Raw genomic sequence first — 224,326 nt, 5'->3', positions numbered from 1 at the left:
AGCTGGAGAGCCACCGCGAGGCGCGGCTGTGGAACGACGTGTTCGTCTTCGCGCAGAACTACCTCGGCATCCCGCAGGGCACCATCCGGGCCACCGTGCTGATCGAGACGATCACCGCGGCGTTCGAGATGGAGGAGATCCTCTGGGAGCTGCGCGAGCACGCGGCGGGGCTCAACGCGGGCCGCTGGGACTACATCTTCAGCATCATCAAGCAGTTCGGCCACCGGTCCGACTTCGTGCTGCCCGACCGCGCCGACGTGACGATGACCGTGCCGTTCCTGCGGTCCTACACCGAGCTGCTGGTCAAGACCTGCCACAAGCGCGGCGCGCACGCGATCGGCGGGATGGCGGCGTTCATCCCGAGCCGCGACCCGGCGGTCAACGAGGTGGCCTTCGCCAAGGTCCGCGCCGACAAGGAGCGCGAGGCCGGCGACGGCTTCGACGGCTCCTGGGTGGCGCACCCGGGCCTGGTCGAGACCTGCTCCGAGGTGTTCACCGGCGTGCTCGGCACCCGGCCGCACCAGCTCGACCGGCAGCGTGACGACGTCGCGGTCAACGCCGACGACCTGCTCGCCGTCGACCTGACGCCGGGCGCGGTCACCGTCGAGGGCCTGCGGTCCAATGTGGCCGTCGCGCTGCGCTATTTCGACAGCTGGCTGCGCGGCACCGGTGCCGCCGCCATCTTCGACCTGATGGAAGACGCGGCCACCGCCGAGATCGCGCGCTGCCAGGTGTGGCAGTGGGTGCACCACCGCACCCCGCTGGCCGGCGGCGACGTGGTCACCGAAGACCTGGTCCGGTCCATCGTGGACGATGAGGAGGCCGGGCTGCGGCCGGCGGCCGCGCGGATCTTCCTGGAGACGGCGCTGGCCGAGGAGTTGCCGCCGTTCTTCACCGCTGACGCCTACGCCCACTATTTGGTCTAGCCGGTGATCCCGGCGGCAGTGGCCTCGGCGGACAAGGCAGACGCCGGGGCCGCTGCCCGTCAGGCGGACTGGCCGGGCAGCGCGGCCAGCACCGCCTCGTCGATCTCGCTCGGGTCGAGCCAGCGGTCATAGCTGGCCACCGCCGCCCCATGGTCGGCGACCCGCACGTAGACGGTGGTGACCGCCCCGGAGCCGGCGGACCAGACGACGGCCAACTCGTGGTGCTCGTGCCGGCCCTCGACCACGGCCAGCGGCAGCGCGGCGGCGGGCAGCCAGTCGACGCCGTCGGTGCCCGGGTGCACCCGCCAGCCGGCGCCGTCGGCCCAGCCCCGCAGCGCGGCCCAGCGGCGCGCGGCGGAGCCTTTGCGCCAGGCCGCCACCGCGACACTCGCCGCGACGGCCGCCACCAGCGCGATCAGGGCGAAAGCCACCATCCGAGGGTACGCGCCGATAGGCTGCGGACCGTGATCCGGCCGGCACTCGACCGCACGATCGACCAGGCGACGTTCACCTTCGACTACCTGGCCACGGACGACCTCGTGGCCGGGCTGTCGAGCACCACCAGGGGCTACTGCGACCTGTCCGGCCCCGTCGTCGCCGCGGAGATCATTACCGACCTGCACCTCGACGGCCTCGCCCGGGTCGTCCGCTCGCGGACCTTCACGCACGGCACGACGCTCTTCCAGCAGGCGTCCGACGACGGCGACTGGGTGGCGCTCGACTCGCACGGCGTCGGGTCCACCGCCCTCGCCGCGCTCTACTGGCTCTACGGTGTCGAGTCCGCGACCGCGGGCGCCGACGGTTTCGCGGTCACGATCTCGTTCCCGCGGCTGCTGACCTCCGCGCCCGAGGCGGTGCGGGCCACCCTCCGCGAGGGGCTGCGCGAGACCCGCCCCGACCTGTTGGACGCCGACGCGACCGGCACCGTCCAACTCGGCGGCGGGCTGGTCCTCGGCCTCACCCTCGACCTGCCGCCGGATCCCGTGCTCGACCATCCGCCGCTGCAGGTCAGGCTGGCGCTGCGGCCGACGCCACGCCGGGCGGTCGACTTCCCCATCCCGTCGGCGCGGATGTCAGCGGAGGCGTTCCTGCGCCTTTACGGGGATCTGTCCTAGGACCACGGCAACGCCGAGCGGTGGCGCCAGTAGTCGTCGGGCGTTTCGGCCGCGGGGAGCGGGCCCGGGTCGGTGATCTCCAGCGCCCGCAGGTTGCTGGCGAGTTGGGCGGTGGTGGCGGCGCCGGAGAGCACCACGTCGACCCAGGGCTGGCGCAGGGCGTGTGCGAGCACCTCGGCGTCGTGATCGGCGAGCCGCCCGTTGGCGAGCGCCTCCTTGATGATCACGTGCCGCCCGGCGGCATGCGCCTCCTCCAGCGCGGGGCCGGCCGAGGGTTCCAGCGGGTTCCAGGTGGCCTGGAAGCTGTGGAACAGCGGCGCGCCGTCGACCTCGACCGCGAGCGCCGAGCGGATCGCGTCGGCCTGCCTGGGGCCGCTGGTCGAGACGCCGATGGTGACGCCGCGGTCGGCCAGGTCGGCCAGGTGCCGGTGCAGGACCGGATCGGTCAACGCCGAACTGTCCGGCGTCAACGAGTGGATCTGGTAGAGATCGAGCCGCGCACCGAGCAACGCCCGCGTCTCGGCGACCTGCCGGTCGAACGTGACGACGCTGTGGTCCTTGGTCTCGTGCACCTTGGCGTCGACCCGCCACCCGGCGACGTAGGTGTAGCCCCACTTGGACCCGACGACGACGTCCGGCCGGTCATCGAGCCAGCTCGCCAGGAACTCCTCGGCCCGGCCGTAGGAGCGGGCGGCGTCGACATAGCGCACCCCGGCGGCGTACGCCGCATCGAGCACCTCGTGGGTCCGGCGGCGCATGGCATCGACGCTGCGCTCGGTGGGCAGGTCGCGGTCGCGCCCGAGATTGATGTAACCCGGCCGTCCCAGGGCGGCGAGCCCCAGCCCGATCCGGTGCACCGGCACGCTCAGGTCCAGTCGATCAAATCCCACCCCGACAGCATGCACCTTGCCCACAGGCGATGCGGTCAGGCCAGGCCGGCGCCCAGTTTGCAGGCAAACGTGAAGCCGACTCACAAATAGGGTCGGCTCGGTAGCCTATGTGGAGTTTGTCATCGTTGGACGGGGGGCGCATGGCCACGGATGGCGCGATCAAAGGTGCTCGTTTCCGGTTCCGCACGGCCTCGGCGGTGATCATGACGAGCGTGCTCGCACTCGCCGTGGGCGCCCAGCCGGCAGCGGCGTCCGACGGGCCGCCCGAAGAGGAGGCCGGGATAGCGTGGACCGCCTGCGAAGGGCTGGAGGAACAGTTCCAATGCGCCCGGGTGCGGGTCCCGCTGGACTGGGACGAGCCCGACGGCGAGCAGATCGAGCTGGCGGTGATCAAGCACCTCGCCAGCCGGCCCGAGGAACGGATCGGCTCGATGTTCCTCAACCCGGGCGGGCCGGGTCAGAGCGGCGTCGGATTGGTGCGCGACGGCGCCGACGACCTCGACGCCTGGGGTGGGGGCCGGTTCGACCTGGTGGGCTGGGACCCGCGGGGCACCAACGACAGCACGCCGGTGCGCTGCTTCACCAGCGACGAGGAACGGGACGCGTTCTGGGCGGGCGTCTCGATCCCCTCCACGCCGGCCGAGTCGGAGGCCTACCAGCAGAAGACGCTCGACCTGGCGAAGCGGTGCGGCGAGCTGAGCGGAAACCTGCTCTCGCACATCACCACCGCCGACACCGCGCGCGACCTCGATCGGCTGCGCGCGCTGGTCGGCGACGAGCAGCTCACCTACGCGGGTCTGTCCTACGGGACGTTCATCGGCCAGACCTATGCCAACCTCTTCCCGGGCCGGGTGCGGGCGATGCTCCTCGACGGCCTGATCAACCCGGTCGACTCCAGCACCAGCGAAGAGGCCAACATCGCCAACGCCGTCTCGTCGGCCGACGAGGTCTTCGAGCAGTTCCTCCTGGCGTGCCAGAACGCGGCTCCCGGTGAATGCGCCCTCGCCGGTCACGGCGAACCGGTCAAGGACCGGGTGGCGGCCCTGTTCGAGCGGACCCGCCAGGCGCCGATCCCGGCGCCCAACGCCGACCCGCCGGGCGAGCTGAGCTACGGCGACCTCCAGGTCTCCACGTTCACCCCGCTGCGCCTCCCGCTCACCTGGCCGCAGTTCGCCGCCGACCTGGACGCGGCCGCCGAGGGCGACGCGTCGGCCCTGGAGACCGCCGCGCGGGCGTTGCAGTCCCCCGTGGGCATGATCGCCTCGACCACGTCGACGGCGATCTCCTGCGGCGACGCGCCCGCCCGGGTGCCGGTGGCCGACTGGCCCCAGCAGATCCCCCGGTTCACCGAGGCCGGCAAGCTGTGGGGATCGGTGCTGGGCTGGTGGCTGTGGGCCCCGTGCGCCTCGGGTTGGCAGGCCGACGCCACCGACCGCTACACCGGGCCGTGGAACGCCACGACCCCGAACCCCATCCTGCTGATGGGCGCCCGCTACGACCCCGGCACGCCCTACCGCAACGCGGTCAGCGCCGAGCAGCGGCTGGGCAACGCGGTGCTGGTCACGCTCAACGGCTACGGCCACCCGAGCTACCAGGTGCCCAGCGCGTGCATGGACAAGCTGCGGGTGAGCTACCTAGTCGATCTCGTCACCCCGCCGCGTGGCACGGTCTGCCAGCCCGACGAGGCACCGTTCGGCTAAAGACGCGGACGTCGACATCGCCCACCCGGCAACGGGTGGGCGATCGTCATTCGGCCACCTGGATCTCCACGCGGTGCCGCAGGTAGTCGTCGGTGCTCTCCCGGGCGATCCGGGTCGCCTCGGCGACCAGATCGTGCAGCTCCGGCCGGCTGCCATGGGGGCGAAGATCCAGTCCCAGCAGGATGCAGCGGCGCACGTCGATATTCTCGGTGGCGACGAACACCCGCAGCGCCGTCTCGCCGTAGCGGCGGTCGAGATCGGCGTATTGATCGAGCTCGGCCTGGCTGGCCGCGGTAGGAGTGCGGGTGCCGGGCGCAGCCCGCGCCAGCGGTGCGAACCATTCATTCCGGGCCGTGGCCCCCGCCACGGCCTTGCCGATCGACCGCCGCGCCGCGTGCTGCCAGGAACGCCGGTCGCGCGGGGTGTCTCCGGCCGGTTGCGGGTGCTCGGCGCCGACCAGGTCGAGCAGCTCGGCCAGCACGGCCGGATACGAGGCGTCCGCGGCGCGGTCCGGCAACGGTTGAAACGACACCACGGATCCAGTCTTGCCTATCCCGGCAAGGCGTGGGCGATGTCGTTGGCGTGGTCGGTGACCGATGCGCCGGTCACCGTCGCGCGCAGCGGCAGGATTTCCAGGCATCGGCGCACGGCGGCGCCCATCAACGGGTTCGGCACCCGCAGTGACACCGTGCAGTGCGGCACCCAGCGGCCCGGCCGGTATTGCTCCCAGACCTCGACACCGCCCGCGGCGAGGCGGTCGTGCACCACCCGGTGCCGGTCGAGCAGCGCGGCCGTCGGGGTGATGCCGAGCCACAGCACCCGGCCCACGAACTGGCCGACGAAGTCGAGGTCGAGCACCAGGCCACGGCCGACCGCGGTGTCGCCGAGCGCCGCCGCGACCGCCTCGGGTGACAGGCGGCTGGCCGCCGCCAGCGAGACGTGCGGGCGGTGCCTGGAATCCTGGAGTGACGCCAGCGTGGGGATGCCCTCGGCCTCGAGCGCCTGCCACAGGGCCCGCAGGCGGCGGGTGGCGTCGGTGTCGAGGTAGAGCTCGAGCGCGGCGACCAACTCAGCGTGCCGCGGTGATCCGGACCAGCGTGCCGGCCGGGCCGCTCTCGATCTGGAGTTCGTGGCTGGTCTGCTGGGCGATCCAGAGGCCCATGCCGCCGACCGGCGACGGCGTCGGGCGCTCCTGCCTCGTCAGGAAGGACTCCGCGGGGAAGCCGGCGCCGCTGTCGCGGACCTCGCAGACCAGGTCGTCGGCGACGGAAACCAGGCGGAGCCGGCCGGCACCACCGCCGTGCCGGATCGCGTTGGTCATCACCTCGTTGACCGCGGCGACGAAGTCGTCGACGCCGTCGGCGGCCATGCCGTGCCGGGCCGCCTCCTCGGCGATCTGGCGGCGCAGCAGGGCGACGCCGGCCCGGTCGAAGGCCGCCGCCAGGATGACCTGCGGCTCGGGCTGTGCGGGCGGGCCGAGCCGGCGGATCGCGAGCAGGGCGGTGTCGTCGCTGGGCCGCTCCTCCCCCACCGCCAGCATCAGTGCCGTGCACACCTCGTCGGGCTGCCCGGGCCAGACGGTGGCCCGCAGCCGCTCGAGGCCCACGTCGATCGACTCGTGCCGGCGCTCGACCAGGCCGTCGGTGTAGCAGACGAGCAGCGCGCCGGGCGCGAAGTCGACCACGGTGGTGCGCCGGCCGGTCGCCGGGCGGCCCATGCCCAGCGGCACGTCGGTCGGCGCGGTCAGCAGCTCGGCGCGGCCGCTCGGGTCGACGAGCACCGGCTGCGGATGGCCGGCGACCGAGATGTGGATCCGGTCGCGCTCCGGGGGGATCATCGCGTAGAGCACGGTGGCCAGGTTGCCGGTCTCGAAGTGGTGCACCTTCGCGTCGAGGTGCTGGAGCGCGTCGGCGGGGTCGGCGCAGACCAGCGCGTAGGCCCGCAGCGCGCTGCGCAGCCGGCCCATCACGACGGCCGACATCAGGCCGTGGCCCGACACGTCACCGACGACCACGCCGAGCCAGCCGGACGGGAGGGCGAACACGTCATACCAGTCGCCGCCGACGCCGGCGTCGTGGCCGGGCAGGTAGCGGGCCGCCATCTCGACGCCGGAGACCTCGGCGAGTGCCGTCGGCAGCAGGCTGCGCTGGAGGGCGAGGGCGGTGGTGCGGTCGACGTTGCCGGCCCGGCTGTGGGTGGCCACGCTGGCCCGGTCGGCGACCATCTCCAGCAGGCGGACGTCGTCGGGGGTGAAGGCGCGCGGCGCGATGGTGCCGACGTGTAGGACGCCGGCCAGCTCGCCGCCGCCGAAGATCGGGACGCCGAGCACCGACTGGACGCCCCGGCCGCGCACCAGCGGGCTGGTGTCGCCGTCGAGGGCCACGTCGTCGATCACCATCGGCCGCCGGTCGCGGGCGATCCGGCCGGCGAAGCCGCGCCCGATCGGCAGCCGCAGCCCCGCTTCGAAGTCGTCGCCGAGCCCCATGGCGGCGGTGGCGACGAGCTGCCGGGCGTGTGCGTCGAGGAGCAGGACCACCGCGGTGTCGACCCCGAGCAACTCCCGGACCCGGTCGAGGAGCTCGGCGAGGAGGTCGTCGACATCGAGCCGGGAGAGCGCGGCATCGGTGACGGCTTCGAGCCGCCGGAGCCGCTCGTCGCTGTCAGTCGCCGCGTCGATCACGCGAACAGCGTAAACCCGGAAGCGGTGGGGGGCGCACTCACGCACCCCCCACCTCATGGTCAGCTTCCGAACACTTCCAGGTTGAAGAGCGAATAGCCGTAGGCCGTGCCCCGCGCGGTGCCGTTGATCCGCAGATAGCGGCCGCTCGCGGTCAGGCCGGTGTTGTCGTCCTCACCGCCGTTGCCACCCGTCACGGACCGCACCGTGGTCCAGGTGGTGCCGTTGGGCGAGGTCTGTATCTGGTACGCCGAGCCGTAGGCGGCCTCCCAGAGCAGCCGGACCCGGCTGATCGAGTAGGTCTGCCCCAGGTCGACCTGGATCCACTGCGGGTCGCTGAACGCGCTGGACCACCGGGTCGTGGTCGAGGCGTCCACCGCGAGCGATGCCGGGAACGCGGCGTTCTCCACGCTCGATGCCGTCGCCGGCTTGTTGAGCGCCACGTTGGTCGCCGTCGGCGGCTGGCCGCCACCGCCGTAGACCTCGAAGGAGAACAGCGAGTAGCCCCACGCCGTGCCGCGCGCGGTGCCGTAGATCCGGACGTACCGCCCACTGGCGTTCAGACCGGTGTTGTCGTCCTCGCCGCCGTTGCCACCGGTGATCGTCCGCGCGACGGTCCAGGTGGTGCCGTTGGTCGAGGTCTCGATCCGGTACGCGGACCCGTACGCGGCCTCCCACTGCAAACGCACGCGGTCGATCGCGTAGGTCTGGCCGAGGTCGACCTGGATCCACTGCGGGTCGGCGAACGCGCTGGCCCACCGGGTGGTGGCCGACGCGTCCACGGCCGCCGACGCCGGATAGACGTCGGCCTCGACGCTCGACGCCGTCGCCGGCTTGTTGAGCGCCAGGTTGGTGCCGGTCGGCGGGGTGCCGCCGGAGGTGAACGCGAACGAGTCGACGTTGAACAGCGCCGCACCGCCACCGCCGGTGAACACCAGGAACAGCGGCGCGGAGCCGGTCGGCGCCGTGATCGTGCCGGTCACGTCGGCGAACGTGTCGAACGAGCCGGTCGCCGCCACCGTGGCCGTGCCGACCACCGCGCCCGTCGCGGAACCCGACCGCAGCGTGAGCGTGCCGCCACCACCGGCCGGCGCCGACACCCGGGCGGTGAACCCGGTCGCGAGCCCCGACAGGTAATAGGGGGTGAACGAGATCCAGTCGCCGTTGCTGATGTTGCCGACCGCGCTGCCACCCTGGGCCGCCGCCGACGTCACGATGCTGACGCCCGACTGGTTGCCGAAGTGCTCGGCCTGGCGCTGCCGGGGTTGCATGACCACCGGGGTCGCGTTGATCGCGGTGGTCGAGCCCGGCGGCGTGTAGGCCGCGTTGATGATGCCGAAGATGTTCGACGAGACGTCGTGCTCGCCGTCGACCGTCGTCTGGATGGTGCCCGAGCAACCGGTCACGTTGGTGATCGGGTGGCCGTGCGAGTCGTGCCCGAGCACGTAGGTCACCGTGACCCGGGAACAGTCGATCGTCGGGTTGGCCGGGTCGGTCACGTTGACCGTGAACGGCACCTGGTCACCGAAGTTGAACAGCCGGCCGGCCTGTGGCACCGACACCGAGATCGTCGGCCCACCCACGGTGATCACCACGCTGGCCGTTGCGCTGGCCCCGGAGGGATCGCGCACCGTCAGCGTCGCCGTGTATTGCCCGTTGGCCGCGTAGGTGAACGCCGGGTTCGCCGCCGTGGAGTCGACCGACCCGTTGGTCTGGAAGTCCCAGGCGTAGGTCAGCGGGTTGCCGTCCGGGTCGGTCGACCCGGCCGAGGAGAACTGCACGGCCAGCGGCGCGGTGCCGCCGGTCGGGTTGCCCGACGCCACCGCCACGGGCGGCCGGTTGCCGCCGGTGACCTGGTATTCGATCCGGTAGACGGCCGAGTTGGCGTCGCCGCCGAACCAGCCGGTGCCGTAGTCGAGCACGTAGAGCGCGCCGTCCGGGCCGAACTCGTAGTCCATCACCTGGGTCCCGGTCCACGGGAAGTTGGTGATGGTGCCCGGCGTGCCGTTGGCGTTGATGTTGATGGTCTTGATGAACCGGCGGCCGAACTCGGTGGCGAAGAACTTCCCGTCGTAGGAGGGCGGGAACTTCACGGCCGAGTTGAGCCCGGCGTTGTAGCGGTAGACCGCGCCACCCATCGGCGAGAGGCTGCCGCAGCAGATGCCCGGCGGGTCCTGCCCGCCGCCGTACGGCAGCCACGCCGCCCGCGACGCCGGCAGGGTGGTCAGGCCCGTGTTGTTGCGCGAGTTGTTGGTCGGGCCACCGGCGCAGTTGTAGAGGCCAAGCGACGGTCCACTGGGGAACGTGTACTCGTTGTAGGGGGTGTTGTAGTTGGAGCAGTAGGGCCAGCCGTAGTTGCCGGGCTGGGTGATCCGCTCGTAGGCGACCGTGCCGGCCGGCCCGCGGTTGGGGTCGGCGGTGCCGGCGTCCGGCCCGTAGTCACCCAGGTAGACGATGCCGGTCGCCTTGTCGACGCTCATCCGGAACGGGTTCCGGAAGCCCATCGCGTACACCTCGGGCTTGGTGTTGGCGGTGCCCGGGGCGAACATGTTGCCGGCCGGGATGGTGTAGCCACCGGCCGCCGACGGCTTGATCCGGAGCACCTTGCCGCGCAGGTCGTTGGTGTTGCCCGCGGAGCGCTGCGCGTCGAAGGCCGGGTTGCGGTCGGTGCGCTCGTCGATCGGCGCGTAGCCGGCCGAGTCGAACGGGTTGGTGTCGTCGCCCGTCGACAGGTAGAGGTTGCCGGCCGCGTCGAAGTCGATGTCGCCACCGACGTGGCAGCACTGGCCGCGGCTGGCCGGCACGTCGAGGACGGTCACCGCCGACGCCGGGTCGATCGTGTTGTCGGCCCGCACGGTGAACCGCGCCAGCCGGTTGACGCCGTCGAACGGCGCGAACTGCGCCGCGGTGCCGGTGGTCGGCGAGTCACCGCCCGGTGTGGACAGTGGTGGTGCGTAATAGAGGTAGACCCACCGGTTGGTGGCGAAGCCGGGGTCGGCCTTGATGCTCTGTAGGCCTTCCTCGTCGTGCGAGTAGACCGGCAGCGTCAGCGCCAGCTTGGTGTTGCCGGCCGCGTCGGTGTAGCGAACCGTGCCGTCCCGCGAGGTGTGCAGCACGCCCCGGTCGGGCAGCACGGTCAGGCCCATCGGCTCACCGGTCTCGGCGACGCCCTTGGCCAGGGTCACCTGGGCGAAGCTGCCCGGCGGGTCGACCGGTCCGGAGCCGACCGAGCAGTTTCCGGTGCCCTGTGCCGCATACCGGATGCCGCCCAGCAGGTGGGTCCGGAAGTTGGCCTCGGTGTAGCTCTCCTGGGTGTGTCCCAGGCCCGAATACCAGGTGCGACCGCCGTCGTAGGCGCGACACCAGGCGATCGGGTGATCGCCCATCCCGCCGCCCGTGTAGGTCGACTCGTCGAGGTTGGCCAGCACGTGCACGTTGGCCCGGGGGTTGGTGCGGTAGCTGTAGAGCTCGTCGGTGCGCACCCAGTTGGTCGGCAGGCCGGCGGTCGACGGGTGGCTGCCGTCTTCGATCCGCACGGTCACCTGCTGGATGGCCGGGTGCTGGAGGAAGTAGGCACCGACCAGGTTGCCATACCAGGGCCAGTCGTATTCGGTGTCGGCCGCCGCGTGGATGCCCGCGTAGCCGCCGCCGGCGCGGACGTAGCCCTCGAAAGCGGTCTGCTGTGCGGCGTTGAGCACGTCGCCGGTGGTGGACAGGAAGATGACGGCCTGGAAGCGGGCCAGGTTTGCGGCAGTGAACTGGTTGGCGTCTTCGGTGGCCTCGACAGTGAAGTTGTTCTGCGCGCCCAGTTGCTGGATCGCGGCGATTCCCGCCGGGATCGAGTCGTGCCGGAACCCCGCCGTTTTGCTGAAAATCAGCACGGAGAAGTCGGCCGCGAGAGCGGGTGTCGCCGGTATTCCGACGAGTGCCGCTGCCACCAGGGCGACGCAGAGCAGCGCTCTGCGCAACATGATCGGACCTTTCTCATGGGGACGGTCATGAAGCGTGCGCCGACCACGCCGTGCCCACACGATGGCCGATAGAGCGCTCTCCGTCAATCCCTTGGAGAAGGAAGGAACCCTTACTGAGGCACGACCCGATGGCCCACGATGGCCACGAGCAACAGAAAAAGCGCCAGCAGGGGTACGGCCCAGCGGGCCGCCTCGAACAGTGCCGCCGCGACCGTCGCACCGGCGGTCAGCGCGGCGAGTTGGCCGATGGCGATGGCCCGGGTGCCGCGGCGGCCGGTGACCAGATCGTGCACCGCTCCGGTGAGGGTGCCGGTCAGGTAGGTGGTCGACTCGTGCAGCCAGCCGGCGACCACGCTCTGGGTGCCCATCGCCACGCTGGCCGTGGCGAGCAGCAGCAACCGGGTGGTGCGGCCGGGCTCGCCGTCGGTGGCGATCCAGCCCGCGGTGAGCGCGGCCAGCAACGCCAGCTCGACCAGCAGGTGGCCAGGCCAGCGGAACCGCGGCACGAGCAGGGCCAGCGCCACGCCGGCCGCGTAGCCGGCGACGGCGACCGCGGGAGCGGCGAACGCGTGATCGTTGATGGTGCCGATGCCGAGGCCGGCGGTGACCAGGTTGCCGGTGATGATGCTCGCGAAGGCGCCACCCAGGCCGGCGATGGCGAGCAGGTCGACCGCGCCGGCGCAGGCGGCAAGACTGAGCGAGGTGACCCGGCGCCCGCCGCGCCGGGCCAACCTCGCCAGCACCACGAGGCCCACCGTACCCGTGAAATGGGACTAAGGGGTCAAAACATCAGAACTGGCCGTTGGAGCCGCACTTGACGCCCTGGTCGACGCAGTTGCGCACCCGCTCGGCGAGCGCCTTCGGCTCCCAGGCGTTGAAGAAGTCCGCGTGCATCGAGAAGCCCGTGCCGGAGGACAGCTTGATGCCGGTGGTGTCGGTGCTCAGCGGATAGCCGATGACGAAGGACACCGACGGAATCGCCACCGGGAACTTGCCCGAGCACTTTCCCTGCCGGTCGGCCGGGCCGACGTGCGACTTGTGGTCGGGGCTGTCCAGGTGCACGCCGTCCCAGCAGTCGGGGAAGGTGACCTGGCGGACCAGGTTGGCGGTCTTCGCGCAGACCGGCCACTCGCCGTCGGGCGTGCGGCCGACCTCGCCGCCCATGCCCGCGCACCAGAAGTGGTTGCCCTGCTTGTCGGGCGTGTCCTTCTGGTTCTTGGCGTCACCGGTGATCATGCGGAAGCCGAACGGGAACGGCACCGTCTTGCTCGGGTCCTTCAGCCTGGATCCATAGTAGACAGTGACGCCACTGGGCAGCACCGGCTTGCCGTCCTTGAGCAGCGTGGGGATCCAGTAGGCCGAGTGGTCCTGGGCCGGCGTGCAGGTGGTCTTCTTGTTGGCGAACAGCGAGGCGGCGGTGGAGTTCGCGTCGGTGCTCGTGTTGCCCATGAACGTGTGGTTGTGCGAGGCGCCCGCCAGCCCCGGCGCGACGATCGGGTCGTCGTTGTTGCGGTGGCTCACCTTGCAGGAAGCGTTGAACTCGGGAACGGTCACCGGGTTGTTGGTGATCTTCCGCGGCTTCATCGCGAAGAACGCCTTGACGTCGGCCGCCTGCTTGGCCGGGTCGACGTTGACCCACCCGGGCCGCTTGGCGGGCGGCGGCGGCGCCGGCGCCTTGGTGGCTGCCGGCGGAGTGGGCGATTGCGTCGCGGTCGCGGTCGGCCCGGCGGACGGCGTGCCGAGCAGCGCGGCGTCGGCCGCGTCCCCGACGGCCGCGGCCTCGACGGCACCGGTGTTGCTCGCCGACGGGGCGGCCGGCTTGGCGTTGGCCGTGGTGACCGCGATCGTCGCGGCGACGGCGGCGACCACCGCGACCGCGGTGACGAGGGTGGAGCGCCGGCGCAGAAACGGGCGCCGGGGTGAGCTTTCGTCTGACATCGAGGCCTCTCGGAGCCGATCAGTGTGGGGCAGCCCGAACTTTAGGTACGGGTGATCGCCGAGAGGCGAACCTTAAGTCGAACATAAGAAGGCCTTACAGATCACTCCGGCGGCCTTCGCGATGTCTGCCGTGGATAACACAACTTCCGGGTCGAACTCGCCGTCGTCAGGCCGTTTCGAGCACCGGGGCGGCCCGGCGCGGCAGCAGCGCCGCCGCTACCGCGATGACGACCGCGACCGCCAGCACGCCGATGAAGACGTGGTGCACGGCGGGCACGAGCTTAGCGGGATCGGCGTCGCTGCCGCGCAACGTGGCGTTGGCGACCGCGCCGAACACGGCGGTGCCCAGCGCGCTGCCCATCGACCGCAGGAACATGTTGTTGGCGGTGACCACGCCGCGCTCCTTCCAGCCGACGCTGGACTGGGAGGCGATCAGCGTGGGGCTGACCGTGAGGCCCATCCCGAAGCCGATCACCAGGCTGGTCGCGCCGACCTGCCAGACGCTGGTGTCGCCGTCGAGCAGCAGAAGCAACGCCGCGCCGACCACGATGATCGCCGACCCGGTCATCGCGCAGGCGCGGAAGCCGAACCGCAGGTAGACCCGGCCCGACTGGGAGGCCGCGATCGGCCAGCCGAGCGTCAGGGCGGCGAGCGCGAGCCCGGCCACCAGCGGACCGACACCGATCACCACCTGGGCGTACGTCGGCACGTAGGAGCTCAGGCCCAACAGCACCGCGCCGGCGCCCGCCGAGACCACCCCGCTGGACACCAGCAGCCGGCGGCGGAACACCCACAGCGGCAGCACCGGCTCGCTGCTGCGCCGCTCGACCAGCAGGAAGGCAGCGAGCAGCAACGCGCCCGCGCCGAGGATCCCGATGCTGGCCGTCGAGTCCCAGGCCCAGGCCTGGCCGCCTTCCAGCACGCCGAGGATCACCAGGGTCAGCCCGGCGGTCAACAGCACCGCGCCCGGGTAGTCGATCACCGGGCGGGCCGGCGTCCGGCGCTCGTGGTAACTGTGCATGATCATCCAGCCGGCGAGCACGCAGAGCGGCAGGTTGACGAAGAAGATCCAGCGCCACGAGACGTACTCGCTGAAGACGCCGCCCAGAGTCGGGCCGACCACCGAGGAGATGCCCCACACGCTGGCGACGTACCCCTGCACCTTGGCCCGTTCTTCGACCGTGTAGAGGTCGCCGACGATGGTCACGGTGGCCGGTGCGATGGCGCCGGCGCCGAGCCCCTGCACGACCCGGAAGACGATCAGCATGGCCATGCTGGTCGCGAAACCGCAGAGCAGCGAGCCCACCAGGAAGACCCCGATGCCCCACAGGATCACCGGCTTGCGGCCGAACAGATCGGCCAGCTTGCCGTAGACCGGAACGGTGACCGCCTGGGCCAGCAGGTAGATCGAGAACAGCCAGGGGAACTGGCTGAATCCGCCGATGTCGTCGACCACCGACGGGACGGCGGTCGCGATGATGGTCGAGTCGATGGCGACCAGGGCGGTGGAGAGCATCACCGCGGCGAGGACCGGTCCGCGTTCGGACCGGAACCCGACGCCACTGTGTACGGCGGAGGCAGCAGGCACGTTTTCCCACAATCCACCCGGATGAGTGACAGCGCCAGGGTGTGCCCGATCACTCCCGTCTCATGTGATCACCTTCATGTCATGACTCCTTGGCTACTGGCTGTTGTCACGGCGCTGACTGTCGGTATCGGACCCACGGCGGCTGCCACCCCGGATGCCGCCGCCCCGGAGGCCACCCCGGTCAGCACCAACGGCGCCCTGCACGTCTGCGGTGTGCGCCTGTGCAACCGGTTCGGCCAGCAGGTGCAACTGCGCGGCATGTCGACACACGGCATCCAGTGGTATGCCAACTGCGTCAACGCCAAGTCGCTGGACGTGCTCGCCAAGGACTGGAAGGCCGACGTCCTGCGGGTCTCGATGTATGTCCAGGAAGACGGCTACGCCAGCAACCCGAAGAAGTTCACCGAACTCGTCGACGACTACATCGACCTCGCCACCGAGCGCGGCCTCTACGTCATCGTCGACTGGCACATCCTCGACCCGGGCGACCCGAAGGCCAACCTGAGCCGGGCCAAGACCTTCTTCACCGAGATCGCCAAGCGGCACCGGACCGCCGACAACATCCTCTACGAGATCGCCAACGAGCCCAGCGACGTCTCCTGGAGCCGGATCCGGTCGTACGCCGAAGAGGTCATCCCGATCATCCGCGCGCAGGATTCCGACGCGGTCGTGCTGGTCGGGACCCGGGCCTGGTCGTCGCTGGGCGTGTCAGAGGACGCCGACGAGCGCGAGGTGGTCAACAACCCGGTGCGGGCGACCAACGTGATGTACACGTTCCACTTCTACGCGGCCTCGCACGGCCGGATCTACCTGGACACGCTGACCCGGGCGGCCGACAAGCTGCCGATGTTCGTCACCGAGTTCGGGACACAGACCTACACCGGCGACGGCGGCAACGACTTCACCCGTTCGCAGCAATACCTGGACCTCATGGCCAGCAAACGGATCAGCTGGACCAACTGGAACTGGAGTGACGACAAGCGCTCCGGCGCGGTGTTCAAGAAGGGCACCTGCAAGGCCGGCACCTACGCCGACCCCGCGCAGCTCAAGCCCGCCGGCACCTGGGTCCGCGACCGGATTCGCAGCGGCCGGATCGCCAGTTCCGCACCGGGAGAGCTGGCCCCCGCGTAGCGTCGGAAAATGGTGGACGAGCAGCGATATCTCCCCATCGGCGAGCATGGCCTCATCGGCAACCTCAGGACCGTGGCCCTCGTCGGGACCGATGGCACCATCGACTGGTGCTGCATCCCGCGCTTCGACTCGCCGAGCGTGTTCGCCTCGATCCTCGACCGTGACAAGGGCGGCTTCTTCTCCCTGACCACAGACGTCCCGGCCAACACGCGGCAGTTCTACTTCCCCGACACCAACGTGCTGATCACCCGCTTCCTCTCGGAGGACGGCGTCGCCGAGATCCAGGACTACATGCCCGTGCCGGCCGACAACGCCGAGACCGACCACCACCGGCTGATCCGGCGGGTCCGGTGCGTACGCGGCGAACTGCCGTTCCGGGCGCACATCGCACCCCGCTTCGACTACGGGCTGCAACCGCACACGGCGCGCCAGGAGGGCACCCGGGCGATCTTCGAGTCGGCGTCGCTGAGCCTGGCGCTGAACGCGACCGCGCCCTTCGAGTTGGTCGACGGCGACGTGATCAGCTCGTTCCGGCTCAAGCAGGGCGAGTCGGAGGTGTTCTGCCTCGAGCGCGCCGACACCGCCAACTCGGTCCCCTACGGCAACGCCGAGGAGGCCGAGGAGGAGTTCACGGCGACCGTCGCCTACTGGCGGCGCTGGCTGTCGCAGTCGCGCTACCGCGGCCGGTGGCGCGAGGCGGTGCACCGCTCGGCGCTGACCCTCAAGCTGATGACCTACGCACCGACCGGCGCGATCGTCGCGTCGCCGACCACCAGCCTGCCGGAGCGCCTCGGCGGCAGCCGCAACTGGGACTACCGCTACGTCTGGGTCCGCGACGCGGCCTTCTGCACCTACTCGCTGCTGCGGCTCGGCTTCACCGAGGAGGCCGACGCGTTCATGGGCTTCCTCGCCGCCCGGGTGCGGGAGAGCGACGCCGATCCGGAAGGCCCGCTGCAGATCATGTATCGGATCGACGGCAGCGACACGCTCTCCGAGCGCCTGCTCGACCACTTCGAGGGCTACGAGGGCTCCGCGCCGGTGCGGGTCGGCAACGACGCGGTCAACCAGCTCCAACTCGACATCTACGGCGCGCTGGTCGACTCGATCTACCTCTACAACAAGTGGGGCCAGCCGATCTCCAGCGGCGTCTGGGACGGCGTGACCACGTTCGTCGAGTGGGTCTGCAAGAACTGGGACCAGCCCGACGAGGGTGTCTGGGAGACCCGCGGCGGGCGGCGCAACTTCCTCTACTCCCGGCTGATGTGCTGGGTCGCCATCGAGCGGGCGATCCGGGTCGCGCACCAGCGCGGGTTGCCGGCCGACCTGGTCCGCTGGGGAGCGGCCCGGGACGCCATCTACCACCAGATCATGGACCGGTTCTGGGACCCGGACCTGAAGGCGTTCGTGCAGCACCGCGACGGCCACGTGCTCGACGCGTCAGTGCTGATGATGCCGCTGTCGAAGTTCATCGCGCCGTCGGACCCGAAGTGGCTGAGCACCCTCGACCTGCTCGGCGACACGCTGGTCTCCGACTCCCTCGTCTACCGTTACGATCCCCACCTGGCGCCGGACGGCCTGGAGGGCGAAGAGGGCACGATGTCGATCTGCACGTTCTGGTATGTCGAGGCGCTGTCCCGCGCCGGCCAGGTCGACGAGGCCCGGCTCGCGTTCGAAAAGATGATCACGTACGCCAACCACCTCGGCCTGTACGCGGAGCAACTCGGCCCGACCGGCGAACACCTCGGCAACTTCCCGCAGGCGTTCACGCACCTGGCCCTGATCAGCGCGGCCTTCAACATCGACCGCGCCCTCGGCTGACCGTGCAGACGTTCCTGCCCTTCCCCGACTTCCTCCGGTCGGCCGAGGTGCTCGACCCGCCCCGGCTCGGCAAGCAACGGGTGGAGAACGTGCAGATCCTGCGCGGCCTCACCGTCGCCGGGCACGGCTACCGGCACCACCCCGCGGTCAAGATGTGGGCCGGGTACGAGGAGGCGCTGGTCCGCTACGGCCTGATCGTGGCCGACGTGTGGACGGCGACCGGCCGCGCCGACACCAGCGCCGCGACGCTGACCACCGACCTGGCCGCCGCGTGCGGCATCACCGAGGTCCGCGACGTGCAGGCGTTGGGCGCCGCCGGCGACCTGCCGCCCTGGCTGGGCGACGAGGCCTTCCACCGGTCACACCAGTCGGCGCTGATCCGCAAGGACGCCGCCCTCTACGGCCCGATCTTCGGCGACGTGCCGCCGGACCTGACCTATGTCTGGCCGGCGTCCGACCGGCCCAACGGCTGCGCTCCCCCGAGCTGACGCTCGAGCCAAGCGAACACCCGCTCGTCGGTCAGGGCTCGGCCGAGCGGCTGGCAGTGCAGGTTGGCGCCCTCCTCGGCGGTGAACTCGACCCGGTGCGCGCGGTCGCCCAGCAGCTCGGCGAGCTGCTTCGACTGGCCTGGCCAGAACTGCTCGCCCTCCGGGTCGGTGATCAACAGCGGGGTACTGATCTGGGCGGCGGTCTCGTCCGTGAGCTTGTACTCGCGGATCTCGTTGAACAGATCGAACCAGTCCGAAGCCGCCTTGTACGGGCGTGAGCGGAAGGCAAGCGTGCGGCGCAGCTTGGGCACCGCCGTAGCGAACTTCAGGTCCCGGTCGAAGGCGGCCCGGTCGCCCTTGTCGAGCAGGCCGCGCATGCTCTTGCCGAGCGGGCCGGTCCAGGTGGTCGACACGTCCACGACCCCGGGATCGACCACGGCCGCCATGAGGCGGTGTTCGAAGGCGAGCGCCCGTGGCAGCCAGTAGCCGCCCTGGCTGACGCCGTAGCCGGTGAGCGCGGCCGGGTCGACGTCGGCGCGGCCGGCCAGCACGTCGACCACCGGCGTCAGGACCGCCTCCCAGTCGGGGCGGAACGAGGTCTTGCGTTCGAACAGCATCGACTGCTGCCCCGGGCCGTCGTAGACGAACGCGTTCCAGCCACGCCGCAGCGCTCCGGCGACGGCGTTGCCCCAGAGGCCGCTGATCGAGCCGTCGCTGCCGTTGGTGATCACCAGGGTCGGCCGCCGGGCGCCGGACGCGTCGGGCCGCAACAGGAAGCCGGGCAGGGTGCCGCCCTCGTAGGGCACGTCGACGCGGACATGCGCGCCATCCGCGCAGTCGATGAAGCCGTCCCAGGCCGTGCGATGGGCGCGGAACGCCAGCAGCAGCGCCGGTTCGTCGTCGAGTTCGGACAGCGATTCGACGGCGCAGGCCCAGTAGTTGGCCGCCCGCAGGTAGGCCGATCCGGCGCCGACCTGGTCGCCCTGCTCGCGCGACCGCTCGGCATAGCCGGCGACCCGGGTCGCGGTCGCCGCCCAGGCCGACCGCCAGCTGTCGTGGTCGGAGATCCGCTCGAGCGTGGCGAGGACCTCGCCGACGTCGCTGCCGCCGTGCACGGCCCGCCCGAGGACGCCGCGGGCCTGGTAGTCGAGGCCCTGGTCGCGGAAGAAGCCCTTCGAGAACGCCGTGTTCGTCGCCATCAGCTCACGCTACGTAGCCGCCTGTCGTCACCCCGCGTGAACACGCCGGGGCGCCGTGATGTCGGTAACGATGGCGTACCCGGTTGGTTTGTCGTAACCTGCCGGAAGTCACAACGGGAGCTCGGAGCACCGGGCTGAGAGGGCGGCTGACGCGCCGCCGACCGTCGGAACCTGTCCGGGTAATGCCGGCGTAGGGAGCATCAAACGTGTCCTCTTCCACCGCCGTCGCGGCGCCGACCACGGCCGAGGCCGGCCGGACCCTCGGCTTCCGCGACACCACCGGGCTCTTCGGCAGCCTCGGCGTCAGCCTGCTCCTGCCGGTCGCGGCCACCTTCGCGGTGCTGCCGGGCCGGCCGCTGTGGGTCACCGTGCTGGCCATCGTGGTCGGCGCCGTCATCGGCTCGGTCCTGCTCGGCCTCGGCGCCGCCGCCGGTGCCCGGGAAGGCGCGCCGACCATGGTCCTGCTCCGCGGGCTGCTCGGCCGCCGGCTGTCCTACCTGCCCACCGTGCTCAACCTGGCGCAGTGCGTGGGCTGGGCGACGTTCGAGATCTTCATCATGGCCTCGGCCGCGGCCAAGGTGCTGCACGCACCGAAGTGGCCGTTCGTGCTGCTCGCGGGCGTCGCCGCCACCCTGATGGCGCTGCGGCCGCTGGGCGCCGTCCGGCTGCTGGCCCGCTACGCGATCTGGGCCGCCCTGATCGCCGGCGCCTATCTGTTCGTCGAGGTGCTGCGCGCCGACCCGCAACCGCTGACCGGCGAGGGCGGCTCGTTCTGGACCGCGGTCGACGTGGTCATCGCGATGCCCGTCTCCTGGTTCCCGATGGTCGCCGACTACACGCGCTACACCCGCGGCGGCCGGGCCGCCTTCGCCGGCACCTCGATCGGGTACGGCGCCGCGACCATCGCCTGCTTCGTGCTGGGTGTCCTGGCGCTGTCCGCCTACGGCGCCGGCGGGCTCGACGTGGTCGACGCGCTGCTCGCCGTGCCGCTGGGCGCGGTGGCGCTGGCCGTGCTGCTCGTCGTCGAGGTCGACGAGGCGTTCGCCAACGTCTACTCGACGGCGGTGTCGGCCAACAACATCGTCGAGCGGATCGACCGCCGGGTCCTCGTGGTCGCCGTCGGCACCCTCGCCACGCTGCTCGCGCTGGCCGTCGACATCGTCTCCTACGAGCCGTTCCTGTTCCTGATCGGCGCGGTCTTCGTGCCGCTGGTGGGGGTGTTCGCGATCGCCTACTTCGTGCTGCCGCGCGGCCGCTGGAACGTCTCCGCGACCGCGCCGGGCCGGCCCTGGCTGCTGCTGCCCTGGGCGGCCGGGTTCGTCGCCTACCAGCTCACCCTGCCGACGTTCTTCCCGGACGCCGGTCGACAGTGGACGGACTGGTGGCTGGCGCGACAGCAGGACCTCGGCATCGATCCCGCCAACGGCTTCTCCGCCTCGCTGGTCAGCCTCGCGGTCGCCGCTGTGCTGACCGCCCTGATGCTGCTGCCGGGCCGGCTGCGGAGCGCCCGATGATCGGGCGGTTGCACGTGGTCACCGACGCGGCCGGTGGCCGGGCGGCGCTCGACGCCGTGCGGGCCGCGCTGTCCGGCGGGGCGCCGGTGGTCCAGGTGCGCACCAAGACCGGCAGCGACCGGGAACGCCTGGCGTTCGCCCGGGAGGTGGTCGTGCTCTGCCGCGCGGCGGGCGCCCAGTGCATCGTCAACGACCGGGTCGACCTGGCCCTGGCCGCCCGCGCCGACGGCACCCACGTCGGCGCCGACGACCTGCCGGTCGAGGTGGTGCGCCGGATCGCCGGCCCGTCCCATCTGGTCGGCGGCACCGCGCGCGACCCGGAGCGGGCGGCGGAACTGGTCGCCGCGGGCGCCGACTACCTCGGCGTCGGCCCGGCGTTCGCCACGTCCACGAAGGACGGTCTGCCCGACCCGATCGGGCCCGACGGTGTCGCGGCCGTCGCCGCCGCCGTCCGGGTGCCGGTGATCGCGATCGGTGGGCTCACCGCCGCGCGGGTGCCGCTGCTGCGTGCCGCGGGGGCGCACGGGGTCGCGGTGGTGTCGGCGGTGTCCGGCGCGGCCGATCCGGCGGCGGCCACCCGGGAGCTGCTCGCCGCGCTGGACGCCTCGTGACCGTGCTGGTTGCCGGTGGCGGGCTGATCGGGCTCGCGGTCGCCTGGCGCGCGGCCCGGCGCGGGCTGGCCGTGACGGTCGTCGACGAGGATCCCGGCAGCGGTGCGTCGCGGGCGGCTGCCGGGATGCTGGCCCCGCTCACCGAGGCGGCCTACGGGGAAGACGCGCTGCGCGCCCTGAGCCGGGAGTCGCTGGCCCGCTATCCGGCGTTCCTCGCCGACCTGGCCGGCGACGGCGGCGGGACCGTGCGGCTGCGTACCGCCGGAACGCTCGAGGTCGGCTTCGACGCCGACGACATGGTCTCGCTCGACCGGCTGCACGCCTACTACGTCGAGTCGGGCCTGCCGGTCGAACGGCTCACCGCCAGCCAGGCCCGGCGCCGCGAACCGGCGCTGAGCCCCCGGGTGCGCGGCGCGCTGCACGCACCCAGCGACCACTCGATCGAGCCCCGCGCGCTGCACGCCGCCCTGCTCGCCGCCGCGTCCACCGTTGGTGTCCACATCGTCCGGTCGAGGATCGCCGCCCTGACCGTCGACAACGGGCGCGCGACCGGTCTGCGGCTGGCCGACGAGTCCCAGATCGCAGCCGACCAGGTGGTGCTCGCGTTGGGCGCATGGAGTGGCACGCTGCCCGGCGCTCCCCCGCTGCCGGTCCGCCCGGTCAAGGGGCAGATCCTGCGGCTGCGCGGCGACGACGGCCTGCTCGCCGGCACGGTGCGGGCGCTGGTCCGCGGCCAGCACGTCTACCTGGTGCCCTACGCCGAGGACCGCCTCGTCGTCGGCGCGACCAGCGAGGAGCGCGGGTTCGACCCGACGGTCACCGCCGGCGCCGTCCACGACCTGCTCCGCGACGCCATCGAGGTGGTGCCCGGCGTCGCCGAGCTCGAGCTGGTCGAGACGCTGGCCCGGTGGCGCCCGGGCACCCCCGACAACGCACCGCTGCTCGGCCCGTCGGCGCTGCCCGGGCTGGTGCTGGCCACCGGCCACCACCGCAACGGCGTGCTGCTCACCCCGGCGACCGCGGACGCGATCGCCGACCTGCTGACCGGAGGGACGCTGCCCGCCTACGCGGCACCGTTCACCTCGGACGGGAGAGATCTATGACGCTGACCGTCAACGGCGAGACCGTCGAGCTGGACCCGGCGGTGACCGTGGCCGGGCTGGTCGAGGCGCGCACCGACCAGCGACGGGTCGCGGTGGCCCGCAACGGCGAGGTGGTGCCGCGCGGCGAGTGGGCGACCACCGTGCTGGCCGAGGGCGACGAGGTGGAGATCCTCGCCGCGCAGGCGGGCGGGTGACCACGATGACCGACGACCCGTTTGTCCTCGCCGGGGTGACCCTGCCGTCCCGCCTGCTGCTCGGCACCGGCGGCGTGCCCAGCCTCGACGTGCTCGCCCGCGCCGTGACCGCGTCGGGCACCGCCCTGGTCACCGTCGCGTTGCGCCGGGTGGAGGCGTCGGCCGGCGGCGCGCTGGCCGACGTGCTGGACCGCTGCGGCGTCCGGCTGCTGCCCAACACCGCCGGCTGCTTCACCGCCCGCGAGGCGGTGCGCACGGCCAAACTGGCGCGCGAGGCGTTCGACACCGACTGGGTCAAGCTCGAGGTGATCGGCGACGAACGCACGTTGCTGCCCGACCCGATCGAGCTACTCGACGCGGCCGAACAGCTCGTCGCCGACGGCTTCCAGGTGCTGCCCTACACCAACGACGACCCGATCACCGCGCGCCGGCTCGCCGACGCCGGCTGCGTCGCCGTGATGCCACTGGGCTCGCCGATCGGCAGCGGGCTGGGCATCCGCAACCCGCACAACATCGCCCTGATCCGCGAAACCGTCGAGGTGCCGGTGATCCTCGACGCCGGGCTGGGCACCGCGTCGGATGCGGCCCTGGCGATGGAACTCGGCTGCGACGCGGTCCTGCTCGCCTCCGCGGTAACCCGGGCCCGCGACCCGGAGCGGATGGCGCTGGCCATGCGCTACGCGGTGGACGCCGGCCGCCTGGCCCACCGGGCCGGCCGCATCGAGCGGCGCTGGCACGCCCAGGCGTCGACGCCGAACGCGGGCCTGGCCGCCCTGTGAGGCTGCCCCGACTGCTGGTGCTGACCGACCGCGCGCAGTGCGCCGGCCCGCTGTCCGACACCGTCGCCGCGGCCGTCGCGGCCGGCGCCCGGGCGGTGCTGCTACGCGAGAAGGACCTGCCGGCCGCCGAGCGGGCGGCGCTGGCAGCTGACCTGGCCGCCATCCTGGCGCCGGTAGGCGGAATCCTGGTGATGTCCGCAGGCGGTCCTGCCGGCAAAGCCGGCGGCGATCTTCCCGGCGAAGCCGGAGGCAGTGCCCGCGGCACAGCCGGAGACGGTCTTCTCGGCACAGCCGGAGGCCGTCTTCCCGGCACAGCCGGAGGCGGTCATCCCGGCACAGCCGGAGGCGGTTCTGGCAACGCGGCCTGGGGCAGCGCCGTGCACCTGGCGGCCCGCGAGCCATTCCCGACTGCCCGGCCGGCGCTGGTAGGCCGGTCCTGCCATGACGCCGCCGAGGTCGCTGCCGCGGCTGCCGAAGGCTGCGACTACGTGACCGTCTCGCCGGTCTACCTCAGCGCGTCCAAGCCCGGCTACGGCCCGCCGCTGGGGCCGCCCGGGCTCGCGGCCCTGACCCGAAACGCGCCGCCGGTGTATGCGCTGGGTGGAGTAAGCCCGGCCGAGGCGGCCGCCTGCCGGGCCGCGGGCGCCTATGGCGTGGCCGTGATGGGTGCGGTGATGCGCGACCCGGACTCCGTCGCCGACTACCTGCGCGCACTGACCACCGTGGAGGACCGACCGTGAACCCGCCCGTCGCGCTGACCATCGCCGGCTCCGACTCCGGCGGTGGCGCCGGCATCCAGGCCGACCTCAAGACGTTCGCGGCGCTGCGGGTGTTCGGCACCAGCGCGATCACCGCGCTGACCGCGCAGAACACCGCCGGCGTACGCGGTGTGCACGCCGCACCCACAGAGTTCGTGGTCGCGCAGATCGCGGCGGTCCTCGACGACCTGCCGGTCGGTGCGGTGAAGACCGGCATGCTGGCCACCGCCGCGACCGTCGAGGCGGTCGCCGCCCTCGCCGTCGCGGGCCGGCTCCCGCACCTGGTGGTCGACCCCGTCATGGTCTCCTCCTCCGGCGACCGTCTGCTCGAACCGGCCGCCGAGGCGGCCTACCGCGACAGGCTGTTCCCGCACGCCGCCGTGGTGACGCCCAACAAGCGCGAGGCCGAGGTGCTGCTGGGCACCACCATCCGCAGCCGCGCCGACCAGCACGCGGCGGCCCGGGCGTTGGGTGCCCTCGGCGCCGGCGCGGCGGTGGTCAAGGGCGGCCACCCGGCCGGTGACGCGGGCGACCTGGCGGTCGACGTGGTCTGGGACGGCATCGACACCTACGAGCTGACCGCGCCGTGGGTGGACACCCCCAACACGCACGGCACCGGCTGCTCGTTCGCCGCCGCGACCGCCGCGCACCTGGCCCAGGGCGCCGACCTGCGGACCGCGCTGGCCGGCGCGAAGGCCTTCGTCGCCCGCGCGGTCGCGGGCGGCGCACACTGGCACCTCGGCACAGGCCACGGCCCGCTCGACCACTTCGGCTGGAACGATTAGCGCTTGAGCCGGTGGGCGAGCCACTCCACCGCGAGCGGGTAGCGGTAGTCGATGCCGCCGTGTGCCGCGGGGAACAGCTCGAACGCGATCCGGTCGGCCGGGACGCCGACCCGCTCGAGGCCGTCCTTGAACGCCTCGGCACCCAGGTCGAGGAACCACTCGTCGCGGGTGCCGGCGTCGATCCAGACGGCGCGCAGCGAGCGCACCTCGTCGGCGTACCGGTCGATCATGCGGATCGGGTCCCAGGCCAGCCACCGCTCCCACAGCTCCGGGATGATCTGCCCGGAGCGCGGGTCGACGGGCAGCCGCGGCGTGCCGTCGGGGTCGGGTGAGAACGCGGCCGCGCACCCGAGCACCAGGACCAGCAGGTTGTCCTCCTCCTTCGTGAAGGAGACGCGCCGCTGGAAGTCGGTCCACCAGGCGAGGATGTCGTGGTCGTAGGCGCGCAGCGCGCGGACCGACTTGGCGAACTCGTTGAGATAGCAGTATTCGTAGAGCGCGTCCCCGGCATGCGTCGCGAGCGCCCCGAACAGGTCCGGTCGCAGCATCGGCGTGATCATCGCGCCGAAGCCGCCGGACGACTTTCCGGAGATGGCGCGCGACTCGGGGCCGGCGATCGTGCGGTAGTGGGCGTCCACCCACGGCACGACCTCGTCGCAGAGGTAGGTGTGGTAATCGCCGGTCCCGGGCGAGTCGACGAACTGCGATCCGCCGTACGCGGTCCAGGCATCGACGAACACCAGGATGCAGCCCGGCGCCCGCCCTTCCGCGAACACCTGGTCGGCCGTCTCGACGAACGGCTGCCGGAACGGCGTGCGGTTGCCCCACATGGCGACCTGGCCGGTGTAGCCCTGGATCACGTAGATGCTGGGATAGCGCTCGGCGGACTGCTCGTAGCCGGGCGGGGTGTAGATCCAGAGCGGTCGGACGTGTGGGTCACCGAGCGGGTTGCCCCGCAGGGCCTCCGACTCGAACACCTCCTCGTGGAGAGTGCCGGCGAGACGGTTGAACGTGGGCAGGCTCATGTCCTACTAGTAGCAGGTTCCAACCGGCGGGCCAGCGTCGCGGCCGCGGCGAGCACGAGGTCGCGGTCGTCGGTGGCGACCACGTCGTAGCTGTCCGCGTCGCGCTGGCGGCCGAACAGGCCGCTGACGAAGCGGCTGCCGACCACGACCACCACCCACTCGGTGGCCAGCGGGTCGCCATCGCGGATGTCGCAGCCGCGCACCCGGGCGGCCGGGTTCGGCGGCATGTGCCGGCCGAACGCCGCGGTGAAGATGCCCTCGGCGGCCAACGTCTCGTAGCGCCGCCGGGTGGCCGGCCCGAACCGGCGCGCCTCCTGGAACGAGGTCAGCAGCACGGTCGGCTCGGTCGCCGCGACGCCCTGGTCCTCCAGCATCCGGCTGCGGTGGAGCATGACCGCCCGCGACGCCGACTCGGGCCGCCGTGCGCCGGACGCGACCTCGAACGGGGTGGTCCCGGGCGGCGCGGGACCCACCGGACGCGCCAGGGGCAGCGGGGTCGCCGGCTCGGTCAACGTCGCCGGCAGCGGGCCGGGCAGACCGAGCAGCCAGCCCTGGCCCAGCGACACCCCCGCCTCGCGAACGGACGCGAGTTGCTCGGGCGTCTCGATGCCCTCGGCGAGCAGCAGCGCTCCGGTGCGCGCGGCTTCGGTGCGGGCGGCGTCGACCACCCGGGCGGCGTGTGCGGTGGTCAGGTCCTCGGTGACGGCCCGGTCCAACTTGATGATGTCGGGCCGCAGCAGCGGCATCATGGCCTGGCTCTCCGCATCGGCGCCGACATCGTCGAGAGCCACCGGGGTCTGCTCCGCGCGCCACCGGTCTCGAGCGGCGAGCAGCCCGGCGGGATCCTGGGTCATCGACCGCTCGGTCACCTCGGCGACCACCTGCAACCCCGCGTGCGCCAGGTCGACGAGTGGACGCAGATCCGTCGGGCAGGCGACCCGTGAGCTCGTCGGTTCGACGTTCACGAACAGCGACAGCGCCGGCGGCAGCCCGGCGTCGACGGCGCCGCGGAAGGCGGCGGCCCGGCAGACCCAGTCGAGCTCGGCCAGCCGGCCCGTCCGCTGTGCCGCCTCGAGCAGCTTCTGCGGGCTCTCCCAGACCGTGCCCGCGGGCCCCCGGGCCAGCGCCTCGTAACCCACGACCTCGAGCTCGGCGAGGTCGAAGATCGGCTGGTAGACACTGCGCACCGCGCGCTTCGCCAGGATGGTGTCCAGGCTCGTCGGCGCGCTGCTCATCAGCCGGCCCGCCGGATCTTCTCCAGCGTGATCGGCAGGTCGCGGACGCGTACACCCGTCGCGTGGTAGACCGCATTGGCCACCGCGGCGCCCGCGCCGACGATGCCCAGCTCGCCGATTCCCTTGCCGCCGGCCAGGGTGATGTCGTCGTCGGCCCACTCCAGCGAGTGTGCTTCCAGGCCGCGGATGTCGGCGTTGGTGGCGACGTGATACTGCGCGAGGTCGTGGTTGACGAACAGGCCCAGCCCCGGGTCGACGACGGTCTGCTCGTGCAGTGCCATCGACACACCCATCACCATCGCACCGAGCAGTTGCGAGTGCGCCGTGCGCGCGTTGACCGGCCGGCCGTGCGCGAAGACGCCGAGCAGCCGGTCGACCCGCACCTGGCCCGTGTCGGCGTCGACCCGCACCGCACAGAAATGTGCGCCGTAGGAGTGCCGGGCCCGGTCGGCCGCCGGCTGGTCGGCGTCGGTGTTGGCGGTCACCTCGAGGCCGTCGGCTGGCACCGCGCCGCCGTGCTCGGCGATCCGCTCGCACAGCTCGGTGCAGGCCTTGCGGACCGCGCCACCCCACGACGCCGTGCCGGACGAGCCGCCGGCCAGCGCGGCCGGGCCGTAGCTCGCACGTCCGATGTGGATGGTGACGCGGTCCGTCGGCACGCCGCACGCGTCGGCGGCGAGTTGCCAGAGCGCCGTCCGGGCGCCGGTGCCGATGTCGACGGCCGCGACCGAGACGCCAAAGGTGCCGTCGGGCTCGGCCCGCGCGGTCGCGGTCGACCCGCTCTGGTAGACGGGATACATCGAGGACGCCAGGCCGGTGCCGAACAGGGCACGGCCGTGCCGCCGGACCCCCGGGGTCGGGTCACGGTCGGCCCAGCCGAAACGTTCGGCACCGGTCGTCAAACACTCGACCAGGTGGCGGCCGTCGAACGGCTGCCCGGTCGCGGGCTCGGTGGCCGGCTCGTTGGCCATCCGCAGCGCCAGCGGATCGAGGTCGAGAGCGTAGGCGAGTTCGTCGATCGCCGACTCGAGCGCGAACATGCCGGGAGTCTTGCCCGGCGCCCGCATCACCCGCGGCGTCGGCAGGTTCAGCCGGGCCAGGCGGTGCCGGACCCGCAGGTTGTCGGCGGCATACATGGTGCGGGTCGCGGACCCGGTCTGCTCGACGAACTCGTGGATGACGGACGTGTATTGCAGCGCGTCGTGGTCGATCGCGGTCAGCGTGCCGTCGCGGCGGGCGCCGAGGCGGATCCGGCTGCGGGTGGCCGTGCGGCCCGGCACCATCGTGAACATCTGCTGGCGGCTGAGCATCAGCTTGCAGGGCCGGCCGGTGACCCGCGCGGCGACGGTGGTCAGCACCGAGGCCGGCGACGGCCAGACCTTGCTGCCGAACCCGCCGCCGACGTGCTCGGTGACCACCTCGACCTGCTCGTGCGGGATGTCCCAGAGCATGCCGTAGGCGGTCGCCACCGCCGCCGGGCCCTGGTTGGAGTCGTGCACCAGCAACCGGTCGCCGTCCCACTGCGCGATGGTCGCGACCGTCTCCATCGGATTGTTGTGCTCCGGCGGAGTGGTGTAGACGCGGTCGACCACCACGTCGGCGGCGTCGAGGGCGGCGTCGACATCACCCTTGACCGACGTGCCCGGGAAGCCGGCGTTGGTGGTCTCGGGCAGCTCGAGGTCGGGGTCGTCGGGGTCGAGCATGACCTTGTGCGGGTGCTCGGCGTAGCGGACCAGCACCTGCTCGGCGCCCTCGCGGGCGGCCTCCGGGGTGGTCGCGACGACGCCGGCCACCACCTGGCCGCGGTAGGCGACGGTGGCCGACTGGAGCACGAGTTGGTCGGCGATCACGGCCGGGTGCAGCCGGGGCGCGTTGGTGTGGTCGAGCACCGCCACCACCGCCGGGTCGGCCAGGGCGGCGCTGCCGTCGACGTTTGTGACCGTGCCGCTGGCCACGGACGCGCCGACCGGCCAGACGTAGAGCACGCCGTCGACCGGGTACTCGTAGGCGTAGCGGGCCGCGCCGGTGACCTTGTCGCGACCCTCCAGCCGGGGCAGCCCGGTGCCGGTGGTCATGACCCGGCCCCCCGCAGGTCGCGCAGAACCGCCGCGACCAGGTCGGCCGCCAGGTCGATCTTGAAGGCGTTGTCGGGCAGCGGGCGGGCATCGGCGAATCCCGCGCGGGTCGCCGCCCGCACCTCGTCGTCGGTGGGATCGGTCCCGGTCAGCAGCCGCTCGGTGGCCCGCAGCCGCCACGGCTTGGGCGCCACGCCGCCGAGCGCGAGCCGGACCTCGTCGAGCCGGCCGCCGGCGCCACGGCGGAGCACGGCCGCGACCGAGACCACCGCGAAGGCGTAGGACCAGCGGTCGCGCACCTTCCGGTAGGTCGCCAGCGCGCCCTCGGGCGGCGCGGGCAGCTGCACGCCGGTGATCAGGTCGCCGGGTTCGAGCACGGTCTCGATCCAGGGCGTGTCGCCGGGCAGGCGGTGCAGGTCACGCAACGGCACCAGCCGTTCGATCCCGTCCGGACGGCGAACCTCCACCACCGCGTCGTACGCGGCCAGCGCGACCGCGAGATCCGACGGATGGCTGGCGACGCACGCGTCGGACGTGCCGATCACCGCCAGGTCGCGGTGTGCGCCCCGGATCGCCGAGCAGCCGCTGCCCGGCTCGCGCTTGTTGCACGGCGTGCCGGTGTTCTGGAAGTAGGGGCAACGGGTCCGCTGGAGCAGGTTGCCGGCCACGGTCGCCTGGCTGCGCACCTGCCCGGAGGCGCCGGCGAGCACCGCGCGGGCCACAGCCGGATAGCGGCGGCGGATGCCCTCGTCACGGACCAGCCCGGCGTTGCGGACCGCGCCGCCGATCAGCACGCCGCCGTCGGGGCGATGGTCGACCACGTCGAAGGGGAGCCGGCTGACGTCGACCAGCAGGCCGGGGCGGAGCACGCCGAGCTTCATCAGGTCGACCAGGTTGGTGCCGCCGCCGAGGTAGGCCGCGTCCGGCGTGCCGGCGACCATCGTGGCCGCCGCGCCGGGATCGCTGGCCCGCGCGTATCGGAAGGCCCTCATCCGCCGGCCACCTCCCGCACCGCCGCGACGATGCCGGCGTAGGCGCCACACCGGCAGAGGTTGCCGCTCATCCGCTCCCGGATCTCCTCGTCGTCGAGGTCGGCCGGCGCGGTCCCGTCGAGGTCGTCGCTGACCCAGCTCGGCAGCCCGTCCTTGGCCTCGGCGAGCATGCCCACCGCGGAGCAGATCTGCCCGGGCGTGCAGTAGCCGCACTGGAAGCCGTCGTGTGCGATGAACGCCCGCTGCAACGGGTGCAGGTCGTCGCCGTCGGCGAGGCCCTCGATGGTGGTGACCTCGCGGCCGTCGGCGGCGACCACGAGTTGCAGGCAACTGATCGCCCGCTGGCCGTCGAGGAGCACCGTGCAGGCACCGCACTGGCCGTGGTCACAGCCCTTCTTGGTGCCGGTGAGGCCAAGGTGATCGCGGAGGGCGTCGAGCAGGGTGACCCGGTTGTCCACGTTGAGCATCCGGTCTTCCCCGTTGACGCGCAGCACCACGTCACCGCCAAGCTGGTCGGTCACGACCGTCCCCCGCCCGCCTGAACGCGTCCGTCTCTCCGACCCTACGTCGGGCCGGCGGGGCGCAAGCTAGACCACCTCGGCGACCCGGCGGCGAACAGCCCACGCGAGCCCCGCGGACACCACGAGCAACAGCCCGCCCTCGGCGAGCTGAAACCACACATAGCGGTTGGCGGGCTGATAGACCACGCGTTGGCGCAGCCCGATCCGGTCGACGCACTCCGTGGTCGGCGCGCTGTTGCTCGGGTCGGCACACACTCGCCCGGCCGCCGCGGAGCTCAGTTCGTGCCCGTCCTTGTCCAGATAGGACACCCGGTAGATCCAGCCGGACTCGATGGCCTCGGGTCCGGGGTCGCCGACGAACTCCTGCTGGGTGACAGCGATCCGGTCGACCGGTGGGATCAGATGTGGCCGCAGGGCGATCAGGCCGGCGAAGGCCAGGCTCAGCGCCACGACCGTCGCCGCGACCGCGGGCATCAACCGGCGCACGAACGCGCCGAACGCCACCCCGGCCAGCAGGGCGAACACCCAGGTCGCGGCCGGCATCAGCCCGGCCTGGCTGAACAGCAGGTCGTTGCCGAACGGCGGACTGCTGAAGGCGTCGAGGCGCGGCGTGGACCAGCTCACGGTGGCGCCCACGGCGAGGCCGAGCAGCACGGCGACGCCGCCGAGCACACCCAGCTTGGCGGCGAGCCAGCGCCGCCGGCTGACCGACTGCGTGAACGCCAGCCGGATCGTGCCCTGCTCGACCTCGTGGGCCAGCAGTGGCGCACCCCAGAACACGCCGACCGCGACCGGCAGGAGGTTGCCGATGAAGACGGCGTTGGTCCACCGCGGGATGAGTTGGTTGAGCTCGGTGCATTCGGGATCGAGCGGGCCGCAGAGCCGCACGGCCTCGGGCGCGGCGCGGACCAACCAGAGCAGGTAGCCACAGTAGGCGGCGGTCAACGCGGCGACGGCGAGGAGCTGCCAGCGGTGTTGACGCCAGACGAGCCAGAGCATGTCAATCTCCTGTGGAGGGTCAGCGAACGACGGAGGTGGGGCCGGGCAGCGCGGTCGCCTCCGGCGTGCCGAGATAGCCGCGCACCAACTCGTCGAGCGTCGGTGGCCGGGTGCTCCAGGCCGGGCCGAACGTCTCGGCACCGGTGCGGGTGAGCAACTGGGCCTGGCGCCCGCTGGTCGTCTCGGTGACCACCGGGAGCCGGTCGGGCAGCAGCGTGCGGGCCTCCCGGGGGCCGCTGACCATGGCGTGCCCGGCGAGTAACTCCTCGATCTCGCCACTGATCTGGATGCGGCCCCCGTTGACGGCGACCAGCCAGTCGCAGGTCTCGACCAGGTCGGCGATGATGTGCGAGGACAGGATGATCGTCGTGCCGTGGAGCGCGACCATCTCCATCAGCACGGCCATCACGTCGTGCCGGGCCAGCGGGTCGAGGCTGGCCAGCGGCTCGTCGAGGAGCAGCAGATCGGGCCGTTTGGCCAGCGCGAGCACCAGCGCCGCCTGCGCACGCTGGCCGCCGGAGAGCTGCCGGACCCGCTTGCGCGACGGGATGCCGAGCCGGTCGAGCCGATCGCGGGCCAGTTCGGCGTCCCAGCCCGGGTTCAACCGCCGGCCGAAGGTCAGCAGATCGGTGACCGTGAACGTCGGGTAGAGGGCGGAATCCTGCGCCATGTAGGCCACCCGGCGCAGCGACGCGGTGTCGTCGCGGATCGGCTCGCCGAACCGCGACACGCTGCCAGCCGACGGCCGGATCAGCCCCGCGACGAGGTTGAGCAGCGTGGTCTTGCCGGCGCCGTTGGGCCCGACCAGCGCGACGACCCGACCCTCCGGAATGGACAGACCGCAATCCCGCAGGGCCCAGGTGCGCCCGAAGCGCCGGCCCAGCCCGACCGTCTCGACCGCCGTCATGCCACGCCCTCCTGCTCGGCGTCGCGGCGTGCGGCCTCGACCAGCGCGTCGACGTCTTCGCGGTCGAGCCCCGCCGCGGCGGCCGCCCGCATCCAGGTCGTGAGCTGGCGGTGCAGCCGGGCGCGGTCGGCGGCACCGACCCGGCCGAGCGTGCGTTGCACGAACGTCCCCGTGCCGGGTCGGGCCGCGACCAGCCCTTCGCGCTCCAACTCGCGGTAGGCCTTGAGCACCGTGTTGGGGTTGATGGCCAGCGCGGCGACCACCTCGGCGGCGGTCGGCAGCCGGTCGCCGGGCTCCAGCAACCCCAGCCGCAGCGCGTGTTTGACCTGGCTGACGAGCTGAAGGTAGGTCGGCACGCCCGATCGGGCGTCGAGCCGGAAGCCGATCATTTCCCACCCTCCACTAAGTGATTAGTGGAATCGTGGAACACGGATCGGCTCTTGTCAACGCCGACTCTCCGTGACCGGATGATCACTTGTCTCGGTCGGGTAACGGCAGCGCAACACGTGTTGCGTCTGTTAACCCGCCCGTCACATGATCTCCAACACATCCCACGCAACACGTGTTGACCGGAGGTACCCGAGTGACGGTTCGGCGCATGGACGTGGCCCGCCTGGCCGGGACCTCGCCGGCGGTGGTGAGCTACGTCCTCAACGGCGGCCCCCGCCCGGTGTCGGCACAGACCCGGGCGCGCGTGCTCGCGGCGGTCGAGCAGCTGGGCTACAGGCCCAACGGCATCGCCCGCTCGCTGCGGATGAGCCGCACGATGACGCTCGGCCTGGTGATCCCCGACAACGCCAACCCGTTCTTCGCCGAGCTGGCCCGGGCGATCGAGGAGGAGTCCTTCGCGCAGGGCTACACGCTGCTGATCGGCAACGCCGCGGAGAACGACGAGCGGCAGACGGCGTACGTCCGGACGTTCCTCGCCCGTCAGGTCGACGGGCTGTTCATCGTGCCGGCACACGGCCCGGCCGGTTTCCTCGGCGAGCTCGACCGGGCGCGTACCCCCTGGATCTGCCTGGATCGCCAGGTACCCGGCGCGGCCGCGCCCGGCGTCCTGGTCGACAACCGGGGCGGCGCCTACACCGCCACCCGCCACCTGCTCGACCACGGCCGTCGCCGGATCGCCTGCATCGGCGGCCCCGAAGACGTCATGCCGGCCACCGACCGGGTCAGCGGCTGGCGCGACGCGCTCGACGAGGAAGGCATCTCCCGGCGCGCGATGTCGGTCACGCACTCTTCGTTCGGCCGCCGCGGCGGCTACGGCGCCGCCCGCGAGCTGCTGGCCGGGCCGCAGCGGCCGGACGCCATCTTCGTCGCCAGCGACGAGCAGGCCGTCGGCGTGCTCCGCGCGATCGCCGAGGCCCGGCTGCGCTGCCCCGACGACGTCGCCGTCGCGTCCTTCGACGGGATACCCGGCGCCGCTTACACGACGCCCGCACTGACCACGATGGCCCAGCCGTTCGCCGCGCTCGGCCGCGCCGCGGTCGCCCACCTGCTCGCCCAGCCCGCCGGCCCGACCGACGTGCTGCCGGTCGCGCTGGTCAAACGCGGCTCGTGTGGCTGCCCGGACCCGCCCGGCGGCGACCTGACGGGCGAAGGGGCGCCGGCATGAGCAAGGTGGTCGTCGTCGGCAGCGCCAACCTGGATCTCGGCGTCGGGGTGCCACACCTGCCGCGCCCGGGTGAGACCGTGCTCGGCTCCGACGTGGTCGCCAGCCCGGGCGGCAAGGGCGCCAACCAGGCCGTCGCCGCGCACCGGCTGGGTGCCGACACCTTGCTGGTCGCCGCCCTCGGTGCCGACCGCTTCGGTGTCGACCTGCGCACCGCGCTGGAGCGGGAGGGCCTGCCGCTGGAGCAGGTGGTGACCCGCGACGGCGCGGCGACCGGGATCGCCCTGATCGTGGTCGACGCGACGGGCGAGAACACCATCGTGGTCGCACCCGGCGCCAACGCCCACCTCGACGGCGCGGCCCTCACCGGGCTGCCCGCCCTGCTCGGCCCCGGCGACGTGGTCGTGCTCCAGCTCGAGATCCCGCTGGAGACCTGCGTCGCCGCCGCCCGGCACGCCCGCCGGGCCGGCGCCCGGGTGCTGCTCAACGCGGCGCCGCTGCCGCCGGCCGGTTCGGGCGCGCTGTCCGAGCTGCTGCGGGAGGTCGACGTGCTGGTCGTCAACGAGGGCGAGGCGCAGCAGTTGGGCGGCGACGCCACGGCGTTGCGGCACCGGGGGCCGGCGGCGTGCGTGATCACGCTCGGCGCCCGCGGCGCGATCAGCGCGGATCCGACCGGCACCCGCACGCACCCGCCGTTCCGGGTCGACGCCGTCGACACGACCGGTGCCGGCGACAGCTTCTGCGGCGCTCTCGCCGCCGCCCTGGCCGCGGGCTCCGACCTCGACCAGGCCGTCCGCCGGGGGTGCGCCGCGGGCGCGCTGGCCACCACCCGGATGGGCGCCCAGTCGGCGATGCCCACCGCCACCGAACTCGACCTGTTGCTCGCCGCCGAAAAGGAGACGACCAGTGCGTAAGACCGGACTCTGGCACCCACGCCTGGCGGCACTCGTCGCCGGGTTGGGCCACACCGAGACCATCGTCGTCGCCGATGCCGGCCTGCCGGTGCCGCCCGACGTCGAGGTCGTGCAGCTCGCCGTGACCCGCGGCGTCCCGCCGTTCCTACCCGTGCTCGAGGCGATCGCCGACGAGCTGGTGGTCGAGTCGGCCACCGTCGCCACGGAGCTGACCGACAGGTCGGTGCTGAAGGGCATCCGCCGGCTCGGGGTGTCCATAGAGGCCATCGGGCACGAGGACTTCAAGCAACGCTGCCGGGACGCCCGCGCCGTGGTGCGCACCGGCGAGGCGACGCCGTACGCCAATGTGATCCTGCGGGCTGGGGTGCCGTTCTGATGCTGCCCACCGACTACGAGGAGCGCGTCTACGCGGGCGTGCTCGGCAAGGTGATCGCCGTCTACCTCGGCCGGCCGTTCGAGGGCTGGACCTACGAGCGGATCAGCCGCGAGCTGGGCGAGATCACCGACTATGTCAACGACCGCACCGACCTGGCGCTGAAGAACCACCTGCTGGTGGTCACCGACGACGACATCAGCGGCACCTTCGTCTTCCCCAGGGCATTGCGCGACCACGGCCCGGAGCCCACCTCGGCGCAGGTCGGCGACACCTGGCTCAACGAGATCCTGGAGGGCACCTCGGTGCTCTGGTGGGGCGGCGTCGGCAACTCCACCGAGCACACCGCATACCTGCACCTCAAGGATGGGGTACGCGCACCGGAGAGCGGCACGATCGCCCGCAACGGCATCGTGGTCGCCGAGCAGGTCGGGGCGCAGATCTTCGTCGAGGGCTTCGCGATGACCCGGCCCGGCGACCCGGAGGCGGCCGCCGACCTGGTCGAGCGGGCCGCCCGGGTGAGCCACGACGGCGAGTCGGTGCACGCCGCCCGGGTGGTCGCCGCGCTGGTCGCCGGCGCGTTCAGCGAGACCGACATGGACAGGCTGCTCGACGTCGCGGTCGGGCTGATCCCGGCCGACAGCCTGATCCGGCGGGTGATCGACGACGTGCGCTCGTGGACCGCGACGGACCCGGAGTGGACGACCACAAGGGCCCGGATCGACGAGCGCTACGGCTACCACCGCTACGGCGGCAACTGCCACGTGGTGCCCAACCACGCGACCGTGATCCACGCGGTGGCCCGCAGCCGGGGCGCGTTCCTACCCGCGATGACCGTGGTCAACACGTCCGGCTGGGACACCGACTCCAACGCCGGCGACGTCGGCGCGATCTGCGGCGTGTTCGGCGGCCTCGCCGGCCTGGCGGACGGCCCCGACTGGCGCGGGCCGATCGCCGACCGGATGTATCTGCCCAGCACCGACGGCGGCTCGACGGTCACCGACGCGGCCCGCGAGGCGATCACCCTGGCCGGCTACGGCCGGGCCTGGGCCGGCGAGGCAGCGCGGGAGCCGGCCGCACGCTTTCACTTCGCGTTGCCGGGCAGCGTGCAGGGGTTCACCGTCCTCGACGGTCCCGCCCAGATCACCAACCCCGGTGGCCGGCTGGCGATCGACGGTGCCGGCACCGCCGTCACGCCGACGTTCATCCCGCCCGAGGCGCGGGACATGCCGATCTACGGGCTGATCGCCAGCCCGACCCTCTACACCGGACAGACGCTGCGCGCCGCCGTGCGGGGCACCGACTTCCGCCTCACGCTCGCGCACTACGCCGACGACGGCGACGCGCTCGCCTGGGTCGACGGGCCGGCCGGCGCCACCGAGTGGACCGTGCCCGACCTCGGCGGCCAGCCGGTCGTCTACGTCGGCCTGCGGGCCGGCGGCCCGGTCGAGTTGGAGTCACTGACCTGGGCGGGCGCGCCGACCGTGACCCTCACCCGGCCGGCCAACGGGCACGTCGGCCACGGCGGCGACCCCGGTGCGATGTGGCGCCGGGCCTGGGTAAAGGCGGTCGACCGGTGGGATCCGCACTGGCCGGAGCCGTTCCGGATCGTGCAGAACCGCGGCACCGGGCTGCTGATCCAGGGCGCCCGGGAGTGGCAGGACTACACCGTCACCGCTGACGTCACCCCACACCTGGCCGAGGCGACCGGTCTGGCCGCCCGGGTGCAGGGGCTGCGCCGCTACTACGCGCTGCGGCTGGCCGGCCGCGACCGGGTCGAGCTGGTCCGGCACCTCGACGGACCGGCGCCGGTCGTGCTCGCCGCGCGCGCGTACCCCTGGGAGTTCGGCGAGACCCACCAGCTCGCGCTGCGGGTCACGTGTTCCCGGCTCACCGCACTGGTCGACGGCGAAGAACTGTTCGACGTCGACGACACCGCACTCCACTGCGGCGGCATCGCCCTTCTCGTCGAGCAGGGGCGCACCGCCACGCAGGCCGTCCAGATCACTCCCATCCCCTCGGAGGACTCAGCATGACCGCATCGCTCAGCCGCCGTCGGTTCCTATCCGGTGCCGGCCTGACCGCACTGGGCCTCGCCAGCCCGAGCCTCCTCCTCGCCGCGTGCGGCGACAGCGGCGGATCGGCCGGCACCGGGACCGGCAAGGTCGACCTCTGGCTCGACATCCAGGGCGACGCCAACCAGAAATACTTCAACGACAGCGTGGCCGCGGCGTTCGAGAAGGCCAAGCCCGGTATCGATCTGAACACCACCTACTACAAGGGCGACGACCTGCGCCGGCTGGTACAGACCGCGCTCCAGTCTCGTTCCGGCCCCGACATCGTCCGCGGCCCGAGCGCCACCCAGACCATCGCCTGGAGCAAGGCGCACCTGCTCGCCGACCTCAACCCCTACGTCGAGAAGTTCGGTTGGAAGGACAAGCTGTCGACCTGGGCGGTGGACGCCTTCACCACCGACGGCAAGCTCTACGCGCTGCCGATGCGGGTCGACACCATGTTGCTCTACTTCAACAAGACGCTGTTCGCCGACAAGGGCTGGAGCCAGCCGACCGACCGGGCGTCGTTGGAGGCGCTGGCGACCGAGGCGGCCGGGCAGGGGATCACCCCGTTCGGCTCGTCGAACGTCGACTGGAAGGCCGCCGGCGAGTGGCTGATGACGGTCTTTCTGGAACCTCTACTCGGGCCCCGACGCGCTGCGCCAGGCGCTGACCGGCGAGATCAAGTTCACCGACCCGGTGTTCGTCGACGCGGTCAACCTGATCAAGGGCTACTTCGACAAGGGCTGGATCGGCGGCAGCGTCGAGAAGTATTTCGCGGTGCCGTCGCAGGAGATCGGCGCCAACTTCGGCAAGGGCAAGGTTGCCATGATCCCGCAGGGCAACTGGTTCATGAGCCAGGTCGGCCAGTATTTCGGCGCCAAGGCGAAGAACGACAACGACTGGGACTGGATGGCCACTCCCCCGCTGCGCGCCGAGGTCAAGGCCGGCACGCTGCCGCTCGGCATCGGCGGCTCGTTCGCCATCAACGAGGCCAGCAAGAACAAGGACGCCGCCGCCGAATACCTCAACTGGTATTACGGCGACAAGACCGCGGCCCTCAAGCGGATGGCCGACGTCCCGTCGACCTACAACATCCCGATCGACTTCACCGACAGCGACGTGCCGAGCACCATCGACCCGCGGTCGGGCCGGGCGCTCGCCGCGGTCAACAAGGCGGTCGCGGCCGGTGACTACGGCTTCGTGACGTGGACCTGGTGGCCGCCGAAGACCGACGTGTTCGTCTACGAGGGCCTTGAGCAGGTGCTGACCGGCAAGCTGACGCCGGCCGCCTACTGCGCCCAGCTCGACCAGATGTTCACGCAGGAGAAGGCCGACGGCAACCTGCCACAGCTTCCCGCCAAGGGACCCGGCAAGTGACCGCCACCGCCGCGCCCGCCGTGGCTCCGCCACCTGGCAAGCATGGCCCGCATGCCCGCCGCGCACGGCGGCGCGCGGCGGTGGTCGGCTGGGCGTTCCTCGCGCCGCTGCTGCTGCTCAACCTGCTCGTCGTGGCCGGGCCGTCGGTGGCCACCATCTACTACTCGTTCACCGACTGGTCCGGTCTCGGGCCGGCGACCTTCATCGGCCTCGACAACTACGTCAAGGCGTTCGGCGACGCCAAGGTGCACGAGGCCCTGCTGCACAACCTCATCTGGTTCGCGCTGTTCCTGACCGTGCCGATGGCGCTGGGCCTGCTCGGCGCCTACCTGCTCAGCCAGGTCAAGCGGTTCCAGATGCTGTTCCGGGCGCTCTACTTCATCCCCTACGTGGTGGCCAGCGTGGTCAACGCGGCGGTCTGGAAGATGCTGCTGTCGCCGACCAGCGGCATCGGCCACCTGCTGGGCACCGACCAGTCCTGGCTGGGTGACCCGAAGACCTCGCTCTACAGCGTCAACTTCGTCGTCGACTGGCACTGGTGGGGCTTCCTCGCCGTCATCTTCCTGTCGGCGATGCAGGGCGTCGACCCGTCGCTCTACGATGCGGCCAAAGTGGACGGTGCGAGCCGCTGGCAGCAGTATCGCAACGTCACGCTGCCGGGCATCCGGCCAACGATGGTGTTCATCGTGCTGATGACGGTGATCTGGTCGCTGAAGGCGTTCGACTACATCTTCATCATGACCCAGGGCGGCCCCGCCGGGTCCAGCGAAGTGGTCTCCACGCTGATGTACAAGCAGGCGTTCAACGAGTATTCGGCCGGCTACGCGGCCGCGCTCGGGCTGTCGATGACCCTGGTGACCGCGGTGATCCTGGCCGTTTACCAGTGGATGCGGCGCAAGGGATGGGAGGACGCATGACCCGGCGCTTCGCAGGCCACTACATCGTGTTGATCGTGCTGGCGCTGTTCGCGATCGGCCCCCTGGTCGCCGTGCTGTTCAACGCGTTCAAGAACAACGCCGAGATCGGCAGCAACCCGCTGGCGCCGCCGACCTCGTTCACCCTCGACAACTTCATCCACGCCTGGACCCAGGGCGACTTCGCCACGACGATGCGCAACAGCCTGATCATCTGCGCGGGCTCGGTGCTCGGCACCTGCGTGATCGCCGGGCTGGCCGCGTTCGCGCTCAGCCAGCTCAAGGTGCCCGGCAGCGGAGCCGTCGTCGGCTACCTGTTCCTGGGCAGCGCGCTGCCCGTACAACTCTTCCTGGTGCCGTTGTTCTTCCTCTGGACCCAGTTGCACCTGACCGACAACCTGTTCGGGCTGATCATCATCTACTGGGCGACCGACGCGCCGTTCGCGACGCTGCTGCTGCGCTCGTTCCTGCTCAAGATCCCACAGGACTTCACCGAGGCGGCCCGGCTCGACGGCGCGTCGAGCCTGCAGATCGCGCGGCGGGTGGTGCTGCCGCTGGCCTGGCCGGGCTTCCTGACCGTGGCGCTGATCGTCGCGCTGTGGTCGTGGAACGAGTTCTTCTGGGCGATCACCTTCATCCACACGCCCGAGTTGCGGCCGGTGTCGACCAGCTTCCTGGCCTTCCAGGACCAGAACTCGACCGACTGGGGCCTGACCAGCGCGGCGGCGATCTTCATGCTGGCGCCCGTCGTGCTGCTGTTCCTCGCGCTGCAACGCAAGTTCGTCAGCGGCCTGACCTCCGGAGGCATCAAGTGACCCGCCCGAACATCATCCTGATCATCTCGGACCAGCTCCGCCGGGCGGCGCTCGGCTGCTATGGCGACCCCAACGTCAGCACGCCGCACATCGACGCGCTGGCCGGTGCCGGCACCCGGTTCGACGCCGCCTCCTCGACCTACCCGGTCTGTGTCCCCTACCGGTTCACGCTGATGACCGGCGAGTACGCGCACACCCGCTTCATCCCGTCGATCGAGTGGCGGATGTCGCCGGCCGAGCGGACGCTGGCCGACGAGTTCAACGAGGCCGGCTACGCGACCGCACTGTTCGGCAAGTGGCACCTCTACGGCAACTTCGGCCACTATCCCGGGCACAACGTCGTGAAGGCGTCCCGCACGCCGGTGCCCCGGCCGTTCCAGGGCCGGTTCGAGCGGTTCGGCGGCTTCGACATCTGCAACGACCCGTGGGACACCTACTACTGGAACGAAGACGACCCGACCCCGCACAAGATCGACGGGTTCCAGACCGACGGGCTCTTCGACCTCGCGATCGACCACCTCGGCGAGGTCGGCGACCGGCCGTTCGCGACCGTGCTGTCGGTCGAGCCGCCGCACCCGATCTTCACGGCGCCGGAGTCCTATCTGGAACGGTGGCGGGACCGGGAGCTGGTGCTGCGGGACAACGTCGAGCTGGGCAAGGACTACAACAAGCGCGGCCCGCACGGTCGCGACCTGCTCGACGACCTGCGGGTCTACTACGCGATGATCGAAAACCTCGACGACAACGTCGGCCGGCTGGTGGCCGCGCTGCGGGCCAACGGGCAACTCGACAACACCATCATCGCGCTGACCGCCGACCATGGCGAGTTGCTCGGCTCGCACGGTCTGCTGGCCAAGCAGCGGCCGTGGGAGGAGTCGCTGGGCATCCCGCTGATCGTCTCCGGCGCCGGCACGCCCGCGTCGGTGGTGGCCGACCCGGTCTGCACCGAAGACCTGTTCCCCACCCTGCTGGGGCTGGCCGGGGTGACGCCGCGCGACCCGAAGCCGGGCATCGACCTGAGCCCGTTGGTGCGGGGCCAGGCCGATTCGGTCGATCGGGAAGGCGTGCTGCTGGAGTTCGTCGCCGAGATGCGGCCGGGTTTGCCCTTCCACGACGAGACCTGGCGGGGCATCCGGACCCGGCGCTTCAAATACACGGTGCTCGGCGACGCGCACGGCGGCCGGCCCTGGCAGTTCTTCGACCTCGAGAACGACCCCTACGAGCTGACCAACCTGGTCGACGACCCGGCCCACGCCGCCGAGGTGGCCCACCACCACCGGCTGCTGCGTGACCGCTTGGCCGAGACCTACGACCACTATGTGCTCGCGCCGGCGTTCGGCGAGACAGGCCTGCACGAGTGGGATCCGGACGCCAAGTTCCAGCGCCGTTTCGGCTGAACCGATTGCAAGGGGCCCTTCCTATACGGAAAGCGATAACAAGGGCCCCTTCCTTACTCAGGAAGCGGGTACGCCCATGCCACGCCGCCACCTCTCACTCATTGCCGTCGCCGCGCTCGTGGCCGCCCTGCTCCCCGCGGGTGCGGCCCGGGCCGACGGGCCGCCCTTCACCGGTCAGCAGTATGACTTCGGCGGCGCGGTCACCCCGATCAGCGGGACCGTGCCGGCCGTCGACGACATCGCCGACAGCATCACCGCGTCGACCGCGGCCACCGTGAACGAGATCGCCGCGCACCGGGCCACCCTGCCCTACGGCGACATCGACCCGGCGCCGGGCACGCCCGACCAGCTCACCACCTACCCCGGGCCGGCCGGGATCCCGGCCTCGGACCAGTATTCGGTGACCGTGCAGCAGGCGGGCGGCCCGGTGCCGTCATTCGTTTACACGTCGACCGCGAAGAAGGCCGACACCAACCGCGAGGCCGACACCTCGTGGACCTCGTTCTCGTTCTCGGGCGCGGTCACCGTGCGCGTCACCCGCGCGGCGGCGGGCGCGACCGGCTGCCTGGTGCGGCCCTACTCGGCCGCCGTCACCACCAGCTTCGCCGGCAACACCTGCACGTTCACGGTCTCCCGGCCCGGCAACCTGTCGGTCGAGTTCGAGCCCGAGATCCACAACCCGGTGCTCCACCCGATGCTGGTGTTCGCCAACCCGCCCGAGGTCGACGTGCCCTCGCCGACCGACCCCAACGTCCGCTACTTCGGGCCCGGTGTGCACACCGTCGGCGCCGGCCAGCCGATCACCTCCGGTCAGACCATCTACGTCGCCGGCGGCGCGTTCGTGTCGGGCGCGTTCATCGCCACCGGCGCCGTGCACGACGTGACCATCAAGGGCCGCGGCGTCATCTCCGGCCTGTTCATGGACACCGGCAACCAGGACGCCAACAAGAACCAGCCCGGCATGATCGACATCGCCGACCAGAGCTCGTCGAACATCCTGGTCGAGGGAATCACGTTCGTCGACGCGCCCCGCTTCAACGTGCGCGCGCTTGGCCAGTTCACCACCATCCACAATGTCAAGACGATGTCGTGGTGGTATAGCACCGACGGGATGGTCGGCGGCAACAAGAGCCTGCTGGAGAACAACTTCGTCAAGTCCAATGACGACTCGATCAAGCTCTTCTGGGGCGACACGATCGCCCGGCACAACACGATCTGGCAGCTCGAGAACGGCGCGCCGTTCATAATCAGCTGGAACATACAGCAGAACAGCTCGACGTTCCACGTCTACGACAACGACGTCATCCACGCCGAGCACTACCAGATCGAGAAGTCCGGCATCTTCCGCGCGCTGCACGCCGGCAACGGCACGCTCTCCCGCTATCTCTTCGAGGACATCCGGGTCGAGAACGCCACCTTCCGGCTCTTCGACCTGACCATCGACAACAACAAATGGTATGACCCGGCGCTCGGCTACGGCGAGATCGAGCAGCTCATCTTCCGCAACATCCACGCCTACACGACCTACCAGAAGCCGAGCATCGTGCGCGGCATCGACAGCACACACAAGATGCGCAACATCAACTTCGAGAATGTGTACGCCAACGGGCAGTGCCTGAACAACGCCGGCACCTTCGACCTCGACCCGGCGACCACCAACGCGGTACGGATATACCGCAGCACCGACGGGAGCTGCCGCACGTGAAACCCAACATCCTGGTCGTGCTGGCCGACGACATGGGCTGGGGCGACCTCGGCTGTTACGGGTCGAAGATCCCCACCCCGCACATCGACGCGCTGGCCGAGGGCGGGGTGCGCGCCACCGACGCGCACTCCGCCTCGGCGGTCTGCACGCCCAGCCGCTACGCGCTGATGACCGGGCGCTACGCCTGGCGCGGCCCGCTGAAGAACTTTGTGCTGATGGGGCACGGCCCGGCGCTCATCGAACCGACGCGGCCGACCCTGGCATCGGTGCTGCGCGACGCCGGCTACGCCACCGGCGCGTTCGGCAAGTGGCACCTCGGGCTGGGCTGGCGGCACCGCGACGGCTCGGTCCGCGACGCGTTCGCGCCCGGCGCGGCCCTGCACGACGACGTCGAGACCGACTTCGGCACCGACATCGACTACACCGCGCCGGTCACCGGCGGCCCGACCGCGCTGGGCTTCGACCGGTTCTTCGGCATCGCCGGCTCGCTCGACATGCCGCCCTACGCGTTCATCGACCAGGACCGCACCGTCGGCGTGCCCGACCGGGAGAAGGAGCACTACCTCACCGAGCAGCGGCCGGGCCTACAGGTGCCGGGTTTCCGGGAAGACGGGGCCGATGTCCGGTTCGTCGCCGAGGCCGTCCGCTGGCTCGGCACCGTGCCGACCGACCAGCCGTTCCTCTGTTACGTCACGCCGTCGGCCCCGCACCGGCCCAACGTGCCGCCCGACGTGGTCCGCGGCCGCTCCGGCCTGGGCGACCGGGCCGACGGCGTCTGCCTGGTCGACTGGGCGGTCGGTGAGCTGGTCGCCGCCATCGACGCCCGTGGTCAGCGCGACAATACGTTGGTGATCGTGACCAGCGACAACGGCGCACCGATGATCTTCACTGACGACGGCGACGTCGCGGTGCACCGCCCCAACGGTGACTGGCGCGGCCAGAAGGGCGACCTGTGGGACGGCGGCCACCGCGAGCCGTTCGTCGCGCACTGGCCCGGCCGCATCCCCGCCGGCACCGTGCTCGACGCGCCGGTCTGCCTGACCGACGTCCTGCCCACTGTCGCGGCCGCCGCTTCGATTCCGCTGCCACCGGGCGCCGCCGAAGACGGCCGGGACCTCTTCGGTGCCTTGGCGGGCACCGCCGCTCCCCCGCCGGCCGACCGGCCGATCGTGCACCACAGCCTCGGCGGTCGGTTCGCGCTGCGGGCCGGTCGATGGAAGGCGGTGTTCGCGACCGGCTCCGGCGGTGGGTTCTCCGAGCCGTCGATCGACGCGCTGTTCGCCTCCGGCTCCGGCAAGGCGCACAGCAACCCGCCGTGGGACGCCGACCACCCCGTCGGCCAGCTCTACGACGTCTACGCCGACCCGGGCGAGACCACCGACCGCTGGGCCACCGAACCGGCCGTGGTCGCCGCCCTCTACACCCAACTCCGCGAAATCTGCCGCGACGAGAGCAGCGGCCTGCCGTTCGACGTCGCGGTGTCGGCATGACCGCTGCCTGCTGTGCGCCGGGCGGGCACGGGGCCGACCCGACGCCGGTGGCGCTCTCGCTTCCGGTGGCTCCGCGCGCGGTCGACCCGCGCGAGGCGGCGCGCGGGATGGTGCGGATTCCGGCCGGGCCGTTCTGGATGGGCAGCGACGACGAGGACACGTTTCCCGACGACGGCGAGGGTCCGGTCCGCCAGGTCGAGGTGGCGGCGTTCCGGATCGACCCGAAAGCCGTGACCAACGCTCAGTTCGCGGCCTTCGTCAAGGCGACCGGCCACCAGAGCGACGCCGAGCGGTTCGGCTGGTCCTACGTTTTCCACGCGTTCGTCCGCGGCGAGGCCGCCCAGCGGGTCCTCGACGGGCACGTGCCGGGTGCGCCGTGGTGGCTGCCGGTCGAAGGCGCCTCCTGGCGGGCGCCGGAGGGGCCGGGTTCCGACGTGGCGCGGCGGGCCAACCACCCGGTCGTGCACGTCTCCTGGCAGGACGCCACCGCCTACGCGACCTGGGCCGGCAAGCGGCTGCCGAGCGAGGCCGAGTGGGAGAAGGCGGCCCGCGGCGGCCTGGAGCGGGCCCGGTTCCCGTGGGGCGACGAGTTCACCCCGCGCGGCCAGCACCGCTGCAACACCTGGCAGGGCACCTTCCCGCGGCAGAACACCGGCGCCGACGGCCACCTGGGCACCGCGCCGGTCACCGCGTTCCGCCCCAATGGCTACGGCCTCTACAACACCTCCGGCAACGTCTGGGAGTGGTGCGCCGACTGGTTCAGCCCGGACTGGCACGCCACGGACTCGACCGCGACCCGGCACGACCCCACAGGGCCGCCCAACGGCGTGGGCCGGGTGATGCGCGGCGGTTCCTATCTCTGCCATGAGTCCTACTGCAACCGCTACCGGGTCTCCGCCCGGACACAGTCCACACCGGACAGCACCACCGGGCACGCGGGTTTCCGATGCGCTGTCGACGAGCCTGACCGCGCCCGTGGCTGAACCCCGCTGGCAGCGGGAGGGTGACGAACCGGACTACCGTTTCTCGCTGGCCAACGAGCGCACCTTCCTGGCCTGGATCCGCACCGCGCTGGCGCTGCTGGCCGGTGCCGTCGCGGTCATCCAATTCCTGCCCAGCTCCGCCCTCGTCGGCCTGCGCACCGCGTTCGCGGCCGTCCTCGCCGTCGGCGGCACCCTGCTCCCGGTGGTCGCCTACCGGCGCTGGTCGGCGGTGCAGCGGGCGATGCGGCTGGGCCGCTCACTGCCGTTCACCCCCTTGCTGCTGGTGGTCGCCGCCGTCATAGGCGTGCTCGGCGCCGGCCTGGTCGTGCTCGCGGTGGCTTCGTGACCGAAGGCCCTCTCGGCCCGCGGACCGAGGGGCCACCCGGGCCGCTGACCGAAGGCCCGCCCGGCGCGCGGACCGAAGGCCCGCCCAGCGCGCGGACCGAAGGCCCGCCCGGCGCGCGGACCGAAGGCCCGCCCGGCCCGCGGACCGAAGGCCCGCCCGGTCTGCAGACCGAACGCACCGCGCTGGCCTGGACCCGCACCGCGTCGGTCGCCCTGGTGACCGGCATCCTGCTGGTCCGCCTCGCGATCCACGCCCGCGAACCGCTGCTGTTCGCCGGCGCGGCCGCCGCCGCGGGCCTCGCTTTGCTCGCTCTGTGGCGTCGCCGCCGCCGGGTTCGCGCGGCCACCGCGTCGGCGCGCCCACGGACGCTGCTGCTCTTCGCCGCCGTGGCCACCGCCTGCGGCGCGCTGGCGCTCGCGGGAGTTCTCGCCGTCCCCTAGCCCGGCCGCGTCCCTCCTGCCGCCCCGCCCCCGGTTGGGCGTGTCGCGACGCCGCCGGGGGGGCGTCAGCGGCGCACATGTTCTTTTATGTACGCACATCAAAGAACATGTAAGCGCCCGGACACCATGCACCGCCTAGACTGGCGCGCGATGGCGGCTCGGCGGTCACTGGTCTTCGGCGCGTGGCTGCTCGTGGCCGCGGCTCTCCTCGGTGGTTCCGTGGCGCCGCCGCCGATCCCGCAGGCCGTGCGGCTGCTGCAACTCAACCTCTGCGCGAGCGGGCAGGCCGCCTGCTACACCGGCAGGTCGATCGACGAGGCGGCCAAGGTCATCCGGGAGACCCGGCCCGACGTGGTGACGCTCAACGAGATCTGCGAGGGCGACGTCGCGACCCTCGGCGCCGTGCTGGCCGGCGTACACGGTGAGCCTGTCGCGTCCGGGTTCGAGGCGGCGCCCGACCGGCCCTCCGGCGGGCCGACCATCTGCGGCCGCAACGGCCAGCCCTACGGGATCGGCCTGGTGGCGCGGCGGCCGGCGGCGCCGTTCGAAACGATTGGTGGCGTCTACCCGGTGCAGGATCCGGTCGACCCCGAGGAACGGGCCTGGCTCTGCCTGCTCGCCGCCGTCGACGTCTGCACCACCCACCTGGCCGGCTTCGACGCCACCGCCGCGTTGCACCAGTGCCAGCACCTGTTCGGCGTGACGCTACCGGCGCTGCACGAGCGGGCCGGCTACCGCCCGACGATCGTGGCCGGCGACCTCAACCTGCGCTACGGCGCGCCGCCCGACCTGCGGCCGTGCATCCCGCCCGGCTATCGCTGGCTCGGCGACGGCGGTTTGCAGCACGTGCTGGCCACCACCGACCTCGCCGTGCCGACCATGCGCGCGATCGACCTGGCCAAGACCACCGACCACCCGGGCCTACTGGTCACCGTGGGCCTTACCGGCACAGCGTGAGCCAAGACTCCGGGCGTACGATCCCGCAATGGCGTTGCTGCACCGGGCCGACCTGCGGCCCACCAAGCTGGAACTGATCTCCGGTTGGCTGCCCGGCCGGCGCTGGCACCAGGCTGCCGCCGGTGACCTCGACCGGGTGGCGGCGTTCCGCTTCGACGACCCGGCCGGCTCGGTCGGCATCGAGACCATGCTCGTCCGTTACGGTGACGGCCCGGTCCACCACGTGCCCCTTACCTACCGTGACGCACCTTTGCCCGGTTGCGACGCCTGGCTGGTCGGCACCACGGAGCACTCCGTGCTCGGCAAGCGCTGGGTCTACGACGCGGCCGGGGACCCCGTCTACCTCTCCGCCGTGGCCGGCGCGATCATCGCGGGCACCGGCGGCGCCGAGGAGTTCGTCGACGTCGACGGCAAGGGCACGCTGGAGCAACGCGAGCCGCTGATGACGGCGCGCGGCACCGGGGTGCCGGGCAGCACCGCGCCCGGCGTCGAGTCGATCCGGCGGATCGAGGAGCACGGCGACCACACGATGGTCCAGTTCGGGTCACTACGGATTGTCATCGTGCGGCGAATCACCGACGGTGACCTTCCAGCCGCCGCGCTGGTGGGCCGCTGGGCAGAACAACCGGAAGTTATCTTGGCGTTTCTTTCTAACGGTTGACAGGAGTCGATCTGCGGACTGAGGTAGGACCCAACGTCCTTCGATGTCCGCAGGAGGCTTTAATGTTCCAAAGACGGCTCTGGATGTCGCACAGACGGATCTGGGTGGCCGGCGCCGCCGCAGCCGTTCTGACCGTCGGGCTGCTCGCCCCGTCCGGGACGAGCACCGCCGCCCCGCCCGACACCGCCCAACCCGCCGCCGGCCCGGCCGTCAAGCTGGCCGCGGGCGAAACCGCGCTCGTCCGCTTCCGCCTTCCCAACGAAGCGATGCTGCGCGACCTGGTCGCCAGCGGCGCCGACGTCGCCGCCCGGCCCCGCACCACCCTCGGCCAGGTCCAGGTCGACCTGGTCGTGACCGACCAGGAGTTGGCCGCGCTGACCGCCCGCGGCGCGGTCGCGACCCAGCTCATCCAGACGGCGACCGAGGGCAGCGCCCGGGTCGCGGCGAGCAAGAAGACCGCCGCCCGGGCCCTGGCCGCCGCCGACACGCTCCAGTTCCTCCAGAATTACTGGTGGACCGCCAACGGCCAGAGCTTCCTCTCGGTCCAGGTGGCCACCACGGCGACCGACGACCCGGACGTCGAGATCACCGTGACCTGGAAGACCGCGGACGGCACCACCGGCTCGTTCCCCCTCTCCCGGTTCGAGGACTCGGGCGAATACCAGTACCACGTCGCCCTTCCGCAGCCCGTGCCGGCGCAGCCGGTGACGGTCACCGCCAGCTCGAGCCTGGGTGGCAGCACCCGGGCGATCAAGCCGACCGCGTGGCCCGGCGCGACCCCGCCGCCCATGCCGGAGGGCTACCAGAAGGACTTCATCGGCGCCTACATGACGCCGACCGACATCCAGGCGCGGATCAAGCGGCTGGCCCGGCAATACCCGAGCCTGGTCGACGTGATCGACCTGCCCAACAAGACGCAGGGCTACCGGCGCACCGCGACCGCCTACCTCGGTGACCCGGCCGTCGCCGCGGTCGTCGTCGAGTCGGTCAAGTTCGGCGATCAGAAGATGAACGGCGTCCAGGTCAAGACGGTCGACCCGGGTAAGAAGAACCGGCCGCTGAAGGCCACGTACAAGGACCGGGTCCTGACCGTCTCGCTCGCGACGGACAGCACCGGTGCGGTGATCAGCACGACCGACGACGTCGCCGCGTTCATCAAGGTCAGCTACCCGCAGGTCTTCAACGCGTTCGTCGAAGACGGCTCGGCCGGCAAGGTCATGCCGATCGTCGGCCCCGCGCGGCTCGACGACGGCCTCGACGGCACCGAGGTGTCGAAGAAGCCGTGGACGGTGCAGGCGCTGCGGCTCGGCAAGGTCCGCGACGGTTCGAAGATCGGCGTGATGGCCTACTCGCAGGAGCACGCCCGTGAGTGGGCGACCCCGCTGGTCACCCTGGAGTTCGCGGAGCGGCTGCTGGCCAACTACGCGACCGACGCGGAGACCCGCAGCCTGCTCGACAACGTCGACGTCTTCGTCATCCCGGTGACCAACCCGGACGGCGCGAACTACTCGTTCAACGACTACAACTTCCAGCGCAAGAATTTGGTCAACCACTGCACGGGCGCCCAGCGCGACCCGCGGCTGGCCAACTCGTGGGGCGTCGACGTCAACCGCAACTACACCGTCGGTTCCTACTTCGACGGGTACGTCGGCGGCAGCGCCAGCTGCACCTCGGGCACCTACTCCGGCACGTCGGAGCTGTCCGAGGCAGAGAGCAGCAACGTCATCGCGCTCGCTTCGTCGCATCCCAACATCAAGTTCGCGATGAACGTGCACAGCTACGGTGGCTACTTCATGTGGCCGCCCGGCTCCTACAAGGCCGACGGCCGGATCACGCTGCCGCGCCCGTCGATCGAGGAGGCGGCCTACTTCCAGGACAGCGCCAAGCGGATCATCAGCGCGATCCGGAGCTCGCGTGGCACGGTCACCTGGCCGTCCTACACCGGCCCGGTGGCTGACGTGCTCTACTCGGCGGCCGGCAACTCGGCCGACCAGCTCTACTACGAGCTGGGCATCCTGGCCTGGGACTTCGAGGTCGGCAACGACCTGTGGAACGCGGCGACCCAGGAGTGGGAAGGCGTCGGCTTCCAGCCGCCCTACGACGAGGCACACGCCGAGTCGCAGGAGTACGCGTCCGGTCTGGTGGAACTGGTCCGGGTCGCCCGCGACCTACAGGCCCAGGACTCCGCGGCCCGCTAGGTAAGGGTGGGGCCCCCGGTCGACGCCACGACCGGGGGCCCCGTTCTCTCTTCCGGGATCAGCGGAAGCCCTTCGCGGCCAGCCGGGCCCGCTCCTGCTCGGCCTGGGCGTCGTAGTCGCCGGCCGAGTCCGGGACGACCCGCTCGCGCCGGTGGGTGATGGCGAACGGGAAGCGGTCGACGCCGAGGCCGCGCAGCACCGCCTGCTCGACCAGCGAGTGGTCGGCCGGGTCGGGCCGGTCGAAGTTCATCGGCTCGGCCAGGAACAGCGTCGAGTTGGTGATGAAGCGGGGCACCCGCAGCGCGTTCTCCGACTTGGCGTGCAGCACGAACGGGTGCAGCAGGTAGACGTCGCCGACCTGGCCGGTGGCCTCGACGTACTCGCCGCACTGCTTGGCGATCTCGGCGTAGTCGAAGACGGTCTCGTCGGCGTCCGGCGTGTGTCCCTTGGGGAGCACACCTTCCGGATGCTCGGCCAGGAAGCGGGCGACCGGCCCGACCGAGTCGGTGGTGACGAACGTCGGGCCGCCCTCCGGCACCACGTCCGACCAGAGCACGATGGCCAGCAGGCCCTGCTCGGGCGAGTCGAGGAAGTGCCGGAACCAGCTTCCGTCGACGTGCCAGCCCGGGGTGGCCGGCGACGCCGGCGTCCACGGCCCCTCCTGCTCCTGGCGCAGGTTGACGATGAACGCGTCGGTCCACGGGAACGGCTTGCCGGCCGCCATCCGGTCCTCGCCGCCGATCAGCTCGCAGGCGGCCTGCCACGCCTTCGGCGCGAAGGTGCTGACGTCGATGTCGTTGAGCGCCGCCATGTGCACGGACGCCCGTTCCCAGGTCGTCGGGTCGTCCGCGCGATAGCCGAGCCGGTCCCAGATGAAGCGGGTCCGCTCGTGCGCCTGTTCGCGGCTGAAGCAGCCTTCGAGCTTGACGTAGCCCTTCTCCACGAACAGCGCCCGGTCTTCTTCGGTCAGCACTGACATCCCGTCTCCTTGATGTGTGAACCGGTTCAGATGTCCCGCAGAGCTTAACCCCGGACCGCTCGCTGTGGTACATACAACGGCATGGAATCCCTTGAACCGGTTCAGGGCCGCTCGCGCGGTCGCCGGGCGCGCGGCCGTCCCCTGCGCGTGCTCGCCGCGGCGGCCGGCGCCGCCGTGCTGGCCCTCGGCGCCGCACAGCCGGCGTCGGCCGCACCCCGGGTGACGCTCGCCGTCGCCGCACCTACCTCCGGCAGCACCGTCCACGACACCACCGAACTGCGCTTCACCGGCACCAACCTGAAGACCGTGCGGGTCTACCAGCTCGCCCGCCAGGTCGCGACGGCCACCGTCGACGCGTCCGGCACCAGCGCCACGGCACAGGTCGACTCCTCGGCGCTCCGCGACGGCCTCGTGCTGCTGCGGGCGGTCGCCTGGGGCCGCGGCTCGCTGCTGCCACGGGCCACCACCACGCTGCTGGTGCGGGTCGACAACGCCCGCGCCGACCAGCACCCGGCCGGCTACAAGCTGGTCTACGGCGACGACTTCGGCGGCCGCACGCTCGACCGCGACAAGTGGTGCACCCGCTACATGTACGACGGCGGCACCGAATCGGCAGCGGAGCAGGCGAAGATCGACCCGACCTGCCTGGGCCGCGACCCGGTAACCGGCACGACGCTGGGCACCCTCGACTCGCTGGGCGGCAACGGGACCGCGCCCGGCCAGGAGGCCGAGGTCTACCGCGACGTCAACAAGGACGGCGCCGCGATGCACACGGTGCAGGACGGCTACCTCAGCCTGCACGCCACCGCGACCCGGCTCGACCAGCCCTACCTCAGATACGAGTCGGCGATGATCCGCAGCAAGGAGGAGTTCGCGCCGACCGCGGCGCACCCCCTCTACCTGACCACCCGGGTCCGCCTCCCCGACGTGCGCGGTAGCTGGCCGGCGTTCTGGCTGGCCGGCGGCTACGGAGACGGCCATGTCCGCCCGCCGTGGCCCCCGGAGATCGACATCCTGGAAGCCCCCTACAACAACAGCGGCAACGGCGCCGACGTGCTCTGGACCGCGGTGCAGACCTACTACGACCACGCCGAGTTCCCGAACGGCGCGCCGCAGGGTCCGATCCAGACGACGTACGCCGATTCGGATTTTGACGGAAACGCCTACCACGCCGACTCGTCGATCCGGGACCGCTGGATCGAGGTCGCGGCCGAGTGGACGCCGGACAGCGTCTGCTGGTTCATGGACGGTAAGAAGCTGGCTTGCAAGACCTACAAGTGGGTGGCGAACGACGGCCCGCAGAACACCACGCCGGCGACGATCCTGATGAACCTGGCGGTCGGCGGCCCGTGGGCCGGCGCCGACGGCGTCGACGACGCGAAGTTCCCGATGACCTACGACATCGACCACGTCCGGGTCTACCGCAAGTGATCCGACGCGGCGCCCGGGCCTTTCTGGCTCGGGCGCCGCTCTCACCGAGGGGTGCTCTCCATGCTCGACTTCCATCGCGACGGTTACGCGGTGCTGCCCGACCTGCTGACCCCTGCCGAGGTCGAAGCGTTGCGGGCCGAGACCGCGGCACTCTGCCGCGGCGACCGCGGCCCCGTCGACGGCGTGACGCCCGCATCGCCGGACGAGCCCGACGACGACGTGATCCGCCGGTATCTGTGCGTCCACCACCCGCACAAGCTGTCGTCCGTCATGGCGGCCGCGCAACGCCACCCAGCGGTGGTTTCCGTCCTGACGAACGTCATCGGGCCAGACGTCAAGGCCATGCAGTCGATGCTCTTCGTCAAGGCCGACGGCAAGCCCGGCCAGGCCTGGCACCAGGACGAGTTCTTCATCCCGACCCGCGACCGCTCGCTGACCGCGGTCTGGGTGGCCCTCGACGACGCCACCGTCGACAACGGCTGCCTGTGGGTGCTGCCCGGCTCACACCGCCCGGGCGTCATCTACCCCAACCGCGAGCACGACGACCCGCGCTGGGACTGCACGGCCGAGTCCTACGGCTTCCCCTACCGCGACGCCGACGCCGTCCCGGTCGAGGTCCCCGCCGGCAGTGCCGTGGTCTTCAACGGCTACCTGCTGCACCGCTCATTGCCGAACACCGGCCCGCGCGGCTTCCGGCGGGCGCTGGTCAACCACTACATGAGCGCGAGTTCGTTACTCCCGTGGGGGAAGGCGCCGGCGGGCGGCCATTTCGCGGAGGCCGACTACCGCGACGTCGTCCTGGTCGCGGGCACGGACCCATATGCCTACAAAGGCGTGGAGGACCTCTCCCACCCCGGCATCCGCCCTGATCGCGAGGGAGGCTGCGACCGCTAGCTCAACCACACGCCCGGCAACTCGCGCCGCACCGCGGTGATCCCGTCCGCGGACGCGGCGCGCACCCACAGCCACGTCTCGGCGTCTTCCCGCAGGACCGTCCCGAAGCCGTCGAACCACCGGGTCGGCCGGTCCGGCCCGGCCCAGCAGGGATAGTCCGGCATCGGCAGCCGGCGGAACCGCTTCTCCAGCACCGCGACGGCCGCGTCGTCGAGTTCACGGTCGTTGGTGAACGTGTCGCCGGAGAGCATCCATTCCGACAGCACCATCTCGACGCACGCCAACGAGGTGCGCTCGAGGAAGGGCCGCCAGGTGCGCTCGGCCTGCCGGAGCCGGAACACGACCGGCGGGTCGGGCTCGGCCACCGCGGACAGCGGCACGCCCCACTGCGCGACATCCTGGTTCTCCACCCGGAAGACCAACACCTGCCCCGTGTCGTCGACGCAGACCTGGTCCGGGCCGAGCAGCCGATCCTGGCTCCGGGTCAGGTCGTGACGCTTGCCGATCAGCTCATACACCGCACGCAAGGATGGCGGCAGCGAGAACCCCAGCCGGGTCTCGGCCTTTCGCAACTCCTCCTCGTCGCGACCGTCGCCGGCCACGATCGGGGTCGCGTAGCGATCGGCGAACCGCCGAAGAAACCCCCACGCCCCGGCCGCGTCGCGCACACCGATGGCCAGTTCAGCGTGGAGATCAAATTCGTCGGTCACGGGGCAACCATAGGTCGCCTAGGTGGTCACCGCGAACCGCTGGACTCCGCCCGGTTCGGTGGCGCCGGTTGTCGAGAGCCACAGGTCGAGTTGAGCCGGGACGCCATTGGGTAGGCCGAGGACGGGCAGGGCATCCGGGTGTACGGCCACGCGCACCTCGCGGGTCTCGGCCGGGTCGAGGGTGAGCAGGGTGAAGCCGAGGTGGACCGCCTTGCGCGGGAGCAGGCCCGGCACCAGCGCGCGGCCGAAGAGTTGGACGACCTGGGTGCCCCGGCGCGAGCCCGTGTTCGTCAGCGGTGCGGCCAGCGAACACGTCAGCCAATCCCCCGATACCACCGCCTCGCCTAGGTCCCACGTGGTGTAGCCGAGACCGGCGCCGAACGGGAACTCCGCAGCCGCGTCCGCGTCCACGTAGCGCGTCGTGGTTTCCATCCGCTCGTTGTGTGCGACCGGGAGGACTCCGCTGAACGACGGCAACGAGACCGGGAGACGTCCCGTCGGTTCGCGGTCGCCCAGCAGGAGGTCGGCGATGGCCTTGCCGCCGGTCGGGCCCGGATACCAGGCGTAGAGCAGCGCGTTCCCGGCGATCGAGCCGATGCCCTGTGGGCGGCCCGAGACGATGACCGCCACCGTGGGCGTGCCGGTCGCCGCCACCGCCGCCGCCAGCTCGCGCTGTGCCGCCGGAAGCTCGACCTCGGCCGCGTCGAAGCCCTCGCCCGTCGTCGCCGTCGGGCGGCTGCCGCCGAGGGCCGCCGCGCCGTTGTCGGCGAAGTCGTCGTCGTAGTGGCGCACGCTGCTGCCGCCCAGCACCAGCACCGCCAGGTCCGCCGACGCGGCCAGGGCCACCGCGCGGGCGACGCCGCCTTCCAGCGATCCGGTCAGGCCGCAGCCGGGCTCGTGTTCCGTGTCGAGGATCCGCGCCCGGATCGCGCCGAACACCGTGGTGCCGCCGCGCAACGGCGGGACGTAGTCGCCCAGCAGGCTCGGCAGGTCGTCGGCGTTGGGGCCGATGACGGCCACCCGGCGGGGCTGCGCCGCCAGCGGCAGCACGCCGTCGTTGCGCAACAGCACCGTCGTCGCCTCGACCAGCGGACGCGCGGGCCAGGGCTCCGGGAACTCCGGCGCCGGCTCGGGCGGGTCGAGCAGGCCCAACCGGAGCTTGAGCATGAGCACCCGGCGGCAGGCCCGGTCGACCAGCGACTCCGGGACCAGGCCCGTCTCGACCGCCTCGACGAGGGCCGCGTAGGACACGTCGCACATGCTCAGGTCGACGCCCGCCCGCAGGGCCAGCGCGCCGGCCGCCGCCGGTGACGGTGCCGCCCGGAGCAGGCGGTCGACCGCGAACATGTCGGCCATCACGATGCCCTCGAAGCCCCACTGTCCACGAAGGACATCGGTGAGCAACCACGGGTTGGCCACGCACGGCACGCCGTCGACGTCGTTGTAGGCCGCCATCACCCCCAGGGCACCGGCCTGGATGCCGGCGCGCGCGGCGGGCAGGTGGATCTCGGCCAACTCGCGCGGGCCGATCGGGCCGCCGGAACTGTTGCGGCCGCCGATCCCGGCGCCCTGGCCGGCGAAGTGCTTGAGCACCACGGCGACGCCGCGCATCCCGCGGACCAGGGCCCGGGTGTAGAGCGACGCGAGCAGCGGGTCCTCGCCGAAGCACTCCTCGGAGCGGCCCCAGCGCGGGTCGCGCAGCACGTCGAGGCCCGACACCAGCGCCACGTGGGCGCCGCGGGCGCGCAACTCCATGGCCGTGTGCGCGGCGGCCTCCTCGACCAGGTCGGGCCGGAAGCTGGCCGCCGCGCCGAGGTTGGTCGGGAACAGTTGCGAGCCGAGTGCCTGGTGGCCGTGCGGCGCTTCCTCGACCAGCAGCGCGGGGATGCCGAACCGGGACGCCGCGACGCACCGCGACTGCACCTGCGCGACAAGGTCCAAAGAACCCAACGGGTCGACGCCCGTGTCCCACGAACGACCGGACCACGCGTCGGCCCGCTGCAACCCGTAGATGGCGCCGATGCCACCCCAGCGCGACAACTCCTCGTCGAGGGCCGGCGTCAGGCGGTAGCCGTCGGGCGCGGGCTCCCACGCCTGCCAGCCGAGCAACCGCTGGTTGAGCTGGCCAACCTTTTCCGGCAGGGTCATCCGCCCCAGCAGGTCGTCGGCACGCACGGCCAACGGCAGTGCGGGGTCGCGGAACGGCTCGGCCATCGGGGGTCCTCCCTAACGCTGGGCGCGAGATCGCGATAGCCTAGCCGAGCTTGCCGTGAACCGGTTCAAGGAGCCAACCATGTCGCGTCTGACCGTCGCTCCGTCGGGCAATTTCCGCACTGCGCGGGCGTACACCCGGATCGCTCATGAGGAATGTGACCTTCGGCTGGTGGTGGGCGTGCTCTGGAACAACTATCTGCCCGGCACGCGGGGCGCCGCCCGCGCGTTCCCCGGTGCGCTGGACATCTCGCTGCTGGCCCGCGACGTCGACCTCGGCCTGAGCCTGACCACGCACCGGCTCACCGGCTGGGACCTGGCCGACCGTGCCCCGCTGACCCCGGACGCGGTGCACGACAACGGCCGCACGACGGTGCGCCAGCTCCCGACCGCGGGCGACCAACTCGTCATCGCGGAGCGCCGGGCATGAGGGTCCTGGTCACCGGTGGCGACGGCCTGGTCGGCTCGGCCGTCGTCGCACACCTGCGGGAGCACGGCCACGAGCTGGCGTTGCTGCGCGGCGACGCCCGCGACCGGGAAGCCGTGGCCGCGGCTGCCAACGGCGTCGACGCGGTCGCCCACCTCGCGGCCATCCCGAGCCCGTTTCACCACCCGGCCGACGAGGTGTTCGGCAACAACGCCCTCGCCACCTTCACCGTGCTGTGGACGGCGGCCGAGCTCGGTGTGCGCCGGTTCGTGATCGCCGGCAGCGTCAACGCCACCGGCCTCATCATGAACCCGCACCAGCCGCCGCCGGCCCGTTATCCGATCGACGAGACGACCCCGCCGGACGTCGCCGACCCTTACTCGCTCTCGAAACAGGTCGACGAGCTCACCCTGAAAGCGGTCTGCCGCCGGTTCGGCGCGACCGGATTCGCGCTTCGCCTGCCCTTGATGATCTCGGAGGCCAACCGGGACGGGCTGCGGGCCTGGGCGGCGGAGAACGCGGCCGGCGGTCGGGGCGACGGCTGGGGCTGGCTCGACGTGCGCGACGCCGCCGAGGCCTTCCGGCTGGCGCTGACCATGCCCGGCGACGGCGCACAGGTGGTGCACGTCGCGGCCACCGACACGTTCCAGGACACGCCGACCGAGGACCTGCTGGCCCGGTACGCGCCGGACGTGCCACGCGACCGGCCCTTCGCCGGGCGCACCGCACCGGTCGACACCAGCCGGGCGCGCGAGTTGCTCGGTTTCACGCCGCGCTACGGGGAGGACTGACATGAAGATCACCACCGTCGAGACGTTCGTGCTCGGCGAGCGGCAGGTGCTGGTCCGGATCGGCACCGACGAGGGGCTGGCCGGCTGGGGTGACGCCTCGCTGGAACACAAGCCGGGCACCGTCGTGGCGGCCATCCGCGAGCTGAGCGGCCACCTGATCGGCGCGGATCCGCTGCCGGTGACCGCGCACTGGCAGCGGCTGACCCGGGGCGGCTTCTACCGGGGCGGCGGGGTGCTCTCCAGCGCCGTGGCCGGCCTCGACATGGCGCTGTGGGACATCCGCGGCCGGTTCTTCGACGCGCCGGTGCACGTGCTGCTCGGCGGGCCCTGCCGGGACCGGGTCCGGCTCTACACGCACGCCTGGGGACCGCCGGAGCACACCGGTAACCCGCAGCGCGCCCGAGATCTCGTGGAAGCCGGCTACACGCTGGTCAAGGCGTCGGTCGCCGGCCCGGTCGGGTTCCTCGACTCGCCGGCGATGACGGCGAAGTTCGTCGACGACCTGACCGCGCTGCGGGAGGCGGTCGGCCCCGGCGCCGACTTCGGGATCGACCTGCACGGCCGGGTCTCGGTGCACCACGCCCGCCGGCTCGCCGACGCGGTCGCGCACACCGCGCCGGCGTTCCTGGAGGAGCCGCTGCGGCCCGAGCACTCCCGGCTGATCGGGCGGCTGACCGCCGCGACGAGCGTGCCGATCGCGACCGGCGAGCGGCTCTTCTCGCGGGAGGAGTTCGTGCCGGTGCTGGAGGGCGGCATCGCGATCGCGCAGCCCGACCCCGCACACGCCGGCGGGATCACCGAGGTGTTCCGGATCGCGACCATGGCCGAGTCCTACGACGTGCAACTCGCACCGCACTGCCCGCTCGGCCCGGTGGCGCTCGCCGCCTGTGTGCAGCTCGACCTGGCGGTGCCCAACTTCTACGCACAGGAACACATCATCGACCTGAGCTCGGCCGCCTCAGAAGACCTCGCCATCCTGCGCAATCCCGAGGTCCTGGTGGCGGTCAACGGGCACATCGAACGCCCAACCGGCCCGGGGCTCGGCATCGAGATCGACGAGGACGCCGTACGCGCCGCCCACCAGCCCGACCTGCTGATGCCGACCGGCAACCCTCAGTGGCGGTATGCCGACGGCGGGTTCGCGGAATGGTGACGCAAGAAGCTCTAGCATTCAGACCTGCCAATCGAGAGAGTGAACGTCCATGAAGGAAGCCTCGGGCCGGCGACGGACCGTCCGGATCAGTGATGTCGCGGCGGCCGCGGGGGTCAGCAAGACCCTGGTGTCCTATGCGCTCAACAACCGCCCGGGCGTCCGCGAGGAGACCCGCGCGCGGATCGTCGCGACCGCACGGGAAATGGGCTGGACCCCGAGCCTGCCGGCGCGCGCACTGTCCGTCTCCCGGGCGTACGCCGTCGGGCTGGTCTTCGAGAAGTCGCCCGAGGCGCTGGCCAGCGACCAGTACTACACCAGCCTGATGGCCGGTCTGCAGAGCGTGCTGTCGACCTCGCAGTATTCCCTGGTCACCGAGGTGGTCGAGAGCCCGGAGGCGGAACGTGACGCCTACCTGCGGCTGGCACACGACGGCCGGGTCGACGGCATGGTGATCGTCGACCTGCGCCAGGACGACCCGCGGTTCGCGCTGGTCCGCGAGGCCGGGCTGGCGTTCGTCAGCCTCGGCTGGCCACCCCAGCGCACCACCATGCCCGTTCTCGTCTACGACGAGAGCCAGGCGATCACCGACGTGGTGCAGCACCTGGTCGACCTCGGCCACCGCCGGGTCGCGCAGGTGGTCGGCCCGCAGGCGAGCGCGCCCGCGCGGCTGCGCCGCGAGCTCTACCAGAAGCGGTTCAAGGCGCACGGGATCGACGCGTCAGCGTGGATCGAGAGCGACTACACCGCTGCTGGCGGGCGTGCGGCCACGGCCGCGCTGCTCGACGCCGACCCGCGGCCGACGGCGATCGTCTACTCCAACGACCTGATGGCGGTCGCCGGCATGAGTGCGGCGTTCTCCCGGGGCCTGCGGGTGCCCGGCGACATCTCGATCGTGGGTTGGGACGACATCACCATCTCGCAGTATCTGCACCCGGCGCTCTCGACGGTCACCCAGCATCCGTTCGAAGACGGCAAGGCGGCCGCTGAGCTGCTGCTCGAGGCGATCGGCGGCCGCGAGTTCGTCGAGCCGGTGTGGATGCCGAACCCGCGGTTCGTGCCCCGCGAGTCCAGCGGTTCAGCGTCCGCCTGACATCTTTCTGCAACGCGGGCGCAACTTCTTCCTTGACACCCGGCGTGGCTGGAGACGAATATCTCTCTGAACCGGTTCAGGCGACACCGGACCCCGCTCCCCACTCCCCTTCGCTCGCCGTACCGAGGAGAGTCCACATGATTCGTTTTAGTTCGACGCCGTTGCGTCTGGCGGCCTTGCTCACGACCGCGGCCATCGCGGCCGGGGCACTGACCGCCTGTTCGGGCGACGACGCCGCTGAGACCGACAATCAGACGCTGACCATCCTGTCGTCGTTCACCACCGGCAACGCGACCGGTGACCACTTCAACAAGATCGCAAAGGACTTCACCGCACAGACCGGCATCCAGGTCGACGTGGAGGAAGCCAACACCAACGACATCGCCAACACCTACGAGGCCTCGAAGTTGGCCGACGAGGAGCGCGACCTCGTCATCCTCAACCTGACCCCGGACACCACCGACTGGTTGCCGCAGGGCCAGGTCGTCGACGTGAAGAAATACATGGACGAATGGGGCGTGACCGACAAGGTCGTCCCGGAGGCACTGAAGTACTGGACTCAGGACCAAGGCGTCGCCGGCTTCCCTTACACCGGCTTCAACTGGCCGATCTGGTACAACATGGACCTGCTCAAGCAGGCCGGGGTGACCCAGGTGCCGGCGACCGTCGACGACCTGATCGCGGCGGCCACCAAGCTGCGCGCGGCCAAGATCCCGCCGATGGTGCTCGGCGGCGCCGAGTGGCCCGTGCAGAACTTCATCACCTGGATGGTCCAGCAGTTCGTGAAGCCGGACGAGGCACAGCAGATCTTCAGCAAGGGCGGCTACTGCGCCAGCCCCGGCGCTGTCCAGGGGCTCGACCTGCTCGGCAAGCTGCGTGACTCGGGCGTCTTCGTCGACAACGTGCAGGGTTACACCGCCGACCAGATGACCTCGGCCTACTTCTCCGGCAAGGCGGCCATGATGCCGTCCGGCTCGTGGAGCTACACCGAGGCACCGCCGGCCATCGCGTCGGCGACCGAACTCGCCGGTTTCCCGGTTTCGCCGGGCGGTGCCTACACCAAGCCGACCGCGTTCCAGGGCCACTCCAACGGCTTCTTCCTCTCCCCCAACGGCGAGAAGAAGATCGCCTCGGTGGAGAAGTTCATCAAGTTCATGTACGACCAGCCGACGCTGCAGGGTTGGGTGTCCGAGGGCTCGCAGATCATGAGCGTGAAGAACGACATCCTCGGCAGCGTCACCTCGACGCAGCCGCTGGTGGTCAAGGGCAACGAGGTCAGCCCGAAGGTCGACTATCTGCTGCTGCCGGACAACTACATCCCGTCCGGCACCGACTACACGCCGGCCGGCAGCGAGTTCCTCGGCAAGAAGGGCCAGACCGGCGCCGAGTTCTGCAAGACGCTCGACAAGCTCTACCAGAAGTGATCGTCCGGACCGCCCGGCGCGTGCGCCGGGCGGTCCGCTCACCCCTGACCCGGGAGGCGTTACATGACCGCCGTCCTAGATACCCCCGTCGTCGCCCGTCCCGGTGGCGGCAGGAAGCGCGGCCGAACGCGCGACCGGGGCCTGATCGTCTTCGCCCTGCCCTCGGTGATCTGGTACGTCATCTTCACCATCGGCCCGCTCGTCGCCATGTTCGTGGTCGCGTTCATGGACTGGGCCGGGCTGGCCGCGCCGGCCTCGTTCAACGGCGGCGAGAACCTCGACCGGCTCTTCGGCGACGAGCGGATCCTCACCGCGCTGAAGAACACGGCCGTGCACATGGTCGTCTCGCTCCCGATCATCATGGTCGGGGCGTTCATGCTCGGCTACTTCCTCAATCTCAAGCTGCCCGGCCACCGCATCCTGCGGGTCATCATGTTCGTGCCCGCGTTGATCTCGTTGTCCGCGATGGGCATGCTCTTCGTCGCCGTCCTCGGCCCGACCGGCCTGGTCAACTCGGCGCTCGACGAGGTTGGCCTCGGCGAGCACGCGACCGCCTGGCTGGCCGACCCGGCGTGGGCGATGCCGTCGTTGATCCTGGTCACCATCTGGTCCGGGCTCGGTTTCACCGGCATCCTGTTCGCCGCACGGCTCTCGGCGATCGACAACGAGATCTACGCGGCCGCCGAGCTCGACGGCGCCAACCACTGGCAGAAGATGTGGCGGGTCGCCTACCCGATCGCGCGCGACTACTTCGGCGTGCTGACCATGCTGCAATACCTGTGGACGCTGTTCGGCTCCGCCGGCATGATCCTGCTGCTGACCCGCGGCGGCCCGGGCGAGTCGACGTCGACGCTCTCCTGGCTGGTCTACCGGTTCGGTTTCCGCTCCCCCGACGTCGGCTACAGCCAGACGATCGGGCTCGTGCTCTTCGTGCTCGGCATCGTCGGGCTCGTCATCATCCGTCGAGTGTTCCGGGCGAGGTACTGATGGCCGTCGCGACGTCAACCACAGTGGACAATCGAGCGCCGCGGCCGGCGGTTCCGGCACCGCGCGGCCGCCGACGCAAGGGCCCGAACCGGTTCACGCCCGGGCTCCTCGGCTCCTACGCGCTGGTGCTGGTCTACGCGCTGACCCTGGTGCTGCCCCTTTACTGGCTGTTCATCTCGGCCTTCAAGTCGCAGCTGGACGCCGTCGACGCGCCCTTCGCGCCGACGTTCTCGTCGGGCTTCGACAACCTGACCCGGGTCTGGGACCTGCTCAACCTGGGCGACGCGATGGTCAACTCGCTCTACATCACGGCCGCCTCGCTGGTGGTGACCCTGGTCATCGCGATTCCCGCGGCCTATGCGCTGGCCCGGTCGCAGGGTCGGATCGCCACGCTGTTCGAGCGGATCTACGCGATGGGCTTCCTGATCCCCGGTTTCGCCGCGCTGGTGCCGACCCTGCTGCTGGCCATCCAGCTCGGCATGTTCCACACCCGGGAGTTCATGATCCTTTACCTGCCGGCGTCGGCCCAACCGCTCGCGGTGATCCTGCTGACCCAGTTCATGCGCACCGTTCCGCAGGAACTCGAGGAGAGCGCCACCATCGACGGTGCCGGCCGGTTCCGGGTGCTGCGCAGCATCTACCTGCCGCTGACCATGCCCGGCATCGCCACCATCTCGATTCTCAACTTCATCTCCTTCTGGAACGACTACCTCTACACCCTGGTCATCGTCGGCCCGAACGCGAAGGTCCGCACGCTCCAGGTCGCGCTGCCAACACTGCAGGGCAACCAGGGGATCACCGACTACGCCCTGGTCTGCGCCGGCACCCTCATCTCGGTGCTGCCGGTGTTCCTCGTCTACGCGGTGCTCAACCGCCGCATGGAGAACGCGCTCGTCCAGGGCGCGCTGAAAGGCTGAGAGTGGCGCGGTTCACGACGCGGGCCGACCGGGGAGACGGGCTCGACCTGCGCTCGGTCAGCCACGCCGGCGACGAGGTGGTGTCCCGGATCTACTTCGCGGTCCGGGACCGGTTCTGGCGAACCGTTCCGCTGACAGTCCACACCGGACGGCACACGCAGACGCTGACCGGGTTCCATTTCGAGGCGACGGCCAGCACGGGGTGGCCGTCGCATCCGTTGGAGGTCGTGCTGCGCTACGCCGCCGACGGCGACGAGCTGTCGGCCGAGTTCGAGGCGACGGCGCGGGGCGGGTTCGACTACGCCCGGATCGGCTTCTGCGTGCTCTTCCCGTCGGCGGTCTACCGCGGTCGGCCCGCTGCCTCCTGGCTCGACGGCACGCCGACCGGGTTCGAGTTCCCCACCCGCATGGTCACCCGGGACCACCGCGACCTGGCGGCGGTGCGGTTCCACCGGCCGTTCGAGCGCGTGGAGGGCACGCTTCCCGGCGGAACCCGGGTCGAGTTCCGGTTCGCGGGCGAGCGGTTCGAGTTCGAAGACCAGCGCAACTGGACGGACGCCTCCTACAAGGCCTACTCGGTGCCGCCGTCCGCCGAACCGGTCGCCGCGGCCGGTGACCGGTTCGCGCAGCGGATCCGGGTCCGGGCGACGCCACCGTTGCTGCGCCGCACCGACGGCGAGCCGGGCACCGCGATCCGGCTCGGTGCGAAGCTGGGCGTGCTGCCGCCGATCGGCCTCTACGCCGGACGGCTCTCGCCGCGGTCCTACCGGCCGCACGCCGGCTTCCACGAGCTGATCGCGATCCCGCCCGCGCTGGCCGGCTACGACTCGATCGAGTTGCCGGTCAACGGCGCGGTGCACGCGGCCGACGACGACTCGGTGCTGGAGGCCACCGCCATCCACGGCGACCTGGTCGAGCAGGCTCGCGCGACCGGGCTGCCGGTGCGGCTCGCCCCGGCCAGCTTCCTCGACGTGGCCGGCGACTGGCGCGACGGCGCGGGCGACTATGCGCCGGAGCCGCCGCCCGGCCCGCTCCCGGCCCGGCTGCTCGGCCCGCTGGCCGCCACCTGGGTGCTGGCCAGCGCGGCCCGGGCGGTCCCGGCCGGCGTCGACGCGCTGGCCTATCTCGACGCCCGGCTGCCGGCGGACTCACCCGCCGCGCGGGCGGTGGCCCGGCTGGCCGCGCTGTGCGGTGGCGACGTGCTGGCCGTCTCGGCGCCACCGCCACTCGCCGCGCTGGCCGTGCGGGACGCCGACGGGGTCGCGGTCGCGGTGGCCAACACCGGACCGGACCCCGTCGCGTTCACCCTTCCCGACGGCCGCACGGAGCGGCTCGACGGCTTCGCCTCGGCCTGGTTCGCCACGCCCGCTTCCCACCGGGGTGCAGAGCAGCCTTGCTCTGCACCCGTGCAGGAAGCGCCGAACCGTCAGCTACCGGGCGCGGTCAGCGCGTCGTAGGCGTCCAGCCAGCGGCCGGCGATCAACCGGTGACCGAACGCCGACGGGTGCACCCCGTCCGGCGCCACGACACCCCGGCTCCGTTCCACCGCCGCCGCGTCCATCGCGGCCTGGAGCGGGACGAAGGTGGCGCCGAAGCGGTCGGCGAGCGCCCGGACAATCGGCCGCTTGCGGTCGAGGTCGGCCCGGGCGAACGCGTTGCCCCGCTGCCACGGCGCGTCTGCCCGATCGGTGTCGATGAAGAACGGCTCGACCAGCATGATCCGGGGTACGCCGGCCGCGACGGCCCGCTCCAGCACGTCGGTGTAGCGCTCCTCGAACAGCTCCGCCGGGGTCGCCTGGCCCTCGAAGAAGGCCACCAGGGTGTCGTTGACTCCGATGTAGACGGACAGCACGGTCGGCGCGTGGTCGAGCGCGTCGGCCTGCCAGCGCTCCTGGAGGTGGGCGACCCGGTTGCCGCTGATGCCGGTGTTGCGCACGGTCGCGCCGGCGCCACGGTCGCGCAACCGGGATGCCACCTCGTCGACGTAGCCGCCGCCGAGGCCCAGCGGGTCGTCGACGCGCCCGCAGTCGGTGATGCTGTCCCCGATGAACAGGATCGTCTCGCCCATCTCAGCCTCCCGCGACGAGGTCGTTGGCGGTGCGCAGCACCGGGCCGGCCAACAGCTCGCCCTCCCGGCCCGGCGGCACGCCGCGCACGCGTAGCGTCTGCCGCTCGCCGGGCAGCAGGGTAACCAGGCAGTCGTCGGCCTCGGCCGCCGGGTCGATCCGGTCCGCGAAAACGCACAGGTCACGCACGAGGCTGCGGGCGGTCAGCGTGAGCACGACGTCGGCACCGTCGCGGGTGGCCTGCGCGTCGAGGTCGGCCGGCTGGTAGGGCAGGTCGCGGTCCTCGGCGAAGAACCACAGGGCGCGTTCGCCGCTCTCCGCGTCGGCGACGAGGAACTCGGCACCGGCGGGCGCGGTCAGCTCGCCCGGCAGCGGCATGGTGACCGCGCCGACCCGGTCGGCCGCGAACCGGGTGCGGTGCTCGGCCAGCACGGCACCGTCGAACGAGAGCCGGCGCACGGTGACCGGGCCGCGCCAGGCCGCCGGGGTGTCGTTGACGGCGACCAGGGCCAGCCCGTCGCCGCGCGGTTCGATCGTCAGCAGCCGTTCGGCGTGTGCCGCGCGGAGCGCGTACCACATGGGCTTCTTGCGTCCTTGACCGTCGACCGCGGCCCAGGAGGTGACCGGCCAGCAGTCGTTGAGCTGCCAGACGATCGTGCCGGAGCAGCGCGGCCGCAGCGACCGGTAGTGACGGATGCCGAGGCCAACCGCGCGGGCCTGGTTGAGCTGAGTGGCGAAGTGCCAGTCGGTGAGGTCGGTGGGCACCGGGAAGTGCGGCGCGAGGCCGCGTTCGAGCTTGCCGTTGCCGTCGGTCGCCTTCTGGTGGTGCAGCATCCCCGGCGAGGTCGGGGTCAGCGGGTCGTCGTGCAGCGCCTCGGTCAGAGTCGACCAGGTGGGCGGCGCCTGCCAGCCGAACTCGGCGACGAACCGTGGGCGGTAGTCGCGGTAGACGGTGTAGTCGGCGGTGTTCCAGACGTCCCAGACGTGCATCGGGCCGTGGTCCTGGTCGTTGGGGTGCCGCTCCATCGAGCCCGAGTAGGGGCTGCCCGGCCAGTAGGGGCGGGTCGGGTCGGTCTCCCGCACCGCGCGCGGCAACACGTCGAGGTAGTAGCCAAGGCCCCAGGTGCGGTCGCCGACGCTGTCCCGCCAGTCCCAGTCGAACCAGCCCCAGATGTTTTCGTTGTTGCCGTTCCAGAGCACCAGGCTCGGGTGCGGCATCAGCCGGGCCACGTTGTCGCGGGCCTCGGCGTCGACCTCGGCGGCCAGCCGCTCGTCTTCGGGGTAGGCGGCGCAGGCGAAGAGGAAGTCCTGCCACACCAGCACGCCACGCTCGTCGCAGGCGGCGTAGAACTCGTGGCTCTCGTAGACCCCGCCGCCCCAGATCCGCAGCAGGTTGATGCCGGCGTCGACGGCCTGGTCGATCCGGGTGTGCAGGCGCTCCGGCGTGACCCGGGTCGGGAAGCAGTCGTCGGGGATCCAGTTGGCGCCGCGCACCGGCACCGGGAGGCCGTTGACGATCAGGGTGAACGGGGTGCCCTCGGGGTCTTCCTCGGTGTCCAGGCGGACGGTGCGGAAGCCGATCCGGGCCTGCCATTCGTCGCCGGGCACCCGGACGGTGGCGGCGTAGAGGGGCTGCGGTCCGAGGCCGCGGGGCCACCAGAGGTCGGGGTCGTCGACGGTGACCGTCACCGTCGCGCTGGTCGTGCCGGGCCCCATGCCGATCGTCGCCACGGCCTCGCCGACGGTTGCGGTGAGCTCGATGGCCTCCCGCGCCGGTGCGGCCAGCGTGACGTCGAACGTGGCGACACCACGGCGACCTTCCACCGTGACCCGCGGGCGCACCTCGCTGATCCGCGGCCCGGTCGCCCGGATCAGCGTGACCGGGCGCCAGATGCCGGCGGTGACCAGCGTCGGTCCCCAGTCCCAGCCGAAGTTGCAGGCCATCTTGCGGAGGAAGTTGAACGGCGCCGGGTACTGGTTGGGCAGGGCGCCGATCCGGTCGCGCTCGGCCTCGCCGAACTCCCACGCGGAGTCGAAGCGCACGGCCAGCCGGCTGGTGCCGCTCGTCGGCAGCCGCACCGGCACCTCGTAGCGGCGGTGCATGTTCTCGGCGCGGGCCAGGACCGTGCCGTCGACGCTGACGGTGGCGACCGTGTCGAGTCCCTCGAACGCCAGCACCGCGTCGGCGGGTCCGTCGCCGGCGGCCGGCAGGTCGCGCTCGTAGACCCAGGCCACCCGGCCGATCCAGTCCAGGGTCAGCTCGTTGCGGTCGAGGTAGGGGTCGGGAATCAGGCCGGCGGCGAGCAGGTCGGTGTGCACGGTGCCGGGCACGGTGGCGGGAATCGGGAGCGCGGCACGCACGGTGGCCGGCACCGCGGGTGCGTCCGGCTCGGCGAGTCGCAGCACCCAGCCGTCGGAGAGGTCGGCGCGGATCGTCATGAGGACGGAGAATACCGCCTCTTGAACCGGTTCAGAAGATGGCCTAGTGTGCTGCTTGAACCGGTTCATGCACCCCTGTCGATCCGTCCTCAACAGGAGGTCCCGTGCTCAAACTCCGAGTGATCGCCGCCGTGGCTCTGCTCGGCGCGCTGCTCGTCGTGCCGAGCGGCCCGGCGTCGGCCGCCGTCAGCAACGTGCTGATCCGCGGCACCGGCTCCGGCCGCTGCCTGACCCCGTCGGCCAGCAGCACCGCCAGCGCCACCATTCAGAACTGTGCCGCACAGCAGTGGTCGACGACCGACGCCGGCCAGATCACGATCAACGGCCAATGCCTCGACGTCAAAGGCGAACTGACCGCGAACGGCACACCCGTCATCACGTACGCCTGCCACGGCGGCAACAACCAGCGGTGGACCGTCGGAGGCGACGGCACCATCCGCGGCGTGGCGTCCGGCCGTTGCCTCGATGTCAAAGGGCAGGGCACCGCGGCCGGCACCGTGGTGCAGATCTACGACTGCAACGGCGGCAGCAACCAGCGCTGGGAACTCGTCGGTGGCGGCACCACTCCCCCGCCGGCCGGCGGTCCTGACCTGTCCGGCTTCGGGCTGCTGCGGGACTACCGGTTCGGCACCGGCTCCGGGCGCAATGTCAGCAACCTGGCGACCAACTTCAACCCGTACGGCATCGCCGGCACGGCGGTCATCAACAACGAGTGGCAGCGCTACCAGCCGTTCAACTCGACCAACCATCGCATTGCCGCGGACCACCTGGAACTGACCGCGCAGCCGAACCTCGGCGGTGTCTACAACGGAGGGATCAGCAGCGGCCAGATCACCACCAAGGAGACGTTCTATCCGCGGGACGGCCGCACCTATGTGTTCTCCGTCCGGGCGAAGGTGCCGCGGGGCAGTGGCGCGTGGCCGGCGTTCTGGCTCTACGCGAAGCAGGCGCCCAACACCTCGTCGGAGATCGACGTGGTGGAGATCTTCGACACGCCGACCCAGAACAGCTTCGACTGGACCGGCTACGACCACGGCGCCGGCGTCGGCTCCAACTACCACAGCATCATGACCAACCAGTGGGTGTGGCACCCGGGCTTCGACTTCGCGGCCGACTACCACACCTACACGCTGGTCTGGCGCGACGGCCAGGTGGAGAAGTGGGTCGACAACACGTGGGTGAAGGGCACCAACTTCACCTGGCAGGGTTCCGACCCGCAGTTGCTGATCAACCTGGCGATCGGCGGCTCGAACAACAACAACCCGAACGCGGAGACCTTCCCGTCGGTGTTCAGCGTCGACTCGGTCAAGGTCTGGGTGAAGTGCCCCAGCGGCACCCCGGCCAACCCGACGACGAGCTGCCACCCGACGAACGGCTGAACGGGGGCCGGCCCCGGGTTCGGGGCCGGCCTCCTACCGTCAGCGGCTGTAGAACTCGACGACCAGTTGCTCGTCGCAGAGCACCGGGATCTCGGCGCGCTCGGGCAGCCGGATCAGCGTGGTCTTCAGCTCGGCGATCGAGGTCGACAGGTAGGGCGCGGTCCGCGCGCCGACGTGCGCACCGGCCGCGGCGACCTGGAACGGCCTCTTGTCGCGGCTCTTCTCGCGTACCTCGATGGTCTGGAACGGCACGACGCGGTAGGACGGCCGGTCGACCTTGCGCCCGTCGACAGCGACGTGGCCGTGCGCGACGGCCTGCCGCGCCTGGTAGATGGTGCGGGCGAAGCCGGCCCGCAACACCAGCGCGTCGAGCCGGCACTCGAGCGCGACGACCAGCCGCTCGCCGGTCTTGCCGCTCCCCCGGTGCGCCTCGGCGAAGACCCGCCGGAGCTGCGTCTCACTCACGTTGTACTGGTGCCGCAGCCGCTGCTTCTCCAGCAGCCGGACCTTGTAGTCGGTCTCCTTGCGGCGGGCGCGACCGTGCACTCCCGGCGGGTACGGCCGACGCTCGAAGTACTTGACGCACTTCGGCGTGAGCGGAATGCCGAGAGACCGCGAGAGCTTCGCCTTCGGCCGCGATTGGTTCACCATGCCTCCACAGGTTGGATTCGACGAGAGGTTAGCCTAACCTAACCATCAGACGCATCCCCGGGAGGCAACTCATGACGCAGTCGACCGTTCTCGTGGCGCTGGTGCGCACCCTGGCGTCCGGGCACACCCCGGGCACGGTCCAGGTCGCACGCCGGGCGACGGGCGGCGCGGGTCCCTACCCCGTGCGGCACGCCCTCGACAGCACCGGCGCGCCGCTGCTGCTGACCGCCGTCGGCGACCCGGTGGACCGGGCACTGACCTCGCTGGACGGTTATGACGTAGCCACGGTCCTGGCCATCGCCACGCCCGACGGCGGGCAACTCTGGATCTCGGGTTGGTCGAAGCGGCTGCCCGACCCGATGCTCCGCGCCGCGGTGCTCGAGTTCGCCGACCACAACCCGGTCAACGACCTGCTCGACGTCGGCCGCGGCCACACCCTGCACCGGATCGAGGTCGCCGAGGTCCGCCTCGAACACGCCGACGGCCGCTGGGTCGACATCGACCCGGACGACTACGCGGCGGGCTGATCCGCGAACGCGTGGATGAGCCCGGCCACCAGCGCGGCGCGCGCGACCGTGGCGTCGATGTCGATGTGCTCGTCGCGGGCGTGCGCACCGGAGCCGACCGCGCCGAGGCCGTCGAGCAGCGGCACGTCGAGCGCGGCGAGGAAGTTGGCGTCGCTGCCGCCACCGACGGCGCGTTCGCCCAACTCCTCACCGAGGCCGGCCGCGAGGGCACGGGCCAGATCGAACATTGCGGCGATGCCTGGCGTACGCGGCATCGGGCGGCCTGTTCCAGCCCCCACTGACCGTGATGCCGAGCCGCGGGTCGGTGGGCGCGAGCCCGGCCAGCGCGGCGTCGACCCGCGCGGCCTCGGCCGGGTCGGTCACCCGCACGTCGATGGTGGCGACGGCGTGGCCGGCGATGACGTTGTTTCGGGTGCCGCCGGCGATCGTGCCGACGTTGACGCTGGTGCCCCGGCGCAGGTCGTGCAGGGCGCGCAGGGCCAGCACGATCCGGGCCAACTCGTCGATGGCGCTGGCGCCCTTCTCCGGGTCGAGGCCCGCGTGCGCCTCGACGCCGGTGACGTCGACCTGGAAGAAGCCGATGCCCTTGCGGGCCGTCTTCAGCGCGCCGTCGACGCCGGGCTCCAGCACCAGCGCGGCGGTGACCCCGTCGGCCGCCGCTTCCAGGAACGGTCGGGAGCTGATGCTGCCGAGTTCCTCGTCGCCGTTGAGCACGAACCTCAGCGGTGGCCGCGGCAGCCCGGCGGCGTCCAGCGCGCGCACCGCCCAGAGCGCCTGCACCAGCCCGGCTTTCATGTCGAAGACGCCCGGCCCGCGCGCGATCCCGTCGGCCACCGTGAACGGCCAGTCCGCCAGCGTGCCGGCGTCCCACACGGTGTCGTAGTGGCACAACACCAGCAGCCGCCGGGTGCCGGTCCCGGCGAAGTCGGCGACCAGCGTGTCGCCGTGCTCGCCGCCGGCGAACCGCTCGCTGGCCTCGGCCGGGCCGAGGACGGCGGCCAGCCGACCGGTCACCCAGTCCAGACCCCGGTCGAGGTGCGGCTTGCTGTCGCTCGGCGTCTCGATGGAGACGTATTCGGCGACCTCGGCGAGCAGGTCGGCGCGCCGGTCGACCAACCAGCGCCGCAGGGCCGACAGGTCGACGCCGACCGGTGGCTTCGGGATGTCACTCATCGTCCTACTCCCGTGTCCAGGGGCCGACCGGATCCGGGCCGGCGCGGAACCCGTGTGCCGCGGCGGCATCGGCCGCCGCGCGGAACTGGCGGGCGAGCGCGTCCGGGTCGTGTGCGTCGCTGCCGAACGTCACCGCGCGCCCACCGGCCGCGCGCCACCAGTCGAGCAGGTCGGCGTGGAACACCTGGCGGGTGTTCACCTCCAGGATGCGCCCGCTGCGGTGCACCGCCGCCAGCGTCTCCCGAAACTCCGGCTCGAACGCGGTGATGTCACCCGGCCCGGCCGTCGCCGGCCAGTAGCGCAGCGGGTAGTCGAGGTGGGCCAGCACCTCGAAGTCGGTGTTGGTGGCCACCATCCGGGCTGCCTCGGCCAGATAGTCGCGCACCACCTCGGCCGCCGGCAGAGTCTCGTAGGCGGTGCTCATCTCCAGGAAGCGTCCGTCGCCGGCCGGGCGGGCGTGCACCGAGCCGAGCACGCGGTCGAAACCGCCGGCCAGCAGCGCGCGCAGTTCGGCGGCGTGCCAGTGCGGCTCGCTGAACTCCACACCGGACAGGATCCGCAGGGTGGGATAGCGGTCGCGGCACTCGTCGAGCGCCGCCCGGTAGCCCGCGACGTCGAACGGCCGGCCCAACAGCACCTGATCGTCCGGCATCGTCCACGGGGTGAGGTCGACGTGCTCGGTGAACGCCACCGCGGGCAGCCCGAGCTCGACCGCGCGGGCGCAGGTGCGGGCCATATCGCCATCAGGAGCGTCCCAGGACCACTGGCTGTGCACGTGCCCGTCCGCCGGTAGCCCCACGCCGCAACCCTAATGCCGTTTGGTGCCGGCGGCGCTGGGCATGTGGCGGGCGGAGGTGCACCCATGGATCTGAGCATGCTGTCCGCCGCGACCTCGGGGGCCGCGGCCGGCGCCGCCGGCTGCGCGGCGCTCGATGCCACCACCTATCTCGACATGGCCGTACGCGGGCGCCCGGCCAGCGACGTGCCGGCGGAGACCGCGGCGGCGCTGGTCAAGCAGCTGCACGTCGACGTGCCGGGCGAGAACTCGAAGCGGAAGAACCGGTTGAACGGGCTGGGCGGCCTGGCCGGTGGGCTCACCGGGATCGGCGTGGGCGCCGCCTTCGGCGTGCTGCACGGGCTGGGCTGGCGGCCACCGCTGCCGGTCGGCGCCGCGCTGGCCGGGCTCGGCGCGATGGCCCTGTCCGACGCCGGGCTGGCCGGGCTCCGGGTCTCCGACCCGCGCACCTGGTCGACCACCGACTGGCTCAGCGACCTGATTCCCCATCTGGTGTACGGCGCCGTCACGTACGCCACGTTGACCGCGCTGGAACGCAGCGGCCGCAGCTGAACTGCCTTTTCAAGCCGCGACCGTACGCGTAGGGTGGCCAGAAGGATCGAGACGTTCCGATCAATCGATGGGGGGATGCGGAACCTCACAACGCTGTGCGAGATCCTCGCCGCCGTCGGTGCGGTGGCCCCTGGCACGGGCCTGCACGACGCGCGCCGGCATGTTGCGACCGTTCTCGCCATGCTCATCTCGTCGGCCCCGTGGCGCCAGCCGGCGAACGCCTGGTCACCCGTGATCGGCCGTGCGTGCGGCGTGCCTTCGTGTCGGCGACGAACGCCTGACGCTGCCCTGGTCCGGGTGAAGTCTGTCCACCCCGGCAAGGAGGCGTCAACACCCGATGAGAACCAGAAGACTCGCACTGGTCGTCGCCCCGCTCCTGGCGATAACCGGCGGCGGCATATCGCTTTCACCGGCCGCCGCCGCACCACCCGGCGGGCCACCCGCCGACAGCAACTTCCAGAAGGTGACGCTCGACGACTTCCCCGGCGAGCCGATCAGCCTCGCCGTGCTGCCCGACAACCGGGTGCTGCACACCGCCCGCACCGGCGAGGTGCGGATCCACGACCCGCGGTCCGGCCGCAACATCCTGGCCGCCGACGTGCCGGTCTACGAGCACGACGAAGAGGGCCTCCAGGGCATCGCGATCGACCCTGACTTCGCCCGCAACAAGTGGGTCTACCTCTACTATTCACCGCCGCTGAACACGCCCACCGACGATCCGGCCACCCCCGACGTCAACGAGGGCGACGCACCGTTCGAGGGCACGGCGGCCGACTTCGCGCCGTACAAGGGAAATCTGCGGTTGTCGCGGTTCAAGTTGGACGGCAACACGCTCAAGCTCAACACCGAGCAGAAGATCATCGACGTGGCCACCGACCGGGGCATCTGCTGCCACGTGGGTGGCCAGATCGACTTCGACAGCCGGGGCAACCTCTACCTGTCCACCGGCGACGACAGCAACCCGTTCTTCTCCGACGGCTATGTGCCGATCGACGAGCGGGCCAACCGCAACCCCGCGTTCGACGCCCAGCGCACCGCCGCAAACACCAACGACCTGCGTGGCAAGCTGCTGCGCATCCGGGTCAAGCCGGGCGGCGGCTACACGATCCCGCCGGGCAACCTCTTCAAGCCGGGCACGGCGAAGACCCGTCCCGAGATCTACGCGATGGGGCTGCGCAACCCGTTCCGGTTCGCGGTCGACCGGCGCACCGACGACGTCTACCTCGGCGACTATTCGCCGGACGCGGGCGAGGCCAACCCGGAGCGCGGGCCGGCCGGCCAGGGTCGCTGGATGCGGGTCGACAAGCCGGCCAACTACGGCTGGCCCTACTGCGCCACCCCAGATCTGCCCTATGTGGACTACGACTTCGCCACGGGTGTGTCGGGCGCGCCGTTCGACTGCGACCACCCGGTCAACAACTCGCCACACAACACCGGCCTGACCCGGCTGCCACCGGTCGAGGAGCCCGAGGTGGCCTACTCCTACGGCGAGTCGGCCGAGTTCCCCGGGTTGGGCACCGGCGGCATCGGCCCGATGGGCGGGCCGGCCTACGACTATGACAAGCGCAGCAACTCGCGGACCAGGTGGCCGTCCTATTACGACGGTGTGCCGCTGTTCTACGAGTGGACCCGCGACTACATCAAGGAGTTCCGCCTCGACCGGCACGGTGACGTCGCCGACATCCGGCCGGTGCTGCCGTCGCTGGTGGTCGACAACCCGATGGACATGGAGTTCGGCCCCCGACGGCGCGCTCTACGTCCTGGAATACGGCGACGGCTACTTCGCCGAGAACCCCGACGCGCAGCTCTCCCGCTTCGACTTCGTGCGCGGCAACCGCACGCCGATCCCGAAGATCGGCGCCGACCCGCTGGCCGGCGTGGCACCGCTGACCGTCGCGTTCTCCAGCGCCGGCACGACAGACCCCGACGGCGACCCGCTGCGGTACGCGTGGGACTTCGACGCCAACGGCACGGTCGACTCGACCGCGCCGAACCCCACGCACACGTTCACCGCGAACGGCAACTACCGGGTCACCCTGAAGGTCACCGACAGCACCGGCCGGTCGGCGTCGGCAGAGCTGCCGTTCCTGGTCGGGCCGCGGGCACCGGTCGTCGAGTTGGTGGCGCCGGTCGAGGGCCAGCCGTTCGAGTTCGGTGACACGGTCACCTTCCAGGTGAACGTGATCGACGACCAGCCGACCGACTGCTCCCGGGTCATCGTCAACTACATCCTCGGGCACGACGAGCACGGCCACCCGATCACCGCGGCGACCGGGTGCACCGGCACCATCACCACGTCGGCACCCGGACACGGCCCAGGCGACGACCTGGCAGCGGTGTTCGTGGCGACCTACACCGACGCCAGCGGTGAGAGCGGCAGCGATCAGGTCGTCCTCTTCCCCGGCACAACCCCGTAACGGACGCTGGGCGGGGGTGGTGTTCCGCACCACCCCCGCCCAACTCTAACCCTGGACTTATATAAGCCGAAGCTGTCAGACTGTCGTGCGGCACCGGCGGGCATCGGCCCGCCACCGACGGAAGGGACAGCCCGATGATCGACATCGCCCAGCACCTCGCGGCGATCCACCGCGCGGTCGGCACCGGACCGGCCGAGGGCGGCGGCGAGGAGGTTCGCGTGGTGCTCCGCCGGACCTACCGGGCGCCGGTCGCCGACGTGTGGGACGCGCTGACCGACCCCGACCGGGTCAAGCGCTGGTTCTACCCGCTCAGCGGCGACCTGCGCGCCGGCGGCAGCTTCCAACTCGAGGGCAACGCCGGCGGCGAGATCCGCACCTGCGAGCCACCCCGCACGTTCACCGTGACCTTCGGCGGCCCGACCAGCGTGGTCGAGGTGCTCCTCTCCCCCGGCGGCGACGAGGCCACCGACCTTCAGCTCACCCACACCGTGCCGATCGAGATGGCCCGCAGCGAGGCCGGCGCCCTCTTCGTCGGCCCCGGCTGGGACGGCGCGCTGCTCGGCCTCGCGCTGTTCCTCCAGGGTGAGGTCGTCGACGACCCGATCGCGGCCGCCAACTCGCCCGAGGTACGCGAGTTCTCCCGCGGCTCGATCGACGCCTGGGTGGCCGTGGTCGAGGCGTCCGGCACCGCACCGGCCGACGAGATCGCCGCCGGCCGGCAGATGGCCGAGGCACAGTTCACGCCCGCCGAGTGACGCCGCGGGCTGCCGTTTCTCCGCCGTGTTGGCCATGATGGAAGCGTGACGGTCGCACAGCGGGGTATCGCGTCCCAACGCGAAACCGAGGTTCTCGGCCTCGTCGGCGCCGGTCTGTCCAATGTGCAGATAGCCAACCGCCTGCACATCTCGGTCCGCACCGCCGAAAGTCACGTCTCGTCACTGCTCCGCAAATACGGCGTGGCCGACCGCCAGGCCCTCGCCGCGCTGGCCGACCGGCCAGGGCGCCCGGGCGTGGTGGCCCAGTTGCCGGCGCCGCGCACCAGCTTCGTCGGCCGGGCCGTCGAGCGCGACGCCGTGCTCGCCGGCCTGGCGGCCGGCCGGCTGGTGACCCTGACCGGCCCCGGCGGCGTGGGCAAGACCCGGCTGGCCAGCGTGATAGCCGAGGCGGCCGGGCCTGGCTTCCCGGCCGGCGGCGCGTTCGTCGATCTGGTCCCGGTCCGGGAGGGCGGCGTGGCCCGGGCCGCCGCGACCGCACTCGGCGTCATCGAGGGGCCACACCAGCCCTTGGAGGAGGCGGTCGTCGAGCGGCTCGGTCGCGGCCGGTCGCTGCTCGTGCTCGACAACTGCGAGCACGTGGTCGACGCCGCGGCCGGCTTCGTCGAACGGGTGCTCACCGCCTGCCCCGACACGACCGTGCTGGCGACCAGCCGCGAACGGCTCGGGGTGCCCGGCGAGCACACGGTGGCGGTTCCGCCGCTGCCGCTGGCCTCCGACGCGGAGTTGCTATTCCACGACCGGGCCCGCGCCGCCGACCCCGGCTTCGCCGCCGAACCCAGCGTGATCTCCGCACTGTGCGCCCGCCTCGACGGCATCCCGCTGGCGATCGAACTCGCGGCGGCTCGCACCGCCGCCCTCGGCGCCGGCGGCCTGCTCGCGGCGCTCGACGACCACCTGCGGGCACTGGTCGGCGGCCGGGGCGCCGACGCCCGGCACCGTTCGCTGCGCGCGGTGCTCGGCTGGAGCCACGACCTGCTCGACGAAGAGGAACGCCGGTTCTTCCGCGACCTGGCCGTGTTCGTCGGCGCCTTCGACCTGACCGCGGCGACGGCGGTGACCGGGGCCGGCAGCCGCCCGGTCGTTGCCGACCTGCTCGGCCGGTTGGTCGACAAGAGTCTGGTGGTCTTCCAGCGCGACCGCTGGCGGCTGCTCGGCACCGTCCGCGCGTTCGCCCTCGACCATCTGCGCACCGCACCGGAGGCCGGCACGGTCCGCGACCGCCACCTGGCGTGGGCCACCGACACGGCCCGCGCCCTGGAAGACCGCCTACACGGCGACGAGTGGTGCGCCGACTTCGACGCGGTCGCCGACGACCTGCGCGCCGCCCTGGCCGACTCCGCCCGCGGCCCGGAAGAAGGCCCGCGCCTCGACGCCGTCGCCGACGACCTCCGCGCCGCCCTGGCCGACTCCGCCCCCGGCCCGGAAGAAGGCCCGCGCTTCGACGCGGTCGCCGACGACCTGCGCGACTCCGCCCGCGGCCCGGAAGAAGGCCCGCGCCTCGACGCGGTCACCGACGACCTCCGCGCCGCCCCGGCCGACTCCGCCCCCGGCCCGCAAGAAGGCCCGCACTTCGACGCGGTCGCCGACGACCTCCGCGTTGCGCCGATCGCGGGCCCCCGTCGCGCACTCGGCGGCGAGCTGCGTCGCCGACGGTCCAGCGCGCACGCGCTTGCGCGCTCGCTCGGCCATCTCTGCTACGCGCGCCGGCATGTGATCGAGTCGGCGCGGCACTACCAGGAGGCCGCGCGGCTCGCGCCGACACCGCGCGCTGCCATGGACGACCTGCTCGATGCCGCCGCCGCGGTGCGGATGAGCCGGGCACCCGGCACGCAGACCTTCGACCTCCTGCTGGCCGCCGCCGAGCGGGCCGCCGCGGCCGGCGACGGTGACGCCCGCGCCATCGCGCTCGCCCAGGCGGCCGAGATGGTCCACCGCCATCCGGCGATGTTCTCCGAGTCGGTGCCCGCCGAGCGGGTCCGCGCGATCATGCGCGCCGCCGCCGAGGCCGGTGACCCCGCCAACCCGCTGGTCGCGGCGAGGCTGGCCGTCGCCGAGGTGTGGACGGCCGCCACCGACGACACCATCGACCCGGCCCTGGCCGACGCGGCCGTCGCCGCCGCCCGGGCCGCCGGCGACCCGGTCGTGCTGAGCGCCGCGCTCGACGCGCTGCGCACGGCCGCGGTCGACGCGCGCCGATTCGCCGACGCGCGAGCGCACAGTGCCGAGCGCCGCGCCCTGCTCGCCACCGTCGACCGCGCCCAGCCCGCGGCCGGGCCCGAGATCGCCGACATGCTGATCTCGGCGATGGGCGACGAGTTCGCGGCGGGCGACCTGCACGCGCTGACCGCCGCGGCGCGGGCGTTGCGCGACGACGACCTGGTCGGCAACGACTCCTACTCGTCGATCGCCTCGCAGGTCGCGCCGCTGGTGCTGACCGGTGACCTGACCGAGGCGCTGCGCTGCGGTCAGATCGCCTGGGAAGGCTGGCAGCGGGCCGGCCGCCCGGCCGCCGGTTGGTTGGCCCAGACGGTCGCGCTCACCGCCCTCGCCTGCGGGCTGCAAGACGACGACGCCGGTTTCCGGCTCTGGCGCTCGCGCGTGGCCGATGTCGCCCGGGTGCCCGACGTGGCCGGCATGCGGCTGGCGACCAGCGTGTTCGCCGACGTACGCACGGCCGTGCACCGCGGCGACCACGCCGACGCGCGCGGGCAGGTCGAGCGGGCGTTCGGCGCGCAGGGTCCCTGGCACCGTTCCTATGCGGTCGCGTCCGGCGCGGAACTCGCAGTCGTGGCCGGCCTGCCGGACGCCGCCGACCTGCTCGACGCGGCGGCCACCGAAACCGCCGGAAACGCCTGGGCGGCGGCCTGCCTCGCGCGCGCCGCCGGCCGGCTGCACGACCGACCCGCCGCGCTGAGCGACGCCGCCGACCGGTTCGCCGCGCTCGGCGCCCGCTTCGAGCACGCCGCCACCCTGCTGTTGGTCCCCGACCGCGCAGCCGAAGCACGGACGGTGCGAGCCGCGCTAGACGTCCCAGCGCGGCCGTCGTAGCAGCCACTCCACCGGACCGCAGGAGTGCCGCCCGAGCCACCAGGCGCTGACCACGATCTGTCCTGCGAACAACCCGCCCCCGACCAGGGTCGACAGCAGCGTGCCGAGACTGAAACCGGTGAACAGCAGGGCGAGCACCACCGACTGGCCGAGATAGTTGCTCAGCGCCATCCGCCCCGCAGGCGCGAGAGCGTCGGCCAGGCCGGCGCCAGCGGCGGTCCGGAAAAACCGGAGCAGGGTGGCGCCGCACGCGGCCGCGAGGAACAGGGCCGTCGGGACAGTCAGCGCGAGAGCCGGCAGGGGGCTGAGCAGCGCACTCGCGACCGCGCCGGCCACGCCGACCCGGAAGCCGATCACCTGGGCCAGGGACAGCAGCCGGGCGTGTGCCAGCAGCCGCCGCCCACCGGCGGCGAGCCCGACCAGGAACAGGGCGAGGGCGAGCGGGACCTGCACCCGCACCGGCCCGGGCAGCGGGGTCGGCCCGTCGGCGAACGACAACGCGCCGACCATCGCCGCCACCGCGGCGATCAGGCCGCCGGCCAGGATCAGCGCCGTGCGTGGCCGGATCAGGTGCCGCACCCGTCCGCCGCCGCTGTATCCGAGCAGGAACGCGAACAGCAGGAGGAACGTCAGCTCGACGAACAGCACCACGACCACGTGCGGGGCACCGAAGGACGAAATGGTGACCACCAGCATGCCGAACAACGCGAACCCGCGAAGGGCGTCGACGTCGCGCGGTTGACCCGCACCGGGTGCCGGCCCGGTGCGGCGCTGCGCCACTTGTGAGGACATGCCTGGAGCCTGCTTGTCAGCGGCACGGTCCGGCATCCGTGCCGGCTACTGATCCACCACGGAACCGGCCGGTCAGTGGCCGTTGATCCGCTTCGCGATCGCCTCGGCGAGCTCCTCGATGTCGAGCTGCGGGCGGGCGGCCAGCTCGGCGACCTTGCGCTCGAGCGCCAGCCGGGCCACCTTGGCCTTGTTGGGCTCGGTCCGGCTGGCGCCGTTGACCGTCCGGTAGGTGATCTCGTCGAGGTCCGCGTAGACCCCCATCGCCCGGAAGTTCGCGCTGGTCAGGGCGTTGCGGTCGTTGTCGCTGAACATGTCGTCCTCCTGCTCGTCGACCGCGGCCTTGACGACCGCGATCAGGTGGTCCCACGGGAAGTTCGGTCCCGGGTCGGTGTGTGTGGTGCCGCCGAAGGCGCGGCGCATGTCGTCGTGGCCGTAGAAGGCCTTGATCTTCGGGTTGTCACGCATCTCGGCGACCGTCGCCCGGCGGACCTTGAAGCCCGCGTAGTCCGGGTCGTTGCGGATGACGAACGCGAGCGTGCTGGCCAGCTTGTCCCAGGCGACCGAGTCGAGCCAGCGCTGCCGGCTGAACGAGTTCTGCCCGGTGATCTCGACCGCGATCGAGTTCTGGTTGCCTTCCGTCGACCCGGCGTGCCCGGCGCGGGCGTTCGTGTCGAGCGACTGCACGATCGAGTTCTTGTCGCAGTAGAAGTGCGCGCTGATCCCGTCGGTGCGTCGGGTGGCGAAGTCCGCCTCGTCCTCCGCCGAGGCGAGATTCGCGTTCGAGGTGTTGTGGATGGCGATGCCGAAGTGCTTCCCATCGGCATCGGTGAAACTGTTGCGTCCCTGCACGAACGGGACTCCTGGAACGCGCATTCGCCGCTCCTTCCCACGATGGACGGTGCCGTTCTGAAGGTCCGGAGCAGGTGCCCCCGAGGGAAATACCAAGATCGTGAGATTTGCACCCGGAGGTGGCGATACGGTCGGCTGATGGCGTACGTCCCGGCGGCTGACCGGTATGACTCCATGCCCTACCGGCACACCGGCCGCAGCGGCCTGCGGCTCCCGGCGGTCTCCCTCGGGCTGTGGCAGAACTTCGGCGAGAACCGCCCGTTCGAGACCCACCGCGCGATCGTGCGGCGGGCCTTCGACCGGGGCGTGACCAGCCTCGACGTGGCCAACAACTACGGGCCGCCGGTCGGCGCCGCCGAGGAGACGCTCGGCCGGATCCTGGCGACCGACCTCAGGCCCTACCGTGACGAACTCGTGGTGGCCACCAAGGCCGGCTACAACATGTGGCCCGGCCCCTACGGTGTGGACAGTTCCCGCAAGTATCTGCTCGCCAGCCTCGACCAGAGCCTGCGCCGGCTCGGCCTGGACTACGTCGACATCTTCTACTCGCACCGGTTCGACGCCGGCACCCCGATCGACGAGACGATGCGCGCGCTCGACACCGCCGTCCGCCAGGGCAAGGCGCTCTACGTGGGCATCTCGTCCTACTCCGCGGCGCACACCTTCGAGGCGGCCCGGCTGGCCCGCGAGTTGGGCACGCCGCTGCTCGTACATCAGGCAAGTTATTCGATGTTCAATCGATGGATCGAACGTGACCTGCTCGGCGTGCTCGACCAGGAAGGGATGGGCTGCGTCGCGTTCTCGCCGCTGGCGCAGGGGATGCTGACCGACCACTACCTGCACGGCGTGCCGACCGCCTCGCGCGCGGCCCGGCACGGTTCGCTGCCGGCGGAGTGGCTGACCGACGAAAACCTCGCGAAGGTACGCGCACTGCGCGACATCGCCGCCCGCCGGGGCCAGACGCTGCCCCAGTTGGCCGTCGCGTGGACCCGCCGCGACCCGCGGATCACCTCCACCCTGCTCGGCGCGAGCAGCGTCACCCAACTCGACGACACGCTCGGGGCGCTCGACAACACCGGCTTCGACGACGCGGAACTGGCCGAGATCGACCGCTACGCCACCGACTCCGGCATCAACATGTGGGCGGCCTCCAGCGAGGCCTGACCCTTGGGAGGGAACGCCATGACCGACCGACCACCACTGCCGCCGTTCGACCGGGCCAGCGCGCTGGTCAAGGTGCAGGCCGCGGAGGACGCGTGGAACACCCGCGATCCGGAGCGCGCCTCGCTCGCCTACACAGTGGACTCGGTGTGGCGCAACCGCGACCAGTTCCTGGTCGGCCGCCCGGCGATCGTCGCGTTCCTGACCGACAAGTGGTCCCATGAGCTGGATTACGCGCTGCGCAAGAACCTGTGGTCGTTCACCGACGACCGGATCGCGGTGCGCTTCCAATACGAGTCGCACGACCCGAGCGGCCAATGGTGGCGCAGCTATGGCAACGAGCTGTGGGAGTTCGACGAGCACGGCCTGATGCGCCGGCGCGAGGCGAGCATCAACGACGTGCGGATCGACGAGTCCGACCGGCGCATCCACGGCCCGCGCCCGAAGGGCGAGCACGAACCCGACCTGCCGACGCAGTGAGTTGACTTCAAGCAAGGTTGAGGTCGAAGACTGGCGGGCATGCGTGCTGCGGCGTTCAGCTCCCCCGGCGGTCCCGAGGTGCTCCACCTGATGACCCTGCCCGACCCGGTGGCGGCGCCTGGTCAGGTTCTGGTCCGCGTGCGCGCGGCGGGCGTGCAGCCCTACGACTGCGCGGTCCGCGCGGGCTAGCTGCCGGCCGGCGTGCCGCCGACGTTGCCGCGCATCCCGGGCAACGAGTTCGCCGGCGTGGTCGAAGACGTCGGCCCCGGTGTCGACGGCATTGCGAAGGGCGCCGAGGTGCTCGGGTTCGGCCAGTTGGGCGCCTACGCCGAACTGCTCGCGGTCGCGGCCGACCAGGTCGTCGCCAAACCGTCCACGATGCCCTGGACGGTCGCCGGCGGTTTCTCGGCGGGAGCGCAGACCGCGCACATCGCGCTGGCCGAGTTGGCACCGGCGGCCGGCGAGACGCTGCTGATCCACGGCGCCGCGGGCGCGGTCGGCACGGTGGCCGTGCGGCTCGCCCTCGCTGCCGGCGCGACCGTCATCGCCACCGCCCGGCCCGAGAACCATCCCTACCTGCGGGCGCTCGGCGCGATGCCGGTCGCCTACGGCGAAGGCCTCGCGAACCGGGTGCGGGCGGCCGCGCCGGGCGGCGTCGATGCCGCGCTCGACGGTGCCGGTGGTGCCGCCCTCGACGTCTCGCTCGACCTGGTTGCCGACCGGCGCCGGATCCTGACACTGGTCGACCACGACCGCGCCGACGAACTCGGCATCCGGGTGACACCGGCGCTGCGCTCGGCCGAGCGCCTGGCGTCGCTGGTCGACCGCTACCTCGACGGCACGCTGCGCATCCACGTGCGCCGCACCTATCCGCTCGCCGCGGCCGCCGACGCGCACCGCGAGGTGGAGACCGGCCACGGGCGTGGCAAGGTCGTCATCGTGGTCTAGCGTGCGGGGGCATGATCGGACGGTTGCACCACACGATCCTCGACTGCCCCGACCCGGCGGCGCTGGCCCGGTTCTACAGCGAGCTGCTCGGTCTGCCCATCACGTACCGTGATGACGATTTCGCGGTTGTCTCGACCTCCGACCGGGCCTCCGGCCTGGCCTTCCAGCGCGCCCCGGACCATCGGCCGCCGACCTGGCCCGACCCGGCGGTCCCGCAGCAGATCCATCTCGACGTGATGGTCGACGACCGGGCCGCCGCCGGCGCCGCCGTCCTGAAACTGGGCGCCACCAAGCTCGACGGCGAGGGCGTCTACGCCGACCCGGCCGGGCATCCGTTCTGCCTGATCCCACTCCCGAGCTGGGCCGATCCGGTGTGTGCTGAAATCGGATGATGCAGCTCGACGAGCTCCGCACCCTGCTGGCGCGGCACGCCCGGCCCGACTTCGGCACCGCCATCGACGGCGTGCTGATCTCGAAGGTCGACCGGGCGCTGCCGCCGTCGCCAGCGATGTCGGGCACGGTGCTCGCGGTGATCGCGCAGGGAGCGAAACGCCTGGCCCTCGGCGACCGGGTGTACGAGTATCGCGCCGGCCAGTATCTCGTCGCCTCGGTCGACCTGCCGGTCACCGGCCACTTCACCGAGGTCAGCCGGGAACGGCCGGCGCTCGGCTTCGGGCTGACCCTGCGCCCGGACGCCGTCGCCGAACTGCTGCTCAGTGCGGGGCCCGGCGCGACGGCCGCCACGCCGCCCGGTATCGCGGTCAGCGACGCGCCGGCCGAGTTGCTCGACGCGGTGATCCGGCTGCTCCGCCTGCTCGACCAGCCGCGCGACCGGGCGGTGCTGGCACCCATGGTGATCCGCGAGATCCTGTGGCGGCTGATCAACGGCGAGCAGGGCGACGTCGTACGCCAACTCGGTGTCGCCGACAGCAACCTGCGGCACGTGGCGCGCGCCGTGCGGTGGATCCGCGACAACTACGCCCAGCCGTTCCGGGTCGAAGACGTGGCGCGGCTCGCCGGGATGAGCGTGTCGGCGTTCCACCGCAACTTCCAGGCGGTCACCGCGATGAGCCCGATCCAGTTCCAGAAGCAGATCCGGTTGCAGGAGGCCCGGCTGCTGCTCGCCACCCGGCCCACCGACATCGCCGGCGTCGGGCTGCGGGTCGGCTATGACAGCCCGTCACAGTTCAGCCGGGAGTATCGCCGGCAGTTCGGCGCCCCGCCGAGCGAAGACCTCGCCCGCCTGCGCCCCGCGCTGCCGTAGATAAGCAGGATCGTGCAAGCCCCCGCGCGGATCTGTCTACCCCGCCCGGCGGGCCCGGCGTTCGATTGACGCATGGCACTTGACCAGTATGTGACCCTCGGCCGATCCGGCCTCCGCGTCAGCCCGTTCGCGCTCGGCGCGATGACCTTCGGCGACGATCCCGGCGGTGCCGGCTGCAGTGTCGCGGAGTCCGAGAAGATCCTGGCCACCTACCTGGAGCAGGGCGGCAACTTCGTCGACACCGCCAACTTCTACACCAACGGCCACTCGGAGAAGATCCTCGGCGACTACTTCGCCGCCCGGCCGGGCCTGCGCGACCGCGTGGTGCTCGCGTCGAAGTTCTTCGGCAACATGTTCCCCGGCGACCCCAACGGCGGCGGCGCCGGCCGTGGCTCGATCATCGCCCAGCTCGACGAGAGCCTGCGCCGGCTCCAGACCGACCACCTCGACCTCTACTGGCTGCACAACTGGGACCGGCACACCCCGATCGAAGAGACGCTGCGTACGCTCGACGATCTGGTCCGGGCAGGCAAGATCCGTCATGTCGGCTTCTCCAACACGCCCGCCTGGCTCACCGCACAGGCCCAGACCATGGCCCAGCTCAAGGGCTGGACCCCGCTGATCGCGTTGCAGGTCGAGTATTCGCTGCTGGCCCGCACCGTCGAGGGCGAGTTGGCGCCGCTGGCGCTCGACCAGGGCATGGCGCTGGTGCCGTGGAGCCCGCTGAAGAACGGCTTCCTGTCCGGGAAATACCGGCGCGGCACATCGGTCACCGACTCCGCCCGCACGGCCTTCGTCGGTGGGCCGACCGAGGCCGACTACGAGGTCATCGAGGCCGTCGCCACGATCGCCGAGTCGCTCGGGACCACCGCGGCGGCGGTGTCGCTGGCCTGGCTGCGCGCCCGCGCCGGCACTGTCGTGCCGATCGTCGGCGCGCGCCGGGTGGCACACCTGGAGAGCAACCTCGCGGGCCTTTCGGTCACGCTGACCCCCGACCAGCTCCGCACGCTGGACGAGATCTCCGCGCCGACGCTGAACTACCCGGCCCCGATGCACGGCGCGCAACGGGCGATGCTCCAGTTCGCCGGCACGACCGTCGACGGCGAAGAGTCCGCCGTGTATCCGCCACTGGTGCAGAGCAGCGTTCGCTACTGAGCGGGCTTGATGATGCCGCGCGCGACGAACTCGACGGTCAGCGCCGCGGCGATCATCTCGACCGCAAGCAGGCCGACGAGCACGAGTAGCTGGGCGGCGCCGGCCGCGATCGGGCTGGCGCCGCCGAGCAGCACGCCGACGAACGCGCCGGGCAGCGTCACCAGGCCGACCGTGCGGGTCTGGTCGAGGGCCGGGACGAGCGCTTCGGCGGCGCTCGTCCGGCACAGTTCCAGCGCGGCGTCGCGGTCGGCGAAGCCGAGGGCCAGCGCCGCCTCGTACTCGCCGTGCCGGGTCCGCAGCGTCTCCAGCGCTCGCCGGCCGGCGAGCGAGGTCGCGGTCATCGCACCGCCGATCAGGATGCCGGCGATCGGCACCACGGCGGTCGGCGTGCGCGGGACGGTCCCGGTGGCCAGCACGAGCGCGAGCACGGGCACGACGCCGCCGAGGATGGGCAGCGCGATCACCGGCGAGCGCCGCCCGACCCGGCCGCCGGAGGTGAACGCCGCGATCGTCAGCATCGAGGTGACGAAGACCGCGGTCAGCCCCCACGAGCGCAGCACCGCGACGATGAGCAGCGAGATCGCGGCGAGCTGCACGAGCGCGCGGATGCTCGCGACGACCAATGCCCGGGAGATCTCCAGCCGGGCCACGCCGGCGACCGCGGCCGCGATGACAACCAGGATCACCAACACGATGGCGTACGCGATGGAAGGGGTGATCGTGGCCTGGGAAGACATGTGGCGGTCAAGCTACCCGCTCCGGCCGGGCCAGGAAAAGAGGATGACCGCTGGCGACGCGGTCGGTTAGCTTCGGCGGCATGGAACCACTCGACGAGGGCGCGATCCGCGGCTCCTTCGTGAACTGCAGCAAGGGCGAGGCCAGCCGCATCAAGCTCCCCGCCGGCTTCACCGACGGCGGCGTGCCCTGGGCCGACCTCGACTTTCTCGGCTGGACCGACCCCGGCGCCCCACAGCGGGCGCTGCTGGTCGTGCCCGGCGCCGACGGCCCCACCGGCATCGTGCTGCGCCGCCCGGAGGTGCGCCGGATCAGCGCGATGCGGTCGAGCATGTGCAGCGTCTGCCTGACCGACCACGCCGCGTCGGGCGTGGCGCTCTTCGTGGCGCCGCTGGCCGGGCCGGAGGGCCGCAAAGGCAACACGATCGGCGAATACATGTGCGCCGACCTGGCCTGCTCGCTCTACCTGCGCGGCAAGCGCCAGCCGAAGCTGCGCCTCGTCCGGCGCGACGAGACCCTAAGCCTGGAAGAGCGGATCGACCGGGCGATGACCAAGCTGGCGGCGTTCACGGATCGTGTCGCCGCCAGCCACTAGACCGGTCAGATCTGGTTGCGGCCGCCATCGACGAAGAGTTCGATGCCGGTGATGAAGGTGCTCTGGTCCGAGGCGAGGAACAGGGCCGCGCTGGCCACCTCGTCGGGGCGGCCGATCCGGCCCATCGGGATCGTGCTCGCCATGTAGGTCTTGAGCTGGTCGGCCTGATCCTGGCTCGGGACGAGACCGTCGATGCCGGGGGTGTCGATGGTGCCCGGGCTGATGGCGTTGACCCGGATCGACCGGCCCTTGAGCTCCGCGGCCCAGGTGCGGGCGAAGGAGCGCACGGCCGCCTTGGAGGCCGCGTAGACGCCGAACGCCTCGTTGCCGAGCGTGCCGGCGTTCGACGACTGGAGGATGACCGACGCGCCGTCGTTGAGCAGCGGCAGCGCCTTCTGCACCGTGAACAGCATCCCCTTGGTGTTGCCGCCGAACGTCTGGTCGAAGTGCTTCTCGGTGACCTGCTCGAGCGTGGAGAACTCACCGCCGCCGGCGTTGGCGAACAGCACGTCGATGCGCCGGTTCTGGTTGGCCACCGTCGCGTAGAGCCGGTCCAGGTCGGCCAGGTCGGCGACGTCGCCGCGTACCCCGGTCGCGTTGGGCCCGATCTTGGCCACGGCGGCGTCGAGCGCGTCCTGGCGCCGGCCGGTGACGTAGACGTGCGCCCCTTCCGCGGCGAACCGCTCCGCCGTGGCCAGGCCGATCCCGCTGGTGCCGCCGGTCACGACCGCGGTCTTGCCATCAAGCTGCCCCATGGTGGGTGCTCCCTCATGTCTGCGTTGTTTTTTAGCGTGCACTAAAAAACTAGGCCGGCCGAAGGCTGGTGTCGAGTGGATGTGACGCGCGCGACGGCTCCTGCGGATCAGGTGGTTGCCGGCGCCGGCCAGACGGTCATGGCCGTATCGACGATCTGGTGCAGTTGCTCCCGGGTCGCGCCGCCGGCCGCCTGGACCGCGACGCCCTGGTAGATGGTCGTGAAGTAGCGCGCGAGGCCCTCGGGATCGCTGCCGGCCGGGAGTTCCCCGTCGGCGGCGGCCCGCTCCAACCGCGCCCGCAGGGCCGCCTCGCCGGCCGCCCGCCGCGCGGTCAACTCGGCTCGCGCGGCCTCCGCACCGGGCGAGCAGGCCAGGGCGCCCTGGACAGTGATGCAGCCGCGCGGATGATCAGGATCCGTCGTCGCGTCGGCGGCGCCGTGCAGCAGGCTTTCCACCGCGCCCCGCGCCGTCGGCTGATCGAAAGCCGCACGGATATAGCGGGCGGGCCCGTCGGCATAGCGGTCGAGCACCTTGCTGAACAGTTGCTCCTTGTTGCCAAAGGCGTTGTAGAGACTGGGCGCGTTGTTGATGCCCATGGCCTTGGTGAGGTCGGAGATGGCGGTGCCCTCGTAGCCCTGCCGCCAGAACACCTCCAGCGCCTGGTCAAGGGCCCGGTCACTGTCAAAGGCGCGCGGCCGTCCTCCTGCCATGATCGCCCTCCTCATTTATTAGGCATCACTAAAATACCTCGGCCCCGCGCCATCGGCCGGGGCTGGCCGTGACGGCTCGATCACACGAGGCGACTGCCACCCCGGGCCTGGCCGCCTGGCTCGGGGCCGCGCTGGTGACGGCGAGGACGAGCCAGCCGACCGGGTAGCCCACGAAGAGCATGTCGGAGTCGGCGGAGTTGACCGCGACATCGCCGGCCAGCGCGGTGAGCCGGCCGGCGATCGGCGCGATCGCGATGGTGAGGTGAGCGCCGGATAGACCGCGATCAACGCCCTGCCGGTCAACTTTCATGAGCGGAAAGCTAGACGGGGCATACGACGAAAACCGCGAGGTGCCGTGGCTAGCATGGGTTTGATCGACACCCGACCCGAGACGGAGCCGACCATGGCCGAGCAAACGCCGCCGGCACCCATCGCGGCCATGATCGAGGCGACCAACGCCGCCGACTCGGCCGCTTTCGTCGCGGCGTTCACCGACGACGCCTACGTCCGTGACGGCAGCCGCGAGTTCACCGGCCACAATGGAGTCGCCGACTGGGACCGCACCGACAACATCGGTGTCGGCATGCAATTCGAGGTGCTCTCGACCGAGCCAGCCGGCGACGACGCCTACGTGGTCACCATCCGCGCGACCAGCAGACGCTTCAACGGCACCGGCCCGATGCGCGTCACCCTGCGCGACGGCCTGATCTCCCGCCTCGAAATCGGCTGACCGGCGGGTTACAGCACGTAGCGCGCCACAAGCTGGCCGAGCTCCCGGATGTCGGCGCTCCCCTTGAACTCGAGGCGCACCTTGCCGAGCCCGCTGAACCACAGGTCTAGCTCTGCGTCGAGATCGAACGTGCCCGCGGTCTCAATCGAAAAGGCCTGAATCTTGCTGTACGGAAGCGAAGTGAAGTCGCGCTTCTTTCCGGTGATCCCCTGGACGTTGACGGCGATCAGCCGCTTGTCGGTGAACACGACGAAGTCGCGCATCGCCTTGAAGCACGACACCAGGCGCTCCTCCGGGATCAGGAGGGGCGCCACCAGCGGCCCGAGGTCCTCGAGCCGGGCTGGGTTGAGCTTGAAGACAGAACCATTGGAAAAGTCGATCATGGGCCCGAAGTCTAGTGAGGGCCGCTGATCCCGCCAGCTACGTTCGTTCAGCCCGTGCTGACCGATCAGTGACGCCTGTCGACCCCGTAGGCCACCGCGGGCTCACCCCACCGAGGCCAGTGGGAGCTTGTTCCACGTCTTGCCGTCGTCGGTGGAGACCCAGAGGCCCACCTCCGGATTGAGGCTGGTGGCCACGTAGCCGCCAGGAACGGCAAGTACGTGCGCGCGCGGCCCCACGCCCGCCCAGCTCGCGGTCGTCCGGCGACCGTCGGTGGTCCGGGTCAGCCCGTTGTTCATCGAGATGAACGCGCTGCCGTCGGCCAGGCCGAAGATGCCCTCGTCCGGGAAATCCAGGAAGTTGAACGTGATGTCGTGGCCGCCGTTCCAGGTCATTCCGCCGTCATCGCTGCGGTAGAGGCGCAGGTCGTCGGCCGCCCTGCCGCTGTAGAGCGCGTAGGCCCGCTTCCCGTCGGCGACCGCGACACTGCGGAAGACGGCGTCCTTCGGCAGCTTGCGGACACTCCAGGTGCGCCCGCCGTCCCGGCTGACGGCCAGCGACTTGCCGATCCACTTCGGCTTGTCGGGCCGGGACGTCGGCTCGGAACCGGTGTATCCGAAGATCCACCTCTCCCCCACCTCCGGCGCCACGCCAAGCACACTCGCCTGCATGATCGGCAATGCCACGCTGGCGAGGTCGCCGGTGGCCGGATCGACGGCGACCAGCCGATCCTCGTCGACGCCCACCGAGACGGCGTCGGCCGGCAGTTCCTCGACCGGGGTGACGGTCGCCGCTCGCCACGTACGCCCGGCATCGGTGCTCGTGAAATAGCCCGTCGCGGTGGCCGGCCGGCTGACCGTCGTGACCACCGTTTCGCCCGCCGCAGCCGTGAGGAACCGTGCCGAGTTGATCCCGCCGCCCGGCATCTCCGACGTCGTCCACGTCGCGCCCCGGTCGGCGCTGGCCGCCACCTTGTCGACGCACGCGCTACGGCAGTCGCGGATCGGCAGATAGAGATGGTCGAGGTCGCCCGCTACCGCGTAGCTCGTCACGGAGACCGCGGGGATCGGGCTCCCACCGGGCTTGGGGTTCTCGGCGGCGTGCCGCAGCACATAGGCGCTGCCCGACGGTGCCGGTGCCGGAGTGGGGCCCGGACCGCCGTCGCCGGCGAAGCCGCCGCCGGTCGCGATGCCGCCGCCCGCCGCCACGACCGCCACCACCGCGGCCGCGCCGAACGCGCGCAGAAACCGGCGCCGGCGCGCGGCCTTGGCGACCACGTCGGCCCAGTCGGGTCGGAACGCCTGGCCGGCCGCCTCGGCCAGTCCGGCGAAGTCTGGTTCACGCATTGGTCGCCTCCTTGTCGCCGAGGTCCGTCGCGAGGGCGCGCCGCCCCCGCAGCAGGCGGGTCTTGACCGCCTCCACGCTGCAGCCGAGCGTCGCGGCCACCTCCGCGACCGGCAGGTCGGCGATGTAGTGCAGCACCACCGCCTCGCGCACCACGCGTGGCAGCCGTTGCAGCGCGGCGACCAGCGCCACGTGGTCGGGCGACAGGGACGGGACCACCTCCTCGCGGGGCAACCGGCCGGCCTTCGCCAACCGGTCGAACAGGACTCTTCGCCTGTGTCGCGAGCGCGCCACGTTCATCGCCACCGTCCGCAGCCACGCCTCGGGGCTCGCCACCCCGCGCAGCAGCGACGGGCGCGCGAGCGCCCGCGCGAACGCCTCGTGCACCGCATCCTGCGCCTCGGCATAGTCGCCGGTCAGCCCGTAGAGCTGGGCCGTCAGCCGGCGTGCCGTGACGCGGTAGATCTCGTGCAGGTCGACTTCGCCGTCCACCGTCACCTCCGTCATCACCGAGTTAGACCTGCGAGTGCCGGCGGAGGTGACATCGGGAGTGTGGCGAGGGTGGTCACGGTCCGGAAAGGGATAAAATGGACCGCATGCCGACACCAGCGCTGGCCGGACAGACCGTAGTGCTCATCGGCGGCAGCGCCGGCATCGGCCTGGAGACCGGCCGGCTCGCCCGCGCCGAAGGCGCCGACGTCATCCTCACCGGCCGCAACCAGGACCGGCTCGACCAGGCGGCGCGCGACATCGGCGCGCTGCGCACCGCGGCGTTCGACGCGACCGACGCGGCCGCCCTCGCGGGGTTCTTCCAGGACGTGCCGGGACCGATCGACCACGTGCTGATCACCGCCGGTGGCCCGCGCTACGGCCCGCTGCTCGAGATGGACCCGGCGGAGGTGGCCCTCGCGGTCAGCGACCACATCGTGCTGGCGCTCGGCGTCGCCCGCAACGCGGCGAGCCGGATGCGACCCGGTGGCACCCTGCTCCTGATGGGCGGCACCGGCGGCCGGCGGATCGCCCGCGGCCTGGGGATCGTCTCGGCCGGCACCGCGGCACTCCCGCCGTTCATCGCCTCCCTGGCACTCGAGATCGCGCCGGTGCGGGCCAACCTGATCGCGGCCGGCTTCGTCGACACCCCGCTGTCGGCCCGGCTGCTCGGCGACGACCTCGACGCGCGCCGCGAGGAACTGCGCACCACCAACCCGATCGGCCGGGTCGTGACAGCGCAAGACGTCGCGGCGCTCGCGGTGCACATCATGACCAACACCGCATTGACCGGCGCGACGTACGACATCGACGGCGGGCAGCAGTTCGTCCAATAAGGACGGCGGCTAGTCGATGGCCGCCCCGATGTTCGCTGCGACGGGTGCCGGAAGCGGGTAAACGCGCTCGACCGGCAGCAGCGCGCGGGCAGCGGTGTCGTCGCCGGCGCGCAGCAGTTCCCTGATCGCGCGTGCCGTGCCGGTCACCTCGGTGATGCCGGTGATCCATTCGTCGACGTACCGGGCCGCGGCGACACCGGTCAGCCCTACCTGGAGTGACCGGTGCGGCAGCGGCTTGAGGGAGAGCGAGCGTTCCGGGTCCCACTGCACCCGCACCGGGCTGGCCTTGAGCTGCCGCGACCAGTCCCCGCTGGACGGGTAGCGGTCCCGGTCGAAGTGGCTCAGGCAGGCGTTCGCCAGCGCCCACTCGAACCCGGTCCTGGTGATCTCGATCGCCAGCACATTTTCCTGGCCGGGCTTGGTGGCCACCCGCAGCGATACATCATCCACAGGAACGACGGCTTGATCCACGTCATCCGGTCGCGACTGAACGGCGGGACGAAGCCGCCGTGTGCCAGGGCCGGCAGCGCGATCGCGGATGAGTAGGCCTGATAGACGGTCACAGTGTCCGCGGTGAACCGAGCGCGGACCTCGTTCATATGGCCGGCCGCCGGGCGAACAGGATCCCCGGGTCGATGCCGGGCAGTGCCTCGTCGATGACCGTGAAGCCCGCGTCGCGCAGCCAGCCGGCGACCTGGTCGGGTTGGCGGCGGTGGACGTACACCTTCATCGGGTGTCCGCCGTAGCCCTCGGTCTTGAGGCGCGACCCGGTGCCGGCGTGGAACCCGACCAGCAACGGCCCGCCCGGCCGCAGCACGCGCCGGAACTCCGCGAAGATGGTCGGCACCGCGTCGTCCGGGACGTGCACCAGCGACCAGAACGCCAGCAGCCCGCTCACCGACGCGTCGGCGAGGTCGAGCGCGGTCATCGAGCCGACCGAGAACCGCAGGTGCGGGTGGTCGCGCCTGGCCACGTCGACCATTCCCGGCGAGAGGTCGACGCCGAACCCGTCGACGCCGAGCGCGTGCAGGTGTGCGGTCACGTGGCCGGGGCCGCAGCCCGCGTCGAGCACCGGGCCGCCGCCCGCGTCGTGGACCAGGTCGGCGAATCGCGCCAGCGCCGCCCGCAACTCCGGCGCGCCCTCGATCGAGTCGACCATCGTCGCCGCGTAGCTGAGCGCCACGGTGTCGTAGGAGGTTCGGGTGTCCGCCAGCCAGTCGTCCGCAGTCACGACGGGACACCCTAGCCCGGCTCCACGATCTCCGACTCCCCCGGGACGCCTCGATCGACGATGCCCGGCCGGCCCGACACGCGGTAGGACCGGAACTCCATCGGCAACCCGCGGGCGGCGAAGGGGTCGAGCCCGTCCATCGCCTGGAGGTGCAGGTGTGGCTGGGTCGAGTTGCCGGAGTTGCCGCACAGCCCCACCTCCTGGCCGGCCACCACCGCGTCGCCCACCCGCACCCGGACAGAACCGGCCCGCAGGTGTGCGAGCACGACATAGCCGCCCTCGACCGCGAGGATCACGTGGTTGCCGGCGATCGCCGCCGCGCCGCCCCCGGCCCGGGACGCCTGGGTCAGCGCGTAGCCCGCCAGCGCCAACGGTGAACGGCGTGCCTCGTGGTCGGGGGCGCCGGAATGCACCGCCGCCACGGTGCCGGCGGCCGGCGCGAGGATCGGCAGGCCGAAGGCGAAGAACCGGTCCGGTGGCTCGGTGGCCAGCAGCGTGCGCCAGTCGCGCGTCGGTGCCGTCCGGCCGTCTCGAACAGCGATGAAATCCATGGCGTACGTCGTCGCGAACAGGTGGGTGCCGTGGCTCGGCACCCGCCGCGCGGGACTGTTGCGCACCCGCCAGGTGCCCCGGAACGGCAGCGCGAGCAGCATCAGCCCAGGCTAGATCCCCGCCGCCACCGCCGTGCCGAGGCAGAGCAGCACGCAGCCCGTGACCAGTTGCAGGCCGCGGTGGACGGCGGGCCTCGACACCAGCGTGCGGCCGCGGTTGACGATCCAGGTGAACAGCACGTACCAGGCGCCGGTGACCAGGGCCCACAGGGCGCCGAGGGCGATGCTGGAGAGGAAGACCGGGCCGTGTGCCGACAGGAACTGCGGCAGCAGCGAGATGGCGAACACGCCGGCCTTGGGGTTGCCGAGGTTGGTGGCCAGGCCGGCGGCGAAGGCCCGCCGATAGCCGGGCGTCGCGACGGCGACGGCCACGGTGCGCCGGCGCAGCGCCAGCAGCGTGCTCACGCCCAGCGCGCCGAGCAGCACACCGCCGGCGATCCGGACGGCCGCGTACGCGTGCGGATTGGCCAGCAGCACCGCGGAGAGCCCGGCGGCCGCGGCGGTGGTCCAGATCAGCAGCCCGGTGCAGGTGCCGCCGATGCTGGCCCAGGCCCGGCGGGCGCCGCCGTCGAGGGCCTGCCGCAGGATGAGGGCCTGCCCGACGCCGGGCAGCATCGCCAGCAACCAGGTGGTGGCGATGAACGCCGGGAGGTGGATCGGCATGCCTCCAGGCTGCCGAACCGACGCCGCTTCAGGGAAGTAAATGTTCACCGGCTCAGGCTTAAGCTCTTTTAATGCTGATGGAGCCCGGGCAGTTGCGCCTCCTCGCCCTGATCGAGCGGCACGGTTCGCTCGCGGCCGCCGCGACCGCGCTGGGCGTCACCGCGGCGGCGGTGACCCAGCAGGTGGCCCGGGCCGAACGGGCCTGCGGCGCGCCGCTGGTCCGGCGTGGCCCGCGAGGTGCCTCGCTGACGGTGGCCGGGGCCCTGCTCGCGACGCACGGGCACGGGATCGACCGGCACACCCGGGAGGCCGGCACCGGCCTGGCCGCGCTGCTCGGCGAGTTGTCGCTGCGGCTGCGGATCGGCGCGTTCCAGGCCGCCGCGTTGCGCCTGCTGCCGCCGGCGTTGACCGCGTTGCGGCACCGGCACGCCGACGCCGACCTGTCGGTCGTCGACATCACCTCCGATCAGGGCATGCCGGCCGTCGCGGCCGGCGAGCTCGACCTGGCCGTGATCGCCGCCTGGGACGAGCCGCCGGTGCCGCCCGAGCACGTCACGCTGCACCCGCTGCTCGCCGACCCGATGGTCGTGGTGCTGCCCGACGACCACCCACTGGCTTCGGCCGGCGGCGCGCTCGACCTGGCCCGGCTCCGCGACGAGGCGTGGGTGACGATCATCGCCGGCCATGCCGCCCGGGCCCAGTTCGACCGGGCCACCGCGGCCGCGGGCTTCACGCCGAAGGTACGGTTCCAGACCGCGTCGTACGACGTCGCACAGGCTCTGGTCGGCACCGGCATCGGCGTCGCACTGGTCTCGAGGCTGGCGCTGAGCGCGACGCCCGGCACTGTCCACCGTGAACTGACCGAGCGCGGCCTGCACCGCCGGCTCTACGCCGCGACGCTCACCGACGCCTCGCTCACGCCGCTCGTCGGCGCGTTTCTCGCGCTGCTGCACGATGTCGCCGGCGACATCACCGGAAAGGCTTGAACCGAAGGCAATATACTGAGTATCATACCCGGCATGGTGACGTCGTGAGTGTCCGGCACGCGCTGTTGGCGCTGCTCAGCGAGGGCCCGAAATATGGCCTCCAGCTCCGCGAGGAGTTCGAGGCACGCACCGGCGAGGTGTGGCCGCTCAACGTCGGGCAGGTCTACACCACGCTGCAACGGCTGGAGCGCGACGGGCTGGTGGAGTCCGACGACGACGCCGATGCCGGGCCGCAGAAGGGCTTCCGGATCACCGCCGACGGCGCCGAGGAGCTGTCCGGTTGGCTGCGCACGCCGCCCGATCTGGCCTCGCCACCGCGCGACGAGCTGGTGATCAAGATCCTGATTGCGGTCCGCCTGCCCGGCGTCGACGTGCACGAGGTGATCCAGGAACACCGCCGCTACCTGGTCGAGCTGATGCAGGAGTGGACCAGCCTCAAGGAGGAGGAGGCCGGCCTCGACATCGGCCTGGCCCTGGTGGTCGACGCCGAGCTCTTCCGGCTCGACTCGGTCGTGAAATGGCTCGACAGCGCCGACGGGCGGCTCAAGCGGGCCGCGTTCGACCCGCCCGCCACGGCGCGGGCAACACCACAGATCCGACGCCGGACGGGGGTACGCCGATGAGCGTGCTGGAGCTACGCGCAGTCTCGAAGACCTATCTGGATGGTGCCGACGAGGTGCACGCACTGTCCGACGTGGACCTGTCGGTCGAGGCCGGCCGGATGGTGGCCGTGATGGGGCCGAGCGGCTCAGGCAAGAGCACGCTGCTGACCATCGCCGGCGCGCTCGAGTCGGCCACCGCCGGCGAGGTGCTGGTGGCCGGGCACTCGCTGGCCGCGATGTCCCGTGACGACCGGGCAAGGCTGCGCCGGCGCGCGATCGGCTACGTGTTCCAGGACTTCAACCTGCTGCCCGGGCTGACGGCGGCCGAGAACGTGGCGATGCCGCTGGAGCTCGACGGCATGCGGGCCGGGAAGGCCCGCGCCGTCGCGCTGCGCACGCTGGCCGACGTCGACCTCGCCGACCGGGCGTCCCGCTTCCCCGATCAGCTCTCCGGAGGCGAACGGCAACGGGTCGCGATCGCCCGGAGCATCGTCGGTGACCGCAAGCTGCTGCTCGCCGACGAGCCCACCGGCGCCCTCGACTCCACCAACGGTGAGGCCGTGATGCGGCTGATCCTGGCGGCCTGCAAGCGCGGCCTGGCCGCGGTCGTGGTCACCCACGACGCGCAGCTCGCCTCGTGGGCCGACCGCGTCGTGTTCATCCGCGACGGCCGGGTGGTCGACCGCACCGCTCCCCGGCCCGGTCCGGACTCGCTCCTCGCCGGCAAGCCCACCCGATGACGACCCCGGACCACGGCGGGATGGCGGCGCGGCGGGCGGTGCTGCGCTGGGGATGGCGGCTGTTCCGCCGCGAGTGGCGCCAACAGGCCCTGCTGCTGGCACTGCTGCTGGTCGCCGTCGCGGCGACGACCGCGGGCCTCGGCGCCGCGACGACCGCGGAGGGTTCGCTGGCGGCGCGCTTCGGCAGTGCCAACTACCTGTTGACCCTGAGCGGCACCGGCGCGCAACTCGACGCCGGCGCCGCGGCTCTGCGCGCCGCATTCGGCACGGCCGAGGTGATCGCGCACCAGACGATCCCGGTGCCCGGCTCGGCCAGCGGCATCGATCTGCGCGCGCAGGACCCGGCCGGGCCCTACGGCAAGGCCATGCTGCGGCTGACCGCCGGCCGCTACCCGGCCGGCCCGGGCGAGATCGCGGTCACCGACCGGGTCGCCGCCACCTTCCACCTCCGCGTCGGCGGCACCTGGGAGCGCGCCGGCCGGCGGGACAGCGTGGTCGGGCTGGTCGAGAACCCGCTCGACCTGCGCGACCGCTTCGCCCTCGTCGCGCCGGGACAGGCCGGCCCGGCCGACCAGGTGACGGTGCTGGTCCGGGCGACCCCGGCCGAGTTCGCGGCGAAAGACCTGCCGGACGGGACGTCGGTCGAGATCCGCGGCACGCAGGGCGACAGCGCCGCCGTCACCGTGCTCCTGCTGGCCACGATCGGGCTGCTGTTCGTCGGGTTGCTGGCCGCGGCGGGGTTCACCGTGCTGGCCCAACGCCGCATGCGTGCGCTCGGCCTGCTCGGCGCCATCGGTGCCAGCCACCGGCACGTCCGGCTGGCCCTGGTGGCCAACGGCGCCGCGACCGGCGCCGTGGGCGGCCTCGCCGGCGTCGCGGTCGGTCTCGGCGGCTGGTTCGCCTTCAGCCCGCGGCTGGAGACGCTCGTCGGGCATCGCATCGACCGGTTCGACCTGCCCTGGCCGGCGGTGTTCGCCACGGTGCTGCTGGCCGTGGTGACCGCCGTGGGCGCGGCGTGGTGGCCGGCCCGCGCCGCCGCCAGGCTGCCCGTCGTCGCGGCCCTGTCCGCCCGGCCGCTGCCGCCCCGGCCCGCGCACCGCTTCGCCGCGGTTGGCGCCGTCCTGCTGCTCGGCGGGCCTGCCCTGCTCGTCGCGGCCCAGCAGACCAGGAAACCGCTGATCGTCGGCGGCGTGCTGGCCACGTGCATCGGTCTGCTGCTGCTCGCCCCGCTCGGCGTCGCCGCACTGGGCCGGCTCGCCCGCCTGGCTCCCCTCGCGCCCCGGCTGGCGCTGCGTGACCTGGCGCGCTACCGGGCCCGATCGAGCGCTGCGCTGGCCGCGATCGGGCTCGCGCTCGGCATCGCCGCCACCGTCACGCTCGCCGCGGGCGTCTCGGTGGCCCGGGCATCCGCACCGACCGGCGGCAACCTGCCGGCCGACCAGATGATCGTGTGGCTGTCCGCCGAGAGGTTCAACGCGCCGCTGGCACCGCTCACCGCCGCCCAGTTGGCCACCGCGCGCGGGCAGGTCGACGCGATCGCGACCGACCTGCACGCCGGCGCACCGCTGCCGCTGGAGGCGGCGATCAACCCGGCCGGGCCGAAGGACGGCGACGGCCGCGTGCCGCTGCAGTTGGGCAAGCCGGAGCGGGTGACGGTCAATGGACGGCAGGGCCTGCGATACACGAGCGAGCAGTCCCTGCCGTTGTTCGTCGCCACGCCGGAGGTGCTCGCCCGCTACGGGGTCGACCCCGCGACCATTCAGGCCGACACCGAGGTCATCACCTCGCGGACCGGCCTCGACGGCTACGACCTGTTCCCCCTCCCGCCATCCGCCGCACCCCCGAGGTTGCAGCAGGCGGCGCTGCCGGCCTACACGTCACTGCCCGGCACGCTGATCACCGAGGGCGCCCTGCGGTCGCGGGCGCTGGAGCCGGTCCCGATCGGCTGGTTGCTCCGCGCGCCCGGGCCGCTGACGCAGGCGCAGACCGACCGGGCCGAGCAGACGGCGCTGGCCGCGGGACTGACCGTGGAGACCCGGCCGACCGGCGCCGACGCGGCCCGGCTCGCGGACAACGCCACCGGTGCGGGCATCGCGGTCGCGCTGGCCGTACTCGCGATGACCGTCGGCCTGATCCGCTCCGAGACGGCGCGCGACCTGCGCACGCTGACCGCCACCGGCGCCCGCCGGCGCACCCGCCGATCGCTGACCGCCGCGACCGCCGGGTCACTCGCCCTGGTCGGCGCCGTCATCGGCTCGGCCGCCGCCTACCTGGCGCTGCTCGCCTGGTATCACCGCGAGGCGCACTGGCTCGGCCACGTGCCGGTGGTCGACCTGGTGGCGATCCTGGTCGGGCTGCCGGTGGTCGCCTACGCCGGCGGCTGGCTGCTCGCGGGCAAGGAACCGCCCACACTCAGCCGCCAGCCGCTCGACTAGAGACAGTTGGGGAACTCGGCGCCGACCAGGTTGCAGTTGGTGCCCTTCACCAGGTGGCCGGCCCGGTCGAAGTAGCGCAGGTTCCACGTCGGGCCGGTGACGTCGCGCAGCACCGCGTAGCCGAACTGGGAGTGGGTGATGAGGTGTCCGACCGGCTGGCCGTCGACGTTCTTGCCGATCAGGCTGGCGTCGGTCCAGGTTTTCGGTAGGAGCTCGGTGCCCGACGAACCCACCGTGATCTGCGGCGGGCGGTGCGGGGAGACGAGCCCACCGAAGTCGAGCATCTGGTAGATGTGGACGTGGCCCGACAGCACGAGCCTGATCTGCGAACTGAGTTGCCCGGCGGTGGTCGCCGTCACGGCCGCCGCGAGCCGCTGGTCGAGCCACTCAGGATTGCCGCCGGCGGTCACGTCGTCGATGGTCCAAATAGGATCGTGGGTGAGCAGGAAGTCGTCGCCCGAGCCCACGAGCGTGTTGTTGATGTGGTTGAACTGCGTCGTGGCAACGGTTTGCACCTGCGGCACGCCGCAGTTCGGGTTCGCGCCGTCGGAGGCACACGAGGTGTCCATCACCAACAGCCCGAGGCTGCCCGCCGCGACGCGGATCGGCGGGCTGAAGTTGACGCAGGGCGACACGCTCGGCTCGTTGGCCTGGTAGCGGAACCACACCGCGCCGTTGCGGTCGCAGGTCTCGTGGTTGCCGCGCACGAACACGAAGGGTGCCGCGGCAAAGAGGCGTTCCGCCGGCTCGAAGAGGTCGGCGACCAGACAGCCCCAGGTGCGCTCGTTCGTGCTCTGGTCGCCGCAGTATTGGGTGGGCTCGTCGCCGGGCCGGGAGCGGTAGATGTAATCGCCGGTGTGCACGACCAGGTCGGGCGTGTCCGGCCTTCTCGCGGCACTCCTGGCGACCTGCGGGAACGGCCAGCTCTTCACCTTGTCGCAGTCCTGCGGTTTGCCGCCCGAGGGGATCCGGCAGCCGGTGTCACCGATCACGGCGATGTTTCCGGGCCGCTGCCCCGCTCCCCAGGTCGGCAATGGCACGACTCCGCTGTTGTTCGGACGGATAGGTACGCCGCTGGTCTTGCTGTCGATCTGCGCCTTGGTGGCGTTCAGCGGCACCCGCCAGGTGCAGACGGTGGCGTCCGTGGGGTACTGGCTGACCACGCTCTCCACCACCATGTGGTGGCGCTCGCCTCCGGCGGGCGTGGTGATGTCGATGAACGGGCAGGTGGCGTCCGGCGTGACCAACCTGACCTGGGTGACCTGACCGGGATGCGCGGGGTCCGAGATGAGCTGGGTCCACGCCCACGCCTCCCGCGGCGCCACGCCGCCGGGGTTGCCGTAGCTGTCGCGGTCCACACTGGACCGGTCAGCGCTGGCTCCGGCCGCGACGGCGGCCACCACTACGAGACCGGCGGCGATCGCCAGCCGCACGACATTGCGACGCTTCACGTTCAGGACAACGGGCCAATGGCATTACCGGATATGCCCGATTAATCCGATTTATGCCGGCACGGCCGTCAGCAGGACCGGGGTCGCGACGCCCTGCCGGGCGCACAGGTCTCCGAGGAAGGCACCCAGCCAGCCGATCGCATCCGGCGACCACTCGGCCAGCGTCCCGTCGAACGTCACCCGACGCGTGCCGAGAAATTCGAACGGCGGCACGATCGACAGACCATGATCGGTCAACGTGTACGCGTCGCAGGCGTACACCCGCTGGTCGTAGCTGTTGATCTCGTCGCACAACCGCGCCGCCACCGCGGCAACCTCGCCACCGTCGAGGGTGACCCGGACCCTCGTTCGTGACGAAGGGTCAGTGGCGGCGAACCAGCCCGCGGCGATCAGCGCGGGCGGCGGGCGCGACCCCGGGTCCAGGGCCTCGACCGGCAGCACCACCTGGGCCGCCCGCAGCCGAAGGCGCCCGATCCCCGCGGTGGCGTCGGCCGCACACCGGAGAAACGCCTGCACCGGCAGCGGATTGCCGGCGGGCAACGGCTCGACGCCGACCTGGAACCACGCGGCCAACGGCGGTTCGGAGGCGCCGAGCGGGTGCTGCTCCCCCGCGTCGTTCATGCCCCACAGCGCGCCGTCACCGAGCCAGCCCATCGCCACCGACCGGTGGTAGAAGAGGAAGTAGGCGTCGAACTCCGGGTCGCGCCACGGGTGCGGCGTCAGGTCGCCGTAGAGCGCGGCGAAAAACGTGCCCACGGGCCGGCGTGTTCCCGGTGCAAGGCCAGGTCTGGCTTCGGTCACCCACACAGCAAAGCACCGTGCGAGCCAGGCTCGCACGGTGCTTTCCCGATCACCGTCAGGCGACGTCGTAGCGGTCGAGGTTCATGACCTTGACCCACGCGGCGACGAAGTCGCGAACGAACTTCTCCTTCGCGTCGTCGGCGGCGTAGACCTCGACCAGCGCGCGGAGCACCGAGTTGGAGCCGAAGACCAGGTCGGCGCGGGTGCCGGTCCACTTCAGCTCGCCCGTGGCGGCGTCGCGACCCTCGAAGGTCTCCTCGTCTTCCGAGGCCGACTTCCAGACGGTGCCGACGTCGACCAGGTTGACGAAGAAGTCGTTGGTCAACGCCTCCTGCTGCACCGTGAAGACGCCGTGCGGCGACTGCGCGGTGTTGGCGCCCAGCACCCGCAGGCCGCCGACCAGCACGGTCGTCTCCGGGGCGGTCAGCGTCAGCAACTGGGCGCGGTCGATCAGCAACTGCTCGGTCGGGCGGGTCCGGCCCTTGGCGAGGTGGTTGCGGAAGCCGTCGGTCGCCGGCTCGAGCACCGCGAACGACTCGATGTCGGTCTGCTCCTGCGACGCGTCGGTGCGGCCCGGGGTGAAGGGCACCTCGACCGTGAAGCCGGCGTTCTGCGCGGCCCGCTCGATCGCCGCGGAGCCCGCGAGCACGATCAGGTCGGCCAGCGAGACCTGCTTGCCGGTCGCGTTGAACCGCTCCTGGATCGCCTCCAGGGTGAGCAGCACCTTCGCGAGCTGGGCCGGGTCGTTGACCTCCCATTCCCTCTGCGGCGAGAGGCGGATCCGGGCCCCGTTGGCGCCACCGCGCTTGTCGGTGCCGCGGAACGTCGACGCCGAGGCCCAGGCGGTCGCGACCAACTCGGCCACGGACAGGCCCGAGGTCAGCACCGCGTCCTTGAGCGCGGCGACATCGGCCGCACCGACCAGATCATGGGTCACCGGGGGTACGCGGTCCTGCCAGAGCTGCGGCTCGGCCGGCACCAGCGGGCCGAGGTAGCGGTCGATCGGGCCCATGTCGCGGTGGGTCAGCTTGAACCAGGCCTTGGCGAACGCGTCGGCGAACTCCTGCGGGTTCTCGTAGAACCGGCGCGAGATCTCCTCGTAGCTCGGGTCGACGCGCAGCGCGAGGTCGGTCGTGAGCATCATCGGCGCGTGCCGCTTGGCCGGGTCGTGCGCGTCGGGCACCAGGTCGCCCGCGGCCGCGTCGGTCGGAGTCCACTGCGCCGCGCCGGCCGGGCTCTTCGTCTGCTGCCACTCGAAGCTGAACAGCGTCTCGAAGAACGTGTTGTCCCAGGTCACCGGCGTCGGCGTCCAGGCGCCCTCGAGGCCGCTGGTGATCGTGTCGGCGCCCTTGCCGGTGCCGTGGGCGTTCTTCCAGCCCAGGCCCAGCTGCTCGATCGGCGCGGCCTCCGGGTCGGCGCCGACCTTGTCGGCCGGGCCGTTGCCGTGCGCCTTGCCGAACGTGTGGCCGCCGGCGATCAGCGCCACCGTCTCCTCGTCGTTCATCGCCATCCGGCCGAACGTCTCACGGATGTCGCGGGCCGCGGCCAGGGCGTCCGGGTTGCCGTTGGGGCCCTCCGGGTTGACGTAGATCAGGCCCATCTGGACGGCGGCGAGCCCTTTGCTCAGCTTGCGGTCGCCGCTGTAGCGCTCGTCACCCAGCCAGGTGTCCTCGGTGCCCCAGTTGACCTCCTCAGGCTCCCAGACGTCTTCGCGCCCACCGGCGTACCCGAAGGTGGTGAAGCCCATCGACTCGAGCGCGCAGTTGCCGGCGAGCACGAGCAGGTCGGCCCAGGAGAGGCTCTTGCCATACTTCTTCTTGACCGGCCACAGCAGCCGCCGCGCCTTGTCCAGGTTGCCGTTGTCGGGCCAGCTGTTGAGCGGCGCGAACCGCTGCTCGCCGGAGCCGGCGCCACCGCGCCCGTCCTGGATCCGGTAGGTGCCGGCGCTGTGCCAGGCCATCCGGATGAAGAGCGGGCCGTAGTGGCCGTAGTCGGCCGGCCACCAGTCCTGCGAGGTGGTCATCACGGTGTTGATGTCGGCCTTGACGGCGTCGAGGTCGAGCGTCTTGAACGCCTCGGCGTAGTCGAACCCGTCGCCCATGGGGTCGCCGGCCTTGGGGTTCTGGTGCAGCACCGTCACGTCGAGCTGGTTGGGCCACCAGTCCCGGTTGGACCGGGCACGGCCGGCGGGACCCCTGTTGTCGCTTGCCATCGTGCTGTTCTCTCCTTGGCTTCAAAGCGCGCGGTCGTGCATCGCCCGCAAAAGTGTCGCCACTTTTCTGGAACCAGTCAAGAAAGCAAGAGCGCCGTGTCGCGCGCCGGCAGGTGACCATGATCACCAGGCCGGGGTCAGCCGGCCCGGGGCGCCCAGAGCTGATCGGCGTCGCCGGCGGCCAGACGGCCGCGGTAGACGTCGATCTTGTGGTCGATGGCCTTCAGGTTTTCGCGGAGCTCGGCGATCTTCGCGAGCACGTCCGCGCGGTGTGCGGTCATCAGGGCCAGCCGCTCGTGCTCGTTGCCGTGGCCGGCAGAGACGAGCTCGGCGTAGCGCTTGATCGCCCTGATCGGCATGCCGGTGGCCCGCAGCCGGGTGCAGACCTTGATCCAGTCGAGGTCGAGCTGGCGGTAGCGGCGCCGGCCCCCGGCCGTGCGGTCGACGGTGGTGACGACCAGGCCGGCGCGTTCGTAGTAGCGCAGCGTGTGTGCGCTGACCCCGGTGCGGCGGGCGGCCTCGGCGATGCTCAGGCCGGCCGCGGGGATCTGGCGTGACTTGACTTCGAGCACGCTCTAAATCCTAGCGTCGTGACAATGACCGCACAGACCCTGCCACGGACCGCGCCCGGCGGCCTCAGCCCGCGCCGCCGGCGGCTGGTGCTCGCCATCTGCTGCGCGAGCATCGTCGTCGTGGTGATGGACATCTCCATCGTCAACGTCGCGCTGCCCGCCATCCGCCACGACCTGCACGCCTCGCTGTCGGGTCTCCAGTGGACGGTTGACGCGTACACCCTGGTGCTGGCCAGTTTTCTGCTCCTGGCCGGATCGACCGCCGACCGGATCGGGCGGCGGCGGGTGTTCCAGGTGGGCCTCGCCGTCTTCGGCGCCGGTTCGTTGCTGTGCGGCCTGGCGCCCACCATCGGCACCCTGGTCGCCGCCCGCGCGTTGCAGGCCGTCGGCGGCACGATGCTCAACCCGGTGGCGATGGCGATCGTGGCCACTACCTACCCCGAGCGGGCCGAGCGGGCGAGGGCGATCGGCGTGTTCGGCGCGATGTCCGGCGTCGCGCTGGCGCTGGGGCCGATCCTCGGTGGCGCGCTGGTCGACGGGTTCGGCTGGCGGGCGATCTTCTGGGTCAACGTGCCGATCGTCGTCGTCGCCATCGTGGCCGCCGCGCGCTTCGTGCCGGAGTCGCGGGCCGACCGGGCGCGCCGCTTCGACCCGGTGGGGCAGGCCTTGGTGGCGGTGGTGCTGAGCGGTGTCGTCTTCTCGATCATCGAGTCCGAGCGATGGGGCTGGGGCTCGCCGGTGGTCCTCGGCCCGCTCGCCCTCGCCGTTGTGGGCGTGCTGGCCATCGGCTGGTATGAACCGCGCCGCACCGACCCGCTCCTCGAACTGCCCCTGTTCCGCAGCGTGCCGTTCAGTTCGGCGATCGTGATGGCGGTCTTCGCCCTCTGCGGCTTCAGCGCGTTCCTGTTCGTGACCACGCTCTACCTACAGAACGTACGCGGCCTGCCGGCCCTGACCGCCGGCCTCTGCCTGCTCCCGGTCGGGCTGCTGACCGTGCTGCTCAGTCCCGTCACGGGCCGATTCGTCGGTCGGCGCGGCCCCCGCGTGCCGCTGGTGGTCGCCGGTGCCGCGCTGGCGCTGGGCGGGGCGGTCTCGCTCGGGCTGGGACCGACGACAACCCTGCCGGTGGTGGTGGCGACGTTCGCGCTGTTCGGCATCGCACAGGGCACCGTGAACCCACCGATCACCAACTCGGCCGTCGCCGGCATGCCGCCCGCGATGGCTGGCCTGGCCGCCTCGGTGGCCTCGACGGGCCGCCAGACCGGCATGACGCTGGGCGTCGCGGTGGCCGGAACGATCGTGGGCTCGACCTCCACCGGGGCCGCCTTCACCACCGCCGAGCACGGCGTCTGGTGGCTGGTGGTCGCCCTCGGCGCCGGCATCCTCGTGTTGGGCCTGCTGAGCACTAGACGCGCTCGGCCAGCACAACGGTGACGCTGGCGCCGGCCTCCTTGCCGATCGCCTCGCGTACCTCGGCCTTGACCGGCAGCTTGTGGGTCCCGTCGCCCAACGCCATGAAGGAACTCTCGAACGGGTGCCCGTCGATCGTCCCGCGCACCTTCACCAGACCGCGGGTGCCGAAGAACGTGACCGACTCCGGCCAGACCACATAGGTGTGTCCGCCCTTGGCCGGGCTCTTCACCAGCGTCGCGGTGAACTGCTTGTCGAGCACCATGGCCGCTCCCGATGTCTACAGTGGATCGAGGTCGACGCGGACGGTCAGCGGGTCGGTGTCGCTCATCGCGGAGGTGCACACGCAGAGCCGGCGCGCGAGACCGCCCCGCCCGATCGTCCGCAGGCGCTCGCGCGGGTCGTCGGCGTCGACGATACGCGCGGTGCCGGCCCGCCAGGCCGCGCCGCGCCCACCGCCCACCTTGACCCGCACCCGCGGGTCGGCCAGCAGGTTGCGCACCCAGTCGGCCGCACGACCGCGCTGGGACACCAGCCAGAAGACGTCGCCGTCGAGCCCGTCGCACACCGGCGTGTAGCGGAGCCGCCCGGTGCGCCGCCCGGTCGTCTCCAGCAGCGCGTCGCCGGGGATCGGGAGCCGCGCGCGCCACGCCAGCCGGACGACCGGGTTGACCAGGCGCTGCTGCACCGTGACGGACAAACTCCGCATAGTGACCAACGCTACTCCGACCCATCCGCGGCGTCGTCGGCCTCGAAGCATTGATGTGACCGCCGGATCCGTGCTCGCCGACCGATATGTCCTCCATGAGGTCATCGGCTCCGGCGGGATGGGCCGGGTCTGGCGGGCCGAAGACCGGGTCCTGGGCCGTCCGGTCGCGATCAAGGAGATCCTGACCCCGCCGTGGCTGCCCGCCGACAGCGCCGCCGACCGCTGGCGCGACAGCCTGCGCGAGGCCCGGGCCGCCTCCCGGCTGTGCCACCCCAACGTCGTCGCGGTCCTCGATATCGTGCGCACGGACCGACCCTGGATCATCATGGAGTACGTCCCCGCGAAAGCGCTGCACGAGGTCATCGACGAGCGCGGCCCCTTCGATCCCCACGAGGCGGCCCGGATCGGCCTGGACATCCTGGCCGCGCTGGAGACCGCACACCGCGCGGGCGTGATCCACCGCGACGTGAAGCCGCAGAACGTGCTCCTGGCCGACGACGACCGGGTGGTGCTGACCGACTTCGGCCTGGCGGTCTGGGCCGACGGCGGGGTGACCGTGCCGGACCAGGTCCTCGGTTCGCCCGATTTTGTCGCCCCGGAGACGGCCCGGCACGGCGTGTCCACAGTGGAGGGCGATCTGTGGTCGCTCGGGGCGACGCTCTACACGCTCGTCGAGGGCGTCTCGCCCTACCACCGGCCCACCGTCGTGGCGACGCTGACGGCGCTCGCGGCGGGCCCGCCCGACCCGATGACCCGGGCCGGAGCCCTCGCTCCGGTCATCCTGCGACTGCTCGACCGGGACCCGCGGCAGCGCGCCGACGCGGCCGAGGCGCGGCGGCTGCTCGAGGTGGTCGCCAGCGAGGAGCCGAGGACACGACCCCGCGGTCGGGCCACCGTCATCGCATCCACCGGCGGGGAAACAGGCAAACGACCCCGCCGGTGGGCCACAGCCGCCAGCGACGGACCGGGCAAAGGACCCCGCGAGTTGGCCGCCCTCGAACCCGCAGCCAGCGACGGACCGACCAAACGGCCCCGCCGGTGGACCACCGTCGACCCCGCCTCCAGCGGCGGACCGGGCAAACAGCGCCGCTGGCGGGCCACGCTCGTCGTGGCCGCCGCGCTGAGTCTGGCGTCGGCCGGGACCGCCGCGGCGGTCGGGCAGGCCGACGAGCCGGCGCCGTCACCCGTGGCGCACGCCTGCCTGGCGCCGCAGGCGCGGGCGAGCGCCACCCCGATCGGCGGCGGGGCCGAGCCCAACGCGCTGCCGCCCGGCTGGACCTGGCACGACGACCCGACCGGCTTCACGGTGGCCGTGCCGTCGACCTGGGCGCGCTTCCCGGCCGGGGAGGCGGTCTGCTTCCGCGACCCCGGCGGGACCCGGACGCTGGCCGTCGACCGCGACGCCGCACCCGGACCGGAGCAGGCCCGACGGGTCATCGTCACCGGAACCGCGCTCTCCTGGTTCACCGACGACGCCGCCTGGGCGGGTGACGAACCGCTGTTCAGGCTGGCGGTCAGCAGCTACCGGGACAACAGCTGACCAAGGCGAGGTCTATGTGCCGCCTGGCCGGGGTATGTACCTCTCCGACGCGGATACGAGGTGAGCCGGTGAGCGAGGACAAGGAGCCGGCCCCCGCGCGCCCGCTGGCCGCCGACTTCACCGCCGGCACCGTGTCTGGCCTGCGTAAAGCCCTCGCCGCCCACCTGCATGCCCAGGGGCTGACGGGCGACCGTTTCGATGATTTCGTCACCGCTGTCAACGAGCTCGCCATCAACGCGGTCGAGCACGGCGGCGGCACCGGGCATCTCGATCTCGAGGTCGACCGGGTCAGGTTGACCTGCCACGTCACCGACCATGGGGGCGCCACCACGCCGCCGCAGGTGCGCAAGCCCGACCCGCACGTGCCCGGTGGCCGCGGCCTCTGGCTCGCCGCCGCCCTCACCGACTCCCTCGACCTCGCCACCCACGTCGACGGCATCACCGCGACGGTGACGATCCGGCTACCGACAGCGTGGGCAGCCTAGCTCTCGGTAGTCGTCTTCAACCGGCCGAGACCCTTCTCGAAATCGGGGCCGATCATCGCGTCCATCGACTTGACCACCGACATCATCCGGGTCATCACGGTCTTCACGCCGACCATCGTCCAGGTGACCTGGGCGCCGTCGCCTTCCGGCCGCACGACGAAACGGATCTCGCTGCGCGACTTGAACGGCTTCTCGAAGGCCAGGTCGATCTTGACCTCGCCGGGCTCGAACGCCTCGACGATCTCCATCCGGCCCTTGCCCGCCTTGTTGTTGCCGGACCACGCGTAGGCGGCGCCCAGCCCCGACTCCGCACCCGAGTATTCGCGCTTCATGTCGGGGTCCATGTCTTCCCACGGGGACCACTGTGGCCAGTTGTGGAAATCGGCGATCTTCTCGTAGATCCGAGCCGGGGGCGCGGCGATGTCGATCGACCGCGAAACGGTATACGTATCGGTCACGGCCCGTCAGCGTACGCCGGTTCGAGCGTCCATGGTGGTCACTCGCCGACGGTCACCCCTACGGCGACTCCAGATAGTTGAGCACCGCCAGGACCCGGCGGTTGTCGTCGCCGTCCTGCACCAGCCCGAGCTTGCCGAAGATGTTGTTGATGTGTTTGTTGACGGCCTTCTCGGTCACGCCGAGCCGGCTCGCGATGCCGGCGTTGGCCCGGCCCTCCGCCATCAGCCGCAGCACCTCGCGCTCGCGCGGGGTGAGCCGGGCGATCGACTCCTCGCGACCGCGCCGGGTGAGCAGATCGGCGACCACGTCGGGGTCCAGCACCGTGCCACCGCCGGCGACGATCCGGACCGCCTCGACGAACCGGGCGACGTCGGCGACCCGGTCCTTGAGCAGATAGCCGAGCCCGCCCCGGCCGTCGGAGAGCAGCTCGCGGGCGTAGAGCACCTCGACGTGCTGGGAGAGCACCAGGATCGGGAAGCCGGGCACCCGCGACCGGGCCTGGGTGGCCACCCGCAGGCCCTCGTCGGTGAAGCTCGGCGGCATCCGCACGTCGACGATCGCGACATCGGCCTCGCTGCTGGCGATCGCCTCCCGGAGCTCGGGTGCGGTGCCCACGGCGGCGACCACGGTCTCGCCGTACGCCGTGAGTATCCGGGCCAGGCCGTCGCGGAGCAGCGCCTGGTCTTCACCGATCACGACCCGCACGGCACCTCCATGGTGAGCACCGTCGGGCCGCCACGGGGGCTGGCCACCACGAGCCGGCCGTCGAAGGTGCCGAGCCGGCGGCGTACTCCGGCCAGCCCGCCTTCCGATGGCGCGTCGGCGCCGCCCATGCCGTCGTCGCCGACCTCGACGACGAGGCACCCGCCCGGCGCGCGGACGGTGACCCACGCGCGCCCGGCGCCGCTGTGTTTGGCCACGTTGGCCAGCGCCTCGGCGACGGCGAAGTAGAGCGCGGCCTCGATCGGCGCGGCGGCGCGCACGCCCGCGTCGGCATCGACCGTGGTCGGCACCGGCAGCACCACGGCGAGCGCCCGGACCGCTTCGACCAGCCCGCGTTCGGCGAGCACCGGCGGGTGGATGCCGCGGACCAGCCGGCGCAGGTCGGCCAGCGCCTGGCCGCTGGTGTCGCGGGCCTCGGCGAGCAGCGCCTCGGCCTTGGCCGGGTCGCTGCGGACGAGTTGCTCGGCGAGGCCGATGGTCATGCCGAGGGCGGCGATGCGGGCCTGGGCGCCGTCGTGCAGGTCTTTCTCGATCCGGCGCAGCTCGGCGGCGCTGGCGTCGAGCGCGTCGGCCCGGATCTCCTCCAGCCGGTCGACCCGCTCTTCCAGGTCACGCCGGGCGGGGCTGAGCAGGGCGGCGCTGAACAGGGCGTGCAGCTCGAGGATCGCCGGCGCGAGGATCACCAGAGTGGCCAGGGTCACCAGCCCGATGCCGACGGCGACCCGCCAGAACTCGCCCTCGGCGCCACCGGCGACCGCGACCGGGGCGATCACCAGGCCGAGCGCCGACCACGCGGTCAGGGCGACCGGCACCAGGCCGAGAGCCGTGCCGATCGGGATGTTGAGGACCAACCAGAGCAGATCGCGCCAGGTCGCCGCCTGCCCGAGCGGCCGCAGCCCGCGGACCGGGCCGTGGTAGGGCCGGTCGACCCGGACGCCGGACCAGGAACGACCGCGCTCGCGCTGCTCGTCGGCGAACCGTCGGACGGCACCCAGCGCGCGCGGCGTGAGCCAGAAGCCGACCCCCAGCGGCACCAGAGCGATCGAGATGACCGTGGCGATGACGAGCGGGAGCCCGACGCCGAGCGAGCGCAGCGCGAGCAGCAGCCCACGCAGACCCGTCTCGCGCGCCGCTCTGATCCGCTCTTCCCAGTCCATCACGTGCCATTGTCCCGCGTCCCGGGGCGCGCTGTCGGTAGGGGAAACCCCACCAGCAGGCAACCATCGATCCCGGTCGGTTTATGTGGCTCATCGACATATCGACCAACACTCATCCCTCGTACGTTTCCCCAATGCGTCACCAGGGTGTGGAACCGGTGCTGTCCACCCACATGTTGACCCGTGACTTCCGTGGGTTCCGGGCGGTCGACGGCGTCGACCTCGCGGTCGCGGCCGGCACCGTGCACGCGCTGGTCGGGCCCAACGGCGCCGGCAAGACCACGCTGTTCAACCTGCTGACCGGGTTCCTGAAACCGACATCCGGGCGGATCGAGGTGGCCGGCCGCGACATCACCGGGCTGCCGCCGGAGCGGATCGCCGGCCTCGGCGTCGCCCGTTCGTTCCAGATCACCAGCCTGTTCCCCCAACTGACCGCGCGGGAGCACGTCGAGCTGGCGCTACAGGGACGTGGCCGGCTCGGCTGGCAGTTCTGGCGGTCGGCCAAGCTGCTCGGCCGCTACCGCGAACGCGCTGACGAGTTGCTCGCCATGGTCGGCCTCGAAGAGCTGGCCGAGGTGCCGTCCGACGCACTCCCGTACGGCCGGAAACGCGCTCTGGAACTGGCCCTTGCCCTGGCCCTGGAGCCCGACGTGCTGCTGCTCGACGAGCCGACGGCCGGGATGGGCCTGGAAGACGTCGACCGCACCGTCGAGTTGGTCGGCCGGGTCCGCGCCGGCCGCACGGTGGTGCTGGTCGAGCACAACATGAGCGTCGTCGGCCGGCTCGCCGACCGGGTCACCGTGCTCCAGGCCGGCCGGGTGCTGGCCGAAGGCCCCTACGACGAGGTCCGCGCGGACCCGCGGGTGATCACCGCCTACCTGGGAGCGGCCGATGTTGCGGGTTGAGGGGCTGCGCGCCTGGTACGGCGAGGCCACGGTGCTGCGCGACGTGGCGCTGACCGTCGCGCCCGGCGAGGTGGTCACGCTGGTCGGCCGCAACGGCGCCGGCAAGTCGACGTTGTTGCGCTGCGTGATGGGGCTGCACCCGGGGCAGCGCGGCAGCGTGACGCTCGACGGCCGCGACCTCGGCCCGCTCCCGGCCCACCGCCGCGCCCGGCTCGGGCTCGGCTGGGTGCCCGACGACCGCGGCGCCTATGCCTCGCTCACCGTCACCGAGAACCTGACCCTCCCGCCGGCGGTCGGCCCGGACCCGTGGCCGCTGGCCAAGGTCTACGAGGCGTTCCCGGTGCTGCACGAGCGCCGCGCCGCCGCGGCCACCCAACTCTCGGGCGGCGAGCAGCAGATGCTCGCCCTGGCCCGGGTGCTCCGGATGGGCGCCCGGGTGCTGCTCTGCGACGAACCCACCGAGGGGTTGTCGCCGCTGCTGGTCGGTCAGGTCGCCGACATCCTCCGGCAGGTGCGCGACCAGGGCACCGCGGTGCTGCTGGTCGAACAGAACCTGCGCTTCGCCACCGGCGTCGCCGACCGCCATCACCTTCTCGCCGAGGGCCGGGTGGTCGAGACGCTCCGCAACGACGAGGTCCGTGAGCGCGAAGGCGAACTGCTCGCGTACCTCGGAATCTGAATCCTTTGGAGGCGGCTCATGAATAAGCGTGGCACTGTGGCTGCGGCATCCGCCCTGGCGCTCCTGCTCTCCGGTTGCGGTGGTGGGGGCCCGCAGGGCTCGTCGGACAGCAAGCTCTCCGGCGACCGGATCGTCCTCGGCGTCCTCAACGACCAGTCCGGCGTCTACCTGGCGCTGTCGGGCACCAACTCGGTGAAGGCCGTGCAGATGGCCATCGCCGACTTCAAGGCCAAGCACGGCGACGACGCGATCACCCAGGACATCACCGTGGAGACCGCCGACCACCAGAACAAGCCCGACGTGGCCAACACCAAGGCCGCCGAGATGTATGACCGGATGGGCGTCGACGCGATCCTCGACGTGCCCACCTCGTCGGCGGCCCTCAAGGTGGCCGACGTCGCGAAGGAGAAGAAGAAGCTCTACTTCAACATCAGCGGCGCGACCACCGACCTGACCGGCAAGGCCTGCAACAAATACACCTTCCATTACGCGTACGACACGTACATGCTCGCCAACGGCACCGGCAAGGCGGTCACCGAGCAGGGCGCGAAGAACTGGTACATCGTCTACCCGAACTACGCGTTCGGCCAGGACATGGAGAAGAGCTTCTCGGCGGCGGTGACCGGCGCCGGTGGAAAGATTGTGGGGCGCGACGCGACGCCGTTCCCCAACGACAACTTCTCCACATTCCTGCTGAAGGCGCCCACGCTCAACCCCAAGCCCGACGTGCTGGGCACCATGCAGGCCGGCGGCGATCTGGTCAACCTGGTCAAGCAATACAACGAGTTCAAGCTCCGCGAGAAAGGCGTCGGCCTGTCGGTCGGCCTGATGTTCCTCACCGACATCCATTCGCTGACCCCGGCCGCGCTGGCCGGCACGACGTACACCGATGCCTGGTATTGGAACTTCGACGCGGAGAACCGTTCCTTCGCCGACCGGTTCCTCAAGGAGACCGGCTCGCGGCCGACGTTCGCGCACGCGGCCAACTATTCGGCGGCGCTGCAATATCTCGAGGCGGTGCAGGCGGCCGGCACCGACGACGCCGACGCGGTGGTCAAGCAACTCGAGGGCAAGAGCATCAACGACGTGTTCCTGCGCAACGGGAAGATCCGGGCCGAAGACCACCGGGTCATCCACGACGCCTACCTCGCCCAGGTGAAGGCGCCGGCCGAGGTCACCGAAGACTGGGACTACGTGAAGATCCTCAAGACCATCCCGGCCGCCGAAGCCTTCCGCACCCCGTCGGCCGACTGCAAGCTATGAGCGCTTTCCTTCAACACACGTTCGACGGGCTGGTGAGCGGGGCCTTTCTGGCCCTGCTCGCCCTCGGCCTGTCGGTCATCTTCGGCATGCTGCGGGTCGTCAACTTCGCGCACGGCGCGTTCTACATGCTCGGCGCGGTCGGCGCCTACCTGTTGCTGACCGAGTTCGGCGTGCCGTTCTGGTGGGCGCTGCTGATCGTGCCGCTGGCGCTCGGCGTGCTCGGCATGGGCGTCGAGCGGGCGCTGGTGCATCCACTGGCGCGGCTCGACCCGCTCTACAACTTCCTGCTCACCTTCGGCTTGACGCTGGTGCTGCAAGACCTGGTGAAAATGCGTTACGGGACCCAATCGAGTCCGTACGGCACGCCGGCATTGCTCGTCGGCACCGTCGACTTCGGACTGTTCGACTTCCCCGCGTACCGCGTCTTCGTTCTGGTCTTCGCGGTGGTGGCCTGTGTCGCGGTCTGGTGGCTGCTCGGGCACACCCGGATCGGAATGGTGGTGCGGGCGGCCACCGAGCGCCCGGAGCTGACCCGCGCGCTCGGCATCGACGTCGGGCGGTGGGTCACGCCGGTGTTCGGTTTCGGCATCGCGCTGGCCGGCCTGGCCGGGGTGCTCGCCGCGCCGATGCGGGCGGTCAACCCGTTGATGGGCGCCGACCTGGTGATCGTCGTGTTCGCCGTGGTCGTGATCGGCGGCCTCGGGTCCATCTTCGGCTCGGTCGCCGCCGGCTTCGGCATCGGTCTGGTGCAGGCCTGGGGCGAGTCCTATCTGGACCGATGGCCGATCGTGGCGCAGACGTCGGTCTTCGTCATCATGGCGATCGTGCTGCTCTGGCGGCCGGCCGGCCTGTTCGGCCGTGAGGAGGCACCGGCGTGACGGTTTTGATGCGGAAACCTTCGTTGGTGCGCGCCGCGACCGGTGCCCCCCGCTGGGTGCGCTGGACCCTGCTCGCCGCCGGCCTGGCGGTCGCGGTCTGGTTGCCCAACGGCCTCTACGCGGCGGTCGCCGTCGACATCCTCTGCTGGGCGCTGTTCGCGGTCGCGGTCGACCTGCTGCTCGGCTTCACCGGCCTGCTCTCGTTCGGCCATGCCGCCTTCTGGGGCACCTCCGCTTATGCGAGCGGGCTCGTCGCCATCCACGCCGGCGTGCCGTTCCCGGTCGCGGTGCTGGCGGGCGCGCTGGCCGCCGCCGCGCTGGCGGTGCCGATCGGCTATCTCGCGGTGCGCCGGACCGGCATCTACTTCGCGATGGTGACGCTGGCGTTCGCGCAGCTCATCTACTACGTCGCCAACAACCAGCGCGGCCTGACCGGTGGCGAGAACGGTTTGCAGAGCGTGCCGCGCGAGCTGTTCGGCCTCGACCTGACCGACGCCTATTACTTCTACTACGCGGCGCTGCCGATCGTGCTGCTCGGATTGTGGGCGGCGTGGCGGATCGTCAACTCCCCGTTCGGTCGGGTGCTGGTCGGTATCCGCGACAACCCGGCCCGGGCCCGGGCGCTCGGTTATCCGGTGCACCGCTACAAGCTGCTGGCGTTCGTGCTGTCGGCGTTCCTGGCCGGCCTGGGCGGCGGGCTGTTCGCGATGGCACACCGCTTCGTCACCCTCGACACCCTGCACTGGACCACATCCGGCAAGGCGGTCGTGATGGTCGTCCTCGGCGGCATCGGCACCCTGTGGGGCGGCGTGCTCGGCGCCGGGCTGCTGGTGCGCCTGGAAGACTGGCTCTCCTTCGCGGGCTTCGAGTCGGTCGGCCTGGTCACCGGCGGCCTGTTCGTCGTCGTGGTCCTGGTCTTCCGCCGCGGACTCTGGGGCACGGCCGCCGACCTGCTCCGGCGCCGGTTCCACCTACGCCGGTAAATCCGTGGCGGTGGCCGGCGGCGTTGGCTAGCGTGCCGACGATGAGCGACCCTCCCCCGCTGGGCACCGGTGTCCGCCTCGACTTCAACGGCCCGCTGTCGGCGGCCCGGGCCGACCGCCTCGCCCTCTCCCTGGCCGGCCGCGGGCCGGCCACCGTGCTCGACCTCGGCTGCGGCTGGGGCGAGCTGCTGCTGCGGGTGCTGACGGCGGCGGCCGACGCGACCGGCGTGGGCGTCGACTCACACGCTCCCGACCTGGTCCGGGCCCGGGCCAACGCGGCCGCGCGCGGCCTGTCCGACCGGGTCACCTTCATCGACGGGCCGGCCGCCGACCACGCCACGGGCGCCGACCTGATCCTCAACATCGGCGCCTACCAGGCCTTCGGCGACATCTCCGCCGCCCTGAGCGTGCTTCGCGGCCTGGTCAACCCGGGCGGCCGCCTGCTGTTCGCCGCCGAGTTCTGGGAGCAGCCGCCGCCACCGGAGCGGTTGGCGCGGATGTGGCCGGGCATCACCGCCGCCGACTGCGATGATCTGCCCGGGCTGGTCGACCGGGTGGTCGCGGCCGGGTTCCGCCCGCTGCGGATCGAAACCGTGACCCGCGGCGAGTGGGAGGAGTTCGAGTCGGGGCTGGCCGCCGACGCGGAAGAATGGCTACTGGCCAACCCCGATCACGAGGCGGCCGCCGAGCTGCGCTCCAAACTCGACAACCAACGCGCGATCTGGCTACGCGGCCACCGCGACCTGATGGGCTTCGCCTACCTCACCCTCGGCTAGCGCCTGTTCGGTTCCGGCGTCCAGCCGTCCCAACGACTCCACCAACGCTCGCCCCGATCCAACGCCTGCGCGACCTTGTCGGTCTCCGCCCACACGTCATCGGCCTCCGCCGCCGTCAGCCGGCCGGCGCGCACCAGGTCGGCGACATCGTCGCGGTCCTTCCATTGCCAGTCCGGGCCGCCACCAGGTATCCAGATGTCGACGCCGTGATCGACGGTGTCGAAGCCGTGCGACCAGCGACGCATCGGCGCCTGGAAGTTGACATACCAGCCTGTGAAGGCACCCTGCTCGAAGAATCCCCAGACCGCATGCGCATCGCCAGGGCGCTGCACCTGGAGCACGCTGGTCTCCCCCCACCGCTCGCGTGCGCTCCACGGGTGGGCGCCGAACGGATGATCAGGGAAGAACAACGGCGTCCCCTCGGCGAGGAAGACCGCCAGCTCGTCGTGGGTGTCCTCGACGACTCGCACCGGCGTCACCACCCAGGGCCGGCCATGCAGCACTTCACGACGGTCTACGACCGCGCCCGGACTGAAGACGTTCACGACGCCGCAGCCTACGGGCCTGCCGCGACCGACAGGATCTCGGTCGCGGAAGGCCCGTCGCTGCTCTGCGGCTCTCAAAGGGTGCGGGCGGTGATGTCGCCGTGCGAGGTAGTGGCGCGGATGTCGAGTTCGGCCGTGCCGTCGTTCTTGAGGGCGTTGCTGATGCGGCCGTAGCCGGTGCCGGCGTCCAGCACGGCCGACACACCGGCAGCGGCGCCGACCGAGATGTCGCCGGACTGGGTGCTGAGCACGACCGTGCCGCGCACGGCCTCGGCGATCCGGATGGCACCCCGTGCGGTGCTGATCTGTGCCGGGCCGCCCAGCCGGCCGATCTCGACGTCGCCGTCGACCGCGGTCAGGCGTACGCTCGCTGCTTCGTCGATCTTGATCTCGCGGTAGGCACCCTCGAAGACGACATCGCCGAGCCGGCCGATGGAGCGGACCTCGAAGGCGGCCGTCTTCGCCTCGACGCCGGAGCCGGCGGGCAGCTCGATGGTCACCTCGACGGACCCCGAGGAGCCGATGATCTTGTGCTTCGCGGTCTCGTCGACGATCCGCAGGACGCCGTCGCGGTAGTCGACCGTGGTTCGCTGCGCCGCCTTCACATCGCTGCTCTTCGCGGCGTTCGCGGGCTGGACCCGCACCGTGGTGTCGGCCCGGTCCGCGGCGATGAACTGGACGCGTCCGGCGGGGATGTCGAGGACGGCGGAGATCGGGCTGGTGGTGTCGAACTTCTGCATGATGCTCTCCGATGCGTGGCTGTTGTTCGTCATGCCAACGACTATCGGCGGCCGTCCTGACATGCCCCCGCCACGGAGCTGACACGAGCGCTGACACACGGGTGGGCACTATCGTTCGAACCGTGCACATCCGTTTTGACGTCCCGGCCGATCCGGCCTACCCGGGCCGCGTGGCCGCCGCGCTCGGCGCCGTTGGGCTGCGCAAATACGGCTACGTCGGTGCGGTGCTGGCGGCGCTCGGGGTGATCGGTCTCGCCGTCACGCAGGGGTTCGGCTGGGCCGAGCAGATCTCGCCGCTGTTCATCGCGATGATCGTGGGTGGCGTGCTGGCGATGCTCTACTCGCCGTTGGTGCGGTTGCGGGCCCGCCGCCGCTCCGGCCGTTACGCCGTCGAGGGCGGCTATGACATCACAGACGACAACATCATGATGCGCAGTGGTACGGAATCCGGCGGCATCGCCTGGGACGGCGTCACCCAGGTAACGGAAACCCCGGAGTTCTGGATCGTGCACGTGGGCCGGATGCCGGCGACCGTGATCCCGCGCCGCCTGATGTCCGCCGACGACGACCAGACCTTGCGCGCGTTTCTGGCCAAGAGCGGGCTGCTCCAACCTCGCTGAAGGGTCTACCCGGCCCGCTCGGCGGCGTCTCTGGTCTCGTCGTCAAAGAGCTCACGTCCAGCACGCGGACCCGGCGAGATCCGATCCTGGGCCTAGCATTGCCCCGATGAATATTTCCGAAATGCGACCCGACGACGTCCGCACCGACGAGGCTCTGCGCCTGCTGTCCGGCCGGCCGTTCAGCCTCGACATCGCGGTCAAGGGACTCAGCCGGGGCAGCGGCGTCTATGCCTGGTGGGCCGGTCCGTCGATCTTTCCCGAGCTGCCCGGGCCGCCGAACGCGAGCGTCCCGTCGCTACGGCTGATCTACCTCGGCCGGGCGGGCAGCCTGCGGGGCCGGATCCTGCGCAACCATCTGCGGCGCTCGGGCAGTTCGACGCTGCGCCGCACCCTGGTCGGGCTGCTCGATTCCGAGGGCTACGAGACGACCTGGACCGACCGTGTCGTCCTGATCCCCGAGGACGAGACCCGGCTGACCGCCTGGATGCACGCGAACCTGCGCCTGACCTGGGCCGAAGACCCGGAGCCGGAGACCATCGAGGCCGAGCTCGTGCGGCGCCTGCACCCGCCGCTCAACGTGCACGGCGTCGACCCGCAAGACGTCCAGCCGGCCGTGGTGGCCGCGAAGAACGCGTACAACATCAGCAGCGGCCCGCCCGAGCCACAAGATCAAGATCAGCTCCGGAAGGTACGCCGGTAGGCGTCCGGCGGCACCCCGACGGTGCGGTTGAACTGCCGGCGCAGCGTCGTGGCGGTTCCCATGCCCGCCGCCTCGGCGATGAGGTCGATGCTCTTGTCGGTGTTCTCGAGCAGTTCCTGGGCCCGCCGGATGCGCTGCGTCGACAGCCATTGCAGCGGGGTGGTGCCGGTCGCCGACCTGAAGTGGCGGGCGAGGTTGCGTGAGCTCATGTTCGCCTGGCGGGCCAGGTCTTCCACGGTCAGCGGACGGTCCAGCCGCTCCATCGCCCACGGCAGCAGGTTGCCCAGCGGATGATCGTCGCGCGCGGGCACCGGGGTGGTGACGAACTGGGCCTGCCCGCCGGCCCGGTGCGGCGGCACGACCAGGCGACGCGCGACGGCGTTGGCGACCGTCGATCCGTGGTCGCGCCGGATCAGGTGCAGGCACAGATCGATCGCGGCGGCTTTGCCGGCCGAGGCAAGCACGTTGCCGTTGTCGACGTAGAGCACGTCCGGGTCGACCCGCACCCGTGGATAGCGCGCGGCCAGCGCCTCGGTGTGTGCCCAGTGCGTGGTCGCGCGCAGCCCGTCGAGCACCCCGGCGGCGGCCAGCACGAACGCACCCGTGCACAGGGACACCATCCGAGCGCCGGCCGCGTGGGCGGCCCGGACGGCGTCGATCAGCTCGGCCGGCAGCTCCGTGTCGATGTCTTCCACGGCTGGGATGATCACGGTGTCGGCGCGAACCAGCCGGTCCAGCCCGTCGTCGGGATCCATCCGGAACCTGCCGATCCCGACCGGCCCCGGACCGCAGACCACGAGGTCATACCACGGGTCCGCCAGCCCGGTGGGATCACGGACGAAGACCTCACAGGCCATGCCGAGCTCGAAATGCAGCATGCCTTCGGTGGCGGCGAGCGCGATCGTGGTCATGTCCGAAACTGTACGGGCCATGGCGTTCCAGACACTGGCCCGGGCCGGCGGCCACCGTGAGGATCTCTTCATGGATCACGTTGTGGCAGTTTTCGGCGCGTACGGGCACACCGGCCGGTTCGTGGTGGCGGAGTTGCGCGCCCGCGGCTTCGTACCGCTTCTCCTGGGCCGCGACCCGGGCAAGCTCGAGGCCCTGGCGGCGTCGCACGATTACCGGGTCGCGTCGGTCGACGATCCGGCCTCGCTCGACCAGGCGCTGAAGGGAGCCGCCGCGATCATCAACTGCGCCGGCCCCTTCGCCGCGACCGCGGGCCCGGTGATCGAGGCGGCGCTCCGGGCCAGGATCCCCTACGTCGATGTGGCCGCCGAGATCGAAGCCAACCTCGACACTTTCACCCACTTCGCCGGCCGTGCCGAGACCGCCATCGTTCCCGCGATGGCCTTCTTCGGCGGCCTCGGCGACCTGCTGGTCACGACGGCGATGGGCGACTGGACGGCGGCCGACGAGGCGCACATCGCCTACGGACTGAGCAGTTGGCACCCCACGGCCGGAACCCTCGCCGCCGGCACCGTCTCCCGCGACCGCCGCGATGGCCGACGGGTCCGCTTCACCGGCGGGCGGCTGGACTACTACGCCGGCGAACGCGGGCTGCGTACCCTCGAATGGGATTTCCCCGCTCCGCTGGGTCGCCGCACCGTCTTCGACGAGTTCACGATGGCCGACGTGGTCACGATCCCCAGCCACCTGCCGATCCCCGAGGTGCGCACCTGTATGACCACGGTCGCGGCCAACGACCTGGGCGCTCCGGACACGCCGGCACCGGTCGCGGTCGACGAGCGGGGCCGGTCGGCGCAGACGTTCACCGTCGACGTCGTCGTGCGCTCGGGCTTCACCCAACGCCGCATCACCGCCAGCGGTCAGGACATCTACGCCATCAGCGCCCCACTGGCCGTCGAAGCGATCCACCGCATCCTCACCGGCCGGACCAGAACAACCGGCGTCGCCTCGGCCGGCGAGATCTTCGACGCACCCGACTTCCTGCGCGCGCTGTCCGCACACCTCTCCCTCGGACCACGCGCCGAGTCACGCCTCCCAGAGTTCGCCTGAGCGGAGCCGCGTGGCCCACTCCCGGATCTGTTCGTCCGGGTCGTCGACACAACCGTTGACCGCTGCGGTCACCCGCTCACGGGTGACCGCGGGGATCTCCTCCACCAACGCGTAGAACGCGTAGTAACGAGTGTCGGCCTCGTCGTCTCCGAGCAACCAACTGGTCGGTCGGCAGTCTCGCCAACTCCGCAAGAAGCCGCCTCAATCGCATGACGCCATTGTCGGCGAAGCCGGTCGCTTCCGGCTTGCTGTGACCGGACCAGGGTGGCAAAGATAACGATCGTGACCCAACCGCTGTCCGAAGAAGACCTGGCCGGCATCGAGCATCGACTGCACCAGGTGCTCACCGTGGCGCCGCCACCATGGTCGTGCGGGCTCGAAACCCGGGCCGGGACCGGGGGTGAGAGCTTCGTCCAGTTTCTCGGCGATCCCGATGTCGACAACGAAATGTATTTCACCGTCCTGCTCGGCTCGGAGCGCCTGACGTCACCGGATCCACGGCTCGACCTCGTCGTCGATTTCGTCGGCAACGCCGTGGCCGACATGCAACGGCTCATCGCCGAGGTCCGGCGTTCGCGTGGAGGCACCGAGCGATAGACGGAAGTGGCGACGGGCGTTCGCCGGGCGGACACCTGACCGACAGGTAAGGGCGGCACCCTGGCGCGGGTGACGCATCGATCGCGCGCAGCAGCCGCCCTCGTCGCGGTGCTCGCCACCACCCTCGCCGCCAGCCCCGCGCACGCCGGCCGTCCGTCCGGGCCCGCCGTCGTGACGACCGACAACGAGACGCCCGTGCTCTACGACGACGAGCAGGGTGGCAACGCGTCCGGTGACGACCCGGCGATCTGGGTGCACCCGGGCGACTCGCGGCGGTCCATTGTGGTCGTCACCGCCAAGGAAGGCGGCCTGCGGGTCTACGATCTCGCCTCGCGCGAGCTACAGGCGCTGCCGGCGACGGCCGCGCCCCGGCCCGACGCGGCGTTGGGTCGCTACAACAACGTCGACATGGCCTACGGTGTCAAGCTCGGTCGTCAGACAGTCGACGTCGCCGTCGTGTCCGACCGCTACAACGACCAGCTCCGGTTCTTCCGCATCGACCCGGCGGGCGCGGCCGCGCGTACCCCATTGGTCGAGGTCACCGCACCCAACCAGAGGTTCCTGTTCAATCCTGATCGCGCGGCGGTCGACGAGGGGCATTCCGCATACGGCCTCGCCGTCTGGCAACCGAAGCGGGGCGAGACCTACGCGGTGATCACGCAGGAGGGCGCGACCACGGTCGCGACCGCGCGGATCGTCGAGGTCGGTGGCAAGCTCGGCTACACCGGCGTCCGGACGATCACCATGCCGCGCAGCTTCCCGCTGCCGGACGGCACCACCTGGACGCCGTGCGACGAGCCCGGCGCCCTGCCGCAGCTCGAAGGCGTCGCGGTCGACCAGGCCTCCGGCGCGCTCTACGCCGCGCAGGAAGACGTCGGCGTCTGGCGGATCCAGCTCCCGCTCACCGGGCGGGTCGCGCCGCGGCTGGTCGACCGGGTGCGCGACTTCGGCATCCACGACGCCTACGACCCCGAGACCGAGGAGTGCGCGCCGATCGACCCCAGCGACACGGGCTTTGGCGGCACTCACCTCACCGCCGACGCCGAGGGGGTCGACGTCTACTACGGACACGGCGGGCGCGGCTACGTCATCGTCTCGAGCCAGGGCGACGACACTTACACGGTGTACGACCGGGAAGGCCGCAACCGCCCGCTCGGCACCTTCCGGGTCCGTGGCGTGCGCGGGGTCGACGACGTCAACGGCTCCGACGGGCTCGCGGTGACCAACCGCCCGGTCGGCGACTACCGCGAGGGCCTGCTGGTGACCCACGACGAGCCGGAGACCGGCCCGGGCGTCGACGAGTCGCGCGACGCGACCAACTTCTCCTACGTCTCGTTCGGCGCGATCGCCCGGGCGCTGAACCTGCGGATCGACACCTCGGCCGGCAACGACCCGCGGTTCTAACTACACTTGTAGTCGATCACACTACGGATGTAGTCTCGGCGGCATGGGCCGCCGCGAAGACGTTCTCGACGCCGCGATCACCCTGCTCGGCACGGACGGGGTGCGCGCGGTGACCCACCGCGCGGTCGACGCCGAGGCCGGCCTGCCCGCCGGCGCCACCTCCAACCTGTTCCGCACCCGCGACGCGCTCCTCGACGGGGTGGTGGAGCGGTTCGCCGCCCGCGAGAAGGCCAACTGGGACGACCTCGCCGCCCGGACCACGCCCACCACTCCGGCCGAGCTGACCGCCGTGCTCGCCACGGTCGCCCGCGACGCCGTCGGTCCACACCGGACGCTGACACTGGCCCGCTACGTGATCCTCGTCGAGGCCGCACACCATCCGGCCCTGCGCGCGGCGCTGCTGGCCGCCGGCAGCCGGGTCGACGCCTGGTTCACGATGTGGCTGCGGGTCGCCGGGTCGGCCGACCCCGAGCGCGACGCGCCCATCCTGATGAACGCCTATTCCGGGCTGATCCTGCACGAGCTGGCCAACCCGGATCCGGCCTTCGACCCCGCCGGGCGGCTGACCCCGCTCGTCGAGGCGCTGATGGGAGGCACCGATGCACCGTGACGAGCTGTGGCGCGTCATCGACGACCAGCGCCGCACCCTGACCGACCAACTCGCGGAGCTGACCGACGACGAGTGGCGGCAACCGTCGCTCTGTGCCGGATGGACGGTGCGCGACGTCACCGCCCACCTCACCCTCCAGCACGTCGGCGCCGGCGAAGCGTTGCGCGGCCTGGCCCGCTACCGCTTCGACGTCTTCCGGGCCACCCGCGAGGCGGCGTGCGCCAAGGCCGCGATGCCCACGGAAGAGCTGATCGCCGAGATCCGCGGCCACATCGGCTCGCGCCGGCATGTGCCGTTCGTGACCGCCAACGAGGCGCTCATCGACGTGCTGGTGCACGGCCAGGACATCATGGCGCCGCTCGGCCGCCGCCACGACGTCCCGCCGCACGCGGCCGCGGCCGCCGCCGCCCGGATCTGGTCGCGCCCCTTCCTCTTCCCCGCGATGAAAGAGCTGCGGGGGTACGCATTCGTCAGCACCGACGCCAACTTCCGCGCCGGCGACGGCCCCGTGATCGAGGGCCCGATCCTCGCGATCCTGCTGCTTCTGACCGGCCGCCGCGCACTGCTGGGGCAGCTGTCCGGCCCTGGTGCGGCCGCGCTGAGCCAACCGACCACCCCGGGCGCGGCTCCGGCGTAACGTCGGAGTGGAGGCCGTCATGGAATCGTTGGAACGCAAGACATTCAACACACCCGATGAGACCCGAACGTTCCAGGGCAAGGGCTTCGCCGAGATGGTGACGCTCTCGGGGCACCCCATCGGCCGGGTGACGTTCGAGCCGGGCTGGCGGTGGACCACCAACGTCCAACCGATCGCCGGCACGCCCACCTGCCAGACCGCCCACCTGGGCTACGTCCTGTCTGGACGGATGCGGGTCATGATGGACGACGGACCGACGATGGAACTCGGCCCGGGCGACGTGTTCGCCGTCCAGCCAGGCCACGACGCCGAGGTCCTCGGCGACGAGGCCTGCGTGACCCTCGACTTCGGCGAGCTCGCCGACTACGCCCGCCGCCGCTGACCGACCCAGCCGGCGCCCTATGCTTGCGCGCCGTGAGCTTCGACATCGTCGCGGGATTGCGCGACCTCGACACCTGCGAAGACGTCTGGGACTTCCATTACGGCTTCGCCGCCGGGTGGGCCGAGCCGATCAGAGAGTCCAACGACGTCAGCGACGCCGAACTCGACGCGGCCGAAGAGGAACTCGGGGTGCGGCTTCCCGACGTGGTCCGGCAGGGCTACCAACTCATCGGCCGCCATCCCGACCTGACCAGCCGCAACGGCGACCTCTACGAACTCGAGGACCTGGAGTACTACCCCGCCGACGGAATGCTTGCCTTCCGCTGCACCCACCAGGCCACCGCCGAGTTCATGGTGCGCCTGCGACCGTGGTGACGACCCGGCCGTCTACATCGATCCCCACTTCGACGAGCCCTACGTCGACCGGTTCTCGATCAGCCTGGTCGAGATGGTGCTGTGGGAGAGCGTCGCAGCAGGTGACCGCAGCGACTGCCGCTACATCACCGACTACGACGGCGACCTCCTGGCCGGCCTCATGCCGGTGGCGTCGCTGCTCCCGGCCATGACCTGGAACAAAGAGTTCCGGATCGCGCACCCGGGCGGGTGGGACCGGCTTCGGTAAGGTCCCGGCCATGGCGATCCAGGCGCGGGTCCGACCCGTCACCGAAGAGCATCGGGCGACCCCGTTCGAGTTGTTCTTCGACCTCGTCTACGTCTTCGCGGTCACCCAGATCACCGGCTACATGGCGCACGAGCACACCGCGACCGGAGTCCTGCAAGGGCTCTTGACGCTGGCGTTGCTGTGGGGCACCTGGTCCGGCTACACGTGGCTGGGCAACCATTCACGGGCCGACGAAGGGATTCTGCGCACCGGCATGGTTGTCGCGATGGTGGCGATGTTCGTGGTCGCGCTGGCCATCCCCGAGGCCTGGCACGACGCGCCCGGCGGGCTCGACGGCCCACTCGTTCTGGTCTGCGCCTACCTGCTGGTCCGCGGCGTGCACCTCGCGGTCTACACCGTGGCCGCCGCCGGTGACGCACCACTGCGGCATCAGATCGCGATCAGCTGGCTGCCGATAACGGTGGCGGCCGCGTTGCTGGTCTCCGGCGCGTTGCTGGGCGGCGCGGCGCAACTCGCGCTCTTCGGCATCGCCGTGCTGGTCGACTGGGTCGGCATCTACCTGACCGCCCGGCGCGGGGAGTGGCGGCTGCACAGCCCGGCACACCTGACCGAGCGACACGGCCTGTTCATCATCCTGGCCATCGGCGAGTCGGTCGTCGCCATCGGTGTCGGCGCCGCCGATCAGCCGGTCAGCGTGTCATTGCTGGTCGCGGCCGTGCTCGGGGTCGCGACGGCGATCTGCCTGTGGTGGCTCTACTTCGACGTGGTGTCGCTCGCGGCTGAGCGGCGGCTCGACCAGGAGCCGGGCCGGGCCCGGGTCGACCTGGCCATCGAGGCCTACACCTACGGCCACTTCCCCATCGTCGCCGGCATCGTGCTCGCCGCGCTCGGTGTCGAGGGCGTGTTGGCGCACGCCGGCGAGAGCGAGCCGCTGGGCCTGTTCTCCGCGCTCGCGCTCTTCGGCGGCCTGGCGCTCTACCTCGCCGGGCATCTGGTGTTCGAGCACCGGATGCACCGCACGCGCAGCCTTCCGCGGCTGCTGACCGCCTGCGCGCTCCTGCTCGTCGCGCCGGCCGCCGCCGTCCTCCCACCGCTCGCCGGGCTGGCCGGCCTGGTGGTCATCCTTATCGGACTGATCGTGGTGGAGACCGGCCAGCACGCGGAGATCCGCCAGCGCCTCCGCGGCGCTCTGTCCTGAGTGGATCAGATGCCGGTCGCGAAGACGACGACGTTGTCGACGTAGCTGTGTGCCTTCTCGTCGAACTTGCCGCCACAGGTCACCAGCCGTAGGCCCGGTCTGCTGTTCGGTCCGTACACCAGATCGGTCGGGAAGGTCTTCTTCGGGTAGGCCTTGACGCCGTCGACCCGGAACTGGGCGTTGGTGCCGTCTTTGCGTTTGATCGTGATGACGTCCTTCTTGCGCAGCGAACCGAGCTTGAAGAACACGGTCGGCCCGAGTTCGGCCGTCGAGACGTGCCCGACGATGACCGCGTTGCCGATCTCGCCCGGCGACGGCCCCAGTGAATACCAGCCGGCGAGGGTCGCCTTGTTCAGCGGCGGCACCTGCAACGTCTTGTCGGCGTTGACACCAAGATTCATGATTTTCGCGCGTACGCCGATCGGGCTGATCGTGATGTCCGTGGGTGCCGACCGTGGCAGGTGTTTGGGCACGACGGCGCTCGGCGCCGAGGTGGGTTCGGGATCGGGTGCGGCCTCGACGGCCGGCTGCGGCGGTGGCGGTGTTTCCTTGACCGAGGCGCGCACCAGGCCCACCCCGCTCATCGCGGTGACGGCGACGAGAGCGACGCCGGCGGCGCGCCACGGAGTTCCGTGGCGGCCGCCAGCTTGCCCCGCCGAAACCCTAGGCCAGAGAGCCATCGGTCCGGCGACGGCGCATGAGAACGATCCCACCGAGGGCAGCCGCGCCCAGCAGGGTGCCGCCCGCAGTCGCCAGCGTGCCGTCGACGCTCGAACCCGCGTCACCACCGTCGACCCAACCCTTGGGCGCCTCGCACTCGCCGTCGGGTGCCGCCTTGGCGGCCTCCGGCTTGGCCAGTTCGGGCTTCTCGCCCTTCTCGTCCTTCTTGTCCTCACTCCAGGGGGCGCCGTCCTTCTTGGCGTCCTCTCCCCAACTGGGCGCACAGTGCGAGGCGCCCTTGTCGTCCTGTGCGTGCGACCAGTCACCGCTGGGGGCACCGTCTGCCAGTGCGACGCCCGGCGCGATGAACAGCATCGCGCCGCCCAACGCGGCGCCAGCGATGACCTTGCCCAGGAACTTCTTCGACATGACTCGTGTCCCTTTCCTTGCCCCGAAGCACTCCCCGCTCGACGGAGGTCGAGCCATGACCGAGATTAAACCCATTTGGGCGTTCTGTTCCGATTGATCGGAATGCTTCATTAAAGGGGGCTTTACGGACAGAACCGTGCTACGTGCCCGCTTTGGGACGGGTGGGGCCTATGGGGCGCGGTCCAGGAAAACCGCCTCCTGGCAGTAGCGGGCGACCACCGACCGGTAGGGCCGGAACGGCTCACCGAGCGGGTCGAGTTCCCTGGCCGTCGGCGCCGGGTCGACGTCCCACGCGAGCGCGTAGCCCTCCCGGACGTCGAGGTCGCCGACCGGCCAGACATCGAGCCGGCGCAGGCAGTGCATCAGATACATCTCCGCGCTCCAGCGGCCGATGCCACGCACCTGGGTCAGCCGGCGCACGACCTCTTCGTCGCTCAGCCGCGTCGATGGGTTGACGTCGACGGTGCCGTTTAGGACCTTGGCCGACAGGTCGCGCAGCGAGGCCACCTTGTTGCGGGACAGCCCGGCCGTTCGAAGGTCGTCGTCGGACGCCGCGGCGATGCCCTGCGCCGTGAACGATCCGCCGACCGTCGCGGCCGTGCGGCCGATGATGGCCTGCGCCGCGGCCGCGGAGATCTGCTGCGAGATGATCGAGCGGACCAGCATGCCGAACGGTCCGTCCGGAAACCGCGGCAGATAGCGGATCGGGCCTACCTTGGCCACGAGATCGGCAAATGCCCGGTCTCGAGCGGCGACCTCGTCGGTCGCGCCAGCCAGCGAAATCCGTGCCACCGGCTCACCCCCAGGGAAAGTCACTGCGGCGGCGAACCCGACAACCCTAGCCGGCCTGGCCTGCGATCGGCCAGCCAGCCGGCCGCCCGGGTCGCCTGTTCCACAAGGGAGCGATGAGGGTCGAACCCGCCCACAGAGATACGGTTAGGTCCATGCGATCGGGGGACGTCGTTCTGGGCGTCGATTTCGGCACGTCCAACACCGCCGCCAGCCTGGTTTTCGCCGACGGGCGCACCCGCTCCGTGCTGTTCGACGGGTCGCCGCTGCTCCCGTCGGCGGTCTGCGTCGACGGCAGCACCCTGCTGGTCGGGCGCGATGCCATCCAGGCCGCCACCTTCCACCCGGCCGGCGCGGAGTTCCATCCCAAGCAGCGGATCGACGACGGCACGGTGTTGCTGTCGGGGACGGAATACCCGGTCGCCGACCTGATCGTGGCCGTGCTGCGCCGGGTCGTCGACGAGGCGACCCGGTCGGCCGGGACGCCACCGACCAGGATGGTGCTCGGCTGCCCGGCCGCCTGGGGCGCGCATCGCCGGGAGACGTTGCTGGCGGCGGCGACCACCGTCATGGCGTCGTGTGAGCTGGTCGCCGAGCCCGTCGCCGCCGCGGCCTCGTTCGTCACAGTGGCCCCGCTCGCCGTCGGGTCGTGTGCCCTCGTCTACGACCTCGGCGCCGGCACGTTCGACGCCTCCGTCGTGCGCCGCACCGCCGACGGGTTCAGCGTGCTGGCCGAGGAAGGCATCGTCAACGCGGGCGGCCTCGACCTCGACGCGACGATCGTGGCCCACTTGGGTGCGACCTACGGCTCCCGCGATCCCGATGCCTGGCAGCGGCTGACCTCACCGGCGACCGACGCCGACCGGCGGGCCAGCCGGCAACTCTGGGACGCGGTGCGCAACGCCAAGGAGACGCTGTCGCGCCGTACCGCGACGAAGATCGAGGTGCCGCTTCTCGAAGACGACGCGCCACTGGGCCGCGAGCAACTCGACAGCCTCGCCCGGCCGCTGCTCGACCGCACCGTCGCCGCCAGCCGGGCGGCCCTCGCCACGGCCCGGATCCCGGCGGCCGACCTGGCCGGCGTCTACCTGGTGGGCGGCGCGAGCCGCTACCCCCTCGTGGCCACTCTGCTGCACCAGGCGTTCGGCGTCACCCCGACCACGGTCGAGCAGCCCGAACTCGCGGTGGCCGAGGGTGCTGCCGGGCCCGGCGCGAGCGACGGCACACCACCGACCCGGGTGTTGCCGGCCGGTGCCGCGCCGCGCGGTCGACGGTTCTCCCGCCGGGCCGCGGTGCTGGCCGCCGGCGTCGCGACCATCACCATCGCGGGCGCGGTGGCCCTGGCGCTGCGGCCGGACAACCCCGACAACCCAGCCGATCCGCGGTCGCTCGTGGGTTCGACGACACCGTCGACCACCACGCCCTCGGCGAGCGCGACGCCGACACCGACGCCAAGTCCGAAGGCATACAACCCCCTCATCGACCAATGCCTGATCGGCGCATGGCAGGCCACCCTATGGGAGGGTCCGGCGACGATCGGCGGCGTCGACGTCACGGTCAACCTGGTCGGCACCAAGCTGATGCGCCACTACGACGGCAAGGGCACGGTGTGGGAAGACCTGCGCGATGGCGTGGTGCGGCAGGGGAAGAAGGGCGGCCGCACCTACCAGCAGGTCTTCAACGGGTTCACCGTCTGGGGCTATCGCTCCCAGGGCGATCCCGCGTTCCCGCAGACCGGCACGTCAAGAGGGCGCGCCTTCTTCCAGAACGCCAGGACGAAGGGCCGTATCGTCACCAAGGTCGACGGAAGTGTGCGCAACAACGTGGCGTTCGCGGCCACGACCTCACCGGAGGAATACTTCTGCACCACCACCGTCCTGACCGTGCAGGACGACGACGGCTCGCGGCGCGAATACAAGCGGGTCTCCCCCACCCCGGCGCCGCGGCCCAAACTGTGACCAGGCGGAGCCGCTATTCGGGCGAATAGTCGACCATGTCGAACTCGCCGTCGAGCAGCCACTGGTCGACCGTCCAGGTGCGGCCTTCCCGCACGAGCAGGAAGAGATAGTCGGCGCTGTCTCCGTCGGCCAGCCGCAGCCGGACACCCACCTTGGCCACGTTGCGCACGTCGCTGCCGCGGTTGAGATTGCGGGTGATCTGGAGGCGGACTATGTCGAGGCCCGCCAGGCCCACGGAGAAATCACCGGGCAGCAGCCGCGCCGCGGATCCATGGTAGATCCGTCGGTGCGCGGCCTCGTGGTCGCCGCTGGTGGCGGCGGCCAGGAACTCGGTCAGCAGCGCCCGGATCTCGTGGACGGTCGCACCCGCGGCCGCGCGGGCCGCGAACCAGGCGACGACGAACGCGCCGGCGACGACAGCGATCGCCCACCACCACGAGCCGAACCAACCGGCGATCCCGCCGACCACACCGGCCAGGCACCCGGCCAGGGCGAAAGAAAGGGCCAGGCCCGCGACGACCCGCCTGCCTGACACCGCACGATCATAACCGACATAGACGCGCGGACATGTGTCTATTCGCATGCAGTTGTGGTCAGGATGCGCCGACGTTGTGCAACTGTTGTGGCCCGGCAACTGACCGCGGAAGGGCAGGTGGTGCGCGGTGTCGGTGCGCGTGCGGGTGCTCGGCCCGGTCGGCGTCGTCGGGCCCGGCGGCCCGGCCACGCTGGTCGGCGCGCGGCAACGGACGCTGCTGGCGCTGCTCGCGCTCAACGCCGGCACGGTCGTCCCGTGCGCCCGCCTGGTCGACGCGCTCTGGGGCGATGATCCACCCAGGACGGCCGTGCGGACCCTGCACAGCCACGTCTCCCGGGTCCGACAGGCTCTGGAGGCCTGCGGGCTGCCCGGCGTGCTGCTCACCCGTGACCCCGGCTATCTGCTCGGCCTTCCCCGCGACCAGGTCGACGCGCACCGGTTCGAAGACGCCGTCAGGGAGGCCCGGGCGTGCCTCGACGGCGGCTCGCCGGACCGGGCCGCGGCCCTGCTCGACGAGGGCCTGGCCTGGTGGCGCGGCGATGCGCTCGCCGACGGCGCGCCCGACGGGTGGGGCCGCGCCGAGGCCGACCGGCTCACCGAGATCCGGCTCGCCGCCACCGAAGACCTGTGGGACGCGCGGCTCCACCTCGACCGCCACGCCGAGGCGGTGCCCGAGCTGGAACGACTCGCGGCCGCCCACCCGACCCGCGAACGGCTGGTCGGGCTGCTCATGCTCGCCCTCTTCCACTGTGGACGCCACGTCGACGCGCTCGACCGCTATCGCCGGCTGAGCGCGCATCTGGCCGACGAGTTCGGTGTCGATCCCGGGTCGCGGGTCCGGGAGCTGCACGCGGCGATCCTGCGCGGCGACCTGGCGGTGCCGGACCGCACCGTCGCCACCCAACTCCCCGCCCGGGTCGGGCATTTCGCCGGCCGGGTCGACGAGCTGGGCGCGTTGTCCCGGTGGCTGGCCGAGCCGAGCCCGGAGACCCAGGTCATGGTCGTCCGCGGTTCCGCCGGCATCGGCAAGACCGCGCTGGTGGTGCGCTGGGCGCACGAGGTCGCCGCGCGGTTCCCGGACGGCATCGTGTTCGTCGACCTGCGCGGGCACGACCCGGAGACGGCGCTGACCCCGGGCGAGGTGCTGGCGCACGTGCTCGACGCCCTCGGCCTGCCGCGGGACCGGCTGCCGGCCTCGGCCGAGCAGCGGACGGCCGTCTACCGGTCGCTGATCCACGGGCGGCGCACGCTGGTCGTGCTCGACAACGCCGGCACGGCCGACCATGTGCTGCCGCTGGTGCCCAACTCGGCCAACAGCCGGGTGCTGGTCACCAGCAGGCACCGGCTGGCCGCCGTCTCGGCGTACCACGTGGTTCGGCATGTCGAGCTCGACGCCCTCGGGCCTGATGACGCGCACACCCTGCTGGCGCGGGTCCTGGGCCGCGCGCGGGTGGCCGCCGAGCCGGAGGCGACGGCCCGGCTCGCCGAGCTGTGCGGGCGGATCCCGATCGCGCTGCGGGTCGCCGCGGCGCGGCTGTCCGGCCGCCCGCGCCAGCCGATGGCCGAACTCGTGGCCGACCTGTCCGACGAGGGCCGCCTCGACGCGCTGTCGGTCGACGGCGACACGCACAGCGTCCGGACGGTGTTCGCGAGCGCCTACGAGGTCCTCAGCGACCCGGCGGCGCGGATGTTCCGGCTGCTCGGGCTGCATCCGAGCGGCAACGTCTCGTCCTGGTTGGCCGCCGCCGTCACCGGCGACACGCACGGGCGCGGCCGGCGCGGCATCGACGAGTTGGCCGCGGCGCACCTGCTCAGCGAGGTCGCGGTCGGCCGCTACCGGTTCCACGACCTGATGCGGCTCTACGCGGTCGAGCGCGCGGAGCGCGACGAGGAAGGCGCCGCGCGGGACGACGCCGTCGGCCGCCTGCTCGACTGGTATCTGGCCGTCGCATCCGCCGCGAACCGCGTCCTCGACCCGGCCCGCGACCGGGTGGTCGCGACGCCCCGGCAGCCGCCGCGCGAGCTGCCGTTCGGCACCGACCCCGACGAGGTGCTCGCCTTCCTCGACGGCGAGCGCGACAACCTGGTGCCGGTCGCGGGGTTCGCGCTGCGCCACGGCCACCACCGCACCGTCTGCCAGCTCGCCTACCTGACCAGCGGCTACTTCGAGTCCCGGGGCTACGCCGACAGCCGGATCGCGATCCACCGGCTCGGGCTGGAGGCGGCCCGGCGCGGCGCCGACCCGGTGGTCGAGGGGCTGATGCACAGCGGGCTCGGTGTCGCGCTCATCGCCGCACGCCGCTACGAAGACGCCCTCGGCGAGCTGCGCGAGGCGTTGCGGCTGATGGCGGCGGCCGGCGACCAGCGCGGGGTCGGGCACGCCTACAACAACCTCGCCGCGGCCCTCGGCGAACTGGGCCGGTTCGACGAGGCGATCGTCGCGTGCGAGCAGGCTCACGCCGTGCACGTCGCCAACGCGCACACGCTCGGCGCGATCCTGGCGCTCAACAACCTCGGCCACCTCTACGCCCGGGTCGGGCAACCCGAGCAGAGCCTGCACCACCTGCGCCGCGGGCTGCGGCTGGCCCGCGACGCCAACGACCGGCGGCTCGAGGCGGCGATCCAGCACGGCATCGGCGAGACGCACCGCAGCACGGGGACGCTCGACCCGGCGCTGGAGGCCTTCGCCGAGGCGTTGGCCCTGCGCCGGGGTGCGGGCAACCGGCACTACGAGGCGCGCACGCTGGTCGAGATCGGCACGACGCTGATCATGGCCGGGCGGCGGGCCGAGGCCGGAAAGCCGCTCGAGGAGGCGTTGACGATCGCCGGCGAGCTGGGCGACGAGCACCTTGCCGACCGGGCCCGGGCCGAACTGGCCCGGCTGGGCTGACCGATGCCCGGCGGCGGCACCCCGCGCTACGGCACCTGGATCCGCACCGGGCGGCTGGTCGGGTTCGCGGCGGTGACCGCCGTCTGTCTCGCCGGGAGCCTGCTGGCCCTGTGGTCGCCGTGGTTCCTGCTGTTCCTCGCACCGCTCGCGATCTTCGCTACATCACGACGGTCCTGGCGCTCACCGTCTACCGCTTCGCGCCACGCGGCGACGACCTCCAGCGCCGGATCCACGACCTCATCGTCACCAAGGCCCAGCCAGTCCCGGCGGGCGCCCGGATGCTCGACATCGGATGCGGCAGCGGCAGCCTGGTCGTCAAGCTCGCCAAGGCGGCGCCGGACAGCTTCGTGACCGGCGTCGACTCGTGGGGACGCGACTGGGAATACTCGCAGCGGCAGTGCGCGGAGAACGCCCGGATCGAGGGGGTCGCCGACCGGACGGCGTTCCACCAGCAGAGCGCGGCCGCCGTCGACGGCAGCTTCGACGTGGTCGTGAGCTGCCTGACGTTCCACGAGGTCGGCGACCTGGAGAGCGCCACCGGCGCGCTGGTCGCGGCGCTGCGGGTGGTCGGCCCGGGTGGGCGGTTCGCCTTCCTCGACCTGTTCGGCGACCCGGGCCACTACCCGTCGCCGGACGGCGTCCGGGAGGCGATCGAAGGGGCGGGCGGCACGATCGAGGAGTTCGGCGGGCTGGCCGACGCCCTGCCGCTGCCGTTCCCGCTGCGGCATCCGAAGGTGCTCGGGCACGCGCTGCTCGTTGTCGGGAGCAGACCCAGACATTGACGAACGTCGTACGACGATGATCTGATCGCGATCTCAGAGTATTTCTCATGTTCTGGAGGTCGCATGCGTCGTCCCGCGTTCCTGGCCGCCACCCTCATCGCCCTCGCCGCGGGTGGCGTCGCCGTGCTCGGCGGCAGCCCCGCGTCGGCCGCGCTGCCGACCGCCGCCGTCGCGCTCGGCGACAGCTTCGTCAGCGGCGAGGGTGCCGGCAGCTATCAGCCGGTGACCGACCTCAATGGGGTGGCGCAGGCCTTCCCGGGCTGGTCAGCGCCCAACAACAACGCGTTCTTCTGCCACCGCTCGGCGAACGCGTCGATCCAGCAGGCGGCCCTGCCCGGCATCGCCGCCCGCTTCAACCTCGCCTGCTCGGGCGGCCAACCACACGACATCGCCGCCGCGTCGTCGTCGCGCACCAACGGCCGGACCGTCGCGGCCCAACTCGACCAGCTACGCGCGGTCAGCCAGACCCACGACATCGACCTGGTGCTGGTCGGCCTGGGTTCCAACAACAGCCAGTTCACCTTCGGCAGCGTCGCGGAGAAGTGCGCCAACCGCTTCATCGCCGACGCGTGGACCGGCTGGTGGGAGTTCTGGGCCTACATCAACGGCCCGGTCGAGCAGGCACCGTGCGCGACCAGCGACCTGGCCACCGACGCCCAACTGACCGCCGCCACCCAGGAGACCGTCGCCGCCGTGCGGCAGATCGTGACCACGCTGCGCCAGATCGACCCCGACGGGCAGCACCGGATCGTGCTCCAGGACTACACCAACCCGCTGCCGTTGGACGTGGCACCGCGCTTCTACACCGAAGACGGCCGCGCCGACGATCGCGACAAGTTCCGCGACCTGGGCGCCGAGCGCTACGCGGCTGGGTGCCCGATCCACCGCGCCAGCCTGGCGGCCGGGCACTGGTTCTCCGGCGGGCTCGGCACCATCGTCCGCACCGGACAGTCCACGTTGTCCGCTGAGTTCCCCGGTGAGGACATCGTCTACCTCAACGTGCAGCGGGCGTTCGACGGCGCGCGGCTCTGCGAGTTCGACGCCAGCCCGACCGGGGCGCTGGCCACCCCGATCCGCTTGCAGGACGGCCCGACCGGCGTGCCGGTGACCAGCCTGGCCGGCAAGGACAAGATCGCCATCCAGCGGATCGCCAACGCCTGCGCGACCTATTTCCAGACCTGCCAGGAGTCGTGGCATCCCAACGTCGCGGGCCACCAGGTGCTCGGCCAGTGCCTGGCCGCGGCGGCAACGGCAACCAACAGAACCGTTTCCTGTGTACGCCAACCGGACGGCCGCATCGTCGCCAGTTGAGCCAGCGGGCTGGCCCCGGGTTCGCCCAGGGCCAGCCCCACGGATGCCGGTCGTGGCAAAAAGCTACCGAGATCATCAATGTTCTGCAAAATATTGGCGATCAGGCCTTCAAACGTCGACGTCGGCCGATCTATGCTGCGGGCTCCGGGGTTCCTCGACGACCAGGAGGCACGCAGAATGCTGACCCGAAGGCGCCTGATCGCCACCGCCGCGGCCGCGACCGCCGCCGCCGTGTTGCCGGGCGGCGCCGCCCACGCGGCCCTGCCGGAGGTCGACATGGAGGCGGTCATCAAGGCCGCCCAGATCGACCCGCGCCGGCCGGACACCGCGCTGACGCCGGGCGCCAAGGCCAGCGTGCTCGAGGTGGAGCGCGCCCTCCAGGCGCGCGGCCTGCTCGCCTCGACCTATGTGGATGGTCACTTCGGGACGAGCACGATCTCGGCGTACGCGGCCTATCAACGCTCGCTCGGCTACACCGGCCTCGACGCCACCGGCCTGCCCGGCCCGACCTCGCTGCGGTCGCTCGGCACCAACCGCTACACCGTCGTCCGGGCGATCTCCCCCGGCAGCATCGTCACGCTGCGCGGCGTGCAGGTGAACACCCGCACCCGGACGATGCTGCTGGAGGCCGAGCGCCTGATCGGCAGCACGCTGACGCTGACCCAGGGCAGCTACAACACCGGCACCGCGGCGTCGGCCGGCACCCATGACGGCGGCGGGGCCCTCGACATCTCGGTGACCGGCCTGTCCACCGCCACCCGCACGACGGTGGTGCGCCAGTTGCGCACCGTCGGGTTCGCGGCCTGGCTGCGCAACCCTTCCCAGGGCGACTGGCCCTACCACATCCACGCGATCGCGATCTCCGACACCGACCAGTCGACCGGTGCCCAGCACCAGGCCGGCGACTACTACCTGGGCCAGAACGGCCTGGCCAACCGCGGCGCCGACGACGGCCCGGCGGTCACGCCGAAGCGCACCTGGGAGGAATACCAGCGGATGTGACCGGGTCAGATGACCTCGAGGTGGTCCGGGTCGAAGTCGGGCACCGGGCCGTGGTCCGGCGGGGCGGCATACCACCACGCGGTCGACGCGATGTCGTCGCGCAGGGGCAGGTAGCGCCCGCCGGACCGCCAGCCGAGCGCCTGCACGGTGACCCGCAGGTCGGTGGCGAACCGGATCGGGTCCGGCAGGTGCCACCGATACATCCCGAACCGCTGCTGGCTGCGGTAAAGGCCGTCCGGCCGGAGCACCTGCGGCAGCCCGAGATAGGGCGTGGTGAACGCGGTGTAGCCCTCACCGGGGACGTCGAAGTTCCAGGCGCCGCCGAAATAGTCTTCCGTGCCGGTGCCGCAGATCGTCGGTAGCTCGTCGTCGCCGTCGAGGTAGAACTTCACCTCGCCCTCGCCCCACCAGCCGGCGTTGTTGACGCCCCAGGCCAGGTAGGTGCCGACGTAGTGGCCCGGCCCGGCCACGCCCTCGAGGATCGTGTGCGGCTCCCGGTCGCCGACCGGGTTGCTGCGCCGCCATGCCGCGTGCAGATAGGCCGCGCCCTCCGGCACCTCGGTCAGCTCGTAGTCGATCTGGTAGAACAGCAGCGCCGGCTCCGGCCCGAGGTTCTCGACGGTCAGCCGGGCGCCGACCCGGTAGGGCATCTCCCAGTAGGCGTTGAACCCGCCGCGCGGGTTGACCGCCACGGGCACGGAGCTGACCTGGGCGAACTCGCCCCACCCCGAGCAGAAGAAATCGCCGAGCGGCACGGCGACCGCCGGGTCCGGCGCGCCGTCCCAGTGGATCCGCAGGATCAGCGAGCGCCAGTGCCGAGGATGCGTGGTGCACCAGAGGTGCCGGATCACGCCGGGGCCGGTCAGCTCGCCGAGCAGGTGCGTGCCGCCGGCCGGCACCTCGACGCTCGGCGAGATCTTCCAGCCCGGGCCGAGGTCGCGGGCGGCGGCCGTGCCGGTGCCGGTGGTCGCCGCGCCTCCGGCGCCTTTGGCGCCAGTGACGTTCTCCGGGCTGATCGACCGGCTCCGGCCGGCCGTCAACAGCGACGTGCCCAGCATCAGCTCTCCTTCCCCAGGGCCCGCACCCACTGCCCGAGCAGGTAGGCGGCGCTGGTGTTGCGGCGCAGGCCGAGCGGCTGGTCGCCGCCGGAGCCGTCGAAGCGCAGCGTGCTGACGATCAGCCGGCCGGCGGACCAGGGCACCTCGACCGCGTAGTCGTGCACCTGGCTGGTCCGGGTGTCCACCCGGCGTAGCAGCGGCCGGCCGCCGATCGGCAGGGCGGTGACGTCGAGGGCCAGGTCCGGCGCCATCCCGGCGAACTGGAGGTCGGTCCAGCCGTCGTGCGGGAAGTCGCCCCAGGCCTCGTGCGGCTCGATCACCTTGACCGCCTCGCGCCAGAACGGCATGGCCGCGACCGGCAGCGGCGGGTCGACGCAGGCCGCGTCGACCAGCAGCACGGCGTTGCCGCCGGCGCGCAGGTGCTGGCGGACCGGCTCGGTCCAGGCGGTGGCCAGCAGAACCGCGCCGGGTGTCTCCACCGGGACCACCTGAGCCCCGAGCGCGGCCAGGTCGGTCAGTCGACCGGCCGGATCCACGACGGCGACCGGCCCGGGCCAACCGCGGTCGGGCAGGAACCAGAACGACCAACTGTTGCTGGTGCGCTGACCGGCACAGTCGACCTCGACGCGCAGCACCGCCCGGCGGGGACGGTCGACCGCGGGCACGGTGAACGCCGCGATGCCCAACCCGGCGACGGCGCCGGCCGCGATGTCGGCGGCCAACGAGCCCGAGGCGACCAAACCGGACGCGTCCGGGCCGGGCTCGACCGGGCCGGCCTCGACCAAACCGGGCTCGACCAAACCGGACGCGTCCGCGCCGGGCTTGACCAAACCGGGCTCGACCGCGCCGGGCTCGACCGCCGCGGACTCGGCCTCGCCGCCGTCGGCCAGGTCGACCCGCCAGCGGACCTCCGCCCGGCCGCCGGTGCGGCCGTGGTGGGCCAGCACCAGGTGGGGGCGAACCAAGGCACCGGCCGGATGGCACCAGGTGTCCCAGGGCGCCGGCCGGTCGCCGCCGGCGGTCCACGCGCGTCGGCGGTCCCAGTCCAACCCGACCACGAGGTCGGCGTTGAACTGCGCGAACGATGCCGCGTCGACCTTCAGCGCGCCGGAGTCGTCGAAGAGCCCGGCCGTGCTGATCGGGGTGTCCCGCTCGCCGGTGATGACGTAGCCGCTAGTGTCGGCGCGGACCCGGACCGCCTCCAGGGTCACCTTGCGGTGCAACACCGCCTGTCGGGCGGAGATCCGTTCCAGCTCGGCACCACGGTCCCAGAAGCCGTTGCCCCGCAACGTCTTCTCCTGGTCGGGCACGTCGTATTGCCAGCGGGCACCCTGCGGGTTGACCGCCGGGTCCGCGCTGGTCCACCACGGAGAGTCCAGCCGGCGCAGGTCGCGGAAGGTGTCGAGGTCGCAGAACTCGCCGAACAGCCACGGCCGGGCCGCCCGCCAGCGGGGCGCGAAGTGGTCGAGGGTGCCCCGGAAGTAGGCGGGTTCGCAGTAGAAGTGGTGGTCGTCGAAGTCGGCGAACTCGTCGAGCAGCCCGCCGTAGGCCTCCCCCGAGCCGCTGTTGTCGCGCACCAGCGTGCCCGGCGCGAGCCGCTTCACGAGGTCGTAGAGCGGCCCCAGCACGTCGGCGCCGACGGCCGAGGACAGCTCGCAGCCGAGCGTGAGCAGGATGACCGACGGATGGTTGGCGGCGGCGCGGACCAACCGTGACGCCTCGGCGAAGAGCTGCGTCCGGAAGTGCGGTGTGGGGTGCGGCAGCCACATCGGCAGCTCGACCCAGAGCAGCATGCCCAGCTCGTCGGCGATCGCGAAGTAGTAGTCGGGCGGGAACCAGAGGCAGAGCTTGACGCCGTTGAAGCCGAGCCGGCGCAGCTCGATCAGGTCGGCCCGGACCCGCTCGGGGCCCGGGTCGGGGTGCAGCTGGTCCGGATACCAGCCCCAGGAGAGGATCATCCGGGGATAGAGCGGTTCGCCGTTGAGCCGCAGCAGCGACCCGTCGGCCTCGAGCGTGCGCAGTCCGGTGTAGACAGTCTTCGAGTCGCCGCCGGAGGTGTGCACGGTGACCGCGTAGAGCGCCGGGTCGTGCGGCGACCAGGGCCGCGGATCGGGGATCGTCAGCGTTCCGTTCCCGACCGATCGCGCGACCACCACCCCGGAAGGATCGCGCACCGAGACGGTCAGCTCGCCCGGCCCGAGCAGCGTGGCCGCGACCGACAACCGGCCGTCGGCGGTGCCGGAAACGTCGACGTCGCCGAGCGCGCACTCGCCGGTGACCAGCAACTCGACCGGCCGCCAGACACCGCCGTGCGAGTGCCCCCAGACGTAGGGCAGGAAGCCGGCCAGCGTCTCCCGGGCGGGATAGCGGCCGGGCACCGGCGGCGCGTCGGGCCCACCGGTCAGGCTGGCCGGTTTCTCGGCCCGCACCAGCACCTCGGCGGGCTGACCCGGGGTGACGAGACCGGTGATGTCGACCTCGAACGCGTCCCACATCCCGACGTGCTGCCCGGCCACGCGGCCGTTGACCAGCACCTCGCAGGCATAGCTGACGGCGCCGAACCGCAACCGCAAGCGGGCGCCGCCGACCGGCACGTCGAACGTCGCGCGATAGTCCACCGGACCGGGATGGTCCAAGGGAATCCCGGTCTGCTCCCACGACCCGGGCACCGGCACCGGTCGCCAGTCGTCGGTGCCGACCAGCCGGCACTCCCAGCCCTCGACCGTGCTCACCCGTCCAGCTCCCAACTGCCCTCTTGCGCCCAGGCCAGCGCGACGGAGCGGCCGGCCACCTCCACGTCGCACCCGTCGGCCCGCGGCCGCAGCGTCACCGGCACGGGCCGGCCGCGGTGGTTGAGCGAGACCTCGTAGGACCGGCCCGGCACCCGCAACTCGGGCGGCAGGTTGGGGCGCACCAGCAGCTTCCCGTCGACGAATCGCGCACCGACGAGAACACCGAGCAGCAGGTGTACGCCGAACGCGCCCCACCCGTAGCCCTCGCCACCGCACCGGCCGGACAGCGGCCAGTATTCGCAGGCGATCCCGGGCAGCGTCCGCTCGTCGTCGGCCGTCCGGGCGTCCCAGAACCGGTAGGCCCGGTCGACGATGTCGGCCGCCACCGTCGCCGCGGTGCCGTGCTCCCCGGCGGCGCGGGCGGCGTCGACGGCGGTCCACGCGAACATCGGCCACACCAGGTCGGCCGGGTCGGTGGCCCGGACCGCGGCGCGCAACGCGTCGGTCTCGGCCGGGCCGGCCAGCCCCAGGGCCAGCGGCGCCAGCAGCATCACGTCGTCGACCTCGGTCGGCGTGCCGGTGCCGGCGTCCACGTCGGCGTAGCGCGTACCGGTGAAAAGCTTGGCGGTGTTGTCTGTGTAACGGTCGGCCAGCGCGTTCCAGCCGGGCACGTCGCGGTCGCGGCCCAGGATCCAGGCGAAGCGGGCCATCGTCCGGGCGGCGTGCGCGACGGCGGCGTGCAGGTCGACCGGGCGCAGGTGGTAGGTCGGGTGCCCACCGCCGAGCGGCTGGTCACCGAAGCGCGGCGACAGGTCCTGCCCGGACTCCCAACTGCACGCGTGCCCGAGCCAGCCGTCGGCGTCGGCGCGGTGTGCGAGCCACCAGTCGAGGTAGGCGCCCAGGTGCGGATAGATCCGCTCGAGCCAGTCGCGGTCGGGGTTGGCGTCCCAGAGGTGGCCGAGCACCAGCCACGGGTAACCCCACTGTGGACCGGTGCCGCACACGCTGCCGTCGGCGGCGACCATGTTGAAGCTGCCGTCCTCGCGCGAGCACGGCACCTGGGGTTCCGGCGCGTCCGCGAACGTGCCCAGCAGCAGGCGTTGGGCCAATGCCGGGTCGGCGTAGCCGAGCAGCAGCGCGTCGATGGCGGCCTCGCCGAGCACCACCCGGGGCGCCTGGATCTGCATGGCGTCCCACGGCAGGCGGTAGATGCCCACCGGTGGCTTGACCATCATCCGCAGCGTCTCCAGGTCGTAGACCAGGCCGCGCCGCCAGTGCGCGGGCCAGTCACCGGACAGCCGCGGCGCGGTGGCCCAGAACCGGCGGTCCTCCTCGACCAGGGCGGCCCGCACCGTGCGGTGCCCATCGCGCGCGGCTGCCAGTTGCTCGCGGGCCTCGGCTGCGGTCCGGCCGCGGGCCAGCAGCACGGTCAGGTCGTGCTCCCGCGCGCCGGCGAACTCGACCACGGCCGACAGGTCGACCCGGTCGCCCTTCTCCCCCAGCGCCGTGACGGGACCGGGCACAGATAAAGGCAGCCCGGCGGCGGTCCATCGGTCAGCGGCGCCGGCGTCGGTGGTGACCGCGACCATGCCGCCCGGGTCGGAGACCCACAGCGCGAACGCCTCGCCGTCTTCGAAACCTTGCAGGAGCACCACGTCGCCGTCGCGGCGGCCGACCAGGCCGGACTCGCCCCAACCCAGGTCGGCGCCGATCTGCCGGGTGTAGTCGGCCCGCACGGTCAGCCGCTCGCCGACCCGGCCGCGCACCCGCGCCACCAGCACGTCAGGGCCGGCCAGATGGAACTCGACGGTCAGCGCGCCGGACCGGAACTCGACCAGGTCCTTCGAGTGGTAGGGCGCGGTCGCCCCGGCGACGGCGGACGCCCCGTCGACGGCGATCCGCACACCGGCCCGGTAGACCTCGCGGCGACCGCCGTAGGCCCGCGCGTACGCCGGGAAATGCCAGCGGAAACCGAGGTCGTGCGAGCGGACCACACCGTGCGGGGTGAGCCGCCGGGTGTGCGCCGGGATGTCGAGGTAGCCGTGCGGCGTGTAGTCGTCGAGCGGAAAGCCCTCCACGGCGTCAGCCCTTCACGCCGGACAGCGAGATGCCGGCCACGAAGTAGCGCTGCGCGCAGATGTAGACCAGCACCACCGGCAGCAGGGAGACCACCGAGGCGGCCATCATCAGCGGCCAGTTCGGCTGCTCGTACGCCGATGATGTGACGTTGAAGTAGGCCAGGCCCAACTCGACCGTGCGCATCTTCTCGTCGCGGGCGATCAGCAGCGGCCAGAGCAGGTCGTTCCAGGTGCCCATGAACGCGAACACCGCGACCGTCGCCAGGGCCGGCTTCACCAGCGGCAGGAAGATCCGGAAGAAGACCGTGAACTCGTTGGCGCCGTCGATCCGGGCGGCGTCCTGATAGTCGCGCGGGATGGTCAGGAACGCCTGCCGGAGCAGGAAGATGGCGAACGCGCTGGAGATGCCCGGCACGATCAGCCCCTGGTAGGTGTTGACCCAGTTGAGTTTGAAGACGATCAGGAACAGCGGGATCATCGTGACCTGGAACGGGATCATCATGGTGGCCAGGAAGAGCACGAAGACCGACTTCGAGCCCGTGAAGCTCAACCGGGCGAAGCCGTAGGCCGCGCTGGCGCAGAACGCGAGTTGGCCGACCACGGTCAACACCGTGACCACGACGCTGTTCAGCACATACTTGGCGAACGGCGCCAGGGTGAACAGGTTGACGTAGTTGCCGAAGTCGAACGTGTCCGGGATCAGGTCCGGCGGATACGAGAACGTCGTGCCGGAAGGCTTGAGCGACGTCGTGACCATCCACAGGAACGGCACCAGCATGAAGGCGCCGAGGAGGGTCAGGATCGCGTAGGTCGGCGCGGCACGCAGCAGGCCGAGCACCGTCGTCTTGCGTCGGGACATCAGGCTCTCCGTCAGATCAGGTTCGACTCGCCGCGCCGGCGGATGAACCACAGCTGGATGAGCGTGACCACGAAGATCACGGCGAACAGCACCCAGGCTTGCGCGGACGCGTAGCCCATCGAGAACTCCTCGAAGGCCCGCTGGTAGATGTGGTAGACCGCGACGTCGGTGCTGCCAAGCGGGCCACCCTCGGTGATCACATACATCGGGGTGAACACCTGGAAGCCGCCGATGACGCCGGTGATGACCAGGAAGATGGTCGTGGGTGCCAGCAGGGGCAGCGTCACGCTGCGGAACTGCCGCCACTTGCCGGCGCCGTCGATCGAGGCGGCCTCCAGCAGCTCGCGGGGAACCGCCTGGAGCCCGGCCAGCCAGATCACCATGCTGAACCCGGCGGTCTTCCAGGTGTTGATCAGCACGATCGCGAACATCGCCGCGTGCGGGTCGTCCAGCCAGTTCTGCGCGGGCAGGTGCAGCACGTCGAACAGGTAGTTGACCAGGCCCGCGTCCGGCGACAGCAGCGTGATCCAGATGACCGAGACGGCCACCCAGGAGGTGATCACCGGCATGAAGAACACGGCGCGGAACACGTTCATCCCGCGCAGCTTCTGGTTGACCACGACCGCCAGCGCGAGGCTGACCGCCATCCCGATCGGCACCGACAGCACCGTGTAGTAGGCGGTGTTCCACATCGCGTGCCAGAACGGGTCGTCGCTGAACAGCGAGATGTAGTTGTCGAACCCCACGAACGGCGCGCCGAGGAAGCTGGGCGAGGTCCACTCGTGGAACGACAGGTAGAGGCTGAACCCGATCGGCACCAGTGCGAACAGCAGGAGGTGGGCGGTGGCCGGCAGGATGAACAGCCAGCCGACCCGTTCCGAGCGCCGGCGCCGGCGGCGCCGGGCCGGACGGTCGCCCGCGGGGGCACGACCTTCCAGCACGGCGCCGGCCTGAACGGCGGAACTCATCGCTTGGCCAGCTCGCGGTTGATCGCGGTGATGGTTTCGGCGACCTGGGCCTGCACGGGCTCCCCGCGGAGGATCTTCTCCATCATCCCGTCGAGCGCCTTCTCGATCGTCGGGTAGACACCGATCTTCGAGCCGTAGGGGGGTCGGCCGCTGGCCGTGGCGTCGACGAACACCTTGTCGAGCTTGGCGAACTTGGCCTGGGCGCTGGTCAGCGAGCCGCTGGCGGCCTCGGAGTTCGCCGAGATGGCGATGCCGGTGATCGCCTTGGTGTCCTGGTAGCCGCGGCTGGTGGCCGCGTCGATGAACTGCGCCGCGGCCTTGAACTTCTCCTTGGGCAGGTCGTGCCGGAGCACGAAGCTCGACTCGTAGAGCGCGGTCGCCTCGGTGGCCCGCTTGGGCTGCGGCACCACGGCCAGCTTCTCCGGCGTGTAGCCCTTGGCACCGGTCAGGCCGACCAGCGACCAGTGGCCGCTGTCGAACATCGCGAACTTGCCGTCGACGAAGAGCGCGTTGGCGTCCGACGCGTTGGTCAGCTTCTCCAGAGTGGATGGTGACGGCGCGACCTTGTGCTTGAGCACCAGGTCTGCGTACCACTGGATCGCCTCGATGGCCGCCGGCGCGTCCAGGAAGCCGGTCGCGGTGGTGTGGTCCGGCGAGACCACGTCCCCACCGTTCTGCCAGACCCGGTAGACCCACTGGTAGGCGTACTGGCTGTGCCGGTAGCCCCACTGCACCACGTTGGCCTCGTCGAAGCCCGGGTCGAGCCGGTTGCGCCCGTTCTTGTCGAGGGTGAGCTTCTGAGCGGCGGCGAGTTGGTCGTCCCAGGTCCAGCCGGCCTGCGGCACCGGGATGCCGGCCTTGGTGAACAGCGTCGGGTTGTAGTAGACGACCATCGGGGTGAAGTCGTTGGGCAGCCCGTAGATGCCGCCGTCCTCGCCCTTGTGGATCTCGAGCACCTGCGGGAAGAAGCGGTCGGTCGTCAGCGACGGCAGTTGCTCGGTCACCTTGCGCATGTCGAGCAGCAGCTTGCGCTGGATCAGCGGGGCCAGGCTGGAGGCGTCCTGCGACCACAGGTCCGGTGCGCTGCCCGAGGCCAGGTCGACGATGATCTGGGTGTCGAAGTTCGGCGGCGCCTGGATCGAGTCAATCTTGATCTTGGGGTTCTGGGTCTGAAAATCGGCAAGGAACTTCTGGTACGCCTTGTCGAGCTCGGAGCCCTTCTCCTCGGGCGGCACCTGGAAGCCGACCACCTTGAGCGTGACCTCGCCGTCGGCCGACACCTCGTCGTCGCCGGACCCGCAGGCGGCCAGCAGGGGGCCAGCGGTCACCGCGGCCGCGGCGCCGAGCCCCCAGCGCAACATCGTCCGTCGGTTCACCGAGGTGCCACGGGCGATCGCACCGAGGGTGGCGGGCGGTATGTCGTTGTCGTTCATCTCGCTCCTGCCATGGGGATGGGGTTGCAGAGCAGCGTTCCGCCGGAAACTTGGCAGGGAACGTAACCGCGACTGGGAAACGTCGTCAATGGTCTAGCTGTGGGAAACCAGTTTCTCAGCGTGAACCAAATTGGGTTGCCCTCGACCCCTAGCTTTTCTTCGCCCGGCCCGTCTACTTTCGATAGCCAACCGATGCCGAGCGTGCGCAAGCGGTTTCCCAACCTGGCCCGAAGGGGTGGTTAGTGGCACCTACGATTCGCGATATCGCCCGCGCTGCCGGCGTATCCGTCGCCACCGCCTCCAAGGGCCTAAACGGCAAGGGCCGGATGCGCCCGGAGACCCGGCAACGCATCCTCGACACCGCTCGCGATCTCGACTTCCGGCCCAACCGCAATGCCAGTTCGCTGACCACCGGCCGCACCTACACGGTCGGTCTGCTCACCCGCGACGGCTACGGACGGTTCACGCCTCCGTTGCTCGGCGGAGTCGAAGACGCGCTCTCCGTCGACACCGCGAGCCTGCTGCTCTGCGACGCCCGGCGCGACGCAGTCCGGGAACGGCACTACCTCGACGTGCTCGCGGCCCGCCGGGTCGACGGGCTGATCGTGACCGGTCGCGCCACCGACCCGGCCCCGCCGCTGCCGCGCAGCCTGCCGTTCCCGGTGCTCTACGCCTACACGACCTCGAGCAACCCCGACGACAGCAGCATCACCGTCGACGACGAGCACGGCGGCTGGCTGGCCGCCCGGCAACTGCTGCGCCAGGGCTGCCGCCGGATCGCGCACATCACCGGCCCGGTCTCGGTGCTCGCCGTCCGGGAGCGGATCGCGGGTGCCCGGCGGGCGCTCGCCGAGGCCGGCCTGGAGCTGCCCGACGACCTGATCACTTACGGTCCGTTCACCGAGCGGACCGGCTTCCACGCCGCGCAGGGGTTGCTGGCGGGCCGGCAGGTCGACGGCATCTTCTGCGGCAGCGACCAGATCGGCCGCGGCGTCGCCGACGCGCTCAGTGGGCAGGGCGTGCGGATCCCCGACGACGTGGCGCTGGTCGGCTTCGACAACTGGACCCTGCTGGCCGCGGCCACCCGACCGCCGCTGACGTCGGTCGACATGAACCTCTACCGGCTCGGCCGGCTGGCCGCCGAGAGCCTGCTGCGCGCCATCGACGGCACGCCCGAGCCCGGCATCCGCCGGCTGCCCTGCTCGCTGGCGATCCGCGCCTCCTGCCCCGCCCCGATCACCGACAGCACCGAGTGGCTCGACGACAGCCCGCTCGTACCCGACGCCTGACCCCCTGTTCGTCAGGCTTTGCTCTGCACCCCTGTAGGAAGCACCACCCAACTGGGGCGCTTCCCACAGGGGTGCAGAGCAAAGCCAGTACATCACCGCCGGCCCGCAGGGCCCGGTGCCATCTCACCGCGCTGGAGCTTCCGCATGTCTGAAAACCGCCCAGGACCCGTCGTCGACACCTCCGCCAGCCGGCATGCCCGGCTCCGGCCGGTCGCGCCGCGAGACGTCCGGATCACGGACGACTTCTGGGCGCCCCGGCTGCGCCGCAACCGGGAGGTGACGATCCCGGCCCAGCACGCGCAGTGCGAGACGACCGGTGCGCTGCGCAACTTCCAGCGGGCGGCCGGCAGCGTCGGCGGCGACTTCAGTGGCCGCTACTACTCCGACTCCGACGTCTACAAGTGGATCGAGGCGGCGTCGTGGAGCCTCGCCACCGACCCGTCGCCGGAGCTGACCGACCGGCTCGACTCGGTGATCAAGCTGGTGGCCGGCGCCCAGGACGACGACGGCTACCTCAACACCTACTTCTCCGTCGACCGGGTCGGCGAGCGCTGGACCGACCTCGTGGTCCGGCACGAGATGTATTGCATCGGGCACCTGGTGGCCGCGGCCGTGGCGCACGTCCGGGCCACCGGCCAGACCGCCCTGCTCGACGTCGCGCTGCGCGCCTGCACCCACATCGCCGAGCGGTTCGCACCCGGTGAGGTGCCCGGCACGTGTGGGCATCCCGGCCTGGAGATGGCGCTGGTCGAGCTCTACCGGACCACCGGCGACGAGCGCTGGCTGACCCTGGCCGCCTGGCAGCTCGACTCGCGCGGCGCCGGGGTGCTGGACGGCAGCGAATACCTGATCGACCACGAACCGGTCCGCAAGCAGTCGCGGGTGACCGGGCACGCGGTGCGGGCGCTCTACCTCTACGCCGGGATGGCCGACGTGGTGCTGGAGACCGGCGACGAGGAGCTGCGCACCGCCCTGGAGCAGCTCTGGGCCGACCTGTCCGGCGGCAAGACGGCCGTCACGGGAGGCGTGGGCGCGCGGTGGGACGGAGAGGCGTTCGGCGACGCGTACGAGCTGCCGGACCGGGCCTACAACGAGACCTGCGCGGCGATCGCGCACATCTTCCTGGCCTGGCGGATGCTGCTGCTGACCGGCGAGCCGGAGTATCGCGACGTCGTGGAGACGGCCCTGCACAACGGCGTGCTGCCCGGCCTCTCCCAGTCCGGCACCGAGTTCTTCTACCAGAACCCGCTGGCCGACGCCGGCCGGCACCGCCGGGAAGAGTGGTTCAGCTGCGCCTGCTGCCCGCCCAACATCGCCCGGCTGCTCGCCTCGCTGCCCGGCTACCTCTACACCACCAGCGACGAAGGGCTGTGGGTGCAGCTCTACATCGGCAACGAGGCCGACCTGCGGCTGGCCGACGGCACGCCGGTGCACGTCGACCTGGCCACGGAGCTGCCGTGGGAAGGCACGGTCCGGCTGACCGTCACGCCGGAAGCACCCACCGAGTTCACCCTGTTCCTCCCGGTGCCCGGCTGGGCCGGCGCCGACGTGTCGGTGAAGGTCAACGGTGAACCGGTGACCGTGGCCACCGACGCGGCCCGGGTCGCGTTGCCGCGCACCTGGGCGCCTGGCGACACCGTGGAGCTGACCTTCGGCACCGAGGTGCGGGCCCTCGCGGCGCACCCCCGGGTCGCGGCCGCACACCACCGCGTCGCGCTGGCCCGCGGGCCGCTGGTCTACTGCGTCGAGCAGGCCGACCAGGGCGACACCCCGGTCGCCGACATCCGGCTGACCGGCGCCGAGCCGTGGACCGCCGAGCACCGGCCCGAGCTGCTCGGCGGGGTCACCACGCTGACCGCCGAGGCCTCAGCTCTCGGTGCCGACGACGGGCCGCTCTATCGACCGTTCCACAATGGACCGGTCGCCGTGGCAAAGGCTCAGGTCACGGCCATCCCCTACTACGCCTGGGCCAACCGCGAGCCCGGCGCGATGCGGGTGTTCATTCCGCTGGCGGCCCGGTGAGCCGGCCGGTCTGGTACACCTTCGGCAACCACTTCCACTGGGTCGACATGCAGTGGCTGTGGGGCTACGGCGTGCTCGGCGCCTCCGTGCGCGACATGCTCGACTTCACCGGCGCCACCGGCGCGCGGGGCAACCTGAACTTCGACGGCGTCGGCTACGAGCGGATGGCCGCCGAGGAGCCGGAGGCCCTCGCCACGCTGCGGGCCGCGGTGGCCGAGGGCACGGTCGAGATCGTCGGCGCCAGCTACGGGCAGCCCTACCCGCTGTTCCACCACGGCGAGTCGGCGGTCCGCCAGCTCACCTACGGCGTCCGCGCGGTCCAGCGGCTGCTCGGCGTCCGTCCGGTCAGCTACTGGGAGGAGGAGTTCTCCTTCTACCCGCAGTTGCCGCAGCTTCTCGCCGACACGGGCTACCGCTACGCCTCGCTGTTCTTCCAATGGACCTGGCACACGCCGCACGTGCCGGTCGAGGACGCGCCGGCGATCCGGTGGGAGGGCCTGGACGGCACCCGCATCCTGAGCACCCCACGCGGCCCGCTCAACCTGCATCAGTGGCCGGAAGACTTCGCCGCGCTGCGGGCGCACCCGCTGCTGGCCGACTCGCCGGCACCGGTGATCCAGCAGTGGCTCGAGCTGCTGCCGTCGACCGACTGGATGTGCCGTTCCGAGTTGCTGATCGACGGGATGAAGGAGCTGCTGTCCACACCGGGGCTCGACATCCGGTTCGGCACCCTTTCCGAGGTGCTCGACGCGGTCGGCGAACACGCGCCGGTGCGTCGCTACACAATGGACGACGTCTTCCACGGGATGAGCCTGGGCAAGAACGGCGACCGCGGCCACCGGCGCAGCCGGGAGACCGAGCAGGCGCTGCTGGCCGCCGAGTCGTTGAGCGTGCTCGCCGGGCGGCTCGGCCGGCCCTATCCGCACTGGGACGTCTATCCCGTCTGGGAGCTGGAGGAGGGCTGGCGTGAGCTGCTGGCCTTCCAGCACCACGACAACGACGAGTGCGAAGGGCTGTGCGGGCACGTCGGCTACGCCGGCCTCGACCGGGGCCACGCCCTGGCCCGCGCGGTGCTGGACCGGACCGTGGCATCGCTCGCCGAGCGGACGCCCGGCCCGGCCGGCCGGACGGTGGTGGTCAACCCGCTCGGCTGGGCCCGGTCAGCAGTGGTCGACGGCCGCCGGGTCGAAGTGCCCTCGCTGGGGTGGACGGTGCACACCGCCGGGGAGGCCGTGCCGGCGGTGCTGGTCGACGACGATGGCGACACCATCACGCTGCGCCGGGGCGACTTCGCGGTCACCGTCGATCGGCGGCGCGGGGTGGTTGCCACGATCAACGGACTGGACTACGGGCCGGCAGGGCTCGGCGGGTTGCGCTGCGAACGGGATGGCGCCGAGCAGCGTTACGCACCGACTGCCGTACACGTCGATGGTGATCGGGTCGTGGTGTTGCTCGGCTCTCCCGCCGGCGACGAGATCCGGTTGACGGTGGCACTCGCGCTGGAACTCGACGCCGTCGACCTGTCCTTCGACGCCGACGCGCTGGCCCCACCCGACGGGCGGCACCACGCGAGCCTGATGACCCTCGTCGAGCCCGACCTCGACGTGCGGACCGTGCTGCACGACACGCCCTACGCGGTCACGCCGGTCACCGGCCGCGGGCGCTACCCGCGCAAATACCCGACCGGTGACTGGATGACCTCGCCGCAGGAGTTCGAGGAGGTCGTCGACCCGTTCACCGGGCTGCAACTGGTCGACCTGCTCGACCAGGACGGTGCCGGGCTGCTCTGGCTGCACGACGGCAGCCAGGGCTTCCTGCGCGCCACGTCGGGATTCTGGAACGTGCTGTCGATGCGCGACCCGTGGGACGAGGAGCAGTTCACGGCGGCGCTGCACGCCCGGATGCGGGTCGTCGCGCACCGGGGCCTGACCGCCGCCACCCGCTGGCGGCTCGCGCAGGAGTTCACCCGCCCTGTCCTGGTCGCCCGGCCCTCGCGCGCGGGCCACGACCAACCCGACGAGACGTTCGCGCTGCTCCGGCTCGACGGCCTCCCGGGCGCGGCCGTCACCGCGGTCTACCGGGAGACCGGGTACGCCGGCACGGGCCTGCCCGGACACGCCACCGCGACCCTGGACCGGCCCGTGCTGGTCCGGTTGGTCGAGTTCGACGGGGTGGGTGGCGTGGCCGACCTGGTGGTGGACGGCACGGTCGCCGGCGCCTGGCGGGCCAGCACCCTCGGCGAGGTGCGCGAGCCGCTGCCGGTGGACGGGACCTCCCGGGTCACCGTCGCGCTGCGGCCGTTCGAGATCACCACCGTCGTGCTCGACCTCGTCGAGGCCCGCAAGCAGCCCCGCGACCTCGATGCCCACCGCGAGGTGTGGGCCACCGTGCACCGCACAGAGGAGGAATCGTGAGCTACTTCCCGCGCGTCGCCCGCGGGACGCACTCCTACCCCCGCGACGAGTCGGTGCCGGCCGCCGACCGGCTCGGGCTCGGGGTGGTCGGCCTGCACGAGGGGCGCACGGCGCTGCTGGCCGCTTACCGCACCCGCAACGTGCGGCCGGTGGCCGGCTGCGACCTCGACGCGGCGACCCGGGCCGAGGTCGGCGCCGAGGTGCCCGACGTGGCGATGACCGGCTCCTACGCCGACCTGCTGGCCCGCGACGACGTCCGGATCGTCGGCGTCTACACGCCGGACCACCTGCACGCCGAGCACATCATCGCCGCCTTCGAGGCCGGCAAGGACGTGGTGTGCACCAAGCCGATCGTCAACGACTTCGCCGCCGCCCGCGAGGTGCTGGCCGCGGCCCGGCGCACCGGGCGGCGGCTGCTGGTCGGCCAGTCCACCCGGTTCTTCGAGTCGTTCCGCCGGCAGCGGGCCGCGTTCGAGCGCGGTGAGGTCGGCGACGTCGAGGTGGTCGAGGCGCACTACACGCACCGGATGGACTGGTACTACGACCGGGCGCCGTGGATCGTCGAGGGCACCGACTGGGTCTACCTGGGCCTGAGCCACCCGCTCGACCTGTTGCGCTGGTATCTCGGACCGATCGCATCGGTGTCGGCCGTCGGCGCCCGCTCGGCGCTGGCGCGGGCACACGGCATGCCGTCCTTCGACATCTACTCGGTCAACGCCGTCGCCGCGGACGGCCGGCTGGGCCGGGTGTTCGGCCACTACGGGATGCACGAGCTGCCCCGGGCCCGCAACTCGATCGAGTGTCTCCTCTATGGATCGGGCGGCACCTCGATGGCGCAGTATCACGACATGCGCTACGTCCACACGGCGCCGGACGGCACCGAGGTCGTCGAGGACATGCTCTACGAGTATCGGCACTACCACTTCAACAACGAGGTGCACGGCATGCACTACGGGGAGTTCGCCAACTACCTCGAGCACTTCGCCGAGGCGCTGACCTCGGGTGCCGACCACTCCCCCGACCTCGTCGAGGGCATCGAGACGTTCTGCCTGATGGAGGCCGTCCGCCGGTCGGCCCTGGCCGGCGGCGCCCCGATCGAGCTCGAAGCGCTGCTCGACCAGGTCGGCCTCTAACGGTTTTCCGCCAGCCGGCGGATGGCCGACGCGGAGGCGCCGCGGGCCCAGTCTTCGAAGGTGTGTGGCCGGGTGACGATCTGGCAGCGGCCGGCGGCGCCGAAGGCGTGCTCAGCGAACGACGCGCGCAGGTGGGTCTCGAAGAGGTCGAAATTGCTGACGGCCTCGCCGCCGATGATGACGAGTTCGGGGCCGGTCAGGTTGGCCAGCACCGCGATCGCGGTGCCGATCACGGTCGCCGCCTGCTCGAACGTGCTGACGGCGATCGGGTCGCCGTGGTGGGCCAGGTCGACGACCTCGCCGATGGTCAGGTTTCGGCCGTGGCCGCGGGAGACCTCGGCGACGATGGCCGGTGTGGCGGCGACCGCCTCGACGCAGCCGCGCCGGCCGCACGGGCAGATGCGGTCGGGTGAGGTCAGCGGCAGGTGGCCGATCTCGCCCGCGACCCCGTAGGCGCCCTCGACGACGTCGCCGTTGATGTGCAGCCCGCTGCCGATGCCGCGGCCGATGGTGACGATCGCGAACAGGTCAGTGCCGACCCCGACGCCGAACCAGTGCTCGCCGATCGTCAGCGCGCGCACGTCGTTCTCGACCAGCACGTCGCGGCCGAGGCGGCCGGACAGGATCTGGCCGAGCGGCACGTCGGTCCAGCCCATGATCGCGGATTCGCGGACGATGCCGCGCTCGGTGTCGACGTCGCCGGAGACGCTGACGCCGACCGCGCAGAGCCGGTCGGCCCGGGCGCCGAGCAGCGCGCCGAGCCGGGCCGTGGTGGCCTCGATCGCGTCGACCACCACGTCGCGGTCGGTGACCTTGAGCGGGCGCCGGTCGACGGCGAGGATCCGCGTGGTCAGGTCGGTCGCCACGCCGACGATCTCGTCGGCGTTGACCTTGACGCCGATCGAGACGAGCGCGTCGGCGACGACCATCACGGGGTTGGCCGGGCGGCCGGGCTGGCCGTCGCGGGGCAGCTCGAGCTGGTCGGAGACCAGGCCCACCTCGATCAGCGGGCCGACCGCCTTGGTGACCGCCGCCTGGGACAGGCCGAGCAGCCGCGCGACGTCGATCCGGCTGATCGGGCCCCGGGTGAGGATGGTCTTGAAGACGTCGGCCGCGGCCGCGGAGGCTCCTTTGAGGAGCGCGATCGCGGCGTCTGCGTCATGCATCGCTGGATTCCTTTGTGGTTCGACCGGCCGGCGCGGATCCCGCGTGGTTCCGGACGATACGGTAGCCGGGGCGGAAACCCGCCCCGGCACCGTCGGATTACTTGGCGAAGATCTCCGCGGTCTTGGCGGCCATCTCCGGGAACACGCTCTTGTCCTTCTCACCGCTGAAGTAGGCCTCGAACAGCGGCTGGATCGTGTCCGTGACCTCCTGCCCGTTGGTCGTCGGCGGAGCCGGGTAGAGCTCGCCGTTGTTGAGCGCGTTGACGAAGCCCGACAGGTCGAGCCCCTCCTTCTTCTGCGCGTCGACCGCGACCTGGAGCGACTTGGCGATCGACGGGAGGAACGTGGCGTCTGCGCCGGCGGTCGACTGGCAGGCCTCGGAACCCATGTAGGTGACCCACTTCCAGGTGGAGTCGAGGTTCTTCGTACCCGCGTAGATGTTGTTGGCGTTCGAGTTGCTGATCATCGAGCGGCCCTGCGGACCCTTGACGGTCGGCGCGACGCCCACCTTGACGCCGGGGATCTTGGTCATCGAGGTCGCGTCCCAGGTGCCGCCCTCGGCCATCGCGACCTGGCCGGACCCGATCTGCTGGCTGCCGGCGACGGTGAACTGGCCGAACTTCGGCATCAGGCCGCGGTCGCCCAGGCCCTTGATGTATTCGAGCGTCTTGATGAAGTTGGGGTCGTCGTACTGGAACTTGGTCGGCCACGCCGGCTTGTCGCCGAGCCGCCAGCCGAGCGTGGAGACGAACGAGTTCCACGAGGTCTGGCCGTTGAAGTCGCCGGACGCCAGGCTCGCGATGCCGTAGGTGGCGACCTTCGACTTGTCGAACCCGGCCTCGTCGCCGCGCTTGCCGTTCTTGTCGACCGTGAGGTGCGAGACGATCTTGTCGAAGGTGCCACCGTCGTCGGGGTTCCAGGTCATGTTGGTGATCTGGTCGGCGGTGATGCCGGCTTCCTTCGCCTTGTCCTCGTTGAAGTAGATCGCCGCGCCGGCCCAGTCGAGCGGGATCCCGTATTGCTTCCCGTCGGTGAACTTCCACGAGTCGGCACCGATGTCGAAGATCGACATGTCGTAGTTGGTCTTCTTGATCTGGTCGTCAAGGGCCAGGATCTGGTGCTGACCGGCGTACGCGCCGAGCAGCGGCACGCTGTTCTGGAACGCGTCCGGCGCCGAGCCGGAGACGAAGCCGGCGGTCAGCTTCGTGAAGTAGTCGTCGACGGCGTACTGCGAGATGGTCACGGTGATGCCAGGGTTCGCCGCCTCGAAACCGGGCAGACATTTCTTGTACGAGGCGGCCTGCCGCTCGTCCCACGTCCACCAGTTGACGGTCTTGCCGCCCGCGTCGCCGCTGTCACTGCCGTTATCGCTGGAGCAGGCGGCGAGCGCCGCGGTCGCCACGACGGCGAGCGCGATCGCCGACGCGATTCGCTGTGCTTTCATCCGTTCCTCACTTGTGGGGTGTGGTTGGGGGTGTGGTGGGTCAAGGGGTCGCCGGGCATGAGGTATCCACATCGGACGCTGGCGGCGTCACGATGGCCGGCGGGTGTTCAGTTCTGGTCTGTCAGGCGGGCTTCCCCGTGCGCGGGGACGTCGAGGGTGTGCCGGGCGCGGCCGTCGGTCACGACGATCCGGTGTGGAGCGCCACGCACGTCGTGGAACACGGCTTCGTGGACCGCGCCGCCCTTCCAGTCGAGGTCGAGCGTCAGGCCGCCGCGGACGCGCAGCCCGGTCACCTGGCCCGTCGGCCACTCGGCCGGTAGCGCGGGCAGCAGCCGGACGACGCCGCCGTGGCTCTGCACGAGCATCTCCGCGATCGCCGCGGCAAGCCCGTAGTTGCCGTCGAGCTGCACCGGCGGGTGGGTGCTGAACAGGTTCGGCAGCAGCCCGCCCCAGTCGGATCCGTCGACGGGTGCGTGCTCGCGGTGGTCGCGGTCGAACGGGGTGATCGCCTCCAGCAGGAGCGACCGGGCCTGCGCGGCGTCCCCGAGACGGGCCCGCAGCGCGATCTTCCAGGCCCACGACCAGCCCATCGCGCCCGGGCCGCGGCCGTCCAGGAACCGCCGGGCACCGTCTTCCAGCTCCGGCGTGGTGATCAGGTCCAACGGGTAGAGGGCGACCATCGGGGACAGGTGCCGGTGGTGGGGGTCCGCGTCGGCCAGGTCCGTCGACCATTCGCGCAGCCGGCCGTCGGGGCCGACCGTGAGGTCTGGGAGGCGGTCGAGGGCGGCAGCCAGCTCGGTGTCCAGCGGGTCGGCCAGGCCGAGTTCCGCGATCGCCGTGCGGGCGCGGACGAACAGCGACCGGATCAGCGCGATGTCCGCCGCCGTCGAAGCGCCAAGGGACTCGGGCTGCCCGTCCGGTCCGATGTAGAGGTTCTCCGGTGAGGTCGACGGGATGGTCCGCAGCCGACCGGTGGCCGGGTCGTCGACCAGCCAGTCGAGGCAGAACTGGGCGGCGCCGCGGAGCAGTGGCCAGACCGTCTCGGCGAGCAGCTTGCGGTCGCCGCTGAACTCGTAGCGGTCCCAGAGGTTGTGGGTGAGCCAGACGCCGCCCATCATCCAGATCGCCCAGCTCGGCGCGCCGTGCCCCATGCCGACCGGCAGGCTCCAGCCCCAGAGGTCGCTGTTGTGGTGCGCCACCCAGCCGCGCGCGCCGTAGAGCCGCTCCGCCACGGCCTCGCCGGTCCGGGCCATCCGGCGCACCAGCGCGGTCAGCGGCTCGGCGGACTCGTCGAGCCCTAGCACCGGCGCCGGCCAGTAGTTCATCTGCGTGTTGATGTTGATGGTGTAGTTGGACGACCACGGCGGCCGGACGTCGGCGTTCCAGATGCCCTGGAGGTTGGCCGCCGGGTTGCCGGCTCGCGACGAGGCGCCGAGCAGGTAGCGGCCGTACTCGGCGACGACCGTGGCCCGCAGTCCCTCGTCGGTGCCGTGCCGGATGTCGCGCTCGACGTCCCAGGTTCCGGCGCGCCGGCCACCGATCGCGAAACGCGCTCCCGAGACGTGGTCACGAACGTCGGCCACGTGCTCGGCGAACCGCTCGGCCGCGGTCTGCCCGAGGGCAGCCCGTGCGGCCCCGCGGGCACGCTCCCGGATCTCCTCGCGGGAGGAGGTCCGCCAGCCGGCGCCGTCCGGGTCGCCCCACCACAGTGCGGCCCGGCTCGACGTCGACAGTGCGATCAGCAGCCGGCTCGCCCCACGGATCCACAGGAAGTCGCCGTCCCGACCCTGTGTTCCGTCGCTGTGCGCCGCGAGTGCCGCGGTCGCGAAGTGGTCGAAGCCGTCGTCGGCGTAACGGTGCGCGGCGACCGTGGGCTCGTGCAGCGGTGCACCGTCGACCGGCACGAGCACGTCCAGCACGAGCTCCCCCGGCTCGGTGCGCCGGCCCGCCTCGCGCAGCGGGGTCGACAGGCGCAGGTCGACGTCGAGCACCGGTCCGTCGGCGGCGTACTCGACGAACAGGCAGCCGGCGGGCGCGGAGACGAAGGTGCGCCGGGTGGCCGGGGTGCCGTCGATGTCGAGGCGCTCGGTCAGGTGCGACTCGTCGAGGTCGAGGATCCGGGCGGGGCCGTTACCCCGCACCCCGCTGGTGTGCACCGACAGGTCGACGAAGGGCAGGAACTCCTGTGAGTACGACCCTTCGAAGCTCATCAGCAGGGCCTCGGCGCGGCGCAGGTCGCCGGCGTCGATGGCCGCGCGGACCTCGGCGAGCCGCTCGGGCCCGGCGCCGACCGCCACCAGCGCGTCGAGGGCGTCGGCCGGCCCGGCCGGGTGGCCCGACCAGATCGTCGCGTCGTTGACCTGGATGCGGGCGTCGGCGCCGCCGAAGACCATCGCGCCGATGCGGCCGTTGCCGAGCGGGGTGGCCTCGACCCACTCGCGGGCGGGGCCGGCCCAGGAGAGTCGCAGTGTCATTTGATCCCCGAGAAGCCGATGGAGTTGACGATGCGCCGGCCGAACACCATGAACAGCAGCAGCATCGGCAGGGCCGCGACCAGCGTCGCCGCCATCAGGCCGGCCCAGTCGGGTTGCGCCTGCGGCGACGACTGCTTGAACACCGCGAGCGCGAGCGTCAGCGGCTGTACGGAGTCGTCGCTGGTCACCAGCAGCGGCCAGAAATAGTCGTTCCACATCCCGATGAAGCCCAGGATCGACAGCGTGATGATCGGGCCGCTGGTCATCGGCAGGGTGACCCGGAACAGCATCCGCAGCCGGCCGGCGCCGTCGAGCAGCGCCGCCTCCTCGACCTCGGTGGACAGGCCGAGCATGAACTGGCGCAGGAAGAAGATGTTGAAGGCCGAGAACAGCGCACCGGGCAGGATCATGCCGGCGAACGAGTTGAGCAGCCCGAGTTCCTTGATCAGCACGAAGTTGGGCAGCAGGGTCAGGATGCCCGGCACCATCAGCGCGGTCAGGAACAGGCTGAACATGAAGTCGCGGCCACGCCAGTGCAGTCTCGCGAAGGCGTACGCCGCGAGCGTCGAGCAGAACACGATCAGCACCGTCGAGACCGTCGCGTAGACGACGGAGTTCAGCAGAAAGTGTCCGATGTGGATCGACGCGCCGGAGCCGCCCTCGGCGATCGACTCCTCGGTGGTCGCGAGGCCCAGCACGCGCTGGAAGGGTCCCCAGGTGAAGCCGGCCGGCAGCAGGGAGGCCGGATGGGCGCTCAGCGCGTAGTTGTTGGACAGCGCGGTGCGCAGGATCCAGTAGAACGGGAAGATCGTCACGAAGAGCACACCGACGAGGTACGCCCAGGCGAGCCCGCGTCCGACGGTGAACCTGCGGGGCCGGCGAATGACTGTTGCGGTCATTGGTTCGTGTCCGATTCGCTCGCCCGCAGCAGGCGCATCTGCAGGAAGGTGATGACGATCAGCACGGCGAAGAGGGACAGTGACATGGCGGCGGCGTACCCGAAGTCGAACTGCCCGAATGCCTTGCTGTAGATATACATCTGGAGCACGTTGGAGGCGTTGGCCGGCCCGCCCTTGGTGGTCACCTGCACGATGTCGAACACCTGGAACGCGCCGATGATGTTGAGCACGATGACCAGCGCGAGGATAGGCCGCAACAGCGGCAGCGTCAGCCGGCGAAACATCCTCAGCTCGCTGGCGCCGTCGACGCGGCCGGCCTCGTAGATGGTCGGCGGGATCGTCTGTAGCCCGGCGAAGATGATGATCGACGTGTAGCCCATCTGCTTCCACACGCTGATCAGCGCGATCGACGGGATCGCCCAGGTCCGCGAGGTCAGGAACTGCACCCCGTCGCCGCCGAGCGCCTTGATGACGATGTTGACGACGCCGAGTTGGGTGTCGAGCATCCACGACCACACCGTGCCGGCGACCACCGCGGAGATGAGGAACGGCAGGATGATCAGGCCGCGGATCACGGTCGACGAGGTGAGCCGGTGCAGCACCGCCGCGGTCGCGACCGAGACGACCAGGCTGATGCTCACCGACAGCACCACGAAGTAGACCGTGACGCCGAGCGCCGACCAGAAAACCTCGTCGTGTGCGAGTTGCACGTAGTTGTCGAAGCCGATCCACTCCGGCGGGCTGAGCACCTTGAAGTCGGTGAAGCTCAGGTAGATCCCGCGCAGCGTCGGGTAGGCCGCGAAGACCAGGAACCCGACCAGTGCCGGGGCGATGAGCACCCAGGCCAGCTTGCCGTCACCGCGATGCGCCGGCGAGTGCGCGTTGAGCGCCTGCCGGGCGTCGCGTCGACGCCGCTTCGCCGGTGGTGCTGCCCGCTGTTCGCGAGCCGTTGACTCAAGGACCGCCATGCCTCCACCCGTCCTCAGCCGGCTCGCCGCTCCGCGCCGAGCTGCCTTCCGGTCATTGGTTTCTGCCTGCTTCCGCACGTCTCCGACCTGTCGTGCCGCTTGCGGCGACAGACTAAGCATGGTTAATTAACGCCGTCAAGTAACCCTGTCGTAACGTTCACGGAGGCTGCGACACATGCTTTCCGAGGTCTTCGCCCTGCGGGCCGGAGGCACCGCCTTCATCGTCGAGGTGGGCCATCCCGTTCCCCGGGTGCTGCATTGGGGCGCGGACCCGGGGCCCGGCTGGGACGACGATCTTCGGCTCACCGCCGCACCCGCCGTGCTCAACAACTCGCCCGACGTGCCCCGGGTGCTGTCGGTCTGGCCGACCGAACGCGACGGCTGGTCCGGCACGCCCGCGCAGTCGGGCAACGCGGCCGGCTTCGGCACGACGCCGCGGCCCGAGTTGGCGGCGCGGTCGATCGACGTGCCGGATGACGGTGTCGGTGGGCGGATCGAGTTCCGCTTCGTCGACCGGGTCAGCGCGCTCCGGTCGGCCGTGGTCTACGAACTCGACCGGTTCGGGGTGCTCGCGGTGACGATGAGCGTGGTGCGGGACCTGGGGCTCAATCCCGGCGCTGCTCCGTACACTGTGGATGGTCTGTTGGCACTGCTGCCGGTGCCGGAGCGGGCCGTCGAACTGCTCGACTTCACCGGGAAATGGTGCCGGGAAAGGGCTCCGCAGCGGGCGCCGTTCGGCTTCGGCACCCACTTGCGGGCGACCCGGCGGGGCAAGCCCGGGCACGACTCCCCCTACCTGCTGGTGGCCGGCACGGCGTCGTTCGGCTTCGGCCACGGCGAGGTCTGGGCCGCGCACCTGGCCTGGAGCGGCGAGCAGCGCTACCTGGCCGAGCGCCTCCCGGAGGGTGCCGGCACGTTCGCGGCCGTCCTCGGCGCGGGCGAGTCACTGCGCTCGGGCGAGGTCATCCTCGCGGACGGCGAGCGCTACGAGGCGCCGCCGGTGCTGTTCGTCTGGTCCGACGCCGGCACCGACGGGGTCGCCGACCGGCTGCACCGCCGGCTGCGCGCCCGGCCGAGCCATCCGCGCACCCCACGGCCGCTCGTGCTGAACACCTGGGAGGCGGTCTACTTCGACCACGACCTCGACCGGCTGACCCGGCTGGCCGAGCGGGCCGCGGCGGTCGGCGTCGAGCGGATCGTGCTCGACGACGGCTGGTTCCACCGGCGCCGCGACGCCGACGCCGGGCTGGGCGACTGGTTCGTCGACTCCGACGTCTGGCCGGCCGGGCTCGACCCGTTCGTCAAGGTGGTGCGGTCGCACGGGATGCAGTTCGGGCTCTGGTTCGAGCCCGAGATGGTCAACCTCGACTCGGAACTGGCCCGCGCCCACCCGGACTGGATCCTCGGGCCGGCGGCCGGGCTCGGGCCGAGCGCGCGGGGACAGTACGTGCTCGACATCGCCCGCCCGGCGGCCTACGACTACCTGCTGGAACGGATCTCCGACCTGGTCCGAACCCACGAGATCGACTATCTCAAGTGGGACCACAACCGTGACCTGCTCGAGGCGGTCAGCGGCGAACGGCCGAGCGTGCGGCGCCAGACGGTGGCGCTCTACCGGCTGCTCGACGAGTTGCGCGCCCGGCACCCGGCGCTCGAGATCGAGTCGTGCTCGGGCGGCGGCGGGCGGGTCGACCTCGGCATCCTCGACCGCACCGACCGGGTCTGGGCCTCCGACTGCAACGACCCGGTCGAGCGGGTGCGGATCGAGCGGTGGACGCGGGTGCTCGTACCCCCGGAGCTGGTGGGGTCGCATCTTGGCGCGGACCGTGCGCACACCACCTCCCGGACCACCGACCTGTCTTTTCGGCTGGTCGCGTCGCTGACCGCGCACGCGGGCATCGAACAGGACCTGACCTTGACCAGCGACGCCGACCTGGCGACGATCGCGGCGTGGTCCGCGCTCTACCGCGAGGTGCGGCCGCTGCTGCACACCGGCCGGGTGGTCAACGCCGACGTGGCCGACGACGCGACCGCGCTCTACGGGACGGTCGCCCAGGACGGTTCGCGGGCGCTGTTCACCTGGCTGCGGTTTCAGACCTCGGCGGCCGGCCAGTCCGGGCGGGTGCGCTTCCCGGGCCTCGACCGCGCCAGCCGCTACCGGGTCACGATCCGCGAGGAACTCGGCGCCGCCAGCCGGCACCAGGGGCACGACCCGGAGTGGGTCGCCCGCGCGACCCGCGGCCCGGTAGAACTGTCGGGCGCCGTGCTGGCCGGGACCGGGGTGCCGCTACCCACGCTCAACCCGCAGCAGGCCATGCTGATCGACATCGAGAGGATCCCATGAACACCATCGTCTTCGCCGGCGACAGCATCACCGACTGCGACCGGCGCGCTGACCCGGCCGGCCTCGGCGACGGCTACGTCCGGCTGGTCGCCGACGCGCTGGGCGGCGCGGCCCGGGTGGTCAACGTCGGCATCAGCGGCAACAGCGCGCGGGACCTGCGCGATCGGTGGAAGACCGACGTGCTGGCCGAGCAGCCTTCGCTGGTAAGCGTGCTGGTCGGGATCAACGACACCTGGCGGCGCTATGACAGCGGGACGGTCACGACGGCGGCGGAGTTCGAGTCCAACTACCGCGCGCTGCTCACCTCGCTGGCCGGGGTCCGGATCGTGCTGATCGAGCCTTTCCTCCTTCCCGTGCGGGACGAGCAGGTGGCCTGGCGCGAAGATCTGGACCCGAAGGTGGCGGTGGTGCGCGCCCTGGCGGCGGAGTTCGGCGCCGTGCTGGTGCCGGCGGACACGGCCCTGGCGGCCGCGGGTGCGGCGGCCGACGTCGCACCAGACGGCATCCACCCGAGCGCGTGGGGCCACGAGTTGCTCGCGAAGCTGTGGCTGGAGCACGCCCGGTTGTAGCGCTGTTGGCATTTGTCCGCTTGGGTCGGTTTGACCGGCGATAATCGGTGCCGATGGGCCGAGACCGGATGTGGGTCGCCGCGCCGTGGGTGCCGGCGGGCATCTACGGGACGGTCATCTGCGCGGCGACCCTCGCCTCGTCGGGGGTGGAACCGGCGGGCCGGGTGGCCGCCACGGTGTTGGTCACGCTACTGGTCTATTGGCTGGCCGAACGCTATGCGGAGTTGCTCGGCCTGGCCGCGCGCGGCGACGGCCGGCCATCGGTGACCCGGGCCGAGGTGCTCGGGGTGCTGACCGCGGGCTGGGCGATGATCCAGGCCTCGATCACCCCGCTGCTCGTGCTGCTGCTGGCCCGGCTGGCCGGCGCGAGCAACGAGACGGCCCTCGACGCGGCCGTCGCCTACACGGTGCTGCTGCTGGTGGTGCTCGGCTGGCTGGCAGCCCGCAGCGCGGGCCTCACCGGCTGGCTACGGTGGGCGGCGACGGCCTTCTCCGGTGTCCTCGGGCTCGTCGTGGTCGCCCTCAAGGTGGCCCTGCACTAGGCACTACGCGACCGTGGTTGGCTTCGGGGCGCCCGTCGGTAGGCGGCGGGTGGCGAGCAGCCCGGCCGCGGCGAACACGGCCGCCGCGAGCAGCGCCGCGCGGAGGCTGCGCAACTGCGCCTCGGCATAGCCGTCGACGATCGCGTCCACCTCGGCCGGCGGCACCGTCGTGCGCTCCAGCGCGGTCCGCAGGTCGGTCGTCGAGACGAACGTGATCCCGGCGTTGATCCGCACCGTGGCCTGCTGCTCGACCGCGTCCGAGATTCGCGGGTCGGCGGCGATCCGGTCGGTGAAAGTCCCGGTCAGAGCGGCGATCAGCACGGCGCCGACCAGCGCGGTGCCCAGCGACGACCCGAGGTTCTGCGCGGTGTATTGCAGCGCGCCCACCTCGCTGCGCGCGTCGTCGCCGACGCTGCCCTGCACCACGTAGCCCAACTGCGACGCGAGCAGTCCCATGCCGATCCCGAGCAGCGCCATCGACAGGGCGAACGAAACCTCGTCGAGATTCGGCTGCACGGTGGTCGCCAGCCAGAGCACCGCGGCCACCACGATCACGACGGCGACCCGGACGATCCGGCGCGGGCCCGAGATCCGGCCGAGGAGCGACCCGCCCAAAGCCGCGACCAGCATTCCGACCGAGGCCGGCAGCAGCCGGAGCCCCGTCTCGAAAGCGTTGAGTCCGAGCACGACCTGCACGTAGAGCGGGATGGCGAAGAAGATGCCGAGCAGGACGAGATTCTGCACGAACAGCATCGAGAGGCCGGCGCGCAACGGTGGCGCGGCCATCAACTCCGGCCGGACCAACGGAACCCGGCCGACCGTTTCCCGGTGCCGCTCCCACTCCACGAAGCACGCGAGCAGGGCGGCACCCGCCGCCACGACGAAGAGGGTCGGTGCGAAGCCGAAGATCTCGACGGGCGTGTTGCGCGGTGCCAGCCAGCCCCACGTGCTGCTCTGCAACACACCGAGCACGACCAGCGCCATGCCGGCGACCGAGAGTGCCGCACCGACACCGTCCAGCCGGGTTCGCCGCGCCGCGCCGGCGACGTCGCGGACCCAGGGCGTGAGCAGGAGGATGACCACGACCAGCACGGCCTCGCCGGCGAACACCAGACGCCAGGTGAGATAGGTGGTGACCCAGCCGCCGAGGAGCGGGCCGACCGCGATGCCGGCGCCCGCGACGCCGCCGATCACCCCGTAGGCGGTGGCCCGCGACCGTCCGGTGTAGTTGGCGCCGACCAGCGCGGCCAGCGACGGCAGCACCAGGACCGCGCCGAGCCCTTCGATGACCGACCAGCCGAGCACCAACACCCACAGCTTGGGCGCGACGGCGGTGAGCGTCGTGCCGACGCCGTACACGATCATGCCTATCGTGAACGCGCGGCGCCGCCCCCAGAGGTCGCCGAGCTTCCCTCCGGTGATCATGAACGCGGCCATCACCAGCGTGTAGAGCGTGATCGTGGACTGGATCGCGGTCACGTCGGTGTCGAAGTCGTCGACGAGTTGGCTGATCGACACGTTCATCACCGACGTGTCGAGGACCATCAGGAACTGCGCCAGACCCAGCACGGTCAGCGGCCGCCACGAGACGGAATCACTCGTTGCTGCGATGAAGACAAAGTAGCGGGGCAAGTGGCGGTAGGTGGTGAGAATGTCCCGATTGCCCCTGGCGTCCCATTGGCATCAGTCGCTGTGACGATCGACCACCAACGGGCGGCCAGGTGGTCGGTGCGCACCGCGGCACCGTAGAGTCGGGCGGCGCCGCGTACCGATCCGGTGGCGCCGGGGGATGATCGTGACTGTTGCCGTGGGCTTCGGCCTGCTGGCGGCGTTCCTGTTCGCCGCCGCGGCATCGCTGCAGCAGCGGGCGGCACACCGCCACCCACCTGCCGTGGTCGATGGGGATGGCCCGCCACGGCGCACAGCCGTATTCGTGGGTCTGTGGCGGCTCATCCGGCGACTCGTGCGCGAGCCGCTGTGGCTGATCGGCTGGTCAACCAACCTGGTCGGCTTCGGCGCGCAGGCGCTCGCCCTTCGGTTCGGGTCGGTCGCCCTGGTCCAGCCGCTGCTGGTCACCCAACTGCTCTTCGCCCTGCCGATGGCGGCCGCCTGGCGGCAGCGGCGGCCGAGCGGGCGCGACTGGCTGTCGGCCGCGCTGATCTGCGGCGGGCTCGTGGCCTTCTTCGCCGTGCGCGGCGTCGCCCCGGTCGACGGCGAAGCCAACCGGCTGCACCTGCTGCTCGGCTGCATCGTCGCCGCGGCAGTCGTGCTGCTGATCCTGCCGTTCAGCGACGGCATGCCCACCCTGGTGCGGGCGACCACGCTCGCGATCGCGGCCGGGATCTGCTTCGCCGTGAGCGCCGCCATGATCAAGGTCACGACCGAAGATCTGCTGGTACGCGGCGTCCTGGCCACCGCCCGCGACTGGCCCGGCTATGTCCTGGCCGCCTCCACGCTGGGCGGCCTGCTCCTCGGGCAAGGTGCGTTCGCGGCCGGTTCGTTGGCCTCGGCCGTCGCCGCCATGTCGATCACCAACCCGGTCGCCAGCTACCTGCTGGGCGTCTACGCGTTCAAGGTCGCCCCGCCGGAGACACCCACCGCGCTCCTCGGGCTCGCGGTGGCCGGCGCGCTGATCTCCCTCGGCGCGGTCGGGCTGGCGCACTCTCCTCTCGTGCGGGCGGGCGAACCCGCGCTCAGTTGAACGCGTCGTATTTGATCCGGGTCGTCGGGACCTGTAGCCGGTTGAGCGTGGTCAGCGTCGAGGTCACCATGGTCGGCGAGCCGGCGACGTAGAAGTCGTGGTCGTCCCACGGTCCGTGGTCGGCCAGCACGTCTTCGACATCCCCGTGGACGGCGTCCGGGTAGGCCGGGTCGTCGCTGACCGTGCGGGTGAGGGTCAGCCAGGCGTGCCGGGCGGCCAGGTCGTCGAGTTCCTCGCCGTCGTAGAGGTCCTCGCGCCGGCGTACGCCGCGGAAGAGGTGCACGAACCGGGTGCGGTTGTAGCGGGACAGTTCGTCGATCAGCGCCTTGACCGGCGCGAGCCCGGTGCCGCCGGCCACGCAGACGATGTCGCGGCGGGAGTCGCGGTCGAGCGTCATGGCGCCCATCGGCGCGGCGATCTTGAGCAGGTCGCCCTTCTTGAGCCGGCGGACGAGCGCGCCGGAGACCTGGCCGCCGCGGACGGCGCGGATGTGGAACTCCAGCGTGCCGTCGTCGCGCGGCGCGTTGGCCATCGAGTAGGTGCGCCAGAGCCGGGGCTGGTAGACGCACTCGATGCTGACGTATTGCCCGGCCCGGAACGGCATCGGCTCCAGCGGCCGGCAGGTGAACACGGCGACGTCGGGCCCGCGCCGCTCGTGGCTGACCACGTCGGCGTACCAGAACGGCGGCCCTTCTTCCTCCTCGGCGCCGGCCATCATCCGCTTGGCGATGTGGTCGTAGACGTCGCCCCACGCCTGCTCGTATTCCAGCCGCCAGTGCTCGCCGGCGTATTGGCGCAACGCGTCGACCAGCGCGGACTTGACCATCGTGTAGTGCTCGGGCTGCACGTCGAACTTGCGGTGGTCGCGGCCGAGGGCGCGCAGGTATTCGTCGGCCCGCTCGGGATCGTCGAAGTGCTGGATCGCGGTGACGATCGCGCCGAGCAGCCGGGCCCGCTGGGTGTCCATCTGCACCGGGAACATGTGCCGCAGGTGCGGGTAGGACAGGAACAACCGGGCGTAGAAATAGCCGGCCACCTTGTCCTGCCGGTCCTCGACCAGTGTCCAACTCTCCTTGAGCAGCGTTGACAGATTGCTGCGCATCCCGTTCACCGCCCCGCCGGCCGGCGCTGCCACCAACGCCGCCGCACCCGCCTCCACGTGCCGTAGGCCTCCTGCAACATGCGCTCATCGACCGAACCCGCCAACATTTCGGCCCCAACCGGCCCGTCCATTTCGCCTCCCACCCGCTCAAACCGCCGTCAAGACGGTCGCATCGGGTGGGAGACGATGTCGCACATCTTGTGCGAGATGGGGTCAGAACAGCCTGATCGGTCTAAATACGTGAGTACGCCTCAGGCGTTGTAGCCGCCGTGCGCGTCGAGCACGGCGCCGGTCACGTAGGACGCGGCCGGGCTCGCCAGGAACGCGATCGCGGCGGCGATCTCGTCGGGGTGCCCCATCCGTTGGATCGACAGCGCGCCGACGATCGCCTTGAGGGTCTCCGGATCCGGCGGCTCCGTGCCGCTCTCCATCAGCCCGGCCTCGACCACGTTGGCGGTGATGCCGCGGTGCCCGAGGTCGCGGGCGACGCCCATGGTGTAGCGCTCGACCCCCGACTTGGTGGCCGAATAGTCGGCCAGGCCCGGCACGCCGACCCGGGTGCCGAGCCCCGAGCTGACCGTGATGATCCGGCCGTTGGGCCGCAGCACCCGCGACGCGGCCCGGATGATGGCGATCACGCCGAGGTAGTTGGTGGCGTGCATCCGGTCGAGCGCGGCGGTGTCGGCGTCCGGGTCGTCGACCGTGCGGCCCTGCTCCGGCGAGATCGCCGCGTTGTTGACCAGGATGTCCAGCCCGCCGAACTGCGCGACCACCGCGTCGATCAGTGCCGGTGCCCCGCTCGTGTCGGCCTGGTCGGACTGGAGGGCGACGGCCTTGGCGCCCAGGGCCGACACCTCGTCGACCACGGCCTGCGCCTTCGCGGCGGAACTGACATAGGTGAACGCGACGTCGGCGCCCTGCGCGGCCAGCATCCGGACGGTCGCGGCCCCGAGACCGCGCGATCCACCGGTGACCAGGGCTACCTTGCCGATCAGGGGTTGGTTCATCGTCTTGCCTCTCTGCACAACAGCTAGATCATTTGAGTGGCGAACCCGGTGCGCCAGGTCGGGTAGGACAGGTCCCACCCACGCGAGCGCGCCAAGCTGTTGGACACGCCGCGGGCCCAGTCGAGCTGCCCGGATGTGGGTCGAGGTGCGGGCACGCCGAGCGCGGCGGCCAGGACCGGCACCCACTCGCGGCCTTCGGCGGGGTCGTCGTCGGCGATGTTGACCACGCCGCCCGGCCAGCCGAGGGCCTCCCGTGCGGCCCGGGCGGCGTCCGCGACGTGCAGGAACGACGTCACCGACTGGTCGGCGACCAGGCTGCCGAGGAACGGCGCGCCGGTGTCACCCGACAGCACCGCGGCGGCGGCGCCGCCCGGGGCATACCAGGTGCCCGGGCCGTAGAGGATGCCGAACCGCAGCAGCACTGCGGTGTCCACTTCGGACGCCGTGGCCTCCATCGCCCGGATGCCGTCGACCAGTCCGCGGCGCGGCGGTTCGGCACCGACGTCGAGCGGTTCGGTCTCGTCGGCCGGCTTGTCGCCCGGCGCGTAGCCGAAGCCAACCGACTGGATGACGATCCGGTCGGTGCCGGCGGCCCTGGCCGCGTCGACCAGGTTCCGGGTGCCTTCGACGCGAAGCCGGTTGGTCGCCTCACCGTCGGCACCGGCCAGGTCGGTGAGTTGGTGGATGATCGCGTCCGGGGCGGCGGCCAGCACTGCTTCGCGCAGGCTGCCGCGGTCGAGCACGTCGCCCTGGACGGCGTCGGCGCCCTGGCGGCGGACCCGGTCGGCGCCGCCCGAAGAGCGGGACATTCCGGTGACCTGGTGCCCCGACTCGAGCAGCATGGGCACGAGCAGCCGGCCGACCACGCCGGTGGCGCCAGCAACGAAGATACGCATGGGAATCAGTCCTTTCGCTTGTTCATGACCGCGAGGCCGCCGGCGCGCGGGTGGTGAGTCCGGCGCACGGGTGCTGCCGCGGTGGGGTCCGCCGGACGAGCCGGCGGTGGATCAGGGAGCCGACGACCGCACCGAGCATCGGCGCGACCAGGTAGATCCACAGGTCGGTGGTCTGCCCGGCGAGCAGGGCGGGGCCGAGTTGGCGGGCCGGGTTGATCGAGCCGCCGCTGAGCGGGCCGAACACCGCGATCACCAGGCCGACACCGAGCCCGATCAGGTAGGGCAGCAGGCCCGCCAGCCGCCGCCGGACCAGGAAGAACCCGACGACCAGCATGAACAGGACCATGCTGCCGGCTTCGGCGAGGAAGACCGCCTCGGGTTGCCAACTGGCCGCGGGCCGGATCGCGCCGAAGGAGACCATCGGGTGCGAGACCGCACTCCCCCAGGCGAGCCGCGCGAGACCGGCACCGGCCACGGAACCCGCGAGTTGCGCGAGCACGTAGGGCACGACCCGGCGGCCCGGGAAGGCGTCCATCAGCCACAGGGTGACGGTGACGGCCGGGTTCATGTGGCCGCCGCTGCGCTTGCCGAGCGGGCTGAGGATCAGCGCGGTGAGCACGGCGCCGCTGACGACGCCGATCACCACGAGGGCGCTGCCCAGATCGGAGATGAACAGCGGGGACTCGGGATGCCGGAGCCAGCGGATGACCGTGACGGCGATGAAGAGCAGGACCGTGGTGAGCACGAACTCGCCGGCGGCACCTGCCGGATTGAGCCTGCGGAGCGAAATACGCATCATGACCTCCCAGGCAGTCGCGCCACTTAATGGCGAATTCGGATGTTTTGTTCTCCGCGCTGAAGGCAACGCTACGCACCGGGTGGCACCGGAGTATGGTCCATTTCCATGGCGGAATCGTGGGCCACTTCGGCGGGCGACGAGCCGGCCGAAACCGGTGTCGACCTGCATCTGGACCTGGCCGGGCCAAAGCTGCGCGAGGGGTTGACCGATGCCCTGCGCGACGCGGTGCGCAGCAAGCGGCTGGCCCCCGGCACTCGGCTGCCCTCGTCGCGCACCCTGGCCGCCGACCTCGGCGTCGCCCGCAACACGGTGGCCAACGCCTACGCCGAACTGATCGCCGAGGGCTGGCTGACCGCACAGCAGGGTTCCGGCACCCGGGTGGCCCGCCGGGTCGAGCCACGCCGGGCGGCGCCCGCCGCGCTCGTGCGGCCGAAACTGGCCGGGCAACGGCCCACCTACAGCCTGCTGACCGGTTCGCCGAACCTCGCGCAGTTCCCCCGCAAGCAATGGCTGGCAGCGGCTCGGCGGGCGATCACGGCGGCACCGCACGACGCCTTCGCGCTGGGCGACGCGCACGGCCGGATCGAGTTGCGCACCGCGCTCGCCGACTATCTCGCCCGGTCGCGCGGCGTCTACGCCGACCCCGAACGGATCGTCATCAGCTCCGGTTTCCACCACGCACTGGGTTTGATGGCTCAGGCCCTCAAAGCGCGGCGGGTACGCACCGTCGCCGTCGAGTCCTACGGCCTGGACATCTACCGCGAGCAACTGTCCAACGCCGGGCTGCGGATCCCACCGCTCTTTGTCGACGAACACGGCGCGCGCACCGAGGACCTGGCCGGGCTGCCCACCGTGGGCGCGGTGCTGATCACCCCCGCGCACCAGTTCCCGACCGGCCACGCGCTGACGCCGACCCGGCGCGCGGCGGTGCTCGACTGGGCCCGCGCCACCGGCGGGCTGATCCTGGAAGACGACTACGACGGCGAGTTCCGCTACGACCGTGAGCCGGTGGGCGCGCTGCAGGGCCTAGATCCGGACCGGATCGCCTACTTCGGCACCGTCAGCAAGTCGCTGGCGCCGGGGCTGCGGCTGGCCTGGATGGTGCTCCCCGACTGGCTGGTTCCGGAGATCATCACGGCCAAGGGCTATCTCGACTGGCTGGCCAGCTCGCTGGAGCAGTTGACGCTGGCCGAGTTCATCGCGTCCGGTGACTACGACCGGCACGTCCGCGCGATGCGGCTGCGCTACCGGCGCCGCCGCGACCAACTCGTCACCGCCCTGGCCGACCGGGCGCCCGCCATCAAGGTCACCGGCCTGGCCGCCGGCCTCCAGGTCGTTCTCGAACTGCCGCCCGGCACCGAGCAGTCGGTCATCACGGCGGCGGCCGCACGCGGCCTGGAGGTGAGCGGGATCGCCGAGTTCCGCTACGAGACCGCCGACTCCGGCTGGAAGCTACCGGCGATGGACGCGCTTGTGATCAACTACGCGGCGCCGCTGGACAACGCGTGGGCCGGCGCGCTCGACATCCTCTGTGACGTGATGCCGTAGCCACGGGGCACACTTTCCACCATGAACATCTGCGTCTTCCTCTCGGCCGCCGACCTCGACGAGCGCTACACCCGCCCGGCGCGCGAGTTCGGCGAGCTGCTCGGCAAGGGCGGCCACACCCTCGTGTGGGGCGGCTCCGACACGGGACTCATGAAGGTCGTCGCCGACGGGGTACGCGGGTCCGGCGGCAAGCTCGTCGGCATCTCGGTGGAGATCCTGCGCGAGCTGGCCCGGCCCGACACCGACGAGTTGGTGATCGCCAAGGATCTCGCCGCCCGGAAGGCCCTGCTGCTCGCCCGGGCCGACGCGATCGTGGTGCTGGCCGGCGGCCTGGGCACGCTCGACGAGGCGACCGAGGTCCTCGAGCTGCGCAAGCACGGCCTGCACGACAAGCCGGTGGTGCTGCTCAACACCGCGGGCTTCTACGACGGGCTGATCACCCAGCTCCGGCGGATGGACGAGGAGGGCTTCCTGCCCGTGCCCCTCGGCGACCTGGTCCACGTCGCCGACGACGGCGCCGGCGTGCTGGCCTACCTGGAGCGCGCTGTCTAGGCCGTCTCCGCCCGCAGCTGGGTCATCGCGTCGACGAACCGGTCCGGCTGCTCGAACATCGGCCGGTGTCCCGACGTCTCGAAGACGACGAGTCGCTTGGTGGGTGCGTCGAGCATGGCGTACCACTGCGCGAACGGCTCCGCGAGGCCGCGCATCTCGTGCGCACCCTCCATGAAGTAGACCGGCACGCTCAGCCGCGGCACGTCGGTGCGCAGGTCGACACCCTGCATGTCGGGATACTGCGCCTGCCAGGTGTCCATCATGGAGTTGAGCGTGTGCGCCTTCTCCAGCAACGTGTATTCCGGGACGTCGAGGTTGCCCGTCGGGCCGGCTTCCCCTTCGGCGTTGCGAGTGCGGTCGTATTCGTACACCCCGGTGGTGTTCGTGATGATCGGTTCATAATCAAAGAAGTTGGGGTACGGCGGCGGTCCGCGATCGACGAGAGTCCGCTCCAACGACGTGTTCCCGTTGGCCCGGGCCCACGCCAGGATGTCGGCGTAGAAGATGCGGTCCGTCTCGGGCAGGTCGACGGCCTGGCCCACGCCGACGTAGGCCCGATAGAGCTCCGGGTGCCGGGCCACCGCGAGCGCGCCGAGAATCGAGCCGCCCGAGTGGGCCATCAAGTAGATCCGGTCCTGCCCGAACCTGGACCGCAGGTAGTTGGTGACGGCGATCGTGTCGGCCACCCCGTTCTCCAGGCCCACCGGTGGGCTGCCGTCGAGCGCGGCGTAGGACTTGCCGCCACCACGCCGGTCCAGGGTGACGACGACGAACTGCTCCTCGAGCGCGCCCAGGTAGCGCCGCACGGAGCCCATCTCCATGGCGCCCGGCGCGCCCGGCACGTAGAGCAGGACCGGCGCGGAGGTGTCGTGCCCGCGGATCATCAGGCCGAGCCGGTAGTCGCCGACGTCGACGGTGGTCAGCTCGGCGACGCCGCCGGGGATGGCCGCCGTGCGGGCCGGGACCGCCGCCGCGGCCGCGGCGAGGGCGACGAGAGCGGCCAGCGCCGCGACGCCGGTGCGCCGCAGGTAGCGCGAGATGCGCCGGCCGGGTGGGCGGCCCCGTGCGGCGCCGTACGCGGCGCCCACCACCATCGGCAGCACCGAGACCACGCCCTGCACGCCCCGACCGGCGACCAGTGCCGCGATGCCGAACGTGCTGAGGTGGACGCCGTCGACGGAGGGTCCGTGGGCAGGCCAGCGCGCCAGTTCCAGCGCGGCGACGAAGGCGGCGGGCGCGACCAGCATGGCCCAGCGCGACCGGCTGGCCCAGCCCGCGAGGCCGCCTATCGCCGCGCTCAGCCCGACCGACCAGAGCGCTTGTGCTCCGGTGAGCGGACCGCGTGGCATCCACAGGCCCGCGGCGATCCCCCACCCCACTATCAGCACTGCGGCTGCGACCTTCTTCGTCATGGGTTCGAGCATCGGGTGCGCGGTTGGCGGCGGACATCGGCCCGAGGTCGCGCCGGCCCGGGTTCGTTGGATCCGGTCGGTCCCGCGACTTTGGTAGGGGTCCGATGCGGACTTCCGGCGCTGCCCATCGGCGGGCGCGGGCCGTACCCTCGGCGTATGTCCGGTCTGCCCTTCACGCTGCTCGTGCCCGAGCCGCCGGGCAGCCCCGGATCCACGACCCGCGACCGGCTCGCCGATGCCGTCGCGATCGGCTGCGCCCTGGCCTACGGCGCGTTGATGATGGCGATCGGCGACGCGACCAAACCCGGTGCCGCGGTGCCCTGGCCGGTCGACGCCGCGATCGGCGTCGCGTGCTGTCTCGGCCTGCTGGCCCGGCGCCGGTGGCCGGTCGGCGTCACCGCTGCGGTGATCCCGGCGACCGCGGTGTCGGTGCTGTCAACGGGCGCGGCCATCGTCGCGCTCTTCACCGTGGCGGTGCATCGCCGGGCCAGGGTCGCGCTGCTGCTCGCCGGCGCCTACGTCGCGGCCGTGCCGGTCTACTTCCTGCTGCACGACCGGCCGGAGTTCCCGCTCTGGGTCGACCTGGTGGCCCGCGCCGGGCCGAGTTCCGCGGCGATCGGCTGGGGCCTGTTCGTGCAGGGCAACCGGCGGCTGACCCGGTCGCTGCGGGAACGCGCGGCGCGGCTGGAGGCCGAGCAGCACCTGCGGGTCGACCAGGCCCGGCTGACCGAGCGGGCCCGCATCGCGCGGGAGATGCACGACGTGCTCGCCCACCGGATGTCGCTGGTCAGCCTGCACGCCGGAGCTTTGGAGGTGCGCACCGACGCGCGGCCGGAGGAGGTCGCGATCGCGGCCGGGGCGATCCGCACCAGCGTCCACGACGCCCTTCAGGAGTTGCGCACCGTGATCGGTGTCCTGCGCGAGGGCGCCGCGGGCCGGCCCGAGCCGCCGCAGCCCGGCCTGGCCGACCTGCCGGAGTTGGTCGAGTGCGCCCGGGCGACCGGCATGACTGTTTCCTACACCTGCCTGGTCCCGGTGGCCGGCCCATCCGTGGTGCTCGGCCGCACGCTCTACCGGGTCGTGCAGGAGGGCCTGACCAACGCCCGCAAGCACGCTCCCGGCAGCGCCGTGGCGGTGCTGCTCGACGGGGCCGAGGGCGCCGACCTCCGGGTCCGGATCACGAACCCGTGCCCGCCGGATGTCCGCCCGCCCACCGACCCCAGCGCCGGCATGGGTCTGGTTGGCGTTGGCGAGCGGGTCGCGCTGGTCGGCGGCCGGGTCGAGCACGGCCGCGACGATGCGGGCTTCCGGGTCGAGGCATGGCTGCCATGGCCGGCGTGACCGCAGCCCCAGCCGAGGTGTGGCCGCGCATGACCGCGGCGCAGGTCGAGGCGCGGCCGCCCCGGCCGAGCACGAGCGCGGCGCGGGTCGAGGCGCGGCCGCCCCGGCCGAGCACGACCGCGGCGCGGGTCGAGGCGCGGCCGCCCCGGCCGAGCACGACCGCGGCGCGGGTCGAGGCGCGGCCGCCCCGGCCGAGCACGACCGCGGCGCGGGTCGAGGCGCGGCCGCCGCGGCCGAGCACGACCGCGGCGCGGGTCGAGTCGTGGGTGCCATGGCCGAGCACGACCGCGGCCCCAGCCGAGGCGTGGCTGCCGTGGCCGGCGTGACGGCGGCCCGGGCGGTCATCCGGCTCGCCATCGTCGACGACGATCCGCTCGTGCGGGCCGGTCTGCGGATTCTGATGGGTGGCTCGCCCGACATCGAGGTGGTCGCCGAGGGTCGCGACGGCACCGAGGTCGACGCGCTGGCCGACGCGCACTGGCCCGATGTCGTGCTGATGGACCTGCGGATGCCCAAAGTGGACGGACTTGTCGCCACCCGGCGGCTGCGGTCGCGGCCGGCGCCGCCGCAGGTGATCGTGCTGACGACGTTCAACGCCGACGAGCATGTGCTTGACGCCTTGCGGGCCGGTGCGAGCGGTTTCCTGCTCAAGGACACCCCGCCGCTCGACATCATCGAGGCGGTGCGCACGGTCGCCGCCGGGTCGGCAACACTGTCGCCGGCGGTCATCCGGCAACTGATCGACCACGTCGCCGACCCGCTGGCCGGACCACGCCGCGATCGCGCCCGGGCCAAGCTGGCCAAGCTCACCGACCGGGAGCGCGAGGTGGCGGTGGCGCTGGGCGAGGGCTGGTCCAACGCCGAGATCAGCGCGCGGCTGTCGATGAGCGTGCCGACGGTCAAGGGGCACGTCTCCCGGCTGCTGGCCAAGCTCGACCTGAACAACCGCGTGCAGGTGGCCCTGCTGGTGCACGACGCCGAACTGCTCTAGCGCGCCGGCCGTCACCCCGCCGCGGTCACGGACCAACGGCGGGCCAGCGCCGTTGCCGCGACGAAGGCGACGAGCAGGATCGCCGCCTCGGTCCCGATCGCCAGTGGGCTGAAGGGGAAGTCGAGCGCCGAGCCGAATCCGACCGCAGCGACTATCGCGGCTGCGACGGCGGGCGGCAGCAGCAGTGTCATCCGGGCCGCGGTGTGCCGGATGCGGGGCGCGTCGCGGAGGGCGACCCGCACGGCGAGGACGGCCCCGGCGATGACTACCGCCGCGACGCCGCCATAGAAGACACCAGCGGCGAGCCACACCGGCACGTGCACGCTTCGTGGCAGGTCGAATGCCGCCACGATTACCTCGTGCAGCCCGTTGACCAAGACGTATCCCACGACGAGGGCGAGCACCGCGCCCGCGCTCGCAACGCTGACAATCTGGCCGTAGCGCGGCGGGACCCGCTGCACGCCCGCTTCCTCGGCGATCCTGACGGCGAACTCGCCTGGGTCCGTAGTCCCGAGAAGCTCCGCGGGATCGAGCCCGTCGGCGACCGCGGCCTCGAGCTCGGCGCGCAGGTCGGCCGCGAGAGCCTCCCGGTCGCGACGGTGAATGCCGAGGCCACGCCACTCCTGGTCCGCGGCGGCGAGAAGGGTGTCCACAGCCGACGTCGACGTGCTCATGGTCGCCTCCTGATCTCGCCTGGCACTACCATGCAGCACATAATACGGCCGGTATTATGTGTCGTCTAGTAGGTGTTCGTGAGCAGGAGTTCAGCCGCGTGGCACGAACGCGTGGCGGGCCGCGTCGCGGAAGGTGCGGGGCGAGGAGCCGTGTGCCTCGTGGAACTGGCGGCTGAAATACGACGCGCTGGCGAAACCGCACGCGTACGCGATGTCGGAGATCGTGCGGGTCGTCGTGGCCAGCAGCGTCGCCGCGTGGCGCAGGCGCAGGTCGGCGACGAACCCCGTCGGCGTGGTGCCGTAGTAGCGGCGCACGCTGCGGGCCAGGTGCGCGTCGCTGACGTGGGCCAGTGCCCGCAGCCGGACGATCCCCTCGCGCAGGTAGTCTTCCCGGCTCATCGCCGCCGTCGCGGTCAGCAGCCAGTCGGGGATGCCGGGCGGCGGCGCGGGCCGTGGCGTGGCCGGCACCAGCAGGTCGACCACGTCGCACCAGAACCGAACGAGGTCGGGCTGCCGCGGCCCGTCGTGGAAGAGCCGCAGGACTGCCGCGCACAGGTCGGCGCCCCGGTCGTCGTGCACCAGCGGCGGCTGCGCACCGGTCCCCCAGCGCGGGTCGAGGCCGGCGAGGCCGGCGAAGGTGCGCCAGCCGGTGGCCGGGAACGCGATGTTGAAGAAGCGTAGCGGGCCGACGATCGTGTGGTGGTCGCGTGGCCGAACCAGCACGAGGTCGCCCGGACGCAACGGCTGGACCCCGGCCTGGCCGATGACCTGCTCACCGGTGCCGGCGACCACCGCCATCACCTCGAAATAGTCGCGGTGGCTGTGTGGGTTGGACCGGGTCTTCAGATCGACCAGCGCCGCGTGGAAGGGCCGGCCCAGCGCGTGGTCCTCGAACCGTTCCGTCCGCTCGGACACATCAACACCGTACAAGTTCTGGTTTCCGCCCGCGTATCCCGCGCCCGCCGGCGGTGACACGGTGAAGGGCATGTCGATTACCACCTCGTACGCCCGCGACGGCTACGTCATCTTCCGCGACGTCATCGACGCCGATCTGATCGCCGAGGCCAGCGAGCACGTCGCCTGGCTGGAGCAGCGACACCCCGACGTCCGCCCGGAGCAACTCGGGCACACCTTCCTGCGCGACGATCCATTCTGGATCCGGCTGATCAGCGACGACCGGCTGCTCGACATCGCCGCGAATTTCGTCGGGCCCGACATCGCGCTGTTCGCCTCGCACTACATCAGCAAGCCGCCGTTCACCGGCCAGCCGGTGCTCTGGCACCAGGACAGCGCCTTCTGGCCGCTGGAGCCGATGGAGGTGGTCACCCTGTGGCTGGCCGTCGATCACTCCACACCGGACAATGGCTGTGTGCGGCTGGTGCCGGGCAGCCACACCCGGGAGATCGCGGCGATGCGCACCAACACCGAGGTCGACAACGTGCTGGGCCAGGAGATCGCCGTCGACGTCGATGAGGCCGACGCGGTCGACATCGTGCTGCGCCCCGGTGACGTCGAGGTGCACCACCCCAACATCATCCATGGCAGCAACGCCAACACGAGCCCCAACCGGCGCTGCGGGCTGACCATCCGTTACATCCCGACGTCGACCCGCATCCTTGGCGACGAGCAGCCGTTCCCGAGCGCCTTCTGGCTGCGCGGCGAGAAAGGCGTCAACAGCTACCAGCCCGTGCCCACCTTCGACGCCGCGCGTCATTTCCCGTTCCGTGACGCCAAAGCCTGGTCCTGAACCCTGGGGCGCGCCGCCCGCCGGTGCTCCCGGGGCGTCCGACCGGTGAGCTGCCGGAAGACCCGGGCGAAATGCTGGCTGGAGCCGAAGCCCACCTCGAACGCGATGCTGGTCACCGGCAGGTCGCCGCTGGCCAGCAGGTGCCGCGCCTGCACCACCCGGCGCTCGTTGAGATAGCGGTGCGGCGTCATCCCGACCTCCTGCGCGAACAGCCGGGCCAGATAGCCCGGCGCGAGCCCGATCGCCCGGGACAGCTCGTCGAGCGTCCAGCGCCGCGCGCTGTCCCGGTCGAGCAGGTTCTTCGCGGCCGCCACCGCCGGGTGGCTCGCCAACGTCGGCACCGGATGGGTGTCGCGTAGCTGCCGGCTCACCTCGAGCACCAGCCGGTCGACCGCCAAGAGCAGGCCCGTGGTGCCGTGCCGGCGGACCGCGGTCAGCTCCCGGCCGATCTGCCGGAACGTCTCGGCCAATGCGTCGGAGCCGGCCCGGTGCACGGCCGGCGGCTGCCCGCGCCAGTCGGCCGCGAGGTCGGGATGGCGGACCAGCGCCGGCGACAGGTCGACGGCCGCGAAGCAGAAGTGGTTGTGCCGCGAGGATTCGTCGCGCATGTGGTGCGGCACGCCGGGCCCGACGCCGAGCAGGTGACCGGGGCGCAGCGCGAACAACTCGCCGCCGGCCTGCCAGGTGCTCTCGCCGTGCATCTGGAGGTAGAACTCCCAGACCGGGTGGGTGTGCGGCGCGATCCGGAAGCGGGCCGGCGTCCACTGCTCGCCGGCGTGCACGAGCCCGGTGCCGTCGTCGGGGTCGGTGCGGACGTCGGCGTGGAACCCCGCCGTGACCCCGGTCGGGCGGAACACCGCTACTCCGGACATCAGTCCACCAGCGCGCCGAGCAGTTCCGGAAACGTGAGCCGGGCGAAGTGTCCGTACCCCTCGAATTCCCGGTATCGCAGGTCGAGCACCGTGTCGCGGATCCGGCGCACTGTCACCTGGATGTCGTCGAAGTCGTCGGCGGAGTGGAAGACCGTCAATCCAGCGGTACGCGCGGCCAGGTGCGGATCCAGCGTGAAGTCGCAGAAGCCACGTGCGCGATCGGTCGGGTCCAGCCACGGCGCGACCAGCACCACCCGGCCGACGAAGACGTCCGGATGCTCGCTGAGCCAGCGCAGCAGGAAGCCCGCGCCGCAACTGTGCGCCGCGAACAGCGTGCGGGGGCCGACGTCGTAGCGCTCGAACTCGCGCCGCCAGGCCGGGTAGTACGGCGCGAAGGCCATCGGCATCTCCGGCGTGTGCGCCGGGATGTCCCGCACGATGAGCTGCTTGGCGAGCCAGGGCAGCCAGTGGTGGTTGCTCGACGAGGGCACATCCGGGTTGTAGAACTCCGCTCTGCCCGGAGTGCCGTGCAGGATCAGCGCGTTCGGATTCGCACCGAACTCGGCCGGATCAGGCACGAACGCATCGGTTCCGCTACCTACGTTCGACACCATGGATCACTCCTTCTTGCCAGGACCCGACGACGTCGCGGCGTACCGCGAACATGGTTTCTGGGTCTCGCCGGTCATCGTGCCCGGCGCGGTTCTCGACGCCGCCGAGCGTGGTATGCGGCGCTTCTACGCCAGGGAACGGGACGCCGACCTCGCCGTGCCCGCCGGTTGGACAGCCGGGCCGGGGCTGCGCAAGAACGACTACGCCTCGCTGGTGGTGCGCGAACTGGCCGACCTGGTCAGCTATCCGGCGATCGCCGCCACCGCCGCGCGGCTCGCCGGTGCCACCGGGATCCGGCTCTGGCACGACCAACTGCTCTACAAGCCGGTCGACAGCGCCGGGCTGGTCGCGAACGTCGGCTGGCACACCGACCGGCAGTACTGGCAGACCTGCTCGTCGGACAACATGCTCACGGCCTGGGTCGCGTTCCACGACGTCGACGAGTCGAGCGGTTCGGTGTCGTTCCTGGAAGGCAGCCACCACTGGGACGTGGAGGGGTTGGACTTCTTCGCGCAGGACCTGGACGCGCTCACCGACCGGATCGAGCGGCAGGGCTTCCGGGTGAAGGTCAGGCCGACGACCATGCGGCGCGGCCAGGTCAGCTTCCACCACTGCCGCACGGTGCACGGCAGCGGGCCCAACCACGGCAGCGCACCGCGCCGGTCGCTGGCGATCCACCTCCAGCCCGCCGACAACCGGTGGCGGCGGCATGTCGGGCCGGACGGCCAGCCGGCCCGACACGGCAACGACCGGCTCGTCCGGCGCCGCGACGGTGCGCCCGACTACGCCGATCCGCGGGTCTGCCCGCAGCTGTTCCCGCCACATTCCGGGTAGCGTACGGCTTGTTGTTGGACCGGTCCACTGTTAGCGTCCCTTTCGCGGTGGACCGGTCCAGCGCGGTCCACACGAGACCGAAAGGCAACTGTCATGCCAGCGTCACGGGTCGCCATCGTCGGCACCGGCCATCGTGCCCAGCTCTTCACCGCGGGCCTCGCCAGCCGGCCCGCGTACGACGTCGTCGGCCTCTGCGACCCGAGCCCGACCCGGATGGCGTTCCACAACAAGCTGCTCGCCGAGCACGGTCGCCCGGCGGCCTGGACCTGGGCGCCCGGCGACTTCGACCGGCTGCTTCAGGACGTTCCCGACCTGGTCGTGGTGACCTCGCCCGACGCCACCCACGACGACTACATCGTCCGCGCGCTGCGGGCTGGCGCCCGGGTCATCACCGAGAAGGCGATGACGACCGACACCACGAAGGCCCGCCGCATCATGGCCGCCGTGCGCGACACCGGCGGCGACCTGACGGTCGCGTTCAACTACCGGTTCAACCCGGTGCATGCCAAGGTGCGCGACCTGCTCCGGTCCGGCGCGATCGGCGACGTGCTCTCGGTGCACTTCGAGTGGCTGCTCGACGTGCGGCACGGTGCCGACTACTTCCGTCGCTGGCACCGCGAGCGGGTCAACTCCGGCGGGCTGATGGTGCACAAGGCCAGCCACCACTTCGATCTGGTCAACTGGTGGCTCGCTGCCCGGCCGGTGTCCGTCTACGGGCAGGGCCGGCTGGCCTTCTACGGCGCCAACGGCAAGCGCACCGGCTACGCCCGCGACTACGTCCGGGCGCACGGCTCGCCGGCCGCGCAGGACGACCCGTTCGCCATCCACTTGGCCGACAACCCCAGCCTGCGCGCGCTCTACCTCGAAGCGGAGGTCGACTCGGGCTATCTCCGCGACCAGAACGTGTTCGGCGACGGCATCACCATCGAAGACGACATGGCGCTGGTCATCGGGTACGACACCGGCGCGTCGATGAGCTACCACTTGACCGCGTACTCCCCGTGGGAGGGCTACCGGGTGATGTTCAACGGCACCGGCGGCCGGCTCGAACTCGAGGTCGAGGAGGCGCTCTGGACCCAGCCCGCGGCCCGGATCGAGTCGGCCAAGGGCTCGGTGCACGGTGACCTCGCGGCGGAGACGGCCGGCGGCGCCCGGATCCTGGTGCGGCGGCTCTGGCAGCCGCCGGAAGAGGTGACGGTTCCCGCGTTCGACCACGGCGGGCACGGCGGTGGCGACCAGCGGATGCTCGCCGCGCTGCTGGACGGCACCAGCGACCAGGCGGCCGACCGTGCGAATGCCGAGGACGGCCTGCTCGCGTTGCTCCCGGGGCTGGGGGCCAACGAGTCGTTCCGCACCGGGCGCGCGGTCGACATCACCACGCTGCTCGACGCCTGATGTCGCTCCGGATCACGTCGATCTCGTCGACCGACCTGTTCGTCGGGACGGTCGACGAGCCGCGCCAGGTGGTGCGGATCGCGGTGGCGGGTGCACGCCCGGGCGTACCCGTGGAGGTCGAGGGTTTCGTCGCTGACGCGGACGCCACGGGTGTCGCGGTAGTCGAGGTGGCGGTCGACGTTGGCGGTCCTACCGGCGCCGAGGTGCCGGTCACCGTCACCGCCCGCGCCGGCGGTGAGACGGTGCACGGTGCGGGCACGGTCGTCGTCGCCGAGCCGGGCTGGACCGTCCACCTGGTGTCGCACTTCCACTACGACCCGGTGTGGTGGAACACGCAGGCCGCGTACACCAGTGAATGGAATGCCCTGCCCGGCGCCGCACAGGAGCACCGCGCGGCCTATCAGCACACCGGATTCGACCTCGTTCGCACGCATCTCGAACTGGCCCGGCGGGATCCCGACTACAAGTTCGTGCTGGCCGAGGTCGACTATCTCAAGCCCTACTGGGACTGCTATCCGCAGGACCGCGACCTGATCCGGCGGCTGCTCGCCGAGGGTCGGCTGGAGCTGATGGGCGGCACCTACAACGAGCCCAACACCAACCTGACCGGTGCCGAGACGACCATCCGCAACGTCGTGCACGGGCTCGGTTTCCAGCGCGACGTGCTCGGCGGCGACCCGGCGACCGCATGGCAGCTCGACGCCTTCGGGCACGATCCGCAGTTTCCCGGCATCATGGCCGACGCCGGGCTCACGTCGAGTTCGTGGGCGCGCGGCCCGTTCCACCAGTGGGGCCCGATGATGCGGGTGGCCGGCGACGTGGTCACCGACGCGTCGGCGATGCAGTTCCCGAGCGAGTTCGAGTGGATCGCGCCGAGCGGGCAGGGGTTGCTGACCAGCTATATGCCCGCGCACTACAGCGCCGGCTGGTGGATGGACTCGGCCGCCACGCTCGCCGAGGCGGAGGAGGCGGTGCTGCGGCTGTGGCGGTTGATGCGGCCGGCCGCGGCCACCCGCCACATCATGCTGCCGGTCGGCACCGACTATTCGCCGCCGAACAAATGGCTGACCGAGATCCACCGCGACTGGAACAGCCGTTATCTCTGGCCCCGGCTGGTGTGTTCGCTCCCCCGCGACTTCTTCGCCGCGGTGCGGGCCTCGCTGACATCGCTGAGCCCGCAGACCCGGGACATGAACCCGATCTACACGGGCAAAGACGTGTCCTATATAGACACCAAGCAGGCGCACCGGGTCGTGGAGAACCTGGTTGTCGACGCGGAGAAGTGGGCGACGCTGGCGTCGGTGCACGGCGACGCGCGCTACCCGGTCGAGGCGCTGGACCGGGCGTGGCGGCTGCTCATCTACGGCGCGCATCATGACGCCATCACCGGGACCGAGTCGGACCAGGTCTACCTCGATCTGCTGGCCGGCTGGCGGGAGGCGCACGACCTGGCCCGGGGAGTGCACGACGCGGCGGTGCGCCACCTCGGCGACCAGGTCGACACCACCGGGCCCGGTTCGGCCGTGCTGGTCTTCAACCCGTCATCGTGGTCACGCACAGACGTGGTCACCGTTTCGGTGCCGTCTCCCGCGCAGGTGGTGGATTCCTCCGGCGACGCGGTGCCTTCCGTGCGGTGCGGCGACCGGCTGACGTTTCTCGCGCGCGACGTGCCGTCGCTGGGCCAGAGCGCCTACCGGTTGGTCCCGTCGCCCGTTGCCCCTGGCTGGTCCGTCGGCGCGGGACTGAGCATCGCCAACTCCGCCTACCGGCTCACGGTCGACCCGGCGCGCGGCGGCACGGTCTCTTCGCTCGTCGAGCTGGCCACCGGTCGAGAGCTGCTGCGGCCCGGTCGGGTGGGCAACGAGATCCTGGTGTACGACGAGTACGCCGAACACCCCGAGTTCCACGAGGGTCCGTGGCATCTGTTGCCGACCGGCGGCCCGGTGGTGGCGTCCGGTTCGCAGCCGGCGTCGTCGGTGCGCGTCGAGCACAGCCCGGTCGGTTCACGGATCGTCGTCACGGGGTCGGTCGGCCCGGTTCGCTACACGCAGACGCTGACGCTGTGGCACGGGCTGTCCCACGTGGACTGCGTCACCCGGGTCGACGAGTTCACCGGCAGCGACCACCTGGTGCGGCTGCGCTGGCCGGTCGGGGTGCCCGGCGGGCTGCCGCTGTCGGAAGTGGCCAACGCGGTGGTCGCGCGCGGGTTCGCCCATCCCGACGTCGACAGCGCGCGGCATCCGTGGACGCTCGACAACCCGGCCTACCGGTGGTTCGGCTCCGGGACCACGGCCCGGGTCACGCTGACGTCGCCCGACTCTGTTGGTCATCGGGCCATCGGCGTGGCCGAGGTGATCGTGCCGGAGCCCGCCGAGCTGGGGCGTCCGCTCGCGGTGGCGCTGGTGCGCGCCGGGGTGACCGCCACCTCCACCACCGCCTCAGGGCCGCGCTACGGCCGGCTGGAGATCGACTCAAACCTGCCCGACGTGCGGATCTCCGTCGGGAGTCCAGCTCGCAACGCGTTCACCGCCGCTGTGCTGGCCGCCGCCGGTCCGGACCACGCGGCCGCGTTCGACCGGCAACTCGCCGCCACCGGCGCCGTCCGCATGTGGCTGCCCGCCGCGCGGCCGCTGGACGAGGTCTGGCAACCGAGCGCCGACCTCACCGGCCTGCGCGACCTGCCCGTCCTGCTGGTGGCGTCGACGGATGACGACGCGGCGGCGGTCGCCGCGCTGGTCGCCGACCTGGCCGAGTTCTCGGTTCCGGTGGCCGGCTCGTTCTCGCCGGAGGCCTACGAGGACCGGACTGTCGCGGTGCTCAACCGGGGCGTTCCCGGGTTCGCGGTCACCGCCGACGGCGGGCTGCACCTGTCGCTGTTGCGGTCGTGCACCGGCTGGCCGACCGGGGTGTGGATCGACCCGCCGCGCCGGACCGCGCCCGATGGTTCGCCGTTCGCGCTCCAACATTGGACCCACTCGTTCGAGTACGCGCTCACGTCCTCCGACGGTGACTGGCGCGCGGGCGGGATCACGGCGCGGGCGCACGACTACAACCATCCGCTCGTCGCTGTGGTGGCCGAGGCACACCCGGGGTCGTTGCCGGCCTCGTCGGCGTTGTTGACCGTGTCGCCGGGTGCGGTGCTCACCGCGCTCAAGGCCACCGGTGATCCCCTCGCGTCGGGCCGCCCGGCCGCTGAGCGCGCTGGGGTCACGGCCCGGGTCTACGAGCCACACGGCCGGACCGCCACCGTTCGGCTGGCGGGTCCAGGTCTCACGGTTGCCGGCCGGGCCGACGTGGTGGAGCGCCCACGGCCGGGTGACCCTTCGGTGCTCGAGCCGTTCGAGATCGAGACGTGGTTGCTCAACGCAGCGCCTGGCTCGTCGTCCGTCGAACTCGGGCCACGGAGCGAGCCGGTGCAGCCGGTGTACGCCCGCTACTGGCTACACAACAAGGGTCCCGCGCCGATGGGCAACCAGCCGGTGAGCGTGCACCTCCACCGCGCGGCGTCCGGTGCGATTTCGGTGACCGTGGCGAGCGACCTCGTCGATGGTCCCTTCGACGGGACGGTGTGGATCGAAGCTCCCGCCGGCTGGACGGCTGACCCGGCCGAGCGGCCGGTCCGCTTGGAGCCGGGCGGCTGGACGTCGTTCGGCGTCGACCTCGTGCCCGGTCCGGACGCGGCCGCCGGCGGTGTCGTCACGGCCCAGTTGGAACATGCCGGCAGCACGGTCGAAGACGTGCTGGCGCTCGGCGATGCCGGGCCGGCCCTGTCGGCCGAACTCGACGTCGACGAACTGCGGCTGCGTGCCGGCCAGCGGGCGACGATCACGTTGTCGCTGGCCAACCCGGCCGGGTATGCCGTGCACGGCGAGGCACAGGTGATCAGCCCGTGGGGCACCTGGGACATGCTCGCGCCGCACACCCAGGGCTTCGCGCTCGACGCCGGCGGCAAGGCGTCGGTGTCGTTCGGGGTAACCGTGCCGACCGACGCCACCCCAGGCACGTGGTGGGCACTGGCCAAGGTCATGTGGTTCGGCCGGGTTGCCTACACCGCCCCGGTGCGGCTGGTGGTCGAGCCATGACGGCGGCATGGGTCGGCGGAATCGCCACCACCATTCCGCCACGGACGGTCGAACCATGACAGCGGGCAGGGATCGCCAGGGTCGCCACCACCGCGCCGCCACGGCCAGCGGTCGAACCATGACGGCGGCATGCATCGGCCGGATCGCCACTACCGCGCCACCACGGCCAGCGGTCGAACCATGACGGCGGCATGCATCGGCCGGATCGCCACTACCGCGCCACCACGGCCAGCGGTCGAAATATGACGGTGGCGTGGGTCGACGGCGAGCCGATCCATTCGGATGCCGTCGCCGCGGAGCTGGGTCGGCTCTATCGAGGGCCGGGCGGGCACGCGTTGCCGACGCCGGAAACCGCCGAGGGGCGGCAGCTTCGGCGGTGGGTGGTTCAGGTGCTGGTTGTTCGGGACGTCCTTGCCGCGGAGGCCGCGCGCCGGGGCCTGCCGGCGTCGGGTCCGCTGGCAGACGCGGATCGGGTGGCGTTGGGCAGCATCGCGGCCGCCGCGTTGGCCCGGTCGCCACACGCGGCGGGCGTCTTCGCCGCGGTGACGGCCGGCGTCGCGGTGAGCGCGGCCGAGGTTGCCGCCTACCGGGCGGCCAATCCGGAGTTGGCCGCCGAGGAGGTCCGGGTGGTTCGGCATGTCCGCGCCGGCCGGCCGGTCAACGGGGGCCGGCCGTATCGGCTGCGGCGTGCCGAGGCACTCGGGCCGCTGGTCTTCGCGGCCCCGCCCGGCGCGGTCGTCACGGTCGGTGGAGACGTGCTCGAGGTCCTCGACAGCGCCGAGACCGGCGGTCAAGACCTCGCCGCGCAGTTGCTCGGCGCCGCGCGCGCGGCGGCGTTCGCGCGGTGGCTCGATGTTCAGGTTCGCGACCGCGTCCGGCGCGCTCCCGGTGCCGAACACCCCGCCGACCCGGCGCAGCCCGACCACACCCACCGTCATTGACGAAAGCGGCATGCTGTGGGGATGACCGAGGAACCAAACGTGATCTCCGTGATGCTCATCGTTCCCGACGCGGACGCCGCGGTTGCCTGGTACAAGGCGGCGCTGGGCGCGACCGAGCTGTGGAACCTCGGTGGCGTGGCCGGCCTCGAGATCGGCGGCGCACCCTTCTTCCTGCACCAGGTCAATCCCGAGAACCCCGCCGAGACCAGTCCCGGCCAGGCGGGAGTCACGAGCGCCCGCATCGAGATGTTCACGGACGACCCCGACACCATCATCGAACGCGCCCTCGCCGCCGGCGCCACTGCTGGATCGGCGATCGAGGATCACGTCGTGCCGTGGGGGACGCACCGCCAGGGCGGCTTCACGGACCCCTTCGGTCACAAGTGGTCCGTCGGCGACAGGTCACCCCTTGATCGCGCCGGCTAGGCCGTTGACGAAGAAGCGTTGCAGCATCACGAACAGGGCGATGATCGGGACCAGCGTGATAATCGATCCTGCACAAAGCAACGTCCATTGTGTGGAGTTCTCGCCGATGAACGCATACATGCCGACGGACAGCGTCCGTTGCTCCGGGCGGGCCAGCGTGAAGACCAACGGGATGAAATAGCTGTTCCACGCGCTGATCGCGGTGAACAGGCCGACCGTCGCCAGCATCGGCCCCGACAGCGGCAGCATGATGCGCCAGAAGGTCTGGTGGAAGCTCGCCCCATCCACCTTCGCCGCGTCTTCCAACTCGCTGTCGATGGTCTGGAAATAGCCCATGAACAGGAACGTCCCGAAGACCACGCCGCCGGCGGCCTGCACGATGATGATCGAGAAGAGGGAGTTGAGCAGGCCCAGCTTCTCCATCAGGTCGAAGATCGGGATGATCGTGTAGCCGTGCGGCAGGAACAGCGTCGCCGAGATGAGGAACAGGAAGATGCCCCGGCCCGGGAATGGCGCGCGGGCCAGCACATAGCCGGCCATCGCCGTCACCAGCAAGGTGCCGACGCAGGTGCCGATCGTGATCAGCAGGGTGTTGATGAAGTAGGTGCCGAACGACGCCTGTTCCCACGCCTGCTGGTAGTTGCTCCACAGCAGTTGCGACGGCAGCGGGTTGAGGCCACGGCCGAAGAACTCGTCCGTCCCCTTGAGCGAACTGCCCAGCGTCCACAGGAACGGATACATCCACGCGAGGCCGCTGACCACCAGCGCCACGTGGGTCATCACCATCGCGGCGCGGGGTCGGCGACGACGGCGGCGGGCGGGCAAAGGAGCGGGCGCCGCGGGTCGAGACAGCGGGGGCACGGTGGTGGCGACGGACGACATGCGAGGAACCCTTCTATTTCGCGGCCCGGCGCCGCGCCAGCGAGCGCAGGACCACGACCTGGACGACGGAGAGGGCGATCAGCAGGATCCCGTAGAAGAAGGACGCCGCCGAGGCGAGGCCGACATCGGGGTCGACGTCGCCCGTACCCCCGAATGCCAGGTGGTAGATGTATGTGTTGACGACCTCGGTCGCGAAATAGGGGCCGCCGTTGGTGAGCACCTGCACCATGTCGAAGACCTGGAACGAGCCGACGAGCGCGAGCAGCACGATGACGATTCCGACCGACCTGAGCATCGGCACCGTGATGTAGCGGAACGACGCGAACCGGCCGGCGCCGTCGAGCTTGGCGGCCTCGTACAGATCCTCGGGAATGGTCTGCAGGCCGGCCAGGAAGTAGACGAGGTTGTAGCCGAGCGTGTGCCAGATGCCGATCACGATGATGATGCCCATCGCGAACCGCGGGTCGCCGAGCCAGTCGATGTAGCCATGCGTCACGTGCAGGTCGCGCAGGATGTTGTTGATGACGTCGCCGAAGTTGGAGAACAGCAACTGGATGACGACGCCGATGACCGCCGCCGACGTGACCACCGGCAGGAAGAAGACGGTGCGGTAGAACGACGCGAACTTGAGCTTCTTCTGGTTGAGCACCAGGGCCAGACCGAGAGCCAGGAAAAGCTGCACGGGTACGACGATCGCGACGTAGAGGAACGTGTGCTTGAGCGCGCCCCAGAAGATCGAGTCGTCGATGACCCGGCGGAAGTTGTCGAGGCCGACGAAGTCGGTCGGGTCCCCGATGCCGTTCCACTTGTAGAGCGTGTAGCCCAGTGACGCCGCGATCGGGTAGACGATGAAGACCAGCAGCAGGGCCAGCATCGGCAGCGCGTAGGCGTAGGACCAGCGGGCCGTCCACATCCGGCCGGCCAGCGACTCGCGGCGCACGTTCATCTCAGTGTTCCTTGTCGTCGGTGGAGCGGGCCGCCGGGCCGGTGGGCCCGGCGGCTCCCCTTTGTCAGGAAGGCTTGACCACGTAAGGCTTCGTCGGGTCCCAGTCGGCGAAGACGTAGTCGGTCATGCTGACCTTCGCACCCGCCTTCGCGGCGGCCGCGACCCCGTCCTCCTGGGCCTTGTTGAGCCGGCCGTCGAGCTCCGAGAGCGCCCCGGCGATGTCCTTGAGCTGGCCGGTGTAGAGGCCCGCGAGCACGTCGTTGATGTCGGGCTTCACGGCGGCGACCTTGACCTTGGCCAGCTCCGGGTTGCGCAGGATGGGGTCGGGGCCCGGCAGGTTGGTGGTCGAGGTCGCCACGTATTGCGCGAACGGCGCGAAGTCGACGAGCGAAGGGTCGTTGTTCTCCGCGTACGCCGACAGGCCCAGGCCCGCCTTCACCCAGCGCTGCCCCGCGTCCTTGCTGTAGAGCCAGTCGAGCCACGCGAAGGCCGCGTCCGGGTTGGCCGTCTTCGCCGAGATGCCGAACATCCGGGCGCTGCTGCCCTGGCCGTAGTAGAAGTAGCCCTGCGGCGTCGCCGTCGGCGACGGGAGGGTGACGAGGCTGTAGTCGGTGAACTTCGACTCCTTCCAGGCCGCCTGGCTCCACACCCCGTTGACGATCATGCCGAACTTGCCCTGCGCGAAGAACGCCCGGGCCTGCTCGTCGGAGGCGCTCATGGCGGTCGGGAAGATGAACCCGCGCCGCTTCCAGTCGAGCAGCAGGTTGATGAAGTCGGCATAGTTGCGGTCGGTGCTGTAGGTCCACTTGCCGACCCGGTAGTCGAGGTTGTTCGTGCCGCCCACCGAGCCGGCGCCCCGGGTGAAGATCTCCGTCAACCAGGAGAGCGCGCCGCCCTGCGAGTTGCCGAAGCCTAGGCCGAACGCCTTGCCGCCGCCCTTGCTGGTGATCGCCTCGGCCGCGCGGGTGACGTCGTCCCAGGTCTTCGGCAGTTGCGGGGTGCCGTCGCCGTTGACCAGGCCGGCCTGCTTGAACAGCCCGTGGTGGCAGTAGAGCTGGAGGTTGGAGCCGGCACCGTTGAACGGCGCGCTGTAGGTCTTGCCACCGAAGGTGTTGCCGCCCTCGCCGAACCAGCCCGGGCCGAACTTCGACTTCCACGACTCGGTGGCCCACTTGTCCAGCGGCAGCAGCCAGCCGTTGCTGACCTGCTCCTGGATCGTCGGCGTACGCGCGATCTGGAACACGTCCGGCGCCGTGCCGCTGCGGGCCGCGAGCGCGAACAGGTCCGGGTATTTGTCGGTGACCTGGGTGGTCTTCCGGATCGTGTTGCCGCCGTGCGCCGCCTGGAACAGCTTGATCTCGTTGTCCATCCAGTCGGCCTGGCTCACCAGCCAGTCCCAGCTCGCGAGCTGCGATCCGGCCGCCGCCTTCTCGTCGGAACCACCACAGGCGGCGAGGGCGGGTGTGAAGGCCGCCGCGACGGCTGCCTTGATCAACGTACGTCGTTGCATGGTTGCTTCTCCTGGGACGAAGTCAGACACAAGGGGTGGTGGTGGCGGTCGCGCTGGCGTTCTGCCCGCCGAGTTGCCACGTCACCGAGGACGTGTCGGCGAACGGGACGCCCACCCGGCGCGGGCGCTGGAAGGGCAGGAACGCGACGGGTTGACCGCGGTCAGCGGGGGTGGTGGCGAAGGTGTTGCGGGCGCCGATCGGCACGGGCAGCCCGAACGCGTTCGGGTTGTTGTAGCCGAGGTACGCCGTGTGCGTGCCGTTGTGGTTGTCGACCACGCAGACGTCCCGGGGCACGACCGGGGCGAAGGTGGTCCGATCGGCGCCCGCCGGTTGCAGGGCGGCGTCGTCGACGTAGAGGTCGTCGGCCCCGCTGGTGGTGCTGATCCACCACTCCGCGCGGCTGAGCGTCTTGGTCCAGCTCAACGGGATGTCGTTGGCGGAGACCTGGGTCCAGCCGGCCGCGCTGACCGGGCCGGAGGCGAGCGGCACCGAGGTGGTCGTGCCGTCGGTGAAGTAGAGCTTGGCCTTGATCAGCGCGGTCGTGGCCGGTGCACCGTCGGCGAGCCGGATCCACGCCGTCGTCTTGTAGCGGGCGCCGTTGGTGAGCTGCACGCCCTGCGCCGGCCCGGCCCACTCGTAGGTGCGGTTGGTGGCCCGCAGCGCCTGCTGGCCCGTGTGCACCGGGGCGGTCACCGCGCTCGACGTGCAGGGCGAGAAGCAATACCAGCCGGGGCCCGCGGTCTCGACGTCACCGTTGCCCAGCAGGTCGACCCCCGCGGGCGGCGAGGCGTGCACGTTGAACGCCAGGTCGTCGACCAGCAGGTCGGGCGTGCCGGCAGTGGTGTCGATCCACCACTCCGCCCGGGAGAACGAGCCGGTGAACGAGACCGGGATGTTGTTGCCCCGGATCTGCGTCCAGCCGGTGTCGCTCACCGCGGCCGAGCCGAACGGGATCGTCACCTGACCGGTGGAGGTCCACACCTTGAGCCGGATCTCGGCGGTCGCCGTGCCGGGTGTCGCGAGCCGGACCCACGCCGACGCGTCGTAGCGGCCGTTGAGCCCGACCGTCACGCCCTGCGCCGGGCCGACCCAGTTGGCCGACCGCCCGGTCACCTTGAGCGCGCCGGTGCCGCTGTGCACGGGGCTGTTCACCACCGAGAGCGCGCCGCAGCCGCCCAGGCAGTAGAAGCCGCTGGTGGTGCCGGCCTCGACAGCGCCGTTGGCGAGCGTGTTGGTGTTGCCCGGCAGCTTCGGCGTGACGAACGGCGGTGCCACCGGTGCCGGCGGCGTGCCGACGGTCGGGGTCAGCGACACCTCGTCGAAGGTGCAGGTGCGGCCACCGGGCACGGGGTTCTGCCAGAGGAACACCTCGGCCCAGCCGGTTCCCGGCGGCGCGGTGAAGGCCAGAACCTGCTGGGTGTACGCCGACTCGTCGCGATAGTTCAGCGTGTGCTGGAAGCTGGTCGTGCCGGGCGCGGGCCCACCGCGTACGCCGATGAAGCACTGGTTGTCCGGCCCGTTGGAGCGGCCCCAGCCGGCAAGCGTGTAGTTGCTGCCGCCGGTCAGGCCGAGCACGGGCTGGCGCAGGCCGCTGCCGCTGGTGGGGGTCGCCGAGGTGCGCACGGCCCCGGTCCCGCCAATCGCGTCGGTGACCGCGGCCGCGCCGGGTGCCAGCGGCGTCCAGCCGTTGGTGCCGTGCTCGAAGCCGCCGGCCACGATCGTGCTGCCCAGGTCGGTGCGCACGGTGGTGCCGATGCCGTCGGCGACCACCTTCACCGAGGCGCCCGCGTTCGTCGGCATGTCGACCTCGACCTGCTTGGCGACGCCGTTGACGGTCACGGTCACCAGGTAGTGGCCCTGGAACCCGCGAACGGCATAGCGGCCGTCGGTCGCCGTCTTGCCGGTCGCGTTGGTCCACCACTGCTTGAAGACCAGGTCGCGGAGGGCGAGCAGGTTGGGCTTCGGGGTCCAGTCCGGCCGGTAGAACGCCACCAGCGGGTTCCAGATGTTGGGCTCCCAGAAGCCGAAGCTGCTCACGCCGGTGATCGACGGCTGGCTGAAGGCCATCGTGAGGAAGTCGCGGGTGTAGTCGGCCTGCAACTGCTCGTCGTCGGTCGCCACGTCGAACTCGGTGATCTCGAGCGGCAGGCCGAGGCTGCTGTATTGGTCGAAGAGCGCGGGCAGGTCGGCGGGCGGCGTGAGTTGCAGGCCGCTGAAGTGGCCCTGGATGCCGAGCACGTCGACCGGGGCGCCCTGCGCGAGCAGGTCGGCGAGCAGGTCGTGGATGTATTTCTGCTTGCGCAGGTTCCAGCCGTTGTCCTCGATGAGGTCGTACTCGTTGAGGTAGAGCAGCGCGTCGGGGTCGGCCTGCCGCGCCAGCTCGAACCAGCGGCCGATCTCCGCCGAGCCGAGGATGTCGGTGACGTTGTGCTCCGAGTAGGGCTCGTTGACCACGTCCCACTCGTCGGCGATGCCCTTCAGCGCGCTGACCTCGTCGGTGACGTGCCCGTCGATCCGGGCCCGCAGCGCGGCCGGGTCGCCGGCCAGCGTGCGCACGTCGGGCGGCATGAGGCCCCACGAGCCCCAGACCAGGTTGTGCCCGTGCACGGTGTGGCCCTGCTCCTTGAGCCACTCGAGCGCCGGCAGCGTGTTGTTGGTCCGGGTGGCCTGGTCCTCCCAGTAGTTCCACTTCAGGTCGTTGCCGAGCGCGACGGAGTTGAAGTCCTTCGCGACCACGTCACGGTATTTGGCGCCGTCCGGCGAGTCCGACACCAGCCACGGCGCCGAAGCGGCGGTGCCGAAGTCGAAGTCGTGGTCCTGCATCGCGACCTTGACGTCGGCGCCGGGCACCGGGTGGCCCGCGGCGTCGACGACGTCGACCGTGAGGTCGCCCTTGCGAAACTGGTCGATCCGGGCCGCGGCGGCGGTGCGCCACGCCGCGGTGCTCTCCCGGCCGGCGTAGGTGACGGCGGGGAACCCGGCCGGGTCGCCCTGGCCGTAGTCGAGCACCGAGACGCCGGCGACCTGCAACACCTGCGGCCCGTAGCCCAGCCAGAACTGGAAGTGGGCGTCACCCGGTGCGTAGTCCTCGGCCATCCGGAACGGGAACATGAACCGCTGCCACTGCGCGCCGAGCTTCAGCGGCGCGTTGGCCGACTTCGTGTAGCTGCCGCCGTCGCGCTCGAAGATGAACGTCGCCTGGCCCGAGTCGCTGCCGGCGACCGGCGTGACGCTGCGGGCCCAGAAGCTGGCCACCGCCGCGTCGCCCTTCTTGACCGCGCCGCCGATCTCGGCGCCCAGGGCGATCTCGTATTCGCCGTCGAGGCCGGAGCTGGTCGGTGCCGACGTGGTGGTGATCTCCAGCGCGCTGCTGAAGTCGGGGTGGGTCACCGGGAGGATCCGCACCTGCGGCGCGGGTTCGCCCTTGAATTGGTTGAAGGCGGCAAGTGCGTCGGCGGGCATGACCTCGACCGGCGCGGCGGCGCTCGCCGGGCCGGCGACCAGCACGAGGGCCGTGCTCAGCAGGGTGGCGGCGATGAAGACGGTGCCGAGCTTTCTGTGCGGTGTCATGAGCGATGCCTTTCCGGGGGCGACGGTGGCAGCGCTTCACCAGGCCCTCTGTCCCTTGTCGACAGAGCAGCTGGTGAAGTGGGGGTGGTTGCTAGGAGGTTCTGCTGACGTTGGGGCCGAGCCCGCTCCACGTGCGTGGTGCGGCGTCGGGGCCGGCGGCCGGCGGTCGGGCCTTGCGGAAGGGCTTCTTCGCCGCGCGGGCGGTGCTCTCGCGGACGATCAGGCTGGTCGACATCCGCACGGGCCCGGCGTCGCCGGTGGCACCGTCGATCGTCTCCAGCAGCAGCCGTGCGGCGGCCTTACCCATCTCGGGGAAGGGTTGCCGCACCGTGGTCAACGGCGGATGGGTGTCCGCCGACGAGGCGATGTCGTCGAAGCCGACGACGGAGACGTCCTGCGGCACGCGCAGGCCGCAGTCGATCACCGCCTGCATGACCGCGTACGCGGTGTTGTCGTTCTGCGCGACGATCGCGGTGGGCCGGTCGCGCCGGGCGAGCAACTCGGTCACCCGCTCCCGGATCGTCGGCGGGTGGAAGCTGCCGTCGACGGTCAGCTCCGGATCGGCCTCGATCCCGGCATTGGACAGCCCGTCGAGATAGCCGCGGTAGCGCTCCTGGCAGCACTCGTAGGCCATCAGGCCCTGCACGCAGGCGATCCTGGTGTGTCCGAGCTCGGCCAGGTGGCGCAGCGCGGTGCGGGTCCCCTCGTAGTTGTCGGCCTGCACGGACGGCAGGGTCGACGGCGTGCCGAGGGTGTTGACCAGCACCACCGGCAGGCCCGCCCGGTGCAGCTTCTCCAGCGGATCGAGCGGCTGGTCGTGGGTGACGACCAGTAGGCCGGCCGACAACCCGGATGCCCTGATCCGCTCCACGAGCGACGAGTAGTCCTTCTCGTTGGTGCTGGTGTAGAGGATGATCTCGTACGGCGACTGCTCTATCACCGACGCGACGCCCCAGTTGACGGCGGCGACCATGTGCCAGGTCAGGCCCGGCACGATCATCCCGATGAACGGTGTGCGTCCCTTCGCCAACGCCGTCGCGGCGGTGCTCGGGGTGTAGTTGTGGCTGCGCATCACTTCGAGGACCCGGTCGCGAGTGGCCGGGTCGACCTTCGGGCTGTTGTTGAGCACGAGTGAGACCGTGCTCTTGGACAACCCGGCAAGCTGCGCGATGTCGCGAATCGTCAGCTTGGGCATGTCGGTCCTCCGTGGTGGCAGCGATGAACTGGGTCGCTCCATTGTGGTACGCGCCTCCGCCGCGGGAGACACCAAGTGATCGCAATTCGCCGGTCGCGTTGGAGCGGTCCAACGCCTGTGCCGGACGCTAGCAGTGGACCGGTCCAACCGCAATGCCTCCGCGAAACAATCCCGTAACCGGCCGGATGCCGGGCGGGCATTTGCACAGCGCCACAAGGAAATGGCAGGCTCGGCGCACCGAGTCGTTACGGGCCTCGCCGGTCGCCGTTGGTGCCTCGCTTCGCATCTCATCCGCACACGGACACCTGAGGAACCGGCATGCCCGCAGGCTATTCACTGCACGATTTCTCGTTCGACCTCCGCGCGCACATGGCGCCCGCCAACGTCTGGGTCACCAGCGGCTGGACGTCGGTCGTCGCCCGGGCCGGCACGGTCTGCGGGGTCGGCGGTTGCTTCGCGCCGCCCTACGCGGCACCGGACAGCGCGCTCACCCTCACCTTCGACGTCGACGGCCGCGAGGTCAGCGACGGCGTCCGGCCCGGCATCGCCGGCTTCGGCCTCGGCCTGCTCGCCGCCGGCGGCACCTGGCGACCGGACCGGGTGGACCGGCACGGCACGTTCCACCAGTACGACGACGGTCACCTGGTCTCGCTCGGCGTGTCGAGCCGCCTGACTCCCCTGCACGGCGTCGGCGGCTACGTCCTCGAGGTCACCGTCGAGAACCGGGCCGACCAGCCCGCCTCGGTGACGCTGCGGCCCGCGCTGACGACCGGGCGGCCGGGCCGGGTGCCGCTGGCCGAGTGGGGCTGGATGCCGCCGTCGCCGACCGGCGACGAGCCGCTCACGCTGGCGCACGACGACCTGTCCAAGCTGGTGCCGGCGGGTGGCCGGGCGGAGTACACGCTGACCGTGGCGCTGGGCGACGGGCGTGTCGCGCCGGATGCCGCGGGCCTGGCCAGCGAGCGGTGGGACCGGCGGCTGGCCACCGCGCTCGACGCGCTCCCCCGGCTCGAGACCGACATCCCCGGGTTGGCCGACTACTGGCACCGGAGCCTGGCCAGCGGGCTGGTCTGCCTCTGGGACAACCCCGCCTTCATCACCAACCCGTTCGTCGCCACGTCCGGTGTGGACGGTGGCGCGCTGTGCGCCTACATGTGGGACACCGGCGGCTACGCGCCGCACCTGCTCACGCTGATGCTCGGCGACACCGCGACCGAGTTGCTCGAAGCGATGCTGAAGGCCGACCTGACCCGGCACTACGCGATCGCGCCCGACGGCACCGGGCTGGGCGTCGCCTACGCCTACAGCGGCTGGTCGCTGGTCACCCTGGCGACCGCGGTGGCCAGCCAGCGCGGGCTGGCGCCGGGCCTGGTCGAGCGGCTGCACGACGCGGTCGCCACCCTCGACGCCCGCTTCCCGGCGGCCGGCGAGCTGCGCGACTACGGCACCCAGCACAACCTGCTGGAGATGCGCGGCGCCGGCTGGGAGCACGTGGTGGCGAGCCCGAACGCCGAGCGCGCCGCCTACCTCGAGGCGCTGGCCACGCTGGCCGAGGCCGCCGGCGCGGCGCTGCCGGTCGACGAGTTGCGGGCCACCGCCGCCCGGATCCGCACCGCGATCGCCGAGCAGCTCTGGGATCCCGACGCGAAGTGGTTCCGCAGCCGCTATCCGGACGGGCACACCGAGCTGGCGTACTCGGTGCAGGCCTTCGACGCCCTCCGCGCCGGCGCCTGCACCCCGGAGATGGCTGCCGAGCTGATCGCCCAGGTGCGGCCGGGCGCGTTCCTCGGCGCCTACGGGGTGAGCAGCGTCAGCGCCGAGGACGAGCGGCACTACGAGGTCGGCGACACCGACTGGTCCGGCGCCGGCGCCTACACCGGCGAGGCACCGCAGCTCGCCCTGACCCTGTGGGAGCGCGGCGAGCACGAGCTGGCCTGGACCGTGCTGTCCCGGCTGCTGTGGATGGGCGAGCACTATCCGTACTTCCCGCAGGAGCACTACTCCGACCGGCCCGCCGCACCACCGGTCGGCCGCCGGGCCAACGTCATCGCCGGGCTGGCCGGCGCCGAGGCCATCCTGCTCGGGCTCGCCGGCGTGCGGCCGCAGGCCGACGGCAGCCTGGTCATCGCGCCGCCGCCGGCACCCGGCACGGTCACGCTGCGCGGGCTGCGGTTCCGCGGCCGGGTCATCGACGTCGCGTGCAGGCCCGACGGTTTCACGGTCACGGTCGACGGTCAGCCGGTCGCGGCCGTCGACGGTGTGGTCACGGTGGGGAGCGCGTCATGATGCGACTACTCGACGGCACCTGGACGCTGCACGCCGGCGCCGGGCCCGTCCCGGCGGAGCTCGCCGACGACCTGCGCGCGGGCGTTCCGGCAACGGTGCCCGGCGTGGTGCACACCGACCTGCTCGCCGCCGGCCTGATCCCGGACCCGTTCGATGCGACCAACGAGCCCGCGCTCACCTGGATCGGCTGGACCGACTGGGAATACCGGCGGTCGTTCACGTTCGACCCGGGTGAACACGACCGGCACGACCTGGTGGCCGAGGGCCTCGACACGGTCGCGACCATCTGGCTCAACGACGTCGAGGTGGCCCGGACGGCCAACCACCACCGGACCTACCGCTTCGACGTCGGCGACGTGTTGCGGGCCGGCGTCAACGAGCTGCGGATCGTGTTCGCGTCGGCCGCGCGCACGGCGCGGGAAGCGGCGGCGGTGCTCGGGCCGCGGCCGCTGGTCGACCGCGCGCATCCGTTCAACGCGATCCGCAAGCCGGCCTACCACTTCGGCTGGGACTGGGGTCCGGAGATCGTCACCGCCGGGATCTGGCGGTCGATCGCGGTCGAGAGCTGGTCGGCCGCCCGCATCGCCGTGCTGCGGCCGCTGACGTCCTACACGGCCACCGAGGGTTGTGGACTCGACCTGCACGTCGAGGTCGAGACGGCCGGCGCGACCGACCTCACGGTCCGGGTGCGGGTCGGCGGCGCCGCCGGAACGGCAGCGGTGTCGGGCGACCGCGCGCACCTGACGCTGGCCGTGCCCGACGCCGCGCCCTGGTGGCCGCGCGGCCACGGCGATCAGCCGCTCTACGACGTCGAGCTGGAACTCGTCGCTGACGGGACCGTGCTCGACCGGCGGTCGGCCCGGGTCGGCTTCCGCAGCGTCACGCTCGACACGACGCCCGACGAGGTCGGCAACCCGTTCCGGTTGGCCGTCAACGGCAGCGACGTCTACGTCCGCGGCGTCAACTGGATCCCGAACAGCTCCTACCTGCCGAGCATCACCGCGGCCGACCTCGACCGCGCGCTCGACGACGCCGTCGAGGCCAACGTCAACCTGCTGCGGGTCTGGGGTGGCGGCGTCTACGAGTCCGAAGACTTCTACGCCGCCTGCGACACGAAGGGCCTCCTCGTCTGGCAGGACTTCCTGCTGGCCTGCGCGGCCTACGCCGAGGAGGAGCCGCTGGCCGGCGAGGTCGAGGCCGAGGCCCGCGAGGCGGTCGCGCGGCTCGCCGGGCACGCCAGCCTGGCCCTGTTCAACGGCGGAAACGAAAACCTCTGGGGGTACGCGTCCTGGGGCTGGCGGGCCCAGCTCCGCGGCGCGACCTGGGGTGACGGCTACTACACCGAGCTGTTCCCGCGGATCGTCGCCGAACTCGCGCCCGGCACGCCCTACTCACCCGGCAGCCCGTCGTCGATCGATCCCTACCTGCATCCCAACGACGAGTCCAACGGGACGATGCACATCTGGGACGTGTGGAACACCGACGACTACACGGTGTACGCGAACCACCGGCCCCGGTTCGTCGCCGAGTTCGGCTTCCAGGGCCCGCCGGCCATCTCCACCCTGCGCGCGGTGGTGCACGACTCCCCCGCCTCGCCGCACGGGCCGCAGATGCTCGTGCACCAGAAGGCCGTCGACGGCAACGGAAAACTGGAACGCGGGCTCGGCGACCATCTGCTGATCCCGGCCGAGTTCGTCGACTGGCACTGGGCGACCCAGCTCAACCAGGCCCGCGCCATCCGCTTCGGCATCACCCATTTCCGCTCGCTGTTCCCGCTCAACACCGGCGCCGTCCTGTGGCAGCTCAACGACTGCTGGCCGGTGGTGTCGTGGTCGGCGGTCGACTCGCGCGGCATCCGCAAGCCGCTCTGGCACGCCCTCCGCGCCGTGTTCGCCGACCGCTTCGCCTCGGTGCGCCCGGCGGCGCTGACCGTCCACAATGACCACGCCGAGGCGTGGCGGACGGCCGCGCACGCGGTGCGGATGACCCTTGACGGCAAGCCGCTCGCGTCGTGCGCGGCGGAGTTGAGCGTGCCGCCGCGCGGTGCGGCCACGGTCGCGCTGGCAGCCGACGTGTTCGCTCCCGACGACCCGGCCGGCGAGTTCGTGGTCGTCACCCTCGGCACGGGCGAGCGGGCCTTCTGGTATTTCGTCGAGGACCCGGTGCTCGACCTGGCCGCCGACGCGGTCGAGGCCTCGGTGCGGCCGGCCGCCGGCGGCTACGCCGTGGTGGTGCGGGCCGGCGCACTGGTCAAAGACCTGACGCTGCTGGTCGACCACCTGCATCCCGACGCACGGGTCGACGACGGCATGGTGACGCTGCTGCCCGGCGAGGAGGTGACCTTCCGGGTCAGCACGCCGGAGCCGCTCGATGTCGCGGCCCTGATCACCCATCCCGTGCTGCGGAGCGCTAACGACCTGGTCGGCTGAGCTGACCGATGGCCCGCTGCCACGACTCGAGATAGGCCGCGAAGCCGGTGACGAAGCCGTCCAGGTCACGGGCGGCTTCGTCGGTGAGCGCGGTGAGGTCGTAGGTCACCGTCACCGCTGACCCGTCGCCGGCTGCGCGCAGGACCACCGTGACCGTCCCCGCCGTCACGCCCGGAAGCAGGCGGGCGTAACGGAGCAGCCGGCCCTCGTCGCGCTCGACGACCACCCAGGTCGTGGTGTGGTGGTGTGCGTCGGTGACGAAGACCGTGCCGGGGTCGGTGTCGTCGGTCGTGGCCGCCGGGAAGTGCGGGTCCCAGCCGGGCGCCCAGTCGCGCTCGCCGGTCGCCGTGAACAGCCGGAACGCCTCGTGCGGCGGGAACGCGATGGTGAAGGTGCCCGTCGCCGTGCGACGTCGTTCGGTCATTGCCGCTCCTCGAGTTTGTGCGCGTCGGCCGCGGTGAGGCGCAGGTCGTACACCTGCTTCAGTTGATCGATCTTGGTCAGGGTTTCCGGCGTGAACGGCAGCTTGCCCTCGAAGGCGTGCAGCGCCATGCCCTCCACCAGGTCGCCAAGGGACAGATCGAGATATTCGGCGAGCGCCTTGAGCACCTTGAGGGTGTTGCGCTCGATCCGGAGCCCGGTCTGCGTGCGTTCCACGTTCGGCATGTTACCAAGGTACCACGGTAACGGGGGGCGTTCGATAGGGTTCGGGGCGATGACGACGCTCTACGAGTTCGCCGGCGGGGACGAGGCGCTGCACCGCCTGGAAGAGCTGTTCTACGCCAAAGCCCTGGCCGATCCCGTGCTGCGCGAGGTGTTCCCCGTCCGGCAGCCCCACCACGTCGACCACCTGACCTGGTTCACCGCCGAGTCCTTCGGCGGCCCCGACCGCTTCTCCACCGCGCTCGGCTTCGCCTACCTCATCGACGTCCACCGCCACCTGAAGATCACCGACGCCCAGCGGGAGCGGTTCGTCGCGGCCTACCTCGAAGCCATCGACGAAGCGGGGTTGCCCGACGACGCCGACTTCCGGGCCGCGGTCCGCGAGCACGTCGAGTTCGGCGCCCACGTGGCGCAGCAGAACTCGCTGGCCGAGACCGACGCCGACCTGCACCCGATCCGCGAGGTGCCCGCGTGGACCTGGCGGCGCCAGTCCGAAGGCTGACCCCGGCCGACCTCCTATAAGTTGTAGGTGCAAGCCGAGGGAGGTGGGCGGATGGGCGGCCACGCGGTCTGGGGCCTGGCCTCGGCCACCTTCGTCGCGGCGTTCGTCGAGTTCGTCGAGGCGCTCACCATCGTGCTCGCGATGGCGCTGACCCGCGGTTGGCGCTCGGCCATGGCCGGCACCGCCGCCGCGGTCGTCGCGCTGGTCGGGTTCAGCGCGGTCGTCGGCTACTCGCTCGCGACCTGGCTGCCGCGCACGGTGCTGCAACTCGTGGTGGGCACGCTGCTGCTGATATTCGGGCTCCAGTGGTTGCGCAAGGCGATCCTGCGCAGCGCGGGGCTCAAGGCGCGCCATGACGAAGACTCGGCGTTCGCCGCGCAGACCGCGGCCGCCACCGTGGCCGGCCATCGAACCCGGTTCGGCCTCGACGCTTTCGGCTTCGTGGTCTCCTTCAAGGGCGTGTTCCTCGAGGGCGTAGAGGTGGTGTTCATCGTCGTGACCTTCGGCCTCAACGCCGGTGACGTGCCGGTCGCCGCGGCCGCCGCGGTCTGCGCGGGCGTGGTGGTCGCCGGGATCGGCGGTGTCGTGGCCCGCCCGCTGTCCGCCGTGCCGGAGAACGCCCTCAAATACGCCGTCGGGCTGCTGCTGACCACCTATGGCACGTTCTGGGCGGTCGAAGGGCTCGGCGTGTTGCACGGGGGTGCCAGCCTGGAGTGGCCGGGCGGCGACTGGGCGCTCGCGGCGATCCTGGCCGGCTGGCTGCTGTGGTCGCGCGTGCTGGTCGCGATCCTGCCCCGCGTGCGGCGGCGCCCGCCCGCCGCACCCGACCGCGTCCACCTGGAGAGTCCGGCATGAACGTGTTGCGCGGTGTCTACCGCTTCATCTACGACTTCATCATCGGCGACGACTGGAAGATCGCGCTCGCCGCACTGCTCTCCCTGGCCGCGGGCCTCGCCGTGATCAGCACCGGCGTGTTCATCGGCATCGCCGTGCCGTTGACCGCGGTCGTGATCGCCGTGGCGTTCGGGATCGCGCTGATGATCGACGTCCGCCGGCAATAGCGCCGCCCGCTGTCGAATCGCCGTCCGGTCGTTCGTGTAGGTGGAGGAACACCCACACGACGACGAGGAGAGCTGACCATGGGCAAGGTCATCGCGATCGAACACCTGACGCTCGACGGGGTCATGCAGGGTCCCGGCGGTGCCGACGAGGACACCCGCGACGGCTTCCGGCACGGTGGCTGGGCGACCAGCCGTCAGGATCCGAAGATGCAACAGGCGATGGGCCGATACATGGCGGGGCCGTGGTCGCTGCTGGCCGGGCGGACGACCTACGTCCAGTTCGCCGACTTCTGGCCCAAGCAGGGGCCGAACCCGTTCACCGACGCGCTAACCCGGGCCACGAAATATGTCGCCTCGACCACGCTGGCCGAGCCGCTCCCCTGGGAAAACTCCGTGCTGCTCAAAGGCGACGCCGCCACCGCGGTCGCCCGGCTGAAGGAGGAGCGCGCCGAGAACCTGATCGTCATGGGCAGTGGGGTGCTGGCCCGCTCGCTGCTGCGTAACCGCCTCGTCGACGAGTTTCTGCTGCTCATCCACCCGCTGGTGCTGGGCACCGGCCGTAGGCTGTTCACCGACTCGGACTCGGCCTTCGAGCTCACGGACTGCACGACGACGGACACCGGCGTGATCATCGGGGCCTACACCGCGAACGGCTGAGTGGATGCGCAGACGACTGACGGCGATCACGGCGGTGCTCGCCGCCGTGCTCGCGACGGCCGGATGCGCTTCCCAGAAGGTCCAGACCGACACCAAGGTGCTGGTCATCGCGGAGGAGAACGAGACCTACGACCGGGTGATCGGCAACCCCGACGCGCCCTACATCAGCATGCTCGCGGAGCGATATGGCTCGGCCGCCAACATGGACGCCGGCTATCCGCCGCAGTGCCCGTCATTGGCGGCCTACCTGCTGATGACCAGCGGCAGCACTCACGGAATCTGCGACGACGCCGACCCGGCGGCGCACCCGATCGACTCCGACAACGTGCTCACCCAGGTCGCGCGGGCCGGGCGGGAGTGGCGTAACTACGCCGACTCCGCGCCCGGCACCTGCGCTTCCACCAACTCGGCCGACGGCCGCTACCTGGTGCGGCACACGCCCGCCGCCTACTACACCCGGGAGGCGGCCAACTGCCGCCGCTGGCACGTCCCGCTCGGCGACCTCACCAGCGGCGCACTGCACGACGACGTCACGAGCGGAAACCTTCCGGCGTACGCCTTCGTCTCGCCCGACGCCTGTCATGACATGCACGGCGCGCCGCCCTGCCCGGACCGGCTCGTCGCGTCCGGCGACGAGTGGCTGAGCCAGTGGCTGCCGCGGATCCTCGCCGGCCCCGACTACACGGCCGGGCGGCTGGTCGTGATCGTCACCTGGGACGAGGGAACCACGACCGACAACCACATCCCCACCATCGTCATCTCGCCGAAGACGAACGGTGTGCACGCGACCCAGCCCTACACGCTGTGCTCGATCCTGCGCACCACCGAGGAGCTCCTGCGGCTGCCGCTGCTCGGCTGCGCCGCCACCGCCACCTCGATGCGAAGCGAGTTCAAGCTTTAGCGCGGTGACACCGCGCGCACCGCGTCGAGGATCGACGCCGTCACGGCCTCGGGCTCGGAGACGGAGAGCGCGTGCGAGGCCCCCGCCAGCTCGGCGACGCCCTTGGCCGCGGCGCGGTCGGCCATGAAGCGGTGCAGGGCGACCGGGATGTTGAGGTCCTGGTCGCTGAAGACGAACCACGACGGGATCGACGTCCAGGCCGGCGTGCTGGTCGGCAGGCCCGCGGTCAGCGCGTCCTGGGTGACCGGGCGCTGGGTCGCGCTCATCACGGCGGCCTGCTCGGCGGTCACGTCGGCGGCGAACTGGTGGTGGAACAACTCGGGGCGGATGGCGAACTCGTTGCCGCCGGTGGTCACCGGGTAGGCGGCCAGCGCCGCGCCGAGGGTGCTGCCGGGGAACTTGCCCGACAGGTCGAACGCGGACTCGCCCTGTGCGGGCGCGAACGCGCAGACGTAGACCAGCCCGGCCACCTGGTCGGAGCCGGCGGCGGCCTCGGTGATCACCATGCCGCCGTAGGAGTGGCCGACCAGCACGACCGGCCCGTCGATGGTGGCCAGCACGTCGCGGACGTAGGCGGCGTCGCCCGGCAGGCTGCGCAGCGGGTTGGCCACGGCGACGACGTCGACGGACTGCGCCCGCAGCCGTTCGACGACACCGGTCCAGCTCGCGGACTCGGCGAACGCGCCGTGGACGAGGACGACGGTCGGCTTCTGCTCGGTCATGGTTCTGCTCCTCGCGGTTTGCCATCAGTTGCGGTCACCAGCGAAGACCGGACAGCCCCGGATTCTGTGACAGTCCCGTGCGATGTTGGTATTTGCCGGGGGTTCGGCCGAGGATGGTGACTGGAACGGCTGCGGTGTAACCGGATGGGGGCGTGTGATGACCGATTCCGGGGTGAATGTCGAGCCCGCTGGGGCCGATGATCTCGAGGCAGCCGCCGCGATCTTCACGAGCGTGCGGCCGCGGTTGTTCGGGATCGCCTACCGAATGCTGAGCAGCGCGACCGAAGCTGAAGACCTGGTGCAAGACGTGTGGGTGCGCTGGCAGACGACCGACCGCAGCGTGGTCGTCAACCCGGCCGCCTTCCTGGCCACCACGACGACCCGGCTGGCCATCAACTCGCTCCAGTCCGCCCGGTCACGCCGCGAGACCTACATCGGGCCGTGGCTGCCCGAGCCGGTCGACACGAGCGCCGATCCCTATCTGGGCGCGGAGCGCGGCGAGGCCCTCGAGTTCGCGGCCCTGCTGCTGATGGAAAAGCTGACACCCAACGAGCGCGCGGCGTACGTCCTCCGCGAGGCCTTCGACTACCCGTATGGGCAGATCGCCGACATCCTGCAGTCCACCGAGCCAGCCGTGCGCCAACTGGTCAGCCGGGCCCGCAAATCCGTGACCAGCGAGAAGCGCACCCCGGTGAGCACGGCAGCCCAGCGCGAACTGCTGACCACGTTCATCACCGCCGCCCGCTCCGGCGACCTGGCGGCCCTCGAACGGCTCTTCGCACCCGACGTGGCCAGCGTTTCCGACGGCAACGGCGCGGCGAAGGTCTCCCGCCGGCCGGTGGTCGGTGTCGAGCGCGTCGCCAAGTATCTGGCCGCGATCACCTGGTACTGGGAGGGCATCGAGGTCCGGTGGGCCGACACCAACGGCCAGACCTCGGCCCTGCTCTACCGTGACGGCGCGGTGGAAGCGGTGCTCACGGTCACCACCTCGGCCGACGGCATCGATAAGGTGCTGTGGATGATGAACCAGGCGAAGATCAGCGCGCTCTCGTGAGTGTCACAAAACGGCGTGCTGCCCGGTCATAGCTGGCGACTGCGAGGAAACGGAGGACCACATGCGCACGATTCTGGTGGTCGGCGGCGGCTATGCCGGGTTCTACACGGCCTGGAAGCTGGAGAAGAAGCTCCGCCGTGACGAGGCGCGGGTCGTCGTGGTCGACCCGCGGCCATACATGACCTATCAGCCGTTTCTTCCGGAAGTGCTGGCCGGCTCGGTCGAGGCCCGGCACGCCGCCGTCTCGCAGCGCCGGCACCTGCGCAAGACCACGCTCATCTCGGGTTCGGTCGTCCACGTCGACCACGCCCACCGCACCGCCACGATCCAGCCCGCCGAGGGCCCGGAGTTCGCCCTGGCCTACGACATCATCGCGGTCACGGCCGGCGCGGTGACCCGCCAGCTCGGCGTGCCCGGCATCGCCGAGTCGGCGATCGGGATGAAGCACGTCGAGGAGGCGGTCGCGATCCGCGACCGGCTGCTGACCAACTTCGACCGGGCCTCGACGCTGGCGCCCGGCCCGCAGCGGGAGAAGCTGCTCACCGTGACGTTCGTCGGCGGCGGGTTCTCCGGCGTCGAGGGCTTCGGCGAACTGCTGTCGCTGGCGACCGCGCTGACCAGGCTCTACCCCGAGCTCTCCCCCGCCGACGTGCGCTTCCACCTGGTGGAGGCGCGCGGGCGGATCCTGCCGGAGGTGACCGACAAGCCCGGGCAGTGGGTGGTGCGCTCGCTGGAGAAACGGGGCGCGCAGGTGCACCTCAACGCCCAACTCGTCTCCGCGACCGACGGCCACGTGGTGCTCTCCGACGGCCAGGAGTTCGACTCAGACCTGATCGTGTGGACCGTCGGCAACGCCGTCAACCCGATGGTGCGCAACCACACCGACCTGCCCATCGACGCGCGCGGGATGCTCGTCGTGCGGGCCGACCTGCGGGTGGGCACCGACAGCGAGGCGATCCCCGACGCCTGGGGCGCGGGCGACGACGCGGCGGTGCCCGACCTGGCCGCCGGCCGGCCCGGCGTCGCGACGGTGCCCAACGCGCAGCACGCGGTGCGGCAGGGCAAGCTGCTCGCGAAGAACATCGTGGGGAGCCTGCGCGGCCGGGAGCCGAAGCAATACCTGCACCACAGCCTCGGCACGGTCGCCACGCTGGGCCTCGGCCGCGGCATCTTCCAATACAAGGGCATCGTCATCAAGGGCCTGCCGGCCTGGCTGATGCACCGGGGCTACCACGTCCTGGCCGTGCCGAGCTGGGAGCGCAAGGCCCGGGTGCTGGCCGTCTGGCTGACCGCCGCGGTGTTCGGCCGCGACATCGTCTCGCTGGCCTCGGTGCAGGACCCGCGCCGGGCGTTCGTCACCGGAGGCGAGCCAGCGGCCGCTGACCATGCTCGATCGGCATGACAGTGCCGTGCGCGGGTTGGCCGACGCCTGCCGGCTAGGCGACCCCACCGCGCTCCGGACCGCCCTCGAAGCCGACGCCATCGCCGTGTGTGATGGCGGCGGCGCAGTGCCGGCCGCGCTCGCCCCGATCCACGGCGCCACCGACGTCGCCGCGCTCGTGGCCGACCTGCTGTGCGGGCGACCCGGCACCGAGTTGACCATCGAGGCGGTCAACGGCCGGGCCGGGCTGGCCCTGCGCCGCGGCGGTCAGGCGCTCGCCGTGATCGCCGTCAAGTCGACCGGCGCCCGGGTCGCCGTCCTGTGGATCGTGCTCAACCCGGCCAAGCTGACCGGCTGGCACCGCCGCTGAAGCCTTGTATCAACGGAACATGGTTGTCCGACCCCCACCGCGTCAGCGTTGAAGAAACATCGCTGACCTTGGAGTTGTTGTGAAGAAGATGACGACGTTCGCGGCACCCGACCTGGCCGGGCGGCTCGCCCTGGTGACCGGGGCGAGCGGCGGGCTGGGCCTGGGCCTGGCCACCGCGCTGGCCGCCGCCGGAGCGGAGGTGCTGCTCGCCGTCCGCGACATCGAGAAGGGCGAGGCCGTCCTGCGCCGCATCCGCACCGAGGTGCCCGGCGCACACGTCTCCCTCCGCACCCTCGACCTGGCCTCGCTGTCGTCGGTGGCCACGCTCGCCGACGGTCTGATCGCCGAGGGCCGGCCGATCAACATCCTGATCAACAACGCCGGAGTGATGGCGCCCGCCACCCGGCACACCACGGTGGACGGCCACGAACTCCAGTTCGGCACCAACTATCTCGGCCACGTCGCGCTCACCACCCGGCTGCTGCCGCTCTTGCGCGACGGCCAGGCCCGGGTGACGACGGTCACCAGCAGTGCCGCCCGGCAGGCCAAGCTCAACTGGGCCGACCCGCAGGGCGAGCGGAAATACTCGGGCGTCCGGGCGTACGGGCAGTCGAAGCTCGCGAACCTGTTCTTCGCCCTCGAACTCGACCGGCGCAGCCGGGCCGGCGGCTGGGGCATCGTCAGCAACGCGGCGCACCCCGGCACCACCTTGACCGGCCTGTATGCCGCCGGCCCCAACCTCGGCCGGGCCAAGCCCGCGCCGCACGAGAAGATCATGACCCGGCTGGCCAGGTGGGGCGTCCTGGTGCACGGCGTCGACCAGGGCCTGCTGCCCATCCTCTACGCGGCCACCAGCCCGCAGGCGCAGGGCGGCCGGCTCTACGGCCCCGACGGCATCGGCCAGTTCACCGGTGCGCCGACCGAGCTGCCGGTCTACCGCTCGGCCCGCGACGAGGCCGAGGCGGCCCGGCTGTGGGACTACTCGCTGCGGGCCGCCGGCCTCGAGTCAGTTCTGGAAGGAATCCACGATGGACCGCGCTCGGCTGGCTGAATACCTGCGCACCCGGCGGGAGGCGCTGCAACCCGAAGACGTGGGGCTGCCGCGCGGGCAGCGGCGGCGGACCAGGGGCCTGCGCCGGGAAGAGGTCGCGGTGCTCAGCGACATGTCGATCGACTATTACAGCCGGCTCGAGCAGCCGCGTGGGCCGCACCCCTCCGAACAGATGCTCGGCGCCCTCGCCCGGGGCCTGCGGCTCTCGCTCGAGGAGCGCGACCACCTCTTCCAGCTCGGCGGGTACGCGACACCGCGCTCCGGTTCTTCCGGCCACCTCAATCCGGGGATGCTGCGGATCTTCGACGGGTTGCGGGACAGCGCCGCGCAGGTGGTCTCGCACCTCGGCGAGACGATGCTGCAAACTCGGCTGGCGGTGGCGTTGCTCGGCGACGCGAGCGTCCACACCGGACTGGCGCGGAGCATGCACTACCGCTGGTTCACCGATCCCGCGACGCGGCTGATCTACCCCGAGGAGGACCGGGCGGAGCAGGGCCGGCTGATCGTCGCGGACCTGCACGCCTCGTACACCCGTGATGGTAAGGGTTCCCGGGCTTCATCCATTGTGGATTCTTTGCTCGACGCAAGCCCGGAGTTCGCCGGCCTCTGGGAAGGGCATCCGGTGGCCGGCACCTACTGCGGACCGATCCGGCTCCAGCACCCGCAGGTCGGGCTGCTGGAGCTCGACTGCCAGCGGCTGGTCGACCCCGACCAGTCACAGCAACTGGTGGTCTACACCGCCTCGCCGGGCACGGCCAGCTACGAGCGGCTGGAGCTGCTGTCGGTCATCGGCGGGCAGCGGATCTACGAGTCGGCCTGAAGAGGCCCGCACGACCGTCGGTCGTGCGGGCCTCCGGTTTGACCGTCAGCGGGCGAGCCAGTCCCGGTAGGTGGTCTTGGCGATCACGGCGCCGTCCTTGGCGATGATCGCGTCACCGTGCACGGCGGCGAACATCCCGGCGGTGTCGTCGACCACCACGGTGCGCTTGTCGCCCTTGGCCGCGAGGGTGATCCGGCCCAGCTCGTCGAGCGTGAACACCTCGGGCCCGGCCACGTCGCGAGTGCCCTGCAAGGGCTTGCCCACGATGACGTCGGCAACGGCCTTCGCCACGTCGGAAGCGGCCATCGGCTGGATCAGCGTGGCCGGCAGCCGCACGGTGTTCTCGTCGGAGGTCCAGGACAGCGTCGTCTCGGTGAACTCGAAGAACTGCGTGGCCCGCACGATCGAGTAGGGCACCGGGCCGGCCTTCAGGATGTCTTCCTGGAGCACCTTGGCCTGGTAGTAGACGAGCTCCGGCACCAGCTCGGCACCGACGATGGACAGGATGACGGCGTGGCCGACACCGGCGTCCTCGGCCGCGGCCAGCAGGTTGTCCATCGTCGTCTGGAAGAACGCCGGGGAGGCCTCGTCGAAGGTCGGCGAGTTGCTCAGGTTGACGACGACATCGGCGCCGGCCAGGCCTTCGGCCAGACCCTTGCCGGAGAGCAGGTCGACACCGTTCGACGGGGACAGCGGCACCGCTTCGTGCCCACCGGTGTTGAGGATCTTCACGACCTGCGAGCCGATCAGGCCCGTACCGCCAATGACTGCGATCTTCATGTGTTCAACCTTCCAGGTTCGGCATTTCCGTTCACCCTCTTAGACCGGGTAGCACCGCTCCGTGTGACGGATGCCCGGAGACCTGTCACAACCTGGGTGGCTGACTGGTCTTAGCGGGTACCCGCAACGGCGCGGCCGCACAGCGCACGGGCCGCAACAGGTTTCACTTACGTCACGCACGGAGGACAGATGAACAACCCCACCGGCGACCCGACCCGGCGGGCATACGCTGGACAGGTCGACAGAAGTCATGGACACCCGCACGGCAGTCACGCGGCCGCCCGCGATCACTGCCTCGCCCCCACCCGCGCTGTCGACCGGCCCACCGGTCCCGCCCGCTACGGGCGGATGTTCCCTGGCCTGTCGCCGCTGGGCACCGATCCCCAACTGCTGATGCGCGCCGGCGGCGACGGCGGGGTCTGCGACGCGGCGGTCGCGCTCGACGAGATGGCCCCGGGCGGAGACGACGCCACGGAGGCGGCCGGCTGGCCGTTCTTCGGGCAGATCATCGCGCACGACATCACCGCCGACCGGTCGCCGATCGGTGCCGGCGCGAGCCCCGAGACGTTGCGCAACGCCCGGGCACCGATGCTCAACCTGGAAATGATCTATTCGGACGGCCCGATCGGCTGTCCCTATCTGTTCGACCTGAGCGATCCGGCCAAGTTCCTGCTCGGCCAGGACGGCTTCGACGTGCCGCGCAACCAGCAGGGCGTGGCCCTGATCGGCGACCCGCGCAACGACGTGCACGTGTTCTCGCTGAGCCTGCACATCGCGTTGCTGCGTGCCCACAACCGGATCGTCGACCTGCTCCGTGCCGTCGGGGTGGCCGAGGCCGACGTCTTCGACGAGGCGCGCAGCACGCTCACCTGGCACTACCAGTGGATCGTGGTCCGCGACTTCCTGCCCCGGCTGGTCGGCACGCCGTTGGTCGAGCAGGTGCTCGCCGACGGCGGCAGGTGGTTCGCGCCCAAGCCGGGCGAGGCCTACATCCCGCTGGAGTTCGCCGACGCGGCCTACCGCTACGGCCATGGTCAGATCCGGCACACCTACCAGTTGGTCGAGGGCGGGCCGGCGGTGCCGCTGTTCCCCGACCTCGTCGGCTTCGGCCCGCTGCCGTCCAACCGGCGGCTCGACCTCGCGCAGATCTTCGACGTGCCCGGCCGTCCGCGCGCGCAACGGGCCAAGCGCCTCGACGGCCGGCTCGCGACCAGCCTGATCGGGCTACCCGAACAGGTGACCGGGGCGGTCGACGAGGCCGCCTACCGTTCGCTGGCGGTCCGCGACCTGCTCCGCGGCGGGACCACCGGCCTGCCAAGCGGCGAAGACGTCGCCCGGCTGCTCGGCGTGCCGCCGCTGACGCCCGACGAGCTCGACCAGCCCTGGCCCAACGGCACGCCGCTGTGGTTCTACATCCTCAAGGAGGCCGAATACCGAGGTGGCGGTGACCGCCTCGGCCCGGTCGGCGGTCAGATCGTGGCGGAGGTGCTGATCGGGCTGCTGCGCGCCGACTCGGCGAGCTACCTGAGCGGGGAACCCGACTGGGAGCCGACGCTGCCGTCCACCGGCCCGGGGTTCGACCTGGCTGACCTGTTCACCTTCGACGTCACCCGGCGGAGCTAGCCGGTCATTAGGCGTACGCTCCAAGCATTCCAACAGCAGGGAGCCACCCGGTGCAGATCAACAGGGCAGACATCACCGCGCTGCTCCGGTCACGTGGCCAGAGCGACCGGGCCGACTGGGTCGACCGCACCCTTCCGGAGGTCGTCGACACCCACATCAACAGCGCACTGCTCAAGATGCTCGACATCGACCTGTCGACGCTGACCCCGGCCGAGAAGCGCGACTGACGGCGTCAGCTCGGTTCGGTCATGGCGGCGATGAGCGCGCCGACGTCGACGGTGGCGAAGGCGACGCGGGCGTCGCCGACGCCGTAGGGCAGCCACAACGTGCCGTCGTGCAGCAGGCTGCCGCAGGAGTAGACGACGTTGGGCACATAGCCGTCCCGTTCGGAGTCGTCGGGTTCGAGCAACGGTCCCGGCAGCGTGCCGATGACGCGTTCCGGGTGCTCCCGATCGAGCAGGAGCGCGCCGATCGCATAGCGGCGCATCGGCCCGACCCCGTGGGTGAGCACCAGCCAGCCGGCCTCGGTCTCGATCGGCGAGCCGCAGTTGCCGACCTGGATCAGCTCCCAGCCGCGCGCGGGAACGTGCAGCGGCACGGGTCGCTGCCACCGGTTCGTCGCGTCGAGGGTGCTGAGGCCGATGGTCTCCCCGTCGGCCCGGCACAGGGCGACGTCTCTGCCGCCCACCCGACGCGGGAACAGCGCGATGCCTTTGTTGGCCGCGCCGGGCCCATACATCGGTGTCATCTGGAAGTCGCGCAGGTCGTCGCTGACGAGCATGCGGGCGGAGATATGGCGTCCGTCGTACGCCGTGTAGGTAGCGCGGTAGGACCGGACGCCGTCGTCGTCGACGAACCTGACGAACCGGGCGTCCTCCATGCCGTTGCTCTCGGCCGAGGTGGACGGCCACAACACCCGGCGCTCCAGTGGCACGTCTTCCGGGAAGGTCCTGGCCTGGCTGGCGGTGTTCGTCCGGCGCAACTGCTCGAGGGTGCCCGGTGCGGTCGGCCGGGACAGGAGGTCGGCCGGAAGCCCGCTCAGCGCCCGTTCGAAACCGTCATCGTCGAAGACCTCCGGCAACGACCCGAGGACGGTGGCCGAGACCTCGTTGTCCCAGCCGGCCTCGGCGAGCCCGGCGGCGAGCAGGTCGCGGCGGTGCCAGGCGGTGGTGTGGCTGTCGGCGACCAGCGGACCCGACCGGCCGCCGACGCTGATCCGGCCGCCCGGCCCGACAACGGCGGTGGCGAACCCGATCGACGACAGGTGACCCTCGCCGATCTGGCGCAGGCTCACGGCGACCCGCCGCTGCCCGACGCCCAGACCCGACTGGTCGGGATGCTCCACGATGGACGGATTGCACAGCGCGGCGGCCTCGACGGCGTACTCGTGGCTGAAATACGCGCCGACCAGAAGGCGCGCGGTCGGTGACAGGTCCGTGGTGGGTGTCACCCGGTGGCGGACGAGGCTGTAATGGTGCTGGAAGGTCCCTTCGAGGTCGCGGTGGCGGCTGCCGAAGCGCGCCAGCGCCTCCTTGAGAAGGGTGGCCGTCTCCTCCTCATCGAGCGCGGCGACGCGCTGGATGATGGCGCCGGCACGGGTCCGCACGAGCGCCGCGTCCTCGCCGGGCACGAAGAGCTTGACGATGACCCGCGCGGGATCGGGGGCCAGGATCGTGTGCAGCCGGGTGACCAGTGGCTCCGTCACGCCAACCGCCGCGCGTGTTGCAGGGTGGCGATGAGGGCCAGCGTCGACTCGGCGCCCTGGTTGAGGTTGGGACCCTCCGGCGTCAGCCCGTCGTAGCCACCGCCGGTGGCCGGATCCCACATCGGCGTGCCGGCGTCGTTGGCGCCCAGGAACCAGTCGACGGCCTGGCGTACGCCGGCCTGCCAGGATGGGTCGCCGGTGGCGGCGGCGGCCGTGGCGCAGGCGTCGGCGAGGGCGGTGACCTCGATGGGTTGCTGGTCATACCGGGCCCGGGCCGCGCCCTTGCGCCAGCCGGCGGCGGGAACGACCGAGAGCTGGCCGTCGACCAGTTGTGCGCCGTGCAGCCAGCGCAGCATCCGCAGCCCGGTGGCCAGCATCCGGTCGTCGTCGCCAAGGTCACCGGCGGCGATGACCACCTCGGCCAGCGCGGCGTTGGCGTAGGTCAGCCGGTCGTCGGGCCACGGCCAGGACGGGTCTTCGCCGCACACACCCACCGCGGCGGCGGCGTCGGTCAGCAACGCGGCCGCGGCGGCGTCTCCGGGATCGGCACGCAGCACCTCGGCGGCACCGAGGCCGGCGAAGGCCATCGCGCGCGGGGCCGGGCTGCGCCGGGTCGCGCCGAGGGCGAACGCGGCGCGGGCGTCGTCGCGTACCCACGGCAACCGGCTGCGGGCCGCGGCCGTGCCAAGACCCCACAGGGCGCGCCCCCACCAGTCGCCGAGCCCCGGCGCGTCGGACCAGCGCCGGTCGTGGCCGAGCCGGTTGTGGAACGCCCCCGCGCCGTCCTGCGCATGGGTGAGGAACGACAGGTAGCACTCGGCGAGGCGGGCCAGCGCGATCGACGGTGCCGGTTCCCGGGTGACGACGACGAGGCCGCGCGCGACGTCGTCGGTGCAGTAGCCGTGTTGCCGGCGGACGATCGCGTGCCGGGCATGCTCGAACAGGCCGGTGTCGTCGGTCAGCCGGATCAGGTGTGCGAAGTCCGGCTCGACCACGACGCCGGTCGCGGTCATGCGGCCGCGATCGCGGCGACCGGGACCAGGCCGCGGCGCTCGACCAGACCGTCCGCGAGCGCCGCATAGCGTTGCGCGACCGCGGGCCACAGCACCGGCTGACTCGTCCGGCGGCGTGCACCGGTCAACGTGGCGGCCAGGCCCGGCTCGGTCAGGATCCGGCGGATGGCGGCGGCCAGCGCCTTCGGGTCGCGGTGCGGCACGAGCAGCCCCGGCCCGCGGGTCAGGAGTTCGACCGCGTGCGGGAAGCGGGTGGCGACGACCGGAACCCCGGCGGTCACCGCTTCGACGAGGACGCCGGAGGTGACCTGCTCGACGGAGTCGTAGGGAAGGACCACCACGTCGGCGGAGCGGATCAGCCGGGCCAGCGCGTCGGCATCGTGGTAGGCCGACTCGTAGCGGACCAGGCTCGAGACGCCGAGTTGCGCGCCGAGTTGGTAGAGGCCGGCGCGGTAGGCGTCACCGTGCAACTCGAGCACCTTGGGGTGCGTCCGGCCGGCCACGGTGTAGGTCGGAGCCGGGTCGAGGTCGCGCAGGCTCGCCAGCGACCGCAGCGCCCACTCGATCCCCTTGCCCGGACCGAGCAGCCCCCAGGTCAACAGATGGTTCGGTTGGCGCGGTGCCGGCTGGCCGCTGTCGGCGAAGACGGGGGCGCCGTGCGGGATGACGGTCACCTTGCCCGGGTCGACGACGTAGCCGTTCACCAGGCGGTCGCGGGCGGTGCCGGTCATCGTCACGATGGCGTCCGCGGCGGCGACGACCCGCTCCAGGACGAGCTTCTGCCCGGGCGTCGGCTTGGCCAGCACGGTGTGCAGCACGACGATGCTCGGCACGGTGAGCCGGAGCAGCAGGGGAACCACGTCACGCCCGTCGACGCCGGGGAAGATGCCGTACTCGTGTTGGACGACGGCGACGTCGAACGCGCTCAACGCGTCGGCGGCCTCCCGCCAGCCGTTGGCGGCCCGCATCGGCCAGGTGTGCACGACCGCCGGGCCGGGTCGCAGGTCATCGGCATCCGAGACGATGCGGACAACCCCCGTCCGGACGTCACCGAGATGCGAGACCAGCGAGGAGTTGAAGGTCGCCAGCCCGCAGTGGGTCGGCGGGTGCGTGCTGAGAAAGCCGTAGCTGCGAACCATGAAAGGGGTGCCTCTCCGTCATCGGCCGAGCCGCGACGCGGTGGCGACCTCACGCGGGAACAAGTGCCCACCGGCCAGCGTGTGTGTGACGGGGCGGGACGAGCCCGGGAGCGACCACCGCGCCTTGACGGGATAGGGCCGACCGCGAACCTGCGCCAGATCCTTCGAGAATCGACGGTTGTCCAACCGTAGCAGGTCAGCCTGAACGGGCGACCAGATCGCGGTAGACGCGCAGGTAGTCGGCCACCATACGGTCGGCGCCGAACCGCTCGCGGGCGCGGGTGTGACACCCGACACGGTCGACGTCACCGAGCCGCCCGACGGCCGCGACCGCCTGATCGACCGTGTCGACGACGAACCCGGTGACGCCTTCGTCGATCACCTCCGGCATCGAGCCCCGTCGGTAAGCGACGACGGGCGTGCCGCAGGCCATCGACTCGACCACCGAGAGGCCGAACGGCTCGTCGAAGTCGATCGGGTGCAACAGGGCGGCGGCGGAGCCGAGGACCTCGGCGCGCCGTCGCGGGCCGAGCGGGCCGAGGAACACGACCCGCTCGCCGTCGATGTGCGGCGCGACGCGCTCGGCGAAGTAGCCCTCGTCCTGGACGATCCCGCAGATCGTCAGGGGCCGGCCGGCGCGGCGGGCTATCTCGATGGCCGTGTGCACGCCCTTGTCGGGATGGATCCGGCCGAAGGTCACCAGCCCGGGCCCGCCGGCCGGAGAGAACGGCAGACCGGCCAGGTCGACACCGTGGTAGACGGTGGCGACGTAGTCGAGTCCGGCGACCCGGTCGCTGTCGGAGATGGAGACATAGGCCGAGCGGGCCCGCTCGTAGGCGGGCAGGATTCCCGGGCCGGAGAAACCGTGCACGGTGGTGAGCAGCGGGGCCTGGAACTGGTCGGCGAAGGCCAGCGGAAGCCAGTCGAGGTGGTTGTGCACCACGTCGAACTCCGCCGAACGGGCCAGCGCGTGCGCGACGTGCAGCGCTTCCCACACCCGGCCGTCGACGGTCGGATCGTCGGCGTAGCCCCGCGCGCACACACCGTCCAATGTGGCCGTGGTGACCGAGTCGAGGGTGGCGAACAGGGTCACGTCGATGCCGCGCCGGACCAGACCGTCGGCGAGGAGACCGGTCACCTGCTCCCACGGCCCGTAGTGGATGGGCGGTGTCCGCCACGCGACCGGGCCGAGCAAGGCGACCTTCATCTGTCTCTCTCAATGGGTTGACGCCTCGCACCGTACGGCTACCTTATGGCGTAGGGCGGACCTTACGGCATAAGGCTGATCATGGAGGTACCCGGTCATGACCGCGACCACCTATCCGGTACGTGTCGACGCACGCTTCGAGCCACACCTGTCCCGCTGGCTGTGGCTGATCAAATGGCTCCTGGCCATCCCACACTTCGTGATCCTGATCTTCCTCTGGTTCGCGTTCTTCGTGGTGTCGGTGGTCGCCTTCTTCGCGATCCTGTTCACCGGCCGCTACCCCAGGCCGATGTTCGACTTCAACCTCGGCGTGCTCCGCTGGACCTGGCGGGTCAACTACTACTCCTACGGCGCGCTGGGCACCGACCAATATCCACCGTTCACATTGGACGACGCGCCCGACTACCCGGCCACCCTGCGGGTGCCCTACCCCGAACACCTCTCCCGCGGCCTGGTGCTGGTCAAGTGGTGGCTGCTCGCCCTGCCACACCTGATCATCGTCGGCATCCTCGTGGGCGGCGGCAGTTGGTTCGCGTTCCGCGACGACACCCAGGGCTTTTCCTGGACGGCCGGTGGCCTGATCGGCCTGCTGGTCCTCATCGCGGCCGTGATACTCGCCGTCACCGGCACCTACCCGCGCGGCCTCTACGACTTCATCCTCGGCCTCAACCGCTGGGTCCTGCGGGTGTATGCCTACACGGCGCTGATGACCGACGCCTACCCGCCGTTCCGGCTGGACACCGGTGGCACCGACCCGGGCAGCGAGGTCATCGCACCGTAACGACCACTTTGCCGAGCGCCCGCCCCTCCCCCACGTGCCGCAGGGCGGCGGGCGTCTCGTCGAGCGGGAACCGCCGGTCGATGTGGGTGACCAGGGTGCCGGCCGTGCAGAGCGACGCCATGGTGAGCAGGTCGGTGGTGTTGGGGCGCACGACGAGCAGCCGTTGCCCACCGACCAGCGGCCCGGCGATCAGCACCTGGAAGAGCGTGCCGACCGAACCACCGACCCACCGGTAACGGCCGCGCCGGGCCAGGGCCCGCCGGTGCGCCAGCACCGAGTGGTGACCGGCGAGGTCGAGCACGAGGTCGTAGCGTTTCCCGGCGCGGGTGAAGTCGGTGCGGGTGTAGTCGACGACGTGTTCGGCACCGACCGCACGCATGAAGTCGAGCTTGGCGGCGTTGTCGACACCGGTCACCTCGGCGCCGTCGAGCTTCGCGAGCTGGATGGCGTAGGCGCCCGTGCCACCGCCGGCCCCGTTGATCAGCACGTGCTGGCCGGGCCGCACCGCGCCGCGGATGCCCTGGAGCGCGATGACCGCCGACTGCGGCATGGCCGACGCCTCCTCGAACGACAACCCGGGCGGCTTGACGGCGAGAACCTTCTCGCGGGCGATCGCATACTCGGCGAAGCCGCCCTTGCGGTCGAGGTTGTCGCCGAACACCTCGTCACCCACCTTGAGCCGGGTGACGTCTGGGCCGACCGCCTCGACCCGGCCGGCGATGTCGGAACCCAGGGTGCGGATCCTCGGTCGCCGCAGACCACCGATCCGGGAGTAGGCGGGGCTGCCCACCAGGGTCTCCCAGTCGGAGGCGTTGACCGAGACCGCGTGCACCTGGACGAGCACCTCGTCGGCCCGGGGCACCGGCCGGTCGACCTCTTCGAACCGCAACACGTCGGGAGGCCCGTAGGCGTCGTACACCAGCGCCTTCATAGCACCGCAGTATCCACCTTGGAGGATTAGCCCGATCAGGTCGTCCCGGTCATCGGACGCGGGGTATCCGCGTTTCGATGCCGGCTTCGGGCGGTTCACCCTGTTTCATAGCGACTGTGACCTACCAGCCGCCGCAACCGCCGCCCAACTACGGGTCGGGGTTCCCGCCGTCCGGGGGCGTGCCGCATTTCGGTCAGCCACCCGTGAAGAAGCGCCGCAAGACTCCGTGGATCGTCGGTGGCGTCGCCCTGCTCGCGCTCTGCTGCGGCGGTGTCGGGATCGCCGCGTTGAACTCCGGCGGCGACGACGAGCCGGCCACGGACACGGCGGCCGTCGCCGAGGGAAACACCAAGGCCGCGCCCGGCCTCAACCAGGCCGCCCGCGACGGCAAGTTCGAGTTCAAGGTCTCCAAGGTCAAGTGTGGCGCGGCCACGATCGGGCCCGAACTGCTCAAGCAGGAGGCGCAGGGCGTGTTCTGCCTCGTCGATGTGACCGTCCGCAACATCGGCAACAAGGCGCAGCTGTTCGACGGCTCGTCGCAGAAGGCGTTCGACGGCGACGGCACCGAGTTCTCGCACGACAGCGCCGCGGCGCTCTACGCCAACGACGGCACCGACGTCTTCCTCGAGGAGATCAACCCCGGGAACCGCATCAACGGCACCCTGGTGTACGACGTTCCGAAGGGGACCAAGCTGACCACGATCGAACTGCACGACTCCCCCTTCTCCGGCGGGGTGACGGTGCGGCTGTCGTGAGCGGACAGGCATAGCGCGGTCAGGAGCGCTGGCCCAGGTCCAGCCGTGCCGTCACGAGGCCGCGGGGGCACGGCGGCTCCGCGCGCCTCGCCGGGTCCGGTCGGAGGTTGAGCGCGAGCAGCGCCGTCGCCGCGATCCCGCCGGCGATCACCAGCACCGCCGTGCTCAGGCCGTTGGCGGTCTCGGCGCGCAGCGACTCACCGGCCAGCCCGCCGGTGCCGGCGGCCGACACCAGCACGAGCAGCGCGAGGCCCACCGCGGCGCCGATCGAGGTGCTGGTCGAGGCGATGCCGGAGGCGACGCCCTGCTCGCGGTCGTCGACGCCGGTCCCGGCCGCGATGAAGATCGCCGTGAACGCGACGCCGTCACCCACGCTGATCAGGATCAAACCTGGGATCAGCGCGGGGTAGGAGCCGTCCGGCGACATCGCCAGGCCGAGCGCCAGCGCACCGAGCGCGCCGATGGTGAGCGCCACGACCAGCGTGGGCCGCAGGCCCCACCGGGTCACTACCCGGCCGGACAGGATCGAGCCGGACACCACCACAGCGGTCGGGATCAGGAACCCGACGCCGGTCCGCAGGGCGTCGTACCCGCGTACCTCCTGGAAGTAGAGGGTCAGGAAGTAGAGCACCGAGCCGAACGTCGCCCAGAAGAGGAAGGCCATCGCCGCGGCGGTGGCGAGGTTGCGGTTCGCGAGCAGCCGTGGGGGGACGAGCGGGTCGCGACTGCGCCGTTCGATGACCGCGAAGGCGGCCAGCGCGAGCACGGCGCCGACCGCGCTCACCACGATGCCGGGCGAACCCCAGCCGAGGTTCGGACCCTGCACGAGGGCGAAGACGAGCAGCGTGATGCCGAGCGCGACAGTGAGCGCACCGGGCAGGTCGAACCTGCGCCCGCCCTCCCGGGGGCCGTCGGCGGGAGTGAGCACGAACGCCAGCAGCAGGGCGAGCCCGGCCAGCGGCACGTTGACGAAGAACACCGACTCCCAACCCAGCGTCTGGGTGAGCACGCCGCCGAGCAGCACACCAATCACCAGGCCGGCCGCGCCGGTGCCGCCCCAGACCGCCACCGCCCGGTTGCGCTGCGGGCCTTCCGGGAAGGTGGTGTTGATCAGCGACAGGGTCGCGGGGAAGACCAGGGCTCCGCCGAGGCCCTGGACGGCGCGCGCGACGAGCAGCACCGTGGGAGTCGACGCCAGGCCGCCGACGAGCGAGCCGGCGGCGTAGAGCGTGAGACCTGCGACCAGCACCCGCCGGCGCCCGAGCAGGTCACAGGCACGGCCACCGAGCAGCAGGAAACCCGCCGAGGCCACCGCGTAGGCACTGATCACCGCTTGCAGCGTCTGCGGTGAGTAGCCGAGTCCCCGGCCGATCTCCGGCAGCGCCACGACCACGATGTATTGGTCGAGCGAGACGGTCAGCATCGCGAACCCGAGCAGCGCCAGGATCCCGGTCGTTCTGTTCGGACGGGACACGCCGGCGTCAGCTCGGCGTCAGGCCGTAGCGGTCGATAACGTCCTGGAGCCAGTCGGGTTGGCCGAAGCTCAGGCCGTAGCGCTCGGTCAGGTCGTCGCCGTCGCCCTCGGCCACCGGGCCCGCCGCGATCATCTCGGCCACCTCGCGGAAGAAGTGTTCGAAGCCGGCCGGGCTGATGATCTCGATCATCCGGGCCGGGACGGCGCCCGCGTTCCACATCGCGTGCAGCTCGCCGCGGGGCTTGGTGATGTAGCCGCCCGCGCCGAGCACCACCTCGCGGTCGCCGGAGCGGAAGCCGATCTCGCCTTCCGTGACGATCGAGTATTCGTCTTCCCGCGTGTGCAGGTGTGGTGGGACCAGCGCGCCGACCGGGAACGGGTGCTCGACCACCGCCAGGGCGCCGCCCGTGTCGTGGCCCCACAGCTTGAAGTGGACGCCGATCGAGCCGAGCTCGCCGGCCTGGCCCCCGCCCGGTTGGACGACCGTCAGCGGTGGCGGATCCGATGCTGTCATGGGGATCTTCTACCACGGCGGGGGTCGGCCGCGGTGGACATTCGTCGATACCGTGGGACGATGGCTGACGCGCCGGCGCGAGTGGTGTCCCTGCGGGTTCCGGGCGTCGACTTCCCGGAGGCCGAGGCCGTGCTCGGCGCCCAGCCGGTCGAGCAGGTCGACGACCTCGCGGCGCGCGGTGAGTTCTGGCGGTGGCGGGTCCATCGGCCGGAGACCAACACCCCGGAGGCCTACCTGTGGGGCCTGCGCAGCACCGCGACCGCCCGGGCGTTGTGGCTGTTGCTGCTGCCGTTCACGTTGACCAACCTCGCCTACTGGGCCCGCCCGGCCCGGCCCCGCGGCGTGATGTCGTGGATCGCCGACGGTCTGATCGGCACCGCCTGCCGGTTGGTCGCGTTGACGCTCACCGCGACGCTGATGCTCGGTGTGGCCGGCGTGACGATGGACCTGGTCGCCTGGCAGTGCCTCAGCGTCGACAGTGGCTGTGCCGGTTCGTGGCCGGAGCCGTTCAACCTCGTCGGCGAGCTGCGGTTCAACGCCTACAACCGGTTGGCGCTCGGCGCGCTGGTGCCCCTGCTGGTGCTGATCGTGCTCTGGGCCGCGAGCTACCGCACCTGGCGGCGCTACGAGCGGCGGGCCGAGATCGAGTTGGCGCCCGACGAGCTGACCGCGGCCCGGTTCTGGCGCGGCCGCGACTGGGTGCGCCGGCTGCGTGCCGTGCACATCATCGTCGGCATGGTGGTGGTCGACGCGCTGCTGGTCTATCCGATCCTGCGGCTCGACCGGGCCGCCGGCCGTCCATGGTGGATATTCGGCGCGCTGTTGCTGTGCGTGCTGGCGGTGGCGCTGCTCGCCGGACTGCTCGGCACCGTGGCGCCGTTGCCCGTCGCCATCGCGGAGGTGCGCGCGGTGCGCAACGGCCCGGCGGTGCTGCGGATGATGCGGTCGCGCCGGTTGGCGGCCGGCGCGCGGGTGCACAGCCGGCTCGCCGACCGGATCGAGGCCGGCGTCGCGCGGTTCCGCAGGGGGGCGCACGCCGCCGCGCCGAGGATCAACGTCGGCGTGCGGGTCAGCGCGTGGAGCACGGTGGCGGTGACCATCACCAGCCTGGCGTACGCCGTCGGCCCGCGGCGCGTGGCGGCCCCGTCGACCGGTGCGCTGCCCGGGTTCGCGACCGGGGTCGCCACGCTCTCCGTGATCCAGGTGGCGCTGCTGCTCGGGCTCGGCCTGGCCACCATCCCGCTGTGCTGGATCGCCCGGCGCAGCTCACACCGGCTCGCCTGGCGCGGGTTCGCCGCCCCGATCGTGGCCACGGTCGCCACGATGCTCGCCGTCGCCGAGGCGGCCAGCCTGCTCTACTTCGCGGCCCTGTCGATCGGCGAGCTGGAGACCTCGGGCGCCGGGCGGTCGTGGCTACCCGCACCGCCGTACCCCTATGAATGGGCCGGTCTGGTCTTCGCCGTCGCGATGGGTGCGACGCTGATCGCGGTGGCCTTCGGCGCGGTGCGCTGGCACGTGGTGCTCGGCACCGGCCGGCGGATGACCGACGGGCGTGACCCGCTGCTCCGCCGCCGGCATCCCGAGCGCGCCGAGTATCTCGACCACGCGCACGCCCGCGGCCAACTCTTCGAGTCGGTGCCGGGGCTGGCGCTGGTGGTGTTCGTGCCGATCACCGTGCTGTCGGTCGTGGGCGTCGGCTACAGCGCGCTCGGTCGCGGCCCGGCCGCGCTGCTGCCCAACCAGAGCACGCTGACCAACCTCGGCGCCTGGTCGATCGGCCTGATCGCGCTGGTTCTCGTGCTGACCGTGGCCCGGGCCGGCAACACCACGCCCGGCCGCCGGCTGGTCAGCGCGGTCTACGCGATGGCGACGTTCTGGCCGCGGGCCGCGCACCCGTTCGCCGCGCCCTCACACGGCCCGCGCGCGGTCGCCGACATCGTCCGCCGGGTCACCACGCTGACCGGCCAGGGCGTGCCGGTGCTGCTGGCCGCGCACAGTCACGGCAGCGTGCTGGCGGCGATGGCGGTGCGCAACCTTCGCCCGGAGTCGACGGAGCACATCGCGCTGCTCACCTCGGCCTGCCCGCTGACCCGGCTGATCGCGCCGTTCTTCCCGGCGTTCTTCGACCCCGAGGCCTCC

The 224,326-nt window shown here is 71.5% G+C and carries 210 protein-coding genes, 6 pseudogenes and 1 riboswitch (2 of these 217 running past the window's edge); of the genes and pseudogenes, 122 read left to right on the top strand and 94 right to left on the bottom strand.

The genetic code is table 11. The features are described from left to right. Positions 1-926 carry the 3' portion of a malate synthase A gene (gene aceB / locus DFJ67_RS30970; RefSeq protein ID WP_116071561.1) on the top strand. Its footprint begins 616 nt before the window's first position, so 926 of the gene's 1,542 nt are visible here — the last part of the coding sequence; its start codon lies beyond the left edge, outside the window; it ends in the stop codon at positions 924-926. Between the two features lie 59 nt (positions 927-985). Here aceB and DFJ67_RS30965 read toward each other — a convergent pair whose 3' ends face one another. Then, the gene (locus DFJ67_RS30965; protein WP_147315670.1) at positions 986-1,357 is read right to left on the bottom strand and encodes a hypothetical protein; all 372 of its coding nucleotides are present in this window, start codon (positions 1,355-1,357) and stop codon (positions 986-988) included. Between the two features lie 33 nt (positions 1,358-1,390). Between DFJ67_RS30965 and DFJ67_RS30960 the strand changes: the two genes are divergently transcribed. Beyond that, positions 1,391-2,041: a hypothetical protein gene (locus tag DFJ67_RS30960; RefSeq protein ID WP_116071557.1), complete on the top strand. Its 651-nt coding sequence runs from the start codon at positions 1,391-1,393 to the stop codon at positions 2,039-2,041. On the opposite strand, the gene DFJ67_RS30955 is transcribed toward DFJ67_RS30960, so the two are convergent. Continuing rightward, positions 2,038-2,931 carry an aldo/keto reductase gene (locus DFJ67_RS30955; RefSeq protein WP_116076840.1) on the bottom strand — a complete coding sequence of 298 codons (894 nt, stop codon included), beginning with the start codon at positions 2,929-2,931 and terminating at the stop codon, positions 2,038-2,040. The two genes, DFJ67_RS30960 and DFJ67_RS30955, sit on opposite strands and share 4 nt — an antisense overlap. 140 nt (positions 2,932-3,071) lie before the next feature. On the opposite strand from DFJ67_RS30955, the gene DFJ67_RS30950 reads away from it, so the two are divergent. Beyond that, positions 3,072-4,631: an alpha/beta hydrolase gene (locus DFJ67_RS30950; RefSeq protein ID WP_170216063.1), complete on the top strand. Its 1,560-nt coding sequence runs from the start codon at positions 3,072-3,074 to the stop codon at positions 4,629-4,631. 46 nt (positions 4,632-4,677) lie between these two features. On the opposite strand, the gene DFJ67_RS30945 is transcribed toward DFJ67_RS30950, so the two are convergent. The 7 genes from DFJ67_RS30945 to DFJ67_RS30915 form a co-directional block, all read right to left on the bottom strand. Next, the gene (locus tag DFJ67_RS30945) at positions 4,678-5,166 is read right to left on the bottom strand and encodes a hypothetical protein (protein ID WP_116071553.1); all 489 of its coding nucleotides are present in this window, start codon (positions 5,164-5,166) and stop codon (positions 4,678-4,680) included. Positions 5,167-5,180: 14 nt separating this feature from the next. Continuing rightward, positions 5,181-5,699, bottom strand: a complete 519-nt coding sequence (locus DFJ67_RS30940) for a 2'-5' RNA ligase family protein (RefSeq protein WP_116071550.1) — start codon at positions 5,697-5,699, stop codon at positions 5,181-5,183. A 1-nt stretch (position 5,700) separates the two neighbouring features. Beyond that, positions 5,701-7,311: a SpoIIE family protein phosphatase gene (locus tag DFJ67_RS30935; protein ID WP_239096986.1), complete on the bottom strand. Its 1,611-nt coding sequence runs from the start codon at positions 7,309-7,311 to the stop codon at positions 5,701-5,703. 59 nt (positions 7,312-7,370) lie between these two features. Then, the gene (locus DFJ67_RS30930; RefSeq protein ID WP_116071548.1) at positions 7,371-11,279 is read right to left on the bottom strand and encodes a ThuA domain-containing protein; all 3,909 of its coding nucleotides are present in this window, start codon (positions 11,277-11,279) and stop codon (positions 7,371-7,373) included. A gap of 110 nt (positions 11,280-11,389) precedes the next feature. Further along, positions 11,390-12,025: a DUF1275 family protein gene (locus DFJ67_RS30925; RefSeq protein WP_170216061.1), complete on the bottom strand. Its 636-nt coding sequence runs from the start codon at positions 12,023-12,025 to the stop codon at positions 11,390-11,392. Between the two features lie 43 nt (positions 12,026-12,068). Continuing rightward, the gene (locus tag DFJ67_RS30920; RefSeq protein WP_203783152.1) at positions 12,069-13,217 is read right to left on the bottom strand and encodes a DUF1996 domain-containing protein; all 1,149 of its coding nucleotides are present in this window, start codon (positions 13,215-13,217) and stop codon (positions 12,069-12,071) included. Positions 13,218-13,383: 166 nt separating this feature from the next. Continuing rightward, entirely contained in the window at positions 13,384-14,805 is a 1,422-nt protein-coding gene (locus DFJ67_RS30915; protein WP_239096987.1) for an MFS transporter, read from the bottom strand. 132 nt (positions 14,806-14,937) lie between these two features. Here DFJ67_RS30915 and DFJ67_RS30910 point away from each other — a divergent pair. The 3 genes and pseudogenes from DFJ67_RS30910 to DFJ67_RS30900 all read left to right on the top strand — a co-directional run. Continuing rightward, positions 14,938-15,936: pseudogene (locus tag DFJ67_RS30910) on the top strand (glycoside hydrolase family 5 protein); the annotation flags it as partial. Between the two features lie 9 nt (positions 15,937-15,945). Further along, complete coding sequence (locus DFJ67_RS30905; RefSeq protein ID WP_116071540.1) at positions 15,946-17,754, top strand: glycoside hydrolase family 15 protein; 1,809 nt, start codon at positions 15,946-15,948, stop codon at positions 17,752-17,754. A 2-nt stretch (positions 17,755-17,756) separates the two neighbouring features. Then, a complete protein-coding gene (locus DFJ67_RS30900; RefSeq protein ID WP_116071538.1) occupies positions 17,757-18,242 on the top strand; it encodes an MSMEG_6728 family protein in 486 nt (161 codons plus the stop codon). On the opposite strand, the gene DFJ67_RS30895 is transcribed toward DFJ67_RS30900, so the two are convergent. After that, entirely contained in the window at positions 18,191-19,441 is a 1,251-nt protein-coding gene (locus DFJ67_RS30895) for an alpha/beta hydrolase family protein (RefSeq protein ID WP_116071536.1), read from the bottom strand. The genes DFJ67_RS30900 and DFJ67_RS30895 overlap by 52 nt on opposite strands. Before the next feature lie 103 nt (positions 19,442-19,544). Beyond that, a riboswitch (TPP riboswitch) is annotated at positions 19,545-19,656 on the top strand. Between DFJ67_RS30895 and DFJ67_RS30890 the strand changes: the two genes are divergently transcribed. The 7 genes from DFJ67_RS30890 to thiD all read left to right on the top strand — a co-directional run bounded on the left by DFJ67_RS30890 (position 19,648) and on the right by thiD (position 25,185). Continuing rightward, positions 19,648-20,955 (top strand): purine-cytosine permease family protein, encoded by a 1,308-nt coding sequence (locus DFJ67_RS30890; protein ID WP_116076836.1) that lies wholly within the window; start codon positions 19,648-19,650, stop codon positions 20,953-20,955. It overlaps the preceding riboswitch by 9 nt. After that, entirely contained in the window at positions 20,952-21,566 is a 615-nt protein-coding gene (gene thiE, locus DFJ67_RS30885; RefSeq protein ID WP_116071534.1) for a thiamine phosphate synthase, read from the top strand. The genes DFJ67_RS30890 and thiE overlap by 4 nt, the downstream gene beginning before the upstream one ends. Beyond that, the gene (gene thiO / locus DFJ67_RS30880; RefSeq protein ID WP_116071532.1) at positions 21,563-22,669 is read left to right on the top strand and encodes a glycine oxidase ThiO; all 1,107 of its coding nucleotides are present in this window, start codon (positions 21,563-21,565) and stop codon (positions 22,667-22,669) included. The genes thiE and thiO overlap by 4 nt, the downstream gene beginning before the upstream one ends. Continuing rightward, positions 22,666-22,863: a sulfur carrier protein ThiS gene (thiS, locus tag DFJ67_RS30875; RefSeq protein WP_116071530.1), complete on the top strand. Its 198-nt coding sequence runs from the start codon at positions 22,666-22,668 to the stop codon at positions 22,861-22,863. Before thiO ends, thiS begins: the two co-directional genes overlap by 4 nt. Positions 22,864-22,868: 5 nt before the next feature. Beyond that, positions 22,869-23,642 carry a thiazole synthase gene (locus DFJ67_RS30870; protein ID WP_116076835.1) on the top strand — a complete coding sequence of 258 codons (774 nt, stop codon included), beginning with the start codon at positions 22,869-22,871 and terminating at the stop codon, positions 23,640-23,642. Further along, entirely contained in the window at positions 23,639-24,382 is a 744-nt protein-coding gene (locus DFJ67_RS30865) for a thiamine phosphate synthase (RefSeq protein ID WP_116071528.1), read from the top strand. Before DFJ67_RS30870 ends, DFJ67_RS30865 begins: the two co-directional genes overlap by 4 nt. Further along, positions 24,379-25,185, top strand: coding sequence for a bifunctional hydroxymethylpyrimidine kinase/phosphomethylpyrimidine kinase (gene thiD / locus DFJ67_RS30860; RefSeq protein ID WP_116071526.1), 807 nt, complete (start codon positions 24,379-24,381; stop codon positions 25,183-25,185). Before DFJ67_RS30865 ends, thiD begins: the two co-directional genes overlap by 4 nt. On the opposite strand, the gene DFJ67_RS30855 is transcribed toward thiD, so the two are convergent. The 8 genes from DFJ67_RS30855 to DFJ67_RS30820 form a co-directional block, all read right to left on the bottom strand. Continuing rightward, entirely contained in the window at positions 25,182-26,210 is a 1,029-nt protein-coding gene (locus tag DFJ67_RS30855; RefSeq protein WP_116071524.1) for an alpha/beta hydrolase-fold protein, read from the bottom strand. The genes thiD and DFJ67_RS30855 overlap by 4 nt on opposite strands. Next, positions 26,207-27,445 carry a sensor domain-containing phosphodiesterase gene (locus DFJ67_RS30850; protein ID WP_116071522.1) on the bottom strand — a complete coding sequence of 413 codons (1,239 nt, stop codon included), beginning with the start codon at positions 27,443-27,445 and terminating at the stop codon, positions 26,207-26,209. The genes DFJ67_RS30855 and DFJ67_RS30850 overlap by 4 nt, the downstream gene beginning before the upstream one ends. Then, positions 27,445-29,520, bottom strand: coding sequence for a xanthine dehydrogenase family protein molybdopterin-binding subunit (locus DFJ67_RS30845; RefSeq protein ID WP_116071520.1), 2,076 nt, complete (start codon positions 29,518-29,520; stop codon positions 27,445-27,447). Before DFJ67_RS30845 ends, DFJ67_RS30850 begins: the two co-directional genes overlap by 1 nt. Continuing rightward, positions 29,517-30,512: an FAD binding domain-containing protein gene (locus DFJ67_RS30840; RefSeq protein WP_116071518.1), complete on the bottom strand. Its 996-nt coding sequence runs from the start codon at positions 30,510-30,512 to the stop codon at positions 29,517-29,519. The genes DFJ67_RS30845 and DFJ67_RS30840 overlap by 4 nt, the downstream gene beginning before the upstream one ends. Then, positions 30,509-31,033 (bottom strand): 2Fe-2S iron-sulfur cluster-binding protein, encoded by a 525-nt coding sequence (locus DFJ67_RS30835; RefSeq protein ID WP_275407634.1) that lies wholly within the window; start codon positions 31,031-31,033, stop codon positions 30,509-30,511. The genes DFJ67_RS30840 and DFJ67_RS30835 overlap by 4 nt, the downstream gene beginning before the upstream one ends. A gap of 66 nt (positions 31,034-31,099) precedes the next feature. Then, on the bottom strand, positions 31,100-32,032 hold the full coding sequence (locus DFJ67_RS30830; protein WP_116071516.1) for an ABC-2 membrane transporter-related protein: 933 nt from the start codon (positions 32,030-32,032) through the stop codon (positions 31,100-31,102). 19 nt (positions 32,033-32,051) lie between these two features. After that, positions 32,052-32,939, bottom strand: coding sequence for an ATP-binding cassette domain-containing protein (locus tag DFJ67_RS30825; protein WP_116071514.1), 888 nt, complete (start codon positions 32,937-32,939; stop codon positions 32,052-32,054). Further along, positions 32,936-33,328: a GntR family transcriptional regulator gene (locus DFJ67_RS30820; protein WP_116071512.1), complete on the bottom strand. Its 393-nt coding sequence runs from the start codon at positions 33,326-33,328 to the stop codon at positions 32,936-32,938. The genes DFJ67_RS30825 and DFJ67_RS30820 overlap by 4 nt, the downstream gene beginning before the upstream one ends. Before the next feature lie 209 nt (positions 33,329-33,537). On the opposite strand from DFJ67_RS30820, the gene DFJ67_RS30815 reads away from it, so the two are divergent. The 17 genes and pseudogenes from DFJ67_RS30815 (at position 33,538) to DFJ67_RS30735 (ending at position 51,178) form a co-directional block, all read left to right on the top strand. Further along, positions 33,538-34,554 (top strand): LacI family DNA-binding transcriptional regulator, encoded by a 1,017-nt coding sequence (locus DFJ67_RS30815; RefSeq protein ID WP_116071510.1) that lies wholly within the window; start codon positions 33,538-33,540, stop codon positions 34,552-34,554. Then, the gene (locus DFJ67_RS30810; protein WP_116071508.1) at positions 34,551-35,465 is read left to right on the top strand and encodes a ribokinase; all 915 of its coding nucleotides are present in this window, start codon (positions 34,551-34,553) and stop codon (positions 35,463-35,465) included. Before DFJ67_RS30815 ends, DFJ67_RS30810 begins: the two co-directional genes overlap by 4 nt. Continuing rightward, a complete protein-coding gene (gene rbsD / locus DFJ67_RS30805) occupies positions 35,458-35,841 on the top strand; it encodes a D-ribose pyranase (RefSeq protein ID WP_116071506.1) in 384 nt (127 codons plus the stop codon). The genes DFJ67_RS30810 and rbsD overlap by 8 nt, the downstream gene beginning before the upstream one ends. Further along, positions 35,841-37,874, top strand: coding sequence for an ADP-ribosylglycohydrolase family protein (locus DFJ67_RS30800; protein WP_203783155.1), 2,034 nt, complete (start codon positions 35,841-35,843; stop codon positions 37,872-37,874). Before rbsD ends, DFJ67_RS30800 begins: the two co-directional genes overlap by 1 nt. Further along, positions 37,871-38,479, top strand: a pseudogene (locus tag DFJ67_RS44770) (ABC transporter substrate-binding protein); the annotation flags it as partial. The gene DFJ67_RS30800 and the pseudogene DFJ67_RS44770, both read left to right, overlap by 4 nt. A gap of 112 nt (positions 38,480-38,591) precedes the next feature. Then, complete coding sequence (locus tag DFJ67_RS30790) at positions 38,592-39,272, top strand: extracellular solute-binding protein (RefSeq protein WP_116071502.1); 681 nt, start codon at positions 38,592-38,594, stop codon at positions 39,270-39,272. Continuing rightward, the gene (locus DFJ67_RS30785; protein ID WP_203783159.1) at positions 39,269-40,189 is read left to right on the top strand and encodes a carbohydrate ABC transporter permease; all 921 of its coding nucleotides are present in this window, start codon (positions 39,269-39,271) and stop codon (positions 40,187-40,189) included. Before DFJ67_RS30790 ends, DFJ67_RS30785 begins: the two co-directional genes overlap by 4 nt. Then, a complete protein-coding gene (locus tag DFJ67_RS30780; RefSeq protein WP_203783161.1) occupies positions 40,186-41,001 on the top strand; it encodes a carbohydrate ABC transporter permease in 816 nt (271 codons plus the stop codon). Before DFJ67_RS30785 ends, DFJ67_RS30780 begins: the two co-directional genes overlap by 4 nt. Continuing rightward, positions 40,998-42,398, top strand: a complete 1,401-nt coding sequence (locus DFJ67_RS30775; protein ID WP_170216060.1) for a sulfatase family protein — start codon at positions 40,998-41,000, stop codon at positions 42,396-42,398. Before DFJ67_RS30780 ends, DFJ67_RS30775 begins: the two co-directional genes overlap by 4 nt. A 76-nt stretch (positions 42,399-42,474) precedes the next feature. Next, complete coding sequence (locus DFJ67_RS30770; RefSeq protein WP_170216059.1) at positions 42,475-44,103, top strand: hypothetical protein; 1,629 nt, start codon at positions 42,475-42,477, stop codon at positions 44,101-44,103. Further along, complete coding sequence (locus tag DFJ67_RS30765) at positions 44,100-45,593, top strand: sulfatase family protein (protein ID WP_116071492.1); 1,494 nt, start codon at positions 44,100-44,102, stop codon at positions 45,591-45,593. Before DFJ67_RS30770 ends, DFJ67_RS30765 begins: the two co-directional genes overlap by 4 nt. Beyond that, positions 45,590-46,576, top strand: a complete 987-nt coding sequence (locus tag DFJ67_RS30760; protein ID WP_116071490.1) for a formylglycine-generating enzyme family protein — start codon at positions 45,590-45,592, stop codon at positions 46,574-46,576. The genes DFJ67_RS30765 and DFJ67_RS30760 overlap by 4 nt, the downstream gene beginning before the upstream one ends. Then, positions 46,569-46,922: a YidH family protein gene (locus DFJ67_RS30755; protein ID WP_239096988.1), complete on the top strand. Its 354-nt coding sequence runs from the start codon at positions 46,569-46,571 to the stop codon at positions 46,920-46,922. The genes DFJ67_RS30760 and DFJ67_RS30755 overlap by 8 nt, the downstream gene beginning before the upstream one ends. Continuing rightward, the gene (locus tag DFJ67_RS30750; RefSeq protein WP_116071486.1) at positions 46,919-47,362 is read left to right on the top strand and encodes a DUF202 domain-containing protein; all 444 of its coding nucleotides are present in this window, start codon (positions 46,919-46,921) and stop codon (positions 47,360-47,362) included. Before DFJ67_RS30755 ends, DFJ67_RS30750 begins: the two co-directional genes overlap by 4 nt. 150 nt (positions 47,363-47,512) lie before the next feature. Beyond that, positions 47,513-48,319, top strand: a complete 807-nt coding sequence (locus tag DFJ67_RS30745) for an endonuclease/exonuclease/phosphatase family protein (RefSeq protein ID WP_147315667.1) — start codon at positions 47,513-47,515, stop codon at positions 48,317-48,319. Between the two features lie 28 nt (positions 48,320-48,347). Further along, positions 48,348-48,980 (top strand): CG0192-related protein, encoded by a 633-nt coding sequence (locus tag DFJ67_RS30740; protein ID WP_116071482.1) that lies wholly within the window; start codon positions 48,348-48,350, stop codon positions 48,978-48,980. An 83-nt stretch (positions 48,981-49,063) separates the two neighbouring features. Further along, positions 49,064-51,178 carry a M14 family zinc carboxypeptidase gene (locus DFJ67_RS30735; protein ID WP_116071480.1) on the top strand — a complete coding sequence of 705 codons (2,115 nt, stop codon included), beginning with the start codon at positions 49,064-49,066 and terminating at the stop codon, positions 51,176-51,178. 58 nt (positions 51,179-51,236) lie between these two features. Here DFJ67_RS30735 and DFJ67_RS30730 read toward each other — a convergent pair whose 3' ends face one another. Further along, positions 51,237-52,157 carry a phytanoyl-CoA dioxygenase family protein gene (locus tag DFJ67_RS30730; protein ID WP_203783163.1) on the bottom strand — a complete coding sequence of 307 codons (921 nt, stop codon included), beginning with the start codon at positions 52,155-52,157 and terminating at the stop codon, positions 51,237-51,239. An 81-nt stretch (positions 52,158-52,238) separates the two neighbouring features. Between DFJ67_RS30730 and DFJ67_RS30725 the strand changes: the two genes are divergently transcribed. Together DFJ67_RS30725 and DFJ67_RS30720 are read left to right on the top strand one after the other, a co-directional pair. Beyond that, entirely contained in the window at positions 52,239-53,588 is a 1,350-nt protein-coding gene (locus tag DFJ67_RS30725; RefSeq protein ID WP_116071478.1) for a glycoside hydrolase family 16 protein, read from the top strand. Positions 53,589-53,648: 60 nt separating this feature from the next. After that, positions 53,649-54,482, top strand: coding sequence for a phytanoyl-CoA dioxygenase family protein (locus tag DFJ67_RS30720; protein ID WP_116071476.1), 834 nt, complete (start codon positions 53,649-53,651; stop codon positions 54,480-54,482). On the opposite strand, the gene DFJ67_RS30715 is transcribed toward DFJ67_RS30720, so the two are convergent. Together DFJ67_RS30715 and DFJ67_RS30710 are read right to left on the bottom strand one after the other, a co-directional pair. Next, positions 54,479-55,192 carry an SMI1/KNR4 family protein gene (locus DFJ67_RS30715; protein WP_116071474.1) on the bottom strand — a complete coding sequence of 238 codons (714 nt, stop codon included), beginning with the start codon at positions 55,190-55,192 and terminating at the stop codon, positions 54,479-54,481. The genes DFJ67_RS30720 and DFJ67_RS30715 overlap by 4 nt on opposite strands. Positions 55,193-55,210: 18 nt before the next feature. Further along, on the bottom strand, positions 55,211-57,406 hold the full coding sequence (locus tag DFJ67_RS30710; RefSeq protein ID WP_116071472.1) for a glycoside hydrolase family 3 N-terminal domain-containing protein: 2,196 nt from the start codon (positions 57,404-57,406) through the stop codon (positions 55,211-55,213). A gap of 79 nt (positions 57,407-57,485) precedes the next feature. Between DFJ67_RS30710 and DFJ67_RS30705 the strand changes: the two genes are divergently transcribed. The 8 genes from DFJ67_RS30705 to DFJ67_RS30670 all read left to right on the top strand — a co-directional run bounded on the left by DFJ67_RS30705 (position 57,486) and on the right by DFJ67_RS30670 (position 65,649). Beyond that, entirely contained in the window at positions 57,486-57,833 is a 348-nt protein-coding gene (locus tag DFJ67_RS30705; RefSeq protein WP_147315666.1) for a hypothetical protein, read from the top strand. Continuing rightward, on the top strand, positions 57,830-58,621 hold the full coding sequence (locus tag DFJ67_RS30700; protein WP_203783165.1) for an NAD-dependent epimerase/dehydratase family protein: 792 nt from the start codon (positions 57,830-57,832) through the stop codon (positions 58,619-58,621). The genes DFJ67_RS30705 and DFJ67_RS30700 overlap by 4 nt, the downstream gene beginning before the upstream one ends. Position 58,622: 1 nt before the next feature. After that, a complete protein-coding gene (dgoD, locus tag DFJ67_RS30695) occupies positions 58,623-59,774 on the top strand; it encodes a galactonate dehydratase (RefSeq protein ID WP_116071468.1) in 1,152 nt (383 codons plus the stop codon). A gap of 49 nt (positions 59,775-59,823) precedes the next feature. After that, positions 59,824-60,864, top strand: a complete 1,041-nt coding sequence (locus DFJ67_RS30690) for a LacI family DNA-binding transcriptional regulator (RefSeq protein WP_116071466.1) — start codon at positions 59,824-59,826, stop codon at positions 60,862-60,864. Positions 60,865-61,001: 137 nt separating this feature from the next. Then, the gene (locus DFJ67_RS30685) at positions 61,002-62,288 is read left to right on the top strand and encodes an ABC transporter substrate-binding protein (RefSeq protein WP_116071464.1); all 1,287 of its coding nucleotides are present in this window, start codon (positions 61,002-61,004) and stop codon (positions 62,286-62,288) included. Between the two features lie 63 nt (positions 62,289-62,351). Beyond that, complete coding sequence (locus DFJ67_RS30680; RefSeq protein ID WP_116071462.1) at positions 62,352-63,275, top strand: carbohydrate ABC transporter permease; 924 nt, start codon at positions 62,352-62,354, stop codon at positions 63,273-63,275. A 23-nt stretch (positions 63,276-63,298) separates the two neighbouring features. Beyond that, positions 63,299-64,192 (top strand): carbohydrate ABC transporter permease, encoded by an 894-nt coding sequence (locus DFJ67_RS30675; RefSeq protein ID WP_211333976.1) that lies wholly within the window; start codon positions 63,299-63,301, stop codon positions 64,190-64,192. A gap of 2 nt (positions 64,193-64,194) precedes the next feature. Further along, on the top strand, positions 64,195-65,649 hold the full coding sequence (locus DFJ67_RS30670; protein ID WP_116071458.1) for a D-apionate lactonase family protein: 1,455 nt from the start codon (positions 64,195-64,197) through the stop codon (positions 65,647-65,649). Here the strand turns inward: DFJ67_RS30670 and DFJ67_RS30665 are convergent. Further along, positions 65,619-66,260 carry an SGNH/GDSL hydrolase family protein gene (locus tag DFJ67_RS30665; RefSeq protein WP_116071456.1) on the bottom strand — a complete coding sequence of 214 codons (642 nt, stop codon included), beginning with the start codon at positions 66,258-66,260 and terminating at the stop codon, positions 65,619-65,621. The genes DFJ67_RS30670 and DFJ67_RS30665 overlap by 31 nt on opposite strands. 1 nt (position 66,261) lies before the next feature. Then, positions 66,262-68,697, bottom strand: coding sequence for a glycoside hydrolase family 2 protein (locus tag DFJ67_RS30660; RefSeq protein ID WP_116071454.1), 2,436 nt, complete (start codon positions 68,695-68,697; stop codon positions 66,262-66,264). Positions 68,698-68,801: 104 nt separating this feature from the next. Here DFJ67_RS30660 and DFJ67_RS30655 point away from each other — a divergent pair, with 104 nt between their 5' ends. After that, positions 68,802-70,076 carry an RICIN domain-containing protein gene (locus DFJ67_RS30655; RefSeq protein WP_116071452.1) on the top strand — a complete coding sequence of 425 codons (1,275 nt, stop codon included), beginning with the start codon at positions 68,802-68,804 and terminating at the stop codon, positions 70,074-70,076. Positions 70,077-70,115: 39 nt separating this feature from the next. Here the strand turns inward: DFJ67_RS30655 and rpsD are convergent, their stop codons facing one another. Continuing rightward, positions 70,116-70,724, bottom strand: coding sequence for a 30S ribosomal protein S4 (gene rpsD / locus DFJ67_RS30650; RefSeq protein WP_116076829.1), 609 nt, complete (start codon positions 70,722-70,724; stop codon positions 70,116-70,118). 74 nt (positions 70,725-70,798) lie between these two features. Here rpsD and DFJ67_RS30645 point away from each other — a divergent pair, with 74 nt between their 5' ends. Continuing rightward, positions 70,799-71,254 (top strand): hypothetical protein, encoded by a 456-nt coding sequence (locus DFJ67_RS30645; protein WP_116071450.1) that lies wholly within the window; start codon positions 70,799-70,801, stop codon positions 71,252-71,254. Here DFJ67_RS30645 and DFJ67_RS43400 read toward each other — a convergent pair. Genes DFJ67_RS43400 through DFJ67_RS30635 form a run of 3 tightly spaced genes read right to left on the bottom strand, consistent with a single transcriptional unit; the run spans position 71,239 to position 73,226 of the window. After that, positions 71,239-71,481 (bottom strand): M20/M25/M40 family metallo-hydrolase, encoded by a 243-nt coding sequence (locus DFJ67_RS43400; RefSeq protein WP_203783167.1) that lies wholly within the window; start codon positions 71,479-71,481, stop codon positions 71,239-71,241. The genes DFJ67_RS30645 and DFJ67_RS43400 overlap by 16 nt on opposite strands. After that, entirely contained in the window at positions 71,441-72,427 is a 987-nt protein-coding gene (locus DFJ67_RS30640; protein WP_203783168.1) for a M20/M25/M40 family metallo-hydrolase, read from the bottom strand. The genes DFJ67_RS43400 and DFJ67_RS30640 overlap by 41 nt, the downstream gene beginning before the upstream one ends. Before the next feature lie 4 nt (positions 72,428-72,431). Beyond that, entirely contained in the window at positions 72,432-73,226 is a 795-nt protein-coding gene (locus DFJ67_RS30635) for a PHP domain-containing protein (protein ID WP_203783169.1), read from the bottom strand. Between the two features lie 63 nt (positions 73,227-73,289). Between DFJ67_RS30635 and DFJ67_RS30630 the strand changes: the two genes are divergently transcribed. The 6 genes and pseudogenes from DFJ67_RS30630 to DFJ67_RS30615 all read left to right on the top strand — a co-directional run bounded on the left by DFJ67_RS30630 (position 73,290) and on the right by DFJ67_RS30615 (position 80,016). Then, entirely contained in the window at positions 73,290-73,775 is a 486-nt protein-coding gene (locus DFJ67_RS30630) for a hypothetical protein (RefSeq protein ID WP_239096989.1), read from the top strand. Positions 73,776-74,112: 337 nt separating this feature from the next. Continuing rightward, positions 74,113-75,048 (top strand): annotated as a pseudogene (locus DFJ67_RS44070) (PQQ-dependent sugar dehydrogenase); the annotation flags it as partial. Between the two features lie 283 nt (positions 75,049-75,331). Further along, positions 75,332-75,793 (top strand): annotated as a pseudogene (locus DFJ67_RS44065) (PKD domain-containing protein); the annotation flags it as partial. A gap of 102 nt (positions 75,794-75,895) precedes the next feature. Then, the gene (locus DFJ67_RS44060; RefSeq protein WP_244940470.1) at positions 75,896-76,192 is read left to right on the top strand and encodes a hypothetical protein; all 297 of its coding nucleotides are present in this window, start codon (positions 75,896-75,898) and stop codon (positions 76,190-76,192) included. Positions 76,193-76,326: 134 nt separating this feature from the next. Continuing rightward, positions 76,327-76,947, top strand: a complete 621-nt coding sequence (locus DFJ67_RS30620; protein WP_116071446.1) for an SRPBCC domain-containing protein — start codon at positions 76,327-76,329, stop codon at positions 76,945-76,947. Positions 76,948-76,992: 45 nt separating this feature from the next. Beyond that, entirely contained in the window at positions 76,993-80,016 is a 3,024-nt protein-coding gene (locus tag DFJ67_RS30615) for a LuxR C-terminal-related transcriptional regulator (RefSeq protein WP_116071444.1), read from the top strand. On the opposite strand, the gene DFJ67_RS30610 is transcribed toward DFJ67_RS30615, so the two are convergent. Together DFJ67_RS30610 and DFJ67_RS30605 are read right to left on the bottom strand one after the other, a co-directional pair. Continuing rightward, entirely contained in the window at positions 79,990-80,808 is an 819-nt protein-coding gene (locus DFJ67_RS30610; RefSeq protein WP_116071442.1) for a DUF418 domain-containing protein, read from the bottom strand. The genes DFJ67_RS30615 and DFJ67_RS30610 overlap by 27 nt on opposite strands. Positions 80,809-80,880: 72 nt before the next feature. Next, positions 80,881-81,681 carry a peptidoglycan recognition protein family protein gene (locus DFJ67_RS30605; RefSeq protein WP_116071440.1) on the bottom strand — a complete coding sequence of 267 codons (801 nt, stop codon included), beginning with the start codon at positions 81,679-81,681 and terminating at the stop codon, positions 80,881-80,883. A 114-nt stretch (positions 81,682-81,795) separates the two neighbouring features. On the opposite strand from DFJ67_RS30605, the gene DFJ67_RS30600 reads away from it, so the two are divergent. From DFJ67_RS30600 to DFJ67_RS30575, 6 genes and pseudogenes are all read left to right on the top strand, one after another. Then, positions 81,796-82,821 (top strand): aldo/keto reductase, encoded by a 1,026-nt coding sequence (locus tag DFJ67_RS30600; RefSeq protein ID WP_116071437.1) that lies wholly within the window; start codon positions 81,796-81,798, stop codon positions 82,819-82,821. Between the two features lie 18 nt (positions 82,822-82,839). Continuing rightward, complete coding sequence (locus tag DFJ67_RS30595; RefSeq protein WP_116071435.1) at positions 82,840-83,298, top strand: nuclear transport factor 2 family protein; 459 nt, start codon at positions 82,840-82,842, stop codon at positions 83,296-83,298. Positions 83,299-83,337: 39 nt separating this feature from the next. Further along, positions 83,338-84,246, top strand: a pseudogene (locus DFJ67_RS30590) (NADP-dependent oxidoreductase). 11 nt (positions 84,247-84,257) lie between these two features. Beyond that, positions 84,258-84,638, top strand: a complete 381-nt coding sequence (locus tag DFJ67_RS30585; protein WP_116071433.1) for a VOC family protein — start codon at positions 84,258-84,260, stop codon at positions 84,636-84,638. Then, a complete protein-coding gene (locus DFJ67_RS30580) occupies positions 84,635-85,510 on the top strand; it encodes an AraC family transcriptional regulator (RefSeq protein ID WP_239096990.1) in 876 nt (291 codons plus the stop codon). Before DFJ67_RS30585 ends, DFJ67_RS30580 begins: the two co-directional genes overlap by 4 nt. Before the next feature lie 72 nt (positions 85,511-85,582). Then, positions 85,583-86,665, top strand: coding sequence for an aldo/keto reductase (locus tag DFJ67_RS30575; RefSeq protein WP_116071429.1), 1,083 nt, complete (start codon positions 85,583-85,585; stop codon positions 86,663-86,665). Here the strand turns inward: DFJ67_RS30575 and DFJ67_RS30570 are convergent. Beyond that, a complete protein-coding gene (locus DFJ67_RS30570; protein WP_116071427.1) occupies positions 86,659-87,402 on the bottom strand; it encodes an ABC transporter permease in 744 nt (247 codons plus the stop codon). The two genes, DFJ67_RS30575 and DFJ67_RS30570, sit on opposite strands and share 7 nt — an antisense overlap. Positions 87,403-87,482: 80 nt before the next feature. Between DFJ67_RS30570 and DFJ67_RS30565 the strand changes: the two genes are divergently transcribed. Beyond that, the gene (locus DFJ67_RS30565; protein ID WP_116071424.1) at positions 87,483-87,995 is read left to right on the top strand and encodes an FBP domain-containing protein; all 513 of its coding nucleotides are present in this window, start codon (positions 87,483-87,485) and stop codon (positions 87,993-87,995) included. A gap of 5 nt (positions 87,996-88,000) precedes the next feature. On the opposite strand, the gene DFJ67_RS30560 is transcribed toward DFJ67_RS30565, so the two are convergent. The 3 genes from DFJ67_RS30560 to DFJ67_RS30550 form a co-directional block, all read right to left on the bottom strand. Then, a complete protein-coding gene (locus DFJ67_RS30560) occupies positions 88,001-88,750 on the bottom strand; it encodes an SDR family NAD(P)-dependent oxidoreductase (RefSeq protein WP_116071422.1) in 750 nt (249 codons plus the stop codon). A 107-nt stretch (positions 88,751-88,857) separates the two neighbouring features. After that, positions 88,858-89,460 carry a TetR/AcrR family transcriptional regulator gene (locus DFJ67_RS30555; RefSeq protein ID WP_116071420.1) on the bottom strand — a complete coding sequence of 201 codons (603 nt, stop codon included), beginning with the start codon at positions 89,458-89,460 and terminating at the stop codon, positions 88,858-88,860. A gap of 28 nt (positions 89,461-89,488) precedes the next feature. Continuing rightward, a complete protein-coding gene (locus DFJ67_RS30550) occupies positions 89,489-89,770 on the bottom strand; it encodes a hypothetical protein (RefSeq protein WP_116071418.1) in 282 nt (93 codons plus the stop codon). A 54-nt stretch (positions 89,771-89,824) separates the two neighbouring features. On the opposite strand from DFJ67_RS30550, the gene DFJ67_RS30545 reads away from it, so the two are divergent. Next, positions 89,825-90,190: a nuclear transport factor 2 family protein gene (locus tag DFJ67_RS30545; protein WP_211333975.1), complete on the top strand. Its 366-nt coding sequence runs from the start codon at positions 89,825-89,827 to the stop codon at positions 90,188-90,190. Positions 90,191-90,198: 8 nt separating this feature from the next. Here the strand turns inward: DFJ67_RS30545 and DFJ67_RS30540 are convergent, their stop codons facing one another. The 3 genes from DFJ67_RS30540 to DFJ67_RS30530 form a co-directional block, all read right to left on the bottom strand. Further along, positions 90,199-90,573 (bottom strand): PH domain-containing protein, encoded by a 375-nt coding sequence (locus DFJ67_RS30540; protein ID WP_116071416.1) that lies wholly within the window; start codon positions 90,571-90,573, stop codon positions 90,199-90,201. A gap of 102 nt (positions 90,574-90,675) precedes the next feature. Next, positions 90,676-91,917 (bottom strand): WD40/YVTN/BNR-like repeat-containing protein, encoded by a 1,242-nt coding sequence (locus DFJ67_RS30535; protein WP_116071414.1) that lies wholly within the window; start codon positions 91,915-91,917, stop codon positions 90,676-90,678. After that, positions 91,910-92,407 carry an RNA polymerase sigma factor gene (locus DFJ67_RS30530; RefSeq protein ID WP_239096991.1) on the bottom strand — a complete coding sequence of 166 codons (498 nt, stop codon included), beginning with the start codon at positions 92,405-92,407 and terminating at the stop codon, positions 91,910-91,912. Before DFJ67_RS30530 ends, DFJ67_RS30535 begins: the two co-directional genes overlap by 8 nt. A 104-nt stretch (positions 92,408-92,511) precedes the next feature. On the opposite strand from DFJ67_RS30530, the gene DFJ67_RS30525 reads away from it, so the two are divergent. After that, positions 92,512-93,240 (top strand): SDR family oxidoreductase, encoded by a 729-nt coding sequence (locus tag DFJ67_RS30525; protein ID WP_116076823.1) that lies wholly within the window; start codon positions 92,512-92,514, stop codon positions 93,238-93,240. Positions 93,241-93,249: 9 nt separating this feature from the next. On the opposite strand, the pseudogene DFJ67_RS30520 reads toward DFJ67_RS30525, so the two are convergent. The 4 genes and pseudogenes from DFJ67_RS30520 to DFJ67_RS30505 form a co-directional block, all read right to left on the bottom strand. Beyond that, a pseudogene (locus DFJ67_RS30520) lies at positions 93,250-93,839 on the bottom strand (DUF4291 domain-containing protein). Beyond that, positions 93,836-94,471: a class I SAM-dependent methyltransferase gene (locus DFJ67_RS30515; RefSeq protein ID WP_116071410.1), complete on the bottom strand. Its 636-nt coding sequence runs from the start codon at positions 94,469-94,471 to the stop codon at positions 93,836-93,838. The pseudogene DFJ67_RS30520 and the gene DFJ67_RS30515 overlap by 4 nt, the downstream one beginning before the upstream one ends. Before the next feature lie 11 nt (positions 94,472-94,482). After that, positions 94,483-95,124, bottom strand: coding sequence for a M23 family metallopeptidase (locus DFJ67_RS30510; RefSeq protein ID WP_116071408.1), 642 nt, complete (start codon positions 95,122-95,124; stop codon positions 94,483-94,485). Between the two features lie 9 nt (positions 95,125-95,133). Continuing rightward, positions 95,134-95,745: a LysE family translocator gene (locus DFJ67_RS30505; RefSeq protein WP_116071406.1), complete on the bottom strand. Its 612-nt coding sequence runs from the start codon at positions 95,743-95,745 to the stop codon at positions 95,134-95,136. Between the two features lie 71 nt (positions 95,746-95,816). Between DFJ67_RS30505 and DFJ67_RS30500 the strand changes: the two genes are divergently transcribed. The 4 genes from DFJ67_RS30500 to DFJ67_RS30485 are packed head-to-tail and all read left to right on the top strand — an operon-like array spanning position 95,817 to position 100,508. Then, positions 95,817-96,731, top strand: coding sequence for a LysR family transcriptional regulator (locus DFJ67_RS30500; protein WP_116071404.1), 915 nt, complete (start codon positions 95,817-95,819; stop codon positions 96,729-96,731). Positions 96,732-96,775: 44 nt separating this feature from the next. After that, complete coding sequence (locus DFJ67_RS30495; RefSeq protein ID WP_116071402.1) at positions 96,776-97,354, top strand: PadR family transcriptional regulator; 579 nt, start codon at positions 96,776-96,778, stop codon at positions 97,352-97,354. Continuing rightward, positions 97,351-98,073 (top strand): ABC transporter ATP-binding protein, encoded by a 723-nt coding sequence (locus tag DFJ67_RS30490; RefSeq protein WP_116071400.1) that lies wholly within the window; start codon positions 97,351-97,353, stop codon positions 98,071-98,073. Before DFJ67_RS30495 ends, DFJ67_RS30490 begins: the two co-directional genes overlap by 4 nt. Continuing rightward, the gene (locus tag DFJ67_RS30485) at positions 98,070-100,508 is read left to right on the top strand and encodes an FtsX-like permease family protein (protein ID WP_147315665.1); all 2,439 of its coding nucleotides are present in this window, start codon (positions 98,070-98,072) and stop codon (positions 100,506-100,508) included. Before DFJ67_RS30490 ends, DFJ67_RS30485 begins: the two co-directional genes overlap by 4 nt. Here DFJ67_RS30485 and DFJ67_RS30480 read toward each other — a convergent pair. From DFJ67_RS30480 to DFJ67_RS30465, 4 genes are all read right to left on the bottom strand, one after another. After that, the gene (locus DFJ67_RS30480; RefSeq protein WP_147315664.1) at positions 100,505-101,959 is read right to left on the bottom strand and encodes a metallophosphoesterase family protein; all 1,455 of its coding nucleotides are present in this window, start codon (positions 101,957-101,959) and stop codon (positions 100,505-100,507) included. The genes DFJ67_RS30485 and DFJ67_RS30480 overlap by 4 nt on opposite strands. A 51-nt stretch (positions 101,960-102,010) precedes the next feature. Further along, complete coding sequence (locus DFJ67_RS30475; RefSeq protein WP_203783171.1) at positions 102,011-102,715, bottom strand: hypothetical protein; 705 nt, start codon at positions 102,713-102,715, stop codon at positions 102,011-102,013. Positions 102,716-102,815: 100 nt separating this feature from the next. After that, positions 102,816-104,972 carry a catalase/peroxidase HPI gene (katG, locus tag DFJ67_RS30470; protein WP_116071394.1) on the bottom strand — a complete coding sequence of 719 codons (2,157 nt, stop codon included), beginning with the start codon at positions 104,970-104,972 and terminating at the stop codon, positions 102,816-102,818. A gap of 137 nt (positions 104,973-105,109) precedes the next feature. Beyond that, positions 105,110-105,544 carry a MerR family transcriptional regulator gene (locus tag DFJ67_RS30465; RefSeq protein ID WP_116071392.1) on the bottom strand — a complete coding sequence of 145 codons (435 nt, stop codon included), beginning with the start codon at positions 105,542-105,544 and terminating at the stop codon, positions 105,110-105,112. Positions 105,545-105,568: 24 nt separating this feature from the next. Here DFJ67_RS30465 and DFJ67_RS30460 point away from each other — a divergent pair, with 24 nt between their 5' ends. Next, entirely contained in the window at positions 105,569-106,978 is a 1,410-nt protein-coding gene (locus DFJ67_RS30460; protein WP_116071390.1) for an MFS transporter, read from the top strand. On the opposite strand, the gene DFJ67_RS30455 is transcribed toward DFJ67_RS30460, so the two are convergent. Next, positions 106,950-107,219, bottom strand: a complete 270-nt coding sequence (locus DFJ67_RS30455; RefSeq protein ID WP_116071388.1) for a DUF1905 domain-containing protein — start codon at positions 107,217-107,219, stop codon at positions 106,950-106,952. The two genes, DFJ67_RS30460 and DFJ67_RS30455, sit on opposite strands and share 29 nt — an antisense overlap. 15 nt (positions 107,220-107,234) lie before the next feature. Then, a complete protein-coding gene (locus tag DFJ67_RS30450) occupies positions 107,235-107,663 on the bottom strand; it encodes a nitroreductase/quinone reductase family protein (protein WP_116071386.1) in 429 nt (142 codons plus the stop codon). Between the two features lie 55 nt (positions 107,664-107,718). On the opposite strand from DFJ67_RS30450, the gene DFJ67_RS30445 reads away from it, so the two are divergent. Together DFJ67_RS30445 and DFJ67_RS30440 are read left to right on the top strand one after the other, a co-directional pair. Continuing rightward, positions 107,719-109,203, top strand: a complete 1,485-nt coding sequence (locus DFJ67_RS30445) for a serine/threonine-protein kinase (protein WP_116071384.1) — start codon at positions 107,719-107,721, stop codon at positions 109,201-109,203. A gap of 68 nt (positions 109,204-109,271) precedes the next feature. Then, positions 109,272-109,688: an ATP-binding protein gene (locus DFJ67_RS30440; protein WP_170216057.1), complete on the top strand. Its 417-nt coding sequence runs from the start codon at positions 109,272-109,274 to the stop codon at positions 109,686-109,688. Here the strand turns inward: DFJ67_RS30440 and DFJ67_RS30435 are convergent. From DFJ67_RS30435 to DFJ67_RS30425, 3 genes are read right to left on the bottom strand one after another with little or no spacing between them, the layout of a single operon-like run. After that, positions 109,685-110,146 (bottom strand): SRPBCC family protein, encoded by a 462-nt coding sequence (locus DFJ67_RS30435; protein ID WP_116071380.1) that lies wholly within the window; start codon positions 110,144-110,146, stop codon positions 109,685-109,687. The two genes, DFJ67_RS30440 and DFJ67_RS30435, sit on opposite strands and share 4 nt — an antisense overlap. A 58-nt stretch (positions 110,147-110,204) precedes the next feature. Next, positions 110,205-110,852 (bottom strand): LuxR C-terminal-related transcriptional regulator, encoded by a 648-nt coding sequence (locus DFJ67_RS30430; protein WP_116071378.1) that lies wholly within the window; start codon positions 110,850-110,852, stop codon positions 110,205-110,207. Next, entirely contained in the window at positions 110,840-112,027 is a 1,188-nt protein-coding gene (locus DFJ67_RS30425; protein ID WP_116071376.1) for a sensor histidine kinase, read from the bottom strand. The genes DFJ67_RS30430 and DFJ67_RS30425 overlap by 13 nt, the downstream gene beginning before the upstream one ends. Positions 112,028-112,161: 134 nt before the next feature. Between DFJ67_RS30425 and DFJ67_RS30420 the strand changes: the two genes are divergently transcribed. Genes DFJ67_RS30420 through DFJ67_RS30395 form a run of 6 tightly spaced genes read left to right on the top strand, consistent with a single transcriptional unit; the run spans position 112,162 to position 117,511 of the window. Next, positions 112,162-112,932, top strand: coding sequence for an ABC transporter ATP-binding protein (locus DFJ67_RS30420; RefSeq protein ID WP_116071374.1), 771 nt, complete (start codon positions 112,162-112,164; stop codon positions 112,930-112,932). Further along, a complete protein-coding gene (locus tag DFJ67_RS30415; protein WP_116071372.1) occupies positions 112,919-113,611 on the top strand; it encodes an ABC transporter ATP-binding protein in 693 nt (230 codons plus the stop codon). The genes DFJ67_RS30420 and DFJ67_RS30415 overlap by 14 nt, the downstream gene beginning before the upstream one ends. 18 nt (positions 113,612-113,629) lie before the next feature. Then, a complete protein-coding gene (locus DFJ67_RS30410; RefSeq protein ID WP_203783172.1) occupies positions 113,630-114,874 on the top strand; it encodes an ABC transporter substrate-binding protein in 1,245 nt (414 codons plus the stop codon). Further along, the gene (locus DFJ67_RS30405) at positions 114,871-115,752 is read left to right on the top strand and encodes a branched-chain amino acid ABC transporter permease (RefSeq protein ID WP_116071368.1); all 882 of its coding nucleotides are present in this window, start codon (positions 114,871-114,873) and stop codon (positions 115,750-115,752) included. Before DFJ67_RS30410 ends, DFJ67_RS30405 begins: the two co-directional genes overlap by 4 nt. A gap of 8 nt (positions 115,753-115,760) precedes the next feature. Further along, positions 115,761-116,735: a branched-chain amino acid ABC transporter permease gene (locus tag DFJ67_RS30400; RefSeq protein WP_116071366.1), complete on the top strand. Its 975-nt coding sequence runs from the start codon at positions 115,761-115,763 to the stop codon at positions 116,733-116,735. A gap of 41 nt (positions 116,736-116,776) precedes the next feature. Beyond that, entirely contained in the window at positions 116,777-117,511 is a 735-nt protein-coding gene (locus DFJ67_RS30395) for an SAM-dependent methyltransferase (protein WP_116071363.1), read from the top strand. Here DFJ67_RS30395 and DFJ67_RS30390 read toward each other — a convergent pair. Together DFJ67_RS30390 and DFJ67_RS30385 are read right to left on the bottom strand one after the other, a co-directional pair. Continuing rightward, the gene (locus DFJ67_RS30390) at positions 117,508-118,056 is read right to left on the bottom strand and encodes a ribonuclease FAU-1 family protein (protein ID WP_170216056.1); all 549 of its coding nucleotides are present in this window, start codon (positions 118,054-118,056) and stop codon (positions 117,508-117,510) included. The genes DFJ67_RS30395 and DFJ67_RS30390 overlap by 4 nt on opposite strands. Positions 118,057-118,130: 74 nt before the next feature. Further along, positions 118,131-118,829, bottom strand: coding sequence for a DUF4097 family beta strand repeat-containing protein (locus tag DFJ67_RS30385; protein ID WP_308442479.1), 699 nt, complete (start codon positions 118,827-118,829; stop codon positions 118,131-118,133). Positions 118,830-118,918: 89 nt separating this feature from the next. On the opposite strand from DFJ67_RS30385, the gene DFJ67_RS30380 reads away from it, so the two are divergent. Together DFJ67_RS30380 and DFJ67_RS30375 are read left to right on the top strand one after the other, a co-directional pair. After that, a complete protein-coding gene (locus tag DFJ67_RS30380) occupies positions 118,919-119,416 on the top strand; it encodes a YcxB family protein (RefSeq protein WP_116071359.1) in 498 nt (165 codons plus the stop codon). A 106-nt stretch (positions 119,417-119,522) separates the two neighbouring features. Beyond that, positions 119,523-120,116, top strand: a complete 594-nt coding sequence (locus tag DFJ67_RS30375; RefSeq protein ID WP_116071357.1) for a GIY-YIG nuclease family protein — start codon at positions 119,523-119,525, stop codon at positions 120,114-120,116. Here the strand turns inward: DFJ67_RS30375 and DFJ67_RS30370 are convergent. Next, positions 120,092-121,027, bottom strand: coding sequence for a helix-turn-helix domain-containing protein (locus DFJ67_RS30370; RefSeq protein ID WP_116071355.1), 936 nt, complete (start codon positions 121,025-121,027; stop codon positions 120,092-120,094). The genes DFJ67_RS30375 and DFJ67_RS30370 overlap by 25 nt on opposite strands. 70 nt (positions 121,028-121,097) lie before the next feature. Between DFJ67_RS30370 and DFJ67_RS30365 the strand changes: the two genes are divergently transcribed. Beyond that, a complete protein-coding gene (locus tag DFJ67_RS30365; RefSeq protein ID WP_116076818.1) occupies positions 121,098-122,135 on the top strand; it encodes a saccharopine dehydrogenase NADP-binding domain-containing protein in 1,038 nt (345 codons plus the stop codon). Here DFJ67_RS30365 and DFJ67_RS30360 read toward each other — a convergent pair. Continuing rightward, positions 122,112-122,327: a hypothetical protein gene (locus tag DFJ67_RS30360; protein WP_170216055.1), complete on the bottom strand. Its 216-nt coding sequence runs from the start codon at positions 122,325-122,327 to the stop codon at positions 122,112-122,114. The genes DFJ67_RS30365 and DFJ67_RS30360 overlap by 24 nt on opposite strands. A 90-nt stretch (positions 122,328-122,417) precedes the next feature. Between DFJ67_RS30360 and DFJ67_RS30355 the strand changes: the two genes are divergently transcribed. From DFJ67_RS30355 to DFJ67_RS30325, 8 genes are all read left to right on the top strand, one after another. Beyond that, positions 122,418-122,732: a hypothetical protein gene (locus DFJ67_RS30355; RefSeq protein WP_116071351.1), complete on the top strand. Its 315-nt coding sequence runs from the start codon at positions 122,418-122,420 to the stop codon at positions 122,730-122,732. 69 nt (positions 122,733-122,801) lie between these two features. After that, positions 122,802-124,136: a phytase gene (locus DFJ67_RS30350; RefSeq protein WP_116071349.1), complete on the top strand. Its 1,335-nt coding sequence runs from the start codon at positions 122,802-122,804 to the stop codon at positions 124,134-124,136. Between the two features lie 43 nt (positions 124,137-124,179). Beyond that, positions 124,180-124,746 (top strand): TetR/AcrR family transcriptional regulator, encoded by a 567-nt coding sequence (locus DFJ67_RS30345; RefSeq protein ID WP_116071347.1) that lies wholly within the window; start codon positions 124,180-124,182, stop codon positions 124,744-124,746. Further along, positions 124,736-125,383, top strand: a complete 648-nt coding sequence (locus DFJ67_RS30340) for a maleylpyruvate isomerase family mycothiol-dependent enzyme (protein WP_116071345.1) — start codon at positions 124,736-124,738, stop codon at positions 125,381-125,383. The genes DFJ67_RS30345 and DFJ67_RS30340 overlap by 11 nt, the downstream gene beginning before the upstream one ends. A 19-nt stretch (positions 125,384-125,402) precedes the next feature. Then, positions 125,403-125,765 carry a cupin domain-containing protein gene (locus DFJ67_RS30335; protein ID WP_116076816.1) on the top strand — a complete coding sequence of 121 codons (363 nt, stop codon included), beginning with the start codon at positions 125,403-125,405 and terminating at the stop codon, positions 125,763-125,765. 32 nt (positions 125,766-125,797) lie between these two features. Next, positions 125,798-126,139, top strand: coding sequence for an SMI1/KNR4 family protein (locus DFJ67_RS30330; protein WP_116071343.1), 342 nt, complete (start codon positions 125,798-125,800; stop codon positions 126,137-126,139). Next, positions 126,078-126,386 (top strand): hypothetical protein, encoded by a 309-nt coding sequence (locus tag DFJ67_RS42380; protein ID WP_147315663.1) that lies wholly within the window; start codon positions 126,078-126,080, stop codon positions 126,384-126,386. The genes DFJ67_RS30330 and DFJ67_RS42380 overlap by 62 nt, the downstream gene beginning before the upstream one ends. Positions 126,387-126,396: 10 nt before the next feature. Next, the gene (locus DFJ67_RS30325; RefSeq protein WP_116071341.1) at positions 126,397-127,584 is read left to right on the top strand and encodes a low temperature requirement protein A; all 1,188 of its coding nucleotides are present in this window, start codon (positions 126,397-126,399) and stop codon (positions 127,582-127,584) included. Positions 127,585-127,589: 5 nt separating this feature from the next. Here DFJ67_RS30325 and DFJ67_RS30320 read toward each other — a convergent pair whose 3' ends face one another. The 3 genes from DFJ67_RS30320 to DFJ67_RS30310 form a co-directional block, all read right to left on the bottom strand. Continuing rightward, on the bottom strand, positions 127,590-128,264 hold the full coding sequence (locus DFJ67_RS30320; RefSeq protein WP_116071339.1) for a class F sortase: 675 nt from the start codon (positions 128,262-128,264) through the stop codon (positions 127,590-127,592). After that, positions 128,248-128,673: a hypothetical protein gene (locus DFJ67_RS30315; protein ID WP_116071337.1), complete on the bottom strand. Its 426-nt coding sequence runs from the start codon at positions 128,671-128,673 to the stop codon at positions 128,248-128,250. Before DFJ67_RS30315 ends, DFJ67_RS30320 begins: the two co-directional genes overlap by 17 nt. Before the next feature lie 168 nt (positions 128,674-128,841). Next, complete coding sequence (locus tag DFJ67_RS30310) at positions 128,842-129,465, bottom strand: DNA-3-methyladenine glycosylase family protein (RefSeq protein WP_116071335.1); 624 nt, start codon at positions 129,463-129,465, stop codon at positions 128,842-128,844. Between the two features lie 152 nt (positions 129,466-129,617). Between DFJ67_RS30310 and DFJ67_RS30305 the strand changes: the two genes are divergently transcribed. Then, a complete protein-coding gene (locus DFJ67_RS30305; RefSeq protein WP_170216054.1) occupies positions 129,618-131,420 on the top strand; it encodes an Hsp70 family protein in 1,803 nt (600 codons plus the stop codon). Positions 131,421-131,433: 13 nt separating this feature from the next. Here DFJ67_RS30305 and DFJ67_RS30300 read toward each other — a convergent pair whose 3' ends face one another. Next, a complete protein-coding gene (locus DFJ67_RS30300) occupies positions 131,434-131,955 on the bottom strand; it encodes a hypothetical protein (RefSeq protein ID WP_116071331.1) in 522 nt (173 codons plus the stop codon). 127 nt (positions 131,956-132,082) lie between these two features. Between DFJ67_RS30300 and DFJ67_RS30295 the strand changes: the two genes are divergently transcribed. The 4 genes from DFJ67_RS30295 (at position 132,083) to DFJ67_RS30280 (ending at position 137,940) form a co-directional block, all read left to right on the top strand. Then, a complete protein-coding gene (locus DFJ67_RS30295; RefSeq protein WP_116071329.1) occupies positions 132,083-134,845 on the top strand; it encodes an AfsR/SARP family transcriptional regulator in 2,763 nt (920 codons plus the stop codon). Positions 134,846-134,964: 119 nt separating this feature from the next. Continuing rightward, positions 134,965-135,627 (top strand): SAM-dependent methyltransferase, encoded by a 663-nt coding sequence (locus DFJ67_RS42965; RefSeq protein ID WP_170216053.1) that lies wholly within the window; start codon positions 134,965-134,967, stop codon positions 135,625-135,627. Between the two features lie 63 nt (positions 135,628-135,690). Further along, positions 135,691-136,938, top strand: a complete 1,248-nt coding sequence (locus DFJ67_RS30285; protein ID WP_116071327.1) for an SGNH/GDSL hydrolase family protein — start codon at positions 135,691-135,693, stop codon at positions 136,936-136,938. 177 nt (positions 136,939-137,115) lie between these two features. Continuing rightward, positions 137,116-137,940 (top strand): peptidoglycan-binding domain-containing protein, encoded by an 825-nt coding sequence (locus DFJ67_RS30280; protein WP_116076812.1) that lies wholly within the window; start codon positions 137,116-137,118, stop codon positions 137,938-137,940. A 5-nt stretch (positions 137,941-137,945) separates the two neighbouring features. Here DFJ67_RS30280 and DFJ67_RS30275 read toward each other — a convergent pair whose 3' ends face one another. From DFJ67_RS30275 to DFJ67_RS30250, 6 genes are read right to left on the bottom strand one after another with little or no spacing between them, the layout of a single operon-like run. Beyond that, a complete protein-coding gene (locus DFJ67_RS30275; RefSeq protein ID WP_116071325.1) occupies positions 137,946-138,998 on the bottom strand; it encodes a glycoside hydrolase family 172 protein in 1,053 nt (350 codons plus the stop codon). Then, positions 138,998-141,730 carry a glycoside hydrolase family 2 protein gene (locus DFJ67_RS30270; RefSeq protein WP_116071323.1) on the bottom strand — a complete coding sequence of 911 codons (2,733 nt, stop codon included), beginning with the start codon at positions 141,728-141,730 and terminating at the stop codon, positions 138,998-139,000. Before DFJ67_RS30270 ends, DFJ67_RS30275 begins: the two co-directional genes overlap by 1 nt. Next, the gene (locus tag DFJ67_RS30265) at positions 141,727-143,808 is read right to left on the bottom strand and encodes an MGH1-like glycoside hydrolase domain-containing protein (RefSeq protein WP_116071321.1); all 2,082 of its coding nucleotides are present in this window, start codon (positions 143,806-143,808) and stop codon (positions 141,727-141,729) included. Before DFJ67_RS30265 ends, DFJ67_RS30270 begins: the two co-directional genes overlap by 4 nt. Positions 143,809-143,812: 4 nt before the next feature. Beyond that, a complete protein-coding gene (locus tag DFJ67_RS30260; protein WP_116071319.1) occupies positions 143,813-144,667 on the bottom strand; it encodes a carbohydrate ABC transporter permease in 855 nt (284 codons plus the stop codon). An 11-nt stretch (positions 144,668-144,678) separates the two neighbouring features. Continuing rightward, positions 144,679-145,635, bottom strand: coding sequence for a carbohydrate ABC transporter permease (locus DFJ67_RS30255; RefSeq protein WP_116071317.1), 957 nt, complete (start codon positions 145,633-145,635; stop codon positions 144,679-144,681). Beyond that, on the bottom strand, positions 145,632-147,068 hold the full coding sequence (locus DFJ67_RS30250; protein ID WP_116071315.1) for an ABC transporter substrate-binding protein: 1,437 nt from the start codon (positions 147,066-147,068) through the stop codon (positions 145,632-145,634). Before DFJ67_RS30250 ends, DFJ67_RS30255 begins: the two co-directional genes overlap by 4 nt. 242 nt (positions 147,069-147,310) lie before the next feature. Here DFJ67_RS30250 and DFJ67_RS30245 point away from each other — a divergent pair, with 242 nt between their 5' ends. The 4 genes from DFJ67_RS30245 (at position 147,311) to DFJ67_RS42960 (ending at position 153,926) form a co-directional block, all read left to right on the top strand. Beyond that, positions 147,311-148,357, top strand: coding sequence for a LacI family DNA-binding transcriptional regulator (locus DFJ67_RS30245; protein ID WP_239096992.1), 1,047 nt, complete (start codon positions 147,311-147,313; stop codon positions 148,355-148,357). Between the two features lie 144 nt (positions 148,358-148,501). After that, positions 148,502-150,379 (top strand): glycoside hydrolase family 127 protein, encoded by a 1,878-nt coding sequence (locus tag DFJ67_RS30240; protein WP_116071313.1) that lies wholly within the window; start codon positions 148,502-148,504, stop codon positions 150,377-150,379. Further along, the gene (locus DFJ67_RS30235) at positions 150,376-152,793 is read left to right on the top strand and encodes a glycoside hydrolase family 38 N-terminal domain-containing protein (protein WP_116071311.1); all 2,418 of its coding nucleotides are present in this window, start codon (positions 150,376-150,378) and stop codon (positions 152,791-152,793) included. The genes DFJ67_RS30240 and DFJ67_RS30235 overlap by 4 nt, the downstream gene beginning before the upstream one ends. Further along, a complete protein-coding gene (locus tag DFJ67_RS42960; protein WP_170216052.1) occupies positions 152,790-153,926 on the top strand; it encodes a Gfo/Idh/MocA family protein in 1,137 nt (378 codons plus the stop codon). The genes DFJ67_RS30235 and DFJ67_RS42960 overlap by 4 nt, the downstream gene beginning before the upstream one ends. Here DFJ67_RS42960 and DFJ67_RS30225 read toward each other — a convergent pair. The 5 genes from DFJ67_RS30225 to DFJ67_RS30205 form a co-directional block, all read right to left on the bottom strand. Next, positions 153,923-155,092 carry an ROK family protein gene (locus DFJ67_RS30225; protein WP_116071307.1) on the bottom strand — a complete coding sequence of 390 codons (1,170 nt, stop codon included), beginning with the start codon at positions 155,090-155,092 and terminating at the stop codon, positions 153,923-153,925. The genes DFJ67_RS42960 and DFJ67_RS30225 overlap by 4 nt on opposite strands. 97 nt (positions 155,093-155,189) lie before the next feature. Next, complete coding sequence (locus DFJ67_RS30220; RefSeq protein ID WP_116071305.1) at positions 155,190-156,536, bottom strand: ABC transporter substrate-binding protein; 1,347 nt, start codon at positions 156,534-156,536, stop codon at positions 155,190-155,192. A 107-nt stretch (positions 156,537-156,643) separates the two neighbouring features. Continuing rightward, positions 156,644-159,010 (bottom strand): glycosyl hydrolase family 95 catalytic domain-containing protein, encoded by a 2,367-nt coding sequence (locus tag DFJ67_RS30215; protein WP_116071303.1) that lies wholly within the window; start codon positions 159,008-159,010, stop codon positions 156,644-156,646. Continuing rightward, positions 159,007-159,909, bottom strand: coding sequence for a carbohydrate ABC transporter permease (locus tag DFJ67_RS30210; RefSeq protein ID WP_116071301.1), 903 nt, complete (start codon positions 159,907-159,909; stop codon positions 159,007-159,009). The genes DFJ67_RS30215 and DFJ67_RS30210 overlap by 4 nt, the downstream gene beginning before the upstream one ends. Beyond that, entirely contained in the window at positions 159,906-160,877 is a 972-nt protein-coding gene (locus tag DFJ67_RS30205; RefSeq protein WP_116071299.1) for a carbohydrate ABC transporter permease, read from the bottom strand. Before DFJ67_RS30205 ends, DFJ67_RS30210 begins: the two co-directional genes overlap by 4 nt. Before the next feature lie 175 nt (positions 160,878-161,052). On the opposite strand from DFJ67_RS30205, the gene DFJ67_RS30200 reads away from it, so the two are divergent. From DFJ67_RS30200 to DFJ67_RS30190, 3 genes are read left to right on the top strand one after another with little or no spacing between them, the layout of a single operon-like run. Next, a complete protein-coding gene (locus DFJ67_RS30200; protein ID WP_116071297.1) occupies positions 161,053-163,221 on the top strand; it encodes an alpha-galactosidase in 2,169 nt (722 codons plus the stop codon). After that, a complete protein-coding gene (locus tag DFJ67_RS30195) occupies positions 163,218-163,790 on the top strand; it encodes an SGNH/GDSL hydrolase family protein (protein WP_116071295.1) in 573 nt (190 codons plus the stop codon). The genes DFJ67_RS30200 and DFJ67_RS30195 overlap by 4 nt, the downstream gene beginning before the upstream one ends. A gap of 53 nt (positions 163,791-163,843) precedes the next feature. Beyond that, positions 163,844-164,332: a hypothetical protein gene (locus DFJ67_RS30190; protein ID WP_147315661.1), complete on the top strand. Its 489-nt coding sequence runs from the start codon at positions 163,844-163,846 to the stop codon at positions 164,330-164,332. Positions 164,333-164,335: 3 nt separating this feature from the next. Here the strand turns inward: DFJ67_RS30190 and DFJ67_RS30185 are convergent, their stop codons facing one another. Continuing rightward, complete coding sequence (locus DFJ67_RS30185; protein WP_203783176.1) at positions 164,336-165,964, bottom strand: MFS transporter; 1,629 nt, start codon at positions 165,962-165,964, stop codon at positions 164,336-164,338. A gap of 163 nt (positions 165,965-166,127) precedes the next feature. Between DFJ67_RS30185 and DFJ67_RS30180 the strand changes: the two genes are divergently transcribed. Beyond that, positions 166,128-167,033, top strand: a complete 906-nt coding sequence (locus DFJ67_RS30180) for a DMT family transporter (protein ID WP_203783178.1) — start codon at positions 166,128-166,130, stop codon at positions 167,031-167,033. On the opposite strand, the gene DFJ67_RS30175 is transcribed toward DFJ67_RS30180, so the two are convergent. The 4 genes from DFJ67_RS30175 to DFJ67_RS30160 form a co-directional block, all read right to left on the bottom strand. Beyond that, positions 167,026-168,135, bottom strand: coding sequence for a globin domain-containing protein (locus tag DFJ67_RS30175; RefSeq protein ID WP_116076808.1), 1,110 nt, complete (start codon positions 168,133-168,135; stop codon positions 167,026-167,028). The two genes, DFJ67_RS30180 and DFJ67_RS30175, sit on opposite strands and share 8 nt — an antisense overlap. A 251-nt stretch (positions 168,136-168,386) precedes the next feature. Continuing rightward, complete coding sequence (locus tag DFJ67_RS30170; RefSeq protein ID WP_116071289.1) at positions 168,387-169,142, bottom strand: SDR family NAD(P)-dependent oxidoreductase; 756 nt, start codon at positions 169,140-169,142, stop codon at positions 168,387-168,389. Between the two features lie 23 nt (positions 169,143-169,165). Beyond that, entirely contained in the window at positions 169,166-170,038 is an 873-nt protein-coding gene (locus tag DFJ67_RS30165; protein ID WP_116071287.1) for an NAD-dependent epimerase/dehydratase family protein, read from the bottom strand. A 22-nt stretch (positions 170,039-170,060) separates the two neighbouring features. Continuing rightward, positions 170,061-170,834 carry an MIP/aquaporin family protein gene (locus DFJ67_RS30160; protein ID WP_116076807.1) on the bottom strand — a complete coding sequence of 258 codons (774 nt, stop codon included), beginning with the start codon at positions 170,832-170,834 and terminating at the stop codon, positions 170,061-170,063. A 108-nt stretch (positions 170,835-170,942) separates the two neighbouring features. Between DFJ67_RS30160 and pdxR the strand changes: the two genes are divergently transcribed. After that, positions 170,943-172,385: a MocR-like pyridoxine biosynthesis transcription factor PdxR gene (pdxR, locus tag DFJ67_RS30155; RefSeq protein ID WP_116071285.1), complete on the top strand. Its 1,443-nt coding sequence runs from the start codon at positions 170,943-170,945 to the stop codon at positions 172,383-172,385. Positions 172,386-172,406: 21 nt separating this feature from the next. Then, the gene (locus DFJ67_RS30150; protein WP_116071283.1) at positions 172,407-172,937 is read left to right on the top strand and encodes an LOG family protein; all 531 of its coding nucleotides are present in this window, start codon (positions 172,407-172,409) and stop codon (positions 172,935-172,937) included. On the opposite strand, the gene DFJ67_RS30145 is transcribed toward DFJ67_RS30150, so the two are convergent. Beyond that, positions 172,934-174,349 carry an alpha/beta fold hydrolase gene (locus DFJ67_RS30145; protein ID WP_116076806.1) on the bottom strand — a complete coding sequence of 472 codons (1,416 nt, stop codon included), beginning with the start codon at positions 174,347-174,349 and terminating at the stop codon, positions 172,934-172,936. The genes DFJ67_RS30150 and DFJ67_RS30145 overlap by 4 nt on opposite strands. Positions 174,350-174,505: 156 nt before the next feature. On the opposite strand from DFJ67_RS30145, the gene DFJ67_RS30140 reads away from it, so the two are divergent. Genes DFJ67_RS30140 through DFJ67_RS30130 form a run of 3 tightly spaced genes read left to right on the top strand, consistent with a single transcriptional unit; the run spans position 174,506 to position 176,681 of the window. After that, positions 174,506-175,690 (top strand): sensor histidine kinase, encoded by a 1,185-nt coding sequence (locus DFJ67_RS30140; RefSeq protein ID WP_239096993.1) that lies wholly within the window; start codon positions 174,506-174,508, stop codon positions 175,688-175,690. Next, positions 175,687-176,016: a hypothetical protein gene (locus DFJ67_RS30135; RefSeq protein WP_147315660.1), complete on the top strand. Its 330-nt coding sequence runs from the start codon at positions 175,687-175,689 to the stop codon at positions 176,014-176,016. Before DFJ67_RS30140 ends, DFJ67_RS30135 begins: the two co-directional genes overlap by 4 nt. Further along, positions 175,962-176,681: a response regulator gene (locus DFJ67_RS30130; RefSeq protein ID WP_116071279.1), complete on the top strand. Its 720-nt coding sequence runs from the start codon at positions 175,962-175,964 to the stop codon at positions 176,679-176,681. Before DFJ67_RS30135 ends, DFJ67_RS30130 begins: the two co-directional genes overlap by 55 nt. Before the next feature lie 11 nt (positions 176,682-176,692). Here the strand turns inward: DFJ67_RS30130 and DFJ67_RS30125 are convergent, their stop codons facing one another. Together DFJ67_RS30125 and DFJ67_RS30120 are read right to left on the bottom strand one after the other, a co-directional pair. Continuing rightward, positions 176,693-177,355 (bottom strand): hypothetical protein, encoded by a 663-nt coding sequence (locus tag DFJ67_RS30125; protein WP_116071277.1) that lies wholly within the window; start codon positions 177,353-177,355, stop codon positions 176,693-176,695. A gap of 90 nt (positions 177,356-177,445) precedes the next feature. Further along, on the bottom strand, positions 177,446-178,270 hold the full coding sequence (locus DFJ67_RS30120; RefSeq protein ID WP_147315659.1) for a helix-turn-helix transcriptional regulator: 825 nt from the start codon (positions 178,268-178,270) through the stop codon (positions 177,446-177,448). Between the two features lie 70 nt (positions 178,271-178,340). Between DFJ67_RS30120 and DFJ67_RS30115 the strand changes: the two genes are divergently transcribed. Then, complete coding sequence (locus tag DFJ67_RS30115) at positions 178,341-179,102, top strand: phytanoyl-CoA dioxygenase family protein (protein ID WP_116071273.1); 762 nt, start codon at positions 178,341-178,343, stop codon at positions 179,100-179,102. Here DFJ67_RS30115 and DFJ67_RS30110 read toward each other — a convergent pair. After that, positions 179,066-179,974 (bottom strand): helix-turn-helix transcriptional regulator, encoded by a 909-nt coding sequence (locus DFJ67_RS30110; RefSeq protein ID WP_116071271.1) that lies wholly within the window; start codon positions 179,972-179,974, stop codon positions 179,066-179,068. The genes DFJ67_RS30115 and DFJ67_RS30110 overlap by 37 nt on opposite strands. Further along, positions 179,974-180,588, bottom strand: coding sequence for an alpha/beta hydrolase (locus DFJ67_RS30105; RefSeq protein WP_116071269.1), 615 nt, complete (start codon positions 180,586-180,588; stop codon positions 179,974-179,976). The genes DFJ67_RS30110 and DFJ67_RS30105 overlap by 1 nt, the downstream gene beginning before the upstream one ends. On the opposite strand from DFJ67_RS30105, the gene DFJ67_RS30100 reads away from it, so the two are divergent. From DFJ67_RS30100 to DFJ67_RS30080, 5 genes are all read left to right on the top strand, one after another. After that, positions 180,587-181,420, top strand: a complete 834-nt coding sequence (locus DFJ67_RS30100) for a phytanoyl-CoA dioxygenase family protein (RefSeq protein ID WP_116071267.1) — start codon at positions 180,587-180,589, stop codon at positions 181,418-181,420. The genes DFJ67_RS30105 and DFJ67_RS30100 overlap by 2 nt on opposite strands. Before the next feature lie 93 nt (positions 181,421-181,513). Next, positions 181,514-182,815 carry a Gfo/Idh/MocA family protein gene (locus DFJ67_RS30095; protein ID WP_116071265.1) on the top strand — a complete coding sequence of 434 codons (1,302 nt, stop codon included), beginning with the start codon at positions 181,514-181,516 and terminating at the stop codon, positions 182,813-182,815. Next, complete coding sequence (locus DFJ67_RS30090) at positions 182,815-186,897, top strand: glycoside hydrolase family 38 N-terminal domain-containing protein (RefSeq protein ID WP_116071263.1); 4,083 nt, start codon at positions 182,815-182,817, stop codon at positions 186,895-186,897. The genes DFJ67_RS30095 and DFJ67_RS30090 overlap by 1 nt, the downstream gene beginning before the upstream one ends. A 242-nt stretch (positions 186,898-187,139) precedes the next feature. Further along, positions 187,140-187,838: a DUF7158 domain-containing protein gene (locus tag DFJ67_RS30085; protein WP_116071261.1), complete on the top strand. Its 699-nt coding sequence runs from the start codon at positions 187,140-187,142 to the stop codon at positions 187,836-187,838. A 21-nt stretch (positions 187,839-187,859) separates the two neighbouring features. After that, a complete protein-coding gene (locus DFJ67_RS30080; protein WP_116071259.1) occupies positions 187,860-188,264 on the top strand; it encodes a VOC family protein in 405 nt (134 codons plus the stop codon). Here the strand turns inward: DFJ67_RS30080 and DFJ67_RS30075 are convergent. The 5 genes from DFJ67_RS30075 to DFJ67_RS30055 all read right to left on the bottom strand — a co-directional run bounded on the left by DFJ67_RS30075 (position 188,241) and on the right by DFJ67_RS30055 (position 196,368). Continuing rightward, positions 188,241-189,146 (bottom strand): carbohydrate ABC transporter permease, encoded by a 906-nt coding sequence (locus DFJ67_RS30075; RefSeq protein WP_116071257.1) that lies wholly within the window; start codon positions 189,144-189,146, stop codon positions 188,241-188,243. The genes DFJ67_RS30080 and DFJ67_RS30075 overlap by 24 nt on opposite strands. 13 nt (positions 189,147-189,159) lie before the next feature. Further along, entirely contained in the window at positions 189,160-190,092 is a 933-nt protein-coding gene (locus DFJ67_RS30070) for a carbohydrate ABC transporter permease (protein WP_116071255.1), read from the bottom strand. 64 nt (positions 190,093-190,156) lie between these two features. Then, positions 190,157-191,602: an ABC transporter substrate-binding protein gene (locus tag DFJ67_RS30065; protein WP_116071253.1), complete on the bottom strand. Its 1,446-nt coding sequence runs from the start codon at positions 191,600-191,602 to the stop codon at positions 190,157-190,159. Positions 191,603-191,624: 22 nt separating this feature from the next. Continuing rightward, positions 191,625-195,173 (bottom strand): endo-1,4-beta-xylanase, encoded by a 3,549-nt coding sequence (locus DFJ67_RS30060; protein ID WP_203784117.1) that lies wholly within the window; start codon positions 195,171-195,173, stop codon positions 191,625-191,627. 91 nt (positions 195,174-195,264) lie between these two features. Next, a complete protein-coding gene (locus DFJ67_RS30055) occupies positions 195,265-196,368 on the bottom strand; it encodes a LacI family DNA-binding transcriptional regulator (protein ID WP_170216051.1) in 1,104 nt (367 codons plus the stop codon). Positions 196,369-196,686: 318 nt separating this feature from the next. Here DFJ67_RS30055 and DFJ67_RS30050 point away from each other — a divergent pair, with 318 nt between their 5' ends. Both DFJ67_RS30050 and DFJ67_RS30045 read left to right on the top strand, forming a co-directional pair. Further along, positions 196,687-198,654 (top strand): MGH1-like glycoside hydrolase domain-containing protein, encoded by a 1,968-nt coding sequence (locus tag DFJ67_RS30050; protein WP_116071249.1) that lies wholly within the window; start codon positions 196,687-196,689, stop codon positions 198,652-198,654. Next, positions 198,651-201,083, top strand: a complete 2,433-nt coding sequence (locus DFJ67_RS30045) for a glycoside hydrolase family 2 protein (RefSeq protein WP_116071247.1) — start codon at positions 198,651-198,653, stop codon at positions 201,081-201,083. Before DFJ67_RS30050 ends, DFJ67_RS30045 begins: the two co-directional genes overlap by 4 nt. Here the strand turns inward: DFJ67_RS30045 and DFJ67_RS30040 are convergent. Beyond that, the gene (locus DFJ67_RS30040; protein WP_116071245.1) at positions 201,064-201,507 is read right to left on the bottom strand and encodes an SRPBCC family protein; all 444 of its coding nucleotides are present in this window, start codon (positions 201,505-201,507) and stop codon (positions 201,064-201,066) included. The two genes, DFJ67_RS30045 and DFJ67_RS30040, sit on opposite strands and share 20 nt — an antisense overlap. After that, positions 201,504-201,749 (bottom strand): hypothetical protein, encoded by a 246-nt coding sequence (locus DFJ67_RS30035; protein ID WP_116071243.1) that lies wholly within the window; start codon positions 201,747-201,749, stop codon positions 201,504-201,506. Before DFJ67_RS30035 ends, DFJ67_RS30040 begins: the two co-directional genes overlap by 4 nt. A gap of 49 nt (positions 201,750-201,798) precedes the next feature. On the opposite strand from DFJ67_RS30035, the gene DFJ67_RS30030 reads away from it, so the two are divergent. The 5 genes from DFJ67_RS30030 (at position 201,799) to DFJ67_RS30010 (ending at position 204,867) form a co-directional block, all read left to right on the top strand. Continuing rightward, positions 201,799-202,248, top strand: a complete 450-nt coding sequence (locus DFJ67_RS30030; protein ID WP_116071241.1) for a group II truncated hemoglobin — start codon at positions 201,799-201,801, stop codon at positions 202,246-202,248. A 51-nt stretch (positions 202,249-202,299) separates the two neighbouring features. Next, a complete protein-coding gene (locus DFJ67_RS30025) occupies positions 202,300-203,103 on the top strand; it encodes a TMEM165/GDT1 family protein (protein ID WP_116071239.1) in 804 nt (267 codons plus the stop codon). Next, entirely contained in the window at positions 203,100-203,309 is a 210-nt protein-coding gene (locus tag DFJ67_RS30020) for a hypothetical protein (RefSeq protein ID WP_116071237.1), read from the top strand. Before DFJ67_RS30025 ends, DFJ67_RS30020 begins: the two co-directional genes overlap by 4 nt. A gap of 78 nt (positions 203,310-203,387) precedes the next feature. Continuing rightward, on the top strand, positions 203,388-203,966 hold the full coding sequence (locus DFJ67_RS30015; protein WP_116071235.1) for a dihydrofolate reductase family protein: 579 nt from the start codon (positions 203,388-203,390) through the stop codon (positions 203,964-203,966). Positions 203,967-203,970: 4 nt separating this feature from the next. Then, a complete protein-coding gene (locus DFJ67_RS30010; protein ID WP_116071233.1) occupies positions 203,971-204,867 on the top strand; it encodes an alkaline phosphatase family protein in 897 nt (298 codons plus the stop codon). Here DFJ67_RS30010 and DFJ67_RS30005 read toward each other — a convergent pair. Then, positions 204,864-205,589, bottom strand: coding sequence for an alpha/beta fold hydrolase (locus DFJ67_RS30005; RefSeq protein ID WP_116071231.1), 726 nt, complete (start codon positions 205,587-205,589; stop codon positions 204,864-204,866). The two genes, DFJ67_RS30010 and DFJ67_RS30005, sit on opposite strands and share 4 nt — an antisense overlap. Positions 205,590-205,746: 157 nt before the next feature. On the opposite strand from DFJ67_RS30005, the gene DFJ67_RS30000 reads away from it, so the two are divergent. From DFJ67_RS30000 to DFJ67_RS29980, 5 genes are all read left to right on the top strand, one after another. After that, a complete protein-coding gene (locus DFJ67_RS30000) occupies positions 205,747-206,643 on the top strand; it encodes a sigma-70 family RNA polymerase sigma factor (RefSeq protein WP_116071229.1) in 897 nt (298 codons plus the stop codon). Positions 206,644-206,704: 61 nt separating this feature from the next. Next, positions 206,705-208,045, top strand: a complete 1,341-nt coding sequence (locus DFJ67_RS29995; protein WP_116071227.1) for an NAD(P)/FAD-dependent oxidoreductase — start codon at positions 206,705-206,707, stop codon at positions 208,043-208,045. Beyond that, entirely contained in the window at positions 208,029-208,394 is a 366-nt protein-coding gene (locus DFJ67_RS29990) for a sigma-70 family RNA polymerase sigma factor family protein (RefSeq protein ID WP_116071225.1), read from the top strand. Before DFJ67_RS29995 ends, DFJ67_RS29990 begins: the two co-directional genes overlap by 17 nt. An 88-nt stretch (positions 208,395-208,482) precedes the next feature. Further along, positions 208,483-209,445, top strand: a complete 963-nt coding sequence (locus DFJ67_RS29985) for an SDR family oxidoreductase (RefSeq protein ID WP_116076800.1) — start codon at positions 208,483-208,485, stop codon at positions 209,443-209,445. After that, positions 209,423-210,265: a helix-turn-helix transcriptional regulator gene (locus DFJ67_RS29980; protein ID WP_116071223.1), complete on the top strand. Its 843-nt coding sequence runs from the start codon at positions 209,423-209,425 to the stop codon at positions 210,263-210,265. Before DFJ67_RS29985 ends, DFJ67_RS29980 begins: the two co-directional genes overlap by 23 nt. 45 nt (positions 210,266-210,310) lie before the next feature. Here DFJ67_RS29980 and DFJ67_RS29975 read toward each other — a convergent pair whose 3' ends face one another. Continuing rightward, on the bottom strand, positions 210,311-211,045 hold the full coding sequence (locus DFJ67_RS29975; protein ID WP_116071221.1) for an SDR family oxidoreductase: 735 nt from the start codon (positions 211,043-211,045) through the stop codon (positions 210,311-210,313). Between the two features lie 189 nt (positions 211,046-211,234). On the opposite strand from DFJ67_RS29975, the gene DFJ67_RS29970 reads away from it, so the two are divergent. Together DFJ67_RS29970 and DFJ67_RS42955 are read left to right on the top strand one after the other, a co-directional pair. Then, positions 211,235-212,668, top strand: a complete 1,434-nt coding sequence (locus DFJ67_RS29970; protein ID WP_116071219.1) for a peroxidase family protein — start codon at positions 211,235-211,237, stop codon at positions 212,666-212,668. Positions 212,669-212,718: 50 nt separating this feature from the next. After that, positions 212,719-212,895 (top strand): hypothetical protein, encoded by a 177-nt coding sequence (locus DFJ67_RS42955; protein ID WP_170216050.1) that lies wholly within the window; start codon positions 212,719-212,721, stop codon positions 212,893-212,895. Positions 212,896-212,900: 5 nt separating this feature from the next. Here DFJ67_RS42955 and DFJ67_RS29965 read toward each other — a convergent pair whose 3' ends face one another. From DFJ67_RS29965 to DFJ67_RS29950, 4 genes are all read right to left on the bottom strand, one after another. Further along, on the bottom strand, positions 212,901-214,373 hold the full coding sequence (locus DFJ67_RS29965; protein ID WP_116071217.1) for a glycoside hydrolase family 130 protein: 1,473 nt from the start codon (positions 214,371-214,373) through the stop codon (positions 212,901-212,903). Continuing rightward, positions 214,370-215,386 (bottom strand): glycosyltransferase, encoded by a 1,017-nt coding sequence (locus DFJ67_RS29960; protein WP_116071215.1) that lies wholly within the window; start codon positions 215,384-215,386, stop codon positions 214,370-214,372. Before DFJ67_RS29960 ends, DFJ67_RS29965 begins: the two co-directional genes overlap by 4 nt. Then, positions 215,383-216,525: a glycosyltransferase gene (locus tag DFJ67_RS29955; protein ID WP_116071213.1), complete on the bottom strand. Its 1,143-nt coding sequence runs from the start codon at positions 216,523-216,525 to the stop codon at positions 215,383-215,385. Before DFJ67_RS29955 ends, DFJ67_RS29960 begins: the two co-directional genes overlap by 4 nt. A 196-nt stretch (positions 216,526-216,721) precedes the next feature. Continuing rightward, the gene (locus tag DFJ67_RS29950) at positions 216,722-217,732 is read right to left on the bottom strand and encodes a glycosyltransferase family 4 protein (protein WP_116071211.1); all 1,011 of its coding nucleotides are present in this window, start codon (positions 217,730-217,732) and stop codon (positions 216,722-216,724) included. Between the two features lie 97 nt (positions 217,733-217,829). Here DFJ67_RS29950 and DFJ67_RS29945 point away from each other — a divergent pair, with 97 nt between their 5' ends. Beyond that, positions 217,830-218,513: a DUF4389 domain-containing protein gene (locus DFJ67_RS29945; RefSeq protein ID WP_116071209.1), complete on the top strand. Its 684-nt coding sequence runs from the start codon at positions 217,830-217,832 to the stop codon at positions 218,511-218,513. On the opposite strand, the gene DFJ67_RS29940 is transcribed toward DFJ67_RS29945, so the two are convergent. Beyond that, the gene (locus DFJ67_RS29940; protein ID WP_116071207.1) at positions 218,500-219,444 is read right to left on the bottom strand and encodes an NAD(P)-dependent alcohol dehydrogenase; all 945 of its coding nucleotides are present in this window, start codon (positions 219,442-219,444) and stop codon (positions 218,500-218,502) included. The two genes, DFJ67_RS29945 and DFJ67_RS29940, sit on opposite strands and share 14 nt — an antisense overlap. Before the next feature lie 116 nt (positions 219,445-219,560). On the opposite strand from DFJ67_RS29940, the gene DFJ67_RS29935 reads away from it, so the two are divergent. Continuing rightward, positions 219,561-220,199 (top strand): DUF4352 domain-containing protein, encoded by a 639-nt coding sequence (locus DFJ67_RS29935; RefSeq protein ID WP_239097486.1) that lies wholly within the window; start codon positions 219,561-219,563, stop codon positions 220,197-220,199. Between the two features lie 19 nt (positions 220,200-220,218). Here the strand turns inward: DFJ67_RS29935 and DFJ67_RS29930 are convergent, their stop codons facing one another. Continuing rightward, a complete protein-coding gene (locus DFJ67_RS29930; protein WP_203784116.1) occupies positions 220,219-221,673 on the bottom strand; it encodes an MFS transporter in 1,455 nt (484 codons plus the stop codon). Positions 221,674-221,680: 7 nt separating this feature from the next. Further along, positions 221,681-222,187, bottom strand: a complete 507-nt coding sequence (locus tag DFJ67_RS29925; RefSeq protein ID WP_116071203.1) for a cupin domain-containing protein — start codon at positions 222,185-222,187, stop codon at positions 221,681-221,683. A 60-nt stretch (positions 222,188-222,247) separates the two neighbouring features. On the opposite strand from DFJ67_RS29925, the gene DFJ67_RS29920 reads away from it, so the two are divergent. Beyond that, positions 222,248-224,326, top strand: partial view of a hypothetical protein gene (locus DFJ67_RS29920; RefSeq protein WP_147315658.1) — the 5' portion only. Its footprint extends 270 nt past the window's final position; the window shows 2,079 of its 2,349 coding nt (coding positions 1-2,079); the start codon lies at positions 222,248-222,250; its stop codon lies beyond the right edge, outside the window.

This window comes from Asanoa ferruginea (assembly GCF_003387075.1).
Taxonomy (GTDB): domain Bacteria; phylum Actinomycetota; class Actinomycetes; order Mycobacteriales; family Micromonosporaceae; genus Asanoa; species Asanoa ferruginea.
This window is presented reverse-complemented; position numbering and strand designations above follow the sequence as displayed.

What these genes read in the sequence shown, in the direction of transcription:
- DFJ67_RS30200 (WP_116071297.1), top strand. Translation starts at nt 161,053, where the DNA reads ATGCTTTCCGAGGTCTTCGCCCTGCGGGCCGGAGGCACCGCCTTCATC.
- DFJ67_RS30190 (WP_147315661.1), top strand. Translation starts at nt 163,844, where the DNA reads ATGGGCCGAGACCGGATGTGGGTCGCCGCGCCGTGGGTGCCGGCGGGC.
- DFJ67_RS30455 (WP_116071388.1), bottom strand. Translation starts at nt 107,219, where the DNA reads ATGGTGCTCGACAAGCAGTTCACCGCGACGCTGGTGAAGAGCCCGGCC.
- DFJ67_RS30325 (WP_116071341.1), top strand. Translation starts at nt 126,397, where the DNA reads ATGGCGATCCAGGCGCGGGTCCGACCCGTCACCGAAGAGCATCGGGCG.
- DFJ67_RS30400 (WP_116071366.1), top strand. Translation starts at nt 115,761, where the DNA reads ATGCGGAAACCTTCGTTGGTGCGCGCCGCGACCGGTGCCCCCCGCTGG.
- thiS (WP_116071530.1), top strand. Translation starts at nt 22,666, where the DNA reads ATGACGCTGACCGTCAACGGCGAGACCGTCGAGCTGGACCCGGCGGTG.
- DFJ67_RS29945 (WP_116071209.1), top strand. Translation starts at nt 217,830, where the DNA reads ATGACCGCGACCACCTATCCGGTACGTGTCGACGCACGCTTCGAGCCA.
- DFJ67_RS30040 (WP_116071245.1), bottom strand. Translation starts at nt 201,507, where the DNA reads ATGACCGAACGACGTCGCACGGCGACGGGCACCTTCACCATCGCGTTC.
- DFJ67_RS30315 (WP_116071337.1), bottom strand. Translation starts at nt 128,673, where the DNA reads ATGTCGAAGAAGTTCCTGGGCAAGGTCATCGCTGGCGCCGCGTTGGGC.
- DFJ67_RS30060 (WP_203784117.1), bottom strand. Translation starts at nt 195,173, where the DNA reads ATGACACCGCACAGAAAGCTCGGCACCGTCTTCATCGCCGCCACCCTG.
- thiE (WP_116071534.1), top strand. Translation starts at nt 20,952, where the DNA reads ATGATCGGGCGGTTGCACGTGGTCACCGACGCGGCCGGTGGCCGGGCG.
- DFJ67_RS30720 (WP_116071476.1), top strand. Translation starts at nt 53,649, where the DNA reads ATGCTCGACTTCCATCGCGACGGTTACGCGGTGCTGCCCGACCTGCTG.
- DFJ67_RS30560 (WP_116071422.1), bottom strand. Translation starts at nt 88,750, where the DNA reads ATGGGGCAGCTTGATGGCAAGACCGCGGTCGTGACCGGCGGCACCAGC.
- DFJ67_RS30125 (WP_116071277.1), bottom strand. Translation starts at nt 177,355, where the DNA reads ATGAGCACGTCGACGTCGGCTGTGGACACCCTTCTCGCCGCCGCGGAC.
- DFJ67_RS30830 (WP_116071516.1), bottom strand. Translation starts at nt 32,032, where the DNA reads ATGCTCTGGCTCGTCTGGCGTCAACACCGCTGGCAGCTCCTCGCCGTC.
- DFJ67_RS30450 (WP_116071386.1), bottom strand. Translation starts at nt 107,663, where the DNA reads ATGCGGAGTTTGTCCGTCACGGTGCAGCAGCGCCTGGTCAACCCGGTC.
- DFJ67_RS30840 (WP_116071518.1), bottom strand. Translation starts at nt 30,512, where the DNA reads ATGAGGGCCTTCCGATACGCGCGGGCCAGCGATCCCGGCGCGGCGGCC.
- DFJ67_RS30130 (WP_116071279.1), top strand. Translation starts at nt 175,962, where the DNA reads ATGGCCGAGCACGACCGCGGCCCCAGCCGAGGCGTGGCTGCCGTGGCC.
- DFJ67_RS30415 (WP_116071372.1), top strand. Translation starts at nt 112,919, where the DNA reads ATGTTGCGGGTTGAGGGGCTGCGCGCCTGGTACGGCGAGGCCACGGTG.
- DFJ67_RS30110 (WP_116071271.1), bottom strand. Translation starts at nt 179,974, where the DNA reads ATGTCCGGAGTAGCGGTGTTCCGCCCGACCGGGGTCACGGCGGGGTTC.
- DFJ67_RS30505 (WP_116071406.1), bottom strand. Translation starts at nt 95,745, where the DNA reads ATGCCGATCCACCTCCCGGCGTTCATCGCCACCACCTGGTTGCTGGCG.
- DFJ67_RS30705 (WP_147315666.1), top strand. Translation starts at nt 57,486, where the DNA reads ATGTCGCGTCTGACCGTCGCTCCGTCGGGCAATTTCCGCACTGCGCGG.
- DFJ67_RS30225 (WP_116071307.1), bottom strand. Translation starts at nt 155,092, where the DNA reads ATGCATGACGCAGACGCCGCGATCGCGCTCCTCAAAGGAGCCTCCGCG.
- DFJ67_RS30165 (WP_116071287.1), bottom strand. Translation starts at nt 170,038, where the DNA reads ATGCGTATCTTCGTTGCTGGCGCCACCGGCGTGGTCGGCCGGCTGCTC.
- DFJ67_RS29995 (WP_116071227.1), top strand. Translation starts at nt 206,705, where the DNA reads ATGCGCACGATTCTGGTGGTCGGCGGCGGCTATGCCGGGTTCTACACG.
- DFJ67_RS30920 (WP_203783152.1), bottom strand. Translation starts at nt 13,217, where the DNA reads ATGTCAGACGAAAGCTCACCCCGGCGCCCGTTTCTGCGCCGGCGCTCC.
- DFJ67_RS30850 (WP_116071522.1), bottom strand. Translation starts at nt 27,445, where the DNA reads ATGAGCAGCGCGCCGACGAGCCTGGACACCATCCTGGCGAAGCGCGCG.
- DFJ67_RS30645 (WP_116071450.1), top strand. Translation starts at nt 70,799, where the DNA reads ATGACGCAGTCGACCGTTCTCGTGGCGCTGGTGCGCACCCTGGCGTCC.
- DFJ67_RS30855 (WP_116071524.1), bottom strand. Translation starts at nt 26,210, where the DNA reads ATGAGCCTGCCCACGTTCAACCGTCTCGCCGGCACTCTCCACGAGGAG.
- DFJ67_RS30485 (WP_147315665.1), top strand. Translation starts at nt 98,070, where the DNA reads ATGACGACCCCGGACCACGGCGGGATGGCGGCGCGGCGGGCGGTGCTG.
- DFJ67_RS30420 (WP_116071374.1), top strand. Translation starts at nt 112,162, where the DNA reads ATGCGTCACCAGGGTGTGGAACCGGTGCTGTCCACCCACATGTTGACC.
- DFJ67_RS30250 (WP_116071315.1), bottom strand. Translation starts at nt 147,068, where the DNA reads ATGAACGACAACGACATACCGCCCGCCACCCTCGGTGCGATCGCCCGT.
- DFJ67_RS30895 (WP_116071536.1), bottom strand. Translation starts at nt 19,441, where the DNA reads ATGGCGACGAACACGGCGTTCTCGAAGGGCTTCTTCCGCGACCAGGGC.
- DFJ67_RS30610 (WP_116071442.1), bottom strand. Translation starts at nt 80,808, where the DNA reads ATGTCCTCACAAGTGGCGCAGCGCCGCACCGGGCCGGCACCCGGTGCG.
- DFJ67_RS30090 (WP_116071263.1), top strand. Translation starts at nt 182,815, where the DNA reads ATGTCGCTCCGGATCACGTCGATCTCGTCGACCGACCTGTTCGTCGGG.
- DFJ67_RS30095 (WP_116071265.1), top strand. Translation starts at nt 181,514, where the DNA reads ATGCCAGCGTCACGGGTCGCCATCGTCGGCACCGGCCATCGTGCCCAG.
- DFJ67_RS30660 (WP_116071454.1), bottom strand. Translation starts at nt 68,697, where the DNA reads ATGACGATCCGCGCCGACCTCTCCGACGGCTGGGTGCTGCGACTCGCC.
- DFJ67_RS29975 (WP_116071221.1), bottom strand. Translation starts at nt 211,045, where the DNA reads ATGAAGATCGCAGTCATTGGCGGTACGGGCCTGATCGGCTCGCAGGTC.
- DFJ67_RS30025 (WP_116071239.1), top strand. Translation starts at nt 202,300, where the DNA reads ATGGGCGGCCACGCGGTCTGGGGCCTGGCCTCGGCCACCTTCGTCGCG.
- DFJ67_RS30035 (WP_116071243.1), bottom strand. Translation starts at nt 201,749, where the DNA reads ATGCCGAACGTGGAACGCACGCAGACCGGGCTCCGGATCGAGCGCAAC.
- DFJ67_RS30780 (WP_203783161.1), top strand. Translation starts at nt 40,186, where the DNA reads ATGACCCGGCGCTTCGCAGGCCACTACATCGTGTTGATCGTGCTGGCG.
- DFJ67_RS30825 (WP_116071514.1), bottom strand. Translation starts at nt 32,939, where the DNA reads ATGACGGCGGTCGAGACGGTCGGGCTGGGCCGGCGCTTCGGGCGCACC.
- DFJ67_RS30075 (WP_116071257.1), bottom strand. Translation starts at nt 189,146, where the DNA reads ATGTCGTCCGTCGCCACCACCGTGCCCCCGCTGTCTCGACCCGCGGCG.
- DFJ67_RS30605 (WP_116071440.1), bottom strand. Translation starts at nt 81,681, where the DNA reads ATGCGCGTTCCAGGAGTCCCGTTCGTGCAGGGACGCAACAGTTTCACC.
- DFJ67_RS30260 (WP_116071319.1), bottom strand. Translation starts at nt 144,667, where the DNA reads ATGTCCCGACGCAAGACGACGGTGCTCGGCCTGCTGCGTGCCGCGCCG.
- DFJ67_RS29990 (WP_116071225.1), top strand. Translation starts at nt 208,029, where the DNA reads ATGCTCGATCGGCATGACAGTGCCGTGCGCGGGTTGGCCGACGCCTGC.
- DFJ67_RS30410 (WP_203783172.1), top strand. Translation starts at nt 113,630, where the DNA reads ATGAATAAGCGTGGCACTGTGGCTGCGGCATCCGCCCTGGCGCTCCTG.
- DFJ67_RS30320 (WP_116071339.1), bottom strand. Translation starts at nt 128,264, where the DNA reads ATGGCTCTCTGGCCTAGGGTTTCGGCGGGGCAAGCTGGCGGCCGCCAC.
- DFJ67_RS30050 (WP_116071249.1), top strand. Translation starts at nt 196,687, where the DNA reads ATGCCCGCAGGCTATTCACTGCACGATTTCTCGTTCGACCTCCGCGCG.
- DFJ67_RS30760 (WP_116071490.1), top strand. Translation starts at nt 45,590, where the DNA reads ATGACCGCTGCCTGCTGTGCGCCGGGCGGGCACGGGGCCGACCCGACG.
- DFJ67_RS30950 (WP_170216063.1), top strand. Translation starts at nt 3,072, where the DNA reads ATGGCCACGGATGGCGCGATCAAAGGTGCTCGTTTCCGGTTCCGCACG.
- DFJ67_RS30800 (WP_203783155.1), top strand. Translation starts at nt 35,841, where the DNA reads ATGCTGCCCACCGACTACGAGGAGCGCGTCTACGCGGGCGTGCTCGGC.
- DFJ67_RS30810 (WP_116071508.1), top strand. Translation starts at nt 34,551, where the DNA reads ATGAGCAAGGTGGTCGTCGTCGGCAGCGCCAACCTGGATCTCGGCGTC.
- DFJ67_RS30630 (WP_239096989.1), top strand. Translation starts at nt 73,290, where the DNA reads ATGGATCTGAGCATGCTGTCCGCCGCGACCTCGGGGGCCGCGGCCGGC.
- DFJ67_RS30640 (WP_203783168.1), bottom strand. Translation starts at nt 72,427, where the DNA reads ATGAGTGACATCCCGAAGCCACCGGTCGGCGTCGACCTGTCGGCCCTG.
- DFJ67_RS30735 (WP_116071480.1), top strand. Translation starts at nt 49,064, where the DNA reads ATGTCGCACAGACGGATCTGGGTGGCCGGCGCCGCCGCAGCCGTTCTG.
- DFJ67_RS30065 (WP_116071253.1), bottom strand. Translation starts at nt 191,602, where the DNA reads ATGCAACGACGTACGTTGATCAAGGCAGCCGTCGCGGCGGCCTTCACA.
- DFJ67_RS29950 (WP_116071211.1), bottom strand. Translation starts at nt 217,732, where the DNA reads ATGAAGGTCGCCTTGCTCGGCCCGGTCGCGTGGCGGACACCGCCCATC.
- DFJ67_RS30510 (WP_116071408.1), bottom strand. Translation starts at nt 95,124, where the DNA reads ATGCTGCTCGCGCTGCCGTTCCGGGGCACCTGGCGGGTGCGCAACAGT.
- DFJ67_RS30685 (WP_116071464.1), top strand. Translation starts at nt 61,002, where the DNA reads ATGATTCGTTTTAGTTCGACGCCGTTGCGTCTGGCGGCCTTGCTCACG.
- DFJ67_RS30730 (WP_203783163.1), bottom strand. Translation starts at nt 52,157, where the DNA reads ATGTCAGTGCTGACCGAAGAAGACCGGGCGCTGTTCGTGGAGAAGGGC.
- DFJ67_RS30100 (WP_116071267.1), top strand. Translation starts at nt 180,587, where the DNA reads ATGGATCACTCCTTCTTGCCAGGACCCGACGACGTCGCGGCGTACCGC.
- DFJ67_RS30140 (WP_239096993.1), top strand. Translation starts at nt 174,506, where the DNA reads ATGTCCGGTCTGCCCTTCACGCTGCTCGTGCCCGAGCCGCCGGGCAGC.
- DFJ67_RS30240 (WP_116071313.1), top strand. Translation starts at nt 148,502, where the DNA reads ATGTCTGAAAACCGCCCAGGACCCGTCGTCGACACCTCCGCCAGCCGG.
- dgoD (WP_116071468.1), top strand. Translation starts at nt 58,623, where the DNA reads ATGAAGATCACCACCGTCGAGACGTTCGTGCTCGGCGAGCGGCAGGTG.
- DFJ67_RS30930 (WP_116071548.1), bottom strand. Translation starts at nt 11,279, where the DNA reads ATGTTGCGCAGAGCGCTGCTCTGCGTCGCCCTGGTGGCAGCGGCACTC.
- DFJ67_RS30700 (WP_203783165.1), top strand. Translation starts at nt 57,830, where the DNA reads ATGAGGGTCCTGGTCACCGGTGGCGACGGCCTGGTCGGCTCGGCCGTC.
- DFJ67_RS30690 (WP_116071466.1), top strand. Translation starts at nt 59,824, where the DNA reads ATGAAGGAAGCCTCGGGCCGGCGACGGACCGTCCGGATCAGTGATGTC.
- DFJ67_RS29960 (WP_116071215.1), bottom strand. Translation starts at nt 215,386, where the DNA reads ATGACCGCGACCGGCGTCGTGGTCGAGCCGGACTTCGCACACCTGATC.
- DFJ67_RS30370 (WP_116071355.1), bottom strand. Translation starts at nt 121,027, where the DNA reads ATGACCACGATCGCGCTCGCCGCCACCGAAGGCATGCTGCATTTCGAG.
- DFJ67_RS30500 (WP_116071404.1), top strand. Translation starts at nt 95,817, where the DNA reads ATGCTGATGGAGCCCGGGCAGTTGCGCCTCCTCGCCCTGATCGAGCGG.
- DFJ67_RS30045 (WP_116071247.1), top strand. Translation starts at nt 198,651, where the DNA reads ATGATGCGACTACTCGACGGCACCTGGACGCTGCACGCCGGCGCCGGG.
- DFJ67_RS30160 (WP_116076807.1), bottom strand. Translation starts at nt 170,834, where the DNA reads ATGCGTATTTCGCTCCGCAGGCTCAATCCGGCAGGTGCCGCCGGCGAG.
- DFJ67_RS30555 (WP_116071420.1), bottom strand. Translation starts at nt 89,460, where the DNA reads ATGGCAGGAGGACGGCCGCGCGCCTTTGACAGTGACCGGGCCCTTGAC.
- DFJ67_RS30375 (WP_116071357.1), top strand. Translation starts at nt 119,523, where the DNA reads ATGAATATTTCCGAAATGCGACCCGACGACGTCCGCACCGACGAGGCT.
- DFJ67_RS30280 (WP_116076812.1), top strand. Translation starts at nt 137,116, where the DNA reads ATGCTGACCCGAAGGCGCCTGATCGCCACCGCCGCGGCCGCGACCGCC.
- DFJ67_RS30215 (WP_116071303.1), bottom strand. Translation starts at nt 159,010, where the DNA reads ATGACACTGCGACTCTCCTGGGCCGGCCCCGCCCGCGAGTGGGTCGAG.
- DFJ67_RS30600 (WP_116071437.1), top strand. Translation starts at nt 81,796, where the DNA reads ATGGCGTACGTCCCGGCGGCTGACCGGTATGACTCCATGCCCTACCGG.
- DFJ67_RS30525 (WP_116076823.1), top strand. Translation starts at nt 92,512, where the DNA reads ATGCCGACACCAGCGCTGGCCGGACAGACCGTAGTGCTCATCGGCGGC.
- DFJ67_RS30680 (WP_116071462.1), top strand. Translation starts at nt 62,352, where the DNA reads ATGACCGCCGTCCTAGATACCCCCGTCGTCGCCCGTCCCGGTGGCGGC.
- DFJ67_RS30115 (WP_116071273.1), top strand. Translation starts at nt 178,341, where the DNA reads ATGTCGATTACCACCTCGTACGCCCGCGACGGCTACGTCATCTTCCGC.
- DFJ67_RS29985 (WP_116076800.1), top strand. Translation starts at nt 208,483, where the DNA reads ATGACGACGTTCGCGGCACCCGACCTGGCCGGGCGGCTCGCCCTGGTG.
- DFJ67_RS30340 (WP_116071345.1), top strand. Translation starts at nt 124,736, where the DNA reads ATGCACCGTGACGAGCTGTGGCGCGTCATCGACGACCAGCGCCGCACC.
- DFJ67_RS30595 (WP_116071435.1), top strand. Translation starts at nt 82,840, where the DNA reads ATGACCGACCGACCACCACTGCCGCCGTTCGACCGGGCCAGCGCGCTG.
- DFJ67_RS29925 (WP_116071203.1), bottom strand. Translation starts at nt 222,187, where the DNA reads ATGACAGCATCGGATCCGCCACCGCTGACGGTCGTCCAACCGGGCGGG.
- DFJ67_RS30580 (WP_239096990.1), top strand. Translation starts at nt 84,635, where the DNA reads ATGATGCAGCTCGACGAGCTCCGCACCCTGCTGGCGCGGCACGCCCGG.
- DFJ67_RS29940 (WP_116071207.1), bottom strand. Translation starts at nt 219,444, where the DNA reads ATGAAGGCGCTGGTGTACGACGCCTACGGGCCTCCCGACGTGTTGCGG.
- DFJ67_RS30020 (WP_116071237.1), top strand. Translation starts at nt 203,100, where the DNA reads ATGAACGTGTTGCGCGGTGTCTACCGCTTCATCTACGACTTCATCATC.
- DFJ67_RS30175 (WP_116076808.1), bottom strand. Translation starts at nt 168,135, where the DNA reads ATGCGCAGCAATCTGTCAACGCTGCTCAAGGAGAGTTGGACACTGGTC.
- DFJ67_RS30460 (WP_116071390.1), top strand. Translation starts at nt 105,569, where the DNA reads ATGACCGCACAGACCCTGCCACGGACCGCGCCCGGCGGCCTCAGCCCG.
- DFJ67_RS30000 (WP_116071229.1), top strand. Translation starts at nt 205,747, where the DNA reads ATGACCGATTCCGGGGTGAATGTCGAGCCCGCTGGGGCCGATGATCTC.
- DFJ67_RS30820 (WP_116071512.1), bottom strand. Translation starts at nt 33,328, where the DNA reads ATGATCGGCTTCCGGCTCGACGCCCGATCGGGCGTGCCGACCTACCTT.
- DFJ67_RS30145 (WP_116076806.1), bottom strand. Translation starts at nt 174,349, where the DNA reads ATGACGAAGAAGGTCGCAGCCGCAGTGCTGATAGTGGGGTGGGGGATC.
- DFJ67_RS30275 (WP_116071325.1), bottom strand. Translation starts at nt 138,998, where the DNA reads ATGCTGGGCACGTCGCTGTTGACGGCCGGCCGGAGCCGGTCGATCAGC.
- DFJ67_RS30745 (WP_147315667.1), top strand. Translation starts at nt 47,513, where the DNA reads ATGGCGGCTCGGCGGTCACTGGTCTTCGGCGCGTGGCTGCTCGTGGCC.
- DFJ67_RS30345 (WP_116071347.1), top strand. Translation starts at nt 124,180, where the DNA reads ATGGGCCGCCGCGAAGACGTTCTCGACGCCGCGATCACCCTGCTCGGC.
- DFJ67_RS30740 (WP_116071482.1), top strand. Translation starts at nt 48,348, where the DNA reads ATGGCGTTGCTGCACCGGGCCGACCTGCGGCCCACCAAGCTGGAACTG.
- DFJ67_RS30815 (WP_116071510.1), top strand. Translation starts at nt 33,538, where the DNA reads ATGGACGTGGCCCGCCTGGCCGGGACCTCGCCGGCGGTGGTGAGCTAC.
- DFJ67_RS30080 (WP_116071259.1), top strand. Translation starts at nt 187,860, where the DNA reads ATGACCGAGGAACCAAACGTGATCTCCGTGATGCTCATCGTTCCCGAC.
- DFJ67_RS29980 (WP_116071223.1), top strand. Translation starts at nt 209,423, where the DNA reads ATGGACCGCGCTCGGCTGGCTGAATACCTGCGCACCCGGCGGGAGGCG.
- DFJ67_RS30285 (WP_116071327.1), top strand. Translation starts at nt 135,691, where the DNA reads ATGCGTCGTCCCGCGTTCCTGGCCGCCACCCTCATCGCCCTCGCCGCG.
- DFJ67_RS30535 (WP_116071414.1), bottom strand. Translation starts at nt 91,917, where the DNA reads ATGCGTGAACCAGACTTCGCCGGACTGGCCGAGGCGGCCGGCCAGGCG.
- DFJ67_RS30395 (WP_116071363.1), top strand. Translation starts at nt 116,777, where the DNA reads ATGAGCGACCCTCCCCCGCTGGGCACCGGTGTCCGCCTCGACTTCAAC.
- DFJ67_RS30205 (WP_116071299.1), bottom strand. Translation starts at nt 160,877, where the DNA reads ATGGCGGTCCTTGAGTCAACGGCTCGCGAACAGCGGGCAGCACCACCG.
- DFJ67_RS30070 (WP_116071255.1), bottom strand. Translation starts at nt 190,092, where the DNA reads ATGAACGTGCGCCGCGAGTCGCTGGCCGGCCGGATGTGGACGGCCCGC.
- DFJ67_RS30490 (WP_116071400.1), top strand. Translation starts at nt 97,351, where the DNA reads ATGAGCGTGCTGGAGCTACGCGCAGTCTCGAAGACCTATCTGGATGGT.
- DFJ67_RS30010 (WP_116071233.1), top strand. Translation starts at nt 203,971, where the DNA reads ATGCGCAGACGACTGACGGCGATCACGGCGGTGCTCGCCGCCGTGCTC.
- DFJ67_RS30210 (WP_116071301.1), bottom strand. Translation starts at nt 159,909, where the DNA reads ATGACCGCAACAGTCATTCGCCGGCCCCGCAGGTTCACCGTCGGACGC.
- DFJ67_RS30870 (WP_116076835.1), top strand. Translation starts at nt 22,869, where the DNA reads ATGACCGACGACCCGTTTGTCCTCGCCGGGGTGACCCTGCCGTCCCGC.
- DFJ67_RS30030 (WP_116071241.1), top strand. Translation starts at nt 201,799, where the DNA reads ATGACGACGCTCTACGAGTTCGCCGGCGGGGACGAGGCGCTGCACCGC.
- DFJ67_RS30540 (WP_116071416.1), bottom strand. Translation starts at nt 90,573, where the DNA reads ATGATCGACTTTTCCAATGGTTCTGTCTTCAAGCTCAACCCAGCCCGG.
- DFJ67_RS30585 (WP_116071433.1), top strand. Translation starts at nt 84,258, where the DNA reads ATGATCGGACGGTTGCACCACACGATCCTCGACTGCCCCGACCCGGCG.
- DFJ67_RS30105 (WP_116071269.1), bottom strand. Translation starts at nt 180,588, where the DNA reads ATGGTGTCGAACGTAGGTAGCGGAACCGATGCGTTCGTGCCTGATCCG.
- DFJ67_RS30905 (WP_116071540.1), top strand. Translation starts at nt 15,946, where the DNA reads ATGGTGGACGAGCAGCGATATCTCCCCATCGGCGAGCATGGCCTCATC.
- DFJ67_RS30770 (WP_170216059.1), top strand. Translation starts at nt 42,475, where the DNA reads ATGCCACGCCGCCACCTCTCACTCATTGCCGTCGCCGCGCTCGTGGCC.
- DFJ67_RS30085 (WP_116071261.1), top strand. Translation starts at nt 187,140, where the DNA reads ATGACGGTGGCGTGGGTCGACGGCGAGCCGATCCATTCGGATGCCGTC.
- DFJ67_RS30255 (WP_116071317.1), bottom strand. Translation starts at nt 145,635, where the DNA reads ATGAGTTCCGCCGTTCAGGCCGGCGCCGTGCTGGAAGGTCGTGCCCCC.
- DFJ67_RS30170 (WP_116071289.1), bottom strand. Translation starts at nt 169,142, where the DNA reads ATGAACCAACCCCTGATCGGCAAGGTAGCCCTGGTCACCGGTGGATCG.
- DFJ67_RS30550 (WP_116071418.1), bottom strand. Translation starts at nt 89,770, where the DNA reads ATGAAAGTTGACCGGCAGGGCGTTGATCGCGGTCTATCCGGCGCTCAC.
- DFJ67_RS30545 (WP_211333975.1), top strand. Translation starts at nt 89,825, where the DNA reads ATGGGTTTGATCGACACCCGACCCGAGACGGAGCCGACCATGGCCGAG.
- DFJ67_RS30385 (WP_308442479.1), bottom strand. Translation starts at nt 118,829, where the DNA reads ATGACGAACAACAGCCACGCATCGGAGAGCATCATGCAGAAGTTCGAC.
- DFJ67_RS30150 (WP_116071283.1), top strand. Translation starts at nt 172,407, where the DNA reads ATGAACATCTGCGTCTTCCTCTCGGCCGCCGACCTCGACGAGCGCTAC.
- DFJ67_RS30305 (WP_170216054.1), top strand. Translation starts at nt 129,618, where the DNA reads ATGCGATCGGGGGACGTCGTTCTGGGCGTCGATTTCGGCACGTCCAAC.
- DFJ67_RS30575 (WP_116071429.1), top strand. Translation starts at nt 85,583, where the DNA reads ATGGCACTTGACCAGTATGTGACCCTCGGCCGATCCGGCCTCCGCGTC.
- DFJ67_RS30220 (WP_116071305.1), bottom strand. Translation starts at nt 156,536, where the DNA reads ATGAAAGCACAGCGAATCGCGTCGGCGATCGCGCTCGCCGTCGTGGCG.
- DFJ67_RS43400 (WP_203783167.1), bottom strand. Translation starts at nt 71,481, where the DNA reads ATGTTCGATCTGGCCCGTGCCCTCGCGGCCGGCCTCGGTGAGGAGTTG.
- DFJ67_RS30055 (WP_170216051.1), bottom strand. Translation starts at nt 196,368, where the DNA reads ATGCCCAAGCTGACGATTCGCGACATCGCGCAGCTTGCCGGGTTGTCC.
- DFJ67_RS30565 (WP_116071424.1), top strand. Translation starts at nt 87,483, where the DNA reads ATGGAACCACTCGACGAGGGCGCGATCCGCGGCTCCTTCGTGAACTGC.
- DFJ67_RS30725 (WP_116071478.1), top strand. Translation starts at nt 52,239, where the DNA reads ATGGAATCCCTTGAACCGGTTCAGGGCCGCTCGCGCGGTCGCCGGGCG.
- DFJ67_RS30335 (WP_116076816.1), top strand. Translation starts at nt 125,403, where the DNA reads ATGGAATCGTTGGAACGCAAGACATTCAACACACCCGATGAGACCCGA.
- DFJ67_RS30845 (WP_116071520.1), bottom strand. Translation starts at nt 29,520, where the DNA reads ATGACCACCGGCACCGGGCTGCCCCGGCTGGAGGGTCGCGACAAGGTC.
- DFJ67_RS30620 (WP_116071446.1), top strand. Translation starts at nt 76,327, where the DNA reads ATGATCGACATCGCCCAGCACCTCGCGGCGATCCACCGCGCGGTCGGC.
- DFJ67_RS30710 (WP_116071472.1), bottom strand. Translation starts at nt 57,406, where the DNA reads ATGGCCGAGCCGTTCCGCGACCCCGCACTGCCGTTGGCCGTGCGTGCC.
- DFJ67_RS29970 (WP_116071219.1), top strand. Translation starts at nt 211,235, where the DNA reads ATGAACAACCCCACCGGCGACCCGACCCGGCGGGCATACGCTGGACAG.
- DFJ67_RS30405 (WP_116071368.1), top strand. Translation starts at nt 114,871, where the DNA reads ATGAGCGCTTTCCTTCAACACACGTTCGACGGGCTGGTGAGCGGGGCC.
- DFJ67_RS29955 (WP_116071213.1), bottom strand. Translation starts at nt 216,525, where the DNA reads ATGGTTCGCAGCTACGGCTTTCTCAGCACGCACCCGCCGACCCACTGC.
- DFJ67_RS30195 (WP_116071295.1), top strand. Translation starts at nt 163,218, where the DNA reads ATGAACACCATCGTCTTCGCCGGCGACAGCATCACCGACTGCGACCGG.
- pdxR (WP_116071285.1), top strand. Translation starts at nt 170,943, where the DNA reads ATGGCGGAATCGTGGGCCACTTCGGCGGGCGACGAGCCGGCCGAAACC.
- katG (WP_116071394.1), bottom strand. Translation starts at nt 104,972, where the DNA reads ATGGCAAGCGACAACAGGGGTCCCGCCGGCCGTGCCCGGTCCAACCGG.
- DFJ67_RS30015 (WP_116071235.1), top strand. Translation starts at nt 203,388, where the DNA reads ATGGGCAAGGTCATCGCGATCGAACACCTGACGCTCGACGGGGTCATG.
- DFJ67_RS30425 (WP_116071376.1), bottom strand. Translation starts at nt 112,027, where the DNA reads ATGGACTGGGAAGAGCGGATCAGAGCGGCGCGCGAGACGGGTCTGCGT.
- DFJ67_RS30005 (WP_116071231.1), bottom strand. Translation starts at nt 205,589, where the DNA reads ATGACCGAGCAGAAGCCGACCGTCGTCCTCGTCCACGGCGCGTTCGCC.
- DFJ67_RS30570 (WP_116071427.1), bottom strand. Translation starts at nt 87,402, where the DNA reads ATGTCTTCCCAGGCCACGATCACCCCTTCCATCGCGTACGCCATCGTG.
- DFJ67_RS30365 (WP_116076818.1), top strand. Translation starts at nt 121,098, where the DNA reads ATGGATCACGTTGTGGCAGTTTTCGGCGCGTACGGGCACACCGGCCGG.
- DFJ67_RS30665 (WP_116071456.1), bottom strand. Translation starts at nt 66,260, where the DNA reads ATGGGCGAGACGATCCTGTTCATCGGGGACAGCATCACCGACTGCGGG.